Source organism: Burkholderia sp. MBR-1 (assembly GCF_013822785.1).
Classification (GTDB): domain Bacteria; phylum Pseudomonadota; class Gammaproteobacteria; order Burkholderiales; family Burkholderiaceae; genus Burkholderia; species Burkholderia vietnamiensis.
The window spans coordinates 795,663-1,026,348 of sequence record NZ_CP053611.1; the positions used below are offsets into that span (position 1 = coordinate 795,663).

Consider the following 230,686-nt stretch of genomic DNA (forward strand, 5'->3'; position numbering starts at 1 on the left):
CGCGCACCCTCGACGAGCAGCTCGGTCAGCCGCAGCCGCGCTGAATTCGCGCGCGTCGCGGGCAGCGCAAGCCAGCGCGCGACGGGCGGTGCACGCGGTTCGATAGCGCGCGCCCGCAGCGAACGCGCGTCCCGTTACCGCGGACATCATATGTATCCAGCACGCGGGTACGCGCACGCGGCACCGCGAGCTGGTCGCGGCTCGGGCGGCCGGCGCTTCGGGCGCACGCTGCCGCACGCTGCCGCACGCAGTACCTCGCGCAGCACCTCCCGCAGCAAGCCCCGCCAACCGCCCCGCCCGCCTCAGCCGCGCACCGCCGCGATGCCGTCGAGTTCGCGCATCGCATCGTCCGGCAGCGTCAGCGCGCCGGCGGCCAGATTCTCGCGCAGATGAGCGACCGACGACGTGCCCGGAATCAGCAGGATGTTCGGCGCGCGGCGCAGCAGCCACGCGAGCGCGGTCTGCATCGGCGTCGCGCCGAGCCGCGCGGCGACCGCGTCGAGCGTCGACGACTGCAACGGGTTGAAGCCGCCGAGCGGAAAGTACGGGACGTACGCGATGCCGTCGCGTGCGAGCGCGTCGATCAGGCCATCGTCGTCGCGATGCGCGAGGTTGTAGTGGTTCTGCACGCACGCGATGTCGCAGATCCGCCGCCCTTCGGCGATCTGCGCTGCCGTCACGTTGCTCAGCCCGATGTGCCGCACGAGGCCCTGCCGCTGCAGTTCGGCGAGCGCGCTCAGCGGCGCCTCGATCGAGCCTTCGGCCGGCCCGTGCACGTCGAACATGATGCGCAGGTTGACGACGTCGAGCACGTCGAGGCCCAGGTTGCGCAGGTTGTCGTGCACGGCCGCGGCGAGCGCGTCGGCGGAGAAGGCCGGCAGCCACGACCCGTCGTCGCCGCGCATCGCGCCGACCTTGGTCACGATCAGCAGATCGTCGCGATACGGGTGCAGCGCGTCGCGAATCAGCTGGTTCGTCACATGCGGGCCGTAGAAGTCGCTGGTGTCGATGTGGTCGATACCCGCCGCCACGGCTTCGCGCAGCACCGCGAGCGCCGCGTCGCGATCCTTCGGCGGCCCGAACACGCCGGGCCCGGCCAGCTGCATCGCGCCGTAACCGAGACGGTGAACGCGCCGGCCGGCGATGGCGAACGTGCCCGATTGAACGATGGGGGACATGATCGTGCTCCTGTTTTCGAATGACAGAACGCAGGTTACGCCGCCTCGCACTGCGCGATAACCCGTCATAATCTGCACGACCTGTACGAAAGGACGAACAATGCAAGTCGATCTCGGCGATCTGAACGCGTTCGTGGCGGTGGCGCGCGCGAAGGGCTTCCGCGAGGCCGCGCGGCTGGCCGATGCGAGCGCGTCGGGGCTCAGCGAGGCGGTGCGCCGGCTGGAGGCGCAATTGGGGGTTCGGCTGCTGCATCGGACGACGCGCAGCGTGTCGCCGACCGAAGCCGGCGAGCGTCTGCTGGCGCGACTCACGCCCGCGCTGAGCGAGGTGCAGGCCGCGCTCGACGTGGTGAACACGTTCCGCGAGCGGCCGGTCGGCACGCTCAAGCTCAATGTGCCGACCAGCGCGGCGCGGCTCGTGCTGCCGTCGATCATCCCGCGCTTTCTCGACGCGTATCCGGAGATCCGGCTCGACATCGTCGCGGACGAGAGCTTCGTCGATATCCTGGCAGCCGGCTGCGACGCCGGCATACGCTACGACGACCGCCTCGAACAGGACATGATCGCCGTGCCGATCGGCCCGCGCTCGCAGCGCTTCGCGACCGCCGCGGCGCCTGCCTATCTCGCGCGGCGCGGCCGGCCGGCCCATCCGCGCGAGCTGCTCGACCACGCGTGCCTGCGCGGCCGCTTCGCGAGCGGCGCGATGCCGGCGTGGGAGTTCGAGCGCGACGGCGAAGTGGTGCGCGTCGAGCCGTCGGGGCCGCTCGTCGTGCAGATCGGCGGCGCCGTCGATCTCGTCGTCGACGCCGCATGCGCGGGCGTCGGCATCGTCCACCTGTACGAAGACTGGCTCGCGCCGCAGCTCGCGAGCGGCGCGCTCGAGCCGGTGCTCGACGGGTGGTGGCGGCCGTTCTCCGGCCCGTATCTGTACTATCCGGGCCGGCGCTTCGTGCCCGCGCCGCTGCGCGCCTTCGTCGACTTCATCAAGGCCGACGCAGCGTAGCGCATGACGCGGCGCGGGTGTCCCCGCCCGCGCCCGCCTTCCGCCCCACAAGCCCCCCACCTCTACACAAGCCGCACCGCCAGCGCCACCACGAGCGCCGGCAGCATCACACACGCGCCGATCGCCAGAAACTTCCCCGCGCTCACTTGCAGCCCGTCGCGCCGGATCGCCGCGAGCCACAGGATCGTCGCGAGCGAGCCGGTGACGGACAGGTTCGGCCCGAGATCGACGCCGATCAGCAGCGCATCGACCACCGGCTGCGGGCTGTGCGCGACGCCCACGATCGCGCCGGCGACGAGCCCCACCGGCAGGTTGTTGACGAGGTTCGACGCCAGCCCGATGGCGACGCCCGACGCGGCCGCCGCATGCGCCGTACCGCCGGCCGTCAGCGTGCGCAGCAACGCCGCCAGCGCATCTACCGCGCCGGTCCGCTCGAGCGCCTCGACCAGCACGAACAGTCCGGCCACGAGCGGCAGCATGCTCCACGAAATCGCGCGCAGCGTCGGCCCGCAGGCCGCGCGATCGCGCGCCAGCACACAGGCCGCGGTCAGCGCGCCGGCCAGCGCGGTCGGCAACCCGAGCGGCCGGTCGAGCAGCGACACGATCATCAAGGCGGCGGCCGTCGCCGCGATGCCGGCCAGCGCGATGCGCGCGCCCGCGCTCAGCGAGGGCACCGGCAGATCGCGCGCGCAATGGCCGCGCAACGCGTGACGCTGCGTCGCGCGCAGCATCGCGTAGGTACACGCGATCGACGCGACGGACGGCAGCGCGAAGCGTGCGAGCCAGGTGCCGAGCGCGGGCATGTGCGCACCGTACAGCACGAGATTCGCGGGGTTCGAGATCGGCAGCACGAAGCTCGCCGCGTTCGCGACGAACGCGCAGACGTACAGCAGCGGCAGCGGGTCCGTCTTCGCGCGGCGCGCGGCCGCGAACACGGCCGGCGTCAGCACGACGGCGGTCGCGTCGTTCGACAGGAACACGGTCGTGACGGTCCCGACCAGATAGACGAGCGCGAACAGCCGCCGCGGCGAACCGCGCGCGCCGTTCACGACGTGGGCCGCGACCCAGTCGAACAACCCCTCGCGCCGCGCGACTTCGGACAGCAGCATCATCCCGGTCAGGAACAGGTACACGTCACCGCCTTTCGCCACGGCCGCGAGCGCCGCGTCGGCGGGCAACAGGCCGAGAGCGACCAGCAGCACCGCGCCGGCCACGGCCCAGATCGCCTCGGGCCAGCCGAACGGCCGCACGATCACGCCGGCGGTCGCGAGCGCGGCGATCGACCACGCGAACGGAGCGGAATTCATCGGCATATCGGGCGGCTGCAATGGATCGACGCGCGCTTCATCGCGATGCGACCGGCAGGTCGGCCGGCTCACCGCCGTCCGCGCCGCCCGGCGGCTTGCCGCACGCCGCGCGCAGCGAGCGCGCGTAGCCGAGCCACAGCGCGAGCGAACCGGTCGACACCGCGCCCAGCACGACGAACGCGACCGGATAACCGTAATGCTGCGCGAGTACGCCGCCGAGCGCCGGGCTGAGCGCCGCGCCGATGCCCTGCACGGTCGCGACCGCGCCCTGCCCGGCGTTCACGTGGCCCGTGCCGTCGAGCAGGCGCACGACGAGCGCCGGCACGACGACGCTTTGCAGGCCGGCGCCGATCCCGTCGAGGATCTGCACCGGCCACACGCCGGCCTCGCTCATCAGCGCGGCCGCGAGCACGCCGCGCAGCGGCAGCGCCAGATAGGACAGCAGCAGCACGCACCAGTATCCGTGCGCACGAATCAGCCGCGGCGCGCACCACGCCGCCGCGATCATCACGCATTGCGCGATCACGATGGTCTGCGCGGTAAACACACTCGGATCGCTGCGGTGCGCGGCGACGACGCCCATCCCGTACAGCGGCAGCATTGCCGCGTTGCCGAGATGGAACAGCGCGAGCGACGCGCTGAGCAGCACCAGCGGCCGGTTCGCGGCCACCGAGCGCCACGCGCGCGCAGGCGGCGCCGCGCCGCCGCCCGAGCGGCCACGATCCGACGCCGGCTCGCCGCGCGCGCGGCCGGCTGCGTCGTCCGGCATCGCGAGGCCGCGCGCGCACGCATGGTCGATCGCCCGCGCCGGAATCGCGCACGCGCTCACGATCGCGAGCACCGCGAACGCGGCGACGAGCGCGAACACGGCGTCGAATCCCGCGTGCCAGCCGAGCCAGCCGGCGAGTGCGGCGCCGACCACGTTGCCGGCGTGATTCGCCATCTGGTTGCGGCCGAACTGGCGGTCGAAGCCCTGTCTGCGCGCGATGCCGAGCGTCATGCCGGCGATGGCCGGCGCGAGCGCCGCGCCGCACACGGCGGCCACGACCTGCGATGCGGCGACGGCCGCGTAGCCGTCGGCGAAACGCAGCGTCAGCGACGCGAGCGCGGTCGCGGCCGTCGCACAGACGATCAGCAGCCGCTTCGCGCGCAGCGCGTCGACGAGCGCGCCGGCGGCCGGCGTCGCGGCCATCGCCGCGAGCCCGGCGAGCGTCATCACGGAGCCGATCGCGTCGGCACTCCACCCGCGCGACAGCAGGATCACGCCGGCGAACGGGCCGATCCCGGCCTGCACGTCGGCGATGAAGAAGTTGAGCGCCTCGAGCGGGCGCGCCGGTCGCATGGTCGCCACGCGTTCAGTCGGCCGGCGCATCGACGAGCTCGGCGATCTCGACGACGTCGATCGTCGTGCCGTGCGGCGTGACGACCGCGTCGCCCCACACCTGTACGTGCGTGCCGGGACGCAGGTAGTCGGCGAGTTCGGCGGCCGCGTGCGGCGGCATGCGCAGCGCCGCGCCGCTCGTCAGCAGCGCGCCGTTGCACTCGCCGCGCGGGCCATGCAGCGCGAACGCGATCTGGCCGCACACGTCGATCGGCTCGCGTGCGGGATGCGGCCGCGCGTGCGGTTCGGGGCCGGGCCCGGTATCGACCAGCTCGGCGCCGTCGCGAGCGGTCAGCTGCACGGCCGACACCATGTCGGCGCCGCGCGGCTTGACGCCGCGCACGCGGATGCGATCACCGCACGCGACGTGCCGTACCAGCGCGCGGCCGAGATGCGGCGGCACATGAACCTGCAGTTGGCCGTCGAGGATCAGCCCGTCGACTTCGCCATGCGGGTTGAGCAGGAACTGCGTGACGCGGCCGCGCGTTTCGGGCAGGCACGCCGGATCGATCCAGTGCATCGTGGGGTCCTCATCGGGGTGTCGCCGCAGGCGTCGCACCGAGGGCCGCGGCACACGCTGCGGCGGCCGGGCGGCGCGCAGCGTCGAACGCGCGGCGACGGAGGCGTGACGGACCGCGACGACGGGTTGCGGTCCGCCTCTCTTTGCAAACGCCGTGCCAGTGCGCACGGGCCCGCGCGGCCGTGCGGCGATCGCGGCGGTCACGCCCCAGGTGTCGGAAAGACGGACAGCAGCAGCCGGTCGGTGTCGGGAAACCCGACACCCGCTGCGCCGTTCAGTCGTCGCGCTCGATGCCGAGGCTCGCCATCCGCGCGTACAGGGACTGACGGCCGATGCCGAGCTGCCGCGCCGCCTGCGCGCGATTGCCGTTTGCGAGCGCCAATGCGCGCAGGATCGCGGCACGCTCGACCGTCGCGAGCGCATCGGGCAGCGGCAGATCGAACAGGTACGCGGGCAGCGCGTCGTCGGGCGCCGCCGACGCCGGCGCTGATGCCACGCCGAGCGCGAGATCGGCCGCGCCGATCGCGGGCCCGGGCGCGAGCGCAGCCGCGCGCTCCATCACGTTGCGCAGTTCGCGCACGTTGCCGGGCCAGCGGTGCGCGAGCAGCGCGCGCTGCGCATCGTTGGTCAGATGCAGCGCACGCGCGCCGGCCGCGCGCTCGAGAAAATGCGCGGCGAGCGGCAGGATGTCGGCGACCCGCTCGGCGAGCGGCGGCAGATGCAGCGGGATCACGTTCAGCCGGTAGAACAGGTCTTCGCGGAACGTGCCGTTCGCTACCGCGGCCGCGAGGTCGCGGTGCGTCGCGGCCACCACGCGGAGGTCGATCGTCGTCGGACAGTCCGCGCCGAGCGGCGTCACCTGGCGCTCCTGCAGCGCGCGCAGCAGCTTCGCCTGCATCGCGGCCGGCATGTCGCCGATTTCGTCGAGGAACAACGTGCCGCCGTCGGCCTCGACGAGCCGCCCCGCGCGATCCGCATGCGCGCCGGTGAACGCGCCGCGGCGATGGCCGAACAGTTCGCTCTCGAGCAGTTCGGCCGGCACGGCCGCGCAGTTCACCGCGACGAACGGCCCGGCATGCCGCGCCGACGCCGCGTGCAGCACGCGCGCGGCCACTTCCTTGCCGGTGCCGGTTTCGCCGGTGATCAGCACCGTCGCGTCGCTGGTCGCGGCGCGGCCGAGCTGCTTCTGCACGTCGCGCATCGCGGCGCTCGCGCCGAGCAATCGCGGCCGGTCCGACGCGCTCTCGCCCGCGAACCGGGCCGGTTCGGCGTCGCCGGCCGGCAGCGGCGCATGCGCGGACACGATGCGCTCGAGCAGGCGCGCGATGTCGTCCCGCCCGACCGGCTTCGTCAGATGATCGAACGCGCCGAGCCGCATCGCGTCGATCGTGTTGTCGCTGGTCGCATGGGCGGTCAGCATCACGACCGGAATCGCGGCGAGCGCCGGGTCGTCGCGCAATTGCGCGAGCACCGCGAGGCCGTCGAGGTCCGGCAGCCGGAAGTCGAGGAACACGCAATCGACGCGCGCGCCGTCGCGCAGCGTCGCGAGCGCCGCGCGCGCGGATGCGGCCTCGACGACCCGATGACCGAGATCGCCGAGGGTTTCCGCGAGGCCGTCGCGGAACGCGGCGTCGTCGTCGACGATCAGGATGCTTGCCATGGGATCTCGATCACGAAGGAAGCGCCGCGCGGCGTCGTGTCGACCCACGCGCGGCCGCCGTGCGCCGCGGCCACTTCGCGCACGACCGCGAGGCCGAGGCCGGTGCCGTCCGCCCGGCCCGTCACGAACGGCTCGAAGATCCGCTCGCGCTGCGCGTCGGGAACGCCTGGCCCCGTATCGGACACCGTGAAGCGGAGCATCGCGCGCCCGTCGGCCGTCGAGCGCGCGGCCGCGACCGCGACCGCACCGCCGTCGCCCGCGTGGCGCAGCGCGTTGAGCAGCAGGTTGTCGAGCGCACGGCGCATCTGCTCCGCGTCGAACGCCGGGCCGTCGGCGGGCGCCGCGAAGCGCTCGCCCCGCCCGTCGGGCGTGCACGTCACGGCGATGGATTGCCGCTGCGCGAGCTCGCGATGCGCATCGACCACCTGCGGCAGCCACGTATCGAGATCGACGCGCGTCGCGTGCGGGCTCACCGGCTGGGTCAGCGCGAGCAGGCCCGACAGTTGTGCGTCGATGCGGGCGATCTGCGCGAGGATGATGCGCAGCGCCTCCTGCTGCCGGCTCACGTCGCCGGCGAGCGCATTCTCCGCCTTCAGCCGCATCGCGCCCATCGGATTGCGGATTTCGTGCGCGAGCTGTGCAGCCAGCTTGCCGAGCATCGCGAAGCGCTCGGCCTGCACGAGCCGCGCGCCGAGTTCGCCGGCCTGCTGCTGCAGGCGTTCGGCCCGTCGCGTGCGCGCGTTGAACGCGTCGATGATGCGGTCGAGATCGGGCTCGCCCACGCGCGGCAGCTGCGCGTCGCGGCCCTCGGTCGACAGCGCCGCCTCGATGCGCCCGAGCTTGCGGTTCCAGCCGCGCAGCGCGAACGCGAGCCCCGCCGCGATCGCGAGCAGGACCGCGAGCACCGCCGCCAGCGCCGTCGCGAGCAACTCGCCATGCCGGCCGAGCGGCGGATGCGCGCGGGTCAGCATCCACGCGAACAGCCCCGGCATGCCGGGCACCGGGCAGGCGGCCGCGACGACCGCGTCCTGCGCGCCTTCGACCACGCTGGTCGACGCGATGCCGATCGCCGCGCTCGCGCGCAGCGTCCGCACGATCAGCGGCGTTTCGGCCTCCGGGACGTCGCGCTTGATGCCGCTGCCCTGATAGGTCGGAAACGCATACGCGACGAAGCGGCCGTCGGCGCCGGCGCCGCTGCGCGTCCAGAAGCCGCCTTCGACGTCCGGCGTGCGGGCGAGCACGATGTCGAGGACGGCGTGCATCCGCTCGGCGTCCGGTTGCGCGCCGGGCGGCGAGCCCGCGCCCGCGTAGCGCGACGCGACCGCTGTACACGCCGCCGCGGCCTGGGTGCGCGCATCGGCGATCTGCTCGCTCGCGGCGGAACGCGTGACGATCCACACGAGCGCGACGAGCGTCGCGCACAGCACGGCAACGAGTGCCCACAACATCACGAGCTGGTTGGAAAACGACGGGCGCTTCATGGGGTCCGGCGGGGTTCCGGCGAAAAGGCGATCGCGACAGGATAGCGTAAAGCCTGCCGACCACCCAGGCGCGGGCCGGGCCGGGCTGGCGCGTCGGGCCCCCGCCGACGCGCCCGCGCCGTCAGCGCCGGTTCGAGCGCGACACCACGTCGATCCACACGGCCAGCACCAGCACCGCGCCCTTCACGATCATCTGCCAGTACGCGTCGACGTCGAGCATCGACATCCCGTTGTCGAGGCTCGCCATCACGAGCGCGCCGATCAGCGCGCCGTACACGGTGCCCGACCCGCCGCGCATCGACGTGCCGCCGATGAAGCACGCGGCGATCGCGTCGAGCTCGCCCATCGTGCCGGCCGACGGCGAGCCGGCCGCGAGCCGCGCGGTGTTGACGATGCCGGCAAACGCGCACATCAGCCCCATCAGCGCGAAGATCGCGAGCTTCACGCGATCGGTGTCGACGCCGGACAGGCGCGTGGCCTCCAGGTTCGAGCCGACCGCATAGATGCGCCGGCCGAACACCGTCTGCGTCGCGATCCACGAGAACACGCCGAGCAGCGCGAGCAGCAGCAGCACCGGCACCGGAATGCCGCCGTAGCGATCGAGCGTCGCGACGAACGCGAACAGCACGGCGCCGGCGCCGACGACCTTCGCGACGTCCTGCCACGGCGGCACGACCGCGAGCCGGTAGCGCCGGCGCGTGCCGCGCTGCCGCACGACCAGCAGCGCGACGAGCGCGAACAGCAGCACCGCGAGGCCGTCGCCCACCGCGCGCGGCAGATAGCCCTGGCCGAGGAACACGAAGCCGTCGGACACCGGCGCGATCGTCGAGCCGCCCGTCACGCCGAGCAGGATGCCGCGGAACGCGAGCATCCCGCCGAGCCCGACGATGAACGACGGCACGCGCCGGTAGGTCGACCACCAGCCGTTGAACAGCCCGACCAGCACGCCGAGCGCGAGCACCGCCGGCACCGTCGCGGCCACCGGCCAGTGGCGGTTGACGTCGAGGATCGCCGCGACGCCGCCGAGCAGCCCGAGCAGCGAGCCGACCGACAGGTCGATCTCGCCGGCGATGATGACGAACACCATCCCGCACGCGAGCATGCCGGTGATCGACATCTGCCGCAGCAGGTTCGACACGTTGCGCGGCGTGACGAACGCGCCGTCGGTCAGCACCGAGAAGAACGCCCAGATCGCGACGACCGCGAACAGCAGCGCGAGCACCTTGTAGCGCACGAAGATCTGCCGCAGCGGATGGCCGCGCAGGCGGCGCGCGTCGGCGTCCGGCGGCACGGCGGAAGAGGAGGAAAGTTCGGTATTCATGTCGCACTCGCTGCAATGGGTTCGGTCGGACGCCGCGCGGGCTTCAGCGCGGCGCCGAGAATCTGTTCCTGCGTGAGACCGTCGTTCGCGAAATCGCCGCGCAGCTCGCCTTCGCCGATCACCAGCACGCGATCGGCGAGCCCGAGCACTTCCGGCAGCTCCGACGACACGACGATCAGCGCGACGCCGCGCCGCGCGAGCGCGAAGATCAGCCGGTAGATCTCGGCCTTCGCGCCCACGTCGACGCCGCGGGTCGGCTCGTCGAGGATCAGCACCTGCGGGTCGGCGAGCAGCATCCGCGCGAGCACCGCCTTCTGCTGGTTGCCGCCCGACAGGCTCGCGATCGGCAGGAACGGATGCGCGGCGCGCACCGACAGCCGCTGCATCTCGGTGCGGATCGCGTCGAGCTCGGCGGCCGCGTCGATCCGGCCGCGCGTGGCGAACCGGCGCAGCACCGACAGCGTGATGTTGTGGCCGACGCCGAGCTGCGGCACGATCCCGTGACGCTTGCGATCCTCGGGCACCATCGCGATGCCGGCGCGGATCGCATCGGCCGGCGAGCGGATCGCGAGCGGCCGGCCGTTCATTCGCACGGTCGCCGTGCTCGCCCCCGGATACGCGCCGAAGATCGCCTGCATCAGCTCCGTGCGGCCCGCGCCGACCAGCCCGGCCACGCCGAGGATCTCGCCGCGCCGCACGCTGAACGACACGTCGTCGACACGCTTGCGGCGCGGGTTGGCGACGTCGTGACAGGTCACGTTGCGCGCTTCGAGCACGACCTCGCCGATCTCGTGCGGCTCGCGCGGATACAGGTTGCCGATGTCGCGCCCGACCATCATCGAGATGATCCGCTCGGTGCTCAGCGCGCGCATCGGCTCGGTCGCGACGTGGCGGCCGTCGCGGATCACGGTCACGGTGTCGCACACCGCGTCGATCTCGTCGAGCTTGTGCGAGATGTACACGCACGCGACGCCGCGGCGCTTCAGGTCGCGCACGATGTCGAGCAGGATGCGCGTTTCCGCGGCGCTCAGCGACGACGACGGCTCGTCGAGGATCAGCAGCTTCGCGCGCTTGTTGAGCGCCTTCGCGATCTCGATCAGCTGCTGGTGGCCGCCGCCGTAGTTCATCACCGGCTGCGCGACGTTGATCGCGTCGATGCGCAGCTCGCGCAGCAGCGCCTCCGAGCGGCGCACCATCTCCGCGTAGTGCATGCGGCCGCCCGGCAGCGTGATCTCGTTGCCGAGGAAGATGTTCTCCGCGACCGACAGCTCGGGCACGAGCATCAGCTCCTGGTGAATGATCACGATGCCCGCGCGTTCCGTGTCGCGCACGCCGGACGCGACGAGCGGCGCGCCTTCCCAGCGGATCTCGCCGTCCCACGTGCCGTGCGGATACACGCCCGACAGCACCTTCATCAACGTCGACTTGCCGGCGCCGTTCTCGCCGCACAGGCCGACGCATTCGCCGGGGCGCACGGTCAGGTCGATGCCGTCGAGCGCCTTCACGCCGTCGAATGCCTTGACGATGCCGCGCATCGTCAGCAAGGGTTCGGTCATACGTTCATTGCCTCGCAATCGGCACGCGGCCGCGCACAGGGCCGGCCGCGTGCAGCGCGCCGCGCGCGCCGTTACTGGCTCGCCAGCTGCGCCTGGGTGTAGAAGCCGTCCTTCACGACGATGTCGACGTTGCGCTTGGTGAGCAGCGTCGGCTGCAGCAGCACCGTATCGACCTTCTTCCTGCCGTTGTCGTACTGCGCGTTGAACGCGGGCTTCGTGCCCTTCGCGAGATCGACCGCGAGCTTCGCGGCTTCGCTCGCGATCAGCTTCAGCGGCTTGTAGACGGTCATCGTCTGCGTGCCGCCGATCACGCGCTTGACCGCGGCGAGATCCGCGTCCTGCCCGGACACCGGCACCTTGCCGGCCAGATGCTGGGCGGCGAGCGCCTGGATCGCGCCGCCGGCGGTGCCGTCGTTGGACGCGACGATCGCATCGATCTTGTTGTTGTTGGCGGTCAGCGCGTCCTCGACGATGCGCAGCGCGGTCGAGGCGCTCCACTCGGGCACCCATTGCTGGCCGACCACCTTGATGTCGCCGCGATCGATCGCCGGCTTCAGCACCTTGAGCTGCCCTTCGCGCAGCATCTTCGCGTTGTTGTCGGTCGGCGCGCCGCCGAGCAGGAAGTAGTTGCCCTTCGGCTTCGCGTCGAACACGCCCTGCGCCTGCAGTTCGCCGACCTTCTCGTTGTCGAACGAGATGTAGGCGTCGACGTCCGCATCGAGGATCAGCCGGTCGTACGACACGACCTTGATGCCGGCCTTCCTCGCTTCGGCGACGACGTTGCCGAGCGTCTTCGAGTTGAACGGCACGATCACGATCACGTCGACGCCGCGCGAAATCAGGTTCTCGATCTGCGAAATCTGCCGCTCCTCGCTCGCATCGGCCGACTGCACCGACACCTTCGCGCCGAGCTTGGTTGCCGCCGCAACGAAATAGTCGCGGTCGCGCGACCAGCGCTCGACGCGCAGATCGTCGATGCAGAAGCCGATCTCGGGCTTGTCCTTGCTCGCATGCGCGAGCGGTGCGCCCAGTGCGAGGATCGCCAGCGCAGCGGCGCCGGCAAGCGAACTCAATACGGTACGACGCGTCACGGATTGCATGTCTCCACTCCTTGTTATGGAACCACCTTACGAACGCCGGGCGGCCGTCGGAACGGGCGGCCCGCATCGAGTCGTCGCCGGGCGCGTCATGCGCCCGTCGCGAACACCGGTTCGAGCGCGCGGTACAGCGCGCGAAACGTCGGCCGCCGCACGTCGCGATACCACGCGTGCCGCTCGCGATCCGGCTCGCGCACCGCGACCACCGGCGGCTGCGGGCACACGTCGTCGAGCGACGCGGCGGGCTCGCACGCAAGCTGCGCGAGGCGTGCGGCGCCCAGCGCCGGGCCGACTTCGCCGCCCTCGCGCAGCGTCAGCGCGCGGCCGCTCAGGTCGGCGAGCATCTGGGTCCAGTACGCGCTGCGCGAGCCGCCGCCGATCACCGTGATGTGCTCGGGCGCGAGACCTGCCGCATGCAGCGCGTCGATGCCGTCGAGCAGCGCGAAGCCGACGCCTTCGAGCGTCGCATTGGCCAGATCGGCGCGCCGCGTGTCGGGCGTGAGCCCATAGAACACGCCCTTCGCGTTCACGTCGTTGTGCGGCGTGCGTTCGCCGCTCAGATACGGCAGGAACCACGGGCGCGCGTCGCGCGCGTTCGCTTCCGCGTCGGCGAGCAGCGCCGCCACGCCTTCGTAGCCGGTCAGTTGCGCGGTGAAGTCGATGCAGCCGGCCGCGTTCAGCATCACCGACATCAGATGCCACGTGTCGGGCAACGCGTGACAGAAGCTGTGCACGGCCGATTCCGGGTTCGCGCGAAAGCCGTCCGACACCGCGAAGTACACGCCCGACGTGCCGAGCGACAGCAGCGCATCGCCGGGCCGCACGATGCCGACGCCGACCGCGCCGGCCGCGTTGTCGCCGCCGCCCGCCACCACCGGGATCTCGCGCAGGCCGAGCGCGCGGGCCACCGCCGGCAGCAGCGTGCCGGTCACGCGATTGCCTTCGAACACCGTCGGCATCTGGGCGCGCGACAGTCCGCACGCGGCGAGCAGCGTATCGTCGTAGTCGCGCTTCGCGACGTCGAGCCACAGCGTGCCGGCCGCATCCGACGCATCGGTCGCGAACGCGCCCGTCAGCCGGTAGCGCAGATAATCCTTCGGCAGCAGCACGTGGGCGATGCGCGCGAACACGTCCGGCTCGTGACGGCGCACCCACAGCAGCTTGGGCGCGGTGAAGCCCGGCATCGCGATGTTGCCGGCCACCGCGCGCAGCGTCGGTGCGGCGCGTTCGAGCTCCGCGCATTCCGCGTCGGCGCGGCCGTCGTTCCAGAGGATCGCGGGGCGCAGCACGTCGCCGTGCGCGTCGAGCAGCGTCGCGCCGTGCATCTGGCCGGTCAGCCCGAGCGCGACGATGTCGCGCGCGTCGATGCCGGCCGCGCGCGCGTGGGCGACGAGCGCCGCGAGCGCGCCGCATGCGGCGTCCCACCAGTCGCCCGGCGCCTGTTCGGACCAGCGCGGATGCGGCCGGCTCACCGTCAGCGCGTGGCTGGCGGAGGCGCGCACCGCGCCGTCGCGGTCGAGCAGCACCGCCTTCACGCCCGACGTGCCGAGATCGAGTCCGATGTACATGGCGTCAGCGCAGCGCGTAGATCGCCTGGTTCACGATGTTCTCCAGCCGCTCCTGCGCGCCGCTCACGTGCTGCGGGTTCACGCCGCGCGCGAGCGCGTCGTCGGCGAGCGACTGCAGCGTGTAGCCGCCCGACAGGATCTTGCGGCCGAACGCGTCGTCCCACTGCGCGTAGCGCTGCCGGCGCAGCGCGTCGAGCCGGTCGTTCTCGACCAGCACCGCCGCGCGTTCGAGCGCGAGCGCGAGCACGTCGATCGCGCCGACGTGGCCGTAGAACAGGTCTTCCGCCGCGACGCTCTGGCGCCGCACCTTCGCGTCGAAGTTCATCCCGCCGGTCGTGAAGCCGCCGTGCCGCAGGATCTCGTAGAACGCGAGCGTCAGCTCCTCGACGCTGTTCGGGAACTGGTCGGTGTCCCAACCGTTCTGCGGATCGCCGCGGTTCGCGTCGACGCTGCCGAACACGCCGAGCGCGAACGCATTCGCGATCTCGTGATGGAACGAATGGCCGGCGAGCGTCGCATGGTTCGCCTCGATGTTCACGCGGATCTCGTCCTGCAGGCCGTACTGCACGAGGAAGCCGTGCACCGTGGCGACGTCGTAGTCGTACTGGTGCTTGGTCGGCTCCTGCGGCTTCGGCTCGATGAGCAGCGCGCCGTCGAAGCCGATGCGGTGCTTGTGCTCGACCACCATCGACAGGAACCGCGCGAACTGGTCGCGCTCGCGCTTCAGATCGGTATTGAGCAGCGTCTCGTAGCCTTCGCGGCCGCCCCACAGCACGTAGTTCTCGCCGCCGAGCCGGTGCGTCGCGTCGAGCGCGTGGCGCACCTGCGTCGCGGCCCATGCGAACACGTCTGGGTTCGGGTTGGTCGCCGCGCCGGCCGCGAAGCGCGGATGCGAGAACAGGTTCGCCGTGCCCCACAGCAGCCGCACGCCGCTCGCCTGCTGGCGCTCGCCGAGATAGTCGACCATCCGCGCGAAATTCGCAGCGTACTCGCGCAGGTTGTCGCCTTCCGGCGCGACGTCGGTGTCGTGGAACGTGTAGAACGGCGTGCCGAGCTTCGAGAAGAATTCGAACGCGGCGTCGGCCTTCATCTGCGCGCGCTCGAGCGGGTCGCCCGGCTGCTGCCAGGGCCGCACGAAGGTGCCCTGCCCGAACATGTCGTGGCCCGGCCAGACGAACGTGTGCCAGTAGCACACCGCGATGCGCAGATGCTCGGCGAGCGTCTTGCCGAGCACGTGCTTGTCGGGGTCGTAGTGGTGATAGGCGAGCGGGTTGTCCGACTGCGGACCTTCGTAGCGAATCGCGGGAATGTGTTCGAAATACGACATGGCGTCTCCATCCGGGGTCGTGTTGCAGCGCAGCGCGCCGGGGTGGCGCGCGCAGCCGAATTCGATCTGGCTGGATCGTGCCCGCGCGCCTGCCGGCCGGCAATTGCGAAATTGCGCAGCACGCTTAACGTTTCTTGCCAGCCGCGCACGCGCGGCGCGCGTTCCGTCCTACAATCGCCGGACACCAGACGAACGCGCGCCGCCCGCGGCGCGCCCCGGAGACAACGGCGCGGCGCCCCGGCGGCGCCCGCCCCGACACCGACATGACCCGCGCCCCTTCCGCCCAGACACCGCACCGCATCGCGCTGCTGTTCAACGCGAACAAGGTCTACGACCGCGAGATCATCAGCGGCATCGGCCAGTATCTGCACACGACGCGCGTCGTGTGGGACCTGTTCCTCGAAGACGACTTTCGCTGCCGGCTGGCCGGCATCGAGCGCTTCGACGGCGACGGGATCATCGCGGATTTCGACGATCCGGCCGTGGCCGATGCGCTCGCCGGCTCGCCGCTGCCGGTCGTCGCGCTCGGTTCGTCGTACGAGGACCCGGCGCAATACCCGCAGGATGTCCCATATATTGCGACCGACAATCCGAAGCTCGTGTCGCTCGCCTATACGCACCTGATCGGCGCGGGGCTCGCGCACTTCGCGATGTACAGCCTGCCGGCCGCGCAGGAGAACCGCTGGGCGCAGCAGCGCGAACTCGCGTTCGACCGCCTCGCGCGCGCAGACGGCCTCGATGCGCCGATCTACCGCGGCGTGTCGACGAGCGCATCGGGCTGGGATCACGCGATCGAGCAGCTGATCGGCTGGCTGCGCGAGCTGCCGAAGCCGGTCGGCATCATCGCGGTGACCGATGCGCGCGCGCGGCATCTGCTGCAGGCGTGCCTGATCGCCGGCATCGCGGTGCCCGAGCAGGTCGCGATCATCGGCATCGACAACGATCCGCTCACGCGCACGCTGACGCGCATTCCGCTGTCGTCGGTGATCCAGGGCACCGAGGAAATGGGCCGCACCGCGGCGCACCTGCTGCACCGGATGCTGCGCGGCGCGCGGTTTCCCGGGCAGCGCATCCTCGTGCCGCCGGTCGGCATCAACGTGCTCGAATCGACGCGCCATCAGCCGCTCGCGAGCCCGCACGTGATGCGCGCGCGGCACTTCATCCGCCAGTACGCGTGCCAGGGGATCAAGACCGAGCAGGTCGCCGACTATGTCGGCGTGTCACGCTCGCTGCTCGAAGAGCATTTCCGGCGCGAGCTGCAGCGCACCGTGCATCAGGAGATCCTGCGTCACAAGCTCGAGGCCGCGCAGGCGCTGCTCGCGGCGCGCGATGCGCCGAGCGCGGAAGTCGCGATCCGCTGCGGCTTCACGTCGTTGCAATACATGTATGCGGTGTTCCGCCGCGAACTCGGCTGCACGCCGCGCGAATACCAGGAGCGCGCGGCGGCCGCCCACTGAATTCACCGCCACCAGCGAACCACTCATGCGTATCGATACCGACACTTCTCACCCGGCGACCGACGTCGGCCGCATTCCGTCCGAGCCGTGGGGCACGCTGCCCGGCGGCGACCCCGTGCGGCGCTATACGCTGCGCAATGCGCACGGCGTGCGCGTCGTCGTCAGCGATCTCGGCGCGACCGTCGTGTCGTGGCTCGCGCCGGATCGCACCGGGCGCTTCGCCGACATCGTGCTCGCGCACGACACGCCGGCCGAGTATCTCGACGCGGGCGCGTACCTCGGCGCGACGATCGGCCGCTGGGCCAACCGGATCGCCGCCGGGCGCTTCACGCTCGACGGCATCGACTATCCGCTCGACCGCAACGAGAACGGCAACCTGCTGCATGGCGGCGCGAGCGGCTTTCACCGTGCGCGCTGGGACGTGATCGACGACCGCGGCGGGCTGACGCTGCGGCTCGAGTCGCCGGAAGGCGATGCGGGGTTTCCCGGCAACGTGCGCGTGCAGGTCCGTTACACGCTCGACGACGACGGCACGCTGACGATCGACTACACGGGCGTGACCGATGCGCCGACGCCGTTGAACCTGACGAATCACAGCTACTTCAACCTGAGCGGACGCGCGGGCGGCGACGTGCGCGGACATCTGCTGCAGATCGACGCCGATGCGTTCGTCGAAGTGGACGACGCGCTGATCCCGACCGGCACGGCCGACGTGACGGGCAGCGCGTTCGATTTCCGCCAGAGCGCGCCGATCGGCGCGCGCCTCGACTGGCCGCATGCGCAGCTCGCGCGCGGGCGCGGGTTCGATCACTGCTACGTGTTGCGCGAACCGGGGGGCGGCGTGCGAACGGTTGCGTCGATCTACGATCCGGAGAGCGGGCGCGAGCTCGCCGTGTCGACCGACCAACGCGGGCTGCAGCTTTATACGGGCAACTATCTGCAGGGCTTGCGCGTGAGCGGCGGTGTGGTGTGCGCGCCGCATGCGGCGCTGTGCGTCGAGGCCGGGTACTTTCCGGATCAGGTCAATATGGATGGGTTGCGCGAAGAGACGATTCTGCGGCCGGGGCAGGTTTATCGGCAGACGACGCGGTATCGGGTGGGGGTGCGGGGGTAGTGGGCGCGTGCATGCCGCGGTTCGCCGGCGGCGCGCGTGATCGCGTCGTGCCGCGGTGCTCGGGGTGAGTTGCGGTCGAATTCGGCTTCGGTTCGTGCGCGGATCGTCTGCGCGGCCGCGATGCGTGATGTGGGGCGCAGGTGGCGAGCCGTTGGGATATAGCTGAGCTGACACACGTATCCCCCGCCGCTGTCAGCGCTGCGACGGCTCCACTCAGCGCTCGGGAATCTCGATCGCATGCGTCGCTCCGGACATCGATCTGGATGGTTGCTTTTTCAACAGCATGATGCTGAGCCCGACACCGACCAGGGTCAGTAGCGCATTCCCGGTCATCAGCTTGCCGAGCGCCGAGTAGTAGGCAGCATGCGCAATCTGCGTCGCCGCCGCGAACGTCGGCGCATCGTTCTGCAATCCCGATTCGGCAATATTGCGGCTGCCGTTCGCGGCCATGAACAGTGCAGCGCGTGCCGGTTCGGCGAGCGGCAGTGCCGCATGCGCGAGACGGGCGACCACCTCCGCGTGGCTCACGCGATCCAGCACGAGCCCCGCGACGCTCACGCCGAACATCGAGCCCACCATCACGAGCGTAAAGAACAAGCCGATCGCCGTACCGGCATCTTTCGCAGGCACCTGGGTGGTGACGCCGTTGATGGTCGCGGTCGTCAGCATGCCGTTGGACACACCGAAGCAGAACAACCCGACGACGAAGATCGCACTCGACGTAGCGGGCCCGAGCACGCAGAACGCCGCGCAACTGACGAACAGCAGCGACATCGATACGAGCGTAGGAATGCGGAAGCCAACGCGATCGATTACTTTGCCGGCCAGCGGCGCGATGAACGCGACCGCGATCGTCATGCACAGCAGCCACATGCCGGATTTCAGCTTCGAGTAGTCGAGTACGTTCTGCATGAACAGCGGCAGCACGAACAGAAAGCTGGCCATCGTGTAATTGAAGATCATCCGGATCAGGATGACCGTGAGATAGCCGCGGCTCGTCAACAACGTCACGTTGATCAGCGGAGCCGGCTTGCGCAGGCTGCGTCGCACGAATATCGCCGCCGACAGCAGCCCGGCCACGGCGATCGCGGCGAGTGTGGCGGTCGCGGCCGTGCTCAGCATGTTCGACACATAGATCAGGCAACCGAGGGCGAACAGGTAGAACGGCACGCCCGCGACGTCTAGCGCCAGCGGGCGACGCGCTCCGGCTGCGTCGTCGGACACGAAAATCCAGGTCAGTACGATCGAAAGCAAGCCGAGCGGGACGTTCAGCAGGAAGATCCAGCGCCACCCGAGATATTGCAGGATGAAGCCACCGGTCGGCGGTCCGAGCGCCATGCCGACCCCGGTGATGGTGACCGCGACGCCAGTCGCGAAGCCCTTCTGGTCCGGCGGAAACGCATTCGCGATGAGCACGAGCGCAAGACCCAGCGTGGCGGCGAAACCCGCGCCCTGGACGAACCGCGCGACGATGATCTCCGTGACCGTGCTCGACCACGCGCCTATATACAGCGACGACACCATGAAAAGCACCGCGCCGAACATGAACACGCGCTTTCGGCCCACGCTGTCGGCCATCTTGCCGAACAGGCAGAAGAACGCCGCAGCCGCGGTCAGATAGCTGACGATGATGAGCTGAATCTGCTGCATCGACGCACCGAACTCCGTCGAGAACGCCGGCAAGGCCAGATTCACGATCGTCATGTCGAGATTGGCGAGCAGCAGGCAGATGCCGATCGAAAATAGAACGATCCATTTCTTCATTGAATTGCCTCGTTATGGCTGCGCTGATCGCTCACTGGAACATGTGCATCTGTCGTCGCGATGAACCAGGGACGTGCCGAGCGACGCCGCTCGGCACGGCCGCCGGCCACGCCGTCATGCGAGTTGCCGCTCCAGCGTCTGCAGATCGAAATAGTCCTTGAAGAGCGTCAACTTGCCGTTTGCGTCGAACTCCAGAATCACCACCATCGGCAACCGAATCTCCTTGCCGCCCAGCACGATATGGCTCGTGCGCTCGACGATCGCGGTGCTGCCCTGTGCGATCAAGCGCTGCTGCTCCCAGCGATAGGTGCTTGCCTTGCCGAAGAAGTCGGTGATCTTCTCGACGACGGCATGCCTGCCGACATGCGCGCCGAGCGGTACGTCCTCGAGGCGCACGTCGTCGGCGAGCAGCGCCGACATCGACTCGATATCGCGCGCCTCGAACGCGCGGACGACTTGCTCGGCGAGGGTTTTCGTATCGTGACTCATGGGTTTTCACCTGTTCGTTGGGTTGGTGGAACGACGATCGACCCGGTGTTCGGGGCGAGCCGGCCTGATGCGCCGTTGCTGGACGGGCCGTGCGGCATTCGGGGCGCGTCTTCGACGGATAGACGACGGCCGAGCGATTCCTACGACAAGATGGATTCGTCGTCGCGGTCGCGATGGAGCTCTTGCGTGACCGCATTGCACACATCGCCGTGCGGCCTCACGACGGCGTTGCCGTTTTCGTTTTCCGCGTAGTGGTCTTCTCACGCTGCGATGCCGATCGAGGTCTCATCTTATCGACGGCCGCGGCCCGATCAAGTGTGAAAATTCACAGTCGCCGGCGCGTGAAAATTTCCAGGAAAACTGCTAGTGAGCGCGTCATGCGCCGAACCACGCCGGTGCGCGTGTCGCTGCCGGCGCATCGCGACGGCATGGCAACCGACCGGTGCCGGACCAAGCCAATCAGGGCGCGGGCCTCCCGCCGATCGCCGCCGCCAGCGCCGCGTGCGATACGACCTCCGCCATCGAGCAGCCTCAAGACGGCGTCGCACGCACGTTGCTATGCTCGCACCGCCCGACGCGGACGCGCCGGCAGTCCACCGACGGCTGCCGTCGCGCAGGAATCGGCGTTTGCTGCCGGTGCCAAGCCGGGACTAATCGCGAACCGGAATCAGCCCGAGCATCGCCGCCTTGACCGTTGCGTGAGTCTTGTTGGTGGCGTCGAGCTTGTCCATCGCATTCTGGATATGGAAACCGACGTTGCGTTCGGTCAATTGAAGAATCGCCGCGACTTCGGCGGCCGTCTTGCCCTCCGCCGTCCAGTGCAGCACTTCCTTCTCGCGGAGCGACAACCGCATTGCGCCGCTCGGCATCACGTCCGAAACGATCAGGTTGCTCATCGTCGCGTGCACGAACTGGCAAAGCCAGATCATCTCCGGCTCCGTGCGCCGCAACTCTTCCGGCGAGATGGGCGGCCCGCCGCGCACGAGGCTGAAGGTGCCCATCGCGCCGCGATGATCGCGGAGCGTCTGCGACCAGCCGTGGCGCAGGCCGAAGTCCGCTGCGTCGCGCCAGAACGCGTCATGGCCGGCCAGCGGCCCCGGCCAGGGCATTGGCCGGGTGCAGGCTTGTCCGTAATGGAGAACCGGATCGGCATGCTGATACCGCTTTTGCGCGTAATGGGCGCGCCATGCTTGCGGAAAATTGTTCCATTCCATGCTGGCGGGCCGCGTAATCGGTATCGTGACCCGCAGCACATATGCGTGGTATTCGAACCCCAGCGCGCGAACGGCCGGCGCGAGACCATCGAATGCGTCGGATGCGGTTTCCGCCTGCTCCATGCTCGCCAGCAGCGATTCTCGCCATTGACTCATCTACGGCCCCTTTGATCGCTCGGTTATTCAATATAGTGTTCCCGACCCGTGAATCGCGCCGGTCACCATATCCGAACTCCGGAACCGAATCAATTCGGCCGCGTTTCCCAAAATGGCGAACGCTACGTGGCCGCGCGGCCGGCCGCGACACCGGCGGCCCGGAACTGCCGAATGTCCTGCGGTCGCACACCCCCGAGCAGGAGCCGCCGGTAACGCTGCCATTGCCGCTCCCATCCCGATCGCGACGGACCTCCCTTCCCTGCCGCCCAGTCATCCCCCCGCCCCCCGGCAACCCCCCCGTATACCTCCCCCCGACATTCCTCTATACTGCCCCCCAGTATCCGGAGCCCACGATCCCATGCCGCATTCCCCCGAAGAAAAAAAGCGCGTCCTGACCCGCGTGCGCCGCGTGCGCGGGCAACTGAACGCGCTCGAGCAAGCGCTGGAAGACGGCGCGGACTGTGGCCCGATACTCCAGCAACTGGCTGCGATTCGCGGCGCGATCAACGGCGTGATGGCCGGCGTGCTCGAAAGCCATTTGCGCGAGGAATTCACCCAGCTCGCGGACGCGACGCGCCCCGCTTCCGGGTCGATCGACGATATCGTGACGCTCGTCCGGTCGTATTTGCGCTGACCGATACGGGATCGTCGACGTGCCGATTCATTCGATGATTACTTAAAGGATTCCCATGAAATCACGTGCCGCAGTTGCATTCGAGGCGGGCAAGCCGCTGCAGATCGTCGAGCTCGACGTCGAGCCGCCCCGCAAGGGCGAGGTGCTCGTCAAGATCACGCACACCGGCGTATGCCACACCGATGCGTTCACGTTGTCCGGCGACGATCCGGAAGGCCTGTTCCCCGCCGTGCTGGGCCATGAGGGCGCCGGCATCGTGGTCGAAGTCGGCGAAGGCGTGACGAGCGTCAAGCCGGGCGACCACGTCATTCCGCTGTACACCGCCGAATGCGGCGAGTGCCTGTTCTGCAAGAGCGGCAAGACCAACCTGTGCGTGTCGGTGCGCGCGACGCAGGGCAAGGGCGTGATGCCGGACGGCACCACCCGCTTCAGCTACAACGGTCAGCCGGTCTATCACTACATGGGCTGCTCGACCTTCAGCGAATACACGGTCGTCGCCGAAGTGTCGCTCGCCAAGATCAGCCCCGACGCCAACCCTGAGCAGGTCTGCCTGCTCGGCTGCGGCGTCACGACCGGCCTCGGCGCGGTGAAGAACACCGCCAAGGTGCAGGAAGGCGACACCGTCGCCGTGTTCGGCCTCGGCGGCATCGGCCTCGCGGTGATCCAGGGCGCCAAGCTCGCGAAGGCCGGCCGCATCATCGCGGTCGACACGAACCCCGGCAAGTTCGACCTCGCGCGCGTGTTCGGCGCGACCGACTGCGTGAACCCGAGCGATTACGACAAGCCCATTCAGCAGGTGATCGTCGAGATGACCGGCTGGGGCGTCGACCACAGCTTCGAGTGCATCGGCAACGTCAACGTGATGCGCGCCGCGCTCGAATGCGCGCACCGCGGCTGGGGCCAGTCCGTCATCATCGGCGTCGCGGGCGCCGGCCAGGAAATCTCGACGCGTCCGTTCCAGCTCGTCACCGGCCGCCGCTGGCTCGGCACCGCGTTCGGCGGCGTCAAGGGCCGCTCCGAACTGCCGGGCATGGTCGAGGACGCAATGGCCGGCAAGATCCAGCTCGCGCCGTTCGTCACGCACACGAAGCCGCTCACCGGCATCAACGAAGCGTTCGACCTGATGCACGAAGGCAAGTCGATCCGCACCGTCGTGCATTTCTGATCCCCATCCGATCGGCCGGCCACGCAGCCGGTCGCGCCGCATGACGACGCCGGCAAACCGCGAGGTTTGGCCGGCGTCGTGCATTCTGCGGGTGCGTTACGATCGCGCCGGCCGCGGCCTGCTGCGCCGGGAATGCGGCGGCGCTTCACACATACGCGCGGTCCGGTCGCACGCCCGTCAATCCCTGCGACCATCCGCGCGCGGCGACATCAGGATCGGCGCGTAATGCACGGCATACGCGGCGAATGCCACGATCCAGCAAGCAGCGGACGCATCGAGCCACACGACGTAGCCCACCCCAGGCACGAGCGGCCCGAACACGCGGAGCACCGCCGCGACGATCACCAGCCAGTAACACAGCTGCTCCCACGGGCCGGCGGCGAGCATGCGCCCCGTGTGGCCGAGCGCGGTGCGCGTGATCATCGCGACGATCGCGCCGCCGATCGCCCCGACCGTCAACGCATGCACGGCGAGCGAGTGCGCGACCACGCCGGCGACCGACAACGCGAGCAGCACGAAGCCGATCGGAATCCACAGACACGACACGTGCAGAATCCACACGATCGGCCGCTTGCCGACGCGCCACGAGCGCCACCCGACGATGCGCCACGCATGCAGCACCGCAGTCGCGAGCGCGGCGGCGATCAGCAATGCGCCGGGTGCGCCGAGCGCATCAGCGAACAGCGTGAGCGCGACCGCCGGCCCCGCGAGCGTATCGACGAGCCGGAAGCGGCGCATCGTGAAGCCGGGGATCGCGTTCATCGTGAATATCGGCACGATGCGGCCCGTGATCACCGCGACGAAGAACACGACGAGCCCCGTCGCCGCGTAGGCGGCGCGCAGCGCGAGATCCGCGCGGCCGGTCGTCACGGCCACATGGAACAGCACGTTGAGCGCACCGAACAGCAGCAGCGCGACCGGCAGGAACACGTTGTGCCGGTTCTTCGCGGCCAGCAGCACGCGCAGCAGCACGGCGGCGGTCACGGGCAGGAACAGCGCATCGACGATCGCCGCGGGCACGGCCGGCCCCGACCAGACGAGCACGCGTCCGGCGAGCCAGAGCAGCCACAGGGCTCCGAGCGCGGGGCCGCGCAGCGTCTCGCGCGACGTCCACGCGCGCGTGGCGGTCAGCAGAAAGCCCACGACGATCGCGGCGACGAAGCCGAAGATCATCTCGTGCACATGCCACATGAGGCCGGTCATCGCGCCTGCGCGCCCCGCGGCCGGCACACCGTGCCAAGCCGCGAGCCACACCGCGACGGCGATGCTCGCGAACCCTGCGCCGGTCAGATAGAAAGGCCGCAGCCCGAGTTGCAGCAGCGGCGGCGTGGCGGGCGCGGATGGCGCCTGCATGGGCTCGCTGATTTTCATGTGCGCTCCGTCGATCGAGGATGACGTCGTTCATCCTAGACCTCCGACGCACGCGACGATGGGTGCCCCTACGCAGCGCGGTGGCATCGTCCGCGTTCGTGACCTGCGTCAAGCTCGCACTTCACGCATGTGCGAGACTTTCGCAACCGCGCGTGTGTTGTCATCGCCCCGTCAGCATCGCGCGCGTCGCATCCGCAGCGTGGCCGACGGCGATTCCCCGAACGCCCGCTTGTATTCGATCGCGAACCGCCCGAGGTGCGCGAAGCCCCATTTGAGCGCGATGTCCGTCACCGACGCGAGCCCCGGCGTCGCGTCGTCGAGCAATTCGTCGCGCACGCGCTGCAGCCGCAACTGGCGCAGATACGCCATCGGCGTGCTGCCGTGGCGGTTGCGAAACCCGGCGAACAGCGTGCTCGGGCTCACGCCCGCCAATTCGGCCAGGCGCTCGATCGTCAGCGGCTCGTCGAGATGCGCGCGGATGTACTCCTCGACGCGCCGCACGTAGAACGGCGCGAGCGGCGCCGGCGCCGGACGTGCGCCGTTGCGTATGCTGTTCGGATGGCCGTACAGCAGCAGGTTCAGCAGCGTCGACTCCAACTGCTCGAACGCGAGCGGATGGCGCAACGGATGCCCGTCGGTTGCGATCGCGTCGGCCAGCATCGGCAGCATCTGGGCGAGGCACGCGCCCTGCGGCGACGCGAGGCTGAACTCCGGCTCGAACTCCACCGGCGCGCGGCGCTCGTCGCCGAAATGGCGCCGCGCATGCCGCTCCATCACCTCGCGCTCGACGCGCAGGATCACCTGCGGGCACGCGTCGCCCCACTGCATCCGGACCGGCAGCGTCGGCGACAGCAGCGACGCGGTGTCGGGCGACGACACGAAGCGCGCCGCGCCGCACTCGATCTCGGCATCCCCGCGCAACGGTATCTGCAGCAGATAGAAGTGTTCGAGCGGCCCCGGCTCGATCGCCACCTGCCCGCCGTAGTCGAGCAGGTTCAGCGACAGGTTGCCCCAGCGCGCGTGATGCATGCAGCCGTGCAGCGCGTGCGCGGCGCCGGTCGGCGTGAGCCGATGCGGCTTGAACACGTCGGCCACGCGCGCGCGCACCTCGTCGACGTCGTTCGACTGCAGCAACAGCGTGTCGCGATTGAAACAGGCGGCCTCGCCCAGCCAGCCCGTTCCCGTAAATTGCCCCATCGAAGTTCTCCCGTCGTGCCCGATCGCACTTGCGCAGTGCACGTGTTCCCGATTCCTGGGAAGCCCGTCGCACGATCCGGATAGCACCCGGACTATCCGGACAGTCCGCGCCGTCGCGCGCGCAAGCCCCACGCCCATCACGCAAGAAGCGGACCGTTCGCGCATCGTAGAAAACTGCGCGGGTCTTCCGCATCCGCACATACCCGCAGTGCGCCGCGCACCGGCCGCGGCGCCGCATGGCGCGCCGCAGGTTTCCGGAATCCGCGGATACCGGCCGAAGAAAGCGGATAGAAGTGCCAATTTCGTCCACCAATACTGGGTCCATCCAAGCAACGCACCGAAGGGAGGGACGCATGAAAGGACGACACATCGAGGTTCCGTCGCCGCACGGCGGCGCGTTTCGCGCGTATCTGAGCACGCCGGCGGCCGGCAAGGGGCCCGGTATCGTGTTGTGCCACGAAATCTTCGGCGCGAACGCGACGATGCGCGACGTGGCCGACTATTACGCCGAAGAAGGCTATACGGTGCTCGTGCCCGATTTGTTCTGGCGTCAGGCGCCGGGCATCGAGCTCGGTTACACCGCGCCGGACTTCGAGCGCGCGATGGCGCTGTACCGCGACTACGACGAAAACGACGGCGTCGACGACGTCGCCGCCGCGCTGGCCGCGCTGACCGGCCGGCCGGAGTGCTCGGGCAAGGCCGGCGTGCTCGGCTTCTGCCTGGGCGGCAAGCTCGCCTATCTGGCCGCGTGCCGGCTGCCGGACGTGGCGGCCGCGGTCAGCTATTACGGCGTCGGGATCGAGCACGCGCTCGACGAGGCGGCCGGCGTGCGCGGCCGGCTCGTGCTGCAGATCGCCGCCCAGGACCGCTTCTGCCCGCCGGACGCGCAGGCGCGCATCGCCGCAGCGCTGAGCGGCCGCGATGGCGTCGAGGTGTACGTGTATCCCGGCGTCGACCATGCGTTCGCGCGCAGCGGCGGCGATCACTTCGACAAGGCGGCCGCCGTGATGGCGCATCAGCGCGCGATCGCCGCGTTCCGTGCGGCGCTCGGCCCGCACTACGATCTGTCCGCACTGTGGGAAGAACACCTGCGCCACGAATTCGACACGCGCAACGTCGACGCGACGATGGCCACGATGGTCGCGCAACCGTACGTGAACCATATCCCGACGCTGACCGGCGGCGTCGGTCACGACGAGCTCAAGCGCTTCTACACGCATCACTTCGTGCATGCGAACCCGCCCGACACGACGATCACGCCGATCTCGCGCACGATCGGCGCGAGCCAGATCGTCGACGAACTGCTGTTCTGCTTCACCCACACCACCGAGATCGACTGGATGCTGCCCGGCGTCGCGCCGACCGGTAAACGCGTCGAGATTCCGCTCGTCGCGATCGTCAAGTTCCGCGGCGACAAGCTCTATCACGAGCACATCTACTGGGACCAGGCCAGCGTGCTCGTGCAGATCGGCTTGCTGGACGCGGCCGGGCTGCCGGTCGCCGGCGTCGAGACGGCGCGCAAGCTGCTCGACGAAACGGTGCCGTCGAACCAGCTGATGCAGCGCTGGCGCGACAGCGCGTAAGCGCCCGAGCGACGGCCCGCAGCGCGAGCGCATCGCCTTCACTCAATCATTCCAGGAGACACCCCATGACAGCTCTGGCAGGCAAAGTCGCGATCGTCACCGGCGGCGCCACGCTGATCGGCGCGGCGGTCGCGCAGGATCTGGTGCGCGCCGGCGCGTGCGTCGCGATCGTCGACCTCGACGTGCAGAACGGCGCGCGCGTCGCCGACACGCTCGGCGAGCGCGCGATCTTCATCGCCACCGACATCACCGACGATCGTGCGATCGAGCACGCGGTGGCGGCCGTCGTCGAGCGCTTCGGCGCGATCGACCTGCTGATCAACCTCGCATGCAGCTACGTCGACGACGGCATCCGCGCGACGCGCCGCGACTGGCTCGCGGCGATGGACGTCAACGTCGTATCGGCGGCGATGCTGGTCAAGGCCGTGCATCCGCACCTGGTGCGGCGCGGCGGCGGCGCGATCGTCAACTTCAGCTCGATCTCGGCGCAATGCGCGCAGACGGGCCGCTGGCTCTACCCGACCTCGAAGGCCGCGATGCGCCAGCTCACCCGCAGCATGGCGATGGATCTCGCGGCGGACCGGATCCGCGTGAACTCGGTGTCGCCGGGCTGGACCTGGTCGCGCGTGATGGACGAGATGACGCACGGCGACCGCGCGAAGACGGACCGCGTGGCCGCGCCGTTTCATCTGCTCGGGCGCGTCGGCGACCCGTCGGAAGTCGCGCAGGTCGTCACGTTCCTGTGCAGCGACGCGGCGAGCTTCGTCACCGGCGCCGACTACGCGGTGGACGGCGGCTATTCCGCGATGGGCCCCGAGCAGGCCGTGCCGGCGATCCCGCAGCTCGCGCAATAGCGGCAAGCCGATTCGCCGCGCCGCATCACGACCCGATTGATTCGTCATACCAAGGATTTCATCATGAAGCGCATCGCCATCGTCGGTGCCGGCCAGTCCGGCCTTCAACTCGCTTTCACGCTGCTCGACCACGGCTATCACGTCACGCTCGCGACCAACCGCGACGCGCAGCAGATCCGCTCCGGCAAGGTGATGTCGAGCCAATGCATGTTCCACACCGCGCTGCAGCTGGAGCGCGATGCCGGCCTGAACCACTGGGAAGAAGCGTGCCCGTCCATCGAGGGGATCGGCGTCGCGGTGCCGCATCCCGACGGCGGCGGCCGCAAGGCGATCGACTGGTCGTCGCGCCTGACCCGCTACGCGCAGTCGGTCGACCAGCGCGTGAAGATGGCCGACTGGCTCGACGCAGTCCGCGACCGCGGCGCCGACGTGCGCATCTGCGACGTCGGCATAGCGGAGCTCGAAGCGCTCGCGAGCAGCCACGATCTCGTGCTGCTCGCGGCCGGCAAGGGCGAAATCGTCAACCTGCTGGGCCGCGACGACGCGCGCAGCGCGTTCGAGCGCCCGCAACGCGCGCTCGCGCTGACCTACGTGAAGGGCATGACGCCGAGCCAGCCGTATGCGCGCGTGCGCTTCAACCTGCTGCCCGACATCGGCGAATACTTCGTGTTTCCGGCGCTGACCACGACCGGCCCGTGCGAGATCATGGTGTTCGAGGGCATTCCGGGCGGCCCGCTCGACTGCTGGGCCGACGTGAAAACGCCCGAACAGCACCTCGACCGCAGCCTGTCGTTCCTGCAACGCTACGTGCCGTGGGAATTCGAGCGCTGCCGCGACGTCGAGCTGACCGATCCGAACGGCACGCTCGCCGGGCGCTTCACGCCGACCGTGCGCAAGCCGTTGTTGCGGCTGCCGTCGGGCCGCACCGTGTTCGGCATGGCCGACGCGGTGGTCGTGAACGACCCGATCACCGGGCAGGGCTCGAACAACGCGGCGAAATGCGCGAAGGTTTACGGCGACGCGATCCTCACGCGCGAGGCCGCGCCGTTCGACGAAGGCTGGATGCACGACACGTTCGAACGCTACTGGGCCTACGCGCAGCACGTCGTGCGTTGGACCAACTCGCTGCTCACGCCGCCGCCGCCGCACGTGCTCGAACTGCTCGGCGCGGCCGGCCAGTATCCGACGCTGGCCGCGACGCTCGTCGACGGCTTCGACGACCCGAGCCGCTTCGCGCCATGGTGGTTCGAGCCGGCCGCGTGCGCCGCGATGATCCGCGAACACGCGGCACGTTCGGAGCAAGCGCGATGAACGCCAGCGCTTCCTCCCCTCTCGCCGCCGTCGATCCGCTGCAACTGCGCGCCGCGTTCGGGCATTTTCCGACCGGCGTCACCGTGATCACCACGCGCGCCGCCGACGGCCGCAAGGTCGGGCTTACCGCCAATTCGTTCTCGTCGCTGTCGCTCGATCCGCCGCTGCTGCTGTGGAGCCTGCGCAAGGTGGCGCCGAGCCGGCCGGATTTCGTTGCGGCCACGCACTTCGCGATCAATATCCTCGCGCACGACCAGCTCGAGCTGTCGCGCCGCTTCGCGACGCCGCGCGCCGACAAGTTCGACGGCGTGCCGCACGACGACGCCGAAGCCGGCGGCGTGCCGTGCCTGCACGGATCGAGCGCGCGCTTCGTGTGCCGCAACGTCGGCCATTACGAAGGCGGCGACCACCTGTTGTTCATCGGCCGGATCGAAGCGTTCGACGCGTTCGGCAAGGCGCCGCTGGTCTTCCATGCCGGCGAATATCGCGCGCTCTGCGCGCACCCGGATCTCGCACGCGCCGTTTGACCGGCTCTACTCATAACGCAACAGGAGGTGGTGATGAAGAATTGCGGCTCTCGCCTGCTCGCGGTCGCGGGCATCGTGGTCGCCGGCCTGGCCGTCCACGCGCTGGCCCAGGCGGCCGACCTGCCGTCGGTCAACCTGGGGATGACGAGCTTCGTCGACGGGCTGCCGCCGGCCGGCTCCGGCTGGTACGGCACGCAGTACCTCGAGTACTACACGGCCGGCCGCGTCAACGACAACGCGGGCAACAAGGTCGGGCTGCCGAAGCAGGACATCGACCTGTTCGCGGGGCTGAGCCAGCTCGTCTACCAGGCGCCGCTGACGTTCGGCGGCATGCATCCGGGGCTCGACGTGATCCTGCCTTGGGTCGGCTCGGTCCATACCGACGACGGCATCGGCAACGTCGCGCTGAACGCGCGTGCGGGCTTCGGCGATCTGTTGATCGGCCCGTTCGTGCAGTTCGACCCGGTGATGGGCGCGCACGGACCGCGCTTCGCGCAGCGGGTGGAACTCCAGTTCATCGCGCCGACCGGCGCGTACGACCGCACGCGCGCGATCAATCCGGGCAGTCATTTCTGGTCGTTCGATCCGTACTGGGCCGCCACCTTCTGGATCACGCCGAAGTGGACCGTGTCGTGGCGGCTGCATTACTTGTGGAATGCAACCAATCACGCGCCGGCCGCCTCGCTCGGGCCGGACGTGACGTCGACGCAGGCCGGTCAGGCCGTGCATGCGAACTTCGCGACCGAGTACGAGGTGCGCCCCGGATTGCGGCTCGGGCTGAACGGCTACTGGCTGCGTCAGACCACCGACATGAAGGCGAACGGGCAGGACGTGTCGGGCACGCGGGAAGCGGTGTTCGCGATCGGGCCGGGCGCGATGTACAGTTTCTCGCCGCAGGACCACATCATGTTCAACGCCTACTTCGAGACCTATGCGCGCAACCGCCCGCAGGGCACGCGGATGGTGCTGCGGTACGTGCATCACTTTCAGTGACGGGTGACGGGTGACGGGTGACGGACGGCATCGGGCCGTGCAACGCGATCGCGGCTCGCACGCGCGCCGTGCGTTCCAATGGCCGTAGGGGGCCACCCGCGCGGGCGGTGGACTACGGCCTCGTCCAGGGTCGACCATGGGTCCGGGTTGCGTTGACGCCGCTATGATCGGCCTGTCTCGCGACGCCGCCCGGGGGACGACGAGCCTCCCATGAAGACGGTTGCCGTGCCGGCTCGCGATGCCACGCAGCCGGCACGCCGATCCACGGCGCGGCCGGCCGCGCCGCGCCGCTTACTGGCCGATGGTCGCGAAGCTCGGCAGCAGCACGCGGTACACATGAATCATCGCCGGCCCGAGCAGCACGCCCATCAGCGCGGGGAAGATGCAGAAGATCAGCGGGAACAGCAGCTTCAGCGCGATGCGCGCGGCGCGCTCCTCGGCGCGCATGCGCCGCCGCGTGCGCAGCATGTCCGACAGCACGCGCAGCGATTCGGCGACGCTCGTGCCGAACCGGTCGGCCTGGATCAGCATCGCGCAGAACGACTCGATGTCTTCCACGCCGGTGCGCAGCGCGAGGTTGCGCAATGCCGTGTCCTTGGTGAAGCCCGAGCGCATTTCGAGCAGCAGCAGGTCGAGTTCGCCCGAGACCACTTCGCTGCGAAAGCGCAGCTCCTCGCTGACCCGCATCAACGCCGCATCGAGCCCGAGCCCGGCCTCGACGCAAACCGTCAGCAGGTCGAGCGCGTCGGGGAAATCCTCGAAGATCGTCCGCTGACGCTTGGTGATGCGGCGCGACAGGACGAAGTTCGGCAAGTAGTAGCCGATCCCGGCCAGCGCGACGAGGATGAACGACAGCAGCATGCGCTGATCGGCGAGCCGCGTCGTGGCGAGCGCGAGCAGCGCGGCGCCCGGCAACGCCAGCGCCAGCACCGTCTTCGCGGTGAAGTAGAGCCCGGCCGCGCTCGGGTCGCGCCATCCGGCATTCATCAACCGCACCCGCAGCGGCGAGTTCTCCCAGCCGTCCTGCGGCACCGACAGCTTGGAGATCGGTTGCGACAGCTCGACGAGCCGCGCGATCCAGCGCGGGCCGGGCGCGCCGGCGTCGTCCGCTCCGGCGCCGGCCGCGCCGACCGCCACGCTCGCGCCGCTGGCCTGCTGAAGCCGGCGCTGCAGGTTGCGCGGCGCGAACAGCAGCATCGCGGCCAGCACGCCGCCCGCGACGAACAGGAACAAGCCGGCGAGCATCACGGTATGTACTACGCTCAGGTTTTGCATGACAGCCTCGAATCGGTTCGTGAAGCCTGAGACACGCGTCAGACGCGAATCCGGATGATCCGGCGGATCCACAGCAGGCCGAACGCCATCGACGTCAGCATTGCGCCGACCATCTTGACGCCCGCCGGGTCCTGCCAGAGCACCGACAGAAACTCGCGGTTCAGCACGGCCATCATCCCGGCGGTGCCGAACGGCAGCAGGCCGAGAATCCACGCCGACAGCCGGCCTTCCGCCGACAGCACGCGGACCTTGTCGAACAGCTTGAAGCGCTCGCGCACCAGCGCCGCGATGCTGTCGAGCAGCTCGGCGAGATTGCCGCCGGTCTCGCGCTGGATCAGCACCGCGATCACGAAGTAGCGCAGGTCGTTCGCCGGCACGCGCGTCGCGAGATTCACCAGCGCATCGTGCAGCGACACGCCGTAGTTGATCTCGTCGAAGGTGATGCGAAACTCGCCGCTCATCGGCTCCGGAAACTCCTCGCCGACCATCCCGAGCGCGCTCGTGAACGAGTGGCCCGAGCGCAGCGCGCGCGCGATCATGTCGCACACGTCCGGTAGTTGCCGCTCGAGCTTGAGCATGCGGCGGCGGCGATGCCGCGTCACGTACAGCGTCGGGATGCAGCCGGCGAACAGCGCGACCGGCAGCACCGCGACGAGCGGCAGCGGCGTGACGCTCAGCACCAGCGCGGTGGCCGCGCACAACGCGCCGCTCAGCACGACCAGCTTGGCGACCGTCCAGTCGAGGCCGGACTGCTGCAGCACCAGATCGAGCGACTGTACGCGCGGCACGCGCAGCAGCAGCCGGTCGAACGGCTTCGACTCGTCGAGCATGCGCTTCTTCAGGATCGACATCCGCTCCTGCTGCACGCTGCCGCCGGCCGACATCGCGCGCAAGCGCGATTCGATCCGGCGTGCGGCATTGCCGTGCCGCGCGTTCCACCATTGATAGACGCCCTCGATCGCGAGCACGACCGCGACGAAGGTGAGAATCACAAAACCGTAAAAGATCGAGTCCATGAGGCCTCCGGCCGTCGTCAGTTCGTCTCGTAGTGGCGCGTCGGGTCGTACAGCGCGTCCGGCAGGTTGATGCCGAACGACTGCAGCCGCTCCGCGAACTTGGGCCGCACGCCGGTCGCGCAGAAGTAGCCGCGCACCGACCCGTCGCCGTTCATGCCGGTCCGCTTGAACGTGAAGATTTCCTGCATGTTGATGATGTCGCCCTCCATCCCGGTCAGCTCCTGGATGCTGACGATCTTGCGCTTGCCGTCGGTGAGCCGCGACGCCTGCACGACCACCGTGATCGCCGATGCGATCTGCTGGCGCATCGTCTTCGGCGGCAGCGACAGCCCGGCGATGCTGATCATGTTCTCGAGCCGCGTGAGCGCGTCGCGCGGCGTGTTCGCGTGAATCGTCGCGAGCGAGCCTTCGTGGCCGGTGTTCATCGCGTTGAGCATGTCGAGCGCTTCCGCGCCGCGCACTTCGCCGAGGATGATGCGGTCCGGCCGCATCCGCAGCGCGTTGCGCACCAGCGTGCGCTGCGTGATCTCGCCCTTGCCCTCGATGTTCGGCGGCCGCGTCTCGAGCCGCAGCACGTGCGGCTGCTGCAGCTGCAGCTCGGCCGCGTCCTCGATCGTCACGATCCGTTCCGTGCGCGGAATGAAACCCGACAGGATGTTGAGCAGCGTCGTCTTGCCGCTGCCGGTGCCGCCCGACACGAGCACGTTCACCTTCGCCTTCGCGAGCGCCTCGAGCAGCTCGGCCATCGGCTCCGTGAGGCTCTGGAAGCGCAGGAGGTCGTCGATCTTCAACGGGTCGACCGCGAAGCGCCGGATCGACAGCAGCGGCCCGTCGATCGCCGACGGCGGAATGATCGCGTTCACGCGCGAGCCGTCCGGCAGCCGCGCGTCGACCATCGGGCTCGATTCGTCGATGCGGCGCCCGACCCGCGACACGATCTTCTCGATCACCTTCATCAGGTGCGCGTCGTCGTAGAACGTCACGTCGGTCAGCTCCAGACGGCCGCCGCGCTCGACGTAGACCTGCCGGTACGTGTTCACGAGGATGTCGGACACGCCGGGGTCGCGCAGCAGCGCCTCGAGCGGGCCGAAGCCGAACATCTCGTCGTACACGTCGATCGCGAGCTGGCGGCGCTCGATGTCGTTCGCCGGCATGCGCCCCTCGTCGAGGATGCGCGAGATCAGCGCCGATATCTCGTGGCGGACCTGCTCCTGCGGCAGCCGCGACAGCCGCTCCAGCTCGACGCGCTCGAGCACCGCCAGATGAATCTCGCGGCGCAGCTTCTGATACGCGTCGCGTACCGACGGATGGCCCGATCCGGCCCACTCCGCGCCCGTTGCCGGCGCCTGGGTCCGATACAACGACATCTGTTCGCGCAATGACATGATGGTTTCCCCGAAAGATTCACATGGACTTGAGCTTCGGCGTGGCCTTGCGGCCGAACAGCCGGGACATCAACGGTTCGCTGCTGGCCGCGTCGGGCTGGGTGCGCACGTCGCCTTCGACGATCTGCTTCGCGCACGCGTGCACCGCGCGCGCGACGCCGGCGGTGCGCGCCAGGCGCGACACCGGATAACCCTGGTCGATCGCTTCGCGCACGGTGTCGGCGTCATCCGGAATCGTGGTGCTCGCGTGCAGCCCGAGCACTTCCTCGAGCGCGGTGCGGGTGCGCTCGCCCGCGCGCGTCATCCGGTTCACCACGAGCCGCAGCTGGTCGCTCGAGTAGCCGAGCGACACGAGGATTTCCAGCATCCGGCGCCCCGCGCGCACATGCGGCATCGCGGGCTGCAGCACGAGCTGGATCTGGTCGCTGCGGTCCAGCGCGACCATCGACAGCGCGCTGATGCTCACGCCGATGTCGAAGATCACGAAGTCGTAGCGCGGCGCCGCCACGCCGAGAATCCACTCGAGCGCGTCCTCGCGCATCTCCGCGGCCTTGACCGGGTCGCCCGCGCCCGCGAGCACGTGGAAGGTCGGCGTCACGTGCGCGAGGCTCGCATCGAGGAAGGCGCCGTCGATCCGTTCGATCTGCGCGCACAGCTGCGGCAGCGTCGACGGCGGCGTCTCGTCGCTGACGAGGAACGCGGCGTCGGCATACTGCTGGTTCAGGTCGATCAGCAACACGCGCCGCTTGAACTGCTCGCTGATCTCGTAGGCGACGTTGCTCGCGACGAAGCTCGTGCCCGCGCCGCCCTTGCACGACGTGAAAGAGATGATCCGCGTATCGTCGCCGTCGCGCCGCGTGCTCTGCGCGGCCGCGCGTTCGAGCGCACGGGCGAGCGCGGCCGTGTCGATCGGCCACTGCAGCACGTCGCGCGCGCCAGCGCGCATGGCGTCCAGCAGCATCTGCGGCGATGCGTCGGCGCTCACCAGGATGCCGGTCAGGCCCGGATGTTGCCGGCAGATGCGTTCGAGCGCCGCCAGCTCAGCCGCATCGATCTGCCCGCTGTCGATCAGCAGGATGTCGAACGAGTCGAGCCCGTCGGTGCGATGCTCGATTTGCGACGGACGGCCGGCCGCGCGCGTCACGCGGTAGCGGCCGGCGTCGCTGACGAGACGCGCGATCCGCATGAGCCGGGCCGTGTCGTCGGAAGCTACGAGGATATTGATCATGACTGTGCCTCGTCGTGCAATTATTGACAGGCTGATCCGCCGGTCGAGGAATTCAGGCTTTCGCGCGTGAGCGTCGTCGTGAAAGGCGGCATCGTGAGCGCGACGTTGACGAACGGGACCATCGTCTTGACGGTGAGGTTCGTGATGCTCAGCGTCACGAACGAGCAGCTGCTCACGTCGCAGCCCGACGGCGTGTAGGTCACCGCGACGTTCGCATCGGCCAGGATCGGCAGCATCGACTTCACGCGCTTGACGATGCCGGCGGCGTTCACGTCGCACACGATCGCCGTGCGCGCGCCGAGCCGCATCGCCTCGGTGGCCGTGTTCCAGTAGAACAGCACCCGGCCGAATTCGAAGATGCCCAACAGCAGCATGACGAGAATCGACGAGATCAACGCGAACTCGACGATGGTCGCGCCGCGTTGGCCGCGGCGGCGCGACAGCGGAACATGGCGTGCGTTCATGACACTTGCCTCATCACGGTGACGATGTTGCCGAACGTGATCGACGACAGCCCCGGGTAGGCTGGGATCGGCTGGTACGTGTAGCCCTTCACCTTCACTTCGACGACGTTGATGCTGCCGGTCGCGGTGCCGCTCGGCGCGTTGTTGCTCGAGTCGTAGGTCGGCAGGTTCGCGAACTGCGGCGGATCCGACGCATCGGCGCAGTCGGGCGTGTGCGCGGCGTCGCAGACGATCACCATCGACGTGGTAAGCCCCGGCACCAGCTCGGTGCCGGCCGCGCCGCACGTCGTGTTGCCGTAGACGACGAGGCACTGCGCCGCGGCAAGCGGATAGGCGGCGTCGCTCGGCAGATAGACGGACAGGTAGCGCGCGGCGTTGCGCGTCGCCTTGGTGAGCGTCTCGTACTGGTAGATCGCGCGGCCGAACTCGGCCACGCCGGTCGCGAGCACGATCATCGGGATCAGCACCAGCGCGAACTCCACGGCGGCCACGCCGCGCATGCGCGAACGGTGCATCGGAAGCCTTTTCATGATCGCGTCTCCTCTATTGAACGAGCATCGGCACCTTGACGCCCGCCGAGCTGCCGATGCCCGGCAGCCCGTGCGTCGCGCAAGGCGTCGAGCCCGATGCGGTCGAGCCGAGATATTCGAGGTGCGCGACCACGCCGCCCGCGCCCGGGCTGAACGGCAACGGATCGAGCATCAGCACGCAGTCCCACTGCGTGACGTGCAGCTTGCTGCTGCTGCCCGACAGCGTCGAGCAGTCGCCCTCCGGCGCCAGCGCGAGCCGGCGGTCGCCGCCGTACGTCTGATAGTTGCTCGCGGTGGCCGTCCCCTTGGTCGCGATGCCGCTGCCGGCCGGCGGCGCGCCGTCGCCCTGGTAGGACTTGAAGCTGGCGCGATCGAGCACGAACTGTGTGTACGCATCGCCGACGATGCCCGGCGTGCCGGGCGGCCCGTATTTCGGCCCGACATACGCATAGCCGGTGAAGTCGGGCTGGCCGCTCGAGCCGTTCGCGCCGTTCGTATAGATGCCGAAGCGCGTGTTCCATGCGCGCAGCGACGCGGACTTCAAACCGGTCGAGCCGAGATCGGGCGGCGACGTGATGTTGCAGGTGTTGCCCGACAGCTCGCTCGCGATGGTCGTCTCGTTGGTCGAGCCATCGAGCGCGGCCCAGCCGAAGTTGCCCGGCCCGTAGGTCGACGACGACCCGGACGGCGACGAGATCCAGTCGCCGACCTTGTACGGCGCGGCCGACGAGGCGCGGCACACGAACACCGGAATCGCACAGGTCGTCTGCCCGGCGGCGACGGTCGCGATCGCGCTCGCCGATACCTGCGTCGCGTTCGCGACCTGTACGCCGGGCATCGCGTTCAGCACGCCGACGAACCAGTTCGCGATGCCGCTCAACGTGGCCGTGCATTTCACGTACTTGACGTTGGCCGGCGTCGAAACCGCCGTCTTCGTCAGGAACGGATTCGTCAGCGCATCGCTGAACGTGACGTTCGAATCGGTCAGCATCTGCACCGCGCTCTTCTGAAAGAACGCGAAGTTGACGTGACCGGCGGCGATGCCGTCCGCCTCCGCGACGGACAGGCTGATCGCCGAAGTCAGGTCGCGCGCGGCGGACAGCGCGCATGCATCGGCGCTGTTCTGCAGTTCGCTGCGCGTGACGTACAGCTTGCCGAGGTCCAGCGCGAGACCGACGAATCCGATCATCACCGCCAGTGCGAGACCGACGACGATCGCGACGGCACCGCGCTGTCGATGCAAACTGCGGCGCGTGAGTTTCGGATGACGAGCTGCGCTGGACATGGCGTTCTCCCTGAGCTTGCCTGTTGTTATTGCGCCGACTTGCCGATGCCGATCACGAAGGCATTGCCCTTCGGCTCCGGCTGCTTGAACGACTTGTCGTAGTTGTCGAGGGCGGACGCGGCGGCGCTGCCCGCGACCACCGGCTGCGACGCGTGTTCGGCCGCGTGCGGATCGATGATCTGCGCTTGCGTGACGGCGCGCACGGAGTCGCCGAAGCGTGTGTCCCACACCGGCGTCGACGACATGCAGCCGGCCAGCGCGAACGCGAGCGGTGCGGCGAGCGCCGCGCGGCGCACGAATACGAGGTAGGCGGATTTCATGAGCTTCCCCTTGGATGACTTCAACGATCGGTGGACTGGGGGCCTGCGTTCGCCCGCGCGACCTGCGCGTGGGCGGCGGCTGGCAGCCGGGGCTTCTGGGGCGGCGTGTTGCCCGCGGCCGCCGCGAGACGCGCGGCGGCGGCTTCGATGCGTGCGACACGGGCTGCGTTGGCTGCGTTGGCCGCATCGGCCGGCGGCTGCGCGACGGCCGGCGCCGCGCTCACCGCACCGGCCGCAGCCGGTGCGGCTGCCGCCGCGTTCTCCGGCTGGACCGCGGCAGGCGCCGGCGCGTCGGCAGGCGCCGGGGCACGCGGTGCGGGCGCGGCCGCCGCCGGCGCAGCCGATTGCTGCACGGGCGTGGGCGCCGGTGCCTGCGGCGCATCCGCGGCGCCGTTCGCCGGTTGCGCGGCCGGCCGGCGCACGCCGTGGCGGCCTTCCATGTTGCCGGTTGCGTACACGTCGGCTTCGTTCGGCTTCGAGAAGCTGTCGGTCGGCATCGGCTGGTCGGCGCTCTGCAGCGGCTTCACCAGGTGCGGCGTGATCAGGAAGATCAGCTCGGTGCGGTCCTGCTGGAACGACGTGCTGCGGAACAGCGCGCCGAGCACCGGCACTTCGCCGACGCCTGGGATCGCCTTGAGGGCGCCGGTGGCGTTGTCCTTGATGAGCCCGCCGATCGCGAACGACTCGCCGTCGCTCATCTGGACCGTCGTCGAGGCACGCCGCGTCGTGATGAGCGGCAGGATCGACGTGCCGCCGATGTTGGTCGCGCTCAGCGTGACGCCGGTTTGCGACAGCTCCGACACTTCCGGCGCGACCTTCAGGCTGATGCGGCCGTTCGCGAGCACCGTCGGCGTGAACTTCAGCGCGACACCGAATTCCTCCTGCTGCAGCGTGATCGTCGACACGCCGGTACCGCTGCTTTGCGGCACCGGGATGAAGATCTTGCCGCCGGCGAGGAACGTCGCCTCCTGGCCGCTGATCGTCACGAGGTTCGGCTCGGCGAGGATCTTCACGAGGTTGTCGGTGTTCTGCGCGTCGGCCGCGATGCTGAACGGCTTGTTGTTCGCCTTGTTGAACACCGCGGCGCTCGCGACGCCGGCGAGCAGGTTGCTGACCAGCGCGCCGCTCCACGAGCCGAAGCCGCCCTGGATGTTCAGCGCGCTGCCCATCTGGTTGATCAGCGTCTTCGACACCTCGGCCACCTTGACCTCGAGCATCACCTGCTGCGGCGACGTGACGGACAGCATGTTGAGCACGCCGCCGCCCTTGGCCGTCCCGCCTTCGCCGCCGCCGGCGCTGTCGCTGTAGGCGCGCGCGATCTGCACGGCCTGCTGCGCGGCCTGCGAGTTCGACACGGTGCCCGCCAGCACGATCGTGCCGGCCGCGGTCGATACGTGAATGTCGCGCTCGGCCGGCATCAGTTGCAGCAGCGACGCCTGCAGGCCGCCCGCATCGGCGCCGACCGCCACGTCGATCACGCGGCACGCGCCGCTCTTGCCCTGCACGATCATGTTGGTCGTGCCGACCGACAGCCCGAGGATGTAGAGCGTCTGTGGCGATACCATGGTTGCCTGCGCAACGGCCGGATTGCCGATGGTGCGATTGCGGACTGCCTCCGGCATCGGCACCAGCAACGACTTGCCGAGCGGCACGCTGACGCTGGTCGAATCGCGCACCGCGCCCACGCAGTTCGGCCCGCGCAGCGGCCCGGCAGCCGCGGCCGGCGCGGCGGCGATCGCCGGCGCCATGCTGATCGTCATCTGCATCGGTCCCTTCGCGACGGCGGCCGGCGCGCTCGCGCCGCCCTTCGTCAAGGCCGCCGATTCGGCGGCTTCCTGCGCCAGTGCGCTGTATACCGTCAGCGTTCCGGTACAGAGGATCGCGGCCATCATCGCGCCTCGTGCGATACGTGTGCGCACCGGGCCGGTACCTGAGTGTTGCGGATTGATCTTCATTTCGTCTGATCCCCCGAGTGACCGGCGCAGCGCCGGTTGTCGACTTCCAAGGCCGCCGTGCCCTGACGGCGGCCGATCTGGTTAATCTGTTGTGTGGGCCTGTCGTGCGGCTTCAGAAACACTCGACGCTGCCGTGCACGCCGGTCAGTACGCCGATGCAATCGCGGCGTGCCTCCGACGACGCGTGCGACGCGACGTGCACGCGCACGGTTCGCACGCGGGCCGGTGCCGGCGCGGGCGGTGCATCGGGCACCGGTGCCTTGCCGAGCAGCGTCATCTTGGTCGCGCCGTCGGTGGTGAGCGTCTTGTGATCGACCTGGTTGCGCAGCACCAGCGACAGCGTGCCGACGCTGCGGGCGAGGTCGAGGCGTTCGGCCTGGTCGGGCGTGACTTCGAGCGTCACCGCGTTGACGACTTTCGGCGCGGTGTCGTCGCGGCTCACCTGCTGCGCGACCGCCAGCACCAGGATGTGCTCGAGCACGATCTTCGAGATGCTTTGCCCGTCGGTCTTGCCCTGCTGCTCCTGCGTGTTGACGATCACGTCGACGTAGTTGCCCGGCAGCGCGAAGCCCGCGACGCCGACCACGTCGTTCACGCGCACCGTGATCGCGCGGCTGCCGTCGGCGATCACCGCGGACAGCCCGCCCTTGGTGCCGACCGGCGCGAGCTTCGACTCGATCACCGGCTCGCCGCGGGCGAGGCTGGTGCGCACGACGCGCCCTTCGAGTTCCTTCGTATCGGTGAACGCGCCGGTCGGCACGCTGCCCGCCGGCCAGCTCACCATGTGGATCTGGTTCGGCCCGAGCGGCTCGCCCAGGTTCAGGTCGGTGGTCGCGACCGCGACGGACGTGACCGAACCGTTGGACGTGTTCATCAGCCAGCGCGACGCGAACACGACCGCGGCAAGCCCCGCGACCATCGCGACCACCAGCATCAAGATTGCTCGACTGTTTTTCATGGCAATGCTCCTCGACGAATCGTGAAAGAAACAACTCAACCGGCGACGTGCGTGCGACCGCCGCGCTCGCCCGGCGGCAGATACCCGCCGTCGCGCTCCGGCGCCGCGCCGAAATAGCTGGCCCAGGCGTCATGCAGCGCGTCGTGCGTCACTTCGGGCGGATCGCCGCGATACCGCGCGCCGGCGGCAACGAGGCGCAGCAGGTCGGTCGGGTAGCACGCGAGATACGCCTTGCCGGTCGGCAGGTGCAGCCGGTGCAGCAGGTAGTCGAAGGCGTCCTGCGACGACACCAGCCCGAGCGACTCGCACGCGGCGTCGAACACCGCGCGGTAGTGTTCGATCGACATCGCGCCGACGTGCAGCTTGGAGCCGAGCCGGCGCAGGAACGCTTCGTCGGCGAACTGCTCCGGCGCGAGGTTGCTCGAGAACACCGGCCACACGTCGAACGGCAGTACGAAGCGGGTGCCGGAATCGAGCGTCAGGAAATCGACGCCGCGATCGAGCGGGCGCAGCCAGCGGTTGAGCAGATCGCGCGGCTCGACGCGCTGGCGGCCGAGATCGTCGACGATGTACATGCCCATGTTCGCCTTCATGTGCGGCGGCGCCTGGTAGAAGCCGGCCGCGTCGTCGCGGCGCAGGTCGAGCTCGTCGAGCGTCAGCTCGCCGCCGGACATCACGACCGGCCGCTCGCACAGCCGCCAGCGGCGATCGACCGACTGCCCGTCGCCTTGCGACGGCGCGTCGATGTGCACCAGCGGATCGTGGATCTGGATCACTTCGCCGGCCGCGCAGATCGCGTACGGCACCGGCACGTGACCGGCCATCAGCGCGCCGAGCCGCTCGGCGAGGTAGGTCTTGCCGCTGCCGGCCGGCCCGTGGATCAGCAGCGGCCGCCCGGCATTCAGCGCGGCGGCGGCCGCGTCGAGGATCGACGTGTCCATGATCACGCCGTCGAACACGGCCCACACGTCGTTCTGCGCGACGCGCAGCTTGCGCACCGAATGCGCGTCGATGCAGGCGAGATACGCATCGAGCGGCACCGGCGCCGGCCCGCTGTAGCTGCTGCGCGCGCGCTCTTCGAGCGCCGCGACGCGGCCGGCGTCGGTCAGGCGGAACGTCACGTCGAGGTCCGTCGTGCCGCGATGGGTCAGCTCGACCAGGTGCTCGCGCACCAGGAACGCGAACACGTCGTCGAGCACCGCGAGCGGCAGACAGTGGCGCTCGATCAGATCGCCGTACGACGGGCGGCCGAGCACCAGCGTCGCCTTCAGCACGAGCCCGGCCACGAAGGTCTGGCTCAGCCCGGTTTCCGCGATCGAGCGCGGCGCCGGCGGCAGCTGCGCGTCGGGCTTCGCATGCGCTTCCCGCTGCGGCGACGGCTGCGGCAGATGCGCTACCTGCGCGTCGCGTTTCGGTTCGGTGGGATTCGTGTTCATGTTCGTTCCATCCTCGTTGCGGATACGCCGCGCTATGCGCACGATGCGAACAGCATGCCCAGCGTGCCGACGGCGATTGCGACGCCATACGGCAACGCGCCGACCGACGCGGATTCGACGGGGCCGTCGGTTGCCCCTGCAAGCGGCGCGGCGGCGCGATGCGCGACCAGCATCCACACGTTGGTCCACATCCGGCGCATGCGGCCGCGCAGCAGCGCGAAGCCGAGTGCGCCGACGCCGCCCGCGACGAAGGTGGCCAGCACGATGTAGAAGGTCATCTGCGCGCCAACCCATGCGCCAATCGCGAGCATCAGCTTCACGTCGCCGGCGGCCATGCCGCGCAGCAGATAGAACGGCAGCAGCAGCCCGAGGCCGGTCGCCGCGCCGGCAAGCCACGCGAGCACGCCGGCCGGCACGCCGTGCAGCGCACATTGCGCGACCAGCGCACCGGCGAGCCCTGCGACGACGAGCCGGTTCGGGATGCGGCGGTTCGCGAGGTCCGTGCTGGCCGCCACGATCACGAGCAGCGTCACGCACAACGGAACCGGATAAGGCGGCGCAACTGGCAACATGGCGAACCTCGGTCAAATGAAACGATCTGGATTACTGCCCGAGCGCGGTATTCACCGCCGCGGTCACGATCGACGCAATCGCGTCGTACGCGCCTTGAACCGAGCCCTTCAGCGCGACCACGGCGCCGAGCACGACGGTCGCGAACACCGCTGCGAGCAGCGCGTATTCGATCGACGTCACCCCTCGCTCGTCGTCGATCCATCGCGATACCGCTACTGCAAGTACCCTGGCGCGCATGACGGCCTCCGATCCGGTTGATCGACCGAGCGGGAGACGGCTCGCGGAGCGCACCGGCCGAGCCATCCGCCATTCGGTCCATCAGACATTCGTTGCTTGGTATGTCCGGCCTTGCTCGACGGACGACATGGCGACGAACGGGCCGGACCAGCCGTTCGTCGCCCCGTCATTCAGATCGCCGCGTTGAGGTCGTCTGCGATCGTGTTGAACACAGTCTTCAGGTCGTTACCGACCAGCGTCAGCGCGGCAACGAGGCCGACTGCGATCAGCGCGGCAATCAGGCCGTATTCGATGGCCGTCACGCCTTGCTCGTCTTGAACGAAACCGCGGACCTTCTGGATGAACGTGGACATGGCTACTCTCCTTTTGCACTGCTACGAAAACCCCGTGGTCTGGAATAGACGCGGGGAGCGGGTACCACCGGTACTACAAAGAAACTCGGAGCCGAGGCTCAGCGACGGGTGCGGCCGGCTGCGAGCCGATCCGGGCCTGGAGACGTCGGTGAGCTGGTGTGTGCGCTGCACATGCGTGGACCGATCGGCGATACATCACGATCGAACCGGACGGCACGGCTGCCGTCCTGCACAAGGCCGCGGATTGAATGACCGACGCAAGCGCGTCGATACTGCTGAAGGTTCCCGTCGCGGCATGCGAGCCGCGTGGTGCTGTGGTCTGTCATTTTTATTCCCCAATGCTGTCATCTGATTCTTATTGCGCGAACGATGCTGACGCTCGCTCGATCGATCGGTCGACGATGCTGCCCGCCGCTGCGTGGACCACTGCGCCGTATTCCCCGACGCGCTTGCGGTCCATCGTCCTGCACGGGTGAGGCGCTCCGGTATGTTCTGCTGCGTCAACCGGTCGCGGCTCGCATCGTCGCCTGCCGTGCGGCCCTAGACGCAAAGAGCAGGCCAGCCGACCGACAATCGAGGCGCAGCAAGGATTCCGACGATCCATGCGCCGGGCCGGCGGCAGTGCGACACCCGAAATGTTTCAGATTTGATATATGCGCGGCGGGCATCGGCGCGCGTCGGCCGGGCGCAGGCGCGCTGCCAGGGCGGTTCGAAAAATTTTCTCGGGACTTTCCCGAACCCGCGACGCCATTCATCCGACGCGTATTCGATGCAGTCCCGAAGCAGCGACAAACGCGGAATGTTTCAAGCGAGAAACATGAATTGCGCGGCGACCGATTTCTCTGACGTAAAAACGCCGTTTTCGGCCGAAGAACTGCCGCATCGACATCGCGCGTTTCCGGCCGCGGTTTGCGTCGTGCGATTTTTTCTCCAACAATGCATTCACCGGACAGCGCCATCGAATGCGATTCGATCCGGATACACGACAACACGAAAAGCCGCGCGCACACCGCGCGGCATTCACCAAACACGGGGCATCATGTACACGGCCAATGATGGAATGCGCTATCGCGCGACACGCTGTGCTCAATGGCTGACGGCCGACCGAATCGTTCCGTACAGCTGCGTGATGCTGCTGTTGTGCGTGGGCTTCGTGATCACATGGGCCGTCACCACCGACGCGTTCACGGCGCAAACCACCGCCCGCCCCGGCGTCGACTTCTCCGTGTTCTGGAGTGCATCGCATCTGGTGCTGCACGGTCATGCCGCAGCCGTCTACGATCCCGTGTTCTTCTCACGGGCCGAGGTCGCGAAATTCGGTGCCTACATGGGTCACCAGTCGCTGCCCTGGCTCTATCCGCCGACGATGCTGCTGTTCATCGCGCCGGTCGCCCTCGTGCCTTTCCTGCCCGCGTACATCCTCTTTTTTGCGGGCAGTCTTTTATGCTATGCGTACGCCGTCCTGCGACTGTCGGGCCTGCGTGCGCACCTGCCCGTGCCGCGCGCCGCCGTGCTCGTCGTGCTCGGCTACTCGGCCGTCTGCGCGTGCGTGCTGTACGGGCAGAACGGGCTGCTCACCGCCGGCATCGCGGCGCTCGCGCTGCACCTGCTCGGCCCGCGCCCGATCATAGCCGGCGTGCTGATCGGACTGCTCGCCATCAAGCCGCAGATGGCGACGGTGTTCCCGTTCGTGCTGATCGCGACGCGCGCATGGCGCGCGTTCGGCGCGGCGGCGGTCACGACGACGCTGTTCACCGCGGCCGGTTTCGCACTGACCGGCCCAGGCTCGCTGGAGGGCCTCGCTCACGCGTTGTCGATCGTGCGCGGCATGCACTTCACGCTTCCCGCGTACTGGTTCGTGTCGCCGACGCCGTTCGCCGCGATGCGGCTCGCCGGTGCGTCCATCGCGGTGTCGCTCGCGGTGCAGGGCGCCGTCGCGCTGCTCGCGATGGCCGCGGCCATCTCCGTGTGGCGCCGCACGACCGACATGCGCCTGCGCGGCGCGGTGCTGGCCGTCGCGACGCTGCTCGCGACGCCGTACCTGTGGCAATACGAGCTGACCTGGCTCGGCATCGCGGTGTTTTGCCTGATCGCGCACGGCCTCGACGAAGGCTGGCTGCCCGGCGACCAGATCGTGATCGTTCTCGCGTGGCTGCTGCCGGTGTTCGAAGTGTTCAACCGGATCACGAAGTGGCCGCAGATCGGCCCGGTCGTGCTGCTCGCCGTGCTGCTGATCACCGTGCGGCGCGTCGCGCTGCCGCCGCGGGAACGGCAATGAAGGCGCCGCGCTTCCTGCTGCATGGCGGCTCGGCGATCGATGCTCATCCGGAGCTGCCGATCGCCGGCCCGCGCCGCCATCCGCACTGGCTCAATCGCGATCGCGTGCGCACGTATGCGGCGGCGGCCCTGCTGACCGAGCTGCTGTTCGTCTGCGTCTATCTCGCGCGCGTGCACGGCTCGCATACGTCGGTGCCCGAGCCGCTCGCGCAGGATTTCGCGCCGCTGTGGAGCGCCGCGCGGCTCGCGGTGCACGGGCATGCGCTCGATGCGTGGCATTTTCCGTCGCTGTTCGCGATCGAGCGGCTGGCGATTCCGACGCTGAATCTCGCCGGCGGCTCCGCACCGTGGCTCTACCCGCCGACGATGCTGCTGCTGGTCGCGCCGCTCGGCTGGCTGCCGTATCCGGGCGCGCTCGCGATCTGGCTCGGGCTCACGTGGATGCTGTTCGCAGCGACGATCCGCGCGACCGTGCAGCGCGACGCCGCGCTGCTGTGTGCGCTGGCGTTTCCCGGCGCGTTCGTCGCGCTGCTCGCCGGACAGACGAGCCTCGCGAGCGCGGCGCTGGCGGGCCTCGGCCTGCTGGCGCTGAACCGGCGCCCGGTCGCGGCGGGCATCTGCTTCGCGTTGCTGACGGTCAAGCCGCAGATCGCCGTGCTGTTCCCGCTCGCGTTGCTGTGCGCCGCGCAATGGCGCGCGCTCGCGGCATGGGCCGCGACGCTCGCCGCGGGCGTCGTGCTGTCGACGCTCGCGTTCGGCTTCGAGACGTGGATCGCGTTCGGACACGGGATCGCCGACGCATACCGCAACGTCGACGCGGGCCATGCGCAGCTCGCGCGCATGCCGACGGTGTTCGCGCTGGCCGCGTACGCCGGATGGCCGGCCGCGCTGGCGCGCACGCTGCAGCTGCTGTCCGGCGCGGCCGCCGCGCTCGTCGTGGGGTACGCGTGGCGCGGCGCGTGTTCGTACGCGCTGCGCGCGGCGACGCTCGCCTGTGCCTGCCTGCTGGTCAGCCCGTATCTGTTCGACTACGACCTCACGTGGTACGGCCTCGTGATCGCGTGGTACGCACGCTATGCGTGGACGCACGGCTGGCGGCGCTTCGATCGCGAGTGGCTGCTGCTGATGTGGGTCATGCCGCTCGCCGGCCTCGTGCTGGTGCCGCATCTGTCGTTCCAGTTCATGCCGCTCGTCACGCTCGCGTCGCTCGCGATGCTCGCCGCCCGGATCGCACAGGAACGACGCGACGTGCCGTCGATGCCCGACGCGCACGATCACTCGACCGACACCGGCTTCACGCATCCGGCCCGGTCGCATCACCGCTCGACGCACGGATTGCGCCGCATCGGCCGCCCGCTGTTCGGCGCCGATCGCTGATATGTCATTACAGGGGAACCCGTCATGCGCGAATCGCTCTATACACCGCTCGTGTCGCTCGTCGTGCCGTTCTACAACGAAGGCGAAGCCGTCGAACGCTTCTTCGACGTCGTGATTCCGCTGATGGCGGGCATCGAGGCGATCCGCTTCGAGATCGTCTGCGTGAACGACGGCAGCCGAGACGACACGCTCGACCGCCTGATCCGCGCCAGCATGAGCGATCGGCGCGTGCGGATCATCGACCTCACCCGCAACTTCGGCAAGGAAGCGGCGCTCACGGCCGGCCTCGACGAAGCGGCCGGCGACGCGGTGATCCCGCTCGACGCGGACCTGCAGGATCCGCCTAGCCTGATCCCCGTCATGATCGAACACTGGCGCGACGGCGCGGAAGTGGTCGCCGCACAGCGCAGCAGCCGCGCCTGCGATTCGTTCGCGAAGCGCACCACCGCCGCGATCTACTACCGCGTGCACAACCTGCTGTCGGACGTGAAGCTGCCGGAGAACGTCGGCGATTTCCGGCTGATGGACCGCAAGGTCGTCAACGCGCTGCGCAGCCTGCCCGAACGGCATCGCTTCATGAAGGGGCTGTTCGCGTGGGTCGGCTACCGCACCGTGATCGTCGAGTATCAGCGCGACGCGCGCAGCGCCGGGCACTCGAAGTTCTCCGGATGGAAGCTGTGGAACCTCGCGCTCGAAGGCATCACGAGCTTCAGCACCGTGCCGCTGCGCAGCTGGACCTACATCGGCGTGTGCATCGCCGCACTCGCGTTCCTGTATGGGGCGTTCATCATCGCCCGCACGCTGCTGTTCGGCAATCCGGTGCTCGGCTATCCGTCGCTGCTGTCGATCATGCTGTTCATCGGCGGGATCGAGCTGATCGGCATCGGCGTCGTCGGCGAGTACGTCGGGCGCATCTACGACGAGACGAAGCAACGGCCCGTCTATCTGGTGCGCCGCCGCTATCAGGCGCACGCGAAGGTGATCGAGCTGCCGGTCGCGCGCGATGCGCGGCGGGCCGGCGCACGCCGGCGCGTGCAGCCGGCGCGCGTGCGGGTCGGCGCGCGCTGAGCCGCGGGGCGCGCCGATGTTCGCGCTGCTGTATGCCGAACGTGCGCGGCTGGCGCGTTTCGGCGTGACCGGGCTCGGCTCGACCGCGCTGCACGTGCTGGTCGCGTCCGCGCTGTATGCCTGGTTCGATGCGACGCAGGTCGCCGCAAACGCGGCCGCATTCGTCTGCGCGACCGCGTTCTCGTATCTGGCGAACACGCTGTGGAGCTTCTCGTCGACGCTGCATTCGCGCAACCTGCTGCGTTACCTCACCGTCGCAACGGCCGGCTTCATCGAAACGATGCTGCTCGCGCGCGCCGCCGAACTGCTCGACGTATCGCGCGGCGCGACCATCGTCGCGATCGCGCTGCTGATCCCGCCGACGATGTTCGTGATGCACCGCGCGTGGACGTATCGCTGATGCGTCGGCGTCGTGCGAGGCCCGGTGGCCTGCATCCAATCGTTGCATGAGACGGCGATGCGGCGGCTTGCACCGCTTCCGCCGATACCGCTGCTTCGGTCTACCGCTCGCATCCGATCGCATGCGCCGCACGCGCGGCCGTGTCGCGACGTTCATCGAACGGTCATCGAACCGTCGCAGCCGATCGGCGCGGCGCCTGCTAGGATGGCATGTCCGCCGCGGGACGGCGGCGACGCTCGCACGCTGCGCGGCACGAATCGTGCTCGGTGCGCACCCGCCTCCCATTCGACGCCGGCTTCGGCGCTACGCGCCGTCGGCACGAGACTCGTGACTCGTCCATGCCCAGGAAAAAATCCAGCCTCTGGCTCCGGCCTTTCGACCTGCTTGCCGCCGCCACCGGCACGCGGCCGAAACGTAAAACCGCGAAGCCCGCCGCGTCGGTCAAGCGCAGCGCCGGCGCCAAGACGGCGCGCGCCGCCCGCCCCGCCGCGCCCGCGGCCCGCACGTCGCCGCGCGATACGCAGGGGGCGTGGCTGCGTTCGTTCCATTCGGCGCGCCCGGCCGCCGGCCGCCTCGTCAACCATCTCGCCTATGCGCTGTACCTGCCCGCCGCGGCGGCGACGACGCGCGACATGCCGCTCGTCGTGATGCTGCACGGCTGCAAGCAGACCGCCGAATCGTTCGCGGCCGGCACGCGCATCTGCCGCGTCGCGGCGCGCGCCGGGTGTGCGGTGCTGTTGCCCGAGCAGGCCAAGACGGCGCACTCGCACCGCTGCTGGAACTGGCATGGCGATGCATCGCTGTCGGAAGCGCCGGCGATCGCGTCGCTGGTCGATGCGATCGTGCGCGAACGCGGCTTCGATCGCGACCGCGTCTATCTGGCCGGCATGTCGGCTGGCGCCGGGCTGGCCGCGCGGCTCGCGCTCGACTATCCCGACCGGTTCGCTGCCGTCGGGCTGCACTCCGGCCCGGCCATCGCGCCGCCGTTGTCGACGATGGCCGCGATGAGCGTGATGCGGCGCGGGCTGCGCGACGATCCGATCCGCACCGTCGACACCTGCGTCGACACGCATCATTACCCCGGCATGCCCGCGCTGATCGTGCACGGCGGGCTCGACACGGTCGTCGCCGAGCAGAACGCGGTGCAGCTCGGCGTCGCGTTCGCGCGCCTCAATCGGCTGATCGACGAGGCAGGCGAGCCGCGCGTCGGCGAGCAGCGCACGTACACGCACGACGGCGTGCGCTACACCGACTATCTGCACGGCGGCCGGGTGATCGTGCGCGTCTGCATCGTGCACGGCCTCGCCCATGCGTGGAGCGGCGGCGATCCGCGCGAGGCGTTCCATTCCGCGACCGGGCCGGATGCGACCGCGATGTTCTGGAATTTCTTCCGCAGGCGACGGCGCAAGCGCTAGCGCTTGCGCGGCGGCGCGCATGCACGACTCACGCGCGCTGCGCGATCGCCGTCGCGTCGCTCGGGTCCGCGTGCGACCGCCGGATCGGCAGCCGCACGCAGAACGTCGTGCCCTGCCCCGGCACGCTCGTCACGTCGATCGTGCCGCGATGGCGCTCGACGATCCCGTGCGACACCGACAACCCGAGCCCCGTACCCTGTCCGACCGGCTTCGTCGTGAAGAACGGATCGAAGATCCGCCGCGCGACGTCCGGCGCCATGCCGGTTCCGGTGTCGCTGATCGCGATCGACACGCATTCGCCGTCGCTCGACGTGCGGATCGTGATCACGCCGCGCGTCGGAATCGCGTGCGCCGCGTTGACCAGCAGGTTCATGAACACCTGATTCAACTGCGACGGCAGGCATTCGACCGGCGGCACGTCGCCGTACTCGCGCACGATGTCGGCCTTGTACTTCAGTTCGTTGTGGACCACGTTCAGCGTGCTGTCGAGGCCCGCGTGCAGATCGACCACGCTCCACTCGCCGCTGCCCGGCCGCGAGAAATCGCGCAGGTCCTGCACGATTCGCCGCACGCGCACCGCGCCGTCGATCGACTCGTCGATCAGCGTGCCGATCTCGTCGCGCACGTAGTCGAGGTCGGCCGCGCGGCGCTGCGCCGCCAGCGCGTCGCGCGCGGCCGGCTCGAGTTGCGGCAGCAGCGCGTCGTGCGCGGCGAGCACGTCGAGCAGGCTGCGCACCCACGTGCGCAGCGTGTTGAGGTTCGCGCTGATGAAGCCGATCGGATTGTTGATCTCGTGCGCGACGCCGGCCGCGAGCTGGCCGATCGACGCGAGCTTTTCCGATTGCAGCAGCTGCACGTGGGTGTCCTCGAGCGCGCGCAACAGGCGCCGCTGTTCGTCCTTCTCCTGCTCGAGCCGCGCCTGCGCGGCACGGCGCTCGTCGATCTCGGTCGCCATGTTCTCGCGCGTGCGCTGCAGCATCGCGGTGGTCTGCTCGTAGCGGCGCAACGCGGTCTCGAGCTCCGCGGTGCGCACGCGCACCAACCGTTCGAGCGTGTCGGTCATGCCGCGCAGGAACGTCGTGCGGGCGTCGAACCGGCACACCAGCAGCGTGACGGTCAAGGTCGCGGTGGTGAACATCGCGATGGTCGTCGCGAGCCACGGCGCGTCGATCCCGTTCGCGGCGCCGCAGCGCGCGTCCGGCGCAAAATGCGCGGCCGCCATCGCCGTGTAGTGCATGCCGGTGATCGCGATGCCCATGACGAGCGCCGCGCCGATCCGCAGCGCGCTCGCATGGCGCGCGTGCTGCGCGCGCAACGCCTGCGCCATCCACAGCGCGGCCGTCGACGCGATCACCGCCACGCCGATCGACGCCGCGAACAGCGCGGGATCGTAGCGAATGCCGGGCGTCATGCGCATCGCCGCCATCCCGGTGTAGTGCATCCCGACGATGCCCGCGCCCATCAGCATGCCGCCGGCCAGCAGCCGCGCGCCGCCCAGGCGCGCACGCGTGACGACGGTCAGCGCGAAGTACGACACGAGCACGGCGATCGCCAGCGATGCGCCCGTATCGGTCAGCGCATAACCGAGCGGAATCGGCAGCGACAGCGCGAGCATGCCGACGAAGTGCATCGACCAGATCCCCGTGCCCATCGCGACCGCGCCGCCTGCCAGCCAGGCGCGCCTGAGCGTCCGCTTCTCGAGCAGCGAGATGAACGCGGCGAGGTCGAGCGCCGTGTACGAGGCGAGCGTCGCGATCACGAGCGACAGCAGGACGAGCGGCAGATTGTAGGTGCCATGCATGATTGCGCCTCGGTCGGATTGAACGCGTGGCCCTCGCGTGCGAGGGCCGTGCAGCCGCGCGCCGGCTCAGGCGGGCGGCGCGTGGCTCGCCGCAGCCGCGCCCGCGCCCGCGCCCGCGCCCGTCGCACCGGTCGCACCGGTCGCGCCGGCCACCACGAGGATGTCGAACGACGTGCCTTCGCGCGCCTCGAAGCGGCGCACGAGTTCGATCTGGTGCGCCGTCATCACGCTGCCCTTCGTCATCAGCAGCACGCCGCGATGGGTGCGCAGATCGTCGGCGAGCTGCATGCCCTCGCGCAGCTGCGCGGACTGGATCTCCGCCACCGACGCCGCGATGCCGAGGTTCTGGGGATCGCGCATCAGGTCGATGAAGCGCGCGACGAGCAGCGGGTCGTAGCGCACGCCGGCCTGCGAGCGCAGCACGTCGATCGCCTGCTCGACCGAATGCGGCGCGCCGATTTCGCCGTTGCGCAACCCTTCGAAGTCGCGCGCGATCGCGACGATCCGCGAGCCTTGCGGAATCGCGTCGCCGACGAGGCCGTCGGGCGTCCCGCGTCCGTTGAAGCGCTCGTACTGGTGCAGCACGATCGACGCGACCTTGTGCAATTGCGCGATCGGCGTCAGCACCATCTGCGCCCGCAGCGGGTGCTGCTGGAACAGGCTGTGTTCGTCGGTCGTCATCTTGACGATCGGCTTGTGCAGCAGCTCGTCGGGCAGCGACAGCTTGCCGATCCCGTGCAGCAACCCCGCGTAATACACGTCCTGCGCGTGCAGGCTGCTCATCCCGGCCGACAGCGCGAGCCGGCGCGCGATCTCGCCGACGCGCATCGCATGACCGCTCGCCGATCCGCAGCGCAGCTCGATCATGCTGGCGCAGACCTGGACCATCGCGGTGAAACTGCTTTTCAGGTCCTGCTGCGCGGCTTCGAGGAACAGCACCGTCTGCGCGAGCTCCTCGGTGCGCGCGCGCACCTGGGTCTCCAGCTCCGCGTTGAACCGGCGCAGCGTTTCGTTCTGCGCTTCGGTCAACGCGGCGAGCCTCGCGGCCTCGGCGCGCAGGCGCCGCTGCTCGAGCGCCTGCTCGAGCGTCATCAGCAGGTCCTGATCGTCCCAGGGCTTGTTCAGGTAGCGATACACGCCGCCCTCGTTGACGGCCTCGACGATCGACGCGATGTCGGAATAGCCGGTCAGCAGCACCCGCATCGTCTCCGGGTACAGCGCGCGGGCACGGCGGAGAAACGCCGCGCCGCTCATGGTCGGCATCCGCATGTCGGACACGATCAGGTCGACTTCGGTCGTCGCGAGGATTTCCAGCGCCGCCTCCCCGCTGTCGGCCGTCAACACTTCGTAATTCGCGGGCCGCAGCACGCGCCGCAGCGCGGACAGCACGTTCGGCTCGTCGTCGACCAGCAGGATCGACGCGGTGCGGCGCGGCTCGCCGTCCGCCGTTGCGCCGATCGTTTCAGGCAGCGCGGCAGTCATGCCGGTCGCGCCATCGGTTGCGGCTGTTCCGTTCGTCGCGGAAATCGTCATAATCGGCCTCGGATCAATTGTCTTCACCACCTCTCCTCTGTGAGAACGGCCGGCGGCGCGCATTCCGTATCGGGGAAAACGCTGATGCAGCGCAGCCGACTGGCGGCGCAGCTGGCTGCGACGCGCGCCGGCTTCCGGTATCGTGGCGGGGCGCGCCGAGCGCGGCACGCGCCGGCTGCACACTCATTCAACCTATGGAGCACGCATGATCCTGGAAATGGCATCGCTCGAAATCGATCCGGCGCAAGCCGCCCAATTCGAAGCGGCGGTTCGCGCCGCACTGCCGCTGTTCGCGCGGGCGCGCGGCTGCGGCGGCGCGCAGCTGCATCGCGTGATCGAGCGCAGCGGCGGCTATCTGCTCGTCGTCGAATGGGAAACCGTCGACGACCACATGGTGCATTTCCGCCAGTCGGACGACTTCCAGGCGTGGCGGCAGCTGGCTGGCCCGTTCTTCAAGAGCCCGCCGCAGGTCGTGCATACGGAAGTCGCGGTGAAGTGAGCGCCGCGACACGCGAGCGGCGCGCCGCCCCGCATAGGCGGCGTCGCGCCCGCACGCGCACGCGCACTCGCGCGCGCCGTTCGCGCGTGAGCGCAACGCCGCATCCCGCGCACCTCGCGCAACCGATCCTCTACGAGCCTTCGCAATGACCATCGACCCTTCCGTCCTCGCCGCCTTCACGCCGACCGGCAAGCTGCGCGCATCGATCAATCTCGGCAACCCGATTCTCGCGAACCGCGACCCGGCCACCGGCGAGCCGTTCGGCGTGTCGATCGACCTCGCGCGCGCATTCGCCGAGCGCCTGTCGGCCGAACTCGAACTGGTCGTGTTCGACGCGGCCGGCAAATCGGTGCAGGCGCTCGCCGACGAGCGCGCCGACTTCGGCTTCTTCGCGATCGATCCGCTGCGCGGCGAGACGGTCGCGTTCACCGAGCCGTACGTGCTGATCGAGGGCTACTACCTGGTGCGCGACGATTCGCCGATCCGCAGCAATGCCGACGTCGATCAGCCGCACAACCGCGTGACGGTCGGCAAGGGCAGCGCGTACGACCTGTTTCTCACGCGCGAGCTGAAGGCCGCGCAGATCGTGCGTGCGCCGACTTCGGCGGACGTCGTGCCGACCTTCGTCGACAAGCGGCTCGAAGTCGCGGCGGGCGTGAAGCAGCAGCTCGAGGCCGATGCGGCGAAGACGCCCGGCCTGCGGCTGCTCGGCGAGCGCTTCATGGTGATCCGGCAGGCGATGGGCGTGCCGAAGAGTCGCGGCGAAGCGGCCGCCGCGCTGCTCGGCGCATTCGTGGAGGAGATGAAGGCGTCGGGCTTCGTCGCCGATGCGCTGCGGCGGCACGGGATCAGCGGCGCGTCGGTCGCGCCGTAACGCTGACCGGCCACTCGCCGGCCGCGCTGCATGGCGGCGGCGGCCTCGGTGCGGACGGAGGCGCCGGCATTACTCCGCGGCGGCCGGCACGAACGGCCGCGGATACCGCCCCGCCGCCTGACGCTCGATCATCCAGTCCGGATAGCCGGACGGCAGCGCACTCACCGTGTCGAGATGCGCCAGCTCGTCCGCGCTCAGCACGACGTCGAGCGCGCCGAGATTGTCTTCGAGCTGCTCGATCCGTTTGGCGCCGACGATGACGCTCGTCACATGCGGCTTCGCGAGGAGCCACGCGAGCGCGATCCGCGCCACCGACACGCCGCGCGCGTCGGCGAGCGTGCGCATCGCCGCCACGCACGGCCACGCGCGCTCGAGATCGACCGGCGGGAAATCGAAATGCGCACGGCGCGCACCGGCGTCGGCCGGCGCGCCGGGCCCGAACTTCCCCGACAGCAGGCCGCCGGCGAGCGGCGACCAGACCAGCAGCGACAGTTGCTCGTCGCGCACGAGCGGCACCAGCTCGCGCTCGACGTCGCGTCCGGCGATCGAGTAATAGGCCTGCAGCGTCTCGAAGCGCGTCGCGCGGAGCGCTTCGCTGAGCCCGAGCGCCTTGCCGATCTTGCCGGCCCGCCAGTTCGAGACGCCTACATAGCGCACCAGCCCCTGACGCGTCAGGTCGTCCAGCGCCCGCAGCGTCTCGTCGATCGGCGTGACCGGATCGTTCGCATGGATCTGGTAGAGGTCGATATGGTCGACCTGCAGCCGTTCCAGGCTGCGCTGCGCCGAATCCATGATGTGCGCGCGCGACGCGCCCTGATCGTTCGGCTTCGGACCCATCGCGCCGGCCGTCTTGGTCGCCAGCACGACGTCGGCGCGCGGCACGCCGAGGTCCTTCAGCGCCTGGCCGACGATGCGCTCGGACTGGCCGAACGAGTAGACGTCCGCGGTATCGATGAAGTTGATGCCGCCGGCCAGCGCGCGTTCGATCAGCCGGTTCGCGTCGTGCTGGCCGACGGCGCCGATCGCCGCCCACATGCCGGCGTCCGCATTGCCGCCGAGCGTCATCGTGCCGAGACACAGCTCGGAGACGTACAGGCCCGTGCGGCCCAATTGCTTGTATTTCATCCTGGTTCCTTTCCGGTTCGCCAACACCGCATGCGGCGGCGCGCGCTCACGCGTCGCGCGCCGGATGCGAATTCAGCCGATCTGTGCGCGCCCCGCGCGCCACTGCGCGGCGACGGTCGCGACGCGCTCGCCGTAGCGGCGCGCGGTCTCGAGATCGCCCGGCGACATTTCGTCGGGCGACGCATCGGCCGGCGTCTGCGCCATCGGCGCAAGATACGAGCCCATGCGATTCAGGTCGTCGCGCTGCGACGCCTTCAGGTTCGCCGGCTTGAGGTCCATGCTGACCCAGAGGCCGCCGTGCTGGCCCGCCAGCAACACGAAGTACTCGAGCGTGTTCAGCTTGTCGCCGTTGACGCTCGCGCTGTTGGTGAAGCCGCCGAACAGCTTGTTGCGCCACGCGCCTTCGAACCACGCCTTCGCCGTGGCGTCGGCGAATTTCTTGAACTGCCAGCTGGGGCCGCCCATGTAGGTCGGCGAGCCGAACAGGATCGCGTCGGCCGCGGCAAGCGTGCGCCACGCGTCGTCGGCGACGTTTCCGTCGGCGTCGATCGCGACCAGCACGGCGCCCGCGCCGTCGGCGACGGCCTTTGCCATCCGTTCGGTATGGCCGTAGCCGGAGTGGTAGACGACGACCGTGCCGGCCGCGGAGGAAGTCGATTGCGTCATGGTTGAGCGTCCTTTGGTTCGGGTTGCCGTCGGGCGACGACATGGGAACGCACTTTACTGAGTCGCAAATGCGTTATAAATGGGCGACCTTTGAACGTTCTGTTACCCCCGGAGAGAACAATGCAAAACCTCGATGCGCTTTTGATCTTCGCCCGGGTGGCCGAGATGACGAGCTTCACGCGCGCCGCCGAGAGCCTGGGGATCCAGAAGGGACGCGCGTCGATGGTCGTCCGCCAGCTGGAGCGCGACGTCGGCGTGGCGCTGCTGCACCGGACGACGCGCAGCGTGCAGCTGACCGAGGACGGCCGCGCGTTTTACGCGCGCGCCCGCGATCTGCTGGCCGAAGTGCAGGAATTGCAGTCGATGTTTTCGGGCAGCGGCACGCGCCTGCGCGGGCGGCTGCGCGTCGACATGCCGACCGAGCTGGCGCGCAGCGTCGTGGTGCCGGCGCTGCCGCAGCTGATGGCCGCGCATCCCGAGCTCGAGCTGGAACTGTCGAGCACCGACCGGCGCGTCGATCTCGTGCAGGAAGGGTTCGACTGCGTCGTGCGGCTCGGCCCGATCATCGACGACACGCTGATCGCGCGGCCGCTCGGCCGCCTGCGGATGATCAATGCGGCGAGCCCCGACTATCTGGCGCGGCACGGCGTACCGCATACGCTCGACGATCTGCTCGGCCAGGGGCACCGGATGGTCCACTACTCGCTGACGCTCGGCGCGCGGCACGCCGGATGGGAATACCCGAAGGGCGACGGCTACGCGACGCTCGCCTTGCCGAGCGCGATGCAGGTGAACAACGTGCAGACCTATCATGCGGCCGGGCTGGCCGGCATCGGCCTGATCCAGGCCGGCTATTCGGGCGTCGCGCCGCACATCGCGAGCGGCGCGCTGGTGGAGGTGCTGCCCGACCTGCGGCCCGAACCGCTCGCCGCGTCGCTGGTGGTGGCGCATCGGCGCAATCTGTCGCCGCGCGTGCGCGCGTTCATGGACTGGATCGAACGCGTGCTGCAGCCGTACTTCGATTGAGCGCACGCGGCATCGCGCGAGCGGCCGTCCTCGCCGCCAACGACCCGTTGCGACGTTTCAGATCTGCAACCTGAACCGCGGTGCGGTCGCCCGGTTTCGTCAGACGCAGGTAGGCGCGCGTCGGCGCGGTCTGTACTGCGGCATACGCTCCCGACGCTGCCTCGCGGCTTGCCCGATATCCGCGCGTGCGCGGCGCGGCGCGGTTGCGCGATCGCAGCGCGGCGCCGTCGCCTTCGCGTTGAGCGCGACCGCGCCGAGATGGCGGCCGGCATTCGCCAACGCAACGAACGACGGCCGAGCCGATTCGCGGCGCGCGACCGTTTCAGGATCGACACATTTCCGGCGACGGCGAGCATCCCGACCCGCATGGGCGCGCCGCCGGCCGCCTGCCCGCGCGCATCGACGGCCGTGGCACGCTCCATGCGTTCACGCCAGAGACGCCGGACCCACCGTATCGGCGCGCACACAATATTTCGAATAAGTCCGCGTCCGGCGCACCCGTCGATGAGTTCTCCGGTGCACGGCGCATCGGGGGACACGATGAAAACGAACACGACCGTCTCGATCGGCGCGGCTGCGCGTGCCGACAGCAGCACAGCAACGCTCCCTTCGCGGCCGCTGGCCGCCGCATCTCGCGCATTTCATCGCGCCGACGCGCTCGACGCGAACCCGGCGACGCCCGTGCGCACGCGCACGCGCGCGCCGCGTGCGGCCGCGCGCAGCGCCGGCGTCCGCAGGTTCGGCCGGCCCACCGCCGGCCGCGCACCGCAACCCGCACGCTGAGCGCCAGCCGGCGCTGCATTCGGACGCACCGCGGCCGTCCGCGCGCGCCGCCGACAGCGGCGGCCGGCGCCCGGTGGCCCGGTGGCCCGACAGCTCGTTGCACCGCCGGCAGCCGGCAAGCGCACGCAATCCCGTCGACGAGAGCCTGCCCTTCCGTCATGAATCCGACTGAGAAACCCGGCCGTTCGGACATCGCACTGGTGGTTTCGCTGGCCGTCCTGTTCGTGGTCGCGCATCCCTACACGGGCATCCGGCACGACGCGATTCTGTACACCGCGCAAGCGCTGCACAACCTCCATCCCGACAGCTTTGCGCACGACCTGTTCTTCCAGTACGGCTCGCAGGATCGCTGGACGATCTACGGGCGGATGTTCGCGCTGCTCGTGTCCGCGCTCGGCCTGCGCGCGAGCAATCTCGCGTGCCTGATCGCCGCTCAGGCACTGTGGTGGACCGGCATCTGGCGGCTCGCCCGCCAGCTGCTGCCCACGCCGTGGCACTGGGTCGCGCTGCTGTTCGTCGCGTGCATGCCGGCCGATTACGGCGCCGGCCTGATCTTCTCGTACGACGAAGGCTTCGTCACCGCGCGGCTGCCGGCCGAAGCGCTCGGCCTGTGGGCGATCGCGTCGCTGCTCGAACGCCGGTATCGCGTGGCGCTCGCGCTGACCGTCGTCGCCGCCGCCGTTCATCCGCTGATCGGCGGCGCGGCGCTGGCGTTCGTCGCACTCGTGCGGCTGCCGCGCGTCGCGTGGTGGCGGCTATTGCCGATCGCGCTGATCGCGTTCGCCGTCGTCGAGATGCCGGCCTTCCACGCGCTCCACCTCGATCCGTTCGATCCGGAATGGCGAGCGATCGCGCGCTACAACGTGCCGTTCCTGTTCCCGACCCTGTGGTCGCTCACCGCGTGGAGCAAGCTGTGCTGGGCGATCGCGCTTCCCGCGGCGCTATCGGCGGACCCGGCGCAGCCGCAACGCGCGCTGTGGTCGAACCTCGCGTTGATCGGCGTGGCGGGCGTCGCGGCGACCACGATCGCGGACCTGACCGGCCAGGACGCGCTGTGGATCCAGCTGCAGCCGTGGCGCACGCTGTGGCTGCTCTCGGTGATGCAATGGCCGGCGGCCATCCTGCTCGTGCGGCGCGAAGCACGCGTGCGGCCGACGCTGCTCTGGCTGCTGGCGATCTGCTGGCTGCTGCTCGACGTCGGCGGCGGGGTCATCGCGCTGGCCGTCGCCGCCGCGCTGCACGTGGGCGCGCGCCGGCCCGCCGCTGCGGTGCCGGTCACGCAGCTGCGCGACCTCGGTACGGTGCACCGCGCCGCATGGATCGGGACGACGCTGATCGCCGCGATCGTCTGGTTCGTATTCCAGTGCGCGTATCAGGTCGCGCGCGCCGCCTATCCGACCGGCAAGGTCGCGCTCGACATCGGGTGGCTCGAGGCGTTGATTCACACGCATCTGGCGATCGTGCCGGTCGCGTTGCTGGTCGCGCTCCACCTGTCTCGCACGCGACTCGCGGCCGCCGCGCTTCCCGTCACATTGGCCGCGCTCGCCGCGTATGGATTCGTCAATCTCGACCAGCGCTCCGCGGCGGCGACGCTCGTCGAAGCGAGCGCCGACCGCCCGGCGCTCGCGCCGTTCGCCCGCACGGTCGCTCGCGGCGACATCGTGTATTGGGACGGCCCGGGCGACGAAGTCGTCTACCCGTGGTTCCTGATGAAGACGTCGAGCTATTACTCGTCGGCGCAGGCGGCCGGGTTGATCTTCAACCGCCGCACCACCTTCGAGGCCGTGCGGCGCGTCGAGCTGATCCGGCGAGACCCGTATGCCGCGCGGCCGCCGCGCGGCGGCGCCACCGCCGCCGCTGCGGACAAGCACTCGAACGTCTTCGTGTCCACCTACGACTACGTCGCGCTGACCGCGGCCGGCATCCGGCGCGTGTGCGCCGATCCCGTGCTCGATTTCATCGTGTCGCGTCGGCACTACCCGGCATTGGCGACGCGCGACGCGTGGTCGCCCGACGCCGCAAGCACCTTCTGGCTGTACGACTGCGGCCGCATCAGGACGGCAGGCGCGGCCGCGCACGCGCTGACCGTACATGCGCAACCGCGCACCGACACCGACGCAATTCACGAGCGAATGCCCGCTGCAGCGCAGGCCGGCCCGCCCGCGCGTGACGACGCGCGCATGAACGGCGCTTGAGCCCGACGCCCGCAACCGCTTCGACATCACGGCTCGCCGTCCGGCTGGAACGGCAGAGACGACACACGACAAACCAGCGACTCGACACTCGGGGTGACATCATGGATCAATCGGTTGACGTACTGATCATCGGCGCCGGGCCGGGCGGCCTCACCGCCGCCTACCTGCTGACCAAACAGACCGCGCTGTCGGTCGCGCTCGTCGAGAAGGATCCCCACTATGTCGGCGGCATCAGTCGCACCGAACGGTTCGACGGCCATTGCTTCGACATCGGCGGGCACCGCTTCTTCTCCAAGTCCGCCGAGGTCGTCGCGCTGTGGCACGAGCTGCTGCCGGACGACTTCATCGAGCGGCCGCGCAGCTCGCGCATCTTCTACCGGAACAAGTTCTACCGCTATCCGCTCGACGGGCTCGAAGCGCTGATGAACCTGGGCATCGTCGAAAGCGCGCGCTGCGTGCTGTCCTACCTCGCCGCGCGCGTGCGGCCGTGCCGCAACCCGACGTCGTTTCATCAATGGGTCGCCAATCAGTTCGGCGAACGGCTGTTCTCGATCTTCTTCAAGACCTACACCGAAAAGGTGTGGGGCATGTCCTGCGACGAAATTTCGGCCGACTGGGCCGCACAGCGCATCAAGGGGCTCAGCCTGTCCACCGCGATCGCCGGTGCGGTGAAGCGGTCGCTCGGGATCCGGTCGCGCCGGACCGACGTCAAGTCGCTGATCGAATCGTTCCACTACCCGCGACGCGGCCCCGGCATGCTGTGGGAAGCCGCCGCGCGCAAGTTCGAGCAGCAAGGCGGACGGTTGATGATGGGCCACGCAGCGGGCGCACTGCAGTACGACGGCCACGCGCGGCGCTGGCTCGTCGAAACCATCGGCCCCGACGGACAGACGCATCGCATCAGCGCGCGCGACGTCGTGTGCACCGCGCCGCTGCGGGAAACCATCAACGCGATTTCGCCGCGGCCGTCGTCCGCCGATGCCGCCGCGCGGCTCCAGTACCGCGACTTCATCACGGTCGCGCTGATACTCGACCGGCCGGCCACGTTCACGGACAACTGGATCTACATCCACGACCCGTCGGTCAAGGTCGGGCGCATCCAGAACTTCGCATCGTGGTCGCCCGAGATGGTGCCCGACGCCGCGACGGGCGGTTGCCTCGGGCTCGAGTACTTCTGCTTCGACGGCGATGCGATGTGGGAGAGCAGCGACGCCGACATCACCGCGCTCGCGATCCGCGAGCTCGAACAGATCGGCTTGGCGACGCGCGACCAGATCCGCGGCGCGCGCGTCGTGCGCCAGCCGAAGGCGTACCCGGTGTACGACGACGATTACCGCGCGATCGTCGACCAGATCCGGGCCGATCTGGCCGAACACTTTCCGAATCTGCATCTCGTCGGCCGCAACGGCATGCACAAGTACAACAACCAGGACCACGCGATGATGACGGCGATGCTGACCGTCGAGAACATCGTCGCCGGGCATCGGCTTCGCGACGTATGGGCCGTCAACGAGGACGCCGAATATCACGAGAGCGGCGCCGAACCGCAAACCGGCGCAGCGGGCCTGCGCGCCGTGCCGGCCCGCACCGTTCAGTGGAGGCGGACATGATGCTGTCGCGCTATTGCGTCGTCAGCGTGGTGTCGCTCGGCGTCGACTGGGCGCTGTTCGTCGTCCTGAAGGCGACGATGCCGATCGACGCGGGGATCTCGGCGTGGCTCGCGTACCTGGGCGGCGGTGTCGTCAACTATCTGCTGTCGCGCCGCGTGGTGTTCCGCTCCGACGCGACCGGCCGCCGGCAGCTCGGCGAAGCGCTGCTGTTCGCGGCGAGCTGCGCGCTCGGCTCGCTGCTGACCGGCGGCATCGTGCACGTCGCGTCGGCGCGGGTCGGCACGGTCGCCGCGAAATGGATCGCGGTGGCCGTCAGCTTCGTCACGCTATATCTGGTGCGCAGGATCGTCGTGTTCAGGACGGCGCACGTGCGCGTAGGGGATGCGGCGGCGGCCGCGCGCCGCGAAGCCGGCGCGAGCGCGCACGTCGAGGCGACGGTTCGTTGACCGCGTGGGCGGATAACGGTCGAGCGCGTGCATAGCGCGTCCGCCCGCGTGTCGGACGCGCGATCGATCGCATTGCCCGAATCGAAAACCGGCGCCGACGTCCGATCCGAACGCCGGCGGCGGCCTCGGCAACGCTGCGTTTCGCCCCGACACGCAGTGCCCGCGTTGGCGCGGGACGAAAGCGCCAGTCAGCGGCAGCACCGCTGATCAACCGGCCTGGGCCACGCCGTCACGCACCGCGTCGCCGCCGTCCGAGGCCGTGCGCGCGAGCACCGGCTTCAACGCGTGTCCGGTATGGCTCGCGTTCACCTTCGCGAGCCTTTCCGGGGGCGCCGCCGCGACGATCGTGCCGCCGCCCACGCCGCCTTCGGGGCCGAGATCGATGATCCAGTCGGCTTCCGCGATCACGTCGAGGTCGTGTTCGATCACGACGACGCTGTGCCCGCCGTCGACCAGCCGGTGCAGCACGCGGATCAGCTTCGCGACGTCGGCCATGTGCAGGCCGACCGTCGGCTCGTCGAGCACGTACAGCGTGTGCGGCGCCTTCTGCCCGCGCCGCGTGATGTCGTCGCGCACCTTGGTCAGCTCGGTGACGAGCTTGATCCGCTGCGCCTCGCCGCCGGACAGCGTCGGCGACGGCTGGCCGAGCGTCAGATAGCCGAGGCCGACGTCCTTCATCAGCTGCAGCGGATGCGCGATGTTCGAGATCGGCGCGAAGAACGCGACCGCTTCGTCGATCTCCATCGTCAGCACGTCGCCGATGTTCCGGCCGCGCCACGTGACCGCGAGTGTTTCGGGGTTGAAGCGCTGCCCGTGGCACACGTCGCACGGCACCTTCACGTCCGGCAAAAAGCTCATGCCGATGGTGCGCACGCCCTGCCCTTCGCACGCCGGGCAGCGCCCGTCGCCGGTGTTGAACGAGAAGCGCGACGCCGTGTAGCCGCGCGCGCGCGCTTCGAGCGTGTCGGCGAACAGCTTGCGGATCGTGTCCCACACGCCGATGTAGGTGGCCGGGCACGAACGCGGCGTCTTGCCGATCGGCGTCTGGTCGACTTCGAGCACGCGGTCGATGCTCTCCCAGCCGCTCAGCGACGCGCAGCCCTGCCACGCGTGCGTCACGCTCAGCGCCGGCCGCGGCGCGCTGCGCGCGAGCACGCTGGAGCGGCGCTTCGTCGCCGGCGCGTCCAGCTGCGCGGCCTTGCGCGCGCGGCGCGTGGCCGGCGACGACAGCACCGAGCGGCCGACCGCGTCCAGTAGGTTCGTCATCAGCACGTCGCGCGCGAGCGTCGACTTGCCGGAGCCGCTCACGCCGGTCACCGCGACGAGCCGCGCCAGCGGAATGTCGACGGTAACGTCGCGCAGGTTGTGCAGCGTCGCGCGATGCACGGTGAGCCAGCCGTCGGGCACCGCGTCGGCGCCGTGCTGGCCGCGCGGGTTCACCGGGCGGCGCGGCTGCAACGGATGCGTCATCGGATGCGCGAGCAGGCGGCCCGTCACCGAATCGGGTTGCGCGGCGAGATCGGCGACCGCGCCTTCGGCGACCAGCGTACCGCCGCGCTTGCCGGCGCCCGGCCCGATATCGATGATGTGATCGGCGCGGCGGATCGTGTCCTCGTCATGCTCGACGACGACCAGCGTATTGCCCTTGTCGCCGAGCTTGCGCAGCGCGTCCAGCAGGATCCGGTTGTCGCGCGGATGCAGGCCGATGGTCGGCTCGTCGAGCACGTAGCACACGCCCTGCAGATTGCTGCCGAGCTGCGCGGCGAGCCGGATGCGCTGCGCTTCGCCGCCCGACAGGCTCGGCGCGGCGCGATCGAGGCTCAGATAGCCGAGCCCGACTTCCTCGAGGAACGCGAGACGGCTGCCGATCTCGCTGACGATGTCGCGCGCGATCTGCGCGTCGCGGCCGGTCAATTCGAGCGCATCGATCCAGCGGCGCGTGCCGGACACCGTCCATTGCGCGACGTCGACGATCGAGTGCGCATCGAACGTCACCGCGCGCGCGGACGGATTCAGGCGCGTGCCGCCGCAATCGGGGCACGGCTCGTTGCCGACGCCTTCCGGCTCCTGCTCGTCCGACGGCAAGGTCTGCTCGCGGCCGCGTTCGTCGCCGGCGAACACCGTGTCGTCGTAAGCGGCGCGCTGCTCGCGCGTGAGCGTGACGCCGGTGCCGACGCACGTCGTGCACCAGCCGTGCTTGCTGTTGTACGAGAACATGCGCGGATCGAGCTCGGGGTAGCTGGTGCCGCACACCGGGCACGCGCGCTTCACCGACAGCACCTTGACCGCCCCGACGCCCGCGGTCGAACGATCGTTCTGCATCGCCTGCTGCAGCCCGTCGAGCGGCGCGAGCAGATGCATCACGCCCTTGCCGAGCTCGAGCGTGTCGTCGAGCGCGCGCCGCAACGCGGCTTCGTCGTCGGGCGACACGACGAGATCGGCCACCGGCAGCTCGATCGTGTGCTCGCGGAAACGGTCGAGCTTCGGCCACGGATCGACCGGCACGAATTCGCCGTCGACGCGCAGATGCGTACTGCCGCGCGCCTTCGCCCACTTCGCGAGATCGGTGTACACGCCCTTGCGGTTGACGACGAGCGGCGCGAGCAGCCCGACGTGCTCGCCGCGATGGTCGCGCAGCAGCTGCGCGGCGATCGACTCGACGGTTTGCGACGTGACCGGCGTGCCGTCGTGGATGCAATGCTGGAGGCCGAGCTTCACGTACAGCAGACGCAGGAAATGCCAGACCTCGGACGTGGTCGCGACCGTGCTCTTGCGGCCGCCGCGCGACAGCCGCTGCTCGATCGCGACGGTCGGCGGAATGCCGTACACCGCATCGACCTCGGGCCGCCCGGCCGGCTGCACGATCGAGCGCGCATAGGCGTTCAGCGATTCGAGGTAGCGGCGCTGGCCCTCGTGGAACAGGATGTCGAACGCGAGCGTCGACTTGCCGGAACCCGACACGCCGGTGATCACGTTGAACCTGCCGTGCGGAATGTCGACGTCGAGCGCCTTCAGGTTGTGTTCGCGCGCATTGACGATCCGCACGACGTCCTCGCCCTCGATCGCGCGCCGCGCGCGCGCCGCGTTCAGCGCGACCTGCAGCGGCACGCCTTCGTCGGCGCTTGCGGCGTTGCCGTCCATCGCCTGCTCGTACTGCAGCAGCGCGACGCCCGTATGCGATTGCGCGCACGCCTTCACGTCGTCGGGCGTGCCCGCGCACAGCACCAGGCCGCCGCCGTCGCCGCCTTCCGGGCCGAGATCGATCAGCCAGTCGGCCGCGCGGATCACGTCGAGGTTGTGCTCGATCACGATCAGCGAATGGCCGGCCGCGAGCAGCTTGCCGAACGCGCGCATCAGCTTCGCGATGTCGTCGAAGTGCAGGCCGGTGGTCGGCTCGTCGAACATGAACAGCTTCGCGCGCGCGATGCGCGCCTCCTCGCTCGCGACGCGGCGCCCGCCGGCCGCCGCCGCCGACTCGGCGAGGAAGCCGGCCAGCTTCAGCCGCTGCGCTTCGCCGCCGGACAACGTCGGCACCGGCTGGCCGAGCTTCACGTATTCGAGCCCGACGTCGACGATCGGCTGCAGCACGCGCAGCACCTCGGCGTCCGTCGCGAAGAAGCCGACCGCTTCGCTGACCGTCAGGTCGAGCACGTCGGCGATGTTCAGCGCGCGACCGTCGCGCTCGATCCGCACTTCGAGGATTTCCGCGCGGTAGCGGCTGCCGTCGCAATCGGGGCAACGCAGATACACGTCGCTCAGGAACTGCATCTCGATGTGTTCGAACCCGGAGCCGCCGCAGGTCGGGCAGCGGCCGTCGCCGGAGTTGAAGCTGAACGTGCCGGCGCCGTAGCCGCGTTGCAGCGCGAGCGGCGCTTTCGCGAACAGCTTGCGGATCTCGTCGAACGCGCCGACGTAGCTCGCCGGGTTCGAGCGCGTGGTCTTGCCGATCGGCGACTGATCGACGAACACGACGTCGCCGACCTGATCGGCGCCCGACAGACCGCGGAACGCGCCGGGCGACTCCGTCGCCTTGCCGTGATGGCGCGCCAGCGCCGGATACAGCACGTCCTGCAGCAGCGTCGACTTGCCGGAGCCCGACACGCCCGTCACGCAGACGAGCCGTTGCAGCGGGATCTCGACCGTCACGTCGCGCAGATTGTGTTCGGTCGCGCCTTCGAGCACGATGCGCGGCGTGTCGGCATCGACCGGGCGGCGCGCCCAGTCGGACGCATGCGCGACGTGCTTGCGGCCGCCGAGATACTCGCCCGTCAGCGTGTGCGCCGAGCGGATGTCGCCCGGCGTGCCGTCGAACACGATCGTGCCGCCGCGCTCGCCGGGGCCGGGGCCCATGTCGATCAGCCGGTCGGCCGCGAGCATCACCGACGGATCGTGCTCGACGACGACCAGCGTGTTGCCGGCGTCGCGCAGCCGCTGCATCGCGTCGACGATGCGCGTGAGGTCGCGCGGATGCAGCCCGATGCTCGGCTCGTCGAGCACGAACAGCGTTTTGGTCAGCGACGTGCCGAGCGCCGTGGTGAGGTTGATCCGCTGCACTTCGCCGCCCGACAGCGTCCGGCTCTGCCGGTCGAGCGTCAGGTAGCCGAGCCCCACGTCGCACAGATACTTGACGCGCGTACGCACTTCCGCGAGCAGCAGCTTCAGCGCATCGTCGAGCAGCGCGCTCGGCAGCTCGATGTCGTCGAAGAAGCGGCGAATCCGCTCGATCGGCAGCAGCATCAGGTCGTGCACCGTCAGACCGGGCAGCGCGTCGAGTTGCGCGCGCGTCCATTCGACGCCGCGCGGCATGAAGCGGTCGGCCGGCGCGAGCACCGCGTCGGCATTCGGCTTCGAGCCGAGCCGCCACAGCAGCGATTCGGTTTTCAGGCGCGCGCCGCCGCAGACTTCGCAGGGCGTGTAGCTGCGGTACTTCGACAGCAGCACGCGGATGTGCATCTTGTACGCCTTCGACTCCAGATAGCCGAAGAAGCGTTTCACGCCGTACCACTGGCTCTGCCACTTGCCGTTCCAGTCGGGCGAGCCGTTGATCACCCAGTCGCGCTCGGCCTCCGTCAGATCCGACCACGGCGTGTCGCGGCGGATGTCCGCTTTCGCCGCGTAGCGCATCAGGTCGTCCTGGCATTCCTTCCATGCGGGCGTCTGCATCGGCTTGATCGCGCCGCCGCGCAGCGTCTTGCGCGCGTCGGGAATCACGAGGCCGAGATCGACGCCGATCACGCGGCCGAAGCCGCGGCAGGTTTCGCATGCGCCGTATGCGGAGTTGAACGAGAACAGCGCGGCCTGCGGCTCCGCGTAGCGCAGATCGCTGTCGGGGTCGTGCAGCCCGGTGGAAAAGCGCCACAGCTGCGGCTCGGCCGAGGCGTCCTGCGCATCCGCCGGCAGCACGTAGACGTTCACGCGGCCGCCGCCGCGCTTGAGCGACGCCTCGATCGCCTCGACCACGCGCACCTTGTCGGCCTGCTGCACGCGGAAGCGGTCGGCCACCACGTCGAGCAGTTTGCGCGGGCCGGTCGGCGACGCGACTTCACGCTGCGCCTGCACGCGCGTGTAGCCGCTCGCCGACAGCCACTGCGTGACCTCTTCGTCTGACGCGCTGTCCGGCAGCTCGACCGGAAACGTGACGACGACGCGCGGATCGTCGGCGCGCGTGCGCTCGAGCAGCTGCGCGTAGATCGTCTCCGGCGTGTCGTGGCGCACCTGGCGCGCGGTCTTGCGGTCGAACAGCTCGGCCGCGCGCGCGTACAGCAGCTTCAGGTGGTCGTTCAGCTCGGTCATCGTGCCGACCGTCGAGCGCGAGCTGCGCACCGGGTTGGTCTGGTCGATCGCGATGGCGGGCGGCACGCCGTCGACGCGCTCGACCTGCGGGCGGTCCATCCGGTCGAGGAACTGCCGGGCATACGCGCTGAACGTCTCGACGTAGCGCCGCTGGCCTTCCGCGTACAGCGTGTCGAACACGAGGCTCGACTTGCCTGAGCCCGACGGGCCGGTGACGACCGTCATTTCGCCGGTGCGCAGGTCGAGGTCGAGATTCTTGAGGTTGTGCTGACGTGCTCCGCGAATGCGGATCAGATTGCTGGATGACAATTTGCCTGCCCGTCTGAAGGAGTTAGCCGGAATCACGGTGCCGCGGCGCTGCGGCGGATCTCCGCAGGCACGGCGCACGCGTCGCAGGGGTCATGCCTGGGCGGCGCGCGTCCGGCGGATACTATACTGTACATTCATACAGTTTTCCATCGGGTGGGCGGGCGCCTTGGTCGGATGGGGGCGGCAGGCGCGGGGCTCGATGCGCCGGGGAACGGCGCGGGGATCGGGCCGCGATCGTTGGTGGGGCGGCGTTGGTTGGCGTCGGCTGGCGTTGGCCGCGGCGGTCGGTGGGCGGAGTTGGCCGGTGAGCTTGGTTGGCCGGTGAGCCGAGTTGGGCGAGTTGGGCGAGTTGGCCGCGTCGGCCGCGCTGGTCGCATTGGCCGGGTAGCCGAGTCGGTCCGCGTTGGCCGGCATTGGCACCGTCGGTCGGTGGGCGGAACTGGCCGGTGAGCCTAGTTAGCCGCGTCGGCCACGCTAGCCGCGTCGGTCGCATTAGCCGGGTAGACGACGAGTCGGTCCGCGTCGGCCGCATTAGCCGGGCAAACGAGCTGGTCCGCGTTGGCCGGCGTTGGCAACCATTCGCCGGCGTCCCTCGCGCCGCGATGCGCGCCCGAGCCGGCTTGCCGGACGGAACGTGCGGCCGCGACCGTCCAGCGGCCCGCGGCCCGCAACAATCAGCCTTCCTGCCGCTCGATCAGGAAACGCTCGCGGCGCTTGCCCTTGATCCACGCGGGTTCGCGCCCGCGCCCCGTCCACGTGCGCCCGGTGCTCGGGTCACGATACTTCGGCGCGCCGGTCGGCGTGCGCGTCGATGCCCTGGCGACACGGCCCGTGCGCCCGAAGATCTGCCGGGCCGTCAGCCCGTATTCGGCGACACGGGCGCGCACCTCCTGCAGAACGGTCTCGAGCTCGGCCTGCCGCGCCTCCTCGGCACGCAGCATCAGTTCATCGGCTTGCGCCTTCAGTTCCAGGTAACCCGACATCCTTTTTCTCCAAAGTGTTCCGATGCGATGAAAATCCGAACCGCGCGCGCCGCGAGCGGTTCGTCGTGTGCTCGATGAACGATCGTGCCGCTCGCGGCGCGGCGCCGTTCGCGCCTGTCCGAAGCGCCGCCGGCGAGCACGCTCGTGCTCGTCAGAACGGCAGGCCGACGTCCGGCTTCGCAGCCGTCAGCACGCGGCGGAAATCCGCCTGAATGCGCTCGAGCCCTTCCTGCGTCTCCGCCTCGAAGCGCAGCACGACCACCGGCGTCGTGTTCGACGAACGCGCGAGGCCGAAGCCGTCCGGATACTCGACGCGCAGCCCGTCGATCGTCACGACCTCGTCCGCGCCGTCGAACTTCGCCTCGCTCTGCAGCTTCTCGATCAGACGGAAGTTCTCGCCTTCTTCGAGCTTGAGCTGCAGTTCCGGCGTGCTCATCGCATCCGGCAGCGCATTGAGCACCGCGCTTGGATCAGCCGTCTTCGCGAGGATCTCAAGCAGCCGCGCGCCCGTGTACAGCCCGTCGTCGAAGCCGTACCAGCGATCCTTGAAGAACACGTGGCCGCTCATCTCGCCCGCGAGCGGCGCGCCGGTCTCGCGCAGCTTCGCCTTCACCAGCGAGTGGCCCGTCTTCCACATCAGCGGCTCGCCGCCCTTCTCCTTCACCCACTGCGCGAGATGGCGCGTGCACTTCACGTCGTAGATGATCTGCGCGCCCGGATTGCGCGACAGCACTTCCTCCGCGAACAGCATCAGCTGGCGGTCCGGGTAGATGATCTGGCCGTCCTTCGTGACGACGCCCAGGCGGTCGCCGTCGCCGTCGAACGCGAAGCCGAGTTCCGCGTCGGTGTCCTTCAGCGCCTGGATCACGTCCTGCAGGTTTTCCGGGTGCGCGGGATCGGGGTGATGGTTCGGGAACGTGCCGTCGATGTCGGTGAAGCGCTCGACCAGCTCGCAGCCGAGCGCCTTGAACAGACGCGTCGCGAGCGGGCCGGCAACGCCGTTGCCCGCATCGACGACGAGCTTCAGCGGACGCGCCAGCTTCACGTCGCCGACGATGCGCGCGATGTACTGATCGGCCACGTCGAATGCTTCGTACGAGCCGCTGCCGGTGTCGTAGCGCTCGTCGACGATGCGGCGGTACAGCGCCTGGATCTGCTCGCCGTAGATCGCCGCGCCGCGCAGCACCATCTTGAAGCCGTTGTAGTCGGGCGGGTTGTGGCTGCCGGTGACGACGATGCACGAATCGACGCGGCGCTCGCCGCCCTTCAGCGCGAGCGGCACGCTTGCAGCGAAATAGCCGACCGGCGTAGGCACCATGCCGACGTCGACGACGTCGACGCCCGCCGCACGCAGGCCATCGGCCAGCGCGCCGACGAGTTCCGGCCCGGACAAGCGGCCGTCGCGCGCGACCACGACGGCGTCGCCGCCTTGCGCGCGCACTTCGCTGCCGAACGCGCGGCCGATCGCGCGCGCCGTGTCGGCGTCGAGCGTCTTGCCGACCACGCCGCGAATGTCATATGCCTTGAAGATGGATTGGGAGATCATCAGTTCTCTCTCGGTTGCGTGCATGGAAAACGCTCGGACCGGCGCGTACGCATGGCCGCCTGCGCTGCCGCCGCGCAATCGCGGCGCACCTGGGCGACGGACCAATTCACATGCGCGCACGGCAGCAGCGGCATCTCGTCCCGGCGCGCGCAATGCGCGTTGCCGTGCGTGGCCGGGGCACCGGATCGCCGATACGGACGACTGCCGGCGATGCGCTTCACAATGTCGCCGGTTCCGCGTCGCTGCGGATCGCCGTGCACCGTCGCCGCGGCCGCCGACGCGCATGCAGCTCGCCCACACGACGCGCGCGTCGCGTCGTCGTTCGCGAACCACGTTGCAAATCGCCACCGTCCTGCCACGGTCGAGCCGCATGCACGGCTGCCGATGCGCCGGCCGCGTCGCTTCCGCCCCCGCCGGTCGTTCGATCAGGCACTGTACGTCGCACACACGCCGACGGGCCGACAAAGCTCTGAACGATTCCGCCAGCGCGCGCCACGGCTACAACGGCATCGCATCCCCAGCCGCACGCGCCGCGCTCAGTCCGTCTGCGCGAGATACGGCGACGTGAACACGCGCGGCGGAAACGGCGCCAGCCCGCCTTGCGGCGTGAAGCTGTAGCGCAGATACACGGCGGCCGTCCATTCGCGATACTGATACGCGTTGCCGAACGACGCGGTCGCGCCGACGGCGAGTTGCGGCGCGACCTGATATTCGCCGCGCGCGGCCAGCGAATAGGCGACGCCCGTCTTGCTGTGCGACGGGTACAGCGCGCCCGGATCGAGGCCCACGGCCTGGCTGGCGGCCGCGTTCGCCGCCGCTTGCGCCTGCATGCCCGGATCGAGGGGGAAATACGGCACCGCGTTCTGCCGGTAATGCTGCACGCCGATCGAGCCGTTCAGATCGTAGGTGAACGCGCCGGTCCTGCCTGAATACTCGACCGGAATGTTCAGTATCACGTACTGCTGCGGGCTGAAGTAACCGCCGTGCCCGTACGTGAAATACGACTGGTTCTTGCTGAAGCGCATCCACGTCGCGTTGACGCCGACGGTGAGCGTCCGGTCGGCGTCGTTCAGGATGCGCGTATACGCGCCGCCGCTGCCCTTGCCGGAGAAGTTGCGCTCGACGTGATGGCCGTCGTAGAAGTCGAATCCGGCCGCGACGTAGGTGCCGCTCGTGCCGTCGTCCCAGCTCAGCGTGCCGCGCGCGCCGCTGCGCATCACGCCGCCCCACTTGAGGCCCGCGCCGGCGTCGCGCGCGCCCGCGTACGACAGCACGCTGTCGGTCACCGCGCGGCGCGTCACGGCCAGCGAATACGCCGCGCGATCGGTGATCGCGCCGTTGTAGCGCGCGCCGCCGACGATGTCCTGATACGGAAACCCGACCGGCGTCGCGCCGATCTCGGCCTGCACCTGCTTGCCCTCGTAGCCGAGCGCGACGCCGACGCCGCTCGCGGTCTGCGAGCCCGGCGAGCCGCCGCCCGCCGCCTTCGACAAGCCGGCGCCGAATCGCGCGAGGGTCGGCACGTCGGTGCTCGCGCTGCCGCCGTCGAGCATGACCGGCGTGGCCGTCACGACGACGTGGCCGTTACCGGCCTTGATGCGCCCTTCGATCGGCGCCTCGATATCGGTGAGAGCCGACAGCCCGGCTTCGCCGGTCCGGTTGCGGAACACGAGGCCGCCGGTCAGCGCGCTGGTCTGTTCGCGATTCACCTGCGCGAGCTCCGAGGCGACGTCGAGCAGCTGCGCATCGGCGTTCGCGGCGCCGTCCGGCTGCGGCGGCTGGCTCGCGGGCCGGCCGCCCGCATAGCCGGCCGGCGGACGCGGAATGTAGCGTGGCGCCGCATACGGATCCGCGTCCGTCTGCGCGAGCACGGGCTGCCGTGTCGCCTGCGCCTTCGCGCCGCCGCGCGCCAGCCTGCCGGGCCGGGACGCAGGCACGGGCGCGGCCGCCGATGCAGTCGCCGATGCCGCGGCACGCGACGCAGGCGACATCGGCCACGGCGTCGCGACGTAGCCTGCACCACAGTCGTCGTCAGGGCTGGCCGACGCCCCGCATTCGAGCGACAGCACCTCGGCCGCCGCCTCCCGATACGGCCGATAGCGCGGCGCGGCCGCGGCGCGTCCCGACTCCGCCAAGCCGCCGCCGTCGCCGCCGTAACCGTCCGGATCGCGCGCAACGGGCAGCGGCGCGGCGCGCGGCGCCGGACGGGCCTCGGGCATGGCGGACGGTATGACGTAGGTCGCGGGCGGCGCGGGCGGCATCGAATAAGGCACGGTCGGAACGTAAGAGGACGGAGAGGGCCACGAAGGCGCGCCGGGCGCCGGCAGCGCCGCGCCGGAACGCGTCGACGGACGCGCCGCATCGACGGCGGTCTTGCCTTCGAACGGATTGGTGCCGGGCAGCGGGTTCGCGCCGATGCGCCGCATCGCGTCGTCCCAGCCGCGCGGCACGTTCGCGCGTGTCGGCTTGCCGGACGCGGGCGGCGTATTGGCCACCAGCAACGCCCGCTGCAGATACTGCGCGGCGAGCGTGAGCTTGCCTTGCGCGCGATACAGGCGGCCGACGGCCGCGAGCAGCGCCGGATCGTCGGGCGCACTGCGCAGCGCGCTCGCCGCGAACGCTTCACCGTCGTGCCACGCCTTCGCGCTGCTCGCCGCATAGATCGCCGCGATCAGCAGGCCGACGTCGTCGGGGCGGCGGGCCAGCGCGACCCGATAGCACTTCAGCGCGTTCGCCGGATCGCCGGCCGACGTGTACAGCCGCGCGAGCGCACCCTGCAGCTCCGGGTTGTCGGGCATCGCGGCCAGCCACGGCGCGATGACGGCGTAGCCGCCGGCGAGGTCGCCTTCGTCGCGCACCTGATCGGCGCGACGCACGACGATGTCGAGATTGAGCCGTTCGAAGTCCGCACGCTGCGCGGGCGACAACTGCATCGCATCGAGCCGCCGCATCGCCTCGGCCACGCGCGCATCGTCGTGCGCGGCCGACGCGAGCCGCGCGTATTGCAGCAGCAGGCCCGCGTTGCCGGGTTCCCGGCCCAGCGCACGCTGCACGATCCACAGCGCGCGCGCGGCGTCGCCGGCCTGCGCGTAGCCGGCGGACAGCTGCGCCGCGAGCGCCGGCACCGACAGGCCGATGCCGTCCGCCTCGTGCAGCACGGCGAGCGCCTTCGCTTGCTGGCCGTTGCGCACCAGGCGCGTCGCGAGGGCTACCTGCTGGCCGACCCACAACCGGTGCTGCAACGTCGTCATCGCCGCGGTGCGCTGCGCGGGCGCGATGCGCTCGAGCCGCTGCAGACCGACGCTCCAGTCCTGCGTCTGCTCGGCCAGCAGCGCACCGGCATAGAGCGCATCGGGCATGTCGGGCCGCTCGGCCAGCAAGCCGTCCATCAGGCTGCGCGCGGAGGCGATCGCGCCTTGGCGCACGTACACGCGCGCGAGGTCGAGCCGCAGCCACGGATCGTCCGGATTGCCGGCGAGCGCATCCTCGAACAGGCTGCGCGCCGCGCCGAGGTCGCCGTGCGCTTCGGCCTGCCGCGCCTGCGCGGCCTCGGCCGTACTGCGCAAGCGCTCGAGGCCGCCCGCCTTCGCTTGCTGCTCGGCGCTCAGTTGCGTCGCGAACTGCAACGCCTCGTCCGCGCGCCCCTGCGCGGCCAGCGCGCCGACCAGGCCGCGCATCGCGTCCGGGTTGTCCGACTGGCGCCGCAACGCCATCCGGTACGCCTGCTCGGCGCCGGGCGCGTCGCGGTTCTCCAAAAGCGCGTCGCCGAGCAGCACCTGCGCGGTGACGTTCGACGGGTCCGCGAGAATCGCGCGCTCGAACAGCGCCTTCGCCTGCGCGAAGTCGCCGTTGCTCTGCGCGCCGAGCGCGCTGCTCGTGTAGAACCAGTAGGTCGCGCTGTCGAGCGCCGAGCGCCAGCGCGCCGCATTGCCGCCGCGCGACGCGCGTTCGAGATCGCTGCGCGCCTGCGCGAAGCGCTCCTGCTTCAGCGCGACGATGCCGCGCCCGCCCAACGCATCGCTGTCGTTCGGGTTGGCGTCGAGCACGGCGTCGAAACGCGCGCGCGCCGCAGCGAGGTCGCCACGATCGAGCGCCGCGAAGCCGTCGTCGATCGCGCGACCGCGCGCTTCGTTCGCCGCGCCGCGCCGATCGGGCTCGCGCGCCGCCAGATCGGGGCGCACCATGCTGTCGTAGCGCGCCTTGACCGGCGCATCGTCGGGCGCGACCTTCAGGTACGCGAGATAGCGCGCCTGGTCGGACGGCCGCGCCGCGAGCCACAGCAGCGCCTGACGCCAGCTTTGCAGCGCGTCCTTGCCGACCTTGCCGTCGCCGGCCAACTGTTCGAGCCGGTCGATGCCGTCGCGGCGCGTCGCGTCGCGATAGGTCAGATGTTGCGCATAGGCGAGCGCGTAGCGCGGATCGTCCGGGTTGTCGCGCGCGAGCCGTTCGAGGCCGCGCCGCGCATCGTTCCATCCGCTCGGCGTGGCCGCGAGTGCCTGGAAATACTCGCGCTGCAGCGCCGGCGACGACGGCACGCCCTGCAGCGCGCGCTGATACTGCCGCACGGCCTGTTCGCTCTGCCCGCTTTGCGCGAGGCGGCGCGCATCGCCCAGCTCGGCGTCCCGCGCACTCGATTCGCCCAGGCGGCTCGCGAGTTCGTCGATGCGCGCGAAGCCGGGCGCGGTGCGGCGCAGTTGCTCCAGATAGCGGCGCGCGCCGTCGAGATCGCGGCGATCGGCGAGCACCATCCCCATTCCGAACAGCGCGTCGGGCTGATTCGGATCGACGCCGAGCACCTTGTTCCACGCCTGCGCCGCGAGATCGCCGCGACCGTGCGCCTGCCAGTAGCGGCCCTGATCGACGAGCACTTTGAGCGCGTCGTTGGCGGCCTGCGCCGCATGCGGCAGCGCCAGCGCGCACACGAGGCTCGCGACACCGCCCGCGCGGGCGCCGAGCCCGCGTAACCGTCGGTCGCGCATGTCACTCCTTCAGCCGGCGCGCCGCACGCGCACGCAGCAAACGATAGAACAGCGCCGCCGCGATGAAGGCGCCCAGCACGCCGACCAGCGCGAGCAGCACCGGCCGCCCCGACATGACCCAGCGCACGTAGGTGAGCGGCGGCAGCGCGCCGAGGTGATACGCGGTGTCGGTCGACGCGACCGTCACCGTGCGATCGCGAATCACCACCGTCGCGCCGCGGATCGACGCGAGCAGATCCTCGTCGAGCAGCGCCGGCCCGAGCACCGCGTCCGCATGGCCGGTCGCGCCGATCAGCGCGACCGCGCTGCGGGTCTTGCGCAACGGCGATTCGAAGCCGGCGATCACCGCGCTCGCGCCGTCCGCCACGATCGACAGGCCGGCCTGCACGCGCTCGGCGCCCGGCGAATCGGCCGCGACCGCGCGGCCGAACAGGCCGCCGAACACGCCGCCGCGGCGCTCGTCGTCGAACGGGATGCGCGCGGCCCAGCGGCTCAGCAGCGGCTGCGAGTCCGGCGCGCCGAGTATCAGCAGATCGCGCGACGCGAACGCGTCCACGCCGGCCGCGTCGGTCACCGCCACGCCGCTGACCGGATAGCCGGTCGACGCGCCCATCCGCCCCATCGCGAGCAGGTACAGGCCGTAGACGTCCGCCGACGGCTCGTTCGGCAGCACGACGGCCGTGTCCGACAGATCGGCCATGCGCGTGAACGGAAAGCCGCTGTTCGCGAACGCGGCCAGATCGGGCAGCGCGATGTAGTGCGGAAACGACGACACGTCGATCGTCGAGCCCGGGTCGATCGCGCCCGCGACGTTCTGCAGCAGCCGCCCGGTGCATTTGCCCTGATCCGGCATCTCGTAGAAGAAGTTCAGCGCCAGTTGCGCATGCGGCGTCACCAGCGGCGGCGGCACGTGCAGCGTCGCGCGCGCGGTGCCGTCGGCGACGAACGGCAGGTAGCGGCTCAGGCTCCAGTTGGCCCAGTCGCGCGCCGGAATCGGCAGCGCCTTCACGAACGTATCGTCGACGCTCAGGTTGAGCGACGAGCGATCGGCGCGCAGCGTCGGCGTATAGCGATACCGCAGATCGATCGGCGCGCCGCGCGTGTTCCACGTAAACAGATCGGGCGCCATGCGCAGATCGAGCCGCACCGGGCCGGCCTGGTAGCCGGACACCGACAGCGCGCGTTCCGCCGCCAGTTCGCCGAAACGGACCGGGCGAACCGACGACAGCCAGTTCGGCGCGTCATACGGCACACGCGGCGCGGGCGGCTGCACACCGGTGACCGTGGCGCGCGTGCCCGCGAGCGGGCCGCGGCCGAATGCGAGCGCCAGCGCGGCCGCCTTCAGTTCGGCCGGCGTGCGTCCGAGCACCAGCAACAGCTGGCCGTGTGCGGGCGCGGGGCGGTCGGCGACCGCCAGCGTCGGCCCGTCGATGGCCGGCAGCGGGACGCCGTCCACCCGATCGTCGGTGGTCGCGAACACCACGACGTTGCCCGCTTCCGGCATGGCGCCGACGCGCACCGGGAAGCGCGCGCCGCGATACGACGCGAGCGCGCCGAACCACGATGCGACGATGCCGGCCGCCTCCAGCGTCTCGCGCGACGGCCGCGCGGCGAACGCGAACGGCAGCTCGAGCCGCCGCACGTCGCGCTGATCGAAGAACGGCGCGGGCAGCACGCCGAGCTCGGGCGGCTCGGGCAGCGTCGCATAGGTCAATTCCAGGCGGCTCGCGTTGCTCACCGTCGCCCACAGCGACGAACTGGCCGGATTCTCGCAGCCGTTCGTGTAATGGCCGATCAGCTGAACGTTCAGATGGTTGTACTCGGTGACGAAGCGCGGATCGATCGGCACGTCGCGTGCGACCATCATCCCCGCCTGCGCGGTCGGCAGCGGCAGCGTCGCCGCCACTTCGCCGTTGACCAGCACCTTCAGCTGCGACAGATCCGGCAGCAATGCGGGCGAGTAGCTGTAGACGAGGTGCAGCGCCGCTGCCGTGACGACCTCGTCGCGCCGCACCGAAAACGCGACGCCGTTCTGGCCGTCCGTGCCGTGCAACTGCAACGGATCGCGCGCGCCGAGATCGGCGAACGTCAGCGCCTGACGCCGGCCGCCCGGCACCAGCGTGCCGGGCTCCGCCGTGGTCGGCAGCCGGCCGGCGCGGCGACGCTCGGCTTCGTCCTTCGGCACCGGCTCGGCGAGCAGCGGCGGCGGCGCGACGGCGGGGCCGGCCGGCACGGCCATCGACAGTGACGGCAAACGATCGGCCAGCCGCTCCGGCGGCTCGCCGGGCGACGCGGCACGATCGAACGCGCGCACCGCGCCGGGCTGCTGGGCCAGCGCAGCGGATGCCCAGAGGCCCGACGCGACGCCGCTCGCGAGCGCGCCGAACGCGAACGCGAACGCGTACGTCCGCAGCTTGCGCGGCAAGTGCGTGTGCCAGCTGCCGGCCCGCGCGCGGCATGCCGCGGCCGCCCCCATCGAAACGCGCGCGTTTTCACCCGCGTCGTCGCGCGTGCCGCCGCGCCATCGCGACATCCCCGTCATGCTGTCTGCCCTCGTGTTATTTCTTCGTGATGGTGTCGGCGGCGTCGCCCTTGCCGCCGCGGCCGCCGTGGTGGCCGCCGCGCAGGTCGCCGTACAGGCGCGCGATCACGCGCAGCAAGCCGCGTATGCCGACCGTCGCGAGATGCAGGAACGCATGCGGCGGCGAGTCCGGCCGGCGGCCGGCCGTCCAGTCGATCCATGCGTCCGCGCGCGCGAACGTCGAGCTGACCAGATCGAATTCCTGCTGCTGCGACAGGGTCTCGAAGCGGATGCCGAGCCGCCCCGGTCCCGCGTACTCGATCGTCCCCGGAAACGCGTACTCGTCGACGCCGCGAAACAGCGACACGGTCACCTGTTCGCCGTCGGGCACTCGCGCGTCCTCCGGCACCGCGACGCCGATGCCGCCTTCCGAGTAGTCGAGCGTTTCGCACGCCAGCGTGCGGCCGTTGCCGAACCGCAGCATCACCGGAATGCGCGCGGCGACGCGATGCGACTCGCGCACCTGCCGGCGCTCGTTCGCCGCGGCGACCGCGAGGCCGAGGATCAGCAGGTTGTAAGTCGTCCACGCGAGGTTGAACGCCGTCGTCTGCACCTCGCTGCCCACGCCGCGATTCAGCGCGATATGCAGCGCGCCCATCGCGAGGCCGAACGCGTTCAGGATCACCAGGCTCAGGTACGGCTTCGAGATCGCCCAGTCGAAATAGCCGCGGTCGATCCGGCCGCCCTTGGCCGTGACGTTGAACGTACCCAGCCGCGGATTGACCAGCGCGAGCAGCGTCGGCAACGCGATGTACGACGCGAGCACGGCCTCATAGACCTCCGCCCAGAACGAATGCCGGAACCGGCTCTGCATCCGCGAGTTCGTCAGCGTCGCGTGCACGACGTGCGGCAGCGCGTAGAGCGCGAGCATCGTCGCCGATGCGTGGATCACGTGCGCGCCGAAGAACAGGAACGACAGCGGCGCGGTGAGGAACACCAGCCGCGGGATGCCGTAGAAGAAATGCATCATCGCGTTGAGGTAGCACAGCCGCTGCCCCAGCGTGAGCCCGCGGCCGAACAGCGGATTGTCGATGCGGAAGATCTGCGTCATGCCGCGCGCCCAGCGGATGCGCTGGCCGATGTGGCCGGTCAGGCTTTCGGTCGCGAGACCGGCCGCCTGCGGGATCGCGAGATAGGCGGTCGTATAGCCGTGGCGATGCAGCTTCAGCGCCGTATGGGCGTCCTCGGTGACCGTCTCGGTCGCGATGCCGCCGATCTCCTCGACCATCGAGCGCCGCAGCAGCGCGCACGATCCGCAGAAGAACGTCGCGTTCCAGAGGTCGTTGCCGTCCTGCACCAGCCCGTAGAACAACTCGCCTTCGTTCGGCACCTTGCGGAAGATCCCGAGGTTGCGCTCGAACGGATCGGCCGAGAAGAAATGGTGGGGCGTCTGCAGCATCGACAGCTTCGGGTCGCGGATGAACCAGCCGAGGCACAGCTGCAGGAACGAGCGCGTCGGCACATGATCGCAATCGAAGATCGCGACGTACTCGCCGTGAGTCGACTTCAGCGCTTCGTTCAGGTTGCCGGCTTTCGCGTAACGGTTGTGATCGCGGATCGTCCAGTGCACGCCGACGGCTTCGCAGAAGTCCCTGAACTCCGGCCGGCGCCCGTCGTCGAGCACGTGGATCGACAGCTTGTCGGCCGGATAGTCGAGCGCGAGCGCCGCGTAGACCGTCGGTTTGACGACGCTGAGCGGCTCGTTGTACGTCGGGATGAACACGTCGACGCTCGGCCAGTCCGCACGCGACGCGGGCAGCGGCAACGGCTTGCGCCCCAGCGGCCATGCCGTCTGGAAGTAGCCGAGCAGCAGCACCGCGGCCGCATACACTTCGGCCGCGACGAGCAGCGCGCCCCAGGCGGCGTCGAGCGGGTGCGACCACACCAGCGTTTCGGTGAGTCGCCAGAACATGTACCGGCCGGTGGCCACGACCGACAGCGCGATCATCACGAGCGTCGCGTAGCGGCCGTTCACGCGCCGGATCGCGAGCGCACCGGCCAGGCAGCAGGTCGCGAACGCGAGCTGGCCGGCGTCGTCGAGCGGCACCGTACAGACGAAATACAGCGCCAGCGCCGCGCATGCGGCGAGCGGCGCCGTCACGAGCCAGCCGCTGTCCGGCAACCGGTCGAGCAGCCGGTCGAGCGCCGACCCGCGACCGGCCTCGACAGCCGCGCTCATGCCACGCTCCGCGCATTCGCGCGCCGCCCGAGCGCGCGCTCGAGCCACTCGGCGCACGCGCTCAGATCGGCCGCGGCCTGCGAACGTGGGTCGTAGCGATTCACGGTCGTGCGGCACGCGAGCGATTCAGCGACGCCCTGGTCCGCGTGAATCACGCCGGCGAAGCGCGCCGCGCCGACGCTGTCGCGCAACGCGCGCAGCACGTCGCGGCCCAGCTCGCGCGACTGATCGACCTGATTGACCACGTAGCCGTCGCCGATGAAGTCGGTGCGCGTCGCCGCATAGGCGTCGAGCATGCGCCGCATCTGCGGGATCGACGCGTACGACGCCGCGTCGGCGAGCAACACGGTCAGCACGAAATGCGCAGCCGTCAGTGCGGCGCGCATGTAGACCGACGAGCCGGGCGGCGTATCGACGATCACGATGTCGTCGTCGCCGAGCGCGAGCGCGGCGAGCCCGCGTGCGAGCCACGCCGGATCGCGATCGAGCATGCGCTCGAAGCGGCGCTGATCCGTTTCGCCGACCACGCCGAACGGCATCACCGCGATGCCGTCGACCACCGCGAGCGGCCACTGCCGCTCGCTCAGCGCCGCGCCGGCCAGCCCGTCGCTCATCTCGACCGGTACGCCGAAATGCAGCTTCAGCGCATTCTGCGGATCCAGATCCACCACGCACACGCGATGCCGGCGCGACGCCGCGAGCACGGCCGCGAGGTTCGCCGCCAGCGTCGTCTTGCCGACGCCGCCCTTTGCCGACGCGATCACGACGATCTTCATGAACGGCCCGTCCATACCGGCGGCTGCTTCGGCGCGTCGGCCGGCACATGGCCGCGCAGCCGCTCGAACAGCGCATTCAGCGGCTCGGACGAGCCGGGCGCGCGCGTGCGGTCTGAGGCCGGCGACTTGCCGACCAGTTTCTTCAGCGCGCCGGCGCTGCGATCGCGTGCGGCGGCGTCGGTTGCGGACGCTACGCGCGTGTCGGCCGTCACGGCGTCGACCTCGGGCTGCGTGTGCTCGGCAGCGATCGGCGCGGGCGTGCGAGGCGCGTCGTCCGCTTGCAATTCGACACCAGCGAGCAGCGGCCAGCGCGCGCGCGCCGCATCGGCATCCGCTTCCGCGCGCACCTCGTGATAGCGTCCGGCATCGCCGCCGAAACGCTTGAACAACGATTCGATATCCCGTGAGCTCGACATAAGCTGCCCTGTTGTCATGACGGAGAGTCCGGTCGCGCGGACCGTTCAGTGCGGCGCGCGAGCGATGCGCAACTCGATCCGTGCGTCGTCCTGCGGCACGACGTCCTGCGTCACGCGCAGGCCGGCCGCGCCGACGCTGTCGAACCAGCCCTGATACGCGCCCTGCAGGAACGCCGCCGACCAGCCAAGATGGCCCGCGCCGAGCGCGCGCAACGGCGCCGCGTAATGAACGATACGCAGAAATGCCTGTTCGTCGGACAGCTTGGCGTAGCCCCACTGCATCTCGCGCCAGCGCGCGTTCAAGGCGTTCGCGAGATCGTCGGTCGACTCGCACGGGCCGAGCGGATGCGCGGCCGCGAAGCGCATGCCGACGCGCGCCATCAGTTGGCGGAGTTCGTCCTGATCGAGCTGATCGCTGAATTCGCCGGCAAGCGCCTCCAGGAACCCGCGCCATTGCGGCGACACCTGGCGCTCGAGAAGGTGCTCCAAGATTTCCTGCATGCGAGACGGCCCCGGTGAAATTGGATGATCGGTGTGCCCGCATCGTGCATGTCGTGTGCGGGCATCGTGCCAACGGCGTTTTGGAAATCGTAGCGAATCCCGCTTCGCGGATGGGCGCCAACATCTAGCCCGGAGGCGACAAACTGGCAGACGTAACGGACAACGGGCCGACTGCGTCAGCGCGGCCGTTTCGTGCGCCCGCCCGTCGTCGGATGGCGAACACACTTCACGCGGCGCCGGGCGCGCCGCGAGGCATCGAGCGACTACGCGGGCGTCGTATCAGGCCAGGCCCGGCGACGATTCATCGCGGAATTCGCAGAACAACTCGCGCCGATCGGCGAGCACCTCGATCTGCTCCGGCGTCAATCCGGCGACGATCGATGCGACTTCGTCGGACATGCCCAGCTGCTGTTTCGCGACTTCGCGATCCGCATGCAGCAGGCGCTGCGCGAGCGTCAGGTATGAACGGTTGAATTCAGCGATTGCGTCGAAGACGTCGTCCTGTTCGGCCATGATCGTTCCTGTTATTGTCGGCCGGCCGTCGGATTCGGCAAGCCACGGGGCGCATGTTCCCGACGCCCGGCATTCTCGACCGAATACTGTATGTGACGTATGCACCGCTGAACGGACAAAGCATAGATGTAATCCGCCAAATCGCGATGTTTGGCGACTGGCGCGATTGCCGCAATCGCCGCGATTACCGCCCGCACGGAATGGGGTCTACGGGGACGGAACCGGCGCGGCTGGCCTGGCCTGCGTCAGGCGCTCGACGAGCGCCTCGAGCTCCGCCGGCTTCAGCGCAATGATCAACGACGCAATCTCATTCGAGATGCCGAGCTCGCGCGCAGCCACGTCGCAATCGATCTTCAGCATCTGCTGCATCAGTTCCAGGTAGGCCGGATCCAGCGCTTCCAATGCGCGGCAAATGTCGCCTTGCTCCATCATCGCGCCCTCCCGATAACACGCCCGTGATGTCGATGGATCGGCATTCCGACGCGTCGGCAGATGCCGTTCCGGTGTGCGGATGCAAGCCGCGCTTCGACGCGGCTGCCGTCGAATGAATACCATTTCAAAATAGTTCGTTGTGCAATTCGTGATGTCGTGATCGGCCTGTCCGATTCGCCCAGGATTCAGTCGTCGTTTCAATCCGGAACGCCCATAGGATTTGTGCAACTGCACACGCTCGACGCAATGCGACTGCGCGGTGTGCAACGTCGATTGTCTGGGCGCCCGGACGCCGCATCGGAAACCGGCGTGGTCCGCTCTTCACTCCGAAATCATGGAAATATCGCTATGTTGAAAGTGACGAAAGCCGTCTTTCCGGTCGCCGGCCTGGGCACGCGGTTCCTGCCCGCCACCAAGGCGAGCCCCAAGGAAATGTTGCCGGTCGTGGACAAGCCGTTGATCCAGTATGCCGTCGAAGAGGCGATCGAAGCGGGCATCACCGAGATGATCTTCGTGACCGGGCGCAGCAAGCGCGCGATCGAAGATCACTTCGACAAGTCGTACGAGATCGAGGCCGAACTCGAGGCACGCGGCAAGGAGAAGCTGCTGTCGCTCGTGCGCAGCATCAAGCCGAGCCACGTCGACTGCTTCTACGTTCGCCAGGCCGAAGCGCTCGGGCTCGGTCACGCCGTCCTGTGCGCGGAGAAGCTCGTCGGCGACAACCCGTTCGCCGTGATTCTCGCCGACGACCTGCTCGACGGCCCGACGCCCGTTCTGCGCCAGATGATCGACGTATTCGACCACTATCATGCGTCGGTCATCGGCGTCGAGGAGATCGCGCCGGCGGATTCGAAGTCCTATGGCGTGATCGACGGCAAGCGCTGGGAAGACGATCTCTTCAAGCTGTCGGGGATCGTCGAGAAGCCCGAACCGGCGCAGGCGCCGTCGAATTTCGGCGTCGTGGGCCGTTATGTGCTGAAGCCGAAGATCTTCAAGCATCTGCGCGGACTCAAGCCGGGCGCGGGCGGTGAACTGCAGCTGACCGACGCGATCCAGTCGCTGCTCACCGATGAACAGGTGCTCGCGTACCGCTACGACGGCACGCGCTTCGACTGCGGCAGCAAGCTCGGCTACCTGAAGGCGACGGTCGAATTTGCGTTGCGGCATCCGGAGGTCGCGGCGGATTTCGAACGGTATCTGCTCGCGCGGATGTCGGAGCAGCTGGTCGTCTGACGCCGGTCGCGCGCCGCGGACCGCGGCGCATCGTGCGACCGATCTTTCACGCCACGTGCCGCGGACATTGCGGCGTCGCGCAGCGAGGACCGCACATGTGGACCGCCATCGGCAACCTCGGTGACGCTGCGCTGACGCTCCCGCTCGCCGCCGTGTGTTTCGCGTGGCTCACGCGCTCGTTGTACGGCTGGCGCATTGCGCTGTCGTGGGCCACGCTGCTCGCCGCGGCGATGTTGCTCGTCGGCGTCACGAAGATACTTCATGCGGGATGCGGCGTGCAGATTCGCGCGGTGCACTTCCGCGCGATCAGCGGGCATGCCCTGCTCGCTGCGGCCGTGTGGCCGATGGCGTGCCTGCTGATGCTGCACGACGGCTGGAACACGCGTACGGTGCGCGCGCTGTTGCCGGGGCTCGCGCTTGCCGCGACGATCGCCGTGGCGCGCGCACGCGACGACGCACATACCGCGTCCGAAGTGATGGCCGGCTGGATGCTCGGTGTGCTCGTCACCGTCGTGCTACTGAAACGATGGACGGATGCACCGATCCTGCCGCCCGTATTGCGGCCGCTCGCGGTGGTGTCGGTATGCGCCGTGGCGGCGCTTGCGTATGGACGGCATGCGGCGATTCAGGATGCGATCGACGTGTATGCGCCGGTGGTTTGTGCAAGGGGGATGTGAGCGGGGGACGTGCGCGGAGGTTGCCGGGCTCGACATGCGACCGGCGATGCGCGACGACGCTTGTGGTGCTGCACGGTCGCGGCCGACGATTGGCGGCACCGATCAACATTCTGTCGGACTCGCACGATTGGCATTACCGACAATGAGTTCATCACGCACTGCACCATTTTCTATTTTCGCTGGGAGCCGATGAAGATCCTCGTCTACGGCATCAACTATGCGCCCGAGCTGACCGGCATCGGCAAGTACACCGCCGAGATGGCGGAAACGCTCGTCGAGAAAGGCCACACCGTGCGTGTCGTGTGCGCGCCGCCCTACTATCCCGAGTGGCGCGTCGCCAGCGGTTACTCGGCGCTGCGCTACTCGACCGAAGAGCGCGGCGGCGTCGCGCTCTGGCGTGCGCCGCTGTGGGTGCCGTCGCGACCGAGCGGCATGCGCCGCATCGCGCACCTGGCGAGCTTCGCGCTGTCGAGCTTTCCGATCATGCTGCGGCAGGCGCTGTGGCGGCCCGACGTCGTCGTGTGCATCGCGCCGAGCCTGCTCAATGCACCGGCCGGCTGGCTCGTCGCGCGCCTCACCGGCGCGCATGCGTGGATTCACATCCAGGACTACGAGGTCGATGCCGCATTCAGCCTCGGGATGCTGAAGGGATCGCTGCTCAAGCGTGCGGTGCTTGCGCTCGAACGTACGCTGCTGAAGCGGTTCGACACCGTATCGACGATCTCGGGGAAGATGATCGAACATGCGATGCGCAAGGGCATTCAGCCGCACAAGCTCGTCCATTTTGCGAACTGGGCCGACACGCATTCGATCTATCCGCTCAAGCGGCCGAGCGAATTGCGGACCTCGCTGTACATCTCTCCCACCGCGACGATCGTGCTCTATTCGGGCAACATGGGTGCGAAGCAAGGGCTCGATATCCTGGCCGACGCGGCGCAACGACTCGTGATGCGAGACGACGTCGTGTTCGTCTTCTGCGGCAACGGGCCGGCGCGTGCGGAGCTTCTGATGCGCTGCGGCGGCCTCAGGAACTGCCGCTTTCTCGAGCTGCAACCGATCAGCCGGCTGAACGAGCTGCTGAATCTCGCCGACATCCATGTGCTGCCCCAGCGCGCCGACGCTGCTGATCTCGTGATGCCGTCGAAGCTGACCGGCATGTTCGCCAGCGGGCGGGCCGTGATCGCGATGGCGAGCCCCGGCACCGAGTTGCATGACGTTGTTGCGCCGCGCGGGATCGTGGTTCCGCCGGGCGATGCCGAAACGCTTGCGTCGTCGATCGACGCGCTCGCCGCGAATGCGGCCGAACGCGCCCGACTGGGGCAGGCCGGGCGCAAATTCGCCGAGGCCGTGCTTTCGCGCGACGCGGTGTTGAGCGCATTCGATGCCAAGTTGCACGCATTGCGTCCCGCGCCGTCCGACGCCGAAGTCCCCGGCGCACGGCATCCGGATTTCTGAAACTGCATTCGACTCTTCTCCATACCGCAACATGAAGATCACCATCATCGGTACCGGCTACGTAGGCCTCGTCACTGGCGCTTGCCTCGCCGAAATCGGCAACGACGTGTTTTGCGTCGACGTCGACCAACGCAAGATCGACATCCTGAACGGCGGCGGCGTACCGATTCACGAGCCGGGCCTGAAGGAGCTGATCGATCGCAATCGCGCGAGCGGCCGGCTGCAGTTCTCGACCGATATCGAAGCGAGCGTCGCGCACGGCGACATCCAGTTCATCGCCGTCGGTACGCCGCCCGACGAGGACGGTTCCGCCGATCTGCAATACGTGCTCGCCGCTGCGCGCAACATCGGGCGCTACATGACCGGCGCGAAGGTGGTGGTCGACAAGTCGACCGTGCCGGTGGGCACCGCGCTGCACGTGCGCGATGCAATCGCGACCGAGCTCGCGCGGCGCGGCGTGCGCCATGAATTCTCGGTCGTGTCGAATCCGGAGTTTTTGAAGGAAGGTGCGGCCGTCGACGATTTCATGCGCCCGGACCGCATCGTGATCGGCACCGATTCCGATGAAGCCGGCGAGCGTGCGCGCGAACAGATGAAGCGGCTGTATGCGCCGTTCAACCGCAATCATGAGCGGACGCGCTATATGGACGTGCGCTCGGCCGAGTTCACCAAGTATGCGGCGAACGCGATGCTTGCGACGCGCATCTCGTTCATGAACGAGCTGGCGAATCTGGCCGATCGCGTCGGCGCGGATATCGAGGCCGTGCGGCGCGGCATCGGTTCGGATCCGCGGATCGGTTACGACTTCCTGTATGCCGGCGTCGGCTACGGCGGATCGTGTTTTCCGAAGGACGTGCGTGCACTGGTGCAGACCGCTGCCGAATACGGTCAGTCGCTGCGGATTCTGGAAGCCGTCGAAGCGGTCAACGATGCGCAGAAGAAGGTGCTGCTCGAGAAGATTTCGGAGCGGTTCGGGGAAGATCTGTCGGGGCTCACGTTCGGGCTGTGGGGGCTGGCGTTCAAGCCCAATACCGACGACATGCGCGAAGCGCCGAGCCGCGATCTGATCGCCGGGCTGCTGAAGCGTGGTGCGAGCGTTCGCGCTTACGATCCGGTTGCGACGGAGGAAGCGCGGCGTGTGCTCGCGCTCGATCTTGGCGACGATCCTGGGGCGCATGCGCGGCTTCAGTTCGTTGCGACGTCGGAAGAGGCTGCGGCCGGCGCCGACGCGCTGGTGATCGTTACCGAGTGGAAGGTGTTCAAGAGCCCGAATTTCGCAGCGCTGGTGGAACTGCTGAATGAGCCGGTGATCTTCGATGGGCGGAATCTTTATGAGCCGGAGGCGATGGGGGAGTTGGGGGTTGAGTATTACAGTATTGGGCGGCCCCACTCGGTGCGAACTAGTAAATCGGTCAGAACCTTGAAGGCGGCAAGAGGCTGAGCGAACAATCGTTCGAGGGGGGCGATACCACCGCGGCTCTAAACCAATTTCGTGTCGTTATGAAACGACGATTGATTAAGCCCGACTCGACCCCCGCCCTTTCGCTGGGCCCTGAATCATCGACGTCAAAATACAACCGGGTCGAATTACGCCAAGAGCCGGATATCCTGTTGCCGAGAAGATCGACGTACGTACGAAATGGCGTGTCGCTTCTCTAGCGACAGGGCGACGTACATTCACACGGACACTATTTTATGAAGGTCAGCATCGCAGTGTGCGGTCGGTTTCACTTCCACAACTATATAGAAAAATTGGACCGGGCCGGCATTCTAGATACGTTTTATTATTCTCACAGAATCAACAATTCCGCGTTTTCGCTATCGCGGGGCCGAGCCGTCAATATCTGGCCAAAGGAATACGCCGTCCGGGCGCATGCGAAATTTCTGAAGAACAGATTCAGTGATCTGCTCTATCCTGCGTATCACGATTTGTGGCAGCTCGGCGCCAGATCAAAGTGGCGCCCCGTTCAATTGCTGCACGTCATGGCACATGGCACATCAAGACAGCTCGTCCAGAAAGCCAAACGGGAAGGCTCGATCGCTATAGGTGAAGTTGTCAATACGCACCCGATCTACCGCGAAAGAATCCTCGCGACCGAAGAAGCAAATCGTGGGCTACCCCGCTCCAAAACGATCAACCGCCAACAACAAAGACTGATCGAAGAACTTGCGATGTACGACTACTTACTCGCACCTTCGTCAATTGTGCGGGACTCGCTCATTCAACAAGGGACACCTTCCGATATCATCCATGTGATCCCGTACGCCGCCAATGTGAAGCGATTTTATCCGCTAGGACAACGCCAAAAACCGAAAGACCGCCTCAACATATTGTGCGTAGGCCAAATCAACCTACGCAAAGGCCAGCTTTATCTTCTTGAGGCTGTTAAAAAACTCAATAGCAATTTCTTTCATGTCACACTGATCGGCAAAGTCGACCCACAAATTGAATCATTGCTGGCCCCCTATCGGCACCTCTTTACACATATCCCCCGCGTCGACAACGCCGAGCTCAATAAGCATTACAACTCAGCCGATCTTTTCGTGCTTCCCTCTCTGGAAGAAGGGCTGGCGGTAGTTCTATGTGAGGCGTTGGCGGCCGGACTTCCCATCATCGCGACGCATGAGTCTGGCGCCTCCGAAATCATCGAACATGGGCGCAGTGGGACCATCATTCATGCTGGGTCCGCCGCAGAATTGGCGAACTCCATAAATGAAATAGCCAGTTTCCCGGAAAAACTCGAACGATTCTCCGTGGAGGCTATTTCCGCAGCGGCGCGAACGCACAACTGGGACCAGTATGTCGACAAACTGGTAGAAGTGTATGCAGATGCCTACACTAGAAAATGAGCATAGTCGGAGAGTTTCTCATCGCCCAAATCACATTATCCAATATTCACGATAAATTTATACGTCGAGGATGCCGATTTCACGTAAATTTTATAATTTAAAAATATTACAACAAACTTAAAAATCACCAGGGTGAGCGATATATAGGGCCACCGAGATAAACGCTACTGCGCACACCAACTGGAAACGATCGCCTTGTGCCATACAATTCGGACGTCGCAACGGTCGAGATACCATCGAACGATTGTCTATTATGCAAGTGTGCACCCTTATCGCGCCACCCCGCCGCCGTAGCTATGCCCGATGAAGGCCCATTACCACGCACCGTAGATTGACCCGACAGCAACCCCTCTTGTGGTGTCGGCTTGTAGTCCTTGAAGTCGTCCGCAATTCCTTGCCCGTTGAATTCACTGCCCAGATTAGAGTAATATCGCTCGGTGTATTCTTTCGGCCCGCCCAAAAATCGGGTTATAGACGTTCCTGGTGAACTGGTGACTCTACGAGTTTGATCACCCTTCGCGAAACCACTTTCCTTCCGCCCCCCAGCACCGCTCTCGGTTTCCTCATACGCAGATGTGAGGCCTCGGTTCAAAGTAACCTCACTTCTCGCCGCCATCGAGTGATCGATTTGGCGCGGCATTTTCTTCACACCGATATTCTGCGCGGTAGCGGTCGAAATATGCACCAGCAAAATTACCAACGGAATGGCCGCCCGTGTATATATTGCTTTCATATCAGATCAATAGGAATTTTTTATAGATGCTACCGAGGACGCCAGTGTCCTTCGCCATAGTCTTTCAAAGCATGCACGACAGGCGCCCTATCTATCCGACATTATTGACGCGTTATCGGCCACTATCGAACGTGTCGTATTCGGCTGCGACACGTCGTGCGTCACGAAACTTTGTACCGTCGGATGTTTGGATTAGTTTTCGTCGGCCGCTTCAGATACCGTGCTGCTCCTATGCGAGACAGCGGCAATGGCAGAAGGCGCAAGATCGGACTCCGGCGAGTGACACATAGCAATGACAATGCAACTCCCGCCGCGCTAAGCCGAACCGGTGGGATAGCTATCAACACGGTCTCGACGGGGTTCTGACCGGAGCGCATGGTGCCGTAGCGATACCCATCAATCCGCAGACGTTCGATCTCCCGTCAGAGGGGCGGCGACTTCGGCACGCTTAGTTCCAACGAGTTCTACCGAAAATGACCGCCGGCCGGCGCCCTATATCAATCGGACCGAGACAGGGAAATATGTGCCGCTCGGTTTGCTTTCGTATTGATTACACTGCATCATAAGATGCAGCGCAAATGTCTCAATTCGGCAAGGTCGACCCCAATAGTCTGATTCGATCAACTTAATGGCAGCTACCACTCCTCAATCTGACCTAAGATACCCAGCGCTCATCGCTGCAACCGACCGCCTTGCTTGTATCTACCGCAGCACATGCTCGACAATTCAGGCTTCGCATGGTCGGGGGCGTCGAAATGCTTTGTGTGAGCGCAGTGCTCATGGTCGTCGCATTCTTTCAGAAACAAACACCGACCGTTATTTTTGTCACTGGATACGATTATCTAGTGATATAACACGCGCTGCATAGGATGTGCGCTACGTTCCACTTTGCTTCTGCTTCGGACCGTGGACGTAACCATGGCGTCCATCTTAAAGTGTGGTCATCGTTCTCTTGCGTTCGAGCACCCCATTCAAACACCAATCAACTCGACTCACCCCATTCGAAGCCGCTCACGCGTCCGGCGCTCGTCACATTATATGCATCTGAGTCAGGACGAGCTCGAAATGTTTGCAAGTCGACCCAAACAAACATTATTTTGGAGAGTCTTATGCGCAAAAGTCACTGCACCATATTAATCGCCACTACGCTGTCCTTTTTCTGCCTCGCCGACGTTGTACAGTGCGCAACATCATTGGCATTACATACGAGAGCTATGTCGGGGACTTCCGACATGCTCACGCCGCTGGCATTCGGCGCCAAAGCTGACGGAATCACCGATGACGTAGCCGCACTAAATAATATGTATACAGCTGCCCGTAGCAAAAAAACAAGCGTATTTCTCAGGGGCCGTCAATATCGAGTCACCGGGCAACTCGACGCTAGAGGTGTGTCAACTATCGGCGAAGGTGCGATCATCAAATTCGATTTGAGCAACACTAAAAGCCCAAATGCATTCATCTGGGGCGGCTCGGACACGTTCGTTACGGAAACGAGCTTTGATCTGTCTAATACTGGCCGGGATGCAATGCTAGGAATCACTAACTCGGCCGCAGGCGCGTCAAATCAAAGATTCTATCGAAATCATATCGTGTGCCGCACGAGAATTACCTCACAATCTCAATCTAACATCTATGGCCTCTGGATCACCGGGACGGGGCTGAGTGGTTTCTATGTCGAGGACAATCAGATCGAGGGTTGCAGCTATGGAATACAATTCAATGTGCAAGACGGCATAACTAGAAATGTTCGCACTCGGGCGGCAGGCAAACCTATTTCGCACGTTCACATTACCGGAAATTCTTTGATCGACGCAACAATTGGGGTTAACACACCGCACGCAGACGTTTCAGATGTCGTTATTGACGGAAATACAATCACTCCAAATACTCTAAAACTAGATTTGCCACTTAATATCGCACACGCCACCAAAATAACCATCAGCAATAATTCGGTGACATCGAATGCCAATAGCTCAAATGGAACACTTCATATCGAAGACTGTAGCGGAGCAGTAACGATCAGCGGAAACAATGTAGCAGCCCAAGGTCGAAACAATGGCATCCAAATCGGCATAAAACCCAACATCAGCCACGACTCCGCTCCCACTACAAGGATTGTGGTGACAGGAAACCACATCGAAGGTGTAGTCGACACTCCTGAAACCATAGGCATTCTTCTACCAGATGCCGTCACGATCGATACGACCATCTCTGGAAATTACATCGCTCACTTCTCTCAATGCATAAACTCTGTCGGCCCGTCCAATATTTCCAGCAACACCCTCATAGGCTGCATCGAACCGACAAAGTCTCAAAAGAGTTTAATTTTTAACAACATGATCAAAAACTGACGTCCCGCGCTGCATATGTTTCGAAAGCGCAAGACGCTCGAATTCCTTGCGCTGCCTTTGTTCCACTATGCTCGGGACCACCACCATCGCGAGAATGTATGTCATACCAGCCCCCGCTATTGGCTGAGAAATAAGTGCCGTCACAAACAATGGAAAGCAAGTTATAACCTTTTTACCGAAAATCCGATCACCAGGACGCGCACCGGAAATCAATATAGATTGAATCAAAAATCCTATTATCCCGATTGATGAAATTGACGCGATTAGGCAAATAGCATTCCCAGCCCGAGTACCGCTGTACACGCCTGTACCGAAACCGTCCGTCATAATCGAGTCAATCCCACGACTAATTGCTTCGGATCTTTCGGTTACCGAAGCACTATGTTGATCCATTTTATCCGACAACCCAATAGCCGGAGCAAATAGGAGCACACCAATTGCCGCAACTCCCACTGCAATCGCGATCGAAAATCTGATCATATTCGCACGTCGGCGCGCTATGTACACCAACCCTCCCGTCAGCGGAAGCAACAACAGGCCAAGTGTAGAAAGAGATAGCAATGCACCCGCCATGAGCCCAATAGTCACGAACCTCGATCTCCGGGTAAAACGCTCGTATGCGAATAGAAAAATAGAAATCGCCTGATAAATCCCAGCCTCACGAAAGAAATTACTAAACCTATTTAACTGAATATCGCCCGTCGTATAGAGACTGTACAGCATCGAAAATGGGAAGTAAACCGCTCCGGTTTGCATGCCATCGACTACCGCCGGACTCGACTCATAGCCCTGAATTTGAATAGGGAACAAATATAACGCGTTCAATCCAGTAATCAAAGATAATGTCATTGTGACCATTCCAGACCAACCCAACAGGCCGACAACCGTTGAAAATATTCTGAAAAACTCTCTATTTTCATCGCGCCGCACCAGGAAAGCAGAATAACAACCCACAATGACTATTGTAGACACAAACTCCTTTGCTAGCAGTATCTCGTCGGACCCCCTTAAAATGCCCAACGGAAATTCGTACGCCCAATACAAGAGAACAAGGGCGATCACAAATCCGAAATCGAGACCCACCCTATTTTCAATAATACCGGACCTCTTCTCTGCCATAAAAAAATATAGAACCACCAATATCAAACCAAGCACCATTGCCACCGAGACATATTGCTGACCTAGTGCGGCCGGCCTCATCAAAAACGTATTCAACACGAGAGCCCCGGCAAACATTGATACTAGTTTAGGTTTCTTCATGGGATTGATCCGAGTCTCGGGATTGTTGCATCATTCTATGAGCTGCCAATTTGACGGTCAATAAAGCAAGCTAGCTCAAATCCGCCAAGATGGGGAAATACGCCAGCTGTGTATTGAAAATAGATCAGGTGTGTTGCGAGACGATTGGCGACGAACATCTCGATGTTGATAATATGCTTGCGCCGGTCCAGGACGATCGAAGCGAAGCCGCACAAGACCATGGGGTCCTAACACACACGAGACCGTACAAGTTCGCGCGCGGTACTGGCGCATTTCGCATTCTGGCCATCCAGTTGGGCCAATTACCACAGGATCTCTATAGAAACGCATACGTGGTCCCTGCCGATACGGATCTCTTTACTACCGGGAAGGCGGCATGGCAGCCAACCGCGCAACCTACGTCACCTGCGAATCGGCGTTGCCCACCGCCTCTCGGACTCGGCGCATCACAACCGCTCCCCTCCCTGGACCACCCAGTCCGGCCGCCCTGCTTCACCGAGCATCCAGCGATACACTGCGGCCATTCTTTGCGACACGCTGCTCCATACGAAACGCTGCTCGACCAGCGAACGTCCTCGTTCCCCGATCATGCTGAGTTCGTTGTCGCTCATTGAGCCAAAGGCAACCAGGAACCGCTTGATATCCTCAACATCCTCCCGAATCCGAAATGCCGCTGCCGCGTCGAACCCTTCCGGAAGATTACATGCATCGGTCAACGCACACGGCACACCCAACGACCACGCCTCGAGCGGAACCATAGGAAGGCCCTCGCTAAACGACGGCAGGATCAACCCGTGGCAGGCAGCGTATGTCTGTCGCTTCGCTTCTTCGAATTGTGGTCCAACGAACCGAACACGATAATCTGCCGCTCGGGTTTCGACGATTCTCTGTAGGTGATCAATATAGGACTGATCACCCCAGCCGCCGACAATGAGCTCGAGACCCGGACCGAGCTTGTTTTCTTGAAACATCGACTTCCAGGCGGACAGGAGGTTGTCCAAACCCTTTTTGGGATGCAGCCTGCCGAAGTACAACAATAGCCGTTTTCCTTCATAGCTACCGTTCCACCAAGGCGGTCTCGATTGAACCTCAGTCACCGGCATATCGACGCCGTTCGGGATGATCGCGATCGGTTGTTTGAATCCGGCGTCGCGAATTCCCCTGGCTTCTTCAAGGCTCAATGCATGGAAGCACGTTGCACCGGACAAGTGCGCGCGCTCGTAGCCAGCCAATGCAATCCACTTTTTGATGCGGGATCGACGAAGTATCCAACGATCCAACATGCCATGCGGCGAAATTAAATACGGCTTCCGATGCTTGCGGTGCCACGCGACCACGTCAGAAGACGGATGCATCCAGATGCCGTGCGTGTGAACGAGCGCTACGTCCGACTTCAACAATGCACGGCGCATTGCGGGGGAGTAGCCGATCGATTTCGGCCCCACCGCCTTCGCGGTTGTTACACGGACAGCCCCCCAGGCGTGACGGTCTTCCTGCGTATACGCATCTTCCAATCCGAAGACATGCGGTTCAATTCCGCTCTCGGGTAATCGCAATACGAGCCCGCTTACCGCGTCTAGCAATCCGCCGGCATTGCGCGATATCGATGGCGTTACGACGGCGATGCTATGAACGAGCGCGCCGGTACTGTACTGTCCAAATATAAGCTCGTTGTTTCCCACAGATACCTTCCTTCGATAATTGCCACACCGCAGGAGCAACTAAATCGCCATCATTGCCGTTCAGCGCGACACCCGTCGCCTGACCGGCCGGCAAGGACTCCCGACGCAAACCATTCCCTCTGGTAAATCGGAGAACACCGAACTACGGGCGCCCACCAATGCGCCCCGGCCGATGGTCACCCCGGGCGCCACAAACACGTCCGCCGCAATCCACGCTTGCTCTTCAACGCGAATCGATCGGCCGCGAATGGCGAAGTCCACGCGCGTTGGGTCGTGATCCCCTCCGCACAGATACGATCGCTGAGAGATCACGGCATTTGCACCGATTTCGATCGGCGCGAGGCTGTATAGCACCGCATCGTCTCCAACCCAACTATGATCACCGAGGACAACTTTCCATGGATAGGTCACCGTTACAGTCGGTCGGATCAACACACCTCTTCCAATGCGCGCACCAAACAACCGCAATAAGAATCGACGCCAGCCATACATGAACTGCGGCGAGGCGTGGAACAGGGTTTTCTGACAAATCCACCAAAGCTGGACGACTGCTGCGCTACGTCCGCGAAATCCGACCGGTACCGAGAAGGTACTCAAGTCTTGATATTGTCGATTTACATTACGACGCGCAGCGGATAAGTCATCGATCTCTGAATTCATTTATTAACCACATTGTCTACAATTTGCGCCAGCCTTTCGCCCAAAGTGGGAGAGTTCAATTGGCGATATTTCGAGAAAGCACGTTTCCCGATCTTGCGTATAACGGCCGGGGGCAAGTCCCACACCGACCGCAATACAGCCGCTAATGCCTCTACTCCGCCATCGCGGGCATACAGGAACCCCGTTTCGAACGGCGACACATACTCCGGCTCTGGTCCCATATGCATATGGAGCTGATCGTGTATCAACGGGGGGAGGCTCAGGCCGAACATATGCACGACACTCAGCCCAGCGGCACCCGGATAGCAGCCGATCCGGCAGGCTCTACTAATGTTTGCAATTTCGGAGTCATCATATACCGCACCATGCCAAATCACATGAGCACGGCCGGCGTACGCTTGCTGCATACTCCCACGCAGTTCCCCATCACCGATAATATGAAGAACAATCTTATGGCCTTCGCTTACCAGTGATTCGACTGCGCGAATCAATATTTCGACATTGCACCCATCTCGCAATCGCCCAACAAACAATATCCCTGGTTCGCCGCCAGTTTTCTCGGAAGGATTTATTGTTGTTTCAACCAACAATGAGTTGTGCGCCGCATCCAGATTTTTTTTGCGGCAACCAATACGTTCCAATGATTTTCTTGACGATTCTCCATAGCAAACATATCGCGAGGACATGGCGACGACTGCGCGATAACTGATCGAACGGAAAAACCCTGGCTTCGGATAACGATATAGCCCTTGCCCATGGACCACAATGGGAACGCGCATCAACCGGCCCAGGGCGAGCGACAACCACAACGAAACATAGGTTACATCCGCGAAAATGAACACCGCGGCAGGCCGTTCAAATAAAATGCGCGAGGCGATGCCGTGCTGAAATTTCGCGCGAGTTCGGGGGATCGTTGTAATCGGCGTCTCAACGAACTCGTCGCACGATGGGTATTCCGATGAAAATCCATGTGATTCGACCCCACGCATATTTGCGAATACTTTCACATTAAAGCGCTGCCGGAGCGATGAGATCACTTCAAATCTATATCGCGCAATTAATGGTTGAACGTAAAACACGGTACGCTTCGTGGCCAACGGTTTGGCCGATTTCGCACCCTTGACGCGAGAATTCCATGCCTCTCGATTCACCACGTTGCCACCCTTGGTTGTTATTCCAGCGACACATCGCGTTGCAAAACATCGAACTTCCAGTTTTGCGAGTCACTGATTGCATTAATAACATTGCGTCCAAACGCCTCCGGCGTATGAGCCTTCGCGAACGCAAATAGTCGTCCCCCGCCTCTCATGGCTTGCGCACTTTTCCTGAGACGGCTCCAGTTGTAGCACTCGCGACCTTTTTCCGTCGTTACGAAATCGCTCCAGCGCACACCGAGCATATATCTTTCTCGATAGTGCTCGATCAAGCCATAACCCGCCGTGACAACCGGCACCCCCGCTTGTGCCGATTGAATGAGTACACCACTCATTCCACTGAAATTTTCATAGCAGAGCCAAACCACATCCGCGCAAGCAAAGGCTTGCCCCTCCTCTATTTGGGTGACGAACCGGTCAACGACCACCAAGCAATTCCTCCGCTCTGGCCGCCGATCGAGGAAATCGCGGATCATATTTTTTGCGTCCGCGCTTTGTGCACCCATCATTAGCAAGCGGAAATTCGGCGGCAGATCATGCGAATCGAACAGCTTCAGCAATTTCGCGAGTCCCTTACGTGGGCTCACCGAGCCGTACAGCAAGATCACAAAGTCATCGGCCGTAAACCCGAGACTGACACGAGCCGCCCCTCGTGGCGCCGGCCGCTGAATGAACGACACGTCTGGGACATAGCGCACCCGCTCTCCGGCGTGCCCGATCGCCTTCTTTGCGAAATCCGCGAGCGGCTCATCGATCGAGGTAAGCACCGCGAGGTTTCGGGTCTTAAGGGTGCGACGAAACAGGAACTCATTCACGATGTCACGCTTACCAGCGCCCGGGCCCAAAATCCCGCACGACCTATGGTGGAATTTAGCCGCCATCACCATCCCGCCAAACGGCGTCGACCCAAACGGCGACCCAAACCAGCTAATTACCTTGTCGATATTGTTGAAGAACGGCACATAGGCAAAATCAACACGCTGGCGTCGCGATACATCGCGATAGCCAGCGCGGAATGCTTTCAGCCATCGATATTGTGAACGAACCAGCCCGATGCGACCGGCGCCTCCGCTCGCGGGGAGATCTGGCATCGTAGCCACCTTCAATCTACCGGCGAACTCCGACAGAACCGCTCTGCACGCGTCGTGCAGCAGGGCCTCATTTGTGGTCAACAGTATTACGTCGACGCCGCGCAACAATGCTTCGGCAACAATCAGTCTCACATAGAGAATCATGCGATGACCGGTCGCATCTGGTTCGACGATCATCAACGTCGTCATTGGCCTCCCCTGCGCTTCAAATTCAAAGTGGCATCGGTGAAATGATTCGTCTGCGCAACATGAATATGGCGCCAACGAGAAATTTACGATATTCCTAGTCCAAATTCATGCCGGCAATATAAAACTGGAGCGCAATTTACGCATTGGCAATATAATTGAGAGCACAGTCAACAAACCCAGCAATATAATTCGGTATGGATGGTTGGGCAAAACATATCCGAACAATGCAACGGCTGTGGATATAGAAAAACCAATTGTAGCGATTGGCCTCAATTGCCTGATTTCGTTACTCGCATCGACAATCAACTCTCGAAGCATTATTGCGCAGCAAACGTAGACCGAAACTGCAGATGCCAATGCGACACCAATCGCGCCAATCAACGGCACCGCGATCGCAGAAAGCGCCGCCAACACGATCAACTGCGCCAGGGTAGCAATCGCGACACGGCTCGGCCGTCCGGTGCCACGAAGGTATGCATTCAACATCCCGGCAAGCACGCTCGCCACCATTAGATAGACAAATATTCTGAAAAATGGTACCGCCGCGCTCCACTTGCTCCCGAGGGCAAGATCGACAATTTCGGGGGCCGCCACACAGAAGTAGGTAGCGAGCACGAGCCCAATTGCGCCGAGATGACTGAATAAGGCGAGGGCATATCTCACGGCGTGCTGCTTGTCCTTTCTTGCGAGCTCCGCAAAATTCGGGAACAGATACTGGTTCAACGCGGTGCCGAAATCGGCCACACCGATTTGTGCCAGCCGACTGGTCGTCTGATACAAACCAAGAGCTTGTGCGCCAAATGTCTTGACGATGATGAGCCGATCAAGTTGATTCACGACCATAATCAGCAGACTGGACGCCCAAATCCATCGGCCGAATCCCATGACGCCCCCAAGCGGCGACGTGTCGAAATTCAGTCGCGGGCGGGATGAAAAAATCACATGCGATGCGACCGCTTTTAGAAATTCCGACACCGGCATCGCCGCCAGCACCCAAAACACGTCGTGATAGGCAAGTGCCGCAACGGAGGACATCGCGAAATCGGCCACGACGAACCCCATCGTCAGCATCGACACCGTCCGGAACCTTCTTTCGCGCTGAGCTATCGCAACCCGCATGCTGGTCATGCACCGTGCGAACGGCACCAGCGCGACGAGCTGCAGCAGCGTCTTGCTTTCCGGGATACCCATGAATTTTGCGACTGGCGCCGCACTTGCGAACAACACCGCCGAAAGCAGTGCCCCGCGTATGGCATTTGCCGTCCACAACGCATCAAGGCCACGCTGATCCAACACCTGGCGCTGCTGGATCAGCGCATGTGTGAGCCCCATCTCCGTCAGAGACTCCGCAATCGATAACGCCATCAAAGCGGCGGCGATCAACCCAATCGATTCGGGACCCAACAGTCGCGCCAATAGAAAAAACTTGAACGCGACCAGCAGGCGCGATACGCCTTGCTGAACAAATACCCACGTCGCACTACTCTCGTCGAATCGCATCGTCTGTCGTCGCCACTCAAACCTTATATCCGCTCGGCCACAGCTACATCATGGCGCTGGAGGAATTCCTGATACGTCGACGCCAACCCTTCACGCAACCCGATCTTTGCGCGCCAGCCGAGCTGCGCGAGCAGGCCGACGTCGAGCAATTTCTGAGGGGTGCCATCCGGCTTCGTGGTATCGAACTCGATACGTCCATTGAACCCAACCGCCTGCATCGCCTCGCGGGCGAGTTCTTCGATCGTGACGTCCGAACCGCATCCGACGTTGTACAAGCCCGACTCCAAACCGACCTCGAGAGCGAAGATCGTCGCATCAGCCATATCGTCCACATGCAGGAACTCGCGCCGCACGCGGCCGGTTCCCCATACGGTCAGGCTCTCGCGCCCCTCGACCTTTGCTTCGTGAGCCTTACGGAGCAGAGCAGGCAACACATGACTCGTCCGCAGATCGTAGTTGTCGTTCGGCCCATAAAGGTTCGTCGGCATCAGCGAAATGTATCGCGTCCCGTACTGTCGGTTATACGATTCGCAAAGCTTGATACCCGCGATCTTCGCGATAGCGTAGGGCTCATTGGTCTTTTCCAGCGGGCCACTCAACAGGTACGCTTCCTTGATCGGCTGCGGGCAGTCGCGCGGATAGATGCACGATGAGCCGAGAAACACCAGACGCTGCACCCCTGATCGATACGCGGCATGAATGACGTTCGCCTCGATCATCAGGTTCAGGTACAGAAAGTCCGCCGGATAGGTATCGTTAGCCAAAATGCCGCCAACCTTTGCGGCGGCCAGCACGACGACCTCGATTGCCTCTTTCCGGAAAAACTCCTCGACGGCGTTCTGATTCGTCAGATCCAGTTCCGAACGCCCGCGCGTGACGACATTGACATACCCCCTCGCGTCGAGATTCCGTACGACTGCCGAACCGACCATTCCACGGTGACCGGCGACGAAGATTCGAGTGTTCTTGTTCATGGCGCTCACTCGTTGTATTCGAACGTCTTGAAACCCGCGAGAGTCACGAGGGCGTCGCGCTTCGCCACCTGATAGTCCGCGCGTACCATTTCGGTGACCAGCGACTCAAACGATGTCGTCGGCTTCCAGCCCAGCTTTTCATGTGCCTTGGTGGGGTCGCCCAACAGCGTCTCGACCTCGGTCGGGCGGAAATAGCGCGGATCGACACGCACGATCACGGCGCCGGGCTTCACTTTTGCCTCCGAGCCTTCCACCTTGTCGACGATGCCGACCTCGTCAACGCCTTCGCCGTCGAATCTCACGGTAATACCGAGCTCGGCAGCCGCCTGCTTGACGAAGTCCCGCACGCTGTACTGAACCCCCGTCGCGATAACGAAGTCTTCAGGTTGCTCTTGCTGCAGCATCAGCCACTGCATCTCGACGTAATCGCGCGCGTGGCCCCAGTCGCGCAGCGCCGACATGTTCCCGAGGTAAAGGCAGTCCTGCAGGCCGGCGGCAATACGTGCGATGGCGCGCGTGATCTTGCGCGTCACGAAGGTCTCGCCACGCACCGGCGATTCATGATTGAACAGGATGCCGTTGCACGCGTAGATTCCATATGCCTCGCGGTAGTTGACGGTGATCCAGTACGCATACATCTTCGCGACCGCATACGGGCTGCGCGGGTAGAACGGCGTCGTCTCCTTCTGCGGAATCTCCTGCACGAGACCGTAAAGCTCCGACGTCGACGCCTGGTAAAAGCGCGTCTTTTTCTCTAGCCCGAGAATCCGGATGGCCTCCAGGATACGAAGCGCGCCGATACCGTCCGCGTTCGCCGTGTATTCCGGTTCCTCGAACGACACGGCAACGTGACTCTGCGCCGCGAGGTTGTAAATCTCGTCAGGCTGCACACGCTGGATGATGCGCACGAGGCTCGTCGAATCGGTCAGGTCGCCGTGATGGAGCACGAAGCGCCGGTCCGACACGTGGGGATCTTGATAGAGATGATCGATCCGGTCGGTATTGAACAGAGAGGCGCGGCGCTTGATGCCATGCACCTCGTAACCCTTGTTAAGCAGCAGCTCTGCGAGGTATGAGCCGTCCTGCCCCGTTACGCCGGTAATCAAAGCAACTTTACGATTCATGATTCGATGCTCCTAAATGGACGTGCCCTGTGTGTCGATTGCAAAAACACATTCGCGATGTTGTTCACTCTGAAACGCTTTCGTATCCGTAGTAACCGGAGTAATAGCTGCCGTAACCGAATCGATGCCGCGGTACGTCCGTCAGCAACGCCCCCTTCAGGGCTGCGCCGCCGCCGCGCAGGCGGTTCGCGCATTCGACGAGCTCCGCCCGCGGGTGCTGTCCATGCCGGACGACGAGCAGCGTCGCTCCCGCATATCGGCCGATCACCGTGGAGTCGGTGACGGCAAGCACCGGCGGCGTGTCGATGATCACGACGTCGTAGCGCCGCGACACTTCATCGAGAAGCCTCTTGAACTGGTCGCTCAGCAGTAGCTCTGCGGGATTCGGCGGCAGCGATCCCTTCGGAAGCAGGTCGACACCGGTGACGACGTCGCGCTGAATCGCGTCGTCGAGGTTGAATCCCGTGATGACGTCGGATAGGCCGGGTTGCTTGGACACGCCGAGATACGAATGAACGTTGCCGCGGCGCATGTCCGCATCGATCAGCAGTACGCGCGTACCGCTGCTCGCGATAACGGCCGACAGGTTCACGGACACGAACGACTTCCCGACATCCGGCCGAGGGCCGGTAATGACGATCACGTTATTGGTGGAATCGAGCAGGCCAAACTGCAACGCCGTTCTCAAGCTACGAATGCCCTCGGTAGCGAGATCCTCGGTCTCGAGCGCTGCCAGCACATGCGGGCCTGGCAGCCCTCGATCCATCGCCTGCTGCAGGTTGATCTGCGCCTGGCTATGAGGAATCGTGGCGTAGACCGGCAGATCGATCGCCTTCTCGATTTCATCGCTGTGCTTCAGCCCGCCAAACAACGCGTGCTTCGCAAACGCCGTCACGGTACCGATCACGAGCCCGAACAACGCGGCCAACACGATGATGAGCGGCCGTTTCGGCTTCACCGGCTCGTCGGCAGCCACTGCGAAGTCCACGACACGGACATTGCCGACCTGGCCTGCCTTGACGATGCGCAGCTGTTGCGCGTTATCGAGCAGACTGGTGTAAAGCTCCGTATTCACGCGCACGTCCCGCAACAGGCGCAATGCAGATTGCTCGGTATCCGGCAGCGTCAGCACGCGCTTGTTCAACTGCTCCTGCTGCGCATTGAGAGCCGCGATTTGCGCGGTCAGTGCCGCGACCGCCGGATGTTCGCCCGTGAAGCGTTGCGCCATCTCGACACGCTGCTGCTCGAGATCGACGAGCTTCGTCTTGCCTTCGACGATCTGCTGGAGCAGAAGACGGCTTTCCTCGGTCAGATCGACGGTGCCCTTCTGGTTGCGAAATGCGTTGTATCGGTCTTCCGACTGGTCCAGTTGCTTGCGCAACTGCGGCAATTGCTGTTCGAGGAACGCAAGCGTGTGTTCCGCCTCGGCCGATTTCCGGTCGATGTTCTGCTGGACGTACGTGGATGCGAGCGTATTGAGGATCGCTGCAGTGCGAACGCTGTCCGAGCCATCCAGAGATGCGCCGATCACACCGGATTGCTTCGTCTTTTCGGCAATGACGAGCGCGTCCTGCAGACGTTTGATGGTTGCCTGTGTCGACGCGCGGGTGAGAACGAAATCCGTGTTCGGCCGCGCGCGAAGACGCGCAACGACGAGTTCCACCGCGCCGTACTGATCCGCACCGCGTGCGAGCTGGCCGACGGTGCCCTTCAGGACGACATCGCCTTCCGGATTGACGAGCTCGTAATGGCTGTCGTCACGGGCAACGAGCTGATACTTGGCGTCATAGCGATCTTTCGGCACCTCGAACCGCGTGACTTCGATCTTCTCGCCGCCCCACGCGAAGCGCGTCATCCCGAACCATGGAGTCGCCAGTTTCTGGCTGCCCGCGATGCGCGCCGCCAAGCCTCCGATCACCGGAAAATAGCGCGGCTGCGCCGAGATATCGAGGTGCAATGCTTCGACTGTGTGACCGACCACGAGGCGCGATCGAATCAGCTCGATCTCCGCGTCGGCGGTCTGCTTCGTATCGAAGATCGAGGCAAGCTCGCCCAACGCGTTCTGCGTCGAGTTGGCACTGTCCTCGACCTGAATCATCACGTCGGCCCGATAGGCCGGCTTCGCGACGAACGCGTATACCGTGCCGAGCAGAAGGATGAATGCGGCAATCGCGAAGATGAGTCTCCAGTTCTCGGCGACGACAGCGACATAGTCGGACAGGTGAATCTCGTCACCGTCCTGCATGTCGACGATTCTCGATTTATTTACGGATTCCATAGTCAATTCTTGATCCGATTCACTTTGTCGACCCAGCGCTTCATGCTCTGGTCGATTTGCGTCAGAGCCAGCTCGAATGCCGGTCGCCCGCGCCGATAAGGATCGATAACATCGATCTGTTCGAATTCGCCAAGCCGGAATACACGCCCTTTCGCGAACGGATAGCCGGCTTCGATTCTTTTGCGCTGGCTCTGCGTCATCGTGAGAATCAGGTCGGCCGATCGCATGTGTTCGAGATTCAGATCGACGGCAATGTGCTGTCCAAGGTCGATGCCGCGCTCGGCCATCAATTCGACGGCGAGCGGATCGGCACGCCGGCCCGCGAGCGCCGAACATCCCGCGGATCTGATCCGGGCCGCCGGCAATGCGCGCGCCAGCAACGCCTCCGCCATCGGGCTGCGGCAGATGTTGCCTTCACACACAACCAGGATGGTGTCGATCATTTGGTCAGCACCGCGCCGGTCAGACCTGCGTTGATCGCGGGCAGCAACAGGCTCAGTACGCGGCTGAAACGCACGAGCGCGTTGCCGTCCACATACACGACGTCCTTTGGCTGCAGCTCGAACTGGTTTGCCAGCACCATCGAAACCGGCGAGTGAGCGTTCAGATGAAAAACCTGCGGCTTCGCTTCCGACGCACCGCGTATCACGTACAGCTGCGCGGCATCGGCACTCGCGCTATTCACGCTACCGGCCTGCGAGAGTGCATCGCTCAACGTCAGGCGTCCGTTCCGCAACGGCAATGCCGTAATAGGCTTGCTGACTTCACCCATCACGAACGCGCCGTTGTCCTCGCGCGAAACGACGCGCAGCAGATCGCCGTTCCGAAGCAGGATCTTCGAAGGATTGACGTTGCGGTCGAGCATCCGCGTGAGGTCGATACGGTACGACTTGCCATTTCGCACGACGACCATCCGGCTCTGATCGGCCGTCGGGCTGAATCCGCCCGCGCGGTTGATCGCCTCGTTCAACGTCATCGGGACATCGTTGACCGGGATGACGCCCGGTGTATGCACTTCCCCGTCCACATACACCTGCTTTGCACGAAACGAGGAAACGCGCACCGTAACCTGGGGCTTCACGAACACCCGTTGCAACGCGGCCTGAACGACACGTTGCGCCTGGTCGATACGCATACCGGCGACATGGACGCTGCCGGCATACGGTATTTGCACGTTGCCGTTGTCGTCGATGACGAACCCCTGTACAGGGTCGTACGGCCGCGAATTCGTCGAAGTCTGCGTACCCTGCGCAGCTGCAAGTTCCGGGTGGTCCCAGACGGTGATCTGCAATACGTCGCCCACGCCGAGCGTGTACGGCTCCGGTTTGCCTACCAGGTCGTTGAGCTGCGATTCGCCGAGCCGCTGCGCTGCCTCACGCATCTCCTGAATCAACGCCATGTTGATATCGGTGATCGGAATCTGCAGGTTCTGCTGCGAAGTACTTTCATCGCCGCCTGTAACCGGCAATGTCGCTTGTGACGACATGCGCATGCCCGGCGCCACCGAGCATGCCGACAGTGCCGCGCTCATCGCCGCGCCGATCACGATTCGTGTGCCAAGACGGCGGATTTCCGTCGCCCTGGCCTCGCGCCGATCCAAAATACATCTCATCTCGTGTTCCCCGGTTTATGTTTAGAGATGCGACAAATCACGACTTCCACCACCGCTCAATAAGCATTCGCATTGACCAACCCCTTCGCCACCGTCGCCAACACGATCCGCATATCCAGCGCGAACGACCAGTTCCGCAGGTAATAAAGGTCGTACTCCACCCGCTTCTGCATCTTCTCGAGCCGATCGGTTTCCCCGCGATACCCGTTCACCTGTGCCCATCCGGTGATGCCGGGCTTGATCCGATAGCGATGGATGTAGCCGTCGACGACCTTCTGATACAGCCGGTCGTGCTCGATCGCGTGCGGCCGCGGCCCGACCACCGACATCTCGCCGCGCAGCACGTTGAGGAATTGCGGCAACTCGTCGAGACTGGTCTTTCTGAGGAAGCGCCCCACCCGCGTGATGCGCGAATCGGTCTTCGTCGCCTGCGTGACCACGCCGGCCTGCTCGACGTGCACGCGCATCGTCCTGAACTTGAGGATCTGGAACTCTCGTCCATCGGCCCCCTTGCGGTACTGCTTGAAGAACACCGGCCCGCGCGACGACAACTTCACCGCGATCGCGATCACGACCATCACCGGCAGCAGCCCGATCAATGCAACGGCTGCGAACAGGCGATCGAACAGTTCCTTCTTCCACATCGCGTGGCGCGGCATCGGCGATGCCACGAGATTGATCGCCGGCGCACCCATGAGGTCGACCATCTCGCCGTCGAACAGCGCGACGCTGCGCACGTCGGGAATGAAACGGATGTTCACCAGGTCGTCGCCGAACGCATTGACGAACCGCAGGATCGTCGCCTCCTCCGACAAGGGCAGCGCCAGCCAGATTTCCTGCACACCGGTCTCGCGCACGAACTTCGCGAACTCGTCGAGCTCCGTGAATACCGGCACTCGAGGCGAAACACCCGCGACGACCGGCTGCAGATCGAACACCGCAGCCGGGCGAAACCCGCTCGCCGGCGACTCCTCGATGTTGCGAATCACCTGCTGGCAATGCTGCGCATGCCCCACCACGGCAACACGACGCAGGTTGATGCCCGCGTGGCGGACGCTGCGCAGGAACAGATGCGTGCCGATGCGCGACGCGATCAACGCACTCCCGGTCATCGCGGTCCAGTAGACGAACCACAACCGCGAGATCACGTCCGATCGATGCAGCGAGAACATCAGCACGATGCCGCACGCCTGCACGGCGAACCACGCGAGCGAGATCTTTCCGCTCAGCCTGAGCATCGAGCGCCCACGCCACGATTCATACACGCCGAACGCCGGAAACAGCACGAGTGCAAAGGCGATCGAGAACGTCACCAGCGCGCTGTCGAAGTGCGATTCAGAAACCGTCTGATAGCGAAATTGCGACGCCAGCAACGAGCCGGCGACGATCACCGCGATATCGACGAGTCGAGCCATCATTCCTTGCAGACCGAACATTTCAATCTCCCGTCTGATGTCAACGAATACAGCCGAATCGGCGCATCACGCACGCCCATACGTGTCATCGAACCGCACGATGTCGTCTTCGCCGAGATACGATCCCGATTGCACTTCGATGAGCTCGAGCGGCAACTTGCCCGGGTTCTCGAGCCGATGCGTCACGCCCAGCGGAATGAAGGTCGACTGGTTCTCGCCGAGCATGAATTGCTCGTCTCCGCGCGTGACGAGCGCAGTCCCGCTCACGACGATCCAGTGTTCTGCGCGGTGATGGTGGAGTTGGAGCGACAGCCGGCCGCCGGGATGCACGACGATGCGCTTGACCTGGAAGCGCGCGCCGTGATCGATCGAGTCGTAGTAGCCCCACGGGCGCCGCACCTTGCGGTGCGCGTCGGCCTCCGGCGCCTGCTGCGCGCGAATGCGACTCACGAGGCCTTTCACATCCTGCACACGCGAGCGATCCGCCACCAGCACGGCGTCAGCCGTTTCGACGACCACCGCATTGGTCACGCCTACGCATGCGACGAGTCGCCCTTCCGAATGAACGAAGCTCGACGTCGCGCCCTCGAATACGACCTTGCCGCGACCGACGTTGCCGTCGGCGTCCTTGTCGAGCGCCTCCCACACGGCGTCCCACGAGCCTAGATCCGACCAGCCCGCATCGAGCGGCACGACCACGCCCTCGGCCCCGACCGCCGTCGACGCCAGGCGCTCCATCACGGCATAGTCGATCGAATCCGCCGGCGACTGCAGGAACGCGTCCTCATGCGGGCGAAAGAACGGGCCGTCGGTCTTACCTTGCACGTACGCAGTGAGGCAGGCCGCGTGCATGTCCGGCTGCAGCGCACGCAACGTGTCGAGCCACACGCTCGCACGCACGACGAAGATCCCGCTGTTCCACCAGTACGTACGCGACTCGACATACTGCGCGGCGAGTTCGGCAGCCGGTTTCTCGACGAATCGCTCGATGCGATGCGCGCCGCCGTCGAGCGCTTCGCCGAGCTTGATGTAGCCGAAACCGGTATCCGGACGCGTGGGCGGCACGCCCAGCGTCGCAATCGCACCGCGCCGTGCATGCTCGACCGCCAATGCGATCGCACGGTGAAACGCCGGAGTATCGGCAATGGCGTGATCGGCCGGCATCGCGACGACGATCGCGTCCTGGCCATCGGCATGCGCCACGGCTGCGGCGAGCGTCAGTGCAGGTGCCGTATCGCGTCGCGCCGGTTCGACGACGATGCTTGCGGCGAGCCCGCTCGCACGAAGCTGCTCCGCCGTGACGAAGCGGTGTTCATCGCCGCATACGACGATCGGCGCCGACACTTCGCTCTCGCCAGCTGTAAAGCCGGTCATGCGCTGAACCGTCGCCTGCAGCAGCGAGTCGGCACCCAGCACGCCGATCAGCTGTTTCGGATATTGCTCGCGCGACATGGGCCACAAGCGCGACCCCGATCCACCCGCGAGAATGACCGGCGCGACTCGAACCTTCGCCCGCACTGCGTCGCCGCGGTCGGGATCGACCGATCCCGTTTCGTCGTGTGCTGTCTCGGTGAATGCCGACATGATCTGCACTCCTATTCTCTCAGGGCAATGATTCGATTCGAAAATCCGAGAAGATGTGCGCCGTCCCGTCGCCGCGGCACATCCCGTGTTTGCTAAATCGGTCGCACGTCCTCGTTCGAGCGGGCCTGCAACCGATATTGCGAAGGCGTCACATCCAGGTGCCGCCGGAAAATCTTCGCCAGGCGATCACCGTTTCCCCACCCGCATTGCCGAGCGATCGTGCCGATCGGCATGTCGGTCTCCATCAGCAGCTGCACCGTGCGCTCCAGGCGCACCTGCAGCAGAAACTCGGACGGTGTCGTTCCGATCTCCTGCTTGAAATGCCGCAGGAAGTTCCGTTCGCTCATTGCCGCAACCCGCACCGCGTCGCTAACCGATATCGACCGATCGCAGTTCCTGCGCAACCAGTCCGCTGCCGCCCGTACCCGCTCGACGGGCGCACCGTGGCGCGCGTCGTCATGCTCCGCCGTAACCAGCGCGTCGTTCAGCGCGAGCCGCGACGCGATCGCTCGTACCGCATCGCCGCCGAGATCGCGCTCGACCAGAGACAACGCGGCGCGAGCCGGCCCGTAACCGTCGTAATCGACGACGACTGAATCGGCCGCGTGCGCACCGCTTCGCGCGGCGTCGATCAACATCCTGCCTTCGCTGATGGTCTCGACCATGCCGGCCTTCGGCACGACGACCCTCAGCCAGTCGATCACCCGCGCGTCACGCGCAGCGCGCCGCGCACCTTCTCCACCTGCAACGAATACCGCGTCGAAGGTATCGGCCAACGCCGCATCGCACGCAAACGTGCGTACGCTGACGGCCGACGACCACACGATGTTTCCACCTCGCGACGAATAGAACCGAACGTCATACAGCGGAAGCGAGGCCGCTTGAGGCGCATAGATCTCATTGGCTGCCTCGAACACCTCGCATACCGCAGCCGCTGCAAGCAACGAGAATCCCTCGAATACGACAACGCCGATTTCCCGACTCTTGCGCGACCGTCTCCCTCCAACATCTCCTTCCGCTTCATCTACCGAATGAGCGACATTCGTGTGCGTCATGGCGTACTCTCGAACATCCCTTCCAATCGACTTCGGTCCGGCTCGGTAATTTGACTCCGTTGCGATGCATCATACCGACGGCGCCGAGTGGCGTTTAAACGCTGGCCGATCAGAACAAACAGTCGTCGGATTAGCCTGCGGGAATTCCCTGATCGGCCAGAAATTGGCGTTTTCTGACTACCGTGTAGCAGCGAAATGAAGCACGTGTGCTGGAGAAAGATGCATGACGAGCGAGATGCGGGAATCGCCGCTTCCGAATGCGTCGAATCGAGTAGCACTGCGATGTGACGACAGCACGCGCCAACGCGCACTTCACGCACCGCTTCGCAGGTTCCCCATCGATCCAGGCCATATGCGAATGCGATGCGGCTCACGGCGACGGGATGGTCCGATGCCTTCACATCGATGTGGCAAACGCATGCGATTCGACGGCAACATGCAATCGGTGTCACTCGTGCATGTGCCGCATCGATACGGCGTATTCGGCCATGCGTACGGCCGCGGCCGCAGTAGGCAGATTCCGCCAGGCAACCGAACACCGCGTTTGGTCTCGCGTGCCCGTGCTGTCGCATATGAGCGGCGTCGCGCGCATCACTTACCGCTTCAACGAGCGTTTATGTGAGCGCTATGCCGGCGATGAGGGCCGCGACACCGATCGGCAGCGCGAACACGGCCGAGAGCGCCATTCTCTTCAATACGCGAGCGCGCGCCACTTCACGCGAACCACGGGCCCGCCGCGGCCGAAACTCGAGCAGCAGCATCGCACGTCCATGTCGGGCACCGGCCCACAGGCCAGATGTCACGCTGAACACGAGGTAGACCAGAATCCACATGAAGCAGATTCTCGAGAAGATCAGGAGAGCGACGTTCATATCCGCAATGCCAAGTTATCGGTGAAGTCGCGCAACTCAACCGATGCGCGATTCGCTGCTGCTAGCGTACATTGCGGTGCAACATGCCGCACATGACATTCTTCCCCTCGATTCCGCCATTGACGATCGCGTTTGACGTAGATGAAGGTTAGTGAGCGCGCCAGCCGTTTTTTGCGCGGTCGTGCGTGAATGCCGTGCTACGCGACGGACGCGTCGAGCGCAGCGCACGGTGCCGTCGGGTTCGGCAAGAGTGAGGTTCTGGAGATTGGCGCTTGCTGCATCGCCGCCTTCGATAGAGGCGGCACGCATCATCGCGTGGCGTCGGCGAGTCGAGCGGCGGCAAAGACATGCGCCGCACCTGCAGCTCGACCCGTGCTGAATAAAAAGACCTGCGCGCGCGACGCGCGCAGGTGAAGTTCCGAGGAGGTTCCGGGGTGAACGCGTCTCCTCGAAAGGCCAGACCAAAGACTAGCGCCGAAACGATCGTTCGGAATCGAGATGGCGGCTGCCGCCACGATCATGGCCGAATGCAATTGTGTCGATGCGCGCCGCACGCTCGACGCCAACGACATCGCGATAACGCGCCGATTTGCGAGCGCCAATTGGCGGAATGCTTCGAGGTTTTGACCGACGAGCGCGATCATGCCGGGCAATGATGATGAACACCGTCGGCGACAACTCCGCGGCATTGTGGGTCTACGAAATCGGCACACCGATTCACAGACCGACGCAAACGCCATCGCGATCCGACGCCGGCACATTCCCACAAACTTCATGGAGCCTCTCCGCCATGTTGCCGCTCGATACCTTCTTGCGCATCGTCGACGCAACGCCGCTCGTTGCGATCGACCTGATCATCTCGAACGAGGACGGCGCATACCTGCTCGGCCATCGCACCAACCGTCCCGCTCAGGGCTTCTGGTTCGTGCCTGGCGGACGCATTCACAAGAACGAACGCCTCGACGATGCATTTCGACGGATTGCGCGCGATGAACTCGGATGCAGCGATCTCGAGCGCGCCGACGCGGAGCTGGTCGGCATCTACGATCATCTCTATGAAGACAACTTCGGCGGTGCACCGGACATCACGACACATTACGTCGTGATGGGATACAAGCTGCGCGGCAATCTGAACCTCGTATCGCTTCCGAACGCGCAGCACACCGCGTACCGATGGGCGACTGCCGACGAGATTGCCGCCGACCGGTCGATCCATCCGAACACGCAGGCCTACTTCGCGCCCGCGCGCTGAACACCGCCCCGAGCCACGCGTGCGCACATTCCCGAATCGGCCAGCAAGACGCCGGCCATCACACCCACGGCGAATGCGACGCTGCGTTTCAGCGGCGGAACGTGCCGTTGCGCCATTCGACGCCGTCCGCGGACGCGATCATGCGGTCCCGAGCGGCCGCGCGATACTCGGTCGGCGACATCGACAGATGCTGTCGGAACAGCTTCGCGAGACGGTCTCCGCTGCCGAGACCGACACGGCGCGCGACCTTGTCGGCCGGCAAGTCGGTTTCGACCAGCATGCAGCATGCCTTCTCGAGCCGCACTCGCAGCACGAACTCGGTGGGCGTCACGCCGATCTCGTTCTTGAAGCGCCGCAGAAAATTCCGCTCGCTCATCGCCGCCGCCTGAGCGGCATTGGCGATCGAGATGCGATTTGCGCTGTTCGCGCGCAGATGAAGCGCGGCAGCACGAATCAATTCGCTGGCGCGCGCCTCCTGCGCGCCGAACAACACGCTCGCGAACTTGCGGCTCGCGCCCGGCATCATGCAGGCGACGATTTCCTGCGCGATCTCGTAGCCGGCATCGCGCACGACGATCGACAACGCAGCGGCGAACATGCCCTCGTCGCCATCGCTGCTCTGCTCGGCTTCGCCCGGATTGCACACCGCCAACGACGCCTGCAGCGCGGGCGGCACGGTCTCGGGAGTCTTCTGGTTCAACCGGATCGCGCTCAGCATTTCGACGCCGGCGCCGTCCCCCTTGACCACGCGCGCACGCTGATGCGCATGATGCAGCCAGCCGATGAACGGCTCGTCGAGCCCGTTCACCCGCCCCTGCCCGCCCAGCACGAACATCGCTTGCACGCTGCTCGTATCGAGCGGACGCGGCGCGTCGGTCCAGATCTGCACGCCCGACGACGAGCGCACGGCGCCGCCATGACTCGAGTGAAGCCGCAATTCATAACGGTCCTCAAACGACGCATTGACGCGCTCGAGCCGATTGGCGAGTTCGAATACTGCAGCCAGCCTGCCCATTTGCATAATGGAAAAACCGTCGAGCAACAGAATGATTACGCTGTCACGTCGACGACCGATAGTTCGACCCCGATCCCCGCTCACTCGCGACCCCGTTGTAATTACATTCGGCACTGTCAGCATCATCTCGGCCCTTTAACAATTTTTTGCATTTTCTGCAGCGCATCATATGCGGCAAATACGCCGCCGTTCCGTCAGTGTCCGATCTCGCCTCATTGTTGACGGAATCAATCAAGACGGCGATCCGTTACCAATTATTTGTTGGTAATCAAGAAAATCAATCACGCCGACCGCCGCGGAATTGACCTCCCTTGATCCAGGTCATTGCCTTAATATTTTTGCAATGTATCGCGCCGCTGTATGGAATGCGTGCGTTGCGGGCGTTGTTCGTGTGCCGTTGCGGCTGCGGGGCCCAAATGGATATGGCGCGGCGGCGCCGATGGTATCGCGAGTTCACGTCATTGAAGCGGTGCTCGGCATTAGCAGCCGCAACGGATCTCACGAGCCATTCACCGGTGATCAAACGTATCTACCGGCAGTACATCGCAGGGCAATATGCCTGTCGATTTTAACGTTTGCGCAGAATGTGGAATCCCGCACAATTGGTTCTAGAACACTTATTCGCCGGCCGTCGCATGTCGTCCTGGCAACGCTTTAATATCCAGTAACACGCCGTAATTAAAAGTGACAGCGGGAACTCGCGCTTTTTGCGGGTTGCCCGCCGTGACAAGCAGATCGTGTCCGACACGCAAGTGGGCACCGTCGCGCAGTGGTCCGGGGCCGCACACGCCCGCCGACTGCCTGCGGAATGTGTCAGGCGCGTGACGAGCAACGCGCCCTGCAACGCCACCGGACTCCGCCAGGCCCCAACGCCACCGCAGCTCGCGCCGTATGCGAACGAGACGGAACAATCCGTACCGGATCACCGATAGTTAGAACAACGGATGTTGCACGATTGCCAGCGCCACGCACATTCGATGTCGAGCGCCATACCTCACCGCGCGATTTCGGCAAATAGCCCGGATCGCTGTCGGATAAGACATGGGCCGTATCGCTCGTTGCATGCCTCGCCGAATCGGATCCGGATTCGCGCTACTCATGTCAATTCGCCAACGCGAGAGTTTCGCGATGTTGACGAACGATCGCTTTCTCGGCGCCTGTATTGCACACAATCACGCCGATCTTGCCCACGTGACTGCATAAATTTATTGGCACACCCGCGGGTGGCCGGAGTGCACCGTACGGCGAATCAGTTTCCATCACATGGTGACAATTCAGGCGCATAAAGAACGCGGCTTCAATCCGACAGGACACCATCGACATACTGCACGACGAGAAAGCATCGCACAACCGTTCCATAAGAATAAGATTCAGCTCGCGCAGCGGCAATAATCCCGTACAGTATTTCTGTTTATCAATCGATGCTAAAAATGGTTTGAAACTCTCAGCACTCGGCGTCGGCGGTGAGCTTTGAACACCGCATGGAAAGCGAAAACGATCGATCTACCGTCACACACGAAACTAAGAATCCCATAATAATCCGCCAAATTTCACCGTCCGATCTAGACAAGACTTTGTCCGAATACACCTTATTAGATCCATTGCCTTCTCGAAAATAGATCAAATAAAACGGCGCCCAGTATCGTAATCCGCTCGATATCAATCAACAGCATCGCAAATCGCCCTCGCCCCACATGTCCGGGACATACCGATCCCCGTTTCTTTTCCACGACACATCGCACCCCTGAATTTCCGCACAAAAATATCTCGATGTACGCTGCACTGCACTATTCGAACGCAAACACGCACACAAAGCGGAGAGACCATGAAACAAGCAACTTTTCCGATCCTGACGATCGCGTCGTTGATGGTGGCCGGTGCAGCGCACGCGCAGACGAGCGTCACGCTGTACGGCACGATCGACACCTCGTTGACGTACGTGAATCACGCCGACGGCAGCAAGAATCTCTGGGCGCTCGGCAACAGCAGCGCGGGCAACCTGTCGGGCAGCCGCTGGGGTCTGAAGGGCTCGGAGGACCTCGGTGGCGGCCTCTCGGCGATCTTCCAGCTCGAGAACGGCTTCAATCCGAGCACCGGCGGTCTCGGCCAGGGCAGCCGCATGTTCGGCCGTCAGGCCTACGTCGGCGTCGCCAGCAATCAGTACGGTTCGCTCACGCTCGGCCGCCAGTACGATCCGCTGATCGATCTCGTCCAGCCGATCACTGCCGACAACTACTTCGGCAGCGCGTTCGCGACCGCCGGCGACGTCGACAACTACGACAACAGCTTCCGCGTCGACAACGCGATCAAGTACACGTCGCCGGTGTTCGCCGGCCTCCAGTTCGCGGCGATGTATTCGCTGGGCGGTGTCGCGGGCAGCACCGGCTCGAAGCAGTCGTATTCGGCAGGCGTGTCGTACACCAACGGTCCGCTGAGTCTCGCCGGCGGATACTTCTACGCGGCGAACGCGAACCCGTCCGCGGGCACGCGCACGACATGGTCGAGCACGTCGGACGGCACGTTCGACGGCGCGATCAACACGGGTTATCAGAGCGCGCATTCGATCGGCATCGCGCGCGTGGCGGGCCAGTACGTGTTCGGCGCATTCACGGTGGGGGCCGGCTACAGCAATTCGCAGTACCGACGCGACGGCGCCTCGGTGTTCGCGAGCAACGAGCACTACAACACCGCGCAAGGATTCCTGAACTATCAGGCGTCGCCGGCGCTGCTGGTCGGCGTGGGCTACAGCTTCACGAAGTCGGGCGGCGACACCGCGGCGAACTATCACCAGGCATCGCTCGGCGCCGACTACAACCTGTCGAAACGTACGGACGTCTACATGACGGCCGCGTATCAGCATGCCAGCGGCACGACCGCCGACGGAGCCGGCGGCTCGATGGCGGCAGAGGCTTCGATCGGGTCATACGGCTACAACGGCACGAAGTCCCAGACCATGGTCAATCTGGGACTCCGTCACCGGTTCTGATCGCCGTCGCGGGCAGCCGGCCGCGTCGGCGCCCGCAGTCTCACTGCGCGTGCAGCGATATCTCGACGCGCCGGTTGCGCGCGCGCCCTTCTTGCATATCGTTCGACGCGACCGGGTTCGCTGGCCCGTGCGCCGCGGCCGCGAACGCGTCGGCCTGCAGTCCATGCTCGCGCAAGTACGCCGCGACGGCGTCGGCGCGACGCTTCGACAACGCCTGGTTATGCGCGGCCGAGCCGGTCGAGTCGGTATAGCCGTCCACGTCCACGCGGGCGAAATGCATGTCGCGATGATGGTTCAGCAACGCGCCGAGCGCGGCGCGTGCGGCCGGCGTCAGAACGGCCGAGTCGGTTGCGAAATAGGCGTCTCCGGTGAGCGTGACCTTCTCGGCCGGCGCCGGTGCAGTACGGCGTCGTCGAATCGACCACGCGCACGGGTTCGCTGCCGCACATGCGCGTCGCGACCTTCATGCAGGTCTTCTCGCTCGACAGGAAGCCGTGGCAATCGACACGGAACGTCTTGATGCCGTCCCGCGACTGCCGTTCATAGGCGTTGAACGTAGGCCCCGACGCGGTTCACGTAAAGCTCCGCAAATGCGAGGGGCGCGGCCGCATGCGCGTGCGATGGTGTTCGGGGTGCGACGCGGCATGCGTCGGCCGTGCGTGCCGGCGCATGCCGCTGCGCCGCTTACTTCCACTGATACAGCATGCCCGCGCCGACCACGCGCTGGCTGCCGGCAAAACCGCCGTTGACCGTCGCCTTCAGGTTCTCCGTGATGCGCGCCTGCACGCCGACTGCCATGGCTTTCCGGCCCTGGAACGTCGCCGTGCCGCCCCCCATCGCGAAGCTCGAATCGCGGTCCATGTGCGGAATCGACGCCATCCCGGCCGTCGCGGCGATCCCTCGCGCGCCATCGAATCGGTCTGCTGGATCGGCCGCTGCATCTGCGTGAGCTGGTTGTTCACCGTGTTCAGCGATTGCGTGAACTGGTTCGATACGGCATTCAGCTGATTCACGTTCACCGCGTCGGTGCCTTGCGTATCGGCCGCGACGTTCACCACCTGCCGCGCCGAATCCGCCGAGCCGACCGCGACGACGTTCGAGCGGCCGCCGTCGTTGCTGCCCGCGCCGAGCGCCGTCGAGTCGTTGCCCGACGCCGTCGAACTGTTGCCGACCGCCGTGCTGTTCGAGCCCGACGCAACCGAGCCCGAGCAACCGGCCGACGAATTCGAACCGCTCGCCCCCGGGCGGCACGTTGCCGCCGGCCGGATTCGACGTGTAGGAGCCGTGCGCGCTGGCGCTGTCGATCGCGATCAGCACGATCTTGTGCGGCGACGGCCGCATCAGCAGTAGCCGCTGCACGATGTCGAAGAACAGGAGATCGGCGCGGCGCAGCACGCCGGACGCGCTCAGCGACACGCACACCAGCAGCACGAACGCGCCCATCACGATGCATTCGCGGATGAAGCCGGCGGGCAAGTGTGCGTCGTCGCCGCGCATCAGAGGCGGCTCGTCATGCATGCGCGTGGCGCAGCGGCAGCTCACTCGCACTCGAGTCCGACCGGCGTCAGCCGGGCCGGCGACACCGGCTCGGCGGGCTGACGCAACGCCGCCGCGCCGCCGTGAGCGCGCTACGACGACACCGCTTCGAGGCGATAGCCGTGCGTATAGACGACACTGAGCCGCACGCCGTTTCCGGGCAGCGCTCGAGCTTCTGCCGCAGCCGGTAGATGTGCGTATCGAGCGTGCGCGACTCCGGATCGAGCTCGCGCCCCCACGTGCTCATGCAGACCAGCTTGCGCGACAGCAGCTTGCCGACGTTGTTGAAGAACAGTTCGGCGAGATCGAATTCCTTCGGCGTCAGCTTGATCGGCGCACCGCGCAGCGTGATCGTGCGCTCGCGCGGATCGAGCAGGTAGTCGCCGGCTGCGATCGCGCCGCAGCGGTCGGTAGCGCGCCGAGCGCATCAGCAACGCGTTCACGCGGCTGGCGAGTTCGGCGACGCGAAACGGCTTCGCGATGTAGTCGTTCGCGCCCGCATCCATCGCGAGCACGATCTCGTCTTCCAGCGTCTTGCTCGTCACGAACAGCACGGCGGGCGAGGCGCCCAGCGTGCGGCGGATCCAGTACAGCACTTCGAAGCCGCTCATGCCCGGCAGCAGCCAGTCCAGGATCACGAGGTCGAACGGCTCGGCGCGCAGCAGCCGCTGCGCCTCCTGGCCGTCGGCCGCTTCGATCACCTCATGACCGAGCGGCTCCACTACCCGCGCGGCGCGCCTTCGCATGAACGGGATCATCTTCGACTATCAACACACGCATCAGCGGTCATCCTCGTCATCGGCGGACGAGCGACCTGGCCGTCGTCGCTTCGCCGCGGGCACGACATCGTATGGGATACGTATGGGATACGAACGAATCATGCGCGTACGGTGCAGAGCCAAACAGCGCGCGCGTCCGCGCCCACGATCATGGCGGTTCGCATTCGTCGCGCTACCTCGCGCGACCGGTAGGTACGGCGCGAATGGTCCAGCAGGCCCGTTATGGGCGTTCCACGGGGCTCTCAGCATCGGGATGCTCATGGTTGCAGGCCTTCATCGGGCTGCATGTGTTTCGGTGGTACGGATGGAATCGGCCGCGTCGCGCAGCCGGTTTCACGGCAAACGTTTGCGTCCGGAACACTCACGAGCAATTTTTTCCGATCCGAACGATCCGCCGACGCTGTAGTCGTTGGCGAGCCAAAAGCCGGGCGAATTTTCGCATGAGGGTAATGGTTTGTCATGTGACGACAGATGTTTGAGCGCAACAGCCATACATGCTCAGCCGGCGTGCTTCGCGGACGCCCTCGCGCCTCATTGGATCGCCGCAGCCGAAGGCGGCGATCATGCGATGGCACGCCGCCGGCCCGCGTCATCACACCGATGCGCGTGCAACGCCGGATTCCGCCGGACGACGCCATTAAGTCGCCGAACGAACGCATGCCGACCGGCGCCACGGGTTGGTTCGCGCCAGCGACGTCGCGACACCCACCGCTGAGCCGACGCACGCGCTGCGTGCTCGCGAACACCGACAGCCACGACCGGTTCGATCTGTCCCGCACATCGATCCGCCGAGTTCGCCATGTTCATTTCTTTTCATGCCGCGCGACTCACGAAACGTCGCGCGCGACCGCCGCCTGATGAACCGCGCGACCGGCGATCGACGCAAGTTCACTCACCCATTTTTCATTCCGGCATCCCACTATTTTCCAGTTTTTCCACAACATTCAGTGATTGACCGCATGACCACGACATCACATTTATAAACTGACTTTATTTAACTATTTCTGTCTTTCTGCTGTGTCAAACTCTCGTCCGGTTCCGCGTCCTTTCTTTCGTTTTCCGCGTCAGTGCGTTCGAAGGATAGGCGGCTCGCAACGGCCCTCGTGCCTACGGTCGTCGCAGCCTCGGAATCCCAGACTCCGGGAACATAAGTACGCGATGTCACATCGAGCGCCGAGCGCAACAAAGCGCCGCTTCGACCGTTGAATTTCGCGTGGAATACCAGTTGATTGGCCAAACCGGTTCCACTGCTTCGAGGCTAGTTTGCAGGCATTCCAGCTCGCAAACCTTTGCCCGAGCGGACGAAATGTTTTCACGGCCGGACGATATTTACATTCATACAATCGCGCATCGCGACGGATGCCGAGTGTGAACGCTTTTTTTACGCCCAATAAATACGATGCCCGCTCACGGAGACGATAAAACGATGAATTCGATCTGCAATGCGTACGGAGTCCCGCACGACAAAATCCGCTTCAATCCATCGCTCGGGCCAATTCGATTTCCATTCGCCGGATTCGGAAATAACGACCGGCATTCAGCGGACGTAGCGGCACGGTTTTTGTTGATCCGTTCGCGATTGCTCCGCGCAGCGCCGCGCGTGCCGTGCGCTGTCAATCAAGTCCACACGGATTGCACGGAATCGTTACCGCGGCGCGCGCCGTCGACCTATAATTTTTCGCAATAATCGCGCACATAGATGCATCGAGCCAGCCCAGGCCAACCCTCTCCAACGCGCTCGCAACCATGCCATCCCGTTCGTCCAGTCCGGCGTCGCTCCGCGCCACGCCTGAGCTCGTCGGCGCACATATTCTCGTCGTCGACGACCGCCCGAACGACCTGCGGCTCCTGACCGAGATCCTGCGCTCCGCGCGGTGCCGGATCAGCGTCGCGTTCGACGGCCTGCAGGCGTATCACCGCGCCCAGGCGATCGTGCCCGACCTGATCCTGATGGACGTCCGGATGCCTCGCATGGACGGCTTCGCCGCGTGCCGGCTGCTGGCGTCGACGCCAGACACGCAGAACATCCCGGTCATCATCCTGACGGCCGCCGGCGATCTCGACGATCGCATCGCGGGCCTCGAGACGGGCGCGCTCGACTACATCGTGAAGCCGTTCGAGCCGGCCGAGGTGATCGCCCGAATCCGCAATCACCTGAAACGCGCGCGGCGCAGCCAGCCGTTCGCGCATCTGCCCGAGCTGCCCGATCACCCGGACACCGCGCTGGTGCGCGCGGCCAGCGACATCCTGCTGCGCGAACTGCGCAACCCGCCGACGCTGGACGAACTCGCACGGCAGGTCGGCACCCATGAGAAGCGGCTGTCGCGCGTGTTCCGCGATCATCTCGGACAGACCGTATTCGAATATCTGCGCGACACGCGGCTGCGCGCGGCGCAGCACTTCCTCGCCGCGACGTCGATGGGCATCGGCGACATCGCCGAGGAGATCGGCTTTTCGACGCCCGGCAACTTCGCGACGGCGTTCCGCGAACGCTTCGGCGTCACGCCGTCCGACTGGCGCCGCCAGCGCCCGACGGTCGATGCGCAGCCGCCGTCGCATGACCATGCGTAGGCGCGGCGCGTCGGCCGCGTATGCGTTCGGGCTGCTCGTGCGGCTCGTGCTGGCGCTGCTCGCCGCATACGCCGCGCCCGCGGCCGCGGCCGACGACAACCCCGCGCGGCTCGAGGCAGTGGCGTTGCTCGAGGATCCGGGCGCGGCGCTGTCGGCGAGCGAGGTCGCGACGCGGGTGGCCGAGCGTCAACGTCGCGCTGCCGAGCCGGCGCGGCCGTCGTTCAACATCGAATTCTCGCGTTCCGCGTGGTGGGTCGGCGCAACGCTCGTGAACCGCGCGGCGACCCGCCAGCCGATGGTGCTGGCGATACGCGACGCGCGCGTCGATCGCGCCGACTTCTATGTCGAACACGGCGGCCAATGGACGCTCGCCGGCCGCTTCCCGGCCCGCGACGGCAGCCTGGGCGAACCGGTGTCGCGATATCCGGTGCTCCCCGCGACACTGGACGCCGGCGAACGGCTGCCGGTGCTGGTGCGCGTCACGTCGCGCAAGGAACTGAAGCTCGCGCCGAGCGCATTCACGCGCGACGCGTGGCATGCGTACGAGCTGCGCGCGGCGATGTGGGACTTCGGCTTTCTCGGCGGGCTGCTCGCGCTCATGTGGTGTGCGCTGCTGATCGGCTTCTTCTCGCGCAGCGGCACGTTCGCGGTGCTCGCGCTGCTGGCGCTCGGCACCGCGCTGTTCGAGGCGACCTACCGCGGCTACACCGCGCTGTACCTGTGGCCCGGTGCGTACGAATGGTCGGCGCGCGCGGAAATGGTGTCCGTGTATCTGTCGCTCGCATGCTTCATCGCGTTCATTCTGCTGATCGCCGATCGCGAAAAGACCGGCATGCCGATGCGCGCGGCGTACCTGGTGTTCCTCGCATTCGAATGCGTCGGGATGGCCGGCGCCGCGTGCGGCGATCTGCTGACGTTCACGTGGCTCAGCCTGCGGGTGAACGCGGCGCTCGCGGTGATGAACATCAGCCTCGCGCTGATCCTCGCGTTCCGCCGCACGCCGACCGCGCGCGTGATGCTGATCGCGATCTCGTTCGCTGGATTCAACATGCTGATCCGCGTGCTCGACGCGCGCGGCGCGATTCCCGGTTGGCTGCCGTGGCTCCGATCCGACATCTATCCGAACCCGGTGATCGCGATCATCGGCCTCGCCACGCACCTGCTCGTGCTCGCCGCGTGGATCAACCACGTGGGCCGTCAGCGCACCGAAGCGCGCAAGCGCCTCGAGCACTGGCAACTCACCGAACAGGACCGCCTGCGCGACGAGGTCGCGAAGCGCACGGTCGCCCTCAACGACGCGCTGCAGGAAGTCAAGACGCACATGCAGCAGAAGATCGAGACGCTCGGCTACGTCAGCCACGACCTGCGCGCGCCGCTGTCGACCATCCACGGCTACGCGAAGCTGCTGCTGCAAACCGCGACGCCCGGCCAGGCGCGCCTGATCCGCTCGATCGACCGCAGCATCCGCTACCAGCTCACGCTGATCGACGAATTGCTGCAGTACACGCGCGCCGAGCTGCAGCCGCTCGGCATTGCGCCGGACGCGACCGACCTGCCCGGCCTGCTCGACGACATCGGCGACTACGCGCTCGCGCTGTGTGCGCAGCAGAACAACCGCTTCGACTACCGGCCGCTGACGCCGTTGCCGCGCAAGCTGACGATCGACGGCATCCGGCTGCAGCAGGTGCTGCTCAACCTGCTGTCGAATGCGTCGAAGTTCACGCGCGACGGCACGGTCACGCTGTCGATCGGCGCGTACCGGCAAGCGGGCGCGTGGCGGCTGGTGTTCGAAGTCGCCGACACGGGCATCGGCATCGAGCTCGACCAGACGACCGACATCTTCCGCGCGTATCGGCAGGTGCAGGCCGTGAACGGCGGGACCGGCCTCGGCTTGTTCATCGCGCAGCGGATCGTCGGCGCGATGAACGGCGAGCTGGCCGTATCGAGCCAGCCGGGCGTGGGCACGTCGTTCACGTTTCAGATCGTCGCACCGGCGCTCGGGCATGCGTTGATCCCGGCGTCCGCGCTCGCGCGCACCGTGCAGCCAGCGGAACAGATCGACCTGCTCGCCGATGCGCGCGGGATGCGCTGTCCGCCCGACGATGCACTCGATGAACTGATCGTGCTGGCCGGCGAGGGCCGCCTCACCGATATCGAGGAATGGCTTGGACAGCATGCGCCCGCGCCGCGACATGCCGCGTTCGTGCATGCCGTGCGGGAGCGGCTCGACACGCTCGACCTGCAAGCGATCGAACGCCTGGCCGCAGCGCTGAAGCATACGGGCATCGTGGATGCACCGAGTGCGCCGTCGCTCGACGCGGAGCCGGACCTCGCCGGGCCGGCCTGATCGCGGTATGCGCGCAGGCCGTCGTCGGGCGGTGTGCGGTGTGCGGTGTGCGGTGTGCGGTGTGCGGTGTGCGGTGTGCGGTGTGCGGTGTGCGGTGTGCGGTGTGCGGTGTGCGGTGTGCGGTGTGCGGTGTGCGGTGCGAGGCCAGCGCGCCACGCATGCACCCCGCGCCGCCGCATGGCCCGCACCGTCCTCACGCTACAACCGCGGCATCGTCGACACCAGTGCCGCGTCGTCGCCCGGCGCAGCGGCCGCGGGCCGAGCGGTTTCCCGCGTCGCGCGCTTCGGATCGAGCCCGCTGCCGCCGGTGCGGCGCCGTGCGGCGTGCCGCTCGATGACCCGCTGCAGCAGACAGAACACGCACAGCAGCGCACCGATCACGATGCGCGTCCACCACGAGCTCAGCGTGCCGTCGAACGTAATCAGCACCTGGATCGTGCCGAGAATGCCGACGCCGAACACCGAGCCGATCACGTAGCCCACGCCGCCCGTGAGCAGCGTGCCGCCGATCACGGTCGCGGCGATCGCGTCGAGTTCCATTCCCTGTGCCTGCAGCCCGTAACCGGACAGCACGTACAGCGTGAACACCACGCCGCCGAGCGCCGAGCAGAAGCCGCTCAACGCATACACGCCGACTTTCGTGCGCGCGACCGGCAGCCCCATCAGCAACGCCGAGCGCTCGTTGCCGCCGATCGCGTAGACGTTGCGGCCGAAGCGCGTGAAATGCGCGACGTAGATCGCGGCGGCCAGCGTCGCGAGCGCGATCAGCGCACCGGCGCTGAGCATGCCGCCGCCGAGCGGCACGCTGATGCCCGCGAGCGCATGGAACGTCGGCTCGTTGATCGTGATCGATTGCGTGGTGATCAGGAAACACGCGCCGCGCGCGAGGAACATCCCGGCCAGCGTGACGATGAACGGCTGCAGCCGGAAGTAGTGGATCAGCGCGCCCATCGCCGCGCCGTACAGCGCACCGAACAACAGCACGATCGGCACGATGGCCCACACCGGCCAATGCAGCCGCTCGGCGCCGACGGCGCACAGGATGGTTGTCAGCGCAACGACGGAGCCGACCGACAGGTCGATGCCGCCCGACACGATCACGAAAGTCATCCCGATCGCGACGATCAGCAGGAACGCGTTGTCGACCAGCAGCCCGGTCAGCACCTGCATCGAGAAGAAGCCCGTATACATCACGGACCCGAAACCGAACAGCGCCGCGAACAGCGCGATCGTCACGACGATCGGCAGCGTGCGCGGGTCGGTGAGCCGTGCGAGGAATCGGTTCATCGCGGCGTCGCTCCGGTGGTGGCGCGCAGCGCGCGCGTCGCGTGACGCAGCGCCAGCGCGCGCGCCGCGTCCGACTGGATCAGCGTGACGACGATCACGACGATCGCCTTGACGACGAGCGTCGCCTCGGGCGGCACGCCGATCGAATAGGTCGTGTAGGTCAGCGTCTGGATGATCAGCGCGCCGAGCACGGAGCCCGCGAGGCTGAAGCGGCCGCCGAGCAGCGACGTGCCGCCGAGCGTCACGGCGAGGATCGCGTCGAGTTCGAGCAGCAGCCCTGCGTTGTTGCCGTCGGCGCTGCGCACGTTCGAGCTGGCGAGGATGCCGGCAAGCGCCGACAGCACGCCGGAACACAGATAGACGCCGAACACGACGGCCCCCGCGCGCAGCCCGACGAGCCGCGTCGCGACCGGGTTCACGCCGATCGCGCGGATGAACAGGCCGAGCGCCGTGCGGTTGACCAGCAATGCGATCGCCGCGATCGTCGCGATCGCGATCCACACCGAACACGGCACGGCCGCGAGATAGCCGCCGCCGAGCGCCAGGTAGCCGGGCGCGCCGATCGGAATGATCTGCCCGCCCGTGAGCAGCTGCGCGATCCCGCGCCCCGCGACCATCAGGATCAGCGTCGCGATGATCGGCTGCATCCCGACGAACGCGACCAGCACGCCGTTCCATGCGCCCGCCAGCAGCCCGACGCCGAGCGCCGCGGCGAGCGCGACGCCGACGCGCGACGGATCGCCGTCGAGCACGATCGCGGCCGCCGCGCCGGCGATCGCGACGATCGCGCCGACCGAGATGTCGATGCCGCGCGTCGCGATCACGAGCGTCATCCCGAGCGACACGATCACGAGCGGCGCCGCGCGATTCAGGATGTCGATCGGCGCGCCGAACAGATGGCCGTCGAGCAGCGAGATCGACAGGAAGCCCGGCCGGTGCGCGACGTCCAGCGCGAACAGCAGCGCGAGCGTCAGCACCGGCCACGCGAGCGAATGACGAAACAGCGAACGCAGCCGCATCATGAGCGGCCTCCCGCGATCAGTTGGTACACCTGCTCCTCCGAGGCATCGCTGCCGGTCAGTTCGGCGACCTTGCGGCGGTCGCGCAGCACCGCGATCCGGTGACTCACGCGCACCACTTCGCTGATCTCCGACGAAATGAACAGAATCGCGAGCCCCTGCGCGCACAGCGCGAGCACACGCTCCATGATGTCGAATTTCGCGGCGACGTCGATGCCGCGCGTCGGCTCGTCGAGAATCAACAGCTTCGGCTCCGTCGCGAGCCAGCGCGCGAGCAGCACCTTCTGCTGGTTGCCGCCCGACAGCAGCCCGATCGGCTGCTCGGCGTCGCGCGCCTTGATGCCGAGCCGCTCGATGTACGTGTCCGCAAGCTCGCGCTGGCGCGCCCGCCCGATCAGCCGCCACCAGCCGCGCCGCGCCTGCAGCGCGAGCACGATGTTTTCGCGAATCGACAGCGCGGCGACGATGCCCTCCTTCTTGCGGTCCTCGGGGCAATACGCGATGCCGTTGCGCACCGCGTCGTGCGGCGACGCGAGCCGCGCGCGCCGGCCGTCGATCTCGATTGCGCCGGTGTCGGTGCGCTCCGCGGCGAACGCCAGCCGCGCGGTCTCCGTGCGCCCCGAGCCGAGCAGCCCGGCCAGCCCGACGATTTCGCCGGGCCGCACGTCGAGATCGAGCGGGCTCATCATCCCGCGCCGGCCGGCGCGCTGCATCGACAGAAACGGCGCGCTCGCGCCGGCATCGCGCTGCACGGCCGCCGCGCCCGCCTGCAGCGTGCCGGACACCGGCTCGCGGCCGGTCATCTTCGCGACCAGCAGGTCGACCGGCAGCTCGCGCGCGAGGTACTCGCCTTCGCGCTCGCCGTTGCGCATCACGGTGATGCGGTCGGACACCGCGTAGGTCTGTTCGAGAAAGTGCGTGACGAACAGGATCGCGATCCCCGACGCCTTCAGCCGGCGCAGCACGTCGAACAGCCGCGCGACCTCGCCGTCGTCGAGGCTCGAAGTCGGCTCGTCGAGGATCAGCACGCGCGCGTCGACCGACACCGCGCGCGCGATCGCGACCATCTGCTGCACGGCGATCGGATACGCGTCGAGCGAGCGCGTGACGTCGAGCGACAGGTCGAGCTCGGCGAGCGCGTCGCGCGCACGCGCATGGATCGCCTTCCAGTCGATCGCGCCGCGCCGCATCGGCTGCCGGCCCGCGAAGATGTTCTCCGCGACCGACAGGTTCGCGCACAGGTTGACCTCCTGGTACAGCGTCTGGATGCCGGCCGCCTCGGCCTCGCGCGGCGCCGCGAAGTTCACCGGCGCGCCGCCGACGCGAATCTCGCCCGCATCGTGCGCATGCACGCCGGTCAGCACGTTGATCAGCGTCGACTTGCCCGCGCCGTTCTGGCCCATCAGCGCATGGATCTCGCCCGGAAACAGCCTGAAGTTCACGCGCTGCAGCGCGTTGACGCCCGGAAACGCCTTGTCGATGCCGATCATCTCGACCACCGGCGGATTCGTCATGGATCGCCCTCGATTCGTTGAAGTGGCCGGACGGCGGCCGTCGCGCCACCGTCCGCGCCGCAAGCGACGCTCAGTACTTGCGGGTCGGCAACACCTGCGCGGCGACGTTCATCGGGAACACGGTCTCGTTCGTGACGATCCGCTTCGGCAGCTGCTTGCCGGCCACCACGTCCTTCACCGCGGTCATCAACTGCGGGCCGAGCAGCGGGCTGCATTCGACGTCGACGTTGATCTTGCCCGCGACCATCGCCTGGAAGCCGCCCTTGGTCGCGTCGAACGACACGACGCTCACGTCCTTGCCGGGCTTGATGCCGGCCTCCTCCATCGCCTGGATCGCGCCGAGCGCCATGTCGTCGTTGTGCGCGTAGACGACGTTGATCTGCTTGCCGTAGGTCTTGGCGAACGCTTCCATCACCTGCTTGCCGCCGGCGAGCGTGAAGTCGCCGCTTTGCGACGCGATCACCTTGAACTTCGGATTGTTCTTGATCACCTCGAGCAGGCCCGCGCGGCGGTCGTTGGCCGGCGCCGAGCCGACCGTGCCCTGCAGCTCGACGATGTTGATCGGGCCGGCGTCGTTCTTGTAGCGCTCTTCGAGCCAGTGGCCCGCGCGCCGCCCTTCCTCGAGGAAGTCGGAACCGATCATCGTCACGTACAGCGACGGGTCCTTCACGTCGACGCCGCGATCGGTCAGGATCACCGGAATATGCGCCGCCTTCGCTTCGGTCAGCACCGGCTCCCAGCCCGACTCGACGACCGGCGAGAACGCGATGACGTCCACCTTCTGCGCGATGAACGAGCGGATCGCGCGGATCTGGTTCTCCTGCTTTTGCTGCGCGTCCGAGAATTTCAGGTTGATGCCGGCCTCCTTCGCCGCACTCTTCACCGACACGGTGTTCGCCGTGCGCCACGCGCTCTCCGCGCCCACCTGCGAAAACCCGAGCGTGATCTGCTTTTGCTGCGCGTAGGCGCCGGTGGTCAGCAGCGTCGCCGCCGCGACGATCGCGCCGGTCGCCAGCTTCCTGATGAATGTCATGGTCCGTCTCCGATGATGTCGTTGTATGCCGCGGCGCCGGCGTGGCGCGGTGCCGCGCTGCGCTGTTGTGGTTCTGCGTCGCGCGGGCGCGGTGCGGGGCCCCGCGAGCCGGCGCTTGCGGCCGGCCCGGAATAGACGCCCCGCATCAGTCTAGGAACAAGTCCGATAACCTGCCAATGAAATCTTGGATTGAAGCGATACAACTATCGGCATACGTATAAACACTGATCCGCGGCGCGCGCCACCGCGAGCCGTGCCGCAGGCCGTGCAATCGGCCCTGGAGCGGCGCCGGCGACGCGGCGCACGCAACTTGCTCCGGCGCTCAGGCTCGTTCAAGACAAGGAGAACCGCGATGCGTGCCGGACGCGAACCGAAATCGCAGCGCGCGGCCCCCGGCCGCCGCCTGCCGCGCTGCAGCATGACGAAGCGCCCGTCCCGCTCGAACGGCGGCGCGCGGGTGGACGCCGCGCTGCGCCACGTCGACGACCGGCATCCCGGCTATACGCGCCGGCGCGTGCGCAACGGCTTCGCGTATTACGGACAGGACGGCCAGCGCATCCGCGACCCCGACGAAATCGCGCGCATCAACGCGCTGGCGATTCCGCCCGCGTACACCGACGTGTGGATCTGCATGGACCGGCGCGGCCATCTGCAGGCCACGGGCCGCGACGCGCGCGGGCGCAAGCAGTACCGCTATCACCCGCTGTGGCGCGAGACGCGCGACGCGAACAAGTACGCGCGGATGGCCGCCTTCGCGGCTGCGCTGCCGCGGATCCTCGCGCGTGTCGCGCGCGACCTCGCGCTGCCGGGAATGCCGCGCGACAAGATCGTCGCGACCATCGTCCGCCTGCTCGACACCACGCTGGCGCGGATCGGCAACACCGAATACGCACGCGAGAACGCGTCGTTCGGGCTGACGACGCTGCGCAAGCGCCACGTGACGATCCGGCCCGGACAGGTGCGGCTGCGCTTCACCGGCAAGAGCGGCATCGAGCACGACGTGACGGTGCAGGACCCGCGCGTGGGCCGCATCGTGCGACGCTGCGCGGAGCTGCCGGGGCACGAGCTGTTCCAGTATCTGGACGACGACGGCGCGCGCCATTCGGTCGGCTCGTCCGACGTGAACGACTACCTGCGCGAAGCGGCGGGCGCGGAGTTCACCGCGAAGGACTACCGGACCTGGGCCGGCAGCGTGCAGGCGCTGGCGCTGCTCAGGCGCATCCCGCACGAGAGCGTCACGCAGGCGCGCAAGCAGATCGTCGAGACGGTGCGGACCGTCGCCGGCATCCTGCGCAACACGCCGGCCGTGTGCCGGCGTTGCTACATCCATCCGGTGGTGCTCGACACGTTCGAGGCCGGCCTGCTCGACACGTTCGAGGTGACGCGCAAGCCGCGAGGGCTGCGCGCGGACGAAGCGGCGTTCGTCGCATTGCTCGAGCAGGCCGAGCGCCGCTCGGCCCGGCCGCAGAAAAAATGACGCGGGAAGTGACGCGGGCCGCGCCGGCCCGCGGTCGGCGTTACAGCCCGAGCGAATTCGCCGTGCTGCGAAACACCAGCGGACGCTCGTCCTGCCGCTGCTCGCGGCGGGCGAACTGCACGGCCTGTTCGACCCGGCCGTGATGGGCCGATTTCGAGCACACCGGATCGGCCTCGGCCGGATCGCCGGCCAGCATGTACGCCTGGCAGCGGCACCCGCCATGATCGACATGCCGCTCGTCGCAGGTGCGGCACGGCTCGCGCATCCAGCCGTCGCCGCGAAACGCGTTGAACGCGTCGCTGTCGTACCAGATCTCCTTCAGCGACTGCTCGCGCACGTTCGGCAGCGTGAGGCCGGGCAGCGAGCGCGCCGCATGGCACGGCAGCGCGGCGCCGTCGGGTGCGACGCCGAGGAACACCGAGCCCCAGCCGTTCATGCACGCCTTCGGCCGCTGCTCGAAGTAGTCGGGCACGACGAACAGGATCTTGCAGCGCTCGCCCACCAGCTTGCGGTAGCGGTTGACCGTTTCCTCCGCGTCGCGCAACTGCTCGGCGGTCGGCATCAGCTGGTCGCGGTTGAGCATCGCCCAGCCGTAGTACTGCGTATTGGCGAGCTCGAGAAAATCCGCGCCGAGATCGAGCGCCATCTCGATGATCTGCCCCACGTGCGGCAGGTTGTACCGATGCAGCACGCAGTTCAGCACCATCGGATAGCCGTGCTGCTTGATGAGCCGCCCGACGCCGCGCTTCAGGTCGAAGGTGCGCGTGCTGGTGAGAAAGTCGTTCAGCTCGCGCGTCGAATCCTGCAGCGACAGCTGGATATGATCGAGGCCGGCCGCCTTGAGCCGCTCGATGCGCGTCGCGTTCAGGCCCACGCCCGACGTGATCAGGTTGGTGTAGAAGCCGAGCGAGCGCGCATGCCCGACCAGTTCTTCCAGATCGTCGCGCTGCAGCGGCTCGCCGCCGGAAAAGCCGATCTGCGCGGCGCCGAGCGCGCGCGCGTCGCTGATCACAGTGCGCCACGCGTCGGTGTCGAGCTCCGCGCCGTGCGTCGCGAAATCGACCGGGTTGTAGCAGAACGCGCAATGCAGCGGGCAGCGGTACGTGAGCTCCGCAAGCAGCCACAGCGGCGCCGACGGCCGGTTCTGATCGGGGGTCGTGTCCATGTCAGTCGAGCCAGCCGCGCAGCCGCGCATGATCGAGGAAGCGGTAGACGTCCGACGCAAGATCCGACGTGCTGAACAACTGCTCGAGTTCGCCGATGATGTCGTCGAGCTCGCGCGTGCCGTCGCAGCGCACGAGGATCTCGCCGGCACTCGGGTTGAGCCGGACCATCCCTTCCGGATACAGGAGCACGTATGCGTCCTGGGCCGCCTCCCACTGCAGGCGGTACATGCCCCTCAGCGAGGGGCGCAGCGGCACGCCGCTGACGGCTTCGTTCGAGTTCATGCGGGATATGCCTTTTCGATCGCATCGAGAATCTGCCACAGGACATCCAGCTTGAACGACAGGATGTCGAGCGCGCGCCGTTGCGCGTCAGGTGTCGTGAAATGGCTCAGCGTCACCGCGAGCCCGTGCTCGACGTCGCGCTGCGCGAGCGGCACGCGGCTGCGGAAATACTGCAGGCCGTCGGCCTCGATCCACGGGTAGTGCGACGGCCAGCCGGCCAGCCGGTCGAGGTGGATCTGCGGCGCGAACATCTCGGTCAGCGACGAGCACACGGCTTCCTGCCACGGCGCGCGACGCGCGAAGTTGACGTACGCATCGACCGCGAAGCGCACGCCCGGCAGCACGCGCTCGAGCGACCACAACTGCGCGCGCTCGATGCCGACCGCCTCGCCGAGCCGCGCCCACGCCTCGATGCCGCCTTCGCTCTCGCCGTGCCCGTCGTGGTCGAGAATCCGCTCGACCCACAGGCGGCGCGTCTCGCGGTCGGGGCAGTTCGACAGGATCGCCGCGTCCTTCAGCGGAATGCTGATCTGATAGTAGAAGCGGTTCGCGACCCAGCCGCGAATCTGCTCGCGCGAGCATTCGCCGGCATTCATCCGCCGGTTGAACGGATGATGAATGTGATAGCGCGATTCGAGCGCGCGCAGGCGCGCCTCGAACTCCTGCGCGCTCCAGGGCGTCGCGTGCAGCGCCGCGGCGGGAATCGGTGCGTTCATGGTCAAACCTCGAATTGCATGCCGTCGTGGGCGACCTCGATGCCGTGCTCGCGCAGCTGCGCACGCTCGGGCGAACCGGGGTCGAGAATCGGATTCGTGTTGTTGATGTGGGTGAGGACCTTGCGCGTGCTCGCGGGCAACACCCCGAGCCGCTCGATCATCCCCGGGTGCGCGGCATCGCCGCGCTGCGCAAGATGCCCCATGTCGGCCGCGTGCTTCGACGACAGGCCGAGGTCGATCATCTCCGTCCCGGTCCAGAAGGTGCCGTCCACCAGCACCAGCTCGGCGTCGCGCATCGCGGCGCGCACGCCGTCGTCGACGTCGGCGAGCCCCGGCGCGTAGAACGCCTGGCGGCCGGTGGCCGTGTCCTGAATCAGCAATGCGATGTTGTCGCCCGGCACGCTGGCTGCGCGATGCGGCGAGTAAGGCGGCGGCTTGCTGTCGACCGGCAGCGCGGTGAAGCGAAGGCCGGGTGCGCCGGCGATCGCGAACGGCTCGCGCAGCGCGATCGGGTTCACGTCGACGCCGCAGTAGTGGCCGAGCAGCGGGACGAGCGGCAGCCCGGTCGACAGGTCCTCGAGCACCGGCGCGCTCGCGTAGAGCGGCAGCGGCGAGGTGCGCTCGCGCAGCATCAGCAGGCCCGTCACGTGATCGATCTGCGCATCGCACAGCATCACGGCCGCGATCGCGCTGTCGCGGATCTGCCGTGCCGGTTGCAGGTCGGGATCGGCGCGCAGCTGCGTGAGGATGTCCGGCGACGCGTTCACCAGCACCCAGTCGACGCCGTTGCCGCTGACCGCGATCGACGACTGCGTGCGCGGCACGATGCCGCTGCTGCCGGTGCGGGCGCGACGGCAGTTGCTGCAGTTGCAGTTCCATTGCGGCAACCCGCCGCCGGCGCCCGAGCCGAGTATCTTGATCTTCATCTGCGTGTGCTCCGGGTGCTGCCCGCATCGGGTTCGCCGACGCGGGCGGCACTGCGTGCGTCGATCAGCGGTTGGCGATGTACATCGTGATTTCGAAGCCGAAGCGCAGGTCGGTATAAGCCGGGGTGGTCCACTGCATGATGTGTCTCCTTGTTGAGTTGGTGAATCGAACAACCGCATCGATCGAGCGGCCGTTACCAGTTCAGCAAGGAGCGTGCCGGGGCGGCAGGCGCGCCGCGCGGCGGCGTGCGCGGGCCTACGCGGGCGTGCGACAGCCGCCGCATCGTGATGACGCCGCCATTCTTACGATATGCCAACGACACTCTTTCGGAACCCGTCGGGCGACACGCTCGGGTGTGCCCGATGGGCGTTGCAGGTGTTGAATCCTTGAACACCGGGTGTTGCAACATGACACACCGGTGTGACACTCGCGGCGGCGTCAGCGCGTTTCGGGCTCCGTCGCGTCCTGGGCGGCGGCCGGCATCTTCCGGTAGATGGTGTTGCGCGACACGCCGAGCGCGCGCGCCGCGGCCGATACGTTGCCGCCGTGACGGGCGAGCGCGGCCGCGATCGCGGACGCGGCCACGTCCTGCAGCCGCGCATCGCTGGCGGCCGCCGCGGCGGCCAGCGGCGCGGGCTCCGCCGCGAGTGACGCCACGTCGTGGCCGTTGGCGGCCGGTGTCGGCTCGCGCCGCACGTCGTCGAAGAAATCGTCCGGCAAATGCTCGCGGCGAATTTCGCCGTCTTCGTCGACCATCGCGGCGGCGGTGCGCAGCAGGTTCGCGAGCTGCCGGAAGTTGCCCGGCCAACCGCAGCGCTCGAACAGCGCCATCACGTCGGGCGCGACGCTCAACGGGCGGCGGCCTGGGCCCGACAGCGTCTCCCGCTGCAGCATCTTCTGCACGACCACCGCGAGGTCGGTGCGATCGCGCAGCGGCGGCAGGCGCACGACCAGGCCGTTGAGCCGGTAGTACAGGTCTTCGCGGAAGCGGTTCTGCGCGATCATCTCGCGCAGGTCGCGGTGGGTCGCGCAGATGATCGCGATGTCCACGCCGATCGCCTTGGTCGAGCCGAGCGGGTTGACGATGCGCTCCTGCAGCACGCGCAGCAGCCGCACCTGCAGCGGATACGGCATGTCGCCGATCTCGTCGAGAAACAGCGTGCCGCCGTTGGCCTGCAGCAGCTTGCCGGTCGCGCCCTTGCGCCGCGCGCCGGTGAACGCGCCTTCCTCATAGCCGAACAGCTCGGATTCGATCAGCGTCTCCGGGATCGACGCGCAGTTCACCGCGACGAACGGACCGTCGCGGCGCGGCGAGTCGTTGTGGATCGCCTGCGCGAGCAGCTCCTTGCCGGTGCCCGTCTCGCCGGTGATCAGCACCGGGATGTCCTTGCCGATCACCTTGCGGACCTTCGCGATCACGGCCGCGACCTGCGGATCGCCGGTGTCGAGGTAGCTGAGCCGCGACAGGCTCGCCGCGTTCTGCGCAGCGGTCGGCCGCGCGGCCTGCGCCGTGCCGCCGTCGTGGACTTCGGCCGGGCGGCTGCCCTCGGCCCGCGATGCGCGCCGGAACTGCACGCGCGCGCAGACCACCGCGCCGTTGCCCAGATTCAGCGACACGTGCGGCTCGGTGCTGGCACGCATCCGGTCGATCAACTGCGCGCTCGTCACGTCGAACAGCGACGCGAGCGTATGCGCGCGCAGCGCCGCGAGCGGCATCCCGAGCTGGAATTGCGCACTGCGGTTGGCCGACAGGAAGCGGCCGTCGGCGGTGAACGCGACGATCCCCTCCATCAGCGTGCCGAGGAATTCGGGGCGGCCATGGAACGACACCTGCAGCGTTTCCTGGAAGGTCGTCGTGAACAGATGGTTCTCGATCATCTGCACCGACATCTTCGCGAGCGCCATCGTGTGCTGGTGATAGCTGCGATGGTCGCCCGTCACGTCGAGCACGCCGATCGCGTCGCCGTACGGATCGAGAATCGGCACGCTCGAGCAGGTGAGGAAATGGTTGGCGGCGAGGAAGTGCTGGTCGCCGTGCACGACCATCGGACACAGCTCGGCGAGCGCGGTGCCGATCGCGTTGGTGCCCTGCCGGTTCTCGGCCCAGTTCGCGCCGGGGCGCAGCGCGACGCGCTCCGCGCGCCGCAGGAAATCGTCGTCGCCGATCGAATGCAGGATCAGGCCCTCCGCATCGGTCAGCACGATCATGCTCTGCGTGTTGACGATCTGCTCGTGCAGCGTCTCCATCACGGGCATCGCGTGGACGCACAGCACGCGGTTCTGCTCGCGCTTAAGCGCCAGCGCGGTGCCGGACAGCAAGTCGTAGTCGGGGCGTGTCGATGCCTGCAGACCGAACGTTTCGGACCGCTCATGGGACTTCTGGATCGTCGGCGTCGGCCAGCCGGGCACTTGCGGTGCCCGAGCGCCGGCCGTCGGATAAACGTCATCGCGCATTGTCTCCTCCGGGGATCCTTCCGGTCGATGCCGGACTCTTTGCCATCGATGCAAGCAAACATCGGGCCACAGGGCGGCCCGCTCATCGACGTCGTCGCGTTGCGTCGGCGTCCGGCCGACGATGAAAGGAGAATGAAATCGGCATCGCGAGGCACGTCGTGCAATGCGTTTCCGGTACGGCCCAGTGATAGCGCGAAACCTTGGCGCACCGCCACCCGGACGAATCCCTAGCTTGCGCGCGGGCGCGATTCTCGCTTCAGTGGACGCAAGCGCGCGGCGCGCCGTCGCCGCTTTTTCCCACTACCCCGACCGACATGACGCACACCTTCAAGCACCTGCACCGCGACGCCTGCACGATCGCGTGGACCGAAGCAGGCAATCCGCTCGGCGAGCCGGTCGTCGTGTTGCACGGCGGCCCCGGCAGCGGCAGCCGGCCCGCGGTGCTGAGCCTGTTCGACCTCGAACGCATGCGCGTCGTGCTGGTCGACCAGCGCGGCGCGGGCGCATCGACGCCGCGCGGCGGCTTGCGGCACAACGACACGACGCGGCTGCTGCGCGATCTCGACGCGCTGCGCGCGCAGCTCGGCATTGTGCGCTGGGGCGTCGTCGGCGGGTCGTGGGGCGCGGCGCTGGCGCTCGCGTATGCCGGACGGTATCCGTCGCGCGTCAGCGGCGTCGTGCTGCGCGGCCTGTTCCTCACGTCGTCGCGCGAAGTGCGCGCGCTGTTCGTCGGCATGCGCGCGCACGCGCCGCGCGCGTGGCGACGCCTGATCGACGCGGCCGGCACCGCGCGCGCCGAGCGCCTGACGACCAGCTTCGCGCGACGGCTGCAGCCCGGCGCGAGCGCGGCGCGGCAACGCGCGCTCGCGCTCGCGTGGAGCGCCTACGAAGACGCGATCCTGACCGGGCGGCCGCCCCGCCGCACGCGCACGACGCAGCCGGCGCTCGAGCGCCTGATCGACAAGTACCGGATTCAGGCGCATTACCTGCTGCACGACTGCTGGCTCGGGGAGCACCGGCTGCTCGCGCTCGCGCGACGGGCGGCCGACGCCGGCGTGCCGATTCACGCGGTGCACGGCACGCGCGACCGCGTGTGTCCGGTCGACAACGTCGCGCGCCTCGCGCGCGCGGTGCCGGCCGCGATCGTCGAGCGCGTGCCGGCCGGCCACCTCACGCGCGACGCTGCGCTCGCGCGCGGCGTCGCCGCTGCGGTGCGCGCACTGCCGGCCGTCATGCCGGCCAATCGGCACACGGCAGCCGACGCGCCCGTTCAGTCCCACGCATAGCGCGCGCCGAGCCACGCGCCGCGCGGCGCGCCGGGCCCGACGAACTGCTCGTTGACCGGATTCAGCCCGTCGAACGAATGATTCGGGCCATTGAAGAAGTTGCGGCCGAGCGTGCCGAAGTTCGCATAGCGCTTGTCGAGCAGATTGGTGACCGACGCGAACAGTTGCAGATGCTTGGTCGCCTGCCACGTCGTGTCGAGATCGATGAGGAAATAGCCGGGAATCGTGCCGTTCGCGTCCTGGTTGTTCTCGTCGCCGCGCGCGAACACGCCGCCGCGATACGTGAGATTGGTGCCGATGTTCCACTTCGGCGTCGCCGCGAAATCGAGCCGCAGCTTCACGGTGCTGGCCGGAATGCCCGGAATCCGGTCGCCGGAATGCACGACGATGTTGCCGCGCGCGTCGGCGCTCGAATTGCTCGCACTGCTTTCGGTCCACGTCGAGCGGTAGCGCGCATCGACATAGCTGTAGCTCGCGCCGATCCCCACCGGCCCGAGCCGCGTGTGTCCGGCCAGCTCGACGCCTTGCCGCCGCGTGTTGCCGACGTTCTGGAAATAGCCGAGCGTGCTGGCGCCGCCGTTGCTGCTGATGAACTGGATATCGTCGGCGAGCGTGGTGCGGTAGACCGCCGCGCTCCACGTCGTCGCCTGGCCCGCGCGGCCGCGCGCGCCGAACTCGAAGGTCTTCGCGATCACCGGCTTGAGCGCCGGATCGGCGAGAAAGTCGTTCGGCAGCGAACACGGCGCGGCCGGGTCCGCGCACGCGAGCTCGATCGCGGTCGGCGAGCGCATTCCCTCGTTGTAGGTCGCGTACGCGGTGAAGCCCGGCACCGGATTCCACGTGACGCCGACGGCCGGATTGAACCGCGAGAACGTATGACGCGCGGTGAGCAACGGCTGCTGGCCGCTCACGTCCTCGATCGCGGCGCGCGACCAGTCGTAGCGGCCGGCCAGCGTCAACGCCCACTGCTGCGTGAGCGCGAGCGTGTTGTCGAAGTACACGCCGTAGTTCGCGTTGCGCGTCCGGGCGCGGGTCGTCTGCGTGAAGTTGCCGACGCCCACCGTCGCGCGCGCGTCCGTGAACACCGCCTGCTGCGACGCCTGCTCGAAACCCGACGTCGCGAGATCGGCGGACGCGCCCATCACGAACTGCTCGTCCATGCCGGCGAGCTTGCCGAGCAGCGTCAGCTGCAGCGCCGCGCCGTAGCTGTCGGTCGTGATCGTCGAGCGGTCGTTGGTCCCTTGCACGGTGTCGACGGCGCCGCTGTCGTCGACGCTGCCGAAGTCGTCGTTCACGTTGCTGCTGGTGTTCGTGTTGCGGTAGTGCCGGTAATGAACGCCGCCGCTCAACTGCACCTGATCGTTGAACGCATGATCGCCCGACAGCGTGACGTACGCGGCGCTGTTGCGATTCAAATCCGGATAGGTGTACGCCTGCGCGCGGTTGTCGAGAAACGAGCGCGGAATCGTCTGCGTGCCCTGCAGCGCGTTGTCGGCGCCGCCGGCCGAGATCGACAGCGTCGTGTCGGCATCCACGTAGCGCAGCTTGCCGAAGCCCTGCCGTACGCGGCTCGCGTTGTGATCGGCCCAACCGTTGTCGTTCGCGACGTTGCCCGTCACGTAGTAGTCGAGCGCGCTGCCGATGCGCCCGCCCTGCTCGAACTGCGCGGTCTTGCGCCCCCATGAGCCGCCGGACAGCTGCGCGGCGCCGCCGGGGCTGGTCCTGCCGTTCTTCGTCGTGATCGCGAGCGCGCCGCCGAGCGTGTTGAGCCCGTAGGTCGGGTTCGAGCCGGGAATCAGCTGCATCGTGTCGATCGCGGCCTGCGGAATCAGATCCCAGTTGACGACGTCGCCAAACGGTTCGTTCACGCGCACGCCGTCGACGAACACCGACAGCCCCTGCGGCGTGCCGACGACCGGTGACGCGGTGAAGCCGCGGTAGTTCACGTCCGCCTGGTACGGGTTGCCCTGCGCGTCGTTGATGTCGATGCTCGTCACGTTGCGCTCGAGGTAGTCGGTCAACACGCCGCGGTGCTGCCGGTCGACGTCGTCGCCACGTATCGTCTGGACGTTGGCCGGCACGCGCGACAGCGGCGTGCCGATGCCGAGCAGCGGCGTCGTGCCGACGACGACGATCGGCGCGAGCGTCTGCTCCGCGGCCGGATCCGACGGCGCGACCTGCGCGGCAGCGGGCGTCAGCCAGCCGCCGAGCATGCCGCCGACCCACAGCGTTGCGCCGGCGCGGCCGGCGGCCCGGCAGCGCTTCGCCAGTTCGGCTTCCTTCATTTACGGGTCTCCTCAGTCGTCTTGTCGTCGTGTTGTCGTGTATAGCGATACAGCAGGCGCAGGCGCCGTATCGGCGGCCGCGGTCGGTTTCGCGTCATCGGCTGCGCGCACGCGGCGAACGCGATGCCATCCGCGTGCTGACGATGCCGGACACGTGCGTGCGACACCGTCTCCGTCGAGCCCATTGAATCGTTCTGGAAATGGCATCCGGTTTCGCGCTGCATGAATCGCTTCGTGATCCAGATGGCAAGAAGCATGCCGAAATGCCGGTCGCCTTGCGGGTGGCCTTGTCAGCGCGAAGCCGACCCACTCACCCGCGGACGCATTGCGACACTGGGCCACGCGCGTGTTGCACTTCGTGTCACCGCCGCTGCACCTGTGTCACTTTGGATCAGCACGGCGCGGCGCATGCCGCGAGATGCGCCGACATGCGCGGCGCGATGCCCGTCGGCGCCGGCACCGGAACTGCGCAATCGGTGAAAACCAGCGGCGCGCGACGGCTTCATCTCGTTGATCGATGCGAGCCGGCCCGCCTCGAACGCGAGCACGGCGCAGCGTGCATCGTTGTTCCGCCGCACGAGGAATGCACTGTCATCTTTAGCAACACTACACGCACGGTTGTCCCCGAACGCAACAACCATTGATCAACCGCAACCATCGGCACGCGACCGCACGGCGCGCGCGAATCGCCCGCTGCGCGTTGCGCGGCAATGCTCGCGCATCAATGGCATGCGATTTGCGTTACTGGCTGCGCACTGATCCCGGAACCCCACCCAGCCGGCCTGGCCGGATGTTGGCCGCGGTGCGACCACAATGACTCAGGAGACAACCATGAAGAAACTCTCGGCTTCGAAGAGCCGACTGGCATCGATCGGCATCGCGGCGGCTGCCGCGATCGTCTTGAATCCCGGCCTGGTGGCTGCCGCCGCGGATTATCCGGCCGTTACGTATCAGCGGCTGACCGATGCGCAACGCGACCCGGGCTGGCTCACCTACTACCGCACCTACAACGGCCAGGCGCATTCGCCGCTCAAGCAGATCGACGCGTCGAACGTGAAGCAGCTCACGCAGGCATGGAGCTACAAGTTTCCGGCCGAGCTGAAGCAGGGCTTCGAGGCCACGCCGATCGTCAACGGCCGCTACCTGTTCGTCACCACGCCGAAGGACAACGTCTACGCGTTCGACGCGACCACCGGCGCGCAACTGTGGAAGTACGAGCCGAAGCTCGGCGCCGAGTCGTTCAAGACCGCATGCTGCGACGTCGTGAACCGCGGCGTCGCGCTGTACGGCAAGAACGTCTACGTCGCGATGCTGAGCGGCGAGGTTGCCGCACTCGACGCCCAGACCGGCGCGCTCGTGTGGAAGAAGCAGATGTTCGAACCGGGCCTCGGCTACGCGTTCTCGCTCGCGCCGCTCGCGATCGACGGCGCGATCGTGGTCGGCAGCTCGGGCGGCGAATACGGCGCGCGCGGCTTCATCGCGGCGCTGAGCCCGAACGACGGCTCGGTGCTGTGGAAGCGCTACACGATCCCCGGCCAGGGCGAGAAGCACGCCGACACGTGGCCCGACGGGATGCAGGCGCACGGCGGCGCGCCGGCGTGGCTGACCGGCACCTATGATGCGGCGACGCGCACGCTGTACTGGGGCGTCGGCAACCCGGGGCCGTGGCTCGCGGACCTGCGCCCCGGCGACAATCTGTACTCCGATTCGCTGCTCGCGCTGGACCCGAAGAACGGCGACCTCAAGTGGCACTACCAGTACACGAAGCACGACACGTGGGACTACGACGGCGTGAACACGCCGGTGCTCGCGACGATCAAGTACAAGGGCAAAGAGCATGACGCGATCATCCATGCGGACCGCAACGGCTACTTCCACGCGATCGACCGCGACAGCGGCAAGCTGATCTACGCCGAGCCGTTTGTGAAGGCGACCTCGGTCACCGGCTACACGGAAGACGGCGCACCGATCCAGGACCCGGCGAAGTATCCGAAGGTCGGCACGACGATCGAGACGTGCCCGAGCTTCCTCGGCGGCAAGAACTGGTGGTCGGTGTCGTACGACCCCGAGCGTCATCTCGCGATCGTGCCGACGCTGCATGCGTGCATGAGCCTGTCCGGCAAGTCGGTCAACTACATGGAAGGGCTGCCGTATCTCGGCGAAGGCTTCGAGATCAAGCCGGAACCGGGCAGCGAAGGCTACGGCGAACTGCAGGCCATCGACGTCAACACCGGCAAGAAGGTGTGGAGCCACTGGAGCAAGCTGCCGTGGAACGGCGGCGTCGCGACGACCGCCAGCGGCCTCGCGTTCAGCGGCTCGCTCGACGGCCACCTGTATGCGTTCGACGTGTCGACCGGCAAGGTGCTGTGGGAAAGCCCGCAGCTCGCGAGCGGGATCATCGCGCAGCCGTCGGTGTTCGAAGTCGACGGCAAGGAATACGTCGCGGTGCTCGCCGGCTACGGCGGCGCGAACCCGATCTGGGGCGGCCCGATGGCCAAGGCCGCGGATGACGTACCGCGCGGCGGCACGCTGTACGTGTTCGCGCTGAACCGCGGCTGATCGGCGTCCGACCACCGCATGACGCCCGCGCCGACGGTGCGGGCGTCCTCCCCTTCGTTCCCATTACCCACCGAGCGTACGAACATGAACCTTCGACTTTCCCGCGTAGCCGTCGCCAGTGCGCTCGCGGCAGGCACGGCACTGATTCCCGCACTGTCCATGGCCGCGCCTGCGGTGCGCGTCTGCTCGCTGCCGGGCACCCCTACCGCCGGGCTCGACAAGGCCGTCGCCCGCGAGGCGTTCCGCACGGCCGGCATCGCCGCGACGTTCGCCGCGCACGACGCCGCAGGCAGCGACGACGACGGCGTGTCCGCCCACGAGCTCGCCAAGATCCTCGAGCACGATTGCGACGTGCTCGCCGGCTTCCCGCGCTCGGCGATCGCCGACGCGTCGGACACCAAACTGCTGTTCTCGCAGGGCTACCTGCGCTCCGGCTACGTGAGCGTCACGCGCCGCGACGCGGCCAAGCCGGCCAACGAACGCGAAATCGTCGCGGCCACGTATGCGAGCCCCGCGCAGCTGATCGCGGTGCAGCAGAAGAACGCCCGCTTCGATCTCGAGAACACGTCGGAGCAGACCGTCGACGCGGTCGCCCGCGGCCGCGCGAACCGCGCGATCGTCTGGTATCCGGCGGTCATCGCCTATCAGGCAGCGCATCCGAAGCAGGCGTTCAGCATCGGCGCGACCTCTTCTCCTTATGCGGAATGGCAGCTCACGTTCGCGTTCGCGCAACGTTCGGCCGAGCTGCAGCAGCGGATCGACGCCGCCCTCACGCAGATGAAGCAATCGGGCCGCCTCGCTGCGCTGACGCGCAAATGGGCGCTGCCCGGCAACGCGCTCGAAGCGCGCGCCACGCACGATTCGCGCGCGACGCCGCGCTTCCTCGACGGCGCGCTGGCCACGGGCGCATCGCGCGCCGGCGTGATCCGCGCCGGCGGGCGGGCGGCCGGCGGCGGCTTCATCCGCGTTTCGGACAGCACCGGCGAAGCCGCGCCGTCGTTCGACGCGGCCCAGGTCGAGCATGGCAAGGCGCTGTACGGCAGTGCGTGCGCGAAGTGTCACGGCGTCGATCTCGAGGGCAATACGGCGCCCGCGCTGAGCGGCCCGTCGTTCGCACCGCTCGCGCATTCGCATCTGACGATCGGCGGCGTGTTCGGCTACATGGCGACCAACATGCCGGCCGACCAGCCGGGCAAGATGAAGGACGACGAGTACGCCGACCTGATGGCGTTCCTGCTCGCGTCCAACGGCTATGCCGCGTCCAAGACCAAGCTGAGCGCCGACACCGCGCGCGCGTCCAACGCGCCGCTCGTCGCCGGCCCGGGCGGACACAAGCAAGCCAGCCAGTAAGCGCGGCGCGCGGCCGCCACGGCACATGCCGGGCCGCGCGTCGGCAAGATTTCTTCTTCAACAGGAAACGACCGTGATGCACAACCCGAATCGCAGAACCTTCATCGTCCAGACCATCGGACTGTGCGCGGCGCTCGCCGCAACCCGCTCCGCGCTCGCCGCGCTGCCGCTCGTCGACGAGAACGACGCGACCGCGAAGACGCTCGGCTACCGCGCGCGCGCGTCGAGCGTCGACGCCGCGAAGTTCCCGAAATACCAGAGCGGCCAGCGCTGCGCCAACTGCCGCTTCTACAAGAGCGAAAGCGCCGACGCCGGCACCTGCCCGATGTTCGCCGGCAAGTCGGTCGCGGCTGACGGCTGGTGCAACGTGTATGCCAAGGGCGCGTGATGCGTTGCCGGCGCGCCCGGCGCCACGGCGCGCGCCGGTGCCGGTGCGCGCCGCCGGCCACGACGGCGACGCGCCGCCTCACGCGGCGCACCTGCACGCACTGATTTCGACGGGGCTCACACGCGGCTTCGTCACGCACGGCGACATCATCGACGCCTTGCCGGACGACGACGCCCATCAGGGCGGCGTCGACGCGACGGCTGCGATGCTGCGCGAGCTGGGCATCGCGGTGTCGGACGGCGCGCACGCCGCGGGCTGGACGCTCGACCGTTACTTCCAGCCCACGCCGAGCGCGCGTGCGTGGGCCGAAGGGGCCGGCGCGCTCGCCGCGGCCGAGCTGAGCGCACCGCGCACGACCGACCCCGTACGCCTCTACCTGCGCGAGATGGGCATGACGCCGCTGCTCACGCGCGACGAGGAGATCATGCACGCGCAACGGATCGAGCGCGGCCGCGCGGCGTCGGTCGCGGTGCTGTGCGGCGATCCGCAGGCACTCGACGCACTGGTCGCGATGCGCATCGAGATCGCCGAAGGCCGGACGGCCGCGTCCGCTTACGTGCTGTCCATCGCGGATAGCGCGGACATGGCGCCCGCCGACGGCGCCGCCGCCGCCAGCCCGCATGCGGGCGATACGCCGGCCGACGCGGGCGCGAGCACGCGCGACGACGACGCTCCGGCCGACGATGGGCTCTGCCGTCATACCGTGCTCGCGCGACTGGCGCCGATCGACGCGCTCACGGCCGCGATGCGCGCCGCACTGGAAACCGACGGCGCGCACGGTCTCGCCTACCGCGCCTGCGTGCGCGAAGCGGCCGCCCTGCTCGGCACGCTGCGCATGTCGATGCGCGCACTCGAGCGCATGAGCGAGCCGCTGCGCACGCACGCGCGCCGGCAGCGCACGCTGCACGGCCGGCTCGCACGCACGCTCGCCGACGCCGGCGTGCCGCACGGCGCGGCGGCCGCGTGCGTGCAGCGCGACGGCGATCATGCCCGCTGGCTCGCGGCGTGCATCGCCGCGCATCCCGAATGCGAGCCGGCGCTGACGCGCCGCGCGGCCGAGCTGGTCGACGCGCGCGACGCGATCGCGCGGGCCGCACGCACATCGGCACTGCCGCCCGACACGATCGCGTTGCTCGATGCGCGGCTCGACACGATCGAGCGCGCGATGCAGCCGGCGCGGATGGGCCTCTTCGACGCGAACCTGCGGCTCGTCGTATCGATCGCGAAGCGCTACCCGGACCGCGGGCTGCCGTTCGCGGACCTGATCCAGGAAGGCAACATCGGGCTGCTGAAGGCGATCGACCGCTACGACCATCGGCGCGGCTTCCGCTTCTCCACCTACGCGACCTGGTGGATCAGGCAGGCGATCACGCACGCGCTCGCCGATCTCGGCCGCACGATCCGCGTGCCGACGCACACTGTCGACGCGATCAACAAACTGACACGGATCGCGCGCGAACACCGGCAGCGTTCCGGCGCTGCCGCGACGCCGCACGAACTGGCCGTGCAAATGGGCGAGCCGCTCGACAAGGTGCGCGACCTGATGTCGATCGTGAAGGAGCCGATGTCGGCCGACGCGCCCGTCTCGCCGGAAGGCGAGATGACCTTCGTCGACGTCGCGCCCGACGTATCGACGCCGTCGCCCGAAGACGCCGCCGGCGCCGCGCAGCTGCGCGACACGATCGCGGCGATGATCGGCCGCCTGCCGGCGCGCGAGGCGACGGTCCTGCGGCTGCGCTACGGGCTGCACGCGGACGAAGGCTGCTCGCTGCGCGACATCGGCCGACAGCTGAACCTGTCCGCCGAACGCGTGCGGCAGATCGAGGCGTCAGCGCTCGCGCGGCTGCGCGCGTCCGACGGGCTCGACGTGCTGCGCGCGTTCATCGCATAGCCCGCGCAGGGACGGCGGCGCATGCGCCGCCGTCCGCCGCCATGTTGACACCTGCAACACCCGCTGCTGCATTTCGGCGCAACGATCGCGCCGCTCACGATGCCGCGCGGCCATGCGCAGATCGTTTGCACCCCCTATCGATTCCGGAACGCCGCGCGCGACGGGCATGCGTGCCGATTCGACCGGATCGCGGCGGCGCTTGGCATGCTAGTTGCGTTTTGCTATTCCAGCCACACCCAGACAAATTATGGAGAACACCTTGACCGCCCTCGTATCGATCCTTCAGGAAAGCCGAATCTTCGAACCGACGGCCGACACGCGCGCACGCGCGACCATTTCCGGCATGCCGGCCTACCGCGCGCTCGTCGCCGAGGCCGAGCAGGACTACGAGGGCTTCTGGGCGCGCCTCGCGCGCGAGAACCTGAGCTGGCACAAGCCGTTCACCAAGGTGCTCGACGAGAGCAACGCGCCGTTCTGCACGTGGTTCGACGACGGCGAGCTCAACGCGTCGTACAACTGCCTCGACCGTCACGTCGAAGCCGGCAACGGCCAGCGCGTCGCCGTGATCTTCGAGGCCGACGACGGCACCGTCACGCGCGTCACCTACGCCGAGCTGCTCGCGCGCGTGTCGCGCTTCGCCAATGCGCTGAAAAAACGCGGCATCGGCAAGGGCGATCGCGTCGTCATCTACATCCCGATGTCGATCGAAGGCATCGTCGCGATGCAGGCCTGCGCGCGCATCGGCGCCACGCACTCGGTCGTGTTCGGCGGCTTCTCCGCCAAATCGCTGAACGAACGGCTCGTCGACGTCGGCGCGGTCGCGCTGATCACCGCCGACGAGCAGGCGCGCGGCGGCAAGACGCTCCCGCTCAAGAGCATCGCCGACGAAGCGATCGCGATGGGCGGCTGCGACGCGGTCAAGAGCGTGATCGTCTATCGCCGCACCGGCGGCAAGATCGACTGGCATGCCGGGCGCGATCTGTGGATGCACGAGCTGGCCGACGCCGAGTCCGACCACTGCCCGCCAGAATGGGTCGGCGCCGAGCATCCGCTGTTCATCCTCTACACCTCCGGCTCGACCGGCAAGCCGAAGGGTGTGCAGCACAGCACCGGCGGCTACCTGCTGTGGGCCGCGCAGACGATGAAGTGGACCTTCGACTGGAAGCCCGACGACGTGTTCTGGTGTACGGCCGACATCGGCTGGGTCACCGGCCACACGTACATCACCTACGGGCCGCTCGCATGCGGCGGTACGCAGGTCGTGTTCGAGGGCGTGCCGACCTACCCGGACGCCGGGCGCTTCTGGAAGATGATCGCCGACCACCAGGTCAGCGTGTTCTACACCGCGCCGACCGCGATCCGTTCGCTGATCAAGGCCGCCGACGCCGACGACAAGGTCCACCCGAAGAGCTACGACCTGTCGAGCCTGCGCATCATTGGCACGGTCGGCGAGCCGATCAATCCGGACGCATGGATGTGGTATCACAAGCACGTGGGCGGCGAGCGCTGCCCGATCGTCGACACCTGGTGGCAGACCGAAACCGGCGGCCACATGATCACGCCGCTGCCGGGCGCGACGCCGACGGTGCCCGGTTCGTGCACGCTGCCGCTGCCGGGGATCATGGCCGCGGTGGTCGACGAGACGGGCCAGGACGTGCCCAACGGGCAAGGCGGGATCCTGGTGGTCAAGCGTCCGTGGCCGTCGATGATCCGCACGATCTGGGGCGACCCGGAGCGCTTCAAGAAGAGCTACTACCCGGACGAGCTCGGCGGCGGGCTGTATCTGGCCGGCGACGGCACGGTGCGCGACAAGGACACCGGCTACTTCACGATCATGGGCCGCATCGACGACGTGCTGAACGTGTCGGGCCACCGGCTCGGCACGATGGAGATCGAGTCGGCGCTGGTGTCGCACGAGCTGGTGGCGGAAGCCGCGGTGGTCGGCCGGCCGGACGACACGACGGGCGAGGCGGTGGTCGCGTTCGTGGTGCTCAAGCGCTCGCGCCCTGAAGGTGACGAGGCCGCGGCGCTGGCCAAGGCGCTGCGCGACTGGGTCGGCAAGCAGATCGGGCCGATCGCGAAGCCGAAGGACATCCGCTTCGGCGACAACCTGCCGAAGACGCGCTCGGGCAAGATCATGCGGCGCCTGCTGCGCTCGCTCGCGAAGGGCGAGGCGATCACGCAGGACACCTCCACGCTCGAGAATCCGGCGATTCTGGAGCAGCTCGGCCTGTCGCTCTGAATGACGGGGCCGGCACCGGCCGGCCCCACCCGACCTCCGCGACGCACGCACGTTCCGGCGCCCATCCCGGCCGCGAACGCGCGACGCGCAGCCGCCACCCGGCCGCGCACCTGCGTCCCCGCGCCCCATCCCGCGTGCGCGGCCCGGGCGACGGACACCGCTGCGCGGCCGTCCGGCGCCTTTTCTGTTCGATGCATGGACGTACAACAACACTGGAGACACCCCGATGAAGAGCAGGATCGTGATCGGCTGCGCCGCGCTCGCAGGCGCGCTTGCCAGCCCCAGCGGCTTCGCCCAAAGCAGCGTGACGCTGTACGGCAACCTCGACGCCGCGTTGCTGTACACGAGCAAGACGCTCGATAGCGCCACCGGCGCAAACGCAGGCCATCAGTTCTCGATGGCCGATACCGGCATGACGCCGACGACGTTCGGGATGACCGGCACCGAGGATCTCGGCGGCGGCCTGAAGGCGAAGTTCCAGCTCGAAAGCGGCTTCGCCGTCACCAACGGCGCATTCGCGCATTCGAACGGCAACATCTTCGGCCGTCAGGCGTGGGTCGGACTCGACGGCGCGTTCGGCACGGTCAAGGCCGGCGTCCAGTATTCGCCGTTCCTGCTCGCGATCTTCGATTCGGACCCGCGCAGCTTCTCGCACTTCGGCAGCGGGCTCGTCAACTACGTCGACAACGTGCTGGTGACCGGCCTGTTCAACCCGAACGCCGTGTCGTACACGAGCCCGACGATCGCCGGCCTCACCGGCAGCGCGATGTTCGCGTTCGGCGGCAAGGCCGGCGACTTTCAGGCGGGACGCCAGTACTCCGCGAGCCTCAAGTACGAGCACGGCGGCTTCATGATCAACGCCGGCTTCTACAACGGCAACGACGGCACCAACCCGACGCCCACCGCCAGCACCGTGGCGTTCGTCGGCCGCACGATCGGCGCCGCGTACCGGTTCGGCCCCGTCACCGCGAAGGCGTCGTTCGCCAGCTACAAGGTCGCCGGGTCGTTCAGCAACAACGTGTACGGCGGCGGCCTCGACTACCAGGCGACGCCGACGGTCGACCTGAACGGCGGCGTGTGGTTCACGAGCGATCGCAACGACACGGCCAACCACTCGCTGCTCGCCGCCGTCGGCTCGACGTACAGCCTGTCGAAGGCGACCGCGTTGTATGCACAGGTCGCGATGGTCAACAACCACGGCGCGATGGACACCGGGCTCGGCATCACCAACGCGCTTTACGCGGTCAACGGCACGACCGTCGGCGCGAACGTCGGGATCCGGCACATGTTCTGATGCAGGCAACGGCGGCATCGGCAGCGCCGCCGTTCTGCGTTTGCAGTCCGAATCATCTGACGTCGAAGTCGGCATGCGACCGAATGCACTGACTCCGGCGCGAACTTCGTCGCGCATCGAGGGTGCGATCCGCTCGCGCACGCGCTGCGTCCGCGCCGCATGCCCGCAAGAAGGCCTGGTATAGACCGCCCGCTTCCCGGTCCAACGCGTCGACCGACGCCGGTCGGTGTTGCCGCGCACATCGCGCGGCTGCGCGATGCGTGTCGTTTACGACCGATTTCCGGGCGCATCGCCGATAGTCCGCACGCTCCGTTTCTCTACACTGGTGCACGCCAGCACACAGCCACCTGCCCCGTGTCGCGTGTCGCGCCGCGTCACGGCACCGTGGCGATCCCGAGACAACCGCCCTCGCCGCCGACGCTGCCGCGTCCGTCCCGCCGCGCTGCCGCCGGCCCGCTGCGAAGGCCCCTTCCAGGAGCGTTCATTGAGTTCACCGCACGCGCACTCCGCGAAAACCCGGTCTTCGCGCCAGGCCCTCAAGCTCGACGACATCACGATCGTGGACCGCGCTATCCTGAAGCGCGCGGTCGGCGCGATGGCGTTCGGCAATGCGATGGAATGGTTCGACTTCGGCGTCTACAGCTACATCGCCGTCACGCTCGGCAAGGTGTTCTTCCCGTCGAGCAGCCCGTCCGCGCAGCTGCTCGCCACCTTCGGCACGTTCGCGGCCGCGTTCGTCGTGCGCCCGCTCGGCGGCATGGTGTTCGGCCCGCTCGGCGACCGCATCGGCCGCCAGCGCGTGCTCGCCGCCACCATGATCATGATGGCCGTCGGCACCTTCGCGATCGGCCTGATCCCCAGCTACGCGTCGATCGGCATCATGGCGCCCGTGCTGCTGCTCGTCGCCCGCCTCGTGCAGGGCTTCTCCACCGGCGGCGAATACGGCGGCGCCGCCACCTTCATCGCCGAGTTCTCGACCGACAAGCGCCGCGGCTTCATGGGCAGCTTCCTCGAGTTCGGCACGCTGATCGGCTATACGCTCGGCGCGGCCACCGTCGCGCTGCTGACGGCGACGCTGTCGCACGACGCGCTGCTGTCATGGGGCTGGCGCGTGCCGTTCTTCATCGCGGGGCCGCTCGGCCTCGTCGGTCTGTACATCCGGATCAAGCTCGAGGAAACGCCTGCGTTCAAGAAGGAAGCGCTGGCGCGCGAAGCAGACGAACGCGCGCGCCCGAAGCAGTCGTTCGGCACGCTGCTCGTCGAACAGTGGCGGCCGCTGCTCCAGTGCGTCGGTCTCGTGCTGATCTTCAACGTGACCGACTACATGGCGCTGTCGTACCTGCCGAACTATCTGTCGGCCACGCTGCACTTCAACGAGACGCACGGGCTGTTCATGGTGCTGATCGTGATGCTGCTGATGATGCCGATGACGCTCTATGCCGGGCATCTGTCCGACCGCATCGGCCGCAAGCCGGTGATGATGTTCGGCTGCGTCGGCCTGCTCGTGCTGTCCGTGCCGGCGCTGATGCTGATCCGCACCGGCGGCATGCTGCCGGTGTTCGGCGGGATGCTGATCTACGGCACGCTGCTGTCGACCTTTACCGGCGTGATGCCGTCGGCGCTGCCCGCGCTGTTCCCGACGCGGATCCGCTACGGCGCGCTCGCGATCGGCTTCAACGTGTCGGTGTCGCTGTTCGGCGGCACGACGCCGCTCGTCACCGCATGGCTCGTCGATCGCACCGGCGACCTGATGATGCCGGCGTACTACCTGATGGGCGCGTCGTTCATCGGCATCGTGTCGGTGCTCGCGCTGCGCGAGAGCGCGCGGCGGCCGCTGCCGGGCTCCACGCCGTGCGTGGGCAGCCGCGCCGAAGCGCAGGAGCTGATCCGCCGCGGCGCGGGCGAGGTCCGCGGGCGCGAACGCAAGCTCACGCCGATCGGCGAACGCGCTTGATCATGTGACGCACGTGATGTGCCTGATGCGCGGCACATCCGTCGCGCTGTCCCAGCCGCAGCGACATCACGCAACGCCGCGTGACGCTCAAGCCGCGGCGAGCTTCTGCTCGTCGAACCAGTCGAGCAGCGTGCGCGTGACGAAGGCGGGATTCTCGAGGTTCGAGATGTGGCCGGCGTCTGGCACCAGCACGTGGCGGCAGCCGATCACGCCTGCCATCTTCTCCGTCTCCGACGGCGGCCGCGCCATGTCGCCGGCGCCGCACATCAGCAGCGTGCGCGCGGCATCGAGGTCGGCGAGCGCGGCCAGCGTGTCCGGACGCCCGAAAATCAGCCGGCCGAGCGGGACGATCGACTCGCGCAGCCGGTCGGCAGGCAGGCCGGCGAGTGCGGCGCGAAATGCGCTCGGCACCGGGTCCGACAGATTCGCGTCCGGGCGGAAGAACAGCGGCACGATCGCATTGAGCAGCGGCGGCGCGATGCTGCCGGCGGCGGCGATCGCATCGAGCATTCCGAAGTAGCGCAGCCGCGTCGCGTCGGGCTCGGCTTCGAGCGACGCGTCCATCAACACGAGCGAGCGCACGCGCTGCGGTTCGCGCAACGCGAGCCGCGCGCCCCACATCCCGCCGACGCTCAGGCCGACCACCGCGCATTGCTCGATCTCGAGCGCGTCGAGCAACGCGCTCGCGTGCGCGGCGAGATCGTCGAGCGTCTGCGTGCCGGGCGGCAGCGGACCCGATGCGCCATGCCCCCACAGGTCGGGCACGATCACGCGATACCGGCGCGACAGCGCGTCGATCTGCGGCGCCCACATCGCCGCGTCCCACAGATAGCTGTGTCCGAGCAGCACCGGGAAGCCGGTGCCGTGATCGTGGTAATGCAGCGTGCTGCCGTGGATGGTGCGGGTGAGCATCGGGCCTCCGGGTATGACGACGATGGGCAGCGGCGCGCAAGCGCGCGCTGATTCACTGGCGCGTTGCCAGCAACGCTGGCGCCGCGCATGATCGCACAGCTCGGCGGGCGCTGCAGGCGACGTGTGTGGCGCGTCGCCTCAGCGGTGGCGTGCTCGCATGCGGCACTGGATCCAAGGGCCGGGAATGCCGGCGTCGGGCCGCGTTCGGCCCGGCGCGCAGTGCGAACGATCGCGCGGCCCGCATCGAACCGGGCACGCGGACCAAGCGCGTGTCCGCACCGGCCTGTTCGGCGAGCGCCGCATGCTGCAGCGTGGTCCGGCGTCGGTCACTTGCATGCACAACGCGCGGCACGCGCACGCCGCAAACCGGCCACGAAGGAAGAAGCCGTTAACGCAATCGCGGCGCCGGACGACCTCGATCGTCCGGCGCCACGCGGGCCGATGCCGGTACTCAGAACACCGCGTGCCCGCTGATCAGGCTCGGCAGCCAGGTGGAGAAGAACGGCATGTACGTGACGATGTTGATCGCGCTGAAGATCGCGAGGTAATACGGCCACGCCATCTTGGTCGTCTCGCCGATCGACACGTTGCCGATCGCGCAGCCGACGAACTGCACCGAGCCGATCGGCGGATGCACGAGGCCGAGCGAGCAGTTCAGCAGCAGCATGATGCCGAACTGCACGGGCCCGACGCCGCAGGCCATCGCGATCGGCAGGAACAGCGGAGTCGTGATCAGGATGTGTGCGGCCATGTCGACGAAGGTGCCGAGGAACACCTGGATGACGTTGATGTACAGCAGCATCAGCCACGGCGCGGCGGTCGACTGCTTGAGCAGCCCTTCGATCGCATCCGGGATCTCCAGATACGACATCTGGAAGCGCAGCATGTTCGACACGGCGATCAGCAGCAGCACGACGCCCGTCGTGCGCGCCGCATGCGACAGCGCGCGCCGCAGCTTCTCGACGGTCAGCGTGCGATAGACGAGCGCGGTCAGCACGAGCGAGTACACGACCGCGATGGCCGCCGCTTCGGTCGCGGTGGCAATCCCCTTCGCGACGCACACGAGGATGATCGCGATCACCATCAGGCCGGGCACCGCGCCGACGAAGCTGCGCAGCACCGCATACCAGCCGGGGAACGCGGGCAGCGCGGACGAGCCGTCCTCGCGGCGCGGATAGCCGTGACGCACGGCCTGCCAGTACGCGGCGGCGAGCACGAAGCCCATCACCCACAGCACCGGCAGCAGCCCGGAAAACAGCAGGTCGCCGATCGACACGCCGCTCACCTGCTGGCCGTGCAGCATCCCGGTGATCCCCTGCGCGGCGAACGCGTAGATGATCATGTTGGTCGACGTCGGCATCAGCGCGCCGGCGAGCGACGCGTGGGTCGTCACGTTGACCGCGTACGCCGCGCTGTAGCCCTCGCGCTTCATCAACGGGATCACCACGCCGCCCATCGCCGACGTGTCGGCGGTCGGCGAGCCCGACACGCCGCCGAACAGCGTGCAGGCGACGACGTTGGCCATCCCGAGGCCGCCGCGAAAATGGCCGACGGTCGCCTGCGCGAAGCGCAGGATCCGATCGGCGATGCCGCCGTGCAGCATCAGTTCGCCGGAAAAGATGAAGAACGGCACCGCGAGGAACGAGAACGCGTTCATCCCCGAGATCATCGACTGCATCGCGGTGGCGATCGGCAGCCCTTCGACGAGGTAGGTCAGCACGCATGCGATGCCGAGCGCGAACGACACGGGCACGCCGAGCACGAGGAAAATCAGAAAACTGACGGACAGGATCGCGAGTTCCATGGCGTTAATGTCCCGACGAAGAACGACGGAGCGCGAGCAGGTGCTCGAGCGAGAAAAGGATGATGGCGATCGCTGCGGGAATCGTGATCAGATAGCGCACGCCTTCGGGCAACCCGATGATCGGAATGCGGTCGCCCATCGTCTCGGCCGCCATGCTGCCGCAGCCGGCGATGATCGCGATCGCGAACGCGATCAGGCACAGATGCTGGATCGCGATCACGACGGTGCGCCCCTTCGGCGGCAGGCGCTGCACGAGCGAATCGAGGCCGATGTGGCCGCCGTCGCGCACCTTCATCGCCGCGCCGAACATCGCGATGACGATCACCAGCAGCAACGCGATCGGCTCGACGAAATCGGGCGCGTTCTCGAACACGTAGCGCATCACGACCGCGTAGAACACCAGCACCGTGAGCGCCGCGAGACACAGCGACGCGATCACCGCGAGCGCGCGGAACAGCAGGTCGTTCGCGCAGTGCAGCAGCGGCGTCGCGCGCGCGCGGCACGGCGCCGCGCCGCCGCGCGCGTCGGGCGAGCCGACGGCCGCGGCGCCATTCGGTGAAGTGCGACGGGTCACTTGGTGGCCTCGATCTCGTCGACGATCTGCTTCATCTGCGGGGTCTTTTCATACTTGGCCCACAGCGGCTGCATCGCCTTCACGAACGCCGCGCGATCGATCTGCGCGGCCGGTACGATCTTCGCGCCGCCCTTCGTCACCGTCTGCTGCGCGGACGCCTCGCGCGCGGTCCACAGCTTCTGGTAGTACGGCACCGAATCCGCCGCGGCCTTCTTGATCGCGGCCTGCTCCTGTGGCGACAGCGTGTCCCAGATCTTCTTCGAGAACACCAGCACTTCGGGCGTCATCGCGTGCTGCGTCTCCGAGTAGTCGGGCGCGACTTCGAAGTGCTTGGTTTCCTCGTACGACGGCAGATTGTTTTCCGCCGCATCGACGAGGCCCGTCTTCAGGCCCGTGTACACCTCGGCGAACGGCATCGGCGTGGGCGTGCCGCCCATTGCCTTGATCTCGTCGACCATCAGGTCAGACGGTTGCACGCGCACCTTCAAGCCCTTCATGTCGGCCGGCGAGCGCACCGGGCGCTTCGCGTAGATCGAGCGCGCGCCGCTCTCGTAGAACGTCAGCGCGATCATGCCCTTCGCCGCGAACGCGTCGAGGATCTTCTGGCCGGCGGGACCGTACATCGCCTTGCGGAAATGGTCGACGTCGCGGAACAAGAACGGAAGCGACGGGATCAGCGACTCGGGCACGATCTCGTTGAACGAGGCGCCGTTCACGCGCGCCATGTCGATCGCGCCGATCCGCACCTGGTCGACCGTGTCCTTCTCCGAGCCGAGCGCGCTGTTGCCGAACACCTTGATCGAGTCCTTGCCGCCCGTGAGCTTCGACAGCTCGTCGCCCATGTACTTGACCGCCATGTTGGTCGGGAAGTTGTCGCCATGCACGTCCGCCGAGCGGAACACGCGCGCGTGCGCGGATACGGCGAAGCCTGCCATCAGCGCGACGGCCACGGCGGTACGGGAGCGGGTGAATCGGTGCTTCATCGTCAGTCTCCTTGCTGGTTGCTCGTTGTTCGGCGGCGCGCCGGGCGACCTCCGCCCGCTTTCGGTACACGGCCTGCGTTTAACTTGAGTCATACGTTGTATGACGTGTGGAAGCGAATGTACGTCGGTTAATCGTTTAACTCACTTGGTGCATACCCGTATAAGCGGAGTAGTCCGGGGTTTTTGAGGAGATTGGGGGAAAACGTTTCTACGTGAAGCGCCCGGTTAGCGAAACGTTTTCCGAACGGGCGTCGGTATTGGAAGTCGGCACCGTGCTGGCCGGGATGCCGGGTAGCCGACTTGGTTATTTTCTAGTTGTCCGATGACTGACTACTTGACGGCTTTACGTGCTCGATCTTGTCCGCACCGCGCCAGCCGAATGCGTTCGGCTCCCCCGTTGTAATGACGCCGCGACGCCGTCTGCGTCGGGAGCCGCGGCGGATGCCAGCGCAAGCGTTGCCGATGCGCGTATCGGCGCGGCTTTCGGCAAGCGCGCCGGCCACCGTACCCCACTTCGTCACGGCGGGCACGCACGATGCGGCGGGGCGATACGGCAAACACACGAGGAGGTATGCGATGCAGACGAGTCGACCGTCGGCGGGACAGCGTCAGGACGCGCCGTTGAATCCTGGGGACGAAGGGCCGCCCGATACGCCCGGTGTCGGCGAAGATCTATGCGGTGTATGTCGCGGCACAGGGATGGTGGAAGGCCAGCCATGCACGGTATGCGGCGGCACCGGCAAGGTGTTACAGGGAATCGGCGGCGGCTAGGCGGCATCCCCCATACGCATCAGGCTGCGCCGATGCGCTGCGGAAGCGCTGTGGGAGACGAGCGCGGCGCGTCCATGCCGCGTTCGCGGCCCCGCTGCGCGGACCGTGCGCGGCTGCTTCAGCGGCCTAGGCGTCGTTCGCGCAGGAACGCGTTCAGTTCGCCGCCCGCGTGCTCGATGTGGCGCTTCAGCAGCGACGCCGCAGCGCGCCCATCGCCCTTGCGGCACAGCGCGACCAGTTCCGCATGCTCGGACTCGGCCACGTCGCGCGCGGCCTCCGACAGCGACAGCTGAACGCGCGTGTAGCGATCGGTCTGCTGCAGCAGCGATGCGACGATCGCGGCCGTCTTCGGCTGCTCGGCCCGCGACAGCAGCAATTGATGCAGTTCGGTGTTCAGTTCGCCCCAGCGACCGGACTGGCTCGCGTGCAGCACCGCGCTGTATTCGTCGAGGATCGCGTCGAGCCGCGCGAAGTCTTCCGCCGTGAGCTTCGGAATCGACTTTTTCAGCAGCACGGGCTCGAGCAGCGCGCGCAGCTCGAACAGCTCGGTGATGTCCTCGGGCGACAGCTCGGAGACGATCGCGCCCTTGTGCGGCAGGATTTTCACGAGCCCTTCGCTTTCCAGCTGCACGAGCGCTTCGCGCAGCGGGATGCGGCTGATCCCGAGCTCGGTGGCCAGCGCGTCCTGGCGAAGCTGGTAGCCGTCGACGTACTCGCCGGTCAGGATGCGACGGCGCAGTTCGTTCGCGGCGGCCTCGGCACGCGTGGCGTAGACGAGGGCGGGGCGTTTGTCGTTCATGTTGCGGTTCGGACCAGGGATGGCGGCAAGGCTTGCGCCGACGCGCCGGTGGATATTGCATATTTTCTACGATAGTAGCAGAGCGGCGGGGCGGCCAACGCGGCCGGCAGATCGGCTCGGCGAATCGCGCCGAATGCAGCTGGCGGCGGTCGCATGCCGACTGGCCGCGCGCTTACTTCATGCATCCCGGCGCACGCGGTGAAGGTTTGCGCGGAGGCGATCCGGTACGCTCCGCGCGCCCTTCCCCTCTCATTCCAGCCCATTCCCCCGCCCATTTCCAGCACGTTCCCCTTCCCTTCCTCACGCCCTTTTTATTTTATATTGTATAAAATATCCGAACTCCCTAGAATGCACTCGTCGATGGCTGACTCTCGGGCGAAACGGGAGGCACCGTTTCGGCACCGACGCGAACGAGAGGCGGCCGGCCACGGTCCGGATCGGGCGAAGCCCCACGATCCGGCGCGCACGCGTACCGCCCAGGTTGCCAGCAATGGCAGTTCACCTATCTGAATGTGAGGAAACGAGATGAGCGAGAACATTTTCACCGGCACCATTCCGGCCCTGATGACGCCGTGTACCGCCGAGCGTCAGCCGGATTTCGACGCGCTGGTGAAGAAGGGCAAGGAGCTGGTGGCGCTGGGCATGCGCGCGGTGGTGTACTGCGGCTCGATGGGCGACTGGCCGCTGCTCACCGAAGCGCAACGTCAGGAAGGCGTCGCGCGGCTGGTCGCAGCCGGCGTGCCGACCATCGTCGGCACGGGCGCGGTGAATTCGAAGGAAGCCGTCTCGCACGCCGCTCACGCGGCGAAGGTCGGCGCGCAAGGGCTGATGGTGATTCCGCGCGTGCTGTCGCGAGGCGCATCGCCGGCCGCGCAGAAGGCGCACTTCTCCGCGATCCTGAAGGCCGCGCCGAACCTGCCTGCGGTGATCTACAACAGCCCGTACTACGGCTTCGCGACGCGCGCCGACCTGTTCTTCGAACTGCGCCGCGAGCATCCGAACCTGATCGGCTTCAAGGAATTCGGCGGCGCCGCCGACATGCGCTATGCGGCCGAAAACATCACGTCGCAAGACGCAAACGTCACGCTGATGGCCGGCGTCGACACGCAGGTGTTCCACGGCTTCGTCAATTGCGGTGCGGCCGGCGCGATCACCGGCATCGGCAATGCGCTGCCGCGCGAAGTGCTGCAGCTCGTCGACCTGTGCAAGAAGGCCGCGCAGGGCGACGCCGTGGCGCGCGTGCGCGCGAAGGAACTCGAAGCGGCGCTCGCCGTGCTGTCGTCGTTCGACGAAGGCTGCGACCTCGTGCTGTTCTACAAGCACCTGATGGTGCTGAACGGCGACACGGAATACACGCTGCACTTCAACGAAACCGATGCGCTGAGCGACGCGCAACGCAACTACGCTGAAGCGCAGTACACGCTGTTCCGCAACTGGTACGCGAACTGGTCGAAGACGATCGCGTAAGTCGGGCGCCGCTGGTTCGGCGATCGAAGCAAGCCACGGCTCGTTCCGTGGCTTTTTCATTGGCGCGGGGATGAAGCGCCGCCGCCCGTGTCAGCCGGCCGTGCGCTCGAGAAACGCGAGCATCGCCGCATTGAAGCGCGCCGGCCGCTGCAGCGGCGCGAAGTGGCTGACGCCAGAGAGAAGCGTCAGCGTCGCGCCCGGAATCGTGTGCGCGAGGTATGCCGCATGTTCGGCGCGGATGAACTCGTCGTGCTCACCCTGCACGATCGCGACCGGCACCGTGATCGCCGCAAGCTCGGACGCGCCGTAATTCGGTTGCGTGCGCATCATTTCGCTGACGGCCGCGACGAACGCGTCGAAGTCGCCGGGCGTCGCCGACAGGCGTGCGTAGTCCTTGCGGTGCCGCGCGAAGCAGCGGTCGATCAACGGGCTCGGCACGAATTCCTTCGTCCCGCTCGGATCCATGTTGCACGCGAAGAAGAAGACGCCCGCCGCCCGCTGCGGCGTGCGCGCGGCCAGCACCAGCGCGACGCATGCGCCATCGCTCCAGCCGACGAAGCGCGCGCGCTCGATGCGCAGCGCGTCGAGTACCGCGCGCACGTCGGATGCCATGCATTCGTACGAATAGGGGCGCGCATCGCGCGTGCTGCGGCCGTGGCCGCGGCTGTCGATCACGATCGCGCGGTAGCCGGCCGCGAGCAGCGCCGGCACCTGGTGGCCCCAGTTGCCGCCGTGGCTGAGGCCGCCGTGCAGCAGCACGACGGGCGGCCCATCTCCGAACGACGCGTGCCAGATGCGCGCGCCGTCATGGTCGAGCCATCCTTCGGCGTCGGCCGCGGGCAGCGGCGGCCCGCCCTGCTCTTCGAAACGGACGAGATCGTCGTCGGTGAAGTGCGCGCTCATCGTGGTGCCGTCCTTGGGGAGAGACGAGCTTGCGATTCTAATGCGCGAAGCCGCGCGTCGGCGCGGCGCGCGACGCATTCAGGCCTGCGTCGACACCAGCGAGCCCGACGTCGATCCGGACGACTTCTGGATCGCCTGCGCGAGCTGCGCGATCGCCGTCGACAGCGCAGCGGAGATCGTGCTCGCTTGTGCGCCGAGCGACTGCTGCTCGGTGGCTGCGGCGGGATCGTTCTTCGCGCGCTGCGCGACGGTCGCCATTTGTTGCTGAATCTGCGCGAGCTGTTTCTGCAGGCGCTCGATCAGCTGTTTCAGTTGCTTGACCGCGGGATCCTCGGACGACGACGACGACGCCGATGCGCTCGACGCCTGACCGCCGTTGGCCGGCGCGGCGCCGGCAGCGGCAGCCGTCGCGCCGCCCGTCGGCGACGATGTCCCGGCAGCCGTCGAGTTGGCCGTCGGCGTGGAAGCCGCAAGCGGGGTTTGCGCGGCGGAAGAAGGTTCGATCTGCATTGTGTCGGTCCGTAGTGGGTCGGCGATTGCCGTCGATTGAACAGGCGAATACCTTGCAAGCGGATAACGGCATTCGTCGTACCAAACTTTAGCCGCGCGACGCAAAGGGGCCAGACAGACGCGCCGGGTACGCTGGTAAAATTCGAGTCCTGCCTTCCGCCGGACCGCCGCTCGATTGCGTCTCGCCGCGGCCGGCCCGCAACCGCGTATCGAAGCCCGCCGTATCGCGCGCAATCGACCGCGTCGGCCGGCGTCGCGCCACGCGAGCGGCAGCAAGCGCCTCCACGGCACGGCGACGGTTACGCCCCCTTCATCACGTATCACGAGGAATCCACGATGGCCCGCATCGGCGCCTTCTGCCTGACGACTTGGCTCGCCGCCGCGATCCTGTATTTCGGCCAGCATTCGCTTGCGATGATCGCGCTCAGCGGCGTGGTCGTGTTCGGCGGATTCGATCTGCTGCGTCCGTAGCGCTTGCGGGCTGGCAGCGTGCGCCGAGATGCGCGTCGACCCGGCGTGACGCGCTGACCGACAGCTTCATCGCCGGACGACGCGCCGGCCCCAGCCCTTCGCAGCCCGTGGAACGCGCGCCGCTCGAACCGGCTGCCGTGCCGTGCGGCCCGCGTGCGCGCGCAGGCGGGCGCATCGCCCGCCGCACGCTACCCCGTTCAACGCGGCAAGGTCCGCAGCGACGACGGCCCGCCCGACAGCGCGATGCGCGTGCCCGTATCGCGCAGCTTGCCGCCTTCCACCGCATACAGCGCGAGCTGCCGCTCGACGTTGAACTGCACGATCACGTGCCGGCTGTCCGCGGTGAACGCGATGCCCTGCGCGGCTTCGCCGCCCGGCGCCTCGCTCGTCTGCACCGCGCGGCCGGCGCGGATCTCGAACAGCACGACCTTGCCGCGCTTGTGGCGGCCGGGATTGTCGGGCGTCAGGTTCGAGCCGTCCATCGCCTGCACGGCGATCCATTTGCCGTTCGGCGAGATCGCGACGCCTTCCGGCAGCGACGGCACCGTCAGGTACTGCACCGTGCGAAACGGCGTGTGCGACACGTCGATCAGCGCAACCGAATCGGCGTCGCCCGCGAGCGTGCCCGTATAGCCGGGCAGCCCCGCGAGGCCGACGTTGCTGACGACGGCCCAACGATCGTCGCTCGACACGTCGATCGTGTACGGCGCGACGCCGGTGCTCAGCCGCGTGCCGCTGTCGGTCACGTTGCCGTCGTCGACGTTCAGCACCGCGACGCCCTGCTCGTCGCGCAGCGACACGAGCGCATGCTTGCCGTCGTGCGTGAAGCTGATCCCGGCGAGGCGCTTCTTGCCGATCTTCAGGCTGCCGTCGAGCGTGACCTGCGTGCCGTCGATCCGCAGGATCGACACGCTGCCGTCGACGTTCGCGACCAGCGCGAGCCGGCCCGACCGGTCGATCGCGATACCCTGCGGATGCGTGCCGAGCTCGATGCGCGCGATCGTCGGCGGCGATGCGTCGAGCGTCACGACCTGCACGAACGTGTCGTACGCGAGCTGCTTCGCGGCCGGGTCGTAACGCGTGGGCGCACCGACCAGCGCGAGCTTCGCGTCAGGCGTGATCGCCACCGCCTGCGGCGGCCCCTGGATGCCGTTCTCGACGTCCACCTGCAATGCGATCTTGGGCGGAAACACGCTGGCGTCGAGCAGCGTCAGCGTGTCAGCGGGCGGCGACGCGAGATAGGTGTCGCGCCCTTCGATGCGCTGGTACTTGCCGTCGTTGCCTGACACGATCCAGTCGGCCGCATGCGCGGCGACGGCGGTCGTGGCGAGCGTCAACGCGGCGAGCAGGCGGGCGCGACGAAGGTGGAAGCGTTTCGAATGCATGGCGTTCGGTTCTCCGGTCGGTTGCAGACGCAAGGATGCGCGCGACCCAGCTGCTCGACGGGCCGGTGCAATCGCATGATGCACGAAGGCGCGCGCCGCCGTGCGCGCCGGTTCTCACGCGCTGCGCGGCCCCGCGCCGTCCCACCGGTCGACGCCATCGAGCGGATACACGGGCCGCGCGAGGCGCTCGTAGCGGAACAGCGCGTAGTCCGACCCGGTCAGGCCGCGGCTGTCGCATTCGACGAGCGCGGCCGCGATCGGCACGAACACCGGCCGGCAATACATGCGCGACTTCAGCAGCAGAAAGCGTGCCCGGCGCGGATCGATGCCGACGCTCTCGAACACGCCGAGATCCCACGGCTCGTGCGTGCGCTCGGTCACCACCAGCGTCGCGACGCCGATATCGAGCACGGCGGCGCGGCCCATGTAGGCGCGCTGGCCCGTATAGGTCGGCCCGGTGATCACGTATTCGCCGTCGGTGATCGCGCGCACGACGCCGGTCGCGCGAAACGGCGTGCGCCGCGCGCCACCATGCGACGGCATCCGGTTGCCGATCGGCACCGTGACGGTCGCACCGACGCCCGCATCGATCAGCGCGGCGACCGCGTCGGGGTCGCACAGCGGCCCGCTGACGATCCCGTCGAGCCCTTGCGCGAGCGCGGCCTCCAGCAGGTCCATCGTGTCGCACGGGCCGCCCGACATGCAGTTGTCGCCGTGATCGAGCATCAGCACCGGCCGGTCTGCGCCGCGCGCGAGCGCCGCGGCCTGCGCGACCGATTCGGCGAGCGGCGCGCTGCGATACACGAACGCGTCGCGCGCGTCCCAGATCTGCCGCGCAATGCGTTCGGCCACCGCGTCGGCCGCCGCGCGATCGCCGTCGCCGACCACGACGACGCTCACGCACGGCGCGGGGATGTCCGCGAGCGAGAAGCCCGCCAGCACCGACACCGCGAGCATCCCGTCCGCCTCGGCCGCGCGCGCGGCTTCGAGCGCGCGCCGCATCGCGCCTTCGGCGCTCGCGCTGCGCAGCGTCGACGTCAGCAGCGGCGGCTGCCGCCACGCGAGCACCGGCCGCGCACGGCCATGCAGTCGATCGAGCAGCAAACGCGCCGCGTGCTCGCCGGTTTCGTACATGTCGACGTGCGGATAGGTCTTGAAACTGACGATCACGTCCGCGTGGTCGATCATCTTCTGCGTGACGTTCGCATGCAGGTCGAGCGCGACCGCGATCGGCGCGGCGGGCAGCAAGGCGCGCACGCGCGCGAGCAGGTCGCCTTCGCCGTCCGCGCTCTGCTCGGCGACCATCGCGCCGTGCAGATCGAGCATCACCGCGTCGCAACCGGGCGCCGCGGCGACGATCGCGTCGCAGATCGCCGCATAAGCGTCGGCCGCGACCGGCCCGCTCGGGTTCGCCGCCGCCGACACCGGCGTGACGATCTGCGCGCCGGCGCGCTCGGCCGCGTCGATGAATGCGGCCATCGCCGTGCGCATCCCGCGGTTCGTGCGATACGCGTCGTCGCCCCAGTCGGGGCCGTTGCGGCCGAACGCGGCGAGCGGCGTCGGCACCGGCGAGAACGTATTCGTCTCGTGGTTCATCCGGGCGATCAGGATCTTCATCGCGTGCAGCCCTCCGCGAGGCCGGCTGCGGCGAGCATCGCATGGAGCAGCACGTTGCAGCCGGCCTCGAGATCGGCTGGCGCCGCGTCCTCGATTTCGTTGTGGCTGATCCCGTCCTTGCACGGCACGAAGATCATCGCGGCGGCCGCGACACGCGCGAGATACACGGCATCGTGGCCGGCCCCGCTGATCACGTTCATCGACGACAGGCCCAGCGCATTCGCGCCCGCGCGCACCTGTTCGACGAGCGCCGCGTCGAACGGCTGAGGCGCGAAATACACGACCTGCTCGACGTCGATCGGCATGCCGGCCGTCGCCGCGAGATCGTCACACGCGGCGCGCAGAGCCGCATCCATCGCCGCGAGCGTCGCATCGTCGGCCGCGCGCAGATCGACCGTCAGCGTCACGCGGCCCGGAATCACGTTGCGCGAATTCGGATGCACGTCGATCCAGCCGACCGTGCCGCGCCCGTGCGGCGGGTGGGCGAGCGCGATGCCGTTCACCGCGCGCACGAGATCGGCCGCCACCAGCAGCGCGTCGCGCCGCAGCGCCATCGGCGTCGGGCCGGCGTGCGCCTCCATCCCGTGCACGGTGACGTCGTACCAGCGCTGCCCGAGCGCGCCCTCCACCACGCCGATAGTCGTCGCATGCGCCTCGAGCACCGGCCCCTGTTCGATATGCGCTTCGAAGTACGCGCCGACCGCATGTGCATCGCGCACGTCACCCGCATAGCCGATCGCTGCGAGCGCATCGCGCACGGCGATGCCGTCGCGATCGCGCTGTGCGAGTGCATGTTCGAGCGTGAACGCACGCGCGAACACGCCGGACCCCATCATCACCGGCACGAAGCGCGAGCCTTCCTCGTTGGTCCACACCGCGACCTCGAGCGGCGCGCGCGTGCGCACGCCCGCGTCGTCGAGCGTGCGCAGCACTTCGAGGCCCGCGAGCACGCCGTAGTTGCCGTCGAACTTGCCGCCGGTCGGCTGCGTGTCGATATGGCTGCCCGTCATCACGGGCGGCAGGTCGTCGCACGCACCCGCGCGGCGCGCAAAGATGTTGCCGATCGCATCGATGCGCACCGTGCAGCCGATCTCCTTCGCCCATCCGACGAATAGGTTGCGCGCGTCTCGATCGCGCTCGGTGAGCGCGAGGCGGCAAACGCCGCCGTTGGCGGTCGCGCCGATTTGCGCGAGCCGCATCAGGCTGTCCCATAGCCGCGCGCCGTCGACGCGCAGCCCGAGCGCCGCAACGCCCGGTGTCGAATCCTGAACTTGCATCGGTGGAATTCCTCGCAATGAACGGGCACGGCGCTTATGCGACGCCGACGCCCAAGTAACGATCCTTCACGTCGTGATCGGCGGTGAACGCCGCGTTGCTGCCTTCGTAGACGATCACGCCCTGTTCGATCACGAAGTGACGGTCGGCAAGCTGCGTGCACACTTCGAGGTTCTGTTCGACGAGCAGGATCGACACGCCGGCCGCCTTGATCAGCTTGAGCTGCGCGACGATCTCCTCGACGATTACCGGCGCGAGCCCTTCGACCGGTTCGTCGAGCATCAGCAGCCGCGGGTGATTCATCAGCGCGCGGCCGATCGCAAGCATTTGCTGCTCGCCGCCCGACAGCTGCGCACCGCCGTTGCGGCGGCGCTCCTTCAGCCGCGGGAAGATGCGATAGATGTCGTCGAGCTGCCACGGCGAATCGCGACGTGCGCCGAGCCGCAGGTTTTCCTCGACCGACAGCAGCCGGAAAATCCCTCGATGCTCCGGCACGAAACACAGGCCGCGTGCGGCAATCCGGTGCGCGGGCTGACCGGACATCACCCGGCCCGCGAACGTCACCGTGCCGCCGCTCGGCGCGACGACCCCCGCGATCGTCTTGAGCGTGGTCGATTTGCCCGCGCCGTTACGCCCGAGCAGCGTCACCGTTTCGCCGTCCCGCACGTTGAGCGAAACGCCCTGCAGTACGTGGCTCTTGCCGTAGCACGCGTGCACCGCCTTCACGTCAAGGATCATGCGCGGCCTCCGGTGATCATGTTGCCGAGATACGCGCTGCGCACGCGCGCGTCCCCGCGAATCGCCTCGGGCGTGCCTTCGACCAGCACGCGCCCCTGCTGCATCACCGTGATCGTGTCCGAGATGTCCATCACGATTCCCATGTTGTGTTCGATCAGCACGACCGTGTAATCGTCGCGCAGGCGGCGGATCAGCGTTTTCATGTCGTCGAGGTCGTCGATACCCATGCCGGACGTCGGCTCGTCGAGGAAGATCGCGCGCGGCCGCGCCGCGAGCGCCATCCCGACTTCGAGCCGGCGCTGCTGGCCGTGCGACAGCACGCCGGCCGCCGTGTCGGCGAACCGCTGCAGGCCGAGCCGATCGAGTACGTCGTCGACGACACCCTGATGTGCCCGCGCGCCAAGGGGCGGCGCCCACGGATTCAACGCGCGCCGCGACTCGACGCCTTGCGCGGCGACGCGAAGGTTCTCGCGCACACTGAGGTTCGCAAACAGGCTCGTCACCTGGAACGAACGCGCTATACCGCGCCGCACACGCTTGTGATCGGGCTCGCGCGACACGTCGTGACCGTCGAACAGGATCGAGCCGGCGCTGATCGGCACGGTGCCCGTCAGCGTATGGAACAGCGTGGTCTTGCCTGCGCCGTTCGGGCCGATCACCGAATGAATGGTGCGCGGCATGATCCGCAGATCGACGCCGCCCAGCGCCGTGAACTTGCCGTAGCGCTTGACGACGCCGCGCGCTTCCAGAATCGCTTCGCTCATCGCTGCTCCCCGGCCGCGGCCTCGGTACGCCGGGCGCGCCGCAGCGATGCCGCGACGCGTTCGCCGACTCCCCACAAGCCGCGGTGCATGAACAGGCTCACGGCGATCAGCACGAGCCCGAGCAACAGCAGCCAGCGCGGCCATAGCGTCGACAGCCAGTCGGCGAACAGCACGTAAGCGGCCGCCCCGAGCACCGACGCGAACAGGTTGCCGGTGCCGCCGATCACCGTCATCACGAGGATCATCTCGCTCGTGTGATAGTCGATGTTCGACAGCGGCGCGATGCCCGTCATCAATGCATGCAGCGCGCCGGCGAGGCCGGTGACCGCGCCCGAGATCACGAACGCCACGAGTTTGAAGCGCCGCACGTCATAGCCGGCCGCCGCCGCGCGCGCCTCGTTGTCGCGGATCGCGAGCAGCGTGCGGCCGAACACCGAGCGCGACACGCGCAACAGCAGCCAGAACACCGCGACGAACACGACGGCGACGAAACCGTAATAGCGCCACGGCGAATCGAGCGGCACGAGCGGATGGCCGAATACCGACAACGCGGGGCGCGGAATGTCGAGCAGCCCGTTGTCGCCGCCCGTCACATCGGGCGTCGTATAGGCGACGAAGTAGAACAGCTGCCCGAACGCGAGCGTCAGCATCACGAAGTAGGTGCCGCGCTGCCGGATCGAGAACCAGCCGACCAATGCGGCCGCGGCGGCGCCGAGCGCGGCGGCCGCAACCAGCGCCGCAGTCACCGACTCGACGCCGTGCGTCAGCACCACGCCCGCCGCGTAGCTGCCGAGCCCGAAGAAGATGCCCTGGCCGAACGACAGCAGCCCCGTGTAGCCCAGCAACAGATTGCAGCCGAGCGCGGCGAGCGCGAACACCAGCACCTCGGTCGCGAGCGAGCCCGAGTCGAGCGCGAGCGGCAGCGCGCCGGCCACCGCCACCGCGAGCCAGCCTTCCGGTCGCTGCAGCGCGGCGCGCCACGGCGGCACACGCCGCGACGCCGCCGCATCCGACGGCAGCGATTTCGACGATTCGATCATGCAGCCCTCCCGAGCAAACCGTTCGGACGCAGCAGCAGCACGGCCGCCATCGCGACATAGATCATCAGGCGCGCGCCTTCGGGCCACAGCGTGCTCATCAGGCTCTGTACGATGCCGACGAGCAGCCCGCCCACCAGCGCGCCGAGAAAATTTCCCATCCCGCCGACAACGACCACGACGAACGCGACGCCGAGCGCCTCGATCCCCATGAACGGATCGACGCCGCGGATCGGCGCGGCCAGGACGCCCGCGAGTGCGGCCGTCGCCGCGCCGAGCGCGAACACGAGGCTGAACACGCGCGTCACGTTGATGCCGAGCAGCGACACCATTTCCGACGACTCGCTGCCCGCGCGCACCGTGCTGCCGAGCCGCGTGCCGTCGAGAACCCACCACAGCAGCGCGGCCAGCACTGCCGTGAAGCCGATCACGAACAGCCGGTATTTCGGATAGACGAAGCCGCCCCAGATCACGACGCCGCTGAGCGCGTCGGGCGGCGGTACGTTGTCGCCAAGCGGGCCCCACGCGAGGATCGCGCACTCCTGCAGCACGAGCGCCAGGCCGACCGTCGCGAGGATGTGGAATTCGTGTTGCTGTGCATACACGTGACGCAGCACGAGCTTTTCGACGATCCATGCGAACGCGCCGACGACGAGCGGCACGACCGCGAGCGCGGCCCAGAAATTCGCCGACCATTGCAGCGTCTGATAACACAGGTACGCGCCGAGCAGATAAAACGCACCGTGCGCGAAATTCACGAAGCGCAGCAGGCCGAACACGATCGACAGGCCGACCGCGAGCAGGAAGTACAGCATGCCCACGCCGATGCCGTTGACGATCTGCAGCAGATAGACGTTCATGGCTTCCGTATCGGTAAGGAGGAGGAACGGTGGTCGGCGCGCAGCGGCCGCGAACGCGGCCGGCGCGTCACGCGAGCTTGCAGCCGGTCTTGTCGACGGGCAGGAACGACTGCCCGGAGCTGACCACGTCCGCGTAGTCGTCCGCGTTCTTCATCCGGCTTTTCGGCTTGCCCTTCAGCAGGTAGTAGTTCTTCAATACCTGGTGGTCGCCCTTGCGGATTTCCTCCGGACCCGTGAGCCCGTCGTACTTCATCCCCTCCATCGCGGCGATGACCTTCTTCGGCTCCGCGGTGCCGGCCTTCACCATCGCGTCGAGCAGGATCTTCGAGCAGATGTACGAGCCCGCGAGGCTGTAGTTCGGATTGGCCTTGAACGCGGCGTTCGCGCGCTTCACGAGATCGCGGTTCAGCGGCGAATCGATGCCGTGCCAGTACTGCGCGCCGAAATACACGCCGTCGCAGATGTCGGGGCCGAGCGCCTCGAACTGCTCGAGCCCCGACGCCCATGCGAGCAGGATCGTGCAGTTGCGCTTCATCCCGAAGCTCACGGCCTGACGCAGCGTGTCCGATGACTGCGAGCCGAAGTTCAGGATCAGCAGCACGTCGGGCTGCGCGGCGGCCGCATTGGTCAGATAGCCGCTGAATTCCTTCTCGGCGAGCGAGTGATAGCTGTTGCCCACATGCTCGATGCCCTTTTCCTTGAAGATCGCCTTCGCGGCCGACAGCAGCCCGTCGCCGAACACGTATTGCGGCGTGATCGTGTACCAGCGCTTCGCTTTCGGCAGCATGCCGATCAGCGGGCGCACCGTCTGCTCGATCGCGCCGAAGGTCGGCACCGACCAGCGAAACGTCGCGTCGTTGCAGTCCTTGCCGGTGATCTCGTCGGCGCCGGCCGTCGTGATGAACACGCCGCCCGCCTTCTGCACTTCCTTGCCCATCGCCAGCGATTCGGACGACAGAATGCCGCCCGCGAAGAAGCGCACGCCCTTCTGCTGCGCGATCTCCTGCACGCGCCGCACGGCCGTCGCCGGCTTGCCCTCGGTGTCGAGCGCCGTGTATGCGAGCGGTGCGCCGAGCACCTTGCCGTATTGCCTGACGACGAGCTGCATGCCGAGATCGGCGTACTTGCCGTTCGCGGCGAACGGCCCGGACATCGGCACCGGGCAGGCGAGCTGGATGGGCGAACCCTGTGCGAACGCGGCGCGGGACGCCATGCTGCCGAGCGCACCCGGCACGGCCGACAGCGCGGCCAGTTTCAACAGTTCTCGGCGATTCAAGTTGACGCTCCTTGGTGAAGGGGACACACGCGATGCGACCGACTGCCAAACCGTGCCTGCGCGCTGCAGGATGCCCGCCGCCGGTTCATTCTATTTATCATGATAAATAGAATGAACCGGATGCTAGAGTTGATCAAAATTGGTGTCAATCAGGCAAAATTCCGTACCTCGCGCCGGAACGGATCGTCGACGATGACGCGGCGCGCAGTCAGACAAAGGAGTCTTCAAGATGGTCATGGGCCGAGCCAGGGCGGGCGTCGCGGTCGCAATCAAGCAGCCGAAACGGGCCGATCTCGTCGCCGAGGAGATCAAGCGGCTGATCACGGAGAAGGATCTGAAGCCGGGCGACCGCCTGCCGCGCGAAGCCGAGCTCCAGCAGCTCTATGCGGTGAGCAAGAGCACGATCCGCGAGGCGCTGAAGTCGCTGGAGGTGCAGGGGCTGATCAAGGTCACGACGGGGCCGTCGGGCGGCGGGATGGTCGTCGAGGTGCCGCTCGACCGCACGCTGCAGTTGCTGCAGAACTACCTGTTCTTCAAGGACGTGACGATCGACGACATTTATACGGTGCGCAAGCTGCTCGAACCCGAGCTCGCGGCCGGCGCCGTGCCGCACCTGACGGAGCGCGACTTCACGGCGCTCGAAGCGAACATCGCGTGCTGCGACGGCGCGTCGGGCGTGCACGATCGCGGCCACATGCTGCGCCAGCGGCAGGAGGACACGACGTTCCACGACATCCTCGCGGCCGCGAACCCGAACCCGTTCCTGCGCTTCAGTTGCGAGCTCATCAACGAGATGATCCGGCAGTTGATCGAGTTCCGGAACGACACACCGCTCACCGAGCACAAGCGCTTCGGCGAGGCGAACGTGTCGATCCACAAGGCGATCCTGCAGGCCGCGCGCGAGCGCGACGTCGAGCGCGTGCGTGCGCTGATGGTCGAGCACATGACCGACGCGCCGAAGCACGTGAAGCGGATGAAAGGCAAGCTGCGTGGGCGTCTGATCCTCGATTCCGAAATCCGTCGGCGGGCCGCGTCGCCCGTTGCGAGTGCGGACGCGGCCGGTTCCGACGACGACTGACCGCCACCCCTCACGCGTACCCCGTCGTGCCCTTCGTTTCCAGGTATTCGACGAGGCCGAACTCCGCATACTCGCGCCCGTTGCCCGAACGCTTGTAACCGCCGAACGGCGCGGCCGGGTTCCACGCCGGATAGTTGATGTGCACGTTGCCCACGCGCAGCCGCGCGGCGATGCGGCGCGCGCGCTCGAGGTCCTTCGTCTGCACGTACGCCGCGAGCCCGTAGACCGAATCGTTCGCGAGCGCGGCCGCTTCGTCTTCGGTCCGGTAGGTCAGGATCGACAGCACCGGCCCGAAGATCTCCTCGCGTGCGATCGTCATGTCCGGCGTCACGTTCGAGAACACCGTCGGCTTCACGTAGAAGCCGTCGCCGAGCCCGTCGGGCCGCCCGAGCCCGCCGGCGACGAGCGTCGCGCCTTCGTCGATGCCGCGCTGGATCAGCTGCTGGATCCGGTCGAACTGCGTGCGGCTGACGACCGGCCCGATCTCCGTCTCAGGCGAGCGCGGATCGCCCACGACGGTGCGCGCGGCCTCCCGGCGCGCCGCCGCCTCGGCCGCGGCCAGCTGATCGACGTGCACGAACATCCGCGTCGGCGCGTTGCACGATTGCCCGCTGTTGCTGAAGCAGCTGCGCGCGCCGAGCGTCACGGCGGCGTCGATGTCCGCATCGGGCAGGATCAGGTTCGGACTCTTGCTGCCGAGTTCCTGGTGCACGCGCTTCACGGTATCGGCCGCGGCCTTCGCGACCTCGACGCCCGCACGCGTCGAGCCGGTGAACGACACCATGTCGACGTCCGGATGCCGCGACAGCGCATCGCCGACCTCGTGTCCGTAGCCGTGCACGAGGTTGAATACGCCGGGCGGCACGCCGGCTTCATCGAGGATCTCGGCGAACAGGATCGCGCTGAACGGCGCGATCTCGCTCGGCTTGAGCACCATCGTGCAGCCGGCCGCGAGCGCCGGCGCGACCTTGCACACGATCTGGTTGATCGGCCAGTTCCACGGCGTGATCAGCGCGCATACGCCGATCGGCTCGTGCGACACGAGCAGCGAATCGACCTGCGTGCTGAACCGGAACGCGCGCAGCGCACGGATCGTCTGCTCGAGGTGTGCGGTCCCGACCGCGGCCTGCGCCGCGCGCGCGAACGCGAGCGGCGCGCCCATCTCCTGGCTGATCGTGCGCGCGACTTCCTCGTAGCGCCGCTGATAGATGTCGAGCACGCGCTGCAGCAGCGCGACGCGCGCGTCGACGCTCCAGCGCGAGTAGGCGTCGAACGCCTGCTTCGCCGCGCCGACCGCGCGGTCGACGTCGGCCGCACTGCCGATCGCGAGCCGTGCATACGGTCGCGCGGTCGCGGGATCGATCACGTCGATGGCGCGCGCGTCGGCCGGGTCGAGCCACTGCCCGGCGATATAGCTCTGTTCTGAGGTTCGCATCGAATGCTCCTGGGTCAGCAATAGCGGGCGCCGCCGTCAGCGCATCGCGCGCGCATAGGTGTCGGCGAGGATGTCGCGAATCTTCGCGACGAACCAGACTATCTCATCGCGCGACATCACGAGCGGCGGCGAGAACTGCACGATCGGCGTGCCTTCGTGGTCGACGCCCGCGCGGCACAGCAAGCCCGCTTCGAAGATCGCCGGCGCGAGCAGCGTCGACACGAACGCCTGCGCGCCGATGCCCGCGGCCCAGCGGCGCGCGGCCTTGTCGGTGACGAGCTCGAGCGAATAGTGGTAGCCGTCGCCGCGCACGTCGCCGACGCACGGCAGCTCGAGCAACCCGTCGAGCGTGCGCCGGAATACGGCCTGGTTGTCGCCGACGTTCTCCAGCACGCGTTCGCGCTCCATGATCGCGAGGTTCGCGAGCGCGGCCGTGCACGCGACCGGATGGCCGCCGTAGGTCGCACCGTGCAGGAACATCTGCTGCGGGCCGGCGAGCACCGTATCGACGACCGCGTCGCTCGCGATCACCCCGCCGAGCGGCACGTAGCCCGATGCGATCCCCTTCGCGAACGTGATCAGGTCCGGCTGCAGCCCGTAGCGCGTCGAGCCGAACCATTCGCCGAGACGGCCGAACCCGCAGATCACTTCATCGGCGACGAGCAGCACGCCATGCCGGTCGCACAGCGCGCGCAGCCCTTGCGCATAGCCGGCCGGCGGCGTCAGGCTGCCGCCCGCGTTCTGCAGCGGCTCGACGACGATCGCGGCGACGGTGTCCGGCCCTTCCTGCACGATCAGCGATTCGATCTCGTCGAGCAGATGGCGCGTGAACTGCGCTTCCGTCTCGCCGTCCGGCCGACCGTAGCGCTTCGTGTTGCTCACGTGCCGCACGCCCGCCATCAGCGGCTCGAAATGCTTGCGGAAGTTGGTCATCCCGTTCAACGCGAGCGCACCGAACGACGTGCCGTGATACGCGACGCGCCGCGCGATGAACTTGCGCCGCTGCGGCTCGCCGCGCGCCTGGTGATACTGGCGCACCAGCTTGATCGCCGACTCGTTCGACTCGGAGCCGCTCGACGTGAAGAACACGCGGTTCAGGCCGTCCGGCGCGAGCGTCGCCAGCTTGTGCGCAAGCCGGATCGCCGGTTCGTGGCCGTAACCCCAGTTGGTGGCGAACGGCAGCCGCCCCATCTGCTCGCGCATCGCGTCGCCGATCTCGGCGCCGTGGCTGTAGCCGAGCTGCACGCAATACAGCCCGGCGAGCCCGTCGAAGTAGCGCTTGCCGTTGCGGTCGACGAGCCAGCAGCCTTCGCCGCGGTCGAATACCGTCAGCGCCTGGTCGCGATACGCATCGGCGTGCGTGAAGTGCATCAGCAGATGGCGCTTGCCGAGCGCCTGCAGGTCCGCTTCGAGACCGACGTCGATACCGTTCATGGGTCATTCCTCCTTCAGGGTTGCGAAACCGGCGGCGGCGAGCCGCGCGGCCGTTCAGTTCATCGACAACGTCGGCGCCGGCCGCGTGAAGCCGCGCGTGAGCCACAGCAGCTGGCAGAACCCGAGCGCGAGCCAGCCGAGGCCGACGTAGAAGGTCTGGCGCGACAGGCCCGACCACAGCCACACGTTCATCGCGAAGCCGAGCGCCGGCAGCACGCCGTACCCGATCCAGCCGGCGACGCGGCGGTGTTCCGGGCGCACCAGGTAGCTGCGCATCACGCACAGGTTCACGACCGCGAACGCGACGAGCGCGCCGAAGCTGATCATCGTCGACGCGAGATCGAGCGTGATGAACAGCGCCGACAGCGACACGGCGCCGACCGCGAGCGTCGCGCGCACCGGCGTGCGCAGCCGCGCATGCAGTTGCCCGAACACGCGCTCGGGCAGCACGCGGTCGCGGCCCATCGCGAACAGCACGCGCGTCACGCTCGCCTGACCGGCCATCGCGCTCGCGAAGCAGCCGGCCACGTAGACCGCGACGAACAGCGCGGACAACGCGCCGCCGCCGATGCGCCGCATCAGTTCGAAGCTGGCCGAATCGAGATCCTTGAACGCATGCCAGTCGGGAAACACGACCTGCCCCGCATACGCGATCAGCATGAACAGCAGCCCGCTCGCGAGCGTGCACAGCAGGATCGCGCGCGGCACCGTGCGGCGCGGCTCGCGGGTTTCCTCCGACAGCGTCGATACCGCATCGAAGCCGAGGAACGACAGGCACAGGATCGCGGAACCGGCGAAGATCGCGTGCGCATCGCCATACGCCGGCAGCGCGAGCGCCGGCTCCAGCCCCGCGCCGGCCGCGACATGCGCCGCGGCCGCGACGAACACCGCGATGAACACGAGCTGGCTCGCGATCAGGATCAGGTTCACGCGGTTGACGAGCCGGATGCCGACGATGTTCAACCCCGTCACCAGCACGATGCTCGCGACGATCCACACGCTGGCCGGCACCGCGGGGAACAGCTGCTTCATGTAGATGCCGATCGCGAGGTAGCTGATCATCGGAATGAACAGATAGTCCATCAGCAACGCCCAGCCGACCATGAAGCCCGCCGACGTGCCGAAGTTGCGGCTCGCGAACGTGTAGGCGGAACCGGCGCTCGGCATCAGCCGCACCATGTGGCCGTAGCTGCGCGCGGTCAGCAGCATCGCGACGAGCGTGACCGCATACGCAATCGTCAGATGTCCGTTGGTCTCGCGTGTGACGATTCCGTAAGTCGTGAACACCGTCATCGGCAGCATGTACGCGAGGCCGAAGATCACCAGCGCGAACAGGCCGAGCGCCGGGGCGCCGGGCCGGCCGGGCGGGCCCGCGTCGGTGTCGGTGTCGGTGTCGGCGTGCCCGTTCGCGTGCGCTCGCACGTCGTCCGTCACTGCGCTGCGCGCATGCTGCGCTGTCCCGGTGTCTTCCATGGTGTCCTCACTTGGCTGTCGTTCATGACCTCAACACACGTGTCGTCGGCAATGCGGCATCGCAGGCATTGCGCGATTCGGAAACGAGTGTGGTGCGCCAAAAACTCGACGACGAATGAGAAAAGCGGACGTATTCGGGGGATATTTCCGGACGCGTGGCAACGGCCCATTGCGGGCCGCGCAGCGCTCTGGCGTTTCGCGGGCATTCCCGCTATCTTCTATGCGAACCCGTCGCCGCCCCCGCACCATGGACAGCCAGTCCCATCGACATCGACGCCGCGCCGAGCGCGGCCTGCGTTCGGCCGCCAGCCAGGACGACATCCCCGCCACCGTGCACGCGATCGCGGTCACGCTCGACGAATGCCGCGTCCGGCATCTCGACATCGCCGCGGTGCTCGACGGCACGGGCCTCGGCGCGGCCGAAGTCGCGTCGCCGAACCTGCACGTGAATCGCGGCCAGGAGCAGCGTTGCTTCCGTAACCTGCTGCGCTGCAGTGGCCTGCCGTCGATCGGTCTCGCGATCGGCGCGCGACTCCATGTGTCGACGCTCGGCCTCGCCGGCTACGCGATGCTGATCAGCGGCTCAGTGATGCAGGCATTCGGCTGCATGGGACGGTTTCCGCTGTTCATGGGGCTGTATTTCGACGTGCGCGGGCACACGCATGCGGACGGAATGAGCGTGACGATCGAGCGGTACAACGGCGAACCCGACATCGAGGTGTTTCAGACCGACATGTGCCTGTCGAGCCTGCGGCTGATCGTGTCCGATCTGGTCGGCAAGCCGGTATGGCCCGCGCAGCTGCATCTCGCGCGCCGCACGCCGCGCAACGCTGCGGACTACGCGCGCCACTTCCGCTGTCCGGTCGCGTTCGGCGCAGGCGAAAACCGCCTCGTGTTCACGAGCGTGGACGGCTCGGAAGCGCCGCGGCTCGCGAACGAAGTCAGCTTCAATGCGCTGCATCAGCAGTGCGAAGCGCTCGAGCAGCAGTGGGCCGCATCGCTCGGCACGCGCTTCGCCGATCGCGCGAAGGCGTTGATGGCGCGCGACCTCACGCGCTTCAAGTCGATGACGTCGCTCGCGGATGCGCTGTACGTGACCGAGCGCACATTGCGGCGCCGACTCGACAAGGACGGCATCACGTTCCAGTCGCTGCTCGACGACGTGCGCCATCAGGAGGCGGTGCGCCTGCTCGACGAGCCGACGCTCAGCGTGGCGGCCATCGCAGAGCGGCTCGGCTACAGCGAACCGCGCAGCTTCCGGCATGCGTACCGGCGCTGGACCGGCAGCACGCCGCGCGCACGCGCGGATGCGGACGGCGACGCCTGACGCGCAGCGCGTGACCGCGCGCAGTTCAGCGCATCATGCGACCACGCGCAACGCAACGCGCGATGGCGCGTGCGTCATTCGAGTTCGACGCCGTTGAGTTCGGGGATCAGGAACAGCGTCGCGGCCATGTCGAGCACATAGAGGCCGGCGAGCAGCGCGATGGCCGTCTGAAACGAGTAGTGCGCGGCGAGTGCGCCGACCGCCACCGGCCCGAAGCCGCCGACCGCGCGGCCGATGTTCCACAGCACGTTCTGCGCGGTGGCGCGCGCGGCGGTCGGATAGCCTTCGGACATCAGCGTGCCGTAGCCGCCGACCATCCCGTTCACGAACATGCCCATCAGCGCGCCGGCCCACAACATCGTCGTCGGGTCGGACAGCCGGGCGTACGCGATGACGGTCGCGACCGCGCCGAGCTGGTACAGCAGGAACGTCGGCTTGCGGCCGATGCGATCGGCGAACTGCCCGAAGGTCCAGACGCCGATCATCATCCCGACGACGGTGACCGCCGTCCACAGGCCGGACTTCGTCAGCGAAAAGCCCATCTGCTTCGACAGGAAGGTCGGCAGCCAGATCATGATGCCGTAGTAGCCGAAGTTCTGGACCGAGCACAGGATCGCGATGCCGACGCTCGTGCGCGCGGTGCGCGCGTCGGCGACGAGCATGCGGAACGCGTTGGTGCGCGGCTGCGTAGCACGCTGCACGAACGCTACGGGCTCGTGCAGCCGGTTGCGCAGCGCCCATGCGAGCAAGGCGGGCACCACGCCGAGCGCGAACATTCCGCGCCAGCCGATATGGCCCAGCAGCAGCGGCGTCAGCAGCGCCGCCAGCAGCACGCCGGCCTGCCAGCCGAGCGCCACGTAGCACGACACGCGCGCGCGTTTGGCGGCCGGCCACGCTTCGGCCGCGAGCGCCATGCCGATTCCGAACTCGCCGCCCAGGCCGATGCCGGCGATGGTCCGGTAGACGAGCAGGTCGCGAAAGCCCTGGGCGAATGCGCACAGGCCGGTGAAGATCGCGAACAGCATGATCGTCCAGGTCAGCACGCGCACGCGGCCATAGCGGTCGCTCAGGGCGCCGAACAGAATGCCGCCCGCCACCGCGCCGATCAGCGTCCACGTGACGAGCGCCCCGCCCTGCGCGGGCGTCAAGTGCAACGCCGCCGTGATCGCCGGCAGCATGAAGCCGAGGATCAGCAGATCGAAGCCGTCCATCGCGTAGCCGATCGCGGCGCCCGCGAGCGCCTTCCACGCGTAACGCCCGGCCTGCTCGACGCGCGGCGACGCCGCGTCGCCGAGCGACGAAGGTTCAAGGTTGGCTGCCATGGTGTCCTGCCGCAAAGGTCCGGGCGACAGTCTGAGGCCGGTTCGCGCGCGCGACGGCGCGGTGACCGTGCGCGGACGGAAAGGGTCGCGGCTGCCGGCTCGCCGAAACGGAAACGGGCAACCGCGGGTAATGGAACTGAAAGACGGAACTGAAAGACGTCGATGCCGGCGGCGGCGCTGTCAGGCGGCACGCCGACGGCAAGGGATGAAGCATGCGAGCCGCGGCTCGCGTCGGCCGGACGGCGCCGGCGCGCGACCGGCGCCGCGCGGCGTCAGCCCTGATCGTCGCCGGGCCACCAGGTTTTGGCTTCGCGATCGACGAGCAGCGCGTCGAGGTCCTTGCCTTCGAGCCATTTCGGCCGCGGGCCGCGACCCGACCACGAGCGGCCGGTCGTCGGATCGTAGTACTTCGCAGGCGCCTTGCGTTTTCGCTGCACGATGTAGCCGAGCGCGCTCAGCACTTCCTGCTGCGTGATACCCAGCAACTGAACCTGCTCCCTGAATGCCGCGAGCGCGGCCTGCTTTTCTTTCTGCCTGGCTTCCGACAGCTTGATGTTCAGGTCCCGAAGTTGTGCTTCGAGGTCCTGCAGAGCCTGAGTCATGTATTCATCCTCTTTGGGCATGTTTTTATTCAAAGAACCTCCGATGGCCGAACCGGCCGTGAAGTTCCGCCGATCCGTATTGCGATATGTGGATCGCCAGACCGGAGCCGCAAGGTCTGCGATGTCCACCGGCGGCTATGCCATCGTCGAACGCTGCGGTCGCGGCACGCGACGCGCGGTACGCCGCGCTCGAACGCGCGACGAACGGTCGATGGCGACCTCCTCGCCACCGGTCGCCGCGCCTCGTACGGGCACGGCATGGCGCGAATGATAGCAGCGTGCATGCTCGGTGTTTGAGGACTTTTGCGCGGCGACGGCGCGGCGCGGTCCGGCGTCGAACGTCACGGCGTCGCGACATCGCGGGGCGCGACGCTCACGGCAGCGGCGGCGCGTCGGCCAATACGGCGAGCAAGCCGGCGTCGAACGGCGTCGCATGGTCGATGCCGAGCGCGCGCACGCGCGACGCATCGAGGTGGCAATCGTATGGGCGCGGCGTGGCATCGGTCGGCGCATGGATCGGCGCGAGCGCCGCGCGGTGCCCCAACGCGGCCGCGAGCCGTTGGGCGATGTCGTATTTCGTCATCGGCTCCTCGGCCGACCAATGACGGATGCCGGTGACCGGCGCGCCGGCCAGATGGCGCAGCGTCAGGTCGCGGATGACCTGCGCGACGTCCGGCGTGTACGTCGGATAGCGGATCGCCCACGCATCCATGCGCGCCGGCTCGGCGCGCGGCTGCGCGGCCGCGACGATCGCCGGCACGAGGCTCGTGACCGCCGACTCGCGCCAGTCGACGATCGGCCCGTACAGCAGCGGCAGCCGCAGCACACACGCGAGCGGCGACGCGGCGAGCAACGCCGCCTCGCCGTCGAGCTTCGTGCGGCCGTACACGTTCAGCGGATTCGGCGTGGCGTCTTCGCGGTACGGCGCGGCCCGGCCGTCGAACACGTAGTCGGTCGAGATGCCGAGCGTCCATGCGCCGTAGCGCGCGGCGAGCGCGCCGATGCGCGCCGGCGCGTCGACGTTGATCGCACGCGCGGCGGCCGGGTCGTTCTCGCATACGTCCGGACGACGCTCGGCCGCGCAGACGATCACGGCGGACGGCCGCCGCGCATCGAACAGCCGTTCGAGCGCGGGCTGGTCCAGAACGTCGAGACGGGCGGTGTGTTCCGGCGGCAACGCGACCCGCCGGGCGCCGGCGGTATCTGCGTTCCGGATGGTCGCGACCAGCGTCAGCGACGCTTCGCGCGACAGCGCGGCGGCAACCGCACGGCCGAGCAGGCCGGACGCGCCGATGAGAAGGATGGTCGGTTGCGACACGGTAGCCAACGATGAATGGAAACGAGGCCCACCAATCTATACGAGAACCTGCGTCGGATGGCGATTTCGCGCGCAACGCGCAACACGCGGCGGCGCACGACGAAAAAAAGCCCGGTGCGCGATTGCTCGAACGCACCGGGCCCGCCATGCGGCAGCGACTGCCGCGCCAGCTTACTTGCGGTCGAACGAATACCGCCCCGGCCCGGTGAGCGCGAGCAACAGCAGGCCGCCGATGATGCTGACGTTCTTGTAGAAGTTGATCATCGCGACGTACTGATCCATCCCCTGCAGCGCCCAGTAGCGATGCCCGATCAACGCGGTCGCGAGCGTGTACGCCGCGAACAGCAGCGCCAGCGGCCGCGTGTAGAAGCCGAGCGCGATCAGCGCGCCGCCGACCAGTTCGACCGCCACCGCGATCACCGCGGACAGCTCGGGAGACGGTGCGCCCGTCGACGCCATGTATGCGACCGTACCGGAGAAACCGGTCAGCTTCTGCCAGCCGAACAACACGAACAGAATCATCATCAACACGCGAGCGGCCAGCAGCAGCTCGTCCTTCTTCGACTCCAGCGATACGTAACGCATAACAATCACCTTGAATTGACGGTTCGACGCATCCGGCACCGACGGCCGCCGAAACGGCGAACGCATGGATCGGTACCGAACCCTCCTCGCGCGATCGGTGCGGGCGCCCCTGCCCGCTTCCGACAAATCCGTCCGGTGGCGCGATCTCGGCGCTGCGGAGCGGTTCTGGCGAAGCACGGGTGCAGTCTACTGTCTCACCGAGAATCATCAATCCGTCAAAACAAGATTCGCTGTCACCATCCGGTGGACAATTGTCACGTGACAAACGCAGCGTGTCGGCCGCGTGGGCCGATTGCCGCATCGCTTACCGCGTCACTTACCAGGTCACATCAGGTCGATTGGATAGCTGCTGTCGAGCTTGTCGTGCCACGCGCGCAGCGTTTTCGGCACGGTCTTTTTCCACGCCGGGACGTTCGTGTAGTACCGCATCCGCACGTCGTTGTGGGCGTCGAACACGAGGAGCCCGATCCACAGATCGGTGTCGCGGCGCATCACGATCGCGGCGTTCGTCGTCGCGATGCCGCGCACCCAGTACGACGTTACTTTTGCATTCAGGCCGTCGAGGTCGCGCTCGTCGTCGCGGTTATTGATCATGTCGACGAGCGTCTGGTAATCCGCGCCGAGCAGCTTGTGCGCGATCGCGTCCTGCCGCGCGTCGTCCAGCACCTTCAGCGTGACGAGATCCGCCGGCGGGCTCGCCTGCGCCTGCGACGCGGTCACGTAGTCGCCCGAATAGACGACGCCCGCGCCGGCACCGCAATCGGCGTCGCTGCCCTGCTGCGTCACGCGCACGCGCGATCCGTGACGGCTGAAGTCGAGCCGGCATCGGTCCTGCCGAAACGTGCCGGCGTCGCCGTGCAGCGCGAGATCGCCGGCCAGATCGCCGGTGTTCGCGCCGTTGTTGCCGCTCAATTCGAAGTGAAGATGCGGCGCCGTGCCGGTAATCGTCAGCACGCCGCCAAGGGACGGGTTGGCGCTGTCGCGATACCAGGTCTGCTGCCAGCGGTCGGGCGCGAGCGGCGCGCCGTTCAGGATCGCAAGGCGCTCGCGATAGCGATCGGCGATGCACGAGGCGTCGCCGCCGCAGCGATCGCGCTGCGCGAGCCATTTCAGTTGGGCGGCCTTCAGCGCGGCCGTATCGCCGCCTTTCGCGCGCGCCTTCTGCCATGCGGTCGCGAGTTGACCGTCCAGCGCGGACAGGCGTGCGTCCGCGCAGATTGCGTGTTCGGTCGGCGAAGCGGCCTTCGCACAGTCGAAACCGGCCGCATGGGTGGCCATCGGCAGCGCGGTCAGCCATGCGGCCGCCGCGAGAACGTGCGGAATCGCGTGGCGCGACGCGCGGGCGGGAAGCGCTGCGCTCGCGCGCATGCCGGCGTGAGGATTCGATCGGTTCGGAAGGATCATGGCGTTGGATCGTCGCTGGAGCGCGGGACCGCTGAAACGCCGGCCCGCCGAGTTCGGGGAAAGGCGCGCGACACACGATGCGACGTGCGCAACGCGGGCCCCAGCGTAACGCGAACCGGCCGCGCCATCCAGCTGCGCTATGCAGCCGATACCGCGTGTCCGAGCCGCTCGGCGAGAAACCCGATGAACGTGCGCAGCGTCACGAAGCCTTCCCGATGCTGCGGGAACACCGCGTTCAGCGTGAGCGGCGCCGGCGCATACGCGTCGAGCACCGGCACCAGCGCGCCGCCGTCGAGCGCGGCGCCGACGATGAACTCCGGCAGCAGCGCGATGCCGAGCCCGGCGGTCGCCGCATCGCGCACGACCTCGCCGTTGTTCGCGACGAGCGGGCCTTGCACGTCGAACGTGCGCGCCACGCCGTCGACCCGGAATTCCCAGCCGACGCGCCGCTCGCGCCCGTACATCAGGCACGTATGGCCGGCCAGCTCCGCGGGCGACGCGGGCGTGCCCTGCCGCTCCAGATAGGCGGGGCTCGCGCACGCGATCATTTTCCATGCGCCCAACGGACGCGCGATCAGCGTCGAATCCTCGAGCGCACCGATCCGCAGCACGAGGTCGAAACCTTCGCCGATCAGGTCGACGCGCCGGTCGGTCAGGTCGAGGTTCAACCGCACGGCCGGATGCGCGCGCAGGAATTCGGCGATCAGCGGCGACACGTGCGTGATGCCGAACGACAGCGGCGCGCTGATCTTCAGCGACCCGTGCAGCTCGGTGCTGCGCACCGACATCGCCTGCTCGGCGTCGGCGACTTCCGCCAGGATCCGCTGCGCGCGCGCGTAGAACTCGTGACCCGACTCCGTCACCGCGAGATTGCGCGTATTGCGATGCAGGAGCCGCACACCGAGCGACGCTTCGAGCGCCATCGTGCGCCGGCTCACGAACTGCTTCGACAGCATCAATTGGTCGGCCGCCGCCGTGAAGCTGCCCGCGTCGACCGTCGCGACGAAGATTCTCAGATCGTTGAGTTCCATATTGTCCACTCCAAGGTGACAGTCATTATCTTCACGGCCATTTATTTGTCAATTCGATTGACCTAAGATTCATCTCAACGAACGGCCGGCCCCACTTCCGAGGGCCGGCGACACCAAGGACACGCATCATGATCGAGACTCGTGCAGCAAACCAACGTGGCCGTGCCGAGCATGGCTGGCTCAGCTCCCGTCACACGTTTTCGTTCGCGAATTACTACGATCCGAAGCAAGTCGGCTTCTCCGACCTGCTGGTGATCAACGACGACCGCGTCGCACCGGGCCGCGGCTTCGGCACCCACCCGCACCGCGACATGGAAATCCTGTCGTACGTGCTCGAAGGCGCGCTGGAGCACAAGGATTCGATGGGCACCGGGTCGGTGATCGTGCCGGGCGACGTGCAGCTGATGAGCGCCGGCACCGGCGTGCGTCACAGCGAGTTCAACCACTCGCCGGAAACACCCGTGCACTTCCTGCAGATCTGGGTCGGGCCGGCCGAGAAGGGCGCCGAGCCGCGCTATCAGCAGACCAACATCGCGGCAGCCGACAAGCGCGGCAAGCTCACGCCGATCGTGTCGCCCAACGGTGACGCCGGTTCGCTGAAGATCCGGCAGGACACGCGGATCTACGCGGGCCTGTTCGACGGCGACGAGCGCGCGACGCTCGAACTCGCGCCGGACCGCTATGCGTACGTCCACGTGGCGCGCGGCAGCGTGTCGGTCAACGGCGTGACGCTCGGCGAAGGCGACGGCGCGCGCATCCGCGACGAACGGACGCTGACGTTCGCCGACGGTCACGACGCCGAGGTGCTGGTATTCGACCTGCGCCCGGTCGAAGTGACGGCCGACTGGGCATGACGCCCGTTCGGAACATCCGGCCCCGCCGCGCGCGGGGCCTTCTCTAATTGGAGATTCGCAACATGGCCAAGGTACTCGTCCTTTACTACTCGTCCTACGGGCACGTCGAAACGATGGCGCAGCACGTCGCGGAAGGCGCGAAATCGGTGCCCGGCGTCGAGGTCACGCTCAAGCGCGTGCCGGAGACCATTCCCGTCGACCAGGCGAAGGCGATCGGCGTCAAGGTCGACCAGGCCGCGCCGGTGGCTACCGTCGACGAACTCGCGAACTACGATGCGATCATCTTCGGCACGCCGACCCGCTTCGGCAACATGGCCGGCCAGATGCGCACGTTCCTCGACCAGACGGGCGGCCTGTGGATGAAGGGCGCGCTGGTCGGCAAGATCGGCAGCGTGTTCGCGTCGACCGGCACGCAGCACGGCGGCCAGGAAACGACGATCACGTCGTTCCACACGACGCTGCTGCACCACGGGATGGTGATCGTCGGCGTGCCGTACGCCTGCAGCGGGCTCGTCGACATGAAGGAAATCACCGGCGGCACGCCGTACGGCGCCACGACGCTCGCCGGCGCGGACGGCAGCCGCCAGCCGAGCGCGAACGAACTGGACATCGCGCGCTATCAGGGCAAGCACGTCGCGCAATTGGCGGCGAAGCTCGCGGCCTAATGCTGGCGGGGGTGCGGCTGCGTGGCTGCATCGCTGCGTGGCTGCCCGCCTGTAGCACACCGTAGCTCGGAGCTCGGGGTTTGGGCTCGTCGCTTGGCGCTGGTAACTCGTAGCTCGTAGCTCGTAGCTCGTAGCTCGTAGCTCGTAGCTCGTAGCTCGAGTGTGTAGCTCGCAGCGCGTCACTTGCAGCCCGGAGTGCGTAGCTCTCACCGTATCGCTTGCAACCCGGAGGCCGGAGTGCGTAGCTCGCAGCGCGTCACCTGCAGCCCGGCGCCCAGAGGGTGCAACTCGCAGTGTGCCGCTTGCAGCCCGGAGTGCGGAGCTAGTAGCTCGCAGCTCACCGGTCATAGCCCCCGCCCGCCGCGCGTACCGCGTCGCTCGGTAGCCCGTGCCTGTAGCGCCATAGCCCGTAGCCGCGCGCCTCCGTACGCGCCGCCCAAGCCGCATACGCAGCGCATACAAAAACCAACGGCGCCGGTTTCACCGGCGCCGTCTCCTTACCTCGCTCCCCGCCCGTTACTGCCCCGATGCCGGCGCGGCCGGCACGCTCTTCGTCGCGGGCGCCTTCTCCACCGCGTTCTGCGGGTAATTGCTCTGATCGTTGGTCAGCCGGTAGCCGCTGCCCGTGCCGATCGCCTTCAGGTCCTTCGCGTGGCGCGCGCGCGCCGCCTTGCGGGCGGCCTTCTTCTGCGCCTTGTCGAGCTGCTTCTGGGTCGGCGCGGATGCCGAAGCCTGCAGCGGCGCCGACGCCGCATCCTGTGCATATGCGGCCGGCGCGGCGGTCAACAACAGACCGAACGACGCCGTGATTGCCGCTGCCACCGAAACCACGCGAGACTTCGTCATGGCCGGAACTCCTTGTCGATTGTTGGTTGTGGGTCGAACGCCCGCGTGCGATGCCGGCGCCGATGCAACGTTAGCCGATCGCCGGAAAAATGTCCGTGCGAGTTTCTGAATTCTCCTGATAACGGCCGCGATACGTCGGCGGCCCGCACGTTGTCCATGCCGGCCCGAGGCGCTTGCCGCCGCGCCGCCGATTCGCACCGCGTCGATCACGACACGCCGCATCGCGGCCTGGCCGCCGTGCGCGCAAACCTCGCGAAAGCCGCAGCCGGCGAGCCGCCGCCGCCCAGCCTCAAATCCACCGCGACAACACCGGCAGCAGGATCGGCACGATGAACGCGGTGAGCACGCCGTTCAGCCCCATGCCGAGTCCCGCGAACGCGCCGGTTTCCTCGCCGATCTGAAACGCGCGCGCGGTGCCGATCCCGTGCGACGCGACGCCCAGCGCGAAGCCGCGCACGGCCGGCTCGTCGATGCGCAGCACGTTCAGGATCGCGCGCGCGCACACCGCACCGAAGATGCCGGTCGAAATCACCAGCACGGCGGTGAGCGACGGAATTCCGCCGATCTGCTGCGCGACCGCCATCGCGATCGGCGTGGTCGCGGATTTCGGCGCGAGCGACGCAATCGTCTGATGCGACGCGCCGAACAACGCCGCAACGCCCACCGCGGAAACGATCGCGGTCAACGAGCCGGCCAGCAGCCCGACGAGCAGCGGCAGCGCGGCGCGCCGCAGCTTCGACCACTGGCGATACAGCGGCAGCGCGAGCGCGACGGTCGCCGGGCCGAGCAGGAAATGGACGAACTGCGCGCCCTCGAAATACGTCGGATACGGCGTATGCGTGACGGTCAGCAGCCCGACGATCAGCGCGACGGCGATCAGCACCGGATTCGCGAGCGGGTTGAAGCGCGAGCGCGCATAGACGGCCTGCGCGATCAGGTAGGCGATCAGCGTGATGGTGAGGCCGAGCAGCGGCGTGGCGGCGAGATAGACCCAGATCGCGCCGAGTTTCGGGAAGGCCGTCATCGTGCCTCCCCCGCCGTGCCGGACGCGGGCCGCTGGCGCCGCAGCAACGCGCGCGTGACGAGCGCCGTGACGGCGATCGCGAGCGTCGTGCTCACCGCGAGCGCGACGACGACCGCGAGCGCATCGCCGCGCACGCGGGAAGCCGACACCATGATGCCGACGCCGGCCGGCACGAACAGCAGCGACAGATGGCGCAGCAGTTCGAACGCGGTCGGCTCGATCGCGTCGGCCACCTGCGGGCGCAGCATCACGAAGCCGAACAGCAGCAGCATGCCGATCACCGGGCCGGGCACCGGTATGCCGAACAGATAGGACACGCCTTCCCCGAGACACTGGAAGGTCAACAAGACCGCGAACGCCTGCAGCATCAAACACTTCTCCCGAACGTGGCCGCGCCGGCGTGCCGCCGCGCGCGCGATGGGCCGGCCGCACCCGGCGCCGGCATGAACGATACGCGCGATCGTACCAACAATGAATGCGCCGCGCCCGCGCGCGGGGCCGTCACGCTGCCGGTTCGATCCGCTTCGCGATGCCGCGCCTCGCCGCACGCGTCCCGCCCACGCAAAAAAGCGGCGGGCCGAAGCCCGCCGCTGCACCGATCGGCTTAGGCGTGTTCACGCCGGCGCGAATGCCGCTCGCCGCATTACTTCAGCCGCGCCGCGATTTCGTTGCCCATCGCCTTCATCGCGGCCTTCGTCGGCGCGTCGTTGGCGAGCGCGTTGAGCAGGCCGAAATCGTGGATCGTGCCGTCGTAACGCGTGGTCGTGGCGTCGACGCCCGCTGCGTCGAGCTTGCGGCCGTACGCTTCGCCTTCGTCACGCAGCACGTCGAACTGCGCGACCTGGATCAGCGCCGGCGGCAGGCCCTTCAGCTGCGCGACGCTCGCGCGCAGCGGCGACGCGTAGATCTCGTCGCGTTGCGCTTCGTTCTTCGTGTAGGCGTTCCAGAACCACTTCATCAACGGCCGCGTCAGGAAGTGTCCCTGCGCGTATGCGCCGTACGAGCCGGTGTTGAAGTCGTGATCCGTGACCGGCCACAACAGCCCCTGGAAACGGATCGCCGGGCCGCCCTTGTCCTTCGCCATCAGCGCGACGACCGCCGCCATGTTCCCGCCGACGCTGTTGCCGACCACCGCGAGACGGCTGCCGTCGACGCCGATCTCCGCACCGTGCGCCGCGACCCATTTCGTCGCCGCATACGCCTGGTTGATCGCGACCGGGTAATGCGCTTCCGGCGACGGCGTGTAGTTGACGAACACCGCGACGGCGCCCGATTGCACGACGAGATCGCGCACGAGGCGCTCGTGGGTCGGGAAGTCGCCGAGAATCCAGCCGCCCCCGTGGAAGAACATGAACACCGGCGGCGTGCCGCTCACCTGTTGCGGCCGCACGATCGTGATCGGCACCGACAGCCCGTCCTGCTCGATCGTGCGATTCGACACGTCGATGCCGGACAGATCGACCTTCACGCCGCTCTGCGCATCGACCAGCACCTGACGCGCCTTCTCGGGGCTGAGTGTTTCGAGGCCCGGCCCCTTCTGGCCGTTCAGCACGGCGAGGAACGCGCTCGTCGCGGTGTCGGGGCGAACGGCTTGCGCGGATGCCGCGGTGGCGGCCGATGCGCCGGACCACGTGGCTGCGACGACGGCGGCGATCAACAGCGGCTTGACGATCTTCATGATGAAACTCCCTGGCTCAATCGGTATGCAACGGATGGACGGTGGACTGCGTGGTAGCGGAATCGGGTGCGATCAGACGAGCGTCAGCGTGACGTCGATGTTGCCGCGCGTCGCGTTCGAGTACGGGCAGACGATGTGCGCGCGATCGATCAACGTTTGTGCGGTTTCGCGGTCGAGGCCCGGCAGCGAGATCTTCAGTTCGACCTCGATGCCGAAGCCGTTCGGGATCGCGCCGATCCCGACGCTGCCCTCGATCGCGGCATCCGCGGGGATCGCGATCTTGTCGCGCGCCGCGACGAACTTCATCGCGCCGATGAAGCACGCGCTGTAGCCGGCCGCGAACAGCTGCTCGGGGTTCGCGCCCGCGCCGCCCGCACCGCCGAGCTCGCGCGGCGTGGTCAGCTTCAGGTCGAGGCCGCTTTCCGGCACGGTCGCACGGCCGTCGCGGCCGCCGGTGGCTTTTGCATGAGCGCGGTAGAGAACTTTTTCGATCGACATGACAGACTCCTTTTCAACGATGAGTGAGTGAACCAACTTGCAAACCGGGGCCGCGCGCCGGCGGTGTCGCCGCCGGCATTGCGTTTGTTTATCTACTCATAGATAGATAAACCAGCCCAAAAAGTGCGGATGTTTCATTCATCCGCTTCAAAAACTATCTACTACAAGATAGACAACCAGCCACAACAAAAAGCGGTGCAAACATGCCCGGCGCTCAAGCCCGGACCTTCCACACCGCCTCTACATCTTCGAGGCGCGCCCGCGTATGAAACAGCCGGCTGGCCAGCACGCTGCCCTGAAACGCCGCGAACAGCGTGCGCGCCGCCGATTCCGGCTTGCCGCTGAACTGCAGCGTGCCTTCGGCCGCGCCCTGGGTCAGCAGCTCGGCGAGCCACTTTTCGTTCGCCTTGAAGAACGCCTGCACCGCTTGCCGCACGTTGTCCGGCAACGATTCGATATCGGCCGCCAGCATGCCGCAGAGGCAGATCCGGTCGCCGTCGCCGAGCGTGCGCCCGAACAGCTTCGTGTACAGGCTCAGCTTCACGTCGGCCGGCAGCGCTGGATCGATCGTCCGGATCGCCGCGAGCACGTCGTCGCTGTAGGCCGCTACCGCTTCCAGCACGAGGTCGTCCTTCGACGGGAAGTAGTAGTGGATGCTCGACGTCTTCACGCCCACCAGATCCGACAGGTCTCGATAGCTGAAGCCGTTGTAACCACGCAGCATCATCAGCGTGATCGCATGATCGAGAATCTGTTCGCGGACGGTCGGTTTCGTTTCCATGGATCGAACTTTATCTACTCATAGATAGAGAGTCAAGCACTTTTTTACGGGCGCGGCGGCGGTGCGGCGCTTCGCTTCCTTACGACCGGCCTGCAGCGTCGGCGAATCGGTGCGACACTCGCTGCCGGACGACGCGGTCGCAACGTATGACGCTCGATCGACGTCGGATCGCGTGGCCGAATCACCGGAGGAAAAAGATCGATGTTTTCGTGGTTTGAACGACGCCTGCCCACCTTCCCGCTCGACGATCCCGTCACGCCGCCGAAGGGATTCTTCTCGTTCGTCTGGGCGTGCACGAAAGGCGCGCGCGGCTGGCTTCTGCTGATCGCGCTCACGTCGGCCGCGCTCGCCGGCTACGAGGCCGCGTTGTTCGCGATGATGGGGCGCGTGGTCGACTGGCTGTCGTCGGCGACGCCGGCCGACTTCGGCGGCCGCCACTTCGGCACGCTCGTCGGGTTCGCGGCGATCCTCGCGGCCAGCGCGCTGCTGATTGCGCTGCATACGCTCGTCAAGCACCAGGTGCTGGCGATCAACTTCCCGATGCGGCTGCGCTGGCTGTTTCACCGGCTGATGCTCGACCAGAGCCTGTCGTTCTATGCGAACGAGTTCGCCGGCCGCGTGACGACCAAGATCATGCAGACCGCGCTCGCGGTGCGCGATGCGCTGTTCATGTCGGTCGACGTCGTGATCGGGGTCGCGGCTTACCTGATCGGCATCCTCGCGCTCGCGGCCAGCTTCGACTGGCGGCTGATGATCCCGCTCGCGCTGTGGGCGCTCGGCTACGGCGCCGCCTGCGCGTTCTTCGTGCCGCGGCTCGGGCGCGTCGGCAGCGAGCAGGCCGACGCGCGCGCGCTGATGACGGGCCGCATCACCGACGCCTATTCGAACATCACGACCGTGAAGCTGTTCTCGCACACGCGCCGCGAAGCCGATCACGCGCGGCACGCGATGGAGGCGTTCAAGGCGACCGGCGACGCGCAGATGCGTCTCGTCAGCGCGTTCGAGATCGTCAACCATCTGTTGTCGACGCTGCTGCTGGTCGGCTCGACCGGCCTTGCGCTGTATCTGTGGCTGCACGGCGAGGCGAGCGCGGGCGTGGTCGCGGCCGTGGTCGCGATGGCGCTGCGCCTGTCGAGCTATTCGCACTGGATCATGTGGGAGATGACCGAGCTGTTCGAGAACGTCGGCACGATCCAGGACGGCATCAACACGCTGACGAAGGTGCGCAGCGTGCGCGACGCGCCGGACGCGACGGCGCTCACCGTGCCGCGCGGCGAAATCGTGTTCGACAACGTGCGCTTCGCCCACGAAGAACACGACACGCCGGTGTTCGACGGGCTGAACCTGACGATCCGGCCGGGCGAGCGGATCGGTCTGATCGGTCGTTCGGGGGCCGGCAAGTCGACGCTGGTGAACCTGCTGCTGCGCTTCTACGACGTCGACGGCGGCTCGATCCGGATCGACGGGCAGGACATCGCGCACGTGACGCAGGACAGCCTGCGCGCGGCGATCGGGATGGTGACGCAGGATACGTCGCTGCTGCATCGGACGATGCGCGAGAACATTCTGTATGGGCGGCCCGACGCGACCGAGCGCGAGATGCGCGAAGCGGCCGTGCGTGCGGAGGCGGCCGACTTCATCGCGCAGCTGCGCGACCGGCACGGGCGCAGCGGCTACGACGTCGAGGTCGGCGAGCGCGGCGTGAAGTTGTCCGGCGGCCAGCGGCAGCGCGTCGCGATCGCGCGCGTGATGCTCAAGGACGCGCCGATCCTCGTGCTCGACGAAGCGACCAGCGCGCTCGACTCGGAAGTCGAGGTCGCGATCCAGCGCAGCCTCGACAGCCTGATGAGCGGCAAGACGGTGATCGCGATCGCGCACCGGCTGTCGACGATCGCGGCGATGGATCGGCTGATCGTGCTCGATGCGGGGCGCATCGTCGAGGTCGGCACGCACGCCGAGCTGCTGCAGCGCGGCGGCATCTATGCGGCGCTGTGGGCGCATCAGAGTGGCGGTTTTCTCGGCGAGACGGCGGACGCGCAACGCGAGACGCAGTAATGCGCAGGCGGCGGCGCGGTGGGTGCCGCGTCGCCGCAGCACGCCACCGTGCGCCGTGCTATCGACGACGCAACGCGCAATAAACGCCCGCGGCGCTCGCGCCGAACACCAGATGCGCAACCAGCGTGATCGCGCCGCGCACCTGCGCGAACCACGGAAACACCGCGGTAAACGCGTACAGGTTGACGCCGTAGAGAACGAGCCCGAACACGGCGCCTGCGCACAGTGCGGCGCCGCGCGACAGATTGCGCACCAGCGCCGCGAGCATGGCTGCGTACGCGAGCGACAGCGCGGCGTGTACCAGCGTCGCCACGCCCATGATCGTCGGATCGAAACCCGCGGACGATCGAAGCGCCGTGCGCCCCAACGCGATCGCCGCCGTCAGCCGCGCGTCGCGCAGCAGGTTGCGCAGGGCATCATCGCCGGCAAGCGGCCAGAGCAGCAGTTCGATCACGGTCGACGCAAGCGCCGCCGCGCATGCCGCGTACAGGATCGGGACGGGACGGAGCCGGTTCACGTGGGTCGCCTGCCATGTATGACGGCTTGCCGCGCGATCCGCGCCGCCGCCGTGCGTGTACATGCGCGTGCGCGGACTACAGAGGACGATCGCAATCGGTCCAGTACGCGAACGGATCGCGATGGCGCGGATAGTGCGAGTCGAGCCATTTCAACAACGTCGCACGTGCGTTGTCGAGATCGGCCTTCGACGACGACGTCGTCAACTCGTGCAGTTCGACGGACTTTTCCCGGTCCATCACGTAGCAGTTCCAGTCGGGGCCGTCGAGATCCGGATCGTCGGAGGCCTTCGACTCCTTGCGCCAGCCCACGCCCTTGCGCGCATCGATGTAGTAGCGTGGATGCACTTTCAGGTAAGACATCTCGCCGCCCTGCAGGCTGCTTTCCGCACGCAGCACGTCGCGTTCGTCGACGATCTGCGTGACTTCGGGCAGCCGGCGCGCGCGCCAGCCGACCGGCAGCGTCGCCGTTGCGCGCACCGCGTCGTACGCGCCCCACGTGAGCCCCCACGCTTGCGCCATGCGCTGCATGAACGCATCCGCGCCCGGATAGCCGCGCAGCTGGATGCGCGTCGACAGCGTGACTTCGACGCGGCCGTCCGCGCCGGTGGCGTCGTCGGCTGCTTCGAACGGGTTGCCCGGGCGCGACGCGCTCGGGCGCGCGTCCGCGGGCGCCAAGCCCGAAAACAGCTGGTCCAGCGCAGCACGCGCCTTCGACGACTTGTCTGGTCTATTCATTACTCGTTCCCTTTACATTCGAGCGGCTCGAACCGCTCGATTTCCGTATTCTCGTCCATCTGTCGAATCCCGCGCTTTTTCCGCGGTCGCATTGTCGGCGATCGGCCGACCGCGGTCGAGCGGCAACGACGCCGACGCACGCGCGGCTGGCCTATCCGAGCGCCGCGCGCATCCGCTCCATCAGCGCCAGCACTTCGGGGCGCGCCTCGCCCTTTGCATGCACGAAGTGATAGCTGAGCGGCGACTCGACCTCGTGCCTGCTCACGCGCACGAGCGCGCTGCGCTCGAGATACGCGCTAGCAAGCGGCGTGCGCGCCAGCGCCACGCCGAGCCCCGCTTCGGCCGCCGCCAGCACGAGGTTGTAATCCTCGAAGCGGCGGTCCTGCGCGCGCGGCTTGAACGCGATGCCGAGCGCGGCGAACCACGTGCGCCAGCCGGTGACGTCCGAATCGTGCAGCAGCGGCATCTCGAGCAGCGCCGCGTCGCCGCCGCGCTGGCGCAGCGTGGCGAGCTGCGCGGCGAGCCGCGGGTGCGCGACCGGATGCAGCTTCTCCGGCATGAACTCGCGCGTTTCCAGATGACGCCAGTTGCCGCGCCCGTAGCGAATCGACAGATCCGCTTCGCCCGCTGCGATGTCGACGTTGCGCAGCTCGATGCCGAGCTCGATGCGCAACGCCGGCGCCTCGCTCTCGAGCGCCTGCTGCCGCTCGAACAGCCAGAGCTGCGCGAAGGCGGGCACCACGCTCATCCTGACGAGCCGCGGCGCGCGCGGCAAGCGCCACTGATCGGCCGCGCCGTCGATGATCGCGAACGCCTGCTCGATCCGGCCGACGAAGCGCTGGCCGTCCGGCGTCATGCGCACGCCGCGCGCATGACGTTCGAACAACGTCATGCCGAGCCAGTTTTCGACGGCAGCCACGCGCCGGCTGATCGCGCCGTGCGTGACGCCGGACACCTCGGCCGCCGCCAGAAACGAGCCGTGACGCGCGACCGTGCAGACGGTCTCGAGACTCGCGAGCGGCGGTCGCGAGCCCGGCTGCGGCGGCGCACCCGGCTGCGAGCGCGCCGGACGGTCGCCGCGGCGGCGCACCGAGCTGTGAGCCATATTCATATCCGGATGTCGATCTGTGCGCTAGCTTAACATCTCGCGACACTGCACCATGGCCGCATGAACACGCTCTCCTCCTCTCCCCCCTCTTCGGCACGCGACGCGCGACAGCGGCTCGTCGCGGCCGGCGCGGTGGCGTTCACGATCGTCTCGTGGGCCAGCGCGTTCCCGTTCATCCGCATCGGCCTGCACGGGCTGACGCCGCTGCAGCTCGCCGCCGCGCGCTTCGCCACCGCGGCCGTGCTCGCGCTCGCATGGCTCGCGTGGCGGCGGCCGCCGAAGCCGAGCCGCGGCGACGCATTGCGCTTTCTCGCATGCGGCCTGCTCGGCATCGCGCTCTACAACGCGCTGCTCAACACCGGCGAGCAAACCGTCTCGGCCGGCGCGGCCAGCTTCATCGTCAACACGCTGCCGATCTTCACGGCACTGCTTGCCGCGGTGTTTCTGCATGAACGCTTCAATCGCTGGGGCTGGCTCGGCTCGCTGGTCAGCCTCGCCGGCATCGCGGTGATCGCGCATGGTCAGCCGGGCGGCCTCGTGCTCGGCTCCGGCAGCACGCTGATCCTCGGCGCGGCGCTGTGTTCGGCCAGCTATTTCGTGTTGCAGCGGCGGCTGATCCCCGTGTACGGCGCGCTGCCATGCACCGCGTACACGCTGCTGGCCGGCGCGGTACTGCTTGCGCCATGGTTGCCCGGCGCGCTGGCGGCGCTCGGCGACGGTGCGTCGCACGAGACGGTGTCGGCCGTCCTCGTGCTCGGCATCTTCCCGGCGGCGCTCGGCTATGCGGCGTGGTCGTTCGCACTCGGCCATTTCGGCGCGGCGCGCGCGTCCAGCTTCCTGTATCTGACGCCGGCGGTCGCGACGGCGATGTCGATGATGCTCACCGGCGAACGGCCCGGCATCGGCACCGTGGGCGGCGGCCTGCTGGCGATCGTGGGTGTCGTCGTCGTCGCATTGCGCGGACGCGCGTAGCCGCGCGGCGACGTCGCACGCGGAGGCCGCGTCGAGTGAGCGGATCACCGCACGCTCCGGAGCCGGCTACGATTGCTGCAAAACCGACGAGCGACTCGGCAAGCAAGCGAAGCGCGCGTCGATTCGCCGGCGCCAGCGGGCTCGACCGTTAGTTGCATCGAATCGGAGGAGACGTTGCCGCGCCGATGAATCGAAGTGTGCAGACGAATCGACCGAACAGTTGCTGACTGATTGCATCGCACTGTCCATGGCTTCGGAATCCGGCCCGTCGAATAATCAGGGCCATTGACGGCGCGACACGCGCACGCGCCGATCGCGCGACGGCCGTGCGGCCGCATCACATTTGCGCAAGCTCGGACAATTCGCCGAGACGGGCGCAAGCGCGTTCAGATATATTCAGACGAATTGTGTGTCGTCCGATGAAGTCGCATGCGCCGCGGTGGCACCACGGCGTACTCGACGATCGGCGACAGGCAAGCCGAACCCATCGCGGGTCGCGGAGACTCGCCCGGCTCGCCGGCCGCCTCACAAGGGCGTGCGCGATCGAACGGGCGGCAACAGCACTATCAATCAACGGAGATGGCAGATGGAACGAAGCACCGTCGGCATGCGCTGCAAACCCCTGGTCACCGTCGCACTGGCAGCCGCCGCATTCGCGGCCGCCTCGAGCGCGATGGCCGACCAGGTCGTGAAGATCGGCAGCGTCGAACCGACAACGGGCGGCATTTCGCACCTGGGCAAGGACAACGAGAACGGCGCGCGTCTCGCCGTCGAAGAGATCAATGCGAAGGGCCTGACGATCGGCGGCAAGAAGATCACGCTGCAGCTCGACGCGCAGGATGACGCGGCCGACCCGCGTCAGGCGACGCAGGTTGCGCAGAAGCTGGTCGACGACAAGGTCGTCGCCGTCATCGGCCACCTGAACTCGGGCACGTCGATCCCGGCGTCGAAGATCTACAGCGATGCGGGCATCGTGCAGATCTCGCCGTCGGCCACCAACCCGACCTACACGCAACAGGGCTTCAAGACCACCTATCGCGTGGTCGCGACCGACGCGCAGCAAGGCCCCGCGCTCGCGAGCTACGCGCAGTCGAAGGGCGTGAAGAGCGTCGCGGTGATCGACGATTCGACCGCGTACGGCCAGGGCCTCGCGAACGAATTCGAGAAGAAGGCCAAGGCGCTCGGCCTGAAGGTGCTGTCGCACGACGCGACCAACGACAAGGCCGTCGACTTCCGCGCGATCCTGACGAAGGTGAAGGGCGAGAACCCGGACGCGATCATGTACGGCGGCATGGATGCCACCGGCGGCCCGCTCGCGAAGCAGGCGAAGCAGCTCGGCCTGCGCGCGAAGATCCTGTCCGGCGACGGCGTGTGCACCGACTCGCTGGCGCAGCTGGCCGGCCCGGCGGCCGACAACGTGCTGTGCTCGCAGGCCGGCGCGGCGCTCGAGAAGATGCCGGGCGGCGCGGCGTTCGTCGCGAAGTACGAGAAGCGCTTCAACCAGGGCATCAAGTTCGATGCGCCGTTCGCATACGACGCGGTGTATATCGCCGTCGACGCGATGAAGCGCGCGAACTCGACCGATCCGGCCAAGATCGTCGCCGCGATGCCGTCGACGAAGTATGAAGGCGTGATCGGCACGACGACGTTCGACGCGAAGGGCGACCTGACGCACGGGATCATCTCGATCTACGGCTACAAGGCCGGCAAGAAGACCTTCCTCGATCAGGTGAAGATGTAATTCCCCGCGATGCCGGCGCGACGGGAACGCCACCCGTCGCGCCGGTGCCGCGCGGGCCGGTTCAGGCTTTGCGGAGATGAAGTGACATGTGTGCAATGGCGTATGCGGAATTTCAGCAGGAGTTGAAGAAGGCGCAGCTGACCGCGCGCGAATTCGCGCGGCTGATCCGGATGAACGAAAGCTCCATCACGAACTATTCGAGCAAGGGCACCGTCCCTTCGCACCTCGCGGTCATCGCGACCCTCATCGGCGCGCTCGCGGCGCACGAGATCGATTTCCGGCACGTGATCGGCAAGACGGCGATCGAGCCGAAGCGGCCGCGCGGCGGCGGGGTGTTTCCCGCCGGCGACAAACCGCGCGCGCGGAGGACCGTCAAGGTCGGCTCCTGATGCATCGAATTCACCGGTAGCGGCGTCCTCGTCCGCGCCCATGGAGCGGCCGATCGAACCCGTCAGTCGGCGGCGCCTGCGACGCCGTCCGCCCGTCAGTCTGCCGCTCGCACCTGATCGAGCAACGCCTGCAACGGATGCCGCAGTTGCTTCGACGACATGCGCTTCACCTGGCTGCGGCACGAGTACCCGGTCGCCAGCGCCTCGCCTCGTTCCGCGGAACCATCTACGTGCGCCGCCCACGATTGCGCATAGATCGCCTTCGACGTCGCGAGATTGCGCGCCTCGTGCCCATAGGTGCCCGACATCCCGCAGCAGCCGGCCGCCTCGACCGTCAGGCGCAGACCGCGCCGCGCGAATAGCTGCGCCCATTGCCTGCCGCTGTCCGGTGCGTTGGTCCGCTCGGTGCAGTGCGGCAGCAGCCGAAACGCGGCGCCCGACGCGCGGCCCGCGCGGGCTTCCGGCAACGCATCGAGCAGCCACTCCTGCGGCAGCGCGACCTGCGGCACGTCGACGAGCCCGGTCACCTTCAGGTATTCCTGCCGATACGTGAGCGTCATCGCCGGATCGAGGCCGACCAGCGCGACGCCCGAGCGTGCAAGCGCGGCGAGCTGCGTCGCGTTGCGGATCGCCGCCCGCTCGAACGCGCGCAGAAAGCCCTGCACGTGCAGCGCCTTGCCGTTCGGCGCGAGCGGCGCGAGCCATACCTGGAAACCGATGCGCGCGGCCAGTTCGATCAGCGTCGCCAACTGCTCGGTGTCGAAGTAACGCGTGAACGTGTCCTGCACGATGACCACACTGCGCGCGCGCTGCGCGTCGGTCAGCGCGGCGAGCGCGTGCGGATCGGCCGGCCGCACGCGCCATTGCCGCAGCGCGGCCGCGAGATCGAAGCGGCTCAGCAGCGGGCTGTCGACCATGCCGACCTGACGCTCGAGCAGCGTGCGCACCCACCCGGCCGCCATCATCCGGTTGTACAGCGCGGGCACGCGTGCGAGCCACGGCATCGTGAATTCGAGCGAGCCGATCAGATAGTCGCGCAGCGGCCGCTGATAGCGCTGGTGATACAGCTCCAGAAAGCGCGAGCGGAACTCGGGCACGTTGACCTTGACCGGGCACTGCCCCGCACACGACTTGCACGCGAGGCAGCCGGCCATCGCGTCGTACACCTCGTGCGAGAAGTCCGCTGCGCCGTTGCGCGCGGCGCGGCTGTTGCGCCAGCGCGTGACGATGCCCGTCGCCCACGGCTGCCGCACACGCGCCGCCGCGACGACGTCGACGCCCGCCTGTCCTTGCAGGCGCAACCATTCGCGCATCAGCGAGGCGCGCCCCTTCGGCGACTGCACGCGCTCGCGCGTCGCCTTCCACGACGGACACATCGCGTCGTCCGGGTCGAAGTTGTAGCACGCACCGTTGCCGTTGCAGTGCATCGCGGTGCCGTAGCTGCGCCACACGCGCTCGTCGATCTGCCGGTCGTGGTCGCCGCGCGTCGGCACCTCGTCGATCTTCAGCAGCCGCAGCGTGCGCAGCGGCGGCGTCGCGATCTTGCCGGGATTCAGCTGGTTGTGCGGATCGAACGCGGCCTTCAGCTGCTGCAGCGACGGATACAGCTCGCCGAAGAACGCCGGCGCGTATTCCGACCGCACGCCCTTGCCGTGCTCGCCCCATAAAAGGCCACCATGCCGCTGCGTGAGCGCGGCCACCGCGTCCGACACCGGCCGCACCAGCGCCGCCTGCTTCGGGTCCTTCATGTCGAGCGCGGGGCGCACGTGCAGCACGCCGGCGTCGACGTGGCCGAACATCCCGTATTGCAGCCCGTGAGCATCGAGCAGCGCGCGGAATTCGGCGATGTATTCGGCGAGGTTCTCGGGCGGCACCGCGGTGTCCTCGACGAACGGCTGCGGGCGCGCCTCGCCCTGCACGTTGCCGAGCAGCCCGACCGCGCGCTTGCGCATCGCGTACACGCGCTTGACCGCGTCAGCGCCGCTCGCGAGCGTATGGCCGAAGCGCTCGACGCTCGTATCGGTGCGCAAATGCTCGACGAACGCATGCACGCGCGCATCGACGTCATGGGCGTCGTCGCCGCTGAATTCGATCAGGTTGATGCCGAGCGTCGGACGCCCGTCGTCCTGCGGGAAATACTCGGCCACGCTGCTCCAGACGAAATCCTTCATCGCGAGCATCAGCACCTTCGAGTCGACCGTTTCGATCGACAGCGGCCGATGGGCGAGCAGCGCTCGCGCATCGCGCAGCGCGTCCATGAAGCCGCCATAGCGCACGTTGACCAGCACCGAGTACTTCGGGATCGGCAGCACGTTCAGCTTCGCTTCGACGACGAAGCCGAGCGAGCCTTCGGCGCCGCACAGCACGCTGTTGAGATTGAAGCGGCCGTCGGCTTCGCGCAGGTGCGCGAGGTCGTAGCCGGTCAGGCAGCGATTGAGCTTGGGGAATTTCGCGTCGATCAGCGCCGCCTGTTCGTCGCGGATGCGGCGCGCGGTGCGATACACGTCGCCGACGCGGTCCTGCCGCGCGCAGCGGCGTTCGAGTTCGGCTTCGTCGACGGCGTCGCTGCGTAGTTGCTCGCCGCCGAGCAGCACGAAGTCGAGCGCGAGCACGTGGTCGCGCGTCTTGCCGTAGGTGCAGCTGCCCTGCCCGCTTGCGTCGGTGTTGATCATCCCGCCGATCGTCGCGCGATTCGACGTCGACAGCTCCGGCGCGAAAAACAGCCCGTGCGGCTTCAGCGCGGCATTGAGCTGATCCTTGACGACGCCGGCCTGCACGCGCACCCAGCGCTCGTCGGCGTTGATTTCGAGAATCCGGTTCAGGTTGCGCGACAGGTCGACGATCACGCCGTCGGTCAGCGACTGCCCGTTGGTGCCGGTGCCGCCGCCGCGCGCCGCCACCGCGACGCCGCGATGCTCGGGCTGCGCGAGCACGCGCGCGAGCAGCCGCACGTCGTCCGCATGCGCGGGGCTGATGACCGCTTGCGGCAGGCGCTGATAGATCGAGTTGTCGGTGGCCTGCACGGTGCGGTTCGCGTGGTCGGCGCGGATTTCGCCGGCGAAACCGCCAGCCTGCAGCGCGGCGAGGAAGTCGCGGTAACGGGCCTCGAGCGGGCTGACGGGACGGGACAACGAAGCGATCGGCATGGAATGGCAGCGCAAAGTGATGGGAGCCGTTGCGCGGCCTCGATTAAAACCATGAGTTTTGAGCAAGTTTCCACGCGCGCGGGAAATCCAGTATCTTGCGGAACGGTCCGACAAACAAACGAATTCTGCCCCATCAACGCTTGCATAAAACTCATGAATTATCGCCGCCTGACCCCGTCGATGTCGCTCTTGCTGGTGTTCGAAGCCGCCGCACGGCACGAGAGCTACACGCGTGCCGCCGACGAGCTGTCGCTGAGCCAGAGCGCGATCAGCCGGCAGGTGCAGACGCTCGAGGCTCAACTCGGCGTCGCGCTGTTCCGGCGCGAGGGCCGCTCCGTGAAGCTGACCGAGGTCGGGCGGCGCTACTTCGCCGAGGTGAGCGGCGCGCTCGGGCGCATCCGCGGCGCGACGCTGCAGGCGATGTCGCATCAGGCCGGCGCCGGCACGCTGCGGCTCGCGACGTTGCCGACCTTCGGTTCGAAATGGTTGCTGCCGCATCTGCACGGCTTCTACGCCGCGCATCCGGGCGTGACGGTGCACCTGCATTCGCGGATCGGCGCGATCGACTTTCATACCGACGACGTCGATGCGGCCATCACGGTCGGCACCGGCGACTGGCCGGGCCTGCACGCGCACCGGCTGTCCAACGAATTCCTGATCGCGATCGCCAGGCCCGCCGCTGCCGGGCGGCGCAACGCCAAGGCACGGGCGCCCGCCTGGGCGGCCGGCCAGACGCTGCTGGGCGTGACCAGCAATCAGCACGCGTGGGCCGAGTGGTTCGCGCATTTCGGCCTCGATCATCGCGACATGCGGGTCGGGCCGAGCTTCGAGTTGACGTCGCACCTGATCCAGGCCGTGCGGGCCGGCATCGGCATCGGCCTGGTGCCGAAGGTGCTCGTCGAAGACGAACTGACCCGCCACGAGCTCGTGCCGATCGGCGACGCGATCACGAGCCGGCGCAGCTACTATCTCGTGTATCCGCCGGAAAACGAAACGCTGCCGTCGCTGGCCGCGTTTCGCGAATGGCTGCTGAAAGCGTGCTGACAAATCGTGCCGACGACGACACGCTCGCTCGGCGCGAGCCGCCATGCGGGCGTCGGCCTGCGCATGCGACCGATGCGTCGAGGCCCCCTGAGCGACGCCATTTTCGTTACATTCGTGCTACGAATGCTCGGATGCGACGTCACGCGGCGGGCGGCGCTTCATTGCCGCCGCCCACCGCGTACGATCAACCGCCCGCAGACCGCCCGGTTCGGCCGCCCTGCGCACCACCGTCAGGAACCCTCGCCATGAAGAAGCTCGTGAACCTCCCGTCCGATGTCGTTAGCGAAATGCTCGAAGGCATCGCGCGGCAGTCGCCGCATGTCGCGATCCTCGGCGACGAGCACGTGCTCGTGCGCCAGCCGCTGCCCGAGCCGTCGCGCCGGCCGGTCGCCGTGCTGTCCGGCGGCGGCAGCGGCCACGAGCCCGCGCACGGCGGTTACGTCGGCGAAGGCATGCTGAGCGCGGCCGTGTGCGGCGAGGTGTTCACGTCGCCGTCGACCGACGCCGTGCTCGCCGCGATCCGCGCGAGCGCCGGGCCGAACGGCGCGCTGCTGGTCGTGAAGAACTACACCGGCGACCGCCTCAATTTCGGGCTGGCCGCCGAACTCGCCCGCGCGGAAGGCATCCCGGTCGAGATGGTGATCGTCGCCGACGACGTGTCGCTGCGCGGTGTCGTCGAGCGCGGCCAGCGGCGCGGCATCGCCGGCACCGTGCTGATTCACAAGCTGGCCGGCGCCGCCGCCGCACGCGGGCTGCCGCTCGCGCGCGTCGCGGCCGTCGCGCGCGAGGCGGCCGCCGAGCTCGGCACGATGGGCGTCGCGCTGGATGGCTGCACGATCCCCGGCGCGGACAAGTCCGGGTTCAGCCTCGCCGATCACGAGATCGAGCTGGGCCTCGGCATCCACGGCGAGAAAGGCGTCGAACGCACCGCGCCGCTGCCGGCCGACGCGCTGGTCGAGACGCTGCTGTCGCGCATCGTCGCCGACCTCGTGCTCGATCGCGGCGAACGCGTCGCGCTGCTGGTCAACGGCCTCGGCGCGACGCCCGACATGGAGCTCGCGATCGTGCTGCGCGCCGCGTACGACAACCTGACCCGGCGCGGCATCACGGTCGCACGCGCCTGGGCCGGCACGTTCCTGTCGGCGCTGAACATGCCGGGCTGCTCGATCTCGCTGCTGCGGCTGAACGACGAACGGGCCGCGCTGCTCGACGCGCCGACGCAGGCGCGCGCATGGCCCGGCGGCGGCGCAGTGAACCCGCATGTTCGAATCGACGCGCCGGTCGCGCACGAGCCGCCGCCCCAGCCGGTCGATGCGGCCGCGAGCGCATGGGCTGCGCGTTTGCAGCCGGCGCTGCGCGCGGTCGCGCAAGCACTGCTCGACCACGAAGCGACGCTGACGGAGCTCGATACCGCGGCCGGCGACGGCGATCTCGGCGCGAGCATGCATCGCGCCGCGCAGGCGATCCTCGCGCTGCCGGACACCGCCTACGGCGCGCCGGCCGCTACGCTCGCGGCGTTGGGCGCCGCGTTGCGGCGCGCGATCGCCGGCAGTTCGGGACCGTTCTATGCGAGCGCGTTGTTGCGCGCATCGCGGCGCCTTGCCGACGCGTCGGACCCCATCGCGCCGTCCGCGCGCGACTGGGCGGCTGCGCTGCGCGGCGCAGCCGACGCGATCAGCGAACTCGGGGGCGCGCGCGCGGGCGACCGCACGATGCTCGATGCGTTGGTGCCGGCCGCCGACGCGTTCGGCCGCGCGCTCGATCACGACCACGACGTCGCGAGCGCATGGGCGGCCGCCGTGCAGGCCGCCGAACACGGCGCGCGGCAAACGGCCGACATGCCGCCGCGCGCGGGACGGGCGAGCTATCTCGGCACGCGCGCGCTCGGTACGCCGGACGGCGGCGCCGTGGCCGTCACGTACTGGCTGCGCGCGTTGCTGCCGCACGTGCGGTAGGCGGGGCGCGGGCGCCGCGGGCAGGCGTTTGCGGCCATCGCGTGCGTGGTAGGGCTGGGCGCGGCGTGGCGCACTCGGTTCGGCATCGTTGTCGCCGGCCGGCGCGCTCGCGGGGTGCGTCGCTGGAGGCATGGAACCGCCCGCCATGTCGCCCGCGACCGGCTGTGCGCGTTGCAGCCACACGTGCGGTAGAAGGGGCGCGGGCGGGCGTGTGCGGCCATCGCGCGCGTGGTAGGGCTGGGCGCGGCGTGGCGCACCCGGTTTGGCGTCGTTGTCGTCGGCTGGCGCGCTCGCGTGGTGCGTCGCTGGAGCGGACCGCCATGTCGCCCGCGTCGCGGGAGGTAAAGCGGACGCTGCAAACGGGGGCCGCAGCAAGCGCGCGCGACGCGTGGTATGTCGTGCCGTGCTGTGCATTGTTGTGCCGCTTCGGGCCATGCCTTGCCATGCGGTCCCGCTCTGCGCCGCGGGGGCCTCGCATCACCTCGCATCACCTCGCATCACCACCCCACCCCAGCTCCCCTCCCCGGGGAAAACCCCGATCCTCACATCGTCCTATGACATCCGGCGTCGCTAATTGGCGGGATTACTTTGATCCTCGTCGGCGCCCGTCCGGGCGCATGCTGATAGCGAGGATCCCTCATGCGATACGTGCCATCGATGACTTCCGTTTCCGCGGCCGCTTCCGTTGCGGACGACGCGGCTTCCCGCGGCGATGAGCCGCACTGTCTGCCGCGCGTCGCGATCGCGGCCGCGGCCCTCGGCAATGCGACCGAATGGTTCGACTACGGCATTTACGCGTACGGGCTCGCCTATATTTCGGCCGCGCTGTTTCCGGGCAGCACGGCCAGCGCGACGCTGTTCGCGCTCGGCACGTTCGCGATCTCGTTCCTGATCCGTCCGCTCGGCGGCCTGTTCTGGGGCCCGCTCGGCGACCGCCTCGGCCGCAAGCGCGTGCTCGCGCTGACCGTCCTGACGATGTCGGGCGCCACGCTGCTGGTCGGCGTGCTGCCGACCTACGCGAGCGCCGGCTGGCTCGCGCCGGCCGCCCTGATCGTGCTGCGCATGGTGCAGGGCTTCTCGACCGGCGGCGAATACGGCGGCGCGGCGACCTTCATCGCCGAATACGCGCCCGACGCGCGACGCGGCCTGTGCGGCAGCTTCCTCGAGTTCGCGACGCTCGCCGGGTTTTCGCTCGGCGCGCTGCTGATGCTCGGCTTCGCGCTGCTGCTCGGCGACACCGCGATGCACGCCTGGGGCTGGCGACTACCGTTCCTCGTCGCGGCGCCGCTCGGGCTGATCGGCTTCTACCTGCGCTCGCGCCTCGAGGAAACGCCGGTGTTCCGCGAGCTCGAAGAACAGGCGCAGCGGCGCGAGCAGAGCGCCGCGGCCGCCGCGCTGCCGCTCGGCCGGCTGCTGGTCCGCTATGCGAGGCCGCTGCTGCTGCTCGGCGGGCTCGTCGTGGCGCTGAACGTCGTCAACTACGTGCTGCTCGCGTACATGCCGACCTACATGCACAAGGAACTCGGCGTCAGCGAAAACCTGTCGCTGTTGATTCCGCTGCTCGGCATGCTCGCGATGATGGTGCTGCTGCCGTTCGCCGGCTGGCTGTCGGATCGCGTCGGCCGCAAGACGATGTGGTGGATCTCGCTCGTCGGGTTGTTCGTCGCGGCCGTGCCGATGTTCGCGCTGATGACGCACGGCGTGCTCGGCGCATTCGTCGGCTTCGCGGTGCTCGGCCTGCTGTACGTGCCGCAGCTCGCGACCATTTCCGCGATGTTCCCGGCGATGTTTCCGACCCACGTGCGCTATGCGGGCATGGCGATCGCGTACAACGTGTCGACGTCGCTGTTCGGCGGCACCGCGCCGATCGTCAACGACTGGCTGATCGGCAAGACCGGCAACACGATGATCCCCGCCTACTACATGATGGCCGCGTGCGCGGTCGGGCTCGTCGCGCTGTCGGCGGTGATCGAGACGCGCGGCTGCTCGCTGCGCGGCGACGCGGTGCCGGGGCAAGCGCGTTGACGCGCGACCGAGCACGCAGCGCCTCCCATAAACGGTAACCGTCGAATCGCCCGCCGCCCGGCACCGGACGGCGGGCGATCTGCGTTTCAGGTGCGGCGGGATCAGCGATGTCGTCGCAGCGCGCGGAGGATCGCGCGGCCGTCCGTTTCGATCGCGCATGCGCGGCCGTCGACACCGGTTGCTTGGCGAGGCTCCGAGGCGCCGGCGCTTTCGCGTGCGGCTCCTTAGGCGCCGCACCTGCCAACGGCCTCACGAACGGCGTGCCGCGACGGCCTCATGACCGACGACTCACCGAAGGTGAGCCAATCGCCTCATGCGCAGCGCTGCAGATCGACTCAGAACGTCGCCCAATCCGCGCCTCCGACTCGCGCCGGTGCGTTGCCGACCTTGCCGGTTTCGCGAACAGGGCGCTTCGCGCCGCGTGCCGGCGTGCGCGCAGCCGCCGCGACCGGCGCCGACGCTGCAGCCGCCGCCGGCTGCGACCTCGACTCGACCTTGAATATCGCCACCGCCGCCTTCAGGCTGTCCGCCTGATCGGCCATCGACTGCGCCGCAGCCGTCGCCTGCTCGACCAGAGCGGCGTTCTGCTGCGTCACCTCGTCCATCTGCGTGACGGCGACGTTGACCTGCTCGATCCCCGTGCTTTGCTCGCTCGATGCGGACGCGATCTCGCCCATGATGTCGGTCACGCGTCTGACCGAGCGGACGATCTCGTCCATCGTCGTTCCGGCGTTCGACACCAGCGCCGAGCCGGCGGCGACGTGCGTCACCGACGTCTCGATCAGCTCCTTGATCTCCTTGGCCGCGACGGCACTGCGTTGCGCCAGCGTGCGCACCTCGCCGGCGACCACCGCGAAGCCGCGCCCCTGCTCGCCCGCGCGCGCCGCTTCGACGGCCGCGTTGAGCGCCAGGATATTGGTCTGGAACGCGATCCCTTCGATGACGGAGATGATCTCGGCGACCTTCTGCGAGCTGGACGCGATGTCTTCCATCGTGCCGACCACCTGCTTCACGACGGTGCCGCCGGACGCGGCCGTCTGCGAGGCCGCTGCCGCCAGCGTGCTGCCCTGGCGCGCATTCTCGGTGTTTTGCCGGACGGTCGACGTGAGCTGCTCCATGCTCGCCGCCGTTTCTTCCAGCGAGGCGGCCTGCTCCTCGGTGCGCTGCGACAGATCGACGTTGCCCTGCGCGACCTCCGCGGCGGCGAGCGAGATCGACTCCGCGGACACCTTGATGCCCTGCACGATCGTCGTGAGCCGCGCGCGCATCGCATCGAGCGACGACATCAGGCTCGATGAATCGCCGTGCGCGACCGGCAGGTCGATCATCAGGTTGCCGTCGGCGATCTGCGCCGCCGCGTGTTGCGCGACCGACGGCTCGCCGCCGAGCTGACGCAGAATGCTGCGCGCGATGACGATCGTCGTCGCGACGGCGACGAGCAGCGAACCGCCGACGATCGCCGCGACCAGCGCGCGCACGCTCGCGTACGTCGCGGCCGCATCCTGCTTCGCCTGCTCGTTCATCTCGTCCTCGAAATTGGCGAGCTCCGTCGCCCGCGCCAGCCACACACGCTGCGGCGGCCTCGCGTTCTCCATCAGCTCCTTGGTAGCCGCCGCCGGGTCGTTGCTCAGGCCGAGCTGGGCCGCCTTGCGCAACGCCGGCTGGGCCGCCGCCTCGTCCCGCTTGAGCGCGGCCACCAGCGTCCGCTCGCGCTCGGTCGTCGCCGGCTCGTCGGCGAACATGCGCGCGAGTTTCTGATACGCATCCGCGTAGATGTCGTCCTGCTTCTTGATGCGCTCGGCTTCCTGCGCCATCTCCTGCTGATCGGTGAGCAGCGCCAGATTCCGGACGGCGATCGCGCGATCCTGGATCGTCGCGCGAAGCCGGTTGGCGAGCTTCGCTTCGGTGTTGTTCACGCGCGCGATGGTGTCCAGCTGGCCATGCAGTTGCCACATGCCGTAAAACGCGGTCCCGGCTACGGTCACCAGCAGGATCGTCAGCAGCCCGAAACCCAGCATCAGGCGGCTGGATACTTTCATCTCTCTCATTTTGGCCCTCGGAGCAATGTCAGATTGTTGTTATTCGTTGTTTACGGCCGCGCACACGTTTGCTTAAGGAAAATTTCGGACAGCATGCGAATCGTGTGATGGGGTCGGTTGGCGAACACACGCGGACAGCGGCAGCCCGCTCCGCCTGAACCCAAAAGCAACGACGCCGTCGCACTCCCGTGCGACGGCGTCGTCTCGCGCGCAGCAGCGGCGCGTATCAGGGCCAGGGCCGCAACGAACTCACGACACGGCGGCCAGATTGCGCTCCGCCACTTCGTCCACGGCTTCCTTCACGATACCGACGATCTCGTCGGCTTCCGCGCGCGTCATCACGAGCGGCGGCGCGAACCCGAGAATGTCGCCATGCGGCATCGCGCGTGCGATCACGCCGCGCCGCAGCGCGGCGGCCGACACCTGCGCGCCGATCTTCAGCGCCGGATCGAACGGCGTGCGCGCGTCGCGGTCGGCCATGAATTCGAGCGCGGCCAGCATCCCGACGCTGCGCACTTCGCCGACGAGCGGATGCGCACCGAACGCGTCACGTAGCTTCGCGCCGAAATACGCCCCCACTTCGGCGGCGTTGCCGACCAGATTCTCGCGCTCGAGAATCGCGAGGTTCGCCAGCGCGGCAGCGGCGCACACCGGGTGGCCCGAATACGTCCAGCCGTGCCCCATCGGCCCGTGCGCCTGCGAGCCGCGGGCGATCACGTCCCACACCTTGTCGCCGACGATCACGCCCGACAGCGGCGCATAGGCGCTCGTCAGTCCCTTCGCGACGGTGATCAGGTCCGGCTCGATGCCGAAATGCTGCGCGCCCATCTTCGAACCGAGGCGGCCGAACCCGCACACGACTTCATCGCTGATCAGCAGGATGTCGTGCTGGCGCAGCACGGCCTGGATCGCGGGCCAATAGCCGGCCGGCGGCGCGATGATGCCGCCGGTGCCCATCACCGGTTCCGCGATGAACGCGGCGATCGTGTCGGCGCCTTCACGCGCGATCAGCTTCTCGAGCTCGTCGACGCAGTACGCGACGAACTGCGCTTCGCTCATCCCCACCGGCGCGTTGCGATACCAGTGCGGACACACCGTGTGCTTCACGCGGTCGATCGGCAGATCGAAATGCTGATGGAAGCTCGGCAGCCCGGTGAGGCTTCCCGTCACGATGCCCGAGCCGTGATAGCCGCGCTCGCGCGAGATGATCTTCTTCTTGTTCGGGCGGCCGAGCACGTTGCTGTAGTACCAGACGAGCTTCACCTGCGTCTCGTTCGCGTCGGAACCCGACATCCCGTAGTAGACCTTCTTCATCCCCGCCGGCGCCCATTCGATGATGCGCGACGACAGCTCGATGATCGCGTCCGACGCGTGGCCGACATACGTGTGGTAATACGCGAGCTGCTTCGCCTGCTCGTGCATCGCATCGGCCACTTCGGTGCGGCCGTAGCCGATGTTCACGCAGTAGAGCCCGGCGAAGGCGTCGATATAGCGCCGGCCCTCGTGGTCCTCGATGCGAATGCCGTGCGCGCCCCGCACGATCCTGCCCGGCAGCGCGCCGCTTTCGTGGTCGTACGCGTGCGTCGACGGATGCATGAAATGGGCGCGGTCCGCGCGCAGCAGTGCGTCGATCGATTGCTTCATGATGTGCTCCTTGAATTGGGTCGTATGGATGTCAGGCCGTCGCCGCGACGGGCAGGCCGAGATTGCCGAGGCAGAAGTACTTGGTTTCGGTGAACGGTTCGAAGCCCTCGACGCCGCCTTCGCGGCCGAGGCCCGACGCCTTCATCCCGCCGAACGGAATCGGCGCGCCGGTGAACTTCACGCCGTTGACCGACACCATCGCGAAGTCGAGCCGCCGCACGAGCTGGAAGATCGTGTCGATGCGCGTCGCGCATACGTAGGCGGCCAGCCCGTACTCGGTGTCGTTCGCGCGCGCGACGACTTCGTCGAGCGTGTCGAACGCGCACACGGCCGAGATCGGCGCGAAGTTTTCCTCGTCGTACACGCGCATGCCCGGCGCGGCGTCCGCGATCACCGTCGGTTCGTAGAACCAGCCGCCCAACGCATGCGGCCGGCCACCCGCGACGATGCGCGCGCCGCGTGCGCGTGCGTCGTCGACCCGCGCGACGGTCGCGTCGAACGCCGCCTGATGCATCAGCGGCCCGACGTCGGCGCCGGACTCGAACGCGGGCCCTGTTTTCAACGCGCGCACGGCGCTGGCGTAGCGGCCGACGAACGCGTCGTACAGCGCACGCGCGACGAAGATCCGGTTCGCCGCGCAGCAATCCTGTCCGGACGTCTGGAACTTCGCGCCGACGGCGATCCGCACCGCGTCGTCGAGATCGGCATCGTCGGTCACGATGAACGGCGCATTGCCGCCCAGTTCGAGCGCGATCTTGCGAATGCCGGCTTTCGCCGCCGTCTCGGTGACCAGCCGGCCGACCCGCGTCGAGCCGGTGAAGCTCACCGCGCGCACGCGCGCATCGCCGACGAGCGCCTCCATCGCCATTTGCGGCTCGCCGAGCACGACGTTGAACACGCCGGCCGGGAAGCCGGCCTCGTCGGCCAGCTGCGCGAGCGCGAGCGCCGAGAACGGCGTCTCGTGCGCGGGCTTCACGACCACCGTGCAACCGACCGCGAGCGCGGCGGCCGCCTTGCGCGTGATCATCGCCGCGGGGAAATTCCACGGCGTGATCAATGCGGCGACGCCGACCGGCTCCATCACGGTGCCGAGGTGTGCGCCGTCGATATGTGTCGGGATGGTGCGGCCCGCGGTGCGTTTCGCCTCGTTCGCGAACCATTCGACGAAGCTCGCCGCATAGCGGATCTCGCCGCGCGCTTCGGCGAGCGGCTTGCCCTGCTCGAGCGACAGCAGCGCGGCGAGATCGTCGAGATGCCGCAGGATCAGCGCGTGCCAGCGCAGCAGCGCCGCGCTGCGTGCGGCTTGCGGCGTCCAGCGCCACGTGCCGAACGCGCGCTGCGCGGCGTCGACCGCACCTACGATCTGCGCGCGCTCGAGCATCGGCACGTGACCGATCACCGACTGATCGGCGGGATTCACGACGGCGCGCGTCGCGGCACTGTCGCTGTGGATCCAGCGACCGTCGACATAGCACATCGACTTGAACAGGACCGGGTGTCCGGGCAGCATGCTGCGTCTCCTCGTTGGGTGGGTCACGAGCTTCATTCTGTCGTGCCGACGGATGCGAAATATTCGGTTTCGGCGCGCCGTTCTTGCGGTTTTTTCCGTATTGAGCGCGGTCCGCGCGAAGTTTCAATGCCAGTCCGGCGCGCCGCCCGCGTCGCGCTTGACGACCTTCGTCACGATGTACGTGAAGTAGCGCTCGATGCCGAGGTCGTCCATCAGCAATGCGTCGATGAAGCGCTGGTAGTGATCGATGTCGCGTGCGACCACGTGCAGCACGTAGTCGACGCCGCCGCCGGTCGCATAGCACTGCGCGACTTCGGGCGCGGCGCTCACGCGCGCCTCGAAGCGCCGCATGTCGGGCGCGGTGTGACGCGACAGCGTCACCTCGACGACGATGCGGCTGCCCGAGAACGTGCCGACCCAGTCGACGTCCGCGCGATAGCCGCGTATCACGCCGCTTTCCTCGAGCTTGCGCACCCGCTCCCATGCGGGCGAGATCGACAGGTTCACCGCTTCGGCGAGCCGCGATTTCGTGATGCGGCCGTCGCGTTCGAGAATGCGCAGGATCGCCAGGTCGTATCGGTCGAGCTTGATCACGTCGCGCGCGCTCCTACACGCCCACCGGGATGTTGCGCTCGACGATGTCGGCGACCACCGCGATCGTGTCGCCGGCCTGCACGAGCCCAGGGAAATGCCGGGCCGCGAGCAGCCCGCGCCGCCGCGCGACGTATTCGACCGGCGCGACGCCGGTGCGGTCGATGTCGTGCGCGCGCGCGAGCACGTCGCCCGCCTCGACCTCGCTGCCGAGATCGCGGCACATCTCGAGCAGCCCGCGATGCTCGCTGGTCGTGAAGCAGGAGCCGTCGGGCATGTCGAGCAGCGTGGTCGTGCGGGGTGCGGCGCGCACCGCCGCGCTTGCATCGTCGCGCTTCGCGAGCACGCCGGCATGTTCGAGAAAGCCGCGTACACCGCGCTCGGCGATCGCGACGCTCGCGGCCGTCGACGTGCCGCCGCCGCCCAGCTCGGTCGACACGAACACCTTGCCGGCCGCCTCGGCGGCCGTGTCGAACAGCCCCACGCTGTCGAGTTCCAGCATCCGCATCGAATACGGCGCGCCGAACGCGCGCATCGCGCGTTCGCAGCGCGCCTCCTGCTCGCGGTTCTCCAGCACGTGAATCGCCGCGAACGGCACGAAGTCGAGCGTGCGGCCGCCCGCGTGGATGTCGAGCACGTGGGTGGCGAGCGGCAACAGGTGACGCTGGAAGTAATCGGCGATCTTCTCGGTGACGGTGCCATCGGGCCGACCGGGGAAACTGCGATTCAGATTGCCAGCGTCGATCGGCGACGTGCGGCGGCCCGCGCGAAACGCCGGGTAGTTCATGAACGGCACGACGATCACGCGTCCGGTCACGTCGGCCGCCTTCAGCGAGCCGGCGAGCTTCGCCAGCGCGACCGGCCCTTCGTATTCGTCGCCGTGATTGCCGCCGGTGAGCAGCACCGTCGGCCCGTCGCCGCGTTTCACGACGGCGATCGGGATCATGATCGCGCCCCACGCGGAATCGTCGCGCGAGTAAGGCAGTTTCAGAAAGCCATGCTGTACACCGTCCGCATCGAGATCGACGGTCGGCGTGATCGGAGAGGCGCGCATCGCTCTACTCCTTCACGAACAGCTTGCGCGGCGTACGGCAGAACGTCTCGACGCCGGTGTCAGTGATCAGGATGCTTTCGGTGATCTCGAGCCCCCAGTCGTCGAGCCACAGTCCCGGCATGAAGTGGAACGTCATGCCGGGTTCGAGCACCGTGCGATCGCCGGGGCGCAGGCTCATCGTGCGCTCGCCCCAGTCCGGCGGATAGCTCGCGCCGATCGGATAGCCGCAGCGGCTGTCCTTCTCGATGCCCGCGCGGCGCAGCACCGCGAAGAACGCGTTCGCGATGTCCTCGCACACGTTGCCGGGCTTCGCGGCGGCCAGGCCGGCCTCGATGCCTTCGACCACCGCGCGCTCGCCTTCGATGAAATGCGCAGGCGGCTTGCCGAGATAGACGGTGCGCGACAGCGGGCAGTGATAGCGGCGATAGCAGCCGGCGATCTCGAAGAACGTGCCGGCGCCGCGCGCGAACCTCGAGTCGTCCCAGGTCAGGTGCGGGGCCGCCGCGTCGGCGCCGGTCGGCAGCAGCGGCACGATGGCCGGATAGTCGCCGCCGTGGCCGTCGGCGCCGGCGATCCCGGTCGCGTAGATCTGCGCGACCAGGTCGCTCTTCTTCATGCCGGGCTCGATGGTGTCGAAGATGTGCGCATGCATGCGTTCGACGATGCGTGCGGCGATGCGCATGTACTCGATCTCGCGCGGCGATTTCACCGCGCGCTGCCAGTTCACGAGCGCGGTCGCATCGACCCAGCGCGCGGTGGGCAGATGCTTCTGCAGCGACGCATGGGCCGCCGCGCTGAAGTAGTAGTTGTCGAGCTCGACGCCGATGCGCAGCGTGCTCCAGCCGCGCGCGGCGATCACCACGCTCGCCAGGTAGTCCATCGGGTGACGGTCCTGCGACTGCACGTAGTGGTCGGGGTAGCCGACGATGTTCTCGTGCGTCATGAACGCGGTGCGCTTCGCGCCGTTCGCGTCCTGCGCGCGGCCGTACCAGACGGGCTCGCCTTCCATCGGCAGCAGCACGCACTGGTGCACGTAGAACGACCAGCCGTCATAGCCGGTGAGCCAGGCCATGTTGGTCGGATCGGTGACGATCAGCAGGTCGATGCCGGCCCGCTGCATCGCCGTGCGCGTCTTCGCGATGCGCGCCGCATATTCGCTGCGCTCGAACGCAAGCCGCGGCGCGGCTTCGTGGGTGTCGATGACTGCGGACATCTGTCTCCTCTCAAGTCGTGAGGTCGTTGTGGAAAATCGTGCCCGCCCGCGCCGCGCGCGCGCGTTGCAGCGCCAGTACGGCAATGGCGGTGTCCTGCGCGCCCGTTCCGGTCAGGTCGCAGATCGTGATGTCGTCGCGCTGCGTGCGGCCCTCGCGCCGCCCGGCGATCACCTCGCCGAGTTCGGGAAACACCGCATCGGCCGCGACCACGCCCGCGGCGATCGCATGCGCGAGCTCGCCGGCGACGCGCGTCTGCTGCAGCCGGTCGCAGAAGTAGCGCGCCGCGCCGAACACCGACGGCGCAAGCTCGGTCTTGTAGTGCGCGTCGGAGCCCATCGCCGTCACGTGCAGCCCCGCATGGAGATCGGCGGCATGCACGAGCGGCTCGCGGCTGGGCGTCGTGGTGACCGCGACGTCCGCGTCGGCGAGCGCGGCATGCACCGAGCGCGCGACCGTCGCGTCGATCCCGTGCGCGGCGCGTGCGTCGTCCGCGAATCGCGCCGCGCGCTCGGCATCGCGCGCCCAGACCGTCACGTGCGTGATGTCGCGCACGAGCATCAGCGCGTCGAGCTGCAGCCGCGCCTGCTCGCCCGCGCCGACGATGGCCGCGCGGCGCGCATCGGCGCGCGCGAGCCGCCGTGCGGCGACGGCGCCGGCCGCCGCGGTGCGCACGGCCGTCAGGTAGCCGTTGTCGAGCAACACGGCTTCGGTCAGGCCGGTGCGCGCGGACAGCACCAGCATCAACCCGTTCAGGCTCGGCAGCCCGAGCGACGGGTTGTCGAAGAAGCCGGGGCTGACCTTGATCGCGAAGCTGTCGAAGCGCGGCAGATAGGCGGTCTTCACGTCGACTTCGCCGTGGCGCTCCGGTAACGCCAGATTGAGGATCGGCGGCATCGCGACCGCTTCGGTCGCAAGCGACACGAACGCGGCTTCGATCTGGTCGATCGCGGCGACGTCGAGCGGCACCAGCGTGCGCAGTTGCGTGCGATCGAGCAGCGTGACGGGAGGAATCATGTCAGTGCTCCGAGACGATACGGCGATGCACGTCCATGTCGATGTTCGCGCCGCTGACGACGACGACGATCGGGCCGTCGCAGTCGCGACGCGCGATCCGCTCGTCGAGCAGCGCGGCGATGCCGACGGCGCCGGCGCCTTCGACGACCAGCCGCTCTTCGCGATACGCATGCGCGATGCCGCGCGCGATCGCCGGTTCGTCGAGCAGGACGATCTCGTCGATCAGGGCGCGCGTCATCTCGAACGTGTAGCGGTTGTGGAGGCCGATGCCGCCGCCGAGCGAATCGGCGAGCGTCGGCCGTTCGTCGACGTCGACCGGATGACCGGCCGCGATGCTCGCGTGCATCGCCGCGCCGCGCGCCATCGACACGCCGATCACCGCGAGCGACGGGCGGATCGCCTTCGCCGCGAACGCGACGCCGCTAAACAGTCCGCCGCCCGACAGCGGCACGACGAGCGTGCCCGCATCCGGCAACGCTTCGAGGATCTCGACGCCGATCGTCGCCTGCCCGGCGACGATGCGCGGGTCGTCGAACGGCGGCACGTACACGTAGCCTTCATCGCGCACGAGCTGCCGCGCGGCGGCTTGCGCGTCGTCCTGGCTGTCGCCGGCGATCACGATCCGTGCGCCGAGCGCGGCCACCGCGTCGACCTTGTTCGCCGGCACCAGCGACGACATGCACACCGTCGCCTCGATACCGAACGCACGCGCCGCATGCGCGACCGCACGGCCATGATTGCCGGTCGACGCGGTGACGACGCGCGTCACGTGCTGCGCGGCCAGCTCGGCGAGCGCATTGGTCGCGCCCCGCAGCTTGAAGCTGCCGGTCGGCTGCAGCGTCTCGAGCTTCAGATGGACCGGCACGCCGAGCCGCGCCGACAGCGCGGCCGAGCCGACGAGCGGCGTGACGCACGCATGCCCGGCAATGCGTCGGCGTGCGCGGTAAACGTCGGACAGCGACAGGAAGGACATGAAACGCACGCCTCATCGATATGGTGCGATCCAGTCTAATGTTCCAAATGGCGCTTTCGAATGTCCTGATACATTGTGCGGCGCGTATCAGGTATCAGGTGACGGGCGTCGGGCGCGGCCGTCGCTTCAGTGGAAGTCGTGCACGTGCGGATACTGTTCGAATACGCGCGCGATGGTCTCGAGCGCCGCGTTGCACGCGGCGTCGGTGGTCTCCGCGCCGATGCACACGCGCACCGCGTTCGGCCGCTCGGCGCCGCCGACCACGAACGGGTCGGGCGACGTCACCGCGATCTTGCGCGTGCGCAGCTCGCGCACGAGCCGGTCGGCCTGCCAGTAGTCGGGCACGCGCAGCCACGCGGACAACGCGTTCGGATGCGCGCCGAGGATGTACGGGCCGAGCGCGGCCTTCACCATGTCCTGGCGCAGCGCGAGCCGTTGCCGCTGCAGTTCGACGAGCCGCCGCGCGGTGCCGTCGACGATCCAGCGGGTCGCGATCTCCGCGATCGGCGAGGTCGCCATCCAGCTGCTCACGCGCAACACGCTCTCCACGCGCAGCGCGAGCCGCCGCGGCATCGCGAGATAACCGGTGCGCAGCCCCGTCAGCACCGATTTCGTCATGCTGGTGCAGTAGAAGCCGAGCTCCGGTATGAGGCTCGCGATCGGCGTGGCCGTTCTGGCCGGCAACGGGCCGTACACGTCGTCCTCGATCACGTAGACGCCGTAGCGCGACGCGATGCGTGCGATCGACTTGCGGCGCGAGTCGGGCATCACCGACACCGTCGGATTGTTCAGCGTCGGCGTGCAGACCAGCGCGCTGATGCGTTCGCCGTCGCACATCTCCTCGAAATGCTCGGGGCGGATGCCGTGCTCGTCGATCTCGAGTCCTTTCAGCGTAAACCCGAGCACGTTCGCGGAGCCGATCACGCCGTGGTCGGTCAGGCTCTCGCACAGCACGGTGTCGCCGGGCCCGACGATCGAGGCGAGCGCGAGGAAGATGCCGTGCGCCGCCCCGTTGGTGATCAGCAGCGATTCGCGGTCGACCGCGAGGTTCAGCGACGCAAGCCACGCGACGCCGGCCTCGCGATGCGCGTCGAGGCCGGCGATCGGCCGGAACGAGCGGATCCACGGCTGGTCGCCGGCATCGGCCAGCGCCGCGCAGACGGTGCGCCACGCGGCGTCGTGCTCGGGCGTATGGACGATCCGCGCGATCGAGAAGTCGACCAGCTCGCGCTCGGCCGTGTCGAGGATGTAGTTCGACATCGATTCGGTGACGCGCGCGGCGACGAAGCTGCCGCGGCCGACTTCGCAGCGGATCAGCCCCTGCCTTTCAAGTTCCTTGTAGGCGTTCGTGACCGTCTGCACGCTGACGCCGAGGCTCGCGGCGACGTCGCGCTGCGGCGCGAGCCGCGCGCCCGCGGCGAGCGCGCCGCTGTCGATGTCGGCGGCGATCGCCTTCACGAGCCGCTTGTATTTCGACTCGATGCCGTGCACCGCGCCGATCGCTTCGTGCCAGCGCGCAGATACCTCGGTCCGTCCCATCTCGATGTCTCCGTCGTTGCCTGCGCATGGTCGCTCAGAAAGACACCCTCAAAATATTGTCCTAGTGCAATTGCGTGCGGTGTGACGCGGGTGTCGCGTGCCGCGCGCGACATCGCGCATGGCGCGTGCCCGGTGTACTGCACCGCTATGGCGCACGTCGACACGAACGGTACGACTAATCGATCGGTCGGGCGATGCGGCACTGCACCACCCGCTTGTCACCGGCTCGCGAATCGGAGCTTCGTCGGTCGGCGCACCGCGGCTTTGGACGGCCGTTGCGCGGCCGATGCACAGAAGCTGCAAGACATCCGCATGACAAAAACGGTAGTTTGCTATCGAATTACTTTGCCCCTATCATCTCGTGCATGACGAATCTGCCCGATCTCCGCCTCGCCGTCAGCAGCCTGCTGGTGCTCAGCGCGCGCAAGTGGCGCCGCACCAGCGACGCGGTGCTGACCGCGTACAACGTGTCCGAGGCCTGCGCCACGCCGCTGCTGATCGCCGGGCGCCTGGGCGAAGGCGTGCGCCAGGGCACGCTGGCCGAACACGTCGGCATCGAGGGGCCGTCGCTCGTGCGGCTGCTCGACCAGCTGTGCGCGGCCGGTCTCGCGCGCCGCGACGAGGACCCGTACGATCGTCGCGCGAAAACGATCTCGCTGACGGCCGCCGGCCGCTCGGTCACCGCGAAGATGGAAGAAGACCTGCGCGTGCTGCGCGCGCAGGTGCTCAAGGGCGTGTCGCGCGCCGACCTCGAGGCGACGCTGCGCGTGCTGAATGCGTTCAACGCCGCCGATGTGCCGAACCCGGCACCGGGCGCGCCGCAATCCGCCAGTTCCGCGTCATGACCTTTCCGAGCCTTCGCGACTGGCTGTTCTCCGGCAAGACGTTCGCCGCGTCGATGCTCGCGCTGTACCTCGGCCTGTATTTTCAGCTGCCGCGTCCTTACTGGGCGATGGCGAGCGTCTACATCGTGTCGAACCCGTTCGTCGGCGCGACGCGTTCCAAGGCGCTGTATCGCGCGCTCGGCACCGCGCTCGGCGCAGCCGCCGCGATCCTGTTCGTGCCGCCGTTCGTCGAGACGCCGATCCTGTTCAGCATCATCGTCGCGACGTGGTGCGGCACGCTGCTCTACCTCGCGATCTCGGACCGCACCGCGCGCAGCTACGTGTTCATGCTGGCCGGTTACACGATGCCGCTCATCGCGCTGCCGACGGTGGCCGATCCGTCGACGATCTTCGACGTCGCGATCGCCCGCACCGAGGAGATCGTCCTCGGCATCGTGTGCGCGAGCGTGGTCGGCAGCACCGTGTTCCCGAACCGGCTCGCGCCGACGCTGATCGAACGCACCGATGCATGGTTCAAGGATGCCGCGTTCTACGGGCGCGAGACGTTGTCCGGACATCTCGCGGGCAAGGCGCTGTCCGCGTGCCGCCAGCGCCTCGCCGCCACCATCACCGGCCTCGAGTTTCTGCTGAGCCAGCTGAGCTACGACCACGCGCATCCGCGCGTGCTCGAGCGCGCGCAGGCGCTCGCGGGCCGGATGCAGCTGTTCCTGCCGCTGATGTCGTCGCTGGCCGACCCGCTCGTCGCGCTGATGCGCGAACTGAAAGTGCGCCCGCCCGGGCTCGACGCGCTGCTCGCCGACGCCGCGAAGTGGTTCGATGCGCCGCTGCCGGCCGTGAAGGCCGACACCGGCGGCGAGATGGCGCACGATCCGGCCGCGGACGACCTGCGCGCGCGCATCGCGTCGCTGCAGCCGCCCGACAGCGCACTCGCGAGCTGGGACGGCGCGCTGCTGTCGAATGCGCTGTGGCGGCTGCGTCAGGTCATCGACATCTGGCAGGACTGCCGCTCGCTGCGCGCGCTGATCGCGAACGAGTCGGGCATCTGGCAGCCGCGTTTCAGGCACTGGCGGCTCGGCGGCACCGAGCGTTTCTTCGATCGCGGGATGATGCTGTTCTCGACGCTGACCGTGGCCGGCGCGATCGTGTTCGCGTGCTGGCTGTGGATCGCGTCGGGCTGGCACGACGGCGCCGGCGCGGTCACGCTGGCCGCCGTCGCGTGCAGCTTCTTCGCCGCGCTCGACGAGCCTGCGCCGCTCGTGTTCAAGTTCTTCCTCGCGACCGCCGCGAGCGTCGTGTTCGCGGGCCTGTACCTGTTCGCCGTGCTGCCGCACGTGCACGACTTCGCGATGCTCGTGCTGATGTTCGCCGGCCCGTTCATCCTGATCGGCACGCTGCTGCCGCGCCCGCAGTTCAACATGGTGACGATGCTCGTCGCCGTCAACACGGCGACCTTCATCAGCATCCAGAGCGCGTACGACGCCGACTTCTTCGTGTTCCTGAACAGCAACCTCGCCGGTGTCGCCGGGTTGCTGTTCGCGTATCTGTGGACGCGCGCGACGCGGCCGTTCGGCGCCGAACTCGCCGTGCGACGGCTGCTGCGCTCGGGCTGGGAGGACGTCGCGCGCTCCGCGTCGACGCAGCCGCTCGACGACCAGCGCAACCATGCGTCGCGGATGCTCGATCGCGTCACGCAATTGCTGCCGCGGCTCGGCGCGTCGGACGATCATCGTCATCCGTCGATCGAGAGCTTCCGCGACCTGCGCATCGCGCTGAACGCGCTCGACCTGCGCCGCGCGCGCCGCAGACTGTCGGGCGACGTGCCCGATGCGATCGACCGCGTGCTGGCCGGCGTCACCGATCACTACGCGCGCTGCGCGGCCGCCAACGCACGGCAGCCGGCGCCGCCCGCGCTGCTCGCGTCGATCGACGATGCGCTGCGGCGCGTGGCGGGCCGCACGCGGCCGCACGCCGCGTCGGCCGGCGCGGCGGAGGCCGGCGCGACGCCTGCGGCACCGACGTCGCGCGCCGCGCACCGGCGCTTGCGCAATACGCTGCACGCGCTCGTCGGGCTGCGGCTGTCGCTGTACCCGGCCGCGGCCGCGCAGCCGCCGCAGGCCACGGCGGACGGAGCACGCGCATGATCCGGCTTTCCCACCCGTCCTTCCGAGCGCGACCATGATCGGCGAAATCGACATCTTCGGCGTATTCGTGCCGGCTCCCCTCGTGCTGATGCTGATCGCGTATCTGATCAACATCGTCGTGCGCGCGCTGCTCGAGCGCGTCGGCTTCTACCGCCTCGTCTGGCACCGTTCGATCTTCGATCTCGGCATCTACGTGTTCGTGCTTGCCGCCGTCGTGGTCGTGTCTCACCATCTCGTGGCTAGCTAATCGTGAAAAAAACCTGGTACTCGGCAGGACAGATCCTGCTCACGCTGATCGTCGTCGTCGTGGCCGCCCTCGTGTTGTGGCGCATCATCAATTACTACATGTTCTCGCCGTGGACCCGCGACGGGCACGTGCGCGCCGACGTGATCCAGGTCGCGCCGGACGTGGCCGGCCTCATCACGTCGGTGCAGGTCGCCGACAACCAGGAGGTCAAGCGCGGCCAGGTGCTGTTCGTGATCGATCAGGCGCGCTACACGCTCGCGCAACGCCTCGCCGAAGCGACCCTCGCGCAGCGCCGCGCGACGCTCGCCCAGGCGAAGCGCGAATATGCGCGCAACCTGCAGCTCGGCAATCTGGTGGCGAGCGAACAGGTCGAGGAAAGCCGCACGCGCGTCGAGCAGGGCGAAGCCGCCGTCGCCGATGCGCAGGTGTCGCTCGACACCGCGAAACTGAATCTCCAGCGCACCACGATCGTGAGCCCGGTCGACGGCTATCTGAACGACCGCGCGCCGCGCACCGGCGAATACGTGGCGGCCGGCCGTGCGGTGCTGTCGGTCGTCGATCGCAACTCGTTCCGCGTGGACGGCTATTTCGAGGAAACCAAGCTGCGCGGCATCCATATCGGCGAGCCGGTCGACATCGTCGTGATGGGCGAGCCGCATCCGCTGCGCGGCCACGTGCAGAGCATCGTCGCCGCGATCGAGGATCGCGACCGCACGCAGGGCGCGAACCTGCTGCCGAACGTGAACCCGGCATTCAGCTGGGTGCGGCTCGCGCAGCGCGTGCCGGTGCGCGTCGTGCTCGACGAGGTACCGGACGATTTCCGGATGATCGCCGGCCGCACCGCGACCGTCGCGGTGCGCTCGCATGACGCGCGCCGTGACGACAAGACGCGGCCGGCATCGGCGCCCGCCGCGGCCAGCGCGACTGGAGCATCGCAATGAAGCGGCATGGGCTGCGCCTCGCGGCGGCGCTCGCGCCGCTCGCGCTCGCACTCGGCGCGTGCAAGTCGGTCGGCCCCGATTACGCGCTGCCGCAGCACGCATACGTGAATGCGCCGCTCGCGAACCATGCGCTCGACGATGCGGACGGCGCGCTCGTCTCGCGCGATGCGGTGCCCGGCAACTGGTGGCAGCTGTACGACGATCCGGTGCTGAATGCGCTGGTGCAGAGCGCGCTGAAATCGAACACCGACCTGCGCGTCGCTGCAGCGAACCTCGCGCGCTCGCGCGCGGCGCTGGAGGTCGCCAACGAACAGGGCGGCTTCTCGGGCCACGCCGAAGCCGGCGTGCAACGCGCGCAGGAATCGGCCGAACAGTATCTGCTCGAGAACAAGCTGCCGGTCGTCAACGAAGGCGCGGTCGGCATCAACGTGTCGTACGAGCTCGATCTGTTCGGCAAGCTGCGGCGTGGCGTCGAGGCCGCGCACGCGGACAGCGACGCGGTGCAGGCGGCGGCCGACCTCGCGCGCATCACCGTCGTCGCGGATGTGGTGCGGGCGTACGTCGAGTCGTGCTCCGCCGGCGACGAACTCGCGATCGCGAAGCAGTCGCTCGCGCTGCAGCAGCAGCGTGTGAAGCTGTCGCAGCGGCTGCGCGACGCGGGGCGCGGCAATCAGACCGACGTGACGCGCGGCGTCACGCAGGTACGCACGCTGTCGGCCGACATCCCGCGCTTCGAAGGCCGGCGCAAGATCGCGCAATACCAGCTCGCCGCCTTGCTCGCGCGAGCGCCCGCAGATCTGCCGAAGGCCGTCGCCGAATGCGAGCGGCTGCCGCGGCTGCGCCAACCGATCCCGATCGGCGACGGCGCCGCGCTGCTGCGCCGCCGTCCCGACGTTCGCGAAGCCGAGCGCCAGCTCGCGGCTGCCACGGCCCGCATCGGCGTGGCAACCGCCGCGCTGTATCCGTCGGTGAGCATCGGGTTATCCGCGGGTTCGGTCGGCGTCGCCGCCGATCTGTTCTCGTCGACCACCAACCGCTGGTCGTTCGGGCCGCTGATCAGCTGGGCGTTCCCGATCAACGGCCAGCGTGCGCGCGTGCGCGAAGCCGAAGCGGCGACCGGCGGCGCGCTCGCGCACTTCGACGGCGTCGTGCTGAACGCGCTGCGCGAAACGCAGTCGAGCCTCGCGACCTATGCGGCCGACGTGCAGCGCACCGACGCGCTGCGCACGGCCTACGAATCGGCGCGAAGTTCCGCCGACGAAACGCACCGGCTCTATATGGCCGGGCGCGAGTCGTTCATTTCGGATCTGGATGCGACGCGCACGTTGACGAGCGTGCGCGCGCAGGTCGCGGCGGCTGAGGGGCAGGTTGCGGCGGATCAGGTCAGGTTGTTCCTCGCGCTCGGCGGGGGGTGGGAGGGCGATGGGGAGGTGGTGGCGGGCGTGGCGGCGGGTTCGGGGGCGGGTTCGGCACCAGCATCGGCGGCGGCTAAGTCGGCGGCATCGGCAATGGGTCGGTAAGTTTCCGTGTGGCGACAAAGCGCGACGAGCGTGTCGCGTCTACTACCGCCCCGCGGTCGCGGTTGCGTTCACGCGCAATCGCCGTTGCGGAGAAGACCGCGCCGACATCGCGCCGCACCCGCATTCCCGATAAACTCGTCTGCGGTTTTCGTCCTTCGCTCGCCGCGCGTCGCGCGGCTCACTTCCCGGAGAGTCCTCATGCGAACCAGCGCCCGTAACCAATTCCCCGGCCGGATCGACGTCGTCAAGCCCGGCGCCGTCAACGACGAAGTCACGCTGCGTACCGACAATGGCCTCGAGATCGTCGCCGTGATCACGCACGGCAGCGCAGCGTCGCTGGGCCTCGCGGCGGGGACGAACGCCTTCGCGCTCGTCAAGGCGTCGTCGGTGATCGTGATGGTCGACGTCGACAGCAGCAAGGTATCGGCCCGCAACTGCATCGCCGGCACCGTGTCGTCGATTGCGAAAGGCGCGGTGAATTCCGAAATCGTGATCCGCGCGGCCGGCGGCGCCGAGATCGTCGCGATCGTTACCAACGATAGCGGCGATCGTCTCGGTCTCGCGAGCGGCAAGGCCGCATCCGCAGTCTTCAAGGCATCGAGCGTGATCGTCGCCGTCGCGTGATTGGCCGTTCACGCAGCTGAGCGCCGTAACGACCCGGAGCAGTTGGCGACACCCGTATGGGTTGACTGCGCAAATCAGCTTGCGGGCATAGCAACAAGATCGATGCTTTGAAGACATCCGCCGCGACGTCGTCGGCGTGGCCGCCACGCGTTAGCGCCGGCATGGGCGAGCGCGCGGTAAGTGCCGCGCTCGCACCGAATAATCAGCATTGATACCGCAGGGGAACGAGGAACGACGCCCCATAAACGGTTACCTTGCCGTCCAGGCAGACGACGTCCTCGTCTTTGTCAGTGCCGATGACGGTGATGAATGTCCGGAAAATGCGCGTGACTGTGCGTGATCGGCAGATGCACGTGCGGATGGGTGTGCGGCTCGTTGCCGTCGTACGGAAAATCGTGCGCGTGCTGATGGTGTTCGTCGTGACGATGCCGGTGCGCGTGTTCGAGCCGTTCGTGCGCGTGCTCGTGTTCGTGCCGCTCGCGCACATGCAGCCAGATGCCGAGCGCCATCAGTGCGGAGGCGGCCCAGAAAGTGACGGACGGCAGCGCCGGCCAGATCAACAGTGACAGCAAGACGCCGAACAGCGGCGCCACGGAGAAGTACGCACCCGTGCGTGCGCTGCCGAGGTGGCGCAGCGCGACGACGAACAGCACGAGACTGATGCCATATCCGCCGAGTCCGGTGAGCATCGCGGCGAGCGTAATCGGAACGGTCGGCAACGCGGCGCCCGTCGCGAGCGCGATGGCGATATTCACCGGGCCCGCGACGAGGCCCTTCACGCATGCGATGACCATCGCATCGTTCGCGGCGACCTTGCGCGTCAGGTTGTTGTCGATCGCCCAGCACAGACAGGCGCCGGCAATCAGCAGCGCACCGGCCGGCACGCCCGCCTGGGCCGGCGCCCACGACAGCAGGATGCCCCCGGCGACGATCGCCACCATGCCGCCGAACACCTGCAGATCGACGTTCTCGCGGAATACGACCCACGCGATGACGGCGGTCAACACGCCTTCCAGATTGAGCAGCAACGCGCTCGTCGCGGCCGGCGTCGTCGACAGCCCGAGCATCAGCAACGCAGGGCCTGCGATGCCGCCGGCCGCGATCGCTCCGGCGAGCCAAGGCAGCTCGGCACGTTGCAGCGGTGCGGCGCCATCCGTCGACGGACGGTGCCCGCGCAATGCGCGCAGGCCGATTACAACCCCGAGGCCGACACCGCTGCCGAGATAGAAAAGACCTGCGACCATGAACGGCGACATCGTACCGATCAGCGCCTTGGCGAGCGGCGTCGCAGCGCCGAACAAGATGGCGGCTGTGAGCGCGACGAGAATTGCGGAACGTCTCGGGTTCATGATGCGGATTGGCGTTGAGTGTCGCGAGTGGATATCGGTATTGTGCGCCGGGAGATCGGGCCAGCGGGCGGCGGGCGGTGCTTCAGCGAAATCGGTTTTGCGGTGCGTTTACATCGAGCGCCGGGCAGCGCGATTCGGTTGAGCTTTCGGCTGCGGGTGGTATTGCGTCGCGCGCATGATGCGTGCCGGCGCGGCGGTTCGGGCGAGACATTATGGCGGTTGCGGCGCGCGGCGACAATCGACGTAAGGCAATCGCGGCGCGGCGTGGTGATAGCGCATCGGGGCTCGCTGACGTGCTGGCCGATCGGGCGCGGCGAAGCCGATTCTGCGATATGGATTCGTGCGGAGCTACTCGGCCGGCTCTTCGTCGGAGATCTGTCGGCGTGAGTCGCGCCCAGGTGTGGCGATATCAGTAGCCCGAACTATTATTGTTTGCGGTGAATCTGTTCGTGAGGTCGCAACTTGCGATTGCGTATACGGCTTCGTATCGGATTTATATCCACTCGACGCGATTGATGCGTTGCCTGCGTCGTCGCGTGTCTGCGTGTCTGCGCAGCGGCGCAGCGGCGCAGCGGCGCAGCGGCGCAGCGCGCGGAGCGGCGGACGGTCGGGATAGTTCGTCGATTGGGGTCGACAGCAAAGGGCGCGGCGACAAAGCGGACACCGATGACCCACGGGCCAAGCGCCGTCGACCGCCAGGCAGTTCGATGCCGGTGCGATGATGGAAATCAGGTGATGGCGGTGTGGGCAGTGCAGGTCGTACCGACGCGCTCTTGAGCGTTCGCCGGTCCGTCACACGATGCACTGCATACGCAGCGCGGACTGGATGTTGCCGCGCGCTCGCGCGGCAACACATCGGGCGTTACTCGTTCGCAGCCGTCTGCTGTTCGGCCTGCGATGCTGCGTCCGAAGGCGCATCCGTCGGTGCGTCTGCGGCCGCCGGATGCGCTACTGCCGCGTCGACAGGCGCCTGCGCTTTCGGCTGCTGCGGTGCACCCTTCGCGGCCTGCGCCCCACCCTTGCCCGGCCGGCGCGATTTCAAGCGGCGCGCGCGCGCGGCATCGTCGTGCGTCACGCGACCGGCTTCGTTACCTTGCAGATCGACCCGCACCGCGTCTTCGACCAGACACGACCAATAACGATTGCCGCGGCACCACGTGGACATCGCTTCGCGCAACTCCGCTTCGCTCAGCCCGACGGACTGCGCCTCGCGCGCGAGGTCGTCCCAGATGCCGACCTTCAGGGGCACCTTCGGAGCCGGATTCTTCGGGAATGCGCGCGGGAACCGACGCTGCAGTTTGCCGATCGCGACGATGACCGGATCGACCGGCGTCGACGGTTTCGCCGAAGCGGGCTTGGCGCCGGACGGCGCTTTGGCCGGGGCACCCGATTTGGCCCCGCGAGCCGGCCGGTTGCCCGACTTGGGCTTTGCACCGGCATCCGGTTGCGTTGCCGGTTGCTTCGCGTTGCGCTCCTGCTTGGCCTTTGCTGCGAGCTGCGCCCGCAATTCGGCAAGTTGTTCAAAACCCATAAATTCAATCCACCAGGAATATAAGGCGTGGTTCGTGCAGCCGCTTCGCACATCGACATGCCGCATCGCATGCGGCTTGTTGCCGCCGATGCACGCGATTGCGGGGCCGCATCGCCATCGCCGCTGTTTCAGGCACCCGGCCACGATGCCGGAGAAGGCAGGAGTGGAAGTATACCGGTACGCGCGACGGTCGGTTCGCCGACGGGTTCATATTTGGCCGGAACCGCGGCCGCGGGGCGTCCGAATCGGCGTGCTGCGCATTATCGCTGCGTTTTCGTCGAATAACGACCGCGTGTTACGTAGCGCCGCTTTACCCGCGTTTGAGGTGCGGTGCGTAATGCGTGTAATGCGTGCGTTGTTCCGCCGCACGAAACTTGGACGTTGTCATTGGCGGCGTTGGCGTTCGCATGTCGCGTTACGGGTCATTCAACATATGGCTGTGCCATCCTTTGCATGCTGCGTGTCGCGCGGTCGGTGCGTTCAGTGATTCGCGTCACACGCTGCCGTGGTGGGCTTGGTTGCGTGCGCATCGATATGCATTCGCGTGCCATGTGGGTGCTCGTACGATGGCGGCGAGGGGGCGCGCCATCGGGCATCTCCGGTCGACGGCAGGTGCCAACGACGATCGGCAGCATCTACATCGGATCCAGCAATACAACGGAAATTGGCGCAGTGCGCCTCGTCCGCATTACATCGAAGCTGCGAATCTTCCAATTGGTAGCAACGGAGCCGCGTATTGGGAAGCGTCGTGTATGGGACTGCTTCGTATCAACGGGTTCGCATTGACATCATCGATCAAAACACGCCAAGCGCTAACCCGGCAGCAAGCGCTGCACCGGTCTCCGCGCAGCGCTCGAGATCCTCGCGGTCGATCATTTTCGGCGCCAGGATGCGCTCGGGCGTTTGCGCGTGGGTACAGACGATCAAGCCCGGCACCACACGCCTGAGCCGCCATCCGGTCGCGATTCGATCGATCTGGCGCAGCGCGTTCTGTCCGTCGCTGCCCGCACAAATCATCGCCGCATACGGACGACCGTTCACGCGATCGACCGCCGCGTAGTAACAGCGGTCGAAGAAGTCTTTCATCATCCCGGACATCGCCGCGAGATTTTCCGGCGTCGCGAACAGATATGCGTCGGCGGCGAGCACGTCGTCTGCGTGCGTCTCCTCGGCACGCTGCAACCGAACGTCGACGCCCGGCTGCTCGCGCGCCGCGGCGGCGGCCGCTTCGACCATTTGCCGTGTGCCTCCGGTCATCGTGTGATAGACGATCAACAGCGTCTTCATCTGTATTCGCTCTCTCTATTCGGTCGCGTCAGATTCAGCCGCGCTGATGGCGGGTAGCGGAGTGCGCGTGGGCCCGCATCTGCGCGTTGTCCAATTGCGGCGCGTGACTGCTGCATTGGATACCGGATTAGCCCCGCGCCGGCGCCGACGAATCCGCGTCGGCCGGACGGCCGTAGTACGTGAGAAACATGTCCGCGGCCGCTTGCGCGACCTTTTCCTGCTGCGCAACTTCGAGCGGCGGCTGACCAAGCGTCACTTGCGGCCAGAACGCGAACGCCTTCACGATGCCATGCAGTTGGTGGGCAGCAAATTCCGGATCGGGAGCGGACAGGCGACCGGCCGCCGCGGCCGCGCGAATCCAGACGGTCAAATCCTCCTCGCGTTCGCCAATGCGCTCCACCATGTCGCGTGAACGTTCCGGCGAGTGAATGACGGCGCCGATCGCAACGCGTGCCAGTGCGAGAAACGCTTCGTCGCTCAGCAGCCGCAGTTTGCGGTCAAGCAATACGAGCAACTGCTCCCGCAGCGGCACGTCTGCGCGATAAGCGGACACGCCGACGGTGCACGTCGCATCCCATAAGCGATGCAGGATCGCGGCGAACAACGCCTCCTTGCCGGGGAAATGGTTGTACACCGTGCGCTTCGACACATTTGCGCGCGCGGCGATGCGATCCATGCTGGTCGCGTCGTAGCCTGCCGCGAGAAATTCCTTGATCGCGGCATCAAGGATGGCCGCTCGCTTTCTTTCGGTCAGGCGCTCAGAGGGTGTGTTCGTATTCATGAAAGAAATTCTATACCGTTGAGTTTACTTTTCGCCCAACAGGTCTACACTGCTCGGTGTACTTTTATTGACGGGAAATCAAATATGGCGTCCCCGCTCGTTTTTCTTCATCGGGTCCTCGGTATCGCAGCCGCGAGGCGTGGCCGCGATTTGTCCGGCGGCTCGCCACAACACAATGGCGAGCGCTTCCGCAACACGACAGCAAGGCCCGCGGAGAGTTTTGGCAAGACGCTTCGCATCGCCTGGAACATGCTGTTCAACAAACCGCGCAACACGGTGCCGACGGGCGTTTTACCAATCGATCCGCTTACTCGCGAGCAACTCGACGCAGCTCCGGATCGGAGCCTGTATCGGCTCGGGCATTCGACGTTGCTATTCAAGTTGCGCGGCGAATTCTGGTTGACGGATCCGGTATTCGCCGAGCGAGCATCGCCGTTTCGGCGCGTGGGCCCGAAACGCTTCCATGCGCCGCCGATTGAACTCGGCGATCTACCGCCGTTGCGCGGCGTGATCCTTTCCCACGATCACTATGATCACCTCGATCGCGATGCGGTGTGCGCGCTGGCGGACACCACGAGTGTCTTCGTTACGACGCTCGGTGTCGGCGACCGCCTGATCGAATGGGGCATCGACGCCGGGAAGGTGCGCCAGCTCGACTGGTGGCAAAGCGTTGACGTCGCCGGCCTGACGCTCACCGCGACGCCCGCCCAGCATTTTTCGGGGCGCAGCCTGTTTGACGGCAATAGCACGCTGTGGGCGTCGTGGGTCATCGTTGACGACGAACTGCGCATGTTCTTTAGTGGCGACACCGGGTACTTCGACGGCTTCCGAATGATCGGCGAGCGCCTCGGACCGTTCGATGTGACATTCGTCGAGACCGGAGCGTACGACCCGCAATGGCCATACGTGCATATGCAGCCGGAGGAGACAATCCAGGCCCATATTGATCTGCGAGGTCGTACGCTGATCCCAATTCATAACGGCACATTCGATCTCGCGATGCATTGCTGGCACGAACCGTTCGAACGTGTCACCGCGTTGTCGGTCGCCCACGGCATTCAATTGTCGACTCCAAGGATGGGCGAGCGGGTGGATCTCAACGAGCCGCATCGCGGCGAACGGTGGTGGCGAACAGTTAAGCAGGCATTGGCGGCGCCTTCCAAGAAGGTGTGGCGATGGCCATTGTGCGCAGCGCGATCGGCGAAGTAGACGCACGGAGTCGGGGCGGCTATGCGTCGATTTGTCTGCGCCCCGTGGCGCTAGCGCATCTCGCTCCTGAAGCCCCATGCGAAAAAACAACCAATTGGCTTCGGGGAGTCTGCGGTTGCTCAGCGACGCGATTGTCGATCACCCTGCTGGGAATCGTGTCGTCGCGGGCTTTAGTGTCGGGAACACTGATTCGGATTCGGCAGCACCCGCCTCTCGCCGATCGGAGGTTGGCGCCTTTTCAACCACGAACTCTAGGGTCCCCGCCGTCATCGGTCGGACTAACAGTTGCGCGCCCGCACTGTGTTGTCACGTGACAACTGCACATTGCGCCCCTGCGGAAACCGCTCCACCGCCCGCTCGAATGTATCGCAAACTACATAATACGTTTCAAATACAATGAATGTAGTCGTATTGAGGGTGCCCTGGAGAATTTCAGACCCGGTCGCGCATGTGCCCCCTAATTCGAGCCGGCAATGGCGGATCTTCCCGTGAAACAACATGAAAAATGCTGGGCAAACCATTGCAGGATAAGGGTTTCCGCTTGCGCCCGCTTTTTGGAGAAATGTTTCACGGCCAGTGGGCCGGCACGTCTAGTTGTCACATCGTCGCCGAGAATCTCCCGTTAATGTGACGCGATGAGGGGCGCTATCTGCCCCACTCCACACCTGGCTGGCGCTCAGTACGCGAGACCGCACAAAACCCGACATCCGACAGCTTCGGATGAGCATGTACGACGCGATATTGGGGTCATATCATCGCCGGGCCGTCATGGCATGCAGGGCTGTAGGTCGTTGGCCCGTCGCCGAGCGTCACCCGCGGCCGATGTTTCTCCGAGCCCCGCTCGCATATGACGAACCGACGAGCGGTTGTTACGTGACAACCCAGTCGGACCCTCGGTCTTATCCCCAGAGCAATCGAAATCCGGCGCGCGCCGTAACGCGCTGCACTTCGGATCCTGCAGTATTAACGCCAGCCGCCGCTTGGGCGCAAATCGTTGTCACGTGACAACCCGCCTTCCGCATTGGGCCGCATTTGAGCGTGGCCCGTGGCCGGCAGCAAGGTTTAGAACCGCATCAAAAGCAAGGTGCCAATGCGCTATACGCAAAGAATCCACGATTGCTGGTCGCCCACACCGTTGTCAATGAAAACCTTCATTAAGGGATCGGTGCGCAGGCGTCCACGGCAGTTGAGCGTTCGCGCAACCCAACAGGAAATACGGGCAACCCGGCTCAATGAGTGCATAGAAGAGCAACTCGTCACTTCGGCAATCACCGCCGGATTTAAAGTCATTCCGTTCGTGCCGCTCGAAGGCCAGCTACGGTAGCTATCTGGCCAACTTGTCACGTGACAAACTCAAGCCATGGTTCTCGTCTCGAAATAACTCGTCTCTCTGGACTTTCCAAAAATATTTGCATATATTACGCAAAACTCCTTGGAGAGATTTAATGGCTTTCAAGATCGCCGTCAGCAACCAAAAAGGTGGGACCGGAAAGACGACCATCTCGGTCAACATCGCGGCCGCCTTCGAAGCAGGCGGCAACAAAGTCGCCTTGATCGATGCCGATCCCCAAGGCACTTCAGTGCGATGGGTCACGAGCGGGGAAAATACGCTTCCGATGACGGTCCTGTCCCTCGCCCCGGCCGGCCGAGGAATCGGTGGCGAGATCAAAAAACAAGATGCGAATTTCGACGTAATCGTCGTCGATTGTCCGGGTAACCTCGAAGATCCACGAATCGCA

Annotated in this window: 188 protein-coding genes and 3 pseudogenes (2 of these 191 only partly in view); 65 read left to right on the plus strand and 126 right to left on the minus strand. The window is 67.4% G+C overall.

Annotation, left to right across the window (positions count from 1 at the left end):
- Positions 1-44 carry the end of a cupin domain-containing protein gene (locus tag MBR110_RS28000; RefSeq protein WP_011880494.1) on the plus strand. 361 nt of this gene lie to the left of the window's left edge, so the window shows 44 of its 405 coding nt (coding positions 362-405); its start codon lies off the left edge, out of view; its stop codon occupies positions 42-44.
- A 258-nt stretch (positions 45-302) separates the two neighbouring features.
- Here MBR110_RS28000 and MBR110_RS28005 read toward each other — a convergent pair whose 3' ends face one another.
- A complete protein-coding gene (locus tag MBR110_RS28005) occupies positions 303-1,178 on the minus strand; it encodes an aldo/keto reductase family oxidoreductase (protein WP_034193634.1) in 876 nt (291 codons plus the stop codon).
- 100 nt (positions 1,179-1,278) lie between these two features.
- On the opposite strand from MBR110_RS28005, the gene MBR110_RS28010 reads away from it, so the two are divergent.
- Positions 1,279-2,181, plus strand: a complete 903-nt coding sequence (locus MBR110_RS28010; RefSeq protein WP_059734294.1) for a LysR family transcriptional regulator — start codon at positions 1,279-1,281, stop codon at positions 2,179-2,181.
- A gap of 62 nt (positions 2,182-2,243) precedes the next feature.
- Here the strand turns inward: MBR110_RS28010 and MBR110_RS28015 are convergent, their stop codons facing one another.
- The 10 genes from MBR110_RS28015 to xylA form a co-directional block, all read right to left on the minus strand.
- Positions 2,244-3,488, minus strand: coding sequence for an arsenic transporter (locus MBR110_RS28015; RefSeq protein WP_059740365.1), 1,245 nt, complete (start codon positions 3,486-3,488; stop codon positions 2,244-2,246).
- Positions 3,489-3,525: 37 nt separating this feature from the next.
- On the minus strand, positions 3,526-4,830 hold the full coding sequence (locus tag MBR110_RS28020) for an MFS transporter (RefSeq protein ID WP_181709565.1): 1,305 nt from the start codon (positions 4,828-4,830) through the stop codon (positions 3,526-3,528).
- Between the two features lie 13 nt (positions 4,831-4,843).
- Positions 4,844-5,389, minus strand: a complete 546-nt coding sequence (locus MBR110_RS28025) for a hypothetical protein (protein ID WP_014726155.1) — start codon at positions 5,387-5,389, stop codon at positions 4,844-4,846.
- Positions 5,390-5,663: 274 nt separating this feature from the next.
- Positions 5,664-7,049 carry a sigma-54-dependent transcriptional regulator gene (locus tag MBR110_RS28030; protein ID WP_181709566.1) on the minus strand — a complete coding sequence of 462 codons (1,386 nt, stop codon included), beginning with the start codon at positions 7,047-7,049 and terminating at the stop codon, positions 5,664-5,666.
- Positions 7,034-8,530 carry a sensor histidine kinase gene (locus tag MBR110_RS28035; protein ID WP_059474508.1) on the minus strand — a complete coding sequence of 499 codons (1,497 nt, stop codon included), beginning with the start codon at positions 8,528-8,530 and terminating at the stop codon, positions 7,034-7,036. The genes MBR110_RS28030 and MBR110_RS28035 overlap by 16 nt, the downstream gene beginning before the upstream one ends.
- A 121-nt stretch (positions 8,531-8,651) precedes the next feature.
- Positions 8,652-9,851 (minus strand): sugar ABC transporter permease, encoded by a 1,200-nt coding sequence (locus MBR110_RS28040; protein WP_011880502.1) that lies wholly within the window; start codon positions 9,849-9,851, stop codon positions 8,652-8,654.
- Positions 9,848-11,407, minus strand: a complete 1,560-nt coding sequence (gene xylG / locus MBR110_RS28045; RefSeq protein WP_059463227.1) for a D-xylose ABC transporter ATP-binding protein — start codon at positions 11,405-11,407, stop codon at positions 9,848-9,850. Before xylG ends, MBR110_RS28040 begins: the two co-directional genes overlap by 4 nt.
- Positions 11,408-11,478: 71 nt before the next feature.
- Positions 11,479-12,507: a D-xylose ABC transporter substrate-binding protein gene (xylF, locus tag MBR110_RS28050; protein ID WP_014726158.1), complete on the minus strand. Its 1,029-nt coding sequence runs from the start codon at positions 12,505-12,507 to the stop codon at positions 11,479-11,481.
- Positions 12,508-12,593: 86 nt separating this feature from the next.
- A complete protein-coding gene (gene xylB, locus MBR110_RS28055; RefSeq protein ID WP_059494713.1) occupies positions 12,594-14,072 on the minus strand; it encodes a xylulokinase in 1,479 nt (492 codons plus the stop codon).
- Between the two features lie 4 nt (positions 14,073-14,076).
- Positions 14,077-15,399, minus strand: coding sequence for a xylose isomerase (gene xylA / locus MBR110_RS28060; RefSeq protein WP_059463226.1), 1,323 nt, complete (start codon positions 15,397-15,399; stop codon positions 14,077-14,079).
- A gap of 263 nt (positions 15,400-15,662) precedes the next feature.
- Between xylA and MBR110_RS28065 the strand changes: the two genes are divergently transcribed.
- Both MBR110_RS28065 and MBR110_RS28070 read left to right on the plus strand, forming a co-directional pair.
- On the plus strand, positions 15,663-16,856 hold the full coding sequence (locus MBR110_RS28065; RefSeq protein ID WP_011880507.1) for a XylR family transcriptional regulator: 1,194 nt from the start codon (positions 15,663-15,665) through the stop codon (positions 16,854-16,856).
- A gap of 25 nt (positions 16,857-16,881) precedes the next feature.
- Positions 16,882-17,970: an aldose epimerase family protein gene (locus tag MBR110_RS28070; RefSeq protein ID WP_046427193.1), complete on the plus strand. Its 1,089-nt coding sequence runs from the start codon at positions 16,882-16,884 to the stop codon at positions 17,968-17,970.
- A gap of 213 nt (positions 17,971-18,183) precedes the next feature.
- On the opposite strand, the gene MBR110_RS28075 is transcribed toward MBR110_RS28070, so the two are convergent.
- From MBR110_RS28075 to MBR110_RS28085, 3 genes are all read right to left on the minus strand, one after another.
- The gene (locus MBR110_RS28075; RefSeq protein ID WP_059463224.1) at positions 18,184-19,734 is read right to left on the minus strand and encodes an MFS transporter; all 1,551 of its coding nucleotides are present in this window, start codon (positions 19,732-19,734) and stop codon (positions 18,184-18,186) included.
- Positions 19,735-19,848: 114 nt separating this feature from the next.
- Positions 19,849-20,223 (minus strand): nuclear transport factor 2 family protein, encoded by a 375-nt coding sequence (locus tag MBR110_RS28080; protein WP_011880510.1) that lies wholly within the window; start codon positions 20,221-20,223, stop codon positions 19,849-19,851.
- A 650-nt stretch (positions 20,224-20,873) separates the two neighbouring features.
- Positions 20,874-21,593 (minus strand): autoinducer binding domain-containing protein, encoded by a 720-nt coding sequence (locus MBR110_RS28085; RefSeq protein WP_011880511.1) that lies wholly within the window; start codon positions 21,591-21,593, stop codon positions 20,874-20,876.
- Positions 21,594-21,951: 358 nt separating this feature from the next.
- Between MBR110_RS28085 and frmR the strand changes: the two genes are divergently transcribed.
- Together frmR and MBR110_RS28095 are read left to right on the plus strand one after the other, a co-directional pair.
- Positions 21,952-22,227, plus strand: a complete 276-nt coding sequence (frmR, locus tag MBR110_RS28090) for a formaldehyde-responsive transcriptional repressor FrmR (protein ID WP_011880512.1) — start codon at positions 21,952-21,954, stop codon at positions 22,225-22,227.
- Positions 22,228-22,282: 55 nt separating this feature from the next.
- Entirely contained in the window at positions 22,283-23,392 is a 1,110-nt protein-coding gene (locus MBR110_RS28095) for an S-(hydroxymethyl)glutathione dehydrogenase/class III alcohol dehydrogenase (RefSeq protein ID WP_014726164.1), read from the plus strand.
- A 177-nt stretch (positions 23,393-23,569) separates the two neighbouring features.
- Here MBR110_RS28095 and MBR110_RS28100 read toward each other — a convergent pair whose 3' ends face one another.
- Entirely contained in the window at positions 23,570-24,763 is a 1,194-nt protein-coding gene (locus MBR110_RS28100; protein WP_181709567.1) for an NnrS family protein, read from the minus strand.
- Between the two features lie 171 nt (positions 24,764-24,934).
- A complete protein-coding gene (locus tag MBR110_RS28105; protein ID WP_014726166.1) occupies positions 24,935-25,960 on the minus strand; it encodes an AraC family transcriptional regulator in 1,026 nt (341 codons plus the stop codon).
- A 353-nt stretch (positions 25,961-26,313) separates the two neighbouring features.
- Here MBR110_RS28105 and MBR110_RS28110 point away from each other — a divergent pair, with 353 nt between their 5' ends.
- The 5 genes from MBR110_RS28110 to MBR110_RS28130 all read left to right on the plus strand — a co-directional run bounded on the left by MBR110_RS28110 (position 26,314) and on the right by MBR110_RS28130 (position 31,228).
- Positions 26,314-27,543, plus strand: coding sequence for a dienelactone hydrolase family protein (locus MBR110_RS28110; protein ID WP_181709568.1), 1,230 nt, complete (start codon positions 26,314-26,316; stop codon positions 27,541-27,543).
- Between the two features lie 65 nt (positions 27,544-27,608).
- The gene (locus MBR110_RS28115; protein ID WP_046425708.1) at positions 27,609-28,397 is read left to right on the plus strand and encodes an SDR family oxidoreductase; all 789 of its coding nucleotides are present in this window, start codon (positions 27,609-27,611) and stop codon (positions 28,395-28,397) included.
- A 63-nt stretch (positions 28,398-28,460) separates the two neighbouring features.
- Positions 28,461-29,708 carry a styrene monooxygenase/indole monooxygenase family protein gene (locus MBR110_RS28120; protein WP_059548595.1) on the plus strand — a complete coding sequence of 416 codons (1,248 nt, stop codon included), beginning with the start codon at positions 28,461-28,463 and terminating at the stop codon, positions 29,706-29,708.
- Entirely contained in the window at positions 29,705-30,235 is a 531-nt protein-coding gene (locus MBR110_RS28125) for a flavin reductase family protein (protein ID WP_011880519.1), read from the plus strand. Before MBR110_RS28120 ends, MBR110_RS28125 begins: the two co-directional genes overlap by 4 nt.
- A 33-nt stretch (positions 30,236-30,268) precedes the next feature.
- Entirely contained in the window at positions 30,269-31,228 is a 960-nt protein-coding gene (locus tag MBR110_RS28130; protein ID WP_059740324.1) for a SphA family protein, read from the plus strand.
- A 291-nt stretch (positions 31,229-31,519) separates the two neighbouring features.
- Here MBR110_RS28130 and MBR110_RS28135 read toward each other — a convergent pair whose 3' ends face one another.
- From MBR110_RS28135 to MBR110_RS28200, 14 genes are all read right to left on the minus strand, one after another.
- Positions 31,520-32,503: a type II secretion system F family protein gene (locus MBR110_RS28135; protein WP_011880521.1), complete on the minus strand. Its 984-nt coding sequence runs from the start codon at positions 32,501-32,503 to the stop codon at positions 31,520-31,522.
- Between the two features lie 38 nt (positions 32,504-32,541).
- Complete coding sequence (locus MBR110_RS28140) at positions 32,542-33,519, minus strand: type II secretion system F family protein (protein WP_011880522.1); 978 nt, start codon at positions 33,517-33,519, stop codon at positions 32,542-32,544.
- Positions 33,520-33,536: 17 nt separating this feature from the next.
- Complete coding sequence (locus MBR110_RS28145; protein ID WP_175899504.1) at positions 33,537-34,904, minus strand: CpaF family protein; 1,368 nt, start codon at positions 34,902-34,904, stop codon at positions 33,537-33,539.
- Between the two features lie 19 nt (positions 34,905-34,923).
- Positions 34,924-36,132 (minus strand): AAA family ATPase, encoded by a 1,209-nt coding sequence (locus MBR110_RS28150; RefSeq protein ID WP_034193646.1) that lies wholly within the window; start codon positions 36,130-36,132, stop codon positions 34,924-34,926.
- 20 nt (positions 36,133-36,152) lie between these two features.
- The gene (locus MBR110_RS28155) at positions 36,153-36,596 is read right to left on the minus strand and encodes a TadE/TadG family type IV pilus assembly protein (protein WP_011880525.1); all 444 of its coding nucleotides are present in this window, start codon (positions 36,594-36,596) and stop codon (positions 36,153-36,155) included.
- The gene (locus MBR110_RS28160) at positions 36,593-37,096 is read right to left on the minus strand and encodes a TadE/TadG family type IV pilus assembly protein (RefSeq protein WP_175658136.1); all 504 of its coding nucleotides are present in this window, start codon (positions 37,094-37,096) and stop codon (positions 36,593-36,595) included. Before MBR110_RS28160 ends, MBR110_RS28155 begins: the two co-directional genes overlap by 4 nt.
- A gap of 43 nt (positions 37,097-37,139) precedes the next feature.
- Positions 37,140-38,411 carry a TadE/TadG family type IV pilus assembly protein gene (locus MBR110_RS28165; RefSeq protein ID WP_011880527.1) on the minus strand — a complete coding sequence of 424 codons (1,272 nt, stop codon included), beginning with the start codon at positions 38,409-38,411 and terminating at the stop codon, positions 37,140-37,142.
- 26 nt (positions 38,412-38,437) lie between these two features.
- Complete coding sequence (locus tag MBR110_RS28170; protein WP_041494398.1) at positions 38,438-38,731, minus strand: hypothetical protein; 294 nt, start codon at positions 38,729-38,731, stop codon at positions 38,438-38,440.
- A 20-nt stretch (positions 38,732-38,751) separates the two neighbouring features.
- Positions 38,752-40,686, minus strand: a complete 1,935-nt coding sequence (locus MBR110_RS28175; protein ID WP_045579840.1) for a type II and III secretion system protein family protein — start codon at positions 40,684-40,686, stop codon at positions 38,752-38,754.
- A gap of 112 nt (positions 40,687-40,798) precedes the next feature.
- A complete protein-coding gene (gene cpaB / locus MBR110_RS28180; RefSeq protein ID WP_011880530.1) occupies positions 40,799-41,644 on the minus strand; it encodes a Flp pilus assembly protein CpaB in 846 nt (281 codons plus the stop codon).
- Between the two features lie 35 nt (positions 41,645-41,679).
- A complete protein-coding gene (locus MBR110_RS28185; RefSeq protein ID WP_181709569.1) occupies positions 41,680-43,080 on the minus strand; it encodes an ATP-binding protein in 1,401 nt (466 codons plus the stop codon).
- A 32-nt stretch (positions 43,081-43,112) separates the two neighbouring features.
- The gene (locus MBR110_RS28190; protein ID WP_059567091.1) at positions 43,113-43,652 is read right to left on the minus strand and encodes an A24 family peptidase; all 540 of its coding nucleotides are present in this window, start codon (positions 43,650-43,652) and stop codon (positions 43,113-43,115) included.
- A 31-nt stretch (positions 43,653-43,683) separates the two neighbouring features.
- Positions 43,684-43,890, minus strand: coding sequence for a Flp family type IVb pilin (locus MBR110_RS28195; protein ID WP_011880533.1), 207 nt, complete (start codon positions 43,888-43,890; stop codon positions 43,684-43,686).
- 170 nt (positions 43,891-44,060) lie between these two features.
- Positions 44,061-44,243 carry a Flp family type IVb pilin gene (locus MBR110_RS28200; protein ID WP_011880534.1) on the minus strand — a complete coding sequence of 61 codons (183 nt, stop codon included), beginning with the start codon at positions 44,241-44,243 and terminating at the stop codon, positions 44,061-44,063.
- A 1,039-nt stretch (positions 44,244-45,282) separates the two neighbouring features.
- On the opposite strand from MBR110_RS28200, the gene MBR110_RS28205 reads away from it, so the two are divergent.
- From MBR110_RS28205 to MBR110_RS28225, 5 genes are all read left to right on the plus strand, one after another.
- Positions 45,283-46,521 (plus strand): glycosyltransferase family 87 protein, encoded by a 1,239-nt coding sequence (locus tag MBR110_RS28205; protein WP_175999739.1) that lies wholly within the window; start codon positions 45,283-45,285, stop codon positions 46,519-46,521.
- Positions 46,518-47,897 carry a glycosyltransferase family 87 protein gene (locus MBR110_RS28210; RefSeq protein ID WP_014726181.1) on the plus strand — a complete coding sequence of 460 codons (1,380 nt, stop codon included), beginning with the start codon at positions 46,518-46,520 and terminating at the stop codon, positions 47,895-47,897. The genes MBR110_RS28205 and MBR110_RS28210 overlap by 4 nt, the downstream gene beginning before the upstream one ends.
- A 24-nt stretch (positions 47,898-47,921) precedes the next feature.
- Positions 47,922-48,965, plus strand: coding sequence for a glycosyltransferase family 2 protein (locus MBR110_RS28215; RefSeq protein WP_011880538.1), 1,044 nt, complete (start codon positions 47,922-47,924; stop codon positions 48,963-48,965).
- A 16-nt stretch (positions 48,966-48,981) separates the two neighbouring features.
- On the plus strand, positions 48,982-49,365 hold the full coding sequence (locus MBR110_RS28220) for a GtrA family protein (protein WP_045579844.1): 384 nt from the start codon (positions 48,982-48,984) through the stop codon (positions 49,363-49,365).
- Positions 49,366-49,703: 338 nt separating this feature from the next.
- A complete protein-coding gene (locus MBR110_RS28225) occupies positions 49,704-50,780 on the plus strand; it encodes an extracellular catalytic domain type 1 short-chain-length polyhydroxyalkanoate depolymerase (protein WP_181709570.1) in 1,077 nt (358 codons plus the stop codon).
- A 28-nt stretch (positions 50,781-50,808) separates the two neighbouring features.
- On the opposite strand, the gene MBR110_RS28230 is transcribed toward MBR110_RS28225, so the two are convergent.
- Together MBR110_RS28230 and MBR110_RS28235 are read right to left on the minus strand one after the other, a co-directional pair.
- A complete protein-coding gene (locus MBR110_RS28230; protein ID WP_181709571.1) occupies positions 50,809-52,581 on the minus strand; it encodes a histidine kinase in 1,773 nt (590 codons plus the stop codon).
- Positions 52,582-52,647: 66 nt separating this feature from the next.
- Positions 52,648-54,114 (minus strand): HD domain-containing phosphohydrolase, encoded by a 1,467-nt coding sequence (locus MBR110_RS28235; protein ID WP_181709572.1) that lies wholly within the window; start codon positions 54,112-54,114, stop codon positions 52,648-52,650.
- A gap of 205 nt (positions 54,115-54,319) precedes the next feature.
- Here MBR110_RS28235 and MBR110_RS28240 point away from each other — a divergent pair, with 205 nt between their 5' ends.
- Both MBR110_RS28240 and MBR110_RS28245 read left to right on the plus strand, forming a co-directional pair.
- Entirely contained in the window at positions 54,320-54,613 is a 294-nt protein-coding gene (locus tag MBR110_RS28240; protein ID WP_011880543.1) for an antibiotic biosynthesis monooxygenase family protein, read from the plus strand.
- A 145-nt stretch (positions 54,614-54,758) separates the two neighbouring features.
- A complete protein-coding gene (locus MBR110_RS28245; RefSeq protein ID WP_011880544.1) occupies positions 54,759-55,487 on the plus strand; it encodes an ABC transporter substrate-binding protein in 729 nt (242 codons plus the stop codon).
- 69 nt (positions 55,488-55,556) lie between these two features.
- Here the strand turns inward: MBR110_RS28245 and MBR110_RS28250 are convergent, their stop codons facing one another.
- Positions 55,557-56,612 (minus strand): aldo/keto reductase, encoded by a 1,056-nt coding sequence (locus tag MBR110_RS28250; protein WP_059669077.1) that lies wholly within the window; start codon positions 56,610-56,612, stop codon positions 55,557-55,559.
- A gap of 72 nt (positions 56,613-56,684) precedes the next feature.
- The gene (locus tag MBR110_RS28255) at positions 56,685-57,278 is read right to left on the minus strand and encodes a flavodoxin family protein (protein WP_059463210.1); all 594 of its coding nucleotides are present in this window, start codon (positions 57,276-57,278) and stop codon (positions 56,685-56,687) included.
- Positions 57,279-57,398: 120 nt separating this feature from the next.
- Here MBR110_RS28255 and MBR110_RS28260 point away from each other — a divergent pair, with 120 nt between their 5' ends.
- The 5 genes from MBR110_RS28260 (at position 57,399) to MBR110_RS28280 (ending at position 63,338) form a co-directional block, all read left to right on the plus strand.
- Complete coding sequence (locus MBR110_RS28260; RefSeq protein ID WP_011880547.1) at positions 57,399-58,304, plus strand: LysR family transcriptional regulator; 906 nt, start codon at positions 57,399-57,401, stop codon at positions 58,302-58,304.
- A 168-nt stretch (positions 58,305-58,472) separates the two neighbouring features.
- Positions 58,473-59,087 carry a hypothetical protein gene (locus MBR110_RS28265; RefSeq protein WP_181709573.1) on the plus strand — a complete coding sequence of 205 codons (615 nt, stop codon included), beginning with the start codon at positions 58,473-58,475 and terminating at the stop codon, positions 59,085-59,087.
- Positions 59,088-59,245: 158 nt separating this feature from the next.
- A complete protein-coding gene (locus MBR110_RS28270; RefSeq protein WP_181709574.1) occupies positions 59,246-61,282 on the plus strand; it encodes a hypothetical protein in 2,037 nt (678 codons plus the stop codon).
- Positions 61,283-61,383: 101 nt separating this feature from the next.
- Positions 61,384-62,892, plus strand: coding sequence for an NAD(P)/FAD-dependent oxidoreductase (locus MBR110_RS28275; protein WP_034193661.1), 1,509 nt, complete (start codon positions 61,384-61,386; stop codon positions 62,890-62,892).
- Complete coding sequence (locus MBR110_RS28280; protein WP_011880551.1) at positions 62,889-63,338, plus strand: GtrA family protein; 450 nt, start codon at positions 62,889-62,891, stop codon at positions 63,336-63,338. Before MBR110_RS28275 ends, MBR110_RS28280 begins: the two co-directional genes overlap by 4 nt.
- Positions 63,339-63,545: 207 nt before the next feature.
- Here the strand turns inward: MBR110_RS28280 and uvrA are convergent, their stop codons facing one another.
- The 11 genes from uvrA to MBR110_RS28335 all read right to left on the minus strand — a co-directional run bounded on the left by uvrA (position 63,546) and on the right by MBR110_RS28335 (position 84,346).
- Positions 63,546-69,440 (minus strand): excinuclease ABC subunit UvrA, encoded by a 5,895-nt coding sequence (gene uvrA, locus MBR110_RS28285; protein ID WP_059567076.1) that lies wholly within the window; start codon positions 69,438-69,440, stop codon positions 63,546-63,548.
- A 674-nt stretch (positions 69,441-70,114) separates the two neighbouring features.
- A complete protein-coding gene (locus MBR110_RS28290; RefSeq protein ID WP_034193664.1) occupies positions 70,115-70,423 on the minus strand; it encodes an H-NS histone family protein in 309 nt (102 codons plus the stop codon).
- Positions 70,424-70,574: 151 nt separating this feature from the next.
- Positions 70,575-71,969 (minus strand): phosphomannomutase/phosphoglucomutase, encoded by a 1,395-nt coding sequence (locus tag MBR110_RS28295; RefSeq protein WP_041494401.1) that lies wholly within the window; start codon positions 71,967-71,969, stop codon positions 70,575-70,577.
- A 536-nt stretch (positions 71,970-72,505) separates the two neighbouring features.
- Positions 72,506-76,948: a cellulose biosynthesis protein BcsC gene (locus tag MBR110_RS28300; protein WP_181709575.1), complete on the minus strand. Its 4,443-nt coding sequence runs from the start codon at positions 76,946-76,948 to the stop codon at positions 72,506-72,508.
- Position 76,949: 1 nt separating this feature from the next.
- Positions 76,950-79,490 (minus strand): cellulose biosynthesis cyclic di-GMP-binding regulatory protein BcsB, encoded by a 2,541-nt coding sequence (gene bcsB, locus MBR110_RS28305; protein WP_181709576.1) that lies wholly within the window; start codon positions 79,488-79,490, stop codon positions 76,950-76,952.
- Positions 79,491-79,506: 16 nt separating this feature from the next.
- Positions 79,507-81,708 (minus strand): UDP-forming cellulose synthase catalytic subunit, encoded by a 2,202-nt coding sequence (gene bcsA, locus MBR110_RS28310; protein WP_181709577.1) that lies wholly within the window; start codon positions 81,706-81,708, stop codon positions 79,507-79,509.
- On the minus strand, positions 81,705-82,484 hold the full coding sequence (bcsQ, locus tag MBR110_RS28315) for a cellulose biosynthesis protein BcsQ (protein ID WP_046425571.1): 780 nt from the start codon (positions 82,482-82,484) through the stop codon (positions 81,705-81,707). Before bcsQ ends, bcsA begins: the two co-directional genes overlap by 4 nt.
- A complete protein-coding gene (bcsR, locus tag MBR110_RS28320) occupies positions 82,481-82,873 on the minus strand; it encodes a BcsR/BcsP family cellulose biosynthesis protein (protein WP_014726204.1) in 393 nt (130 codons plus the stop codon). The genes bcsQ and bcsR overlap by 4 nt, the downstream gene beginning before the upstream one ends.
- Positions 82,874-82,945: 72 nt before the next feature.
- Positions 82,946-83,401 (minus strand): cellulose biosynthesis protein BcsD, encoded by a 456-nt coding sequence (gene bcsD, locus MBR110_RS28325; RefSeq protein WP_041494403.1) that lies wholly within the window; start codon positions 83,399-83,401, stop codon positions 82,946-82,948.
- A gap of 279 nt (positions 83,402-83,680) precedes the next feature.
- Complete coding sequence (locus MBR110_RS28330; protein ID WP_011880561.1) at positions 83,681-83,914, minus strand: flagellar transcriptional regulator FlhD; 234 nt, start codon at positions 83,912-83,914, stop codon at positions 83,681-83,683.
- A 207-nt stretch (positions 83,915-84,121) separates the two neighbouring features.
- Positions 84,122-84,346: a flagellar transcriptional regulator FlhD gene (locus tag MBR110_RS28335; protein ID WP_011880562.1), complete on the minus strand. Its 225-nt coding sequence runs from the start codon at positions 84,344-84,346 to the stop codon at positions 84,122-84,124.
- 348 nt (positions 84,347-84,694) lie between these two features.
- Between MBR110_RS28335 and galU the strand changes: the two genes are divergently transcribed.
- From galU to MBR110_RS28360, 5 genes are all read left to right on the plus strand, one after another.
- A complete protein-coding gene (gene galU / locus MBR110_RS28340) occupies positions 84,695-85,579 on the plus strand; it encodes a UTP--glucose-1-phosphate uridylyltransferase GalU (RefSeq protein WP_011880563.1) in 885 nt (294 codons plus the stop codon).
- Positions 85,580-85,674: 95 nt separating this feature from the next.
- Positions 85,675-86,256: a phosphatase PAP2 family protein gene (locus tag MBR110_RS28345; RefSeq protein WP_011880564.1), complete on the plus strand. Its 582-nt coding sequence runs from the start codon at positions 85,675-85,677 to the stop codon at positions 86,254-86,256.
- 189 nt (positions 86,257-86,445) lie between these two features.
- On the plus strand, positions 86,446-87,711 hold the full coding sequence (locus tag MBR110_RS28350) for a glycosyltransferase WbuB (protein ID WP_181709578.1): 1,266 nt from the start codon (positions 86,446-86,448) through the stop codon (positions 87,709-87,711).
- Positions 87,712-87,742: 31 nt separating this feature from the next.
- Positions 87,743-89,152: a UDP-glucose dehydrogenase family protein gene (locus MBR110_RS28355; protein ID WP_181709579.1), complete on the plus strand. Its 1,410-nt coding sequence runs from the start codon at positions 87,743-87,745 to the stop codon at positions 89,150-89,152.
- Positions 89,153-89,406: 254 nt separating this feature from the next.
- Positions 89,407-90,561, plus strand: coding sequence for a glycosyltransferase family 4 protein (locus tag MBR110_RS28360; RefSeq protein WP_011880567.1), 1,155 nt, complete (start codon positions 89,407-89,409; stop codon positions 90,559-90,561).
- Between the two features lie 124 nt (positions 90,562-90,685).
- Here the strand turns inward: MBR110_RS28360 and MBR110_RS28365 are convergent, their stop codons facing one another.
- Positions 90,686-91,294 carry a hypothetical protein gene (locus MBR110_RS28365; RefSeq protein WP_155630329.1) on the minus strand — a complete coding sequence of 203 codons (609 nt, stop codon included), beginning with the start codon at positions 91,292-91,294 and terminating at the stop codon, positions 90,686-90,688.
- Positions 91,295-92,526: 1,232 nt separating this feature from the next.
- Here MBR110_RS28365 and MBR110_RS28370 point away from each other — a divergent pair.
- Positions 92,527-93,645, plus strand: a complete 1,119-nt coding sequence (locus tag MBR110_RS28370; RefSeq protein ID WP_146125901.1) for a hypothetical protein — start codon at positions 92,527-92,529, stop codon at positions 93,643-93,645.
- On the opposite strand, the gene MBR110_RS28375 is transcribed toward MBR110_RS28370, so the two are convergent.
- The 16 genes from MBR110_RS28375 to MBR110_RS28450 form a co-directional block, all read right to left on the minus strand.
- Entirely contained in the window at positions 93,616-94,905 is a 1,290-nt protein-coding gene (locus tag MBR110_RS28375; protein ID WP_011880571.1) for a hypothetical protein, read from the minus strand. The two genes, MBR110_RS28370 and MBR110_RS28375, sit on opposite strands and share 30 nt — an antisense overlap.
- A gap of 446 nt (positions 94,906-95,351) precedes the next feature.
- Positions 95,352-96,587 (minus strand): glycosyltransferase, encoded by a 1,236-nt coding sequence (locus MBR110_RS28380; protein ID WP_176025735.1) that lies wholly within the window; start codon positions 96,585-96,587, stop codon positions 95,352-95,354.
- Positions 96,588-96,647: 60 nt separating this feature from the next.
- Complete coding sequence (locus MBR110_RS28385; protein ID WP_081055549.1) at positions 96,648-97,247, minus strand: putative colanic acid biosynthesis acetyltransferase; 600 nt, start codon at positions 97,245-97,247, stop codon at positions 96,648-96,650.
- Entirely contained in the window at positions 97,244-98,326 is a 1,083-nt protein-coding gene (locus tag MBR110_RS28390) for a glycosyltransferase family 4 protein (protein WP_226103118.1), read from the minus strand. Before MBR110_RS28390 ends, MBR110_RS28385 begins: the two co-directional genes overlap by 4 nt.
- Positions 98,327-98,418: 92 nt before the next feature.
- Positions 98,419-99,681, minus strand: a complete 1,263-nt coding sequence (locus MBR110_RS28395; RefSeq protein ID WP_060081987.1) for a hypothetical protein — start codon at positions 99,679-99,681, stop codon at positions 98,419-98,421.
- A 105-nt stretch (positions 99,682-99,786) separates the two neighbouring features.
- Positions 99,787-101,181 (minus strand): oligosaccharide flippase family protein, encoded by a 1,395-nt coding sequence (locus tag MBR110_RS28400; RefSeq protein WP_175658122.1) that lies wholly within the window; start codon positions 101,179-101,181, stop codon positions 99,787-99,789.
- A gap of 23 nt (positions 101,182-101,204) precedes the next feature.
- Positions 101,205-102,155 (minus strand): GDP-L-fucose synthase family protein, encoded by a 951-nt coding sequence (locus MBR110_RS28405; protein ID WP_059474603.1) that lies wholly within the window; start codon positions 102,153-102,155, stop codon positions 101,205-101,207.
- A 5-nt stretch (positions 102,156-102,160) separates the two neighbouring features.
- Positions 102,161-103,279: a GDP-mannose 4,6-dehydratase gene (gene gmd, locus MBR110_RS28410; RefSeq protein WP_011880578.1), complete on the minus strand. Its 1,119-nt coding sequence runs from the start codon at positions 103,277-103,279 to the stop codon at positions 102,161-102,163.
- A gap of 64 nt (positions 103,280-103,343) precedes the next feature.
- Positions 103,344-105,557: a polysaccharide biosynthesis tyrosine autokinase gene (locus MBR110_RS28415; protein WP_175992505.1), complete on the minus strand. Its 2,214-nt coding sequence runs from the start codon at positions 105,555-105,557 to the stop codon at positions 103,344-103,346.
- A 2-nt stretch (positions 105,558-105,559) separates the two neighbouring features.
- The gene (locus MBR110_RS28420; RefSeq protein WP_011880580.1) at positions 105,560-106,000 is read right to left on the minus strand and encodes a low molecular weight protein-tyrosine-phosphatase; all 441 of its coding nucleotides are present in this window, start codon (positions 105,998-106,000) and stop codon (positions 105,560-105,562) included.
- Entirely contained in the window at positions 105,997-107,169 is a 1,173-nt protein-coding gene (locus MBR110_RS28425; RefSeq protein WP_080938793.1) for a polysaccharide biosynthesis/export family protein, read from the minus strand. The genes MBR110_RS28420 and MBR110_RS28425 overlap by 4 nt, the downstream gene beginning before the upstream one ends.
- Before the next feature lie 56 nt (positions 107,170-107,225).
- Positions 107,226-108,605, minus strand: a complete 1,380-nt coding sequence (locus MBR110_RS28430) for an undecaprenyl-phosphate glucose phosphotransferase (RefSeq protein WP_011880582.1) — start codon at positions 108,603-108,605, stop codon at positions 107,226-107,228.
- A gap of 45 nt (positions 108,606-108,650) precedes the next feature.
- Entirely contained in the window at positions 108,651-110,168 is a 1,518-nt protein-coding gene (locus MBR110_RS28435) for a mannose-1-phosphate guanylyltransferase/mannose-6-phosphate isomerase (RefSeq protein WP_175658124.1), read from the minus strand.
- A gap of 92 nt (positions 110,169-110,260) precedes the next feature.
- Positions 110,261-111,223, minus strand: coding sequence for a GlxA family transcriptional regulator (locus MBR110_RS28440; RefSeq protein WP_059895250.1), 963 nt, complete (start codon positions 111,221-111,223; stop codon positions 110,261-110,263).
- A gap of 614 nt (positions 111,224-111,837) precedes the next feature.
- Positions 111,838-112,095: a hypothetical protein gene (locus MBR110_RS28445; protein ID WP_060081981.1), complete on the minus strand. Its 258-nt coding sequence runs from the start codon at positions 112,093-112,095 to the stop codon at positions 111,838-111,840.
- A gap of 308 nt (positions 112,096-112,403) precedes the next feature.
- The gene (locus tag MBR110_RS28450) at positions 112,404-112,739 is read right to left on the minus strand and encodes a hypothetical protein (protein ID WP_124260117.1); all 336 of its coding nucleotides are present in this window, start codon (positions 112,737-112,739) and stop codon (positions 112,404-112,406) included.
- Positions 112,740-112,885: 146 nt separating this feature from the next.
- On the opposite strand from MBR110_RS28450, the gene MBR110_RS28455 reads away from it, so the two are divergent.
- Positions 112,886-113,347 carry a GDP-mannose mannosyl hydrolase gene (locus tag MBR110_RS28455; protein WP_011880588.1) on the plus strand — a complete coding sequence of 154 codons (462 nt, stop codon included), beginning with the start codon at positions 112,886-112,888 and terminating at the stop codon, positions 113,345-113,347.
- A gap of 88 nt (positions 113,348-113,435) precedes the next feature.
- Here MBR110_RS28455 and MBR110_RS28460 read toward each other — a convergent pair whose 3' ends face one another.
- Positions 113,436-114,488: a GlxA family transcriptional regulator gene (locus tag MBR110_RS28460; protein ID WP_011880589.1), complete on the minus strand. Its 1,053-nt coding sequence runs from the start codon at positions 114,486-114,488 to the stop codon at positions 113,436-113,438.
- A gap of 1,699 nt (positions 114,489-116,187) precedes the next feature.
- On the opposite strand from MBR110_RS28460, the gene MBR110_RS28465 reads away from it, so the two are divergent.
- Complete coding sequence (locus tag MBR110_RS28465) at positions 116,188-117,348, plus strand: porin (protein WP_011880592.1); 1,161 nt, start codon at positions 116,188-116,190, stop codon at positions 117,346-117,348.
- Positions 117,349-117,388: 40 nt separating this feature from the next.
- Here MBR110_RS28465 and MBR110_RS28470 read toward each other — a convergent pair.
- From MBR110_RS28470 to MBR110_RS32390, 4 genes and pseudogenes are all read right to left on the minus strand, one after another.
- Positions 117,389-117,920 (minus strand): annotated as a pseudogene (locus MBR110_RS28470) (OmpA family protein); the annotation flags it as partial.
- Positions 117,921-118,032: 112 nt separating this feature from the next.
- Positions 118,033-118,632 (minus strand): annotated as a pseudogene (locus tag MBR110_RS28475) (YadA family autotransporter adhesin); the annotation flags it as partial.
- A 280-nt stretch (positions 118,633-118,912) separates the two neighbouring features.
- Positions 118,913-119,278: a winged helix-turn-helix domain-containing protein gene (locus MBR110_RS32385; protein WP_309486126.1), complete on the minus strand. Its 366-nt coding sequence runs from the start codon at positions 119,276-119,278 to the stop codon at positions 118,913-118,915.
- Between the two features lie 106 nt (positions 119,279-119,384).
- Positions 119,385-119,642 (minus strand): annotated as a pseudogene (locus MBR110_RS32390) (response regulator); the annotation flags it as partial.
- 1,767 nt (positions 119,643-121,409) lie between these two features.
- Here MBR110_RS32390 and MBR110_RS28490 point away from each other — a divergent pair.
- Positions 121,410-122,234, plus strand: coding sequence for a response regulator transcription factor (locus tag MBR110_RS28490; protein WP_011880598.1), 825 nt, complete (start codon positions 121,410-121,412; stop codon positions 122,232-122,234).
- On the plus strand, positions 122,227-124,581 hold the full coding sequence (locus MBR110_RS28495) for a sensor histidine kinase (protein WP_059462499.1): 2,355 nt from the start codon (positions 122,227-122,229) through the stop codon (positions 124,579-124,581). Before MBR110_RS28490 ends, MBR110_RS28495 begins: the two co-directional genes overlap by 8 nt.
- Positions 124,582-124,779: 198 nt before the next feature.
- On the opposite strand, the gene yjfF is transcribed toward MBR110_RS28495, so the two are convergent.
- The 4 genes from yjfF to MBR110_RS28515 all read right to left on the minus strand — a co-directional run bounded on the left by yjfF (position 124,780) and on the right by MBR110_RS28515 (position 129,434).
- Entirely contained in the window at positions 124,780-125,868 is a 1,089-nt protein-coding gene (yjfF, locus tag MBR110_RS28500; protein WP_059462485.1) for a galactofuranose ABC transporter, permease protein YjfF, read from the minus strand.
- Complete coding sequence (locus MBR110_RS28505; protein WP_059458291.1) at positions 125,865-126,890, minus strand: ABC transporter permease; 1,026 nt, start codon at positions 126,888-126,890, stop codon at positions 125,865-125,867. Before MBR110_RS28505 ends, yjfF begins: the two co-directional genes overlap by 4 nt.
- A complete protein-coding gene (locus MBR110_RS28510) occupies positions 126,887-128,401 on the minus strand; it encodes a sugar ABC transporter ATP-binding protein (protein WP_059622252.1) in 1,515 nt (504 codons plus the stop codon). Before MBR110_RS28510 ends, MBR110_RS28505 begins: the two co-directional genes overlap by 4 nt.
- Before the next feature lie 70 nt (positions 128,402-128,471).
- A complete protein-coding gene (locus MBR110_RS28515; RefSeq protein WP_034194609.1) occupies positions 128,472-129,434 on the minus strand; it encodes an ABC transporter substrate-binding protein in 963 nt (320 codons plus the stop codon).
- 418 nt (positions 129,435-129,852) lie between these two features.
- Between MBR110_RS28515 and MBR110_RS28520 the strand changes: the two genes are divergently transcribed.
- Complete coding sequence (locus MBR110_RS28520) at positions 129,853-130,911, plus strand: DNA topoisomerase IB (protein WP_258570021.1); 1,059 nt, start codon at positions 129,853-129,855, stop codon at positions 130,909-130,911.
- Between the two features lie 40 nt (positions 130,912-130,951).
- Here the strand turns inward: MBR110_RS28520 and pqqE are convergent, their stop codons facing one another.
- From pqqE to MBR110_RS28550, 6 genes are all read right to left on the minus strand, one after another.
- Positions 130,952-132,076, minus strand: coding sequence for a pyrroloquinoline quinone biosynthesis protein PqqE (pqqE, locus tag MBR110_RS28525; protein WP_014726238.1), 1,125 nt, complete (start codon positions 132,074-132,076; stop codon positions 130,952-130,954).
- Between the two features lies 1 nt (position 132,077).
- Positions 132,078-132,359, minus strand: a complete 282-nt coding sequence (gene pqqD, locus MBR110_RS28530; protein ID WP_011880606.1) for a pyrroloquinoline quinone biosynthesis peptide chaperone PqqD — start codon at positions 132,357-132,359, stop codon at positions 132,078-132,080.
- Positions 132,356-133,075, minus strand: a complete 720-nt coding sequence (pqqC, locus tag MBR110_RS28535) for a pyrroloquinoline-quinone synthase PqqC (protein ID WP_046425562.1) — start codon at positions 133,073-133,075, stop codon at positions 132,356-132,358. Before pqqC ends, pqqD begins: the two co-directional genes overlap by 4 nt.
- A gap of 2 nt (positions 133,076-133,077) precedes the next feature.
- Positions 133,078-134,001, minus strand: a complete 924-nt coding sequence (gene pqqB, locus MBR110_RS28540; RefSeq protein ID WP_011880608.1) for a pyrroloquinoline quinone biosynthesis protein PqqB — start codon at positions 133,999-134,001, stop codon at positions 133,078-133,080.
- 64 nt (positions 134,002-134,065) lie between these two features.
- Positions 134,066-134,140, minus strand: coding sequence for a pyrroloquinoline quinone precursor peptide PqqA (gene pqqA, locus MBR110_RS28545; protein ID WP_006410019.1), 75 nt, complete (start codon positions 134,138-134,140; stop codon positions 134,066-134,068).
- Positions 134,141-134,440: 300 nt separating this feature from the next.
- On the minus strand, positions 134,441-136,456 hold the full coding sequence (locus MBR110_RS28550) for a sigma-54-dependent Fis family transcriptional regulator (RefSeq protein ID WP_011880609.1): 2,016 nt from the start codon (positions 136,454-136,456) through the stop codon (positions 134,441-134,443).
- A gap of 314 nt (positions 136,457-136,770) precedes the next feature.
- On the opposite strand from MBR110_RS28550, the gene MBR110_RS28555 reads away from it, so the two are divergent.
- Positions 136,771-137,742, plus strand: coding sequence for an alpha/beta fold hydrolase (locus tag MBR110_RS28555; protein WP_181709581.1), 972 nt, complete (start codon positions 136,771-136,773; stop codon positions 137,740-137,742).
- Here the strand turns inward: MBR110_RS28555 and MBR110_RS28560 are convergent.
- Together MBR110_RS28560 and MBR110_RS28565 are read right to left on the minus strand one after the other, a co-directional pair.
- Complete coding sequence (locus tag MBR110_RS28560; protein WP_181709582.1) at positions 137,727-140,027, minus strand: TonB-dependent receptor; 2,301 nt, start codon at positions 140,025-140,027, stop codon at positions 137,727-137,729. The genes MBR110_RS28555 and MBR110_RS28560 overlap by 16 nt on opposite strands.
- Positions 140,024-140,251 (minus strand): hypothetical protein, encoded by a 228-nt coding sequence (locus MBR110_RS28565; protein ID WP_034194614.1) that lies wholly within the window; start codon positions 140,249-140,251, stop codon positions 140,024-140,026. Before MBR110_RS28565 ends, MBR110_RS28560 begins: the two co-directional genes overlap by 4 nt.
- 607 nt (positions 140,252-140,858) lie before the next feature.
- Here MBR110_RS28565 and MBR110_RS28570 point away from each other — a divergent pair.
- From MBR110_RS28570 to proP, 7 genes are all read left to right on the plus strand, one after another.
- The gene (locus tag MBR110_RS28570) at positions 140,859-142,586 is read left to right on the plus strand and encodes a methanol/ethanol family PQQ-dependent dehydrogenase (RefSeq protein ID WP_011880613.1); all 1,728 of its coding nucleotides are present in this window, start codon (positions 140,859-140,861) and stop codon (positions 142,584-142,586) included.
- An 84-nt stretch (positions 142,587-142,670) separates the two neighbouring features.
- The gene (locus tag MBR110_RS28575; RefSeq protein WP_181709583.1) at positions 142,671-143,936 is read left to right on the plus strand and encodes a c-type cytochrome; all 1,266 of its coding nucleotides are present in this window, start codon (positions 142,671-142,673) and stop codon (positions 143,934-143,936) included.
- 76 nt (positions 143,937-144,012) lie between these two features.
- Positions 144,013-144,324: a high-potential iron-sulfur protein gene (locus tag MBR110_RS28580; RefSeq protein ID WP_011880615.1), complete on the plus strand. Its 312-nt coding sequence runs from the start codon at positions 144,013-144,015 to the stop codon at positions 144,322-144,324.
- Positions 144,308-146,215 (plus strand): sigma-70 family RNA polymerase sigma factor, encoded by a 1,908-nt coding sequence (locus tag MBR110_RS28585; protein ID WP_181709584.1) that lies wholly within the window; start codon positions 144,308-144,310, stop codon positions 146,213-146,215. Before MBR110_RS28580 ends, MBR110_RS28585 begins: the two co-directional genes overlap by 17 nt.
- A gap of 247 nt (positions 146,216-146,462) precedes the next feature.
- Complete coding sequence (gene acs / locus MBR110_RS28590; RefSeq protein ID WP_181709585.1) at positions 146,463-148,457, plus strand: acetate--CoA ligase; 1,995 nt, start codon at positions 146,463-146,465, stop codon at positions 148,455-148,457.
- 226 nt (positions 148,458-148,683) lie between these two features.
- On the plus strand, positions 148,684-149,751 hold the full coding sequence (locus MBR110_RS28595) for a porin (RefSeq protein ID WP_014726251.1): 1,068 nt from the start codon (positions 148,684-148,686) through the stop codon (positions 149,749-149,751).
- A 484-nt stretch (positions 149,752-150,235) separates the two neighbouring features.
- Entirely contained in the window at positions 150,236-151,705 is a 1,470-nt protein-coding gene (gene proP / locus MBR110_RS28600) for a glycine betaine/L-proline transporter ProP (protein ID WP_014726252.1), read from the plus strand.
- An 87-nt stretch (positions 151,706-151,792) separates the two neighbouring features.
- Here proP and MBR110_RS28605 read toward each other — a convergent pair whose 3' ends face one another.
- From MBR110_RS28605 to MBR110_RS28620, 4 genes are all read right to left on the minus strand, one after another.
- Positions 151,793-152,617: an alpha/beta fold hydrolase gene (locus tag MBR110_RS28605; protein ID WP_181709586.1), complete on the minus strand. Its 825-nt coding sequence runs from the start codon at positions 152,615-152,617 to the stop codon at positions 151,793-151,795.
- Positions 152,618-153,068: 451 nt separating this feature from the next.
- Entirely contained in the window at positions 153,069-154,421 is a 1,353-nt protein-coding gene (locus MBR110_RS28610) for a TRAP transporter large permease (RefSeq protein WP_011880621.1), read from the minus strand.
- Positions 154,422-154,425: 4 nt separating this feature from the next.
- On the minus strand, positions 154,426-154,995 hold the full coding sequence (locus tag MBR110_RS28615) for a TRAP transporter small permease (RefSeq protein ID WP_045579886.1): 570 nt from the start codon (positions 154,993-154,995) through the stop codon (positions 154,426-154,428).
- The gene (locus tag MBR110_RS28620) at positions 154,992-155,978 is read right to left on the minus strand and encodes a TRAP transporter substrate-binding protein (RefSeq protein ID WP_014726257.1); all 987 of its coding nucleotides are present in this window, start codon (positions 155,976-155,978) and stop codon (positions 154,992-154,994) included. Before MBR110_RS28620 ends, MBR110_RS28615 begins: the two co-directional genes overlap by 4 nt.
- 576 nt (positions 155,979-156,554) lie before the next feature.
- Between MBR110_RS28620 and MBR110_RS32395 the strand changes: the two genes are divergently transcribed.
- Positions 156,555-156,749 carry a hypothetical protein gene (locus MBR110_RS32395; protein WP_072465533.1) on the plus strand — a complete coding sequence of 65 codons (195 nt, stop codon included), beginning with the start codon at positions 156,555-156,557 and terminating at the stop codon, positions 156,747-156,749.
- A 118-nt stretch (positions 156,750-156,867) separates the two neighbouring features.
- On the opposite strand, the gene MBR110_RS28625 is transcribed toward MBR110_RS32395, so the two are convergent.
- Positions 156,868-157,548, minus strand: a complete 681-nt coding sequence (locus MBR110_RS28625; protein WP_011880625.1) for a GntR family transcriptional regulator — start codon at positions 157,546-157,548, stop codon at positions 156,868-156,870.
- A gap of 525 nt (positions 157,549-158,073) precedes the next feature.
- Between MBR110_RS28625 and MBR110_RS28630 the strand changes: the two genes are divergently transcribed.
- Positions 158,074-159,015 (plus strand): dihydrodipicolinate synthase family protein, encoded by a 942-nt coding sequence (locus MBR110_RS28630; protein WP_059461849.1) that lies wholly within the window; start codon positions 158,074-158,076, stop codon positions 159,013-159,015.
- A 90-nt stretch (positions 159,016-159,105) separates the two neighbouring features.
- Here MBR110_RS28630 and MBR110_RS28635 read toward each other — a convergent pair whose 3' ends face one another.
- Together MBR110_RS28635 and MBR110_RS28640 are read right to left on the minus strand one after the other, a co-directional pair.
- Positions 159,106-159,918, minus strand: coding sequence for an alpha/beta fold hydrolase (locus MBR110_RS28635; protein ID WP_181709806.1), 813 nt, complete (start codon positions 159,916-159,918; stop codon positions 159,106-159,108).
- 78 nt (positions 159,919-159,996) lie between these two features.
- Positions 159,997-160,428, minus strand: a complete 432-nt coding sequence (locus MBR110_RS28640) for a hypothetical protein (protein ID WP_014726261.1) — start codon at positions 160,426-160,428, stop codon at positions 159,997-159,999.
- A gap of 336 nt (positions 160,429-160,764) precedes the next feature.
- On the opposite strand from MBR110_RS28640, the gene MBR110_RS32400 reads away from it, so the two are divergent.
- Positions 160,765-160,899 (plus strand): hypothetical protein, encoded by a 135-nt coding sequence (locus MBR110_RS32400; RefSeq protein ID WP_011880630.1) that lies wholly within the window; start codon positions 160,765-160,767, stop codon positions 160,897-160,899.
- Between the two features lie 197 nt (positions 160,900-161,096).
- On the opposite strand, the gene MBR110_RS28645 is transcribed toward MBR110_RS32400, so the two are convergent.
- From MBR110_RS28645 to MBR110_RS28680, 8 genes are all read right to left on the minus strand, one after another.
- Positions 161,097-162,284: a YncE family protein gene (locus tag MBR110_RS28645; protein WP_181709587.1), complete on the minus strand. Its 1,188-nt coding sequence runs from the start codon at positions 162,282-162,284 to the stop codon at positions 161,097-161,099.
- 114 nt (positions 162,285-162,398) lie between these two features.
- The gene (locus MBR110_RS28650) at positions 162,399-163,901 is read right to left on the minus strand and encodes a M81 family metallopeptidase (protein ID WP_014726264.1); all 1,503 of its coding nucleotides are present in this window, start codon (positions 163,899-163,901) and stop codon (positions 162,399-162,401) included.
- On the minus strand, positions 163,898-165,178 hold the full coding sequence (locus tag MBR110_RS28655) for a Zn-dependent hydrolase (RefSeq protein WP_014726265.1): 1,281 nt from the start codon (positions 165,176-165,178) through the stop codon (positions 163,898-163,900). The genes MBR110_RS28650 and MBR110_RS28655 overlap by 4 nt, the downstream gene beginning before the upstream one ends.
- Before the next feature lie 34 nt (positions 165,179-165,212).
- Entirely contained in the window at positions 165,213-165,914 is a 702-nt protein-coding gene (locus MBR110_RS28660) for an ABC transporter ATP-binding protein (protein WP_034194424.1), read from the minus strand.
- Positions 165,911-166,678, minus strand: a complete 768-nt coding sequence (locus MBR110_RS28665) for an ABC transporter ATP-binding protein (RefSeq protein WP_034194423.1) — start codon at positions 166,676-166,678, stop codon at positions 165,911-165,913. The genes MBR110_RS28660 and MBR110_RS28665 overlap by 4 nt, the downstream gene beginning before the upstream one ends.
- A complete protein-coding gene (locus MBR110_RS28670; RefSeq protein WP_181709588.1) occupies positions 166,675-167,718 on the minus strand; it encodes a branched-chain amino acid ABC transporter permease in 1,044 nt (347 codons plus the stop codon). Before MBR110_RS28670 ends, MBR110_RS28665 begins: the two co-directional genes overlap by 4 nt.
- Positions 167,715-168,575 (minus strand): branched-chain amino acid ABC transporter permease, encoded by an 861-nt coding sequence (locus tag MBR110_RS28675; RefSeq protein WP_181709589.1) that lies wholly within the window; start codon positions 168,573-168,575, stop codon positions 167,715-167,717. Before MBR110_RS28675 ends, MBR110_RS28670 begins: the two co-directional genes overlap by 4 nt.
- A gap of 67 nt (positions 168,576-168,642) precedes the next feature.
- On the minus strand, positions 168,643-169,851 hold the full coding sequence (locus MBR110_RS28680; RefSeq protein ID WP_011880638.1) for an ABC transporter substrate-binding protein: 1,209 nt from the start codon (positions 169,849-169,851) through the stop codon (positions 168,643-168,645).
- 229 nt (positions 169,852-170,080) lie between these two features.
- On the opposite strand from MBR110_RS28680, the gene MBR110_RS28685 reads away from it, so the two are divergent.
- The gene (locus MBR110_RS28685) at positions 170,081-170,929 is read left to right on the plus strand and encodes a FadR/GntR family transcriptional regulator (protein WP_011880639.1); all 849 of its coding nucleotides are present in this window, start codon (positions 170,081-170,083) and stop codon (positions 170,927-170,929) included.
- Between the two features lie 10 nt (positions 170,930-170,939).
- Here the strand turns inward: MBR110_RS28685 and MBR110_RS28690 are convergent, their stop codons facing one another.
- From MBR110_RS28690 to MBR110_RS28700, 3 genes are read right to left on the minus strand one after another with little or no spacing between them, the layout of a single operon-like run.
- Positions 170,940-172,364 (minus strand): aldehyde dehydrogenase family protein, encoded by a 1,425-nt coding sequence (locus MBR110_RS28690; protein WP_181709590.1) that lies wholly within the window; start codon positions 172,362-172,364, stop codon positions 170,940-170,942.
- Positions 172,365-172,400: 36 nt separating this feature from the next.
- The gene (locus MBR110_RS28695) at positions 172,401-173,798 is read right to left on the minus strand and encodes an aspartate aminotransferase family protein (protein ID WP_034194422.1); all 1,398 of its coding nucleotides are present in this window, start codon (positions 173,796-173,798) and stop codon (positions 172,401-172,403) included.
- A 54-nt stretch (positions 173,799-173,852) separates the two neighbouring features.
- Positions 173,853-175,271, minus strand: a complete 1,419-nt coding sequence (locus MBR110_RS28700) for an APC family permease (RefSeq protein ID WP_059462777.1) — start codon at positions 175,269-175,271, stop codon at positions 173,853-173,855.
- Between the two features lie 247 nt (positions 175,272-175,518).
- Here MBR110_RS28700 and MBR110_RS28705 point away from each other — a divergent pair, with 247 nt between their 5' ends.
- Complete coding sequence (locus tag MBR110_RS28705; protein WP_014726269.1) at positions 175,519-176,598, plus strand: AraC family transcriptional regulator; 1,080 nt, start codon at positions 175,519-175,521, stop codon at positions 176,596-176,598.
- Between the two features lie 74 nt (positions 176,599-176,672).
- Here MBR110_RS28705 and MBR110_RS28710 read toward each other — a convergent pair whose 3' ends face one another.
- From MBR110_RS28710 to MBR110_RS28735, 6 genes are all read right to left on the minus strand, one after another.
- Positions 176,673-177,920 (minus strand): MFS transporter, encoded by a 1,248-nt coding sequence (locus MBR110_RS28710; RefSeq protein WP_059461854.1) that lies wholly within the window; start codon positions 177,918-177,920, stop codon positions 176,673-176,675.
- Positions 177,921-178,192: 272 nt separating this feature from the next.
- The gene (locus MBR110_RS28715; RefSeq protein ID WP_011880644.1) at positions 178,193-178,522 is read right to left on the minus strand and encodes an H-NS histone family protein; all 330 of its coding nucleotides are present in this window, start codon (positions 178,520-178,522) and stop codon (positions 178,193-178,195) included.
- A 373-nt stretch (positions 178,523-178,895) separates the two neighbouring features.
- A complete protein-coding gene (locus MBR110_RS28720; RefSeq protein ID WP_045579896.1) occupies positions 178,896-179,840 on the minus strand; it encodes a dTDP-4-dehydrorhamnose reductase family protein in 945 nt (314 codons plus the stop codon).
- A 171-nt stretch (positions 179,841-180,011) separates the two neighbouring features.
- On the minus strand, positions 180,012-180,425 hold the full coding sequence (locus MBR110_RS28725) for a DoxX family protein (protein ID WP_045580006.1): 414 nt from the start codon (positions 180,423-180,425) through the stop codon (positions 180,012-180,014).
- A 324-nt stretch (positions 180,426-180,749) separates the two neighbouring features.
- The gene (locus MBR110_RS28730) at positions 180,750-181,793 is read right to left on the minus strand and encodes a lysozyme inhibitor LprI family protein (protein WP_106919382.1); all 1,044 of its coding nucleotides are present in this window, start codon (positions 181,791-181,793) and stop codon (positions 180,750-180,752) included.
- A 173-nt stretch (positions 181,794-181,966) separates the two neighbouring features.
- The gene (locus MBR110_RS28735; protein ID WP_011880648.1) at positions 181,967-182,860 is read right to left on the minus strand and encodes a LysR family transcriptional regulator; all 894 of its coding nucleotides are present in this window, start codon (positions 182,858-182,860) and stop codon (positions 181,967-181,969) included.
- A gap of 128 nt (positions 182,861-182,988) precedes the next feature.
- On the opposite strand from MBR110_RS28735, the gene MBR110_RS28740 reads away from it, so the two are divergent.
- Together MBR110_RS28740 and wrbA are read left to right on the plus strand one after the other, a co-directional pair.
- Positions 182,989-183,714: a pirin family protein gene (locus MBR110_RS28740; protein WP_059695287.1), complete on the plus strand. Its 726-nt coding sequence runs from the start codon at positions 182,989-182,991 to the stop codon at positions 183,712-183,714.
- A 62-nt stretch (positions 183,715-183,776) separates the two neighbouring features.
- Positions 183,777-184,379: an NAD(P)H:quinone oxidoreductase gene (gene wrbA / locus MBR110_RS28745; protein ID WP_011880650.1), complete on the plus strand. Its 603-nt coding sequence runs from the start codon at positions 183,777-183,779 to the stop codon at positions 184,377-184,379.
- Positions 184,380-184,895: 516 nt separating this feature from the next.
- On the opposite strand, the gene MBR110_RS28750 is transcribed toward wrbA, so the two are convergent.
- From MBR110_RS28750 to MBR110_RS28775, 6 genes are all read right to left on the minus strand, one after another.
- Complete coding sequence (locus MBR110_RS28750; RefSeq protein ID WP_011880653.1) at positions 184,896-185,225, minus strand: hypothetical protein; 330 nt, start codon at positions 185,223-185,225, stop codon at positions 184,896-184,898.
- A gap of 289 nt (positions 185,226-185,514) precedes the next feature.
- The gene (locus tag MBR110_RS28755) at positions 185,515-186,249 is read right to left on the minus strand and encodes an LrgB family protein (protein WP_011880654.1); all 735 of its coding nucleotides are present in this window, start codon (positions 186,247-186,249) and stop codon (positions 185,515-185,517) included.
- Positions 186,246-186,617, minus strand: a complete 372-nt coding sequence (locus tag MBR110_RS28760; protein ID WP_011880655.1) for a CidA/LrgA family protein — start codon at positions 186,615-186,617, stop codon at positions 186,246-186,248. Before MBR110_RS28760 ends, MBR110_RS28755 begins: the two co-directional genes overlap by 4 nt.
- 275 nt (positions 186,618-186,892) lie before the next feature.
- Positions 186,893-187,927: an alpha/beta hydrolase gene (locus tag MBR110_RS28765; protein ID WP_011880656.1), complete on the minus strand. Its 1,035-nt coding sequence runs from the start codon at positions 187,925-187,927 to the stop codon at positions 186,893-186,895.
- Between the two features lie 72 nt (positions 187,928-187,999).
- A complete protein-coding gene (locus MBR110_RS28770; protein ID WP_011880657.1) occupies positions 188,000-188,425 on the minus strand; it encodes an organic hydroperoxide resistance protein in 426 nt (141 codons plus the stop codon).
- 214 nt (positions 188,426-188,639) lie between these two features.
- Positions 188,640-189,206: a TetR/AcrR family transcriptional regulator gene (locus MBR110_RS28775; protein WP_011880658.1), complete on the minus strand. Its 567-nt coding sequence runs from the start codon at positions 189,204-189,206 to the stop codon at positions 188,640-188,642.
- A 201-nt stretch (positions 189,207-189,407) separates the two neighbouring features.
- Here MBR110_RS28775 and MBR110_RS28780 point away from each other — a divergent pair, with 201 nt between their 5' ends.
- A complete protein-coding gene (locus MBR110_RS28780) occupies positions 189,408-191,261 on the plus strand; it encodes an ABC transporter ATP-binding protein (RefSeq protein ID WP_059461856.1) in 1,854 nt (617 codons plus the stop codon).
- Positions 191,262-191,319: 58 nt separating this feature from the next.
- Here the strand turns inward: MBR110_RS28780 and MBR110_RS28785 are convergent, their stop codons facing one another.
- From MBR110_RS28785 to MBR110_RS28795, 3 genes are all read right to left on the minus strand, one after another.
- Positions 191,320-191,778, minus strand: coding sequence for a hypothetical protein (locus tag MBR110_RS28785; protein ID WP_034194430.1), 459 nt, complete (start codon positions 191,776-191,778; stop codon positions 191,320-191,322).
- A 76-nt stretch (positions 191,779-191,854) separates the two neighbouring features.
- Positions 191,855-192,514: a hypothetical protein gene (locus tag MBR110_RS28790; RefSeq protein ID WP_034194415.1), complete on the minus strand. Its 660-nt coding sequence runs from the start codon at positions 192,512-192,514 to the stop codon at positions 191,855-191,857.
- A gap of 151 nt (positions 192,515-192,665) precedes the next feature.
- Positions 192,666-193,625, minus strand: a complete 960-nt coding sequence (locus tag MBR110_RS28795) for a LysR substrate-binding domain-containing protein (protein ID WP_034194414.1) — start codon at positions 193,623-193,625, stop codon at positions 192,666-192,668.
- A gap of 57 nt (positions 193,626-193,682) precedes the next feature.
- Here MBR110_RS28795 and MBR110_RS28800 point away from each other — a divergent pair, with 57 nt between their 5' ends.
- From MBR110_RS28800 to MBR110_RS28810, 3 genes are all read left to right on the plus strand, one after another.
- Positions 193,683-194,594: a DMT family transporter gene (locus MBR110_RS28800; protein WP_034194413.1), complete on the plus strand. Its 912-nt coding sequence runs from the start codon at positions 193,683-193,685 to the stop codon at positions 194,592-194,594.
- A gap of 586 nt (positions 194,595-195,180) precedes the next feature.
- Entirely contained in the window at positions 195,181-196,335 is a 1,155-nt protein-coding gene (locus MBR110_RS28805; RefSeq protein WP_011880662.1) for a branched-chain amino acid ABC transporter substrate-binding protein, read from the plus strand.
- Positions 196,336-196,421: 86 nt separating this feature from the next.
- A complete protein-coding gene (locus MBR110_RS28810) occupies positions 196,422-196,724 on the plus strand; it encodes a hypothetical protein (protein WP_014726284.1) in 303 nt (100 codons plus the stop codon).
- A gap of 95 nt (positions 196,725-196,819) precedes the next feature.
- On the opposite strand, the gene ydiJ is transcribed toward MBR110_RS28810, so the two are convergent.
- Positions 196,820-199,870 (minus strand): D-2-hydroxyglutarate dehydrogenase YdiJ, encoded by a 3,051-nt coding sequence (ydiJ, locus tag MBR110_RS28815; protein ID WP_176300870.1) that lies wholly within the window; start codon positions 199,868-199,870, stop codon positions 196,820-196,822.
- Positions 199,871-200,023: 153 nt separating this feature from the next.
- Here ydiJ and MBR110_RS28820 point away from each other — a divergent pair, with 153 nt between their 5' ends.
- The 3 genes from MBR110_RS28820 (at position 200,024) to MBR110_RS28830 (ending at position 204,894) form a co-directional block, all read left to right on the plus strand.
- Entirely contained in the window at positions 200,024-200,914 is an 891-nt protein-coding gene (locus tag MBR110_RS28820; RefSeq protein ID WP_059895376.1) for a LysR substrate-binding domain-containing protein, read from the plus strand.
- 245 nt (positions 200,915-201,159) lie between these two features.
- Positions 201,160-202,869, plus strand: coding sequence for a dihydroxyacetone kinase family protein (locus tag MBR110_RS28825; RefSeq protein ID WP_034194410.1), 1,710 nt, complete (start codon positions 201,160-201,162; stop codon positions 202,867-202,869).
- A gap of 639 nt (positions 202,870-203,508) precedes the next feature.
- Complete coding sequence (locus tag MBR110_RS28830) at positions 203,509-204,894, plus strand: MFS transporter (protein WP_034194409.1); 1,386 nt, start codon at positions 203,509-203,511, stop codon at positions 204,892-204,894.
- Positions 204,895-205,229: 335 nt separating this feature from the next.
- Here MBR110_RS28830 and MBR110_RS28835 read toward each other — a convergent pair whose 3' ends face one another.
- The 9 genes from MBR110_RS28835 to ehuR form a co-directional block, all read right to left on the minus strand.
- Complete coding sequence (locus MBR110_RS28835) at positions 205,230-206,942, minus strand: methyl-accepting chemotaxis protein (RefSeq protein ID WP_176300871.1); 1,713 nt, start codon at positions 206,940-206,942, stop codon at positions 205,230-205,232.
- A 240-nt stretch (positions 206,943-207,182) separates the two neighbouring features.
- On the minus strand, positions 207,183-208,577 hold the full coding sequence (locus MBR110_RS28840; RefSeq protein WP_176300872.1) for an aspartate aminotransferase family protein: 1,395 nt from the start codon (positions 208,575-208,577) through the stop codon (positions 207,183-207,185).
- 31 nt (positions 208,578-208,608) lie between these two features.
- Entirely contained in the window at positions 208,609-210,087 is a 1,479-nt protein-coding gene (locus tag MBR110_RS28845; RefSeq protein ID WP_176300873.1) for an NAD-dependent succinate-semialdehyde dehydrogenase, read from the minus strand.
- Between the two features lie 123 nt (positions 210,088-210,210).
- Positions 210,211-210,681, minus strand: coding sequence for an Lrp/AsnC family transcriptional regulator (locus MBR110_RS28850; RefSeq protein ID WP_059453391.1), 471 nt, complete (start codon positions 210,679-210,681; stop codon positions 210,211-210,213).
- A gap of 13 nt (positions 210,682-210,694) precedes the next feature.
- Positions 210,695-211,732: a N(2)-acetyl-L-2,4-diaminobutanoate deacetylase DoeB gene (gene doeB / locus MBR110_RS28855; RefSeq protein WP_176300874.1), complete on the minus strand. Its 1,038-nt coding sequence runs from the start codon at positions 211,730-211,732 to the stop codon at positions 210,695-210,697.
- Between the two features lie 4 nt (positions 211,733-211,736).
- On the minus strand, positions 211,737-212,945 hold the full coding sequence (gene doeA / locus MBR110_RS28860) for an ectoine hydrolase DoeA (protein WP_176300875.1): 1,209 nt from the start codon (positions 212,943-212,945) through the stop codon (positions 211,737-211,739).
- A 10-nt stretch (positions 212,946-212,955) separates the two neighbouring features.
- Positions 212,956-213,960: a cyclodeaminase gene (locus MBR110_RS28865; protein ID WP_059738850.1), complete on the minus strand. Its 1,005-nt coding sequence runs from the start codon at positions 213,958-213,960 to the stop codon at positions 212,956-212,958.
- A gap of 1 nt (position 213,961) precedes the next feature.
- Positions 213,962-214,933: a hydroxyectoine utilization dehydratase EutB gene (gene eutB, locus MBR110_RS28870; RefSeq protein WP_060081034.1), complete on the minus strand. Its 972-nt coding sequence runs from the start codon at positions 214,931-214,933 to the stop codon at positions 213,962-213,964.
- 126 nt (positions 214,934-215,059) lie between these two features.
- The gene (gene ehuR / locus MBR110_RS28875; protein ID WP_060081035.1) at positions 215,060-216,472 is read right to left on the minus strand and encodes a MocR-like ectoine utilization transcription factor EhuR; all 1,413 of its coding nucleotides are present in this window, start codon (positions 216,470-216,472) and stop codon (positions 215,060-215,062) included.
- Positions 216,473-216,837: 365 nt separating this feature from the next.
- Here ehuR and MBR110_RS28880 point away from each other — a divergent pair, with 365 nt between their 5' ends.
- From MBR110_RS28880 to MBR110_RS28905, 6 genes are all read left to right on the plus strand, one after another.
- Positions 216,838-217,317 carry a MarR family winged helix-turn-helix transcriptional regulator gene (locus MBR110_RS28880; RefSeq protein WP_011879625.1) on the plus strand — a complete coding sequence of 160 codons (480 nt, stop codon included), beginning with the start codon at positions 216,838-216,840 and terminating at the stop codon, positions 217,315-217,317.
- Positions 217,314-219,458 carry an FUSC family protein gene (locus tag MBR110_RS28885; RefSeq protein ID WP_014725496.1) on the plus strand — a complete coding sequence of 715 codons (2,145 nt, stop codon included), beginning with the start codon at positions 217,314-217,316 and terminating at the stop codon, positions 219,456-219,458. Before MBR110_RS28880 ends, MBR110_RS28885 begins: the two co-directional genes overlap by 4 nt.
- 34 nt (positions 219,459-219,492) lie before the next feature.
- Positions 219,493-219,705 (plus strand): DUF1656 domain-containing protein, encoded by a 213-nt coding sequence (locus MBR110_RS28890; RefSeq protein ID WP_011879627.1) that lies wholly within the window; start codon positions 219,493-219,495, stop codon positions 219,703-219,705.
- A gap of 2 nt (positions 219,706-219,707) precedes the next feature.
- Positions 219,708-220,646, plus strand: coding sequence for an efflux RND transporter periplasmic adaptor subunit (locus MBR110_RS28895; RefSeq protein ID WP_034194408.1), 939 nt, complete (start codon positions 219,708-219,710; stop codon positions 220,644-220,646).
- Positions 220,643-222,166 (plus strand): efflux transporter outer membrane subunit, encoded by a 1,524-nt coding sequence (locus MBR110_RS28900; protein WP_034194407.1) that lies wholly within the window; start codon positions 220,643-220,645, stop codon positions 222,164-222,166. The genes MBR110_RS28895 and MBR110_RS28900 overlap by 4 nt, the downstream gene beginning before the upstream one ends.
- A gap of 198 nt (positions 222,167-222,364) precedes the next feature.
- Positions 222,365-222,790: a TOBE domain-containing protein gene (locus tag MBR110_RS28905; protein ID WP_059695297.1), complete on the plus strand. Its 426-nt coding sequence runs from the start codon at positions 222,365-222,367 to the stop codon at positions 222,788-222,790.
- A gap of 287 nt (positions 222,791-223,077) precedes the next feature.
- Here MBR110_RS28905 and MBR110_RS28910 read toward each other — a convergent pair whose 3' ends face one another.
- Positions 223,078-224,139 carry a DMT family transporter gene (locus MBR110_RS28910; protein WP_014725499.1) on the minus strand — a complete coding sequence of 354 codons (1,062 nt, stop codon included), beginning with the start codon at positions 224,137-224,139 and terminating at the stop codon, positions 223,078-223,080.
- A gap of 27 nt (positions 224,140-224,166) precedes the next feature.
- Here MBR110_RS28910 and MBR110_RS28915 point away from each other — a divergent pair, with 27 nt between their 5' ends.
- Complete coding sequence (locus MBR110_RS28915; protein WP_155626539.1) at positions 224,167-224,526, plus strand: hypothetical protein; 360 nt, start codon at positions 224,167-224,169, stop codon at positions 224,524-224,526.
- A 475-nt stretch (positions 224,527-225,001) separates the two neighbouring features.
- On the opposite strand, the gene MBR110_RS28920 is transcribed toward MBR110_RS28915, so the two are convergent.
- From MBR110_RS28920 to MBR110_RS28930, 3 genes are all read right to left on the minus strand, one after another.
- Positions 225,002-225,670, minus strand: a complete 669-nt coding sequence (locus tag MBR110_RS28920; RefSeq protein WP_181709807.1) for a ProQ/FINO family protein — start codon at positions 225,668-225,670, stop codon at positions 225,002-225,004.
- Between the two features lie 795 nt (positions 225,671-226,465).
- Positions 226,466-226,957: a flavodoxin family protein gene (locus tag MBR110_RS28925; RefSeq protein ID WP_011879636.1), complete on the minus strand. Its 492-nt coding sequence runs from the start codon at positions 226,955-226,957 to the stop codon at positions 226,466-226,468.
- 127 nt (positions 226,958-227,084) lie between these two features.
- On the minus strand, positions 227,085-227,738 hold the full coding sequence (locus MBR110_RS28930; RefSeq protein ID WP_059604365.1) for a TetR/AcrR family transcriptional regulator: 654 nt from the start codon (positions 227,736-227,738) through the stop codon (positions 227,085-227,087).
- A gap of 84 nt (positions 227,739-227,822) precedes the next feature.
- On the opposite strand from MBR110_RS28930, the gene MBR110_RS28935 reads away from it, so the two are divergent.
- Both MBR110_RS28935 and MBR110_RS28940 read left to right on the plus strand, forming a co-directional pair.
- Entirely contained in the window at positions 227,823-228,947 is a 1,125-nt protein-coding gene (locus tag MBR110_RS28935; protein ID WP_059604368.1) for an MBL fold metallo-hydrolase, read from the plus strand.
- A gap of 1,445 nt (positions 228,948-230,392) precedes the next feature.
- Positions 230,393-230,686 carry the beginning of a ParA family protein gene (locus MBR110_RS28940; protein WP_014725504.1) on the plus strand. The gene runs 402 nt beyond the window's last position, so 294 of the gene's 696 nt are visible here — the first part of the coding sequence; the start codon lies at positions 230,393-230,395; its stop codon lies beyond the right edge, outside the window.

Bases quoted from the DNA above. Each gene is read 5' to 3' on its own strand.
- MBR110_RS28005 (WP_034193634.1), bottom strand. From the start codon at position 1,178: ATGTCCCCCATCGTTCAATCGGGCACGTTCGCCATCGCCGGCCGGCGC.
- MBR110_RS28010 (WP_059734294.1), top strand. From the start codon at position 1,279: ATGCAAGTCGATCTCGGCGATCTGAACGCGTTCGTGGCGGTGGCGCGC.
- MBR110_RS28015 (WP_059740365.1), bottom strand. From the start codon at position 3,488: ATGAATTCCGCTCCGTTCGCGTGGTCGATCGCCGCGCTCGCGACCGCC.
- MBR110_RS28020 (WP_181709565.1), bottom strand. From the start codon at position 4,830: ATGCGACCGGCGCGCCCGCTCGAGGCGCTCAACTTCTTCATCGCCGAC.
- MBR110_RS28025 (WP_014726155.1), bottom strand. From the start codon at position 5,389: ATGCACTGGATCGATCCGGCGTGCCTGCCCGAAACGCGCGGCCGCGTC.
- MBR110_RS28030 (WP_181709566.1), bottom strand. From the start codon at position 7,049: ATGGCAAGCATCCTGATCGTCGACGACGACGCCGCGTTCCGCGACGGC.
- MBR110_RS28035 (WP_059474508.1), bottom strand. From the start codon at position 8,530: ATGAAGCGCCCGTCGTTTTCCAACCAGCTCGTGATGTTGTGGGCACTC.
- MBR110_RS28040 (WP_011880502.1), bottom strand. From the start codon at position 9,851: ATGAATACCGAACTTTCCTCCTCTTCCGCCGTGCCGCCGGACGCCGAC.
- xylG (WP_059463227.1), bottom strand. From the start codon at position 11,407: ATGACCGAACCCTTGCTGACGATGCGCGGCATCGTCAAGGCATTCGAC.
- xylF (WP_014726158.1), bottom strand. From the start codon at position 12,507: ATGCAATCCGTGACGCGTCGTACCGTATTGAGTTCGCTTGCCGGCGCC.
- xylB (WP_059494713.1), bottom strand. From the start codon at position 14,072: ATGTACATCGGACTCGATCTCGGCACGTCGGGCGTGAAGGCGGTGCTG.
- xylA (WP_059463226.1), bottom strand. From the start codon at position 15,399: ATGTCGTATTTCGAACACATTCCCGCGATTCGCTACGAAGGTCCGCAG.
- MBR110_RS28065 (WP_011880507.1), top strand. From the start codon at position 15,663: ATGACCCGCGCCCCTTCCGCCCAGACACCGCACCGCATCGCGCTGCTG.
- MBR110_RS28070 (WP_046427193.1), top strand. From the start codon at position 16,882: ATGCGTATCGATACCGACACTTCTCACCCGGCGACCGACGTCGGCCGC.
- MBR110_RS28075 (WP_059463224.1), bottom strand. From the start codon at position 19,734: ATGAAGAAATGGATCGTTCTATTTTCGATCGGCATCTGCCTGCTGCTC.
- MBR110_RS28080 (WP_011880510.1), bottom strand. From the start codon at position 20,223: ATGAGTCACGATACGAAAACCCTCGCCGAGCAAGTCGTCCGCGCGTTC.
- MBR110_RS28085 (WP_011880511.1), bottom strand. From the start codon at position 21,593: ATGAGTCAATGGCGAGAATCGCTGCTGGCGAGCATGGAGCAGGCGGAA.
- frmR (WP_011880512.1), top strand. From the start codon at position 21,952: ATGCCGCATTCCCCCGAAGAAAAAAAGCGCGTCCTGACCCGCGTGCGC.
- MBR110_RS28095 (WP_014726164.1), top strand. From the start codon at position 22,283: ATGAAATCACGTGCCGCAGTTGCATTCGAGGCGGGCAAGCCGCTGCAG.
- MBR110_RS28100 (WP_181709567.1), bottom strand. From the start codon at position 24,763: ATGAAAATCAGCGAGCCCATGCAGGCGCCATCCGCGCCCGCCACGCCG.
- MBR110_RS28105 (WP_014726166.1), bottom strand. From the start codon at position 25,960: ATGGGGCAATTTACGGGAACGGGCTGGCTGGGCGAGGCCGCCTGTTTC.
- MBR110_RS28110 (WP_181709568.1), top strand. From the start codon at position 26,314: ATGAAAGGACGACACATCGAGGTTCCGTCGCCGCACGGCGGCGCGTTT.
- MBR110_RS28115 (WP_046425708.1), top strand. From the start codon at position 27,609: ATGACAGCTCTGGCAGGCAAAGTCGCGATCGTCACCGGCGGCGCCACG.
- MBR110_RS28120 (WP_059548595.1), top strand. From the start codon at position 28,461: ATGAAGCGCATCGCCATCGTCGGTGCCGGCCAGTCCGGCCTTCAACTC.
- MBR110_RS28125 (WP_011880519.1), top strand. From the start codon at position 29,705: ATGAACGCCAGCGCTTCCTCCCCTCTCGCCGCCGTCGATCCGCTGCAA.
- MBR110_RS28130 (WP_059740324.1), top strand. From the start codon at position 30,269: ATGAAGAATTGCGGCTCTCGCCTGCTCGCGGTCGCGGGCATCGTGGTC.
- MBR110_RS28135 (WP_011880521.1), bottom strand. From the start codon at position 32,503: ATGCAAAACCTGAGCGTAGTACATACCGTGATGCTCGCCGGCTTGTTC.
- MBR110_RS28140 (WP_011880522.1), bottom strand. From the start codon at position 33,519: ATGGACTCGATCTTTTACGGTTTTGTGATTCTCACCTTCGTCGCGGTC.
- MBR110_RS28145 (WP_175899504.1), bottom strand. From the start codon at position 34,904: ATGTCATTGCGCGAACAGATGTCGTTGTATCGGACCCAGGCGCCGGCA.
- MBR110_RS28150 (WP_034193646.1), bottom strand. From the start codon at position 36,132: ATGATCAATATCCTCGTAGCTTCCGACGACACGGCCCGGCTCATGCGG.
- MBR110_RS28155 (WP_011880525.1), bottom strand. From the start codon at position 36,596: ATGAACGCACGCCATGTTCCGCTGTCGCGCCGCCGCGGCCAACGCGGC.
- MBR110_RS28160 (WP_175658136.1), bottom strand. From the start codon at position 37,096: ATGCGCGGCGTGGCCGCCGTGGAGTTCGCGCTGGTGCTGATCCCGATG.
- MBR110_RS28165 (WP_011880527.1), bottom strand. From the start codon at position 38,411: ATGTCCAGCGCAGCTCGTCATCCGAAACTCACGCGCCGCAGTTTGCAT.
- MBR110_RS28170 (WP_041494398.1), bottom strand. From the start codon at position 38,731: ATGAAATCCGCCTACCTCGTATTCGTGCGCCGCGCGGCGCTCGCCGCA.
- MBR110_RS28175 (WP_045579840.1), bottom strand. From the start codon at position 40,686: ATGAAGATCAATCCGCAACACTCAGGTACCGGCCCGGTGCGCACACGT.
- cpaB (WP_011880530.1), bottom strand. From the start codon at position 41,644: ATGAAAAACAGTCGAGCAATCTTGATGCTGGTGGTCGCGATGGTCGCG.
- MBR110_RS28185 (WP_181709569.1), bottom strand. From the start codon at position 43,080: ATGAACACGAATCCCACCGAACCGAAACGCGACGCGCAGGTAGCGCAT.
- MBR110_RS28190 (WP_059567091.1), bottom strand. From the start codon at position 43,652: ATGTTGCCAGTTGCGCCGCCTTATCCGGTTCCGTTGTGCGTGACGCTG.
- MBR110_RS28195 (WP_011880533.1), bottom strand. From the start codon at position 43,890: ATGCGCGCCAGGGTACTTGCAGTAGCGGTATCGCGATGGATCGACGAC.
- MBR110_RS28200 (WP_011880534.1), bottom strand. From the start codon at position 44,243: ATGTCCACGTTCATCCAGAAGGTCCGCGGTTTCGTTCAAGACGAGCAA.
- MBR110_RS28205 (WP_175999739.1), top strand. From the start codon at position 45,283: ATGTACACGGCCAATGATGGAATGCGCTATCGCGCGACACGCTGTGCT.
- MBR110_RS28210 (WP_014726181.1), top strand. From the start codon at position 46,518: ATGAAGGCGCCGCGCTTCCTGCTGCATGGCGGCTCGGCGATCGATGCT.
- MBR110_RS28215 (WP_011880538.1), top strand. From the start codon at position 47,922: ATGCGCGAATCGCTCTATACACCGCTCGTGTCGCTCGTCGTGCCGTTC.
- MBR110_RS28220 (WP_045579844.1), top strand. From the start codon at position 48,982: ATGTTCGCGCTGCTGTATGCCGAACGTGCGCGGCTGGCGCGTTTCGGC.
- MBR110_RS28225 (WP_181709570.1), top strand. From the start codon at position 49,704: ATGCCCAGGAAAAAATCCAGCCTCTGGCTCCGGCCTTTCGACCTGCTT.
- MBR110_RS28230 (WP_181709571.1), bottom strand. From the start codon at position 52,581: ATGCATGGCACCTACAATCTGCCGCTCGTCCTGCTGTCGCTCGTGATC.
- MBR110_RS28235 (WP_181709572.1), bottom strand. From the start codon at position 54,114: ATGACGATTTCCGCGACGAACGGAACAGCCGCAACCGATGGCGCGACC.
- MBR110_RS28240 (WP_011880543.1), top strand. From the start codon at position 54,320: ATGATCCTGGAAATGGCATCGCTCGAAATCGATCCGGCGCAAGCCGCC.
- MBR110_RS28245 (WP_011880544.1), top strand. From the start codon at position 54,759: ATGACCATCGACCCTTCCGTCCTCGCCGCCTTCACGCCGACCGGCAAG.
- MBR110_RS28250 (WP_059669077.1), bottom strand. From the start codon at position 56,612: ATGAAATACAAGCAATTGGGCCGCACGGGCCTGTACGTCTCCGAGCTG.
- MBR110_RS28255 (WP_059463210.1), bottom strand. From the start codon at position 57,278: ATGACGCAATCGACTTCCTCCGCGGCCGGCACGGTCGTCGTCTACCAC.
- MBR110_RS28260 (WP_011880547.1), top strand. From the start codon at position 57,399: ATGCAAAACCTCGATGCGCTTTTGATCTTCGCCCGGGTGGCCGAGATG.
- MBR110_RS28270 (WP_181709574.1), top strand. From the start codon at position 59,246: ATGAATCCGACTGAGAAACCCGGCCGTTCGGACATCGCACTGGTGGTT.
- MBR110_RS28275 (WP_034193661.1), top strand. From the start codon at position 61,384: ATGGATCAATCGGTTGACGTACTGATCATCGGCGCCGGGCCGGGCGGC.
- MBR110_RS28280 (WP_011880551.1), top strand. From the start codon at position 62,889: ATGATGCTGTCGCGCTATTGCGTCGTCAGCGTGGTGTCGCTCGGCGTC.
- MBR110_RS28290 (WP_034193664.1), bottom strand. From the start codon at position 70,423: ATGTCGGGTTACCTGGAACTGAAGGCGCAAGCCGATGAACTGATGCTG.
- MBR110_RS28295 (WP_041494401.1), bottom strand. From the start codon at position 71,969: ATGATCTCCCAATCCATCTTCAAGGCATATGACATTCGCGGCGTGGTC.
- MBR110_RS28300 (WP_181709575.1), bottom strand. From the start codon at position 76,948: ATGCGCGACCGACGGTTACGCGGGCTCGGCGCCCGCGCGGGCGGTGTC.
- bcsB (WP_181709576.1), bottom strand. From the start codon at position 79,490: ATGACGGGGATGTCGCGATGGCGCGGCGGCACGCGCGACGACGCGGGT.
- bcsA (WP_181709577.1), bottom strand. From the start codon at position 81,708: ATGAGCGCGGCTGTCGAGGCCGGTCGCGGGTCGGCGCTCGACCGGCTG.
- bcsQ (WP_046425571.1), bottom strand. From the start codon at position 82,484: ATGAAGATCGTCGTGATCGCGTCGGCAAAGGGCGGCGTCGGCAAGACG.
- bcsD (WP_041494403.1), bottom strand. From the start codon at position 83,401: ATGCAGGAAATCTTGGAGCACCTTCTCGAGCGCCAGGTGTCGCCGCAA.
- MBR110_RS28330 (WP_011880561.1), bottom strand. From the start codon at position 83,914: ATGGCCGAACAGGACGACGTCTTCGACGCAATCGCTGAATTCAACCGT.
- MBR110_RS28335 (WP_011880562.1), bottom strand. From the start codon at position 84,346: ATGATGGAGCAAGGCGACATTTGCCGCGCATTGGAAGCGCTGGATCCG.
- galU (WP_011880563.1), top strand. From the start codon at position 84,695: ATGTTGAAAGTGACGAAAGCCGTCTTTCCGGTCGCCGGCCTGGGCACG.
- MBR110_RS28345 (WP_011880564.1), top strand. From the start codon at position 85,675: ATGTGGACCGCCATCGGCAACCTCGGTGACGCTGCGCTGACGCTCCCG.
- MBR110_RS28350 (WP_181709578.1), top strand. From the start codon at position 86,446: ATGAAGATCCTCGTCTACGGCATCAACTATGCGCCCGAGCTGACCGGC.
- MBR110_RS28355 (WP_181709579.1), top strand. From the start codon at position 87,743: ATGAAGATCACCATCATCGGTACCGGCTACGTAGGCCTCGTCACTGGC.
- MBR110_RS28360 (WP_011880567.1), top strand. From the start codon at position 89,407: ATGAAGGTCAGCATCGCAGTGTGCGGTCGGTTTCACTTCCACAACTAT.
- MBR110_RS28365 (WP_155630329.1), bottom strand. From the start codon at position 91,294: ATGAAAGCAATATATACACGGGCGGCCATTCCGTTGGTAATTTTGCTG.
- MBR110_RS28370 (WP_146125901.1), top strand. From the start codon at position 92,527: ATGCTCACGCCGCTGGCATTCGGCGCCAAAGCTGACGGAATCACCGAT.
- MBR110_RS28375 (WP_011880571.1), bottom strand. From the start codon at position 94,905: ATGAAGAAACCTAAACTAGTATCAATGTTTGCCGGGGCTCTCGTGTTG.
- MBR110_RS28385 (WP_081055549.1), bottom strand. From the start codon at position 97,247: ATGAATTCAGAGATCGATGACTTATCCGCTGCGCGTCGTAATGTAAAT.
- MBR110_RS28395 (WP_060081987.1), bottom strand. From the start codon at position 99,681: ATGACGACGTTGATGATCGTCGAACCAGATGCGACCGGTCATCGCATG.
- MBR110_RS28400 (WP_175658122.1), bottom strand. From the start codon at position 101,181: ATGCGATTCGACGAGAGTAGTGCGACGTGGGTATTTGTTCAGCAAGGC.
- MBR110_RS28405 (WP_059474603.1), bottom strand. From the start codon at position 102,155: ATGAACAAGAACACTCGAATCTTCGTCGCCGGTCACCGTGGAATGGTC.
- gmd (WP_011880578.1), bottom strand. From the start codon at position 103,279: ATGAATCGTAAAGTTGCTTTGATTACCGGCGTAACGGGGCAGGACGGC.
- MBR110_RS28415 (WP_175992505.1), bottom strand. From the start codon at position 105,557: ATGGAATCCGTAAATAAATCGAGAATCGTCGACATGCAGGACGGTGAC.
- MBR110_RS28420 (WP_011880580.1), bottom strand. From the start codon at position 106,000: ATGATCGACACCATCCTGGTTGTGTGTGAAGGCAACATCTGCCGCAGC.
- MBR110_RS28425 (WP_080938793.1), bottom strand. From the start codon at position 107,169: ATGAGATGTATTTTGGATCGGCGCGAGGCCAGGGCGACGGAAATCCGC.
- MBR110_RS28430 (WP_011880582.1), bottom strand. From the start codon at position 108,605: ATGTTCGGTCTGCAAGGAATGATGGCTCGACTCGTCGATATCGCGGTG.
- MBR110_RS28435 (WP_175658124.1), bottom strand. From the start codon at position 110,168: ATGTCGGCATTCACCGAGACAGCACACGACGAAACGGGATCGGTCGAT.
- MBR110_RS28440 (WP_059895250.1), bottom strand. From the start codon at position 111,223: ATGACGCACACGAATGTCGCTCATTCGGTAGATGAAGCGGAAGGAGAT.
- MBR110_RS28445 (WP_060081981.1), bottom strand. From the start codon at position 112,095: ATGAACGTCGCTCTCCTGATCTTCTCGAGAATCTGCTTCATGTGGATT.
- MBR110_RS28450 (WP_124260117.1), bottom strand. From the start codon at position 112,739: ATGATCGCGCTCGTCGGTCAAAACCTCGAAGCATTCCGCCAATTGGCG.
- MBR110_RS28455 (WP_011880588.1), top strand. From the start codon at position 112,886: ATGTTGCCGCTCGATACCTTCTTGCGCATCGTCGACGCAACGCCGCTC.
- MBR110_RS28460 (WP_011880589.1), bottom strand. From the start codon at position 114,488: ATGATGCTGACAGTGCCGAATGTAATTACAACGGGGTCGCGAGTGAGC.
- MBR110_RS28465 (WP_011880592.1), top strand. From the start codon at position 116,188: ATGAAACAAGCAACTTTTCCGATCCTGACGATCGCGTCGTTGATGGTG.
- MBR110_RS28490 (WP_011880598.1), top strand. From the start codon at position 121,410: ATGCCATCCCGTTCGTCCAGTCCGGCGTCGCTCCGCGCCACGCCTGAG.
- MBR110_RS28495 (WP_059462499.1), top strand. From the start codon at position 122,227: ATGCGTAGGCGCGGCGCGTCGGCCGCGTATGCGTTCGGGCTGCTCGTG.
- yjfF (WP_059462485.1), bottom strand. From the start codon at position 125,868: ATGAACCGATTCCTCGCACGGCTCACCGACCCGCGCACGCTGCCGATC.
- MBR110_RS28505 (WP_059458291.1), bottom strand. From the start codon at position 126,890: ATGATGCGGCTGCGTTCGCTGTTTCGTCATTCGCTCGCGTGGCCGGTG.
- MBR110_RS28510 (WP_059622252.1), bottom strand. From the start codon at position 128,401: ATGACGAATCCGCCGGTGGTCGAGATGATCGGCATCGACAAGGCGTTT.
- MBR110_RS28515 (WP_034194609.1), bottom strand. From the start codon at position 129,434: ATGACATTCATCAGGAAGCTGGCGACCGGCGCGATCGTCGCGGCGGCG.
- MBR110_RS28520 (WP_258570021.1), top strand. From the start codon at position 129,853: ATGACGAAGCGCCCGTCCCGCTCGAACGGCGGCGCGCGGGTGGACGCC.
- pqqE (WP_014726238.1), bottom strand. From the start codon at position 132,076: ATGGACACGACCCCCGATCAGAACCGGCCGTCGGCGCCGCTGTGGCTG.
- pqqD (WP_011880606.1), bottom strand. From the start codon at position 132,359: ATGAACTCGAACGAAGCCGTCAGCGGCGTGCCGCTGCGCCCCTCGCTG.
- pqqC (WP_046425562.1), bottom strand. From the start codon at position 133,075: ATGAACGCACCGATTCCCGCCGCGGCGCTGCACGCGACGCCCTGGAGC.
- pqqB (WP_011880608.1), bottom strand. From the start codon at position 134,001: ATGAAGATCAAGATACTCGGCTCGGGCGCCGGCGGCGGGTTGCCGCAA.
- MBR110_RS28550 (WP_011880609.1), bottom strand. From the start codon at position 136,456: ATGCGCGATGACGTTTATCCGACGGCCGGCGCTCGGGCACCGCAAGTG.
- MBR110_RS28555 (WP_181709581.1), top strand. From the start codon at position 136,771: ATGACGCACACCTTCAAGCACCTGCACCGCGACGCCTGCACGATCGCG.
- MBR110_RS28560 (WP_181709582.1), bottom strand. From the start codon at position 140,027: ATGAAGGAAGCCGAACTGGCGAAGCGCTGCCGGGCCGCCGGCCGCGCC.
- MBR110_RS28565 (WP_034194614.1), bottom strand. From the start codon at position 140,251: ATGCAGCGCGAAACCGGATGCCATTTCCAGAACGATTCAATGGGCTCG.
- MBR110_RS28570 (WP_011880613.1), top strand. From the start codon at position 140,859: ATGAAGAAACTCTCGGCTTCGAAGAGCCGACTGGCATCGATCGGCATC.
- MBR110_RS28575 (WP_181709583.1), top strand. From the start codon at position 142,671: ATGAACCTTCGACTTTCCCGCGTAGCCGTCGCCAGTGCGCTCGCGGCA.
- MBR110_RS28580 (WP_011880615.1), top strand. From the start codon at position 144,013: ATGCACAACCCGAATCGCAGAACCTTCATCGTCCAGACCATCGGACTG.
- MBR110_RS28585 (WP_181709584.1), top strand. From the start codon at position 144,308: ATGCCAAGGGCGCGTGATGCGTTGCCGGCGCGCCCGGCGCCACGGCGC.
- acs (WP_181709585.1), top strand. From the start codon at position 146,463: ATGGAGAACACCTTGACCGCCCTCGTATCGATCCTTCAGGAAAGCCGA.
- MBR110_RS28595 (WP_014726251.1), top strand. From the start codon at position 148,684: ATGAAGAGCAGGATCGTGATCGGCTGCGCCGCGCTCGCAGGCGCGCTT.
- MBR110_RS28605 (WP_181709586.1), bottom strand. From the start codon at position 152,617: ATGCTCACCCGCACCATCCACGGCAGCACGCTGCATTACCACGATCAC.
- MBR110_RS28610 (WP_011880621.1), bottom strand. From the start codon at position 154,421: ATGGAACTCGCGATCCTGTCCGTCAGTTTTCTGATTTTCCTCGTGCTC.
- MBR110_RS28620 (WP_014726257.1), bottom strand. From the start codon at position 155,978: ATGAAGCACCGATTCACCCGCTCCCGTACCGCCGTGGCCGTCGCGCTG.
- MBR110_RS32395 (WP_072465533.1), top strand. From the start codon at position 156,555: ATGCAGACGAGTCGACCGTCGGCGGGACAGCGTCAGGACGCGCCGTTG.
- MBR110_RS28625 (WP_011880625.1), bottom strand. From the start codon at position 157,548: ATGAACGACAAACGCCCCGCCCTCGTCTACGCCACGCGTGCCGAGGCC.
- MBR110_RS28630 (WP_059461849.1), top strand. From the start codon at position 158,074: ATGAGCGAGAACATTTTCACCGGCACCATTCCGGCCCTGATGACGCCG.
- MBR110_RS28635 (WP_181709806.1), bottom strand. From the start codon at position 159,918: ATGAGCGCGCACTTCACCGACGACGATCTCGTCCGTTTCGAAGAGCAG.
- MBR110_RS28640 (WP_014726261.1), bottom strand. From the start codon at position 160,428: ATGCAGATCGAACCTTCTTCCGCCGCGCAAACCCCGCTTGCGGCTTCC.
- MBR110_RS32400 (WP_011880630.1), top strand. From the start codon at position 160,765: ATGGCCCGCATCGGCGCCTTCTGCCTGACGACTTGGCTCGCCGCCGCG.
- MBR110_RS28645 (WP_181709587.1), bottom strand. From the start codon at position 162,284: ATGCATTCGAAACGCTTCCACCTTCGTCGCGCCCGCCTGCTCGCCGCG.
- MBR110_RS28650 (WP_014726264.1), bottom strand. From the start codon at position 163,901: ATGAAGATCCTGATCGCCCGGATGAACCACGAGACGAATACGTTCTCG.
- MBR110_RS28655 (WP_014726265.1), bottom strand. From the start codon at position 165,178: ATGCAAGTTCAGGATTCGACACCGGGCGTTGCGGCGCTCGGGCTGCGC.
- MBR110_RS28660 (WP_034194424.1), bottom strand. From the start codon at position 165,914: ATGATCCTTGACGTGAAGGCGGTGCACGCGTGCTACGGCAAGAGCCAC.
- MBR110_RS28665 (WP_034194423.1), bottom strand. From the start codon at position 166,678: ATGAGCGAAGCGATTCTGGAAGCGCGCGGCGTCGTCAAGCGCTACGGC.
- MBR110_RS28670 (WP_181709588.1), bottom strand. From the start codon at position 167,718: ATGATCGAATCGTCGAAATCGCTGCCGTCGGATGCGGCGGCGTCGCGG.
- MBR110_RS28675 (WP_181709589.1), bottom strand. From the start codon at position 168,575: ATGAACGTCTATCTGCTGCAGATCGTCAACGGCATCGGCGTGGGCATG.
- MBR110_RS28685 (WP_011880639.1), top strand. From the start codon at position 170,081: ATGGTCATGGGCCGAGCCAGGGCGGGCGTCGCGGTCGCAATCAAGCAG.
- MBR110_RS28690 (WP_181709590.1), bottom strand. From the start codon at position 172,364: ATGCGAACCTCAGAACAGAGCTATATCGCCGGGCAGTGGCTCGACCCG.
- MBR110_RS28695 (WP_034194422.1), bottom strand. From the start codon at position 173,798: ATGAACGGTATCGACGTCGGTCTCGAAGCGGACCTGCAGGCGCTCGGC.
- MBR110_RS28700 (WP_059462777.1), bottom strand. From the start codon at position 175,271: ATGGAAGACACCGGGACAGCGCAGCATGCGCGCAGCGCAGTGACGGAC.
- MBR110_RS28705 (WP_014726269.1), top strand. From the start codon at position 175,519: ATGGACAGCCAGTCCCATCGACATCGACGCCGCGCCGAGCGCGGCCTG.
- MBR110_RS28710 (WP_059461854.1), bottom strand. From the start codon at position 177,920: ATGGCAGCCAACCTTGAACCTTCGTCGCTCGGCGACGCGGCGTCGCCG.
- MBR110_RS28715 (WP_011880644.1), bottom strand. From the start codon at position 178,522: ATGACTCAGGCTCTGCAGGACCTCGAAGCACAACTTCGGGACCTGAAC.
- MBR110_RS28725 (WP_045580006.1), bottom strand. From the start codon at position 180,425: ATGCGTTACGTATCGCTGGAGTCGAAGAAGGACGAGCTGCTGCTGGCC.
- MBR110_RS28730 (WP_106919382.1), bottom strand. From the start codon at position 181,793: ATGCGCGCGAGCGCAGCGCTTCCCGCCCGCGCGTCGCGCCACGCGATT.
- MBR110_RS28735 (WP_011880648.1), bottom strand. From the start codon at position 182,860: ATGGAACTCAACGATCTGAGAATCTTCGTCGCGACGGTCGACGCGGGC.
- MBR110_RS28740 (WP_059695287.1), top strand. From the start codon at position 182,989: ATGATCGAGACTCGTGCAGCAAACCAACGTGGCCGTGCCGAGCATGGC.
- wrbA (WP_011880650.1), top strand. From the start codon at position 183,777: ATGGCCAAGGTACTCGTCCTTTACTACTCGTCCTACGGGCACGTCGAA.
- MBR110_RS28750 (WP_011880653.1), bottom strand. From the start codon at position 185,225: ATGACGAAGTCTCGCGTGGTTTCGGTGGCAGCGGCAATCACGGCGTCG.
- MBR110_RS28755 (WP_011880654.1), bottom strand. From the start codon at position 186,249: ATGACGGCCTTCCCGAAACTCGGCGCGATCTGGGTCTATCTCGCCGCC.
- MBR110_RS28760 (WP_011880655.1), bottom strand. From the start codon at position 186,617: ATGCTGCAGGCGTTCGCGGTCTTGTTGACCTTCCAGTGTCTCGGGGAA.
- MBR110_RS28765 (WP_011880656.1), bottom strand. From the start codon at position 187,927: ATGAAGATCGTCAAGCCGCTGTTGATCGCCGCCGTCGTCGCAGCCACG.
- MBR110_RS28770 (WP_011880657.1), bottom strand. From the start codon at position 188,425: ATGTCGATCGAAAAAGTTCTCTACCGCGCTCATGCAAAAGCCACCGGC.
- MBR110_RS28775 (WP_011880658.1), bottom strand. From the start codon at position 189,206: ATGGAAACGAAACCGACCGTCCGCGAACAGATTCTCGATCATGCGATC.
- MBR110_RS28780 (WP_059461856.1), top strand. From the start codon at position 189,408: ATGTTTTCGTGGTTTGAACGACGCCTGCCCACCTTCCCGCTCGACGAT.
- MBR110_RS28790 (WP_034194415.1), bottom strand. From the start codon at position 192,514: ATGAATAGACCAGACAAGTCGTCGAAGGCGCGTGCTGCGCTGGACCAG.
- MBR110_RS28795 (WP_034194414.1), bottom strand. From the start codon at position 193,625: ATGAATATGGCTCACAGCTCGGTGCGCCGCCGCGGCGACCGTCCGGCG.
- MBR110_RS28800 (WP_034194413.1), top strand. From the start codon at position 193,683: ATGAACACGCTCTCCTCCTCTCCCCCCTCTTCGGCACGCGACGCGCGA.
- MBR110_RS28805 (WP_011880662.1), top strand. From the start codon at position 195,181: ATGGAACGAAGCACCGTCGGCATGCGCTGCAAACCCCTGGTCACCGTC.
- MBR110_RS28810 (WP_014726284.1), top strand. From the start codon at position 196,422: ATGTGTGCAATGGCGTATGCGGAATTTCAGCAGGAGTTGAAGAAGGCG.
- ydiJ (WP_176300870.1), bottom strand. From the start codon at position 199,870: ATGCCGATCGCTTCGTTGTCCCGTCCCGTCAGCCCGCTCGAGGCCCGT.
- MBR110_RS28820 (WP_059895376.1), top strand. From the start codon at position 200,024: ATGAATTATCGCCGCCTGACCCCGTCGATGTCGCTCTTGCTGGTGTTC.
- MBR110_RS28825 (WP_034194410.1), top strand. From the start codon at position 201,160: ATGAAGAAGCTCGTGAACCTCCCGTCCGATGTCGTTAGCGAAATGCTC.
- MBR110_RS28830 (WP_034194409.1), top strand. From the start codon at position 203,509: ATGCGATACGTGCCATCGATGACTTCCGTTTCCGCGGCCGCTTCCGTT.
- MBR110_RS28835 (WP_176300871.1), bottom strand. From the start codon at position 206,942: ATGAGAGAGATGAAAGTATCCAGCCGCCTGATGCTGGGTTTCGGGCTG.
- MBR110_RS28840 (WP_176300872.1), bottom strand. From the start codon at position 208,577: ATGAAGCAATCGATCGACGCACTGCTGCGCGCGGACCGCGCCCATTTC.
- MBR110_RS28845 (WP_176300873.1), bottom strand. From the start codon at position 210,087: ATGCTGCCCGGACACCCGGTCCTGTTCAAGTCGATGTGCTATGTCGAC.
- doeB (WP_176300874.1), bottom strand. From the start codon at position 211,732: ATGCGCGCCTCTCCGATCACGCCGACCGTCGATCTCGATGCGGACGGT.
- doeA (WP_176300875.1), bottom strand. From the start codon at position 212,945: ATGTCCGCAGTCATCGACACCCACGAAGCCGCGCCGCGGCTTGCGTTC.
- MBR110_RS28865 (WP_059738850.1), bottom strand. From the start codon at position 213,960: ATGATTCCTCCCGTCACGCTGCTCGATCGCACGCAACTGCGCACGCTG.
- eutB (WP_060081034.1), bottom strand. From the start codon at position 214,933: ATGTCCTTCCTGTCGCTGTCCGACGTTTACCGCGCACGCCGACGCATT.
- ehuR (WP_060081035.1), bottom strand. From the start codon at position 216,472: ATGGGACGGACCGAGGTATCTGCGCGCTGGCACGAAGCGATCGGCGCG.
- MBR110_RS28880 (WP_011879625.1), top strand. From the start codon at position 216,838: ATGACGAATCTGCCCGATCTCCGCCTCGCCGTCAGCAGCCTGCTGGTG.
- MBR110_RS28885 (WP_014725496.1), top strand. From the start codon at position 217,314: ATGACCTTTCCGAGCCTTCGCGACTGGCTGTTCTCCGGCAAGACGTTC.
- MBR110_RS28890 (WP_011879627.1), top strand. From the start codon at position 219,493: ATGATCGGCGAAATCGACATCTTCGGCGTATTCGTGCCGGCTCCCCTC.
- MBR110_RS28900 (WP_034194407.1), top strand. From the start codon at position 220,643: ATGAAGCGGCATGGGCTGCGCCTCGCGGCGGCGCTCGCGCCGCTCGCG.
- MBR110_RS28905 (WP_059695297.1), top strand. From the start codon at position 222,365: ATGCGAACCAGCGCCCGTAACCAATTCCCCGGCCGGATCGACGTCGTC.
- MBR110_RS28910 (WP_014725499.1), bottom strand. From the start codon at position 224,139: ATGAACCCGAGACGTTCCGCAATTCTCGTCGCGCTCACAGCCGCCATC.
- MBR110_RS28920 (WP_181709807.1), bottom strand. From the start codon at position 225,670: ATGGGTTTTGAACAACTTGCCGAATTGCGGGCGCAGCTCGCAGCAAAG.
- MBR110_RS28925 (WP_011879636.1), bottom strand. From the start codon at position 226,957: ATGAAGACGCTGTTGATCGTCTATCACACGATGACCGGAGGCACACGG.
- MBR110_RS28930 (WP_059604365.1), bottom strand. From the start codon at position 227,738: ATGAATACGAACACACCCTCTGAGCGCCTGACCGAAAGAAAGCGAGCG.
- MBR110_RS28935 (WP_059604368.1), top strand. From the start codon at position 227,823: ATGGCGTCCCCGCTCGTTTTTCTTCATCGGGTCCTCGGTATCGCAGCC.